This is a genomic window from Flavobacterium circumlabens, assembly GCF_004345565.1.
Classification (GTDB): domain Bacteria; phylum Bacteroidota; class Bacteroidia; order Flavobacteriales; family Flavobacteriaceae; genus Flavobacterium; species Flavobacterium circumlabens.
The window spans coordinates 115344-325623 of the sequence record NZ_SLWA01000007.1; the positions used below are offsets into that span (position 1 = coordinate 115344).

At 38.4% G+C, this 210280-nt stretch carries 128 protein-coding genes (1 of these 128 running past the window's edge); 77 read left to right on the forward strand and 51 right to left on the reverse strand.

What is annotated here, in order from left to right:
- From EV142_RS16985 to EV142_RS17040, 12 genes are all read right to left on the reverse strand, one after another.
- Positions 1-253, reverse strand: the beginning of a protein-coding gene (locus EV142_RS16985) for a DUF2911 domain-containing protein (protein WP_132037033.1). The gene continues 308 nt to the left of window position 1, outside the view; only the first 253 of its 561 coding nucleotides appear in the window; it begins with the start codon at positions 251-253; the stop codon falls past the left edge of the window.
- Between the two features lie 66 nt (positions 254-319).
- Entirely contained in the window at positions 320-2134 is a 1815-nt protein-coding gene (locus EV142_RS16990) for a glycoside hydrolase family 2 protein (RefSeq protein WP_132037034.1), read from the reverse strand.
- Positions 2135-2408: 274 nt separating this feature from the next.
- The gene (locus EV142_RS16995; RefSeq protein ID WP_132037035.1) at positions 2409-4802 is read right to left on the reverse strand and encodes a glycoside hydrolase family 2 protein; all 2394 of its coding nucleotides are present in this window, start codon (positions 4800-4802) and stop codon (positions 2409-2411) included.
- 3 nt (positions 4803-4805) lie between these two features.
- Complete coding sequence (locus tag EV142_RS17000) at positions 4806-5990, reverse strand: glycoside hydrolase family 88 protein (protein ID WP_132037036.1); 1185 nt, start codon at positions 5988-5990, stop codon at positions 4806-4808.
- A 17-nt stretch (positions 5991-6007) separates the two neighbouring features.
- Positions 6008-7525, reverse strand: coding sequence for a RagB/SusD family nutrient uptake outer membrane protein (locus EV142_RS17005; RefSeq protein WP_132037037.1), 1518 nt, complete (start codon positions 7523-7525; stop codon positions 6008-6010).
- Between the two features lie 16 nt (positions 7526-7541).
- Positions 7542-10544, reverse strand: a complete 3003-nt coding sequence (locus EV142_RS17010; protein ID WP_132037038.1) for a SusC/RagA family TonB-linked outer membrane protein — start codon at positions 10542-10544, stop codon at positions 7542-7544.
- A 213-nt stretch (positions 10545-10757) separates the two neighbouring features.
- Complete coding sequence (locus tag EV142_RS17015; protein WP_132037039.1) at positions 10758-14852, reverse strand: two-component regulator propeller domain-containing protein; 4095 nt, start codon at positions 14850-14852, stop codon at positions 10758-10760.
- A gap of 167 nt (positions 14853-15019) precedes the next feature.
- Entirely contained in the window at positions 15020-16657 is a 1638-nt protein-coding gene (locus EV142_RS17020; RefSeq protein ID WP_132037040.1) for a hypothetical protein, read from the reverse strand.
- A 401-nt stretch (positions 16658-17058) separates the two neighbouring features.
- Positions 17059-18243, reverse strand: a complete 1185-nt coding sequence (gene uxuA, locus EV142_RS17025) for a mannonate dehydratase (protein WP_132037041.1) — start codon at positions 18241-18243, stop codon at positions 17059-17061.
- Between the two features lie 25 nt (positions 18244-18268).
- Positions 18269-19081: an SDR family oxidoreductase gene (locus EV142_RS17030; protein ID WP_132037042.1), complete on the reverse strand. Its 813-nt coding sequence runs from the start codon at positions 19079-19081 to the stop codon at positions 18269-18271.
- 17 nt (positions 19082-19098) lie between these two features.
- The gene (locus EV142_RS17035) at positions 19099-19764 is read right to left on the reverse strand and encodes a bifunctional 4-hydroxy-2-oxoglutarate aldolase/2-dehydro-3-deoxy-phosphogluconate aldolase (RefSeq protein WP_132037043.1); all 666 of its coding nucleotides are present in this window, start codon (positions 19762-19764) and stop codon (positions 19099-19101) included.
- Positions 19765-19767: 3 nt separating this feature from the next.
- On the reverse strand, positions 19768-20217 hold the full coding sequence (locus EV142_RS17040; RefSeq protein WP_132037044.1) for a YhcH/YjgK/YiaL family protein: 450 nt from the start codon (positions 20215-20217) through the stop codon (positions 19768-19770).
- Positions 20218-20355: 138 nt separating this feature from the next.
- On the opposite strand from EV142_RS17040, the gene EV142_RS17045 reads away from it, so the two are divergent.
- Positions 20356-21447: a LacI family DNA-binding transcriptional regulator gene (locus EV142_RS17045; protein WP_238698749.1), complete on the forward strand. Its 1092-nt coding sequence runs from the start codon at positions 20356-20358 to the stop codon at positions 21445-21447.
- A 60-nt stretch (positions 21448-21507) separates the two neighbouring features.
- Here the strand turns inward: EV142_RS17045 and EV142_RS17050 are convergent, their stop codons facing one another.
- Positions 21508-22674 carry a DUF4861 family protein gene (locus EV142_RS17050; protein WP_132037045.1) on the reverse strand — a complete coding sequence of 389 codons (1167 nt, stop codon included), beginning with the start codon at positions 22672-22674 and terminating at the stop codon, positions 21508-21510.
- A 205-nt stretch (positions 22675-22879) separates the two neighbouring features.
- Here EV142_RS17050 and EV142_RS17055 point away from each other — a divergent pair, with 205 nt between their 5' ends.
- From EV142_RS17055 to EV142_RS24265, 8 genes are all read left to right on the forward strand, one after another.
- Positions 22880-23353, forward strand: a complete 474-nt coding sequence (locus EV142_RS17055) for an NUDIX domain-containing protein (protein ID WP_132037046.1) — start codon at positions 22880-22882, stop codon at positions 23351-23353.
- A gap of 91 nt (positions 23354-23444) precedes the next feature.
- Entirely contained in the window at positions 23445-24083 is a 639-nt protein-coding gene (locus EV142_RS17060; protein ID WP_132037047.1) for an HAD family hydrolase, read from the forward strand.
- 581 nt (positions 24084-24664) lie between these two features.
- Positions 24665-27574, forward strand: a complete 2910-nt coding sequence (locus tag EV142_RS17065; RefSeq protein WP_132037048.1) for a triple tyrosine motif-containing protein — start codon at positions 24665-24667, stop codon at positions 27572-27574.
- A 218-nt stretch (positions 27575-27792) separates the two neighbouring features.
- The gene (locus EV142_RS17070; RefSeq protein WP_132037049.1) at positions 27793-31758 is read left to right on the forward strand and encodes a family 16 glycosylhydrolase; all 3966 of its coding nucleotides are present in this window, start codon (positions 27793-27795) and stop codon (positions 31756-31758) included.
- 320 nt (positions 31759-32078) lie between these two features.
- Positions 32079-34742 carry a beta-1,3-glucanase family protein gene (locus EV142_RS17075; RefSeq protein ID WP_132037050.1) on the forward strand — a complete coding sequence of 888 codons (2664 nt, stop codon included), beginning with the start codon at positions 32079-32081 and terminating at the stop codon, positions 34740-34742.
- 179 nt (positions 34743-34921) lie between these two features.
- A complete protein-coding gene (locus EV142_RS17080) occupies positions 34922-36562 on the forward strand; it encodes a glycosyl hydrolase family 18 protein (protein WP_132037051.1) in 1641 nt (546 codons plus the stop codon).
- 6 nt (positions 36563-36568) lie between these two features.
- A complete protein-coding gene (locus EV142_RS17085) occupies positions 36569-38437 on the forward strand; it encodes a carbohydrate-binding protein (protein ID WP_238698750.1) in 1869 nt (622 codons plus the stop codon).
- 373 nt (positions 38438-38810) lie between these two features.
- A complete protein-coding gene (locus tag EV142_RS24265) occupies positions 38811-41678 on the forward strand; it encodes an RICIN domain-containing protein (RefSeq protein ID WP_238698751.1) in 2868 nt (955 codons plus the stop codon).
- Between the two features lie 77 nt (positions 41679-41755).
- On the opposite strand, the gene EV142_RS17095 is transcribed toward EV142_RS24265, so the two are convergent.
- From EV142_RS17095 to EV142_RS17120, 6 genes are all read right to left on the reverse strand, one after another.
- Positions 41756-42406, reverse strand: a complete 651-nt coding sequence (locus EV142_RS17095) for a VOC family protein (RefSeq protein WP_132037052.1) — start codon at positions 42404-42406, stop codon at positions 41756-41758.
- A gap of 180 nt (positions 42407-42586) precedes the next feature.
- A complete protein-coding gene (locus EV142_RS17100; RefSeq protein ID WP_132037053.1) occupies positions 42587-43942 on the reverse strand; it encodes a DUF3526 domain-containing protein in 1356 nt (451 codons plus the stop codon).
- Position 43943: 1 nt separating this feature from the next.
- Positions 43944-45395 carry an ABC transporter permease gene (locus EV142_RS17105; RefSeq protein ID WP_132037054.1) on the reverse strand — a complete coding sequence of 484 codons (1452 nt, stop codon included), beginning with the start codon at positions 45393-45395 and terminating at the stop codon, positions 43944-43946.
- 5 nt (positions 45396-45400) lie between these two features.
- Positions 45401-47854, reverse strand: coding sequence for a TonB-dependent siderophore receptor (locus tag EV142_RS17110; RefSeq protein WP_132037055.1), 2454 nt, complete (start codon positions 47852-47854; stop codon positions 45401-45403).
- Between the two features lie 31 nt (positions 47855-47885).
- Positions 47886-48581: an ABC transporter ATP-binding protein gene (locus tag EV142_RS17115; protein ID WP_132037056.1), complete on the reverse strand. Its 696-nt coding sequence runs from the start codon at positions 48579-48581 to the stop codon at positions 47886-47888.
- 272 nt (positions 48582-48853) lie between these two features.
- Positions 48854-49204: a hypothetical protein gene (locus tag EV142_RS17120; protein WP_164502536.1), complete on the reverse strand. Its 351-nt coding sequence runs from the start codon at positions 49202-49204 to the stop codon at positions 48854-48856.
- 382 nt (positions 49205-49586) lie between these two features.
- On the opposite strand from EV142_RS17120, the gene EV142_RS17125 reads away from it, so the two are divergent.
- Complete coding sequence (locus EV142_RS17125; RefSeq protein WP_132037057.1) at positions 49587-52013, forward strand: TonB-dependent receptor; 2427 nt, start codon at positions 49587-49589, stop codon at positions 52011-52013.
- 539 nt (positions 52014-52552) lie between these two features.
- On the opposite strand, the gene EV142_RS17130 is transcribed toward EV142_RS17125, so the two are convergent.
- From EV142_RS17130 to EV142_RS17140, 3 genes are all read right to left on the reverse strand, one after another.
- Entirely contained in the window at positions 52553-55474 is a 2922-nt protein-coding gene (locus tag EV142_RS17130; protein ID WP_132037058.1) for a PQQ-dependent sugar dehydrogenase, read from the reverse strand.
- A gap of 448 nt (positions 55475-55922) precedes the next feature.
- Positions 55923-56648 (reverse strand): LytR/AlgR family response regulator transcription factor, encoded by a 726-nt coding sequence (locus EV142_RS17135; protein WP_132037059.1) that lies wholly within the window; start codon positions 56646-56648, stop codon positions 55923-55925.
- Positions 56645-57694 (reverse strand): sensor histidine kinase, encoded by a 1050-nt coding sequence (locus tag EV142_RS17140; protein ID WP_132037060.1) that lies wholly within the window; start codon positions 57692-57694, stop codon positions 56645-56647. Before EV142_RS17140 ends, EV142_RS17135 begins: the two co-directional genes overlap by 4 nt.
- 264 nt (positions 57695-57958) lie before the next feature.
- On the opposite strand from EV142_RS17140, the gene EV142_RS17145 reads away from it, so the two are divergent.
- The 4 genes from EV142_RS17145 to EV142_RS17160 all read left to right on the forward strand — a co-directional run bounded on the left by EV142_RS17145 (position 57959) and on the right by EV142_RS17160 (position 65516).
- On the forward strand, positions 57959-59122 hold the full coding sequence (locus EV142_RS17145; protein ID WP_132037061.1) for an efflux RND transporter periplasmic adaptor subunit: 1164 nt from the start codon (positions 57959-57961) through the stop codon (positions 59120-59122).
- Positions 59123-59131: 9 nt separating this feature from the next.
- The gene (locus tag EV142_RS17150) at positions 59132-62296 is read left to right on the forward strand and encodes an efflux RND transporter permease subunit (RefSeq protein ID WP_132037062.1); all 3165 of its coding nucleotides are present in this window, start codon (positions 59132-59134) and stop codon (positions 62294-62296) included.
- A gap of 20 nt (positions 62297-62316) precedes the next feature.
- Positions 62317-63723, forward strand: a complete 1407-nt coding sequence (locus EV142_RS17155; protein WP_132037063.1) for an efflux transporter outer membrane subunit — start codon at positions 62317-62319, stop codon at positions 63721-63723.
- A 191-nt stretch (positions 63724-63914) separates the two neighbouring features.
- Positions 63915-65516: a Na+/H+ antiporter gene (locus tag EV142_RS17160; RefSeq protein ID WP_132037064.1), complete on the forward strand. Its 1602-nt coding sequence runs from the start codon at positions 63915-63917 to the stop codon at positions 65514-65516.
- Positions 65517-65539: 23 nt separating this feature from the next.
- Here the strand turns inward: EV142_RS17160 and EV142_RS17165 are convergent, their stop codons facing one another.
- The 6 genes from EV142_RS17165 to EV142_RS17190 form a co-directional block, all read right to left on the reverse strand.
- Positions 65540-66556 (reverse strand): LLM class flavin-dependent oxidoreductase, encoded by a 1017-nt coding sequence (locus EV142_RS17165; protein ID WP_132037165.1) that lies wholly within the window; start codon positions 66554-66556, stop codon positions 65540-65542.
- A 215-nt stretch (positions 66557-66771) separates the two neighbouring features.
- The gene (locus EV142_RS24430; protein WP_306462579.1) at positions 66772-66933 is read right to left on the reverse strand and encodes a winged helix-turn-helix transcriptional regulator; all 162 of its coding nucleotides are present in this window, start codon (positions 66931-66933) and stop codon (positions 66772-66774) included.
- A gap of 157 nt (positions 66934-67090) precedes the next feature.
- On the reverse strand, positions 67091-69187 hold the full coding sequence (locus EV142_RS17175; protein ID WP_132037065.1) for a DEAD/DEAH box helicase: 2097 nt from the start codon (positions 69185-69187) through the stop codon (positions 67091-67093).
- Positions 69188-69189: 2 nt separating this feature from the next.
- On the reverse strand, positions 69190-70113 hold the full coding sequence (locus tag EV142_RS17180; protein WP_132037066.1) for a HamA C-terminal domain-containing protein: 924 nt from the start codon (positions 70111-70113) through the stop codon (positions 69190-69192).
- A gap of 86 nt (positions 70114-70199) precedes the next feature.
- Positions 70200-71444: a hypothetical protein gene (locus tag EV142_RS17185; RefSeq protein WP_132037067.1), complete on the reverse strand. Its 1245-nt coding sequence runs from the start codon at positions 71442-71444 to the stop codon at positions 70200-70202.
- A gap of 256 nt (positions 71445-71700) precedes the next feature.
- Positions 71701-71934 carry a hypothetical protein gene (locus EV142_RS17190; RefSeq protein ID WP_132037068.1) on the reverse strand — a complete coding sequence of 78 codons (234 nt, stop codon included), beginning with the start codon at positions 71932-71934 and terminating at the stop codon, positions 71701-71703.
- Between the two features lie 508 nt (positions 71935-72442).
- On the opposite strand from EV142_RS17190, the gene EV142_RS17195 reads away from it, so the two are divergent.
- The 6 genes from EV142_RS17195 (at position 72443) to EV142_RS17220 (ending at position 78138) form a co-directional block, all read left to right on the forward strand.
- Positions 72443-73735 (forward strand): epoxide hydrolase family protein, encoded by a 1293-nt coding sequence (locus tag EV142_RS17195; protein WP_132037069.1) that lies wholly within the window; start codon positions 72443-72445, stop codon positions 73733-73735.
- Positions 73736-73867: 132 nt separating this feature from the next.
- Positions 73868-74872 carry an alpha/beta fold hydrolase gene (locus tag EV142_RS17200; RefSeq protein ID WP_132037070.1) on the forward strand — a complete coding sequence of 335 codons (1005 nt, stop codon included), beginning with the start codon at positions 73868-73870 and terminating at the stop codon, positions 74870-74872.
- A 168-nt stretch (positions 74873-75040) separates the two neighbouring features.
- Entirely contained in the window at positions 75041-75472 is a 432-nt protein-coding gene (locus tag EV142_RS17205; protein WP_194100247.1) for an organic hydroperoxide resistance protein, read from the forward strand.
- A gap of 63 nt (positions 75473-75535) precedes the next feature.
- A complete protein-coding gene (locus EV142_RS17210) occupies positions 75536-76294 on the forward strand; it encodes a DUF1223 domain-containing protein (protein WP_132037071.1) in 759 nt (252 codons plus the stop codon).
- Between the two features lie 76 nt (positions 76295-76370).
- A complete protein-coding gene (locus EV142_RS17215) occupies positions 76371-77390 on the forward strand; it encodes a sensor histidine kinase (protein ID WP_132037072.1) in 1020 nt (339 codons plus the stop codon).
- The gene (locus EV142_RS17220) at positions 77371-78138 is read left to right on the forward strand and encodes a LytR/AlgR family response regulator transcription factor (protein WP_132037073.1); all 768 of its coding nucleotides are present in this window, start codon (positions 77371-77373) and stop codon (positions 78136-78138) included. Before EV142_RS17215 ends, EV142_RS17220 begins: the two co-directional genes overlap by 20 nt.
- A 223-nt stretch (positions 78139-78361) precedes the next feature.
- Here EV142_RS17220 and EV142_RS17225 read toward each other — a convergent pair whose 3' ends face one another.
- The 9 genes from EV142_RS17225 to EV142_RS17265 form a co-directional block, all read right to left on the reverse strand.
- Complete coding sequence (locus EV142_RS17225) at positions 78362-78760, reverse strand: DoxX family protein (protein ID WP_132037074.1); 399 nt, start codon at positions 78758-78760, stop codon at positions 78362-78364.
- A 348-nt stretch (positions 78761-79108) separates the two neighbouring features.
- Positions 79109-80176, reverse strand: a complete 1068-nt coding sequence (locus EV142_RS17230; RefSeq protein ID WP_132037075.1) for an NAD(P)H-dependent flavin oxidoreductase — start codon at positions 80174-80176, stop codon at positions 79109-79111.
- A gap of 6 nt (positions 80177-80182) precedes the next feature.
- The gene (locus EV142_RS17235) at positions 80183-80557 is read right to left on the reverse strand and encodes a nuclear transport factor 2 family protein (protein ID WP_132037076.1); all 375 of its coding nucleotides are present in this window, start codon (positions 80555-80557) and stop codon (positions 80183-80185) included.
- A gap of 88 nt (positions 80558-80645) precedes the next feature.
- Positions 80646-81386 carry an SDR family NAD(P)-dependent oxidoreductase gene (locus tag EV142_RS17240; protein ID WP_132037077.1) on the reverse strand — a complete coding sequence of 247 codons (741 nt, stop codon included), beginning with the start codon at positions 81384-81386 and terminating at the stop codon, positions 80646-80648.
- Positions 81387-81413: 27 nt separating this feature from the next.
- Complete coding sequence (locus EV142_RS17245) at positions 81414-81632, reverse strand: tautomerase family protein (protein ID WP_132037078.1); 219 nt, start codon at positions 81630-81632, stop codon at positions 81414-81416.
- Positions 81633-81644: 12 nt separating this feature from the next.
- Positions 81645-82178 carry a YceI family protein gene (locus tag EV142_RS17250; protein ID WP_132037079.1) on the reverse strand — a complete coding sequence of 178 codons (534 nt, stop codon included), beginning with the start codon at positions 82176-82178 and terminating at the stop codon, positions 81645-81647.
- Positions 82179-82272: 94 nt separating this feature from the next.
- On the reverse strand, positions 82273-82851 hold the full coding sequence (locus tag EV142_RS17255) for a Crp/Fnr family transcriptional regulator (RefSeq protein ID WP_132037080.1): 579 nt from the start codon (positions 82849-82851) through the stop codon (positions 82273-82275).
- Between the two features lie 308 nt (positions 82852-83159).
- Complete coding sequence (locus tag EV142_RS17260; RefSeq protein ID WP_132037081.1) at positions 83160-83807, reverse strand: NAD-dependent epimerase/dehydratase family protein; 648 nt, start codon at positions 83805-83807, stop codon at positions 83160-83162.
- A 376-nt stretch (positions 83808-84183) separates the two neighbouring features.
- Positions 84184-84984, reverse strand: a complete 801-nt coding sequence (locus EV142_RS17265; RefSeq protein ID WP_132037082.1) for an SDR family NAD(P)-dependent oxidoreductase — start codon at positions 84982-84984, stop codon at positions 84184-84186.
- Positions 84985-85108: 124 nt separating this feature from the next.
- Between EV142_RS17265 and EV142_RS17270 the strand changes: the two genes are divergently transcribed.
- Positions 85109-85693 carry a TetR/AcrR family transcriptional regulator gene (locus EV142_RS17270; RefSeq protein WP_132037083.1) on the forward strand — a complete coding sequence of 195 codons (585 nt, stop codon included), beginning with the start codon at positions 85109-85111 and terminating at the stop codon, positions 85691-85693.
- Between the two features lie 50 nt (positions 85694-85743).
- On the opposite strand, the gene EV142_RS17275 is transcribed toward EV142_RS17270, so the two are convergent.
- Complete coding sequence (locus EV142_RS17275; protein ID WP_132037084.1) at positions 85744-86541, reverse strand: alpha/beta hydrolase; 798 nt, start codon at positions 86539-86541, stop codon at positions 85744-85746.
- Between the two features lie 57 nt (positions 86542-86598).
- A complete protein-coding gene (locus tag EV142_RS17280; protein ID WP_132037085.1) occupies positions 86599-87018 on the reverse strand; it encodes an OsmC family protein in 420 nt (139 codons plus the stop codon).
- 138 nt (positions 87019-87156) lie between these two features.
- Between EV142_RS17280 and EV142_RS17285 the strand changes: the two genes are divergently transcribed.
- Positions 87157-88125: a hydrogen peroxide-inducible genes activator gene (locus EV142_RS17285; protein WP_132037086.1), complete on the forward strand. Its 969-nt coding sequence runs from the start codon at positions 87157-87159 to the stop codon at positions 88123-88125.
- Between the two features lie 91 nt (positions 88126-88216).
- Here the strand turns inward: EV142_RS17285 and EV142_RS17290 are convergent, their stop codons facing one another.
- Positions 88217-89071, reverse strand: coding sequence for an outer membrane beta-barrel protein (locus tag EV142_RS17290; protein WP_132037087.1), 855 nt, complete (start codon positions 89069-89071; stop codon positions 88217-88219).
- A 54-nt stretch (positions 89072-89125) separates the two neighbouring features.
- Positions 89126-97555 carry a hypothetical protein gene (locus EV142_RS17295; protein ID WP_132037088.1) on the reverse strand — a complete coding sequence of 2810 codons (8430 nt, stop codon included), beginning with the start codon at positions 97553-97555 and terminating at the stop codon, positions 89126-89128.
- Positions 97556-97652: 97 nt separating this feature from the next.
- Between EV142_RS17295 and EV142_RS17300 the strand changes: the two genes are divergently transcribed.
- A complete protein-coding gene (locus tag EV142_RS17300) occupies positions 97653-98666 on the forward strand; it encodes an SAM-dependent methyltransferase (RefSeq protein WP_132037089.1) in 1014 nt (337 codons plus the stop codon).
- Between the two features lie 3 nt (positions 98667-98669).
- On the opposite strand, the gene EV142_RS17305 is transcribed toward EV142_RS17300, so the two are convergent.
- The gene (locus EV142_RS17305) at positions 98670-99224 is read right to left on the reverse strand and encodes a phage tail protein (RefSeq protein ID WP_194100249.1); all 555 of its coding nucleotides are present in this window, start codon (positions 99222-99224) and stop codon (positions 98670-98672) included.
- Between the two features lie 693 nt (positions 99225-99917).
- Here EV142_RS17305 and EV142_RS17310 point away from each other — a divergent pair.
- The 4 genes from EV142_RS17310 to EV142_RS17325 all read left to right on the forward strand — a co-directional run bounded on the left by EV142_RS17310 (position 99918) and on the right by EV142_RS17325 (position 103769).
- On the forward strand, positions 99918-100568 hold the full coding sequence (locus tag EV142_RS17310; RefSeq protein WP_132037091.1) for a succinate dehydrogenase cytochrome b subunit: 651 nt from the start codon (positions 99918-99920) through the stop codon (positions 100566-100568).
- An 11-nt stretch (positions 100569-100579) separates the two neighbouring features.
- On the forward strand, positions 100580-102496 hold the full coding sequence (locus tag EV142_RS17315) for a fumarate reductase/succinate dehydrogenase flavoprotein subunit (protein WP_132037092.1): 1917 nt from the start codon (positions 100580-100582) through the stop codon (positions 102494-102496).
- 8 nt (positions 102497-102504) lie between these two features.
- On the forward strand, positions 102505-103251 hold the full coding sequence (locus EV142_RS17320; protein ID WP_132037093.1) for a succinate dehydrogenase/fumarate reductase iron-sulfur subunit: 747 nt from the start codon (positions 102505-102507) through the stop codon (positions 103249-103251).
- A gap of 83 nt (positions 103252-103334) precedes the next feature.
- Positions 103335-103769 carry an META domain-containing protein gene (locus tag EV142_RS17325; RefSeq protein WP_132037094.1) on the forward strand — a complete coding sequence of 145 codons (435 nt, stop codon included), beginning with the start codon at positions 103335-103337 and terminating at the stop codon, positions 103767-103769.
- 87 nt (positions 103770-103856) lie between these two features.
- On the opposite strand, the gene EV142_RS17330 is transcribed toward EV142_RS17325, so the two are convergent.
- The gene (locus EV142_RS17330) at positions 103857-104453 is read right to left on the reverse strand and encodes a hypothetical protein (RefSeq protein ID WP_132037095.1); all 597 of its coding nucleotides are present in this window, start codon (positions 104451-104453) and stop codon (positions 103857-103859) included.
- A gap of 832 nt (positions 104454-105285) precedes the next feature.
- On the opposite strand from EV142_RS17330, the gene EV142_RS17335 reads away from it, so the two are divergent.
- From EV142_RS17335 to EV142_RS17425, 19 genes are all read left to right on the forward strand, one after another.
- On the forward strand, positions 105286-105642 hold the full coding sequence (locus tag EV142_RS17335; protein WP_132037096.1) for a hypothetical protein: 357 nt from the start codon (positions 105286-105288) through the stop codon (positions 105640-105642).
- 818 nt (positions 105643-106460) lie between these two features.
- Positions 106461-108200 carry a histidine kinase gene (locus tag EV142_RS17340; protein WP_158286338.1) on the forward strand — a complete coding sequence of 580 codons (1740 nt, stop codon included), beginning with the start codon at positions 106461-106463 and terminating at the stop codon, positions 108198-108200.
- Complete coding sequence (locus EV142_RS17345; RefSeq protein WP_132037098.1) at positions 108188-108889, forward strand: LytR/AlgR family response regulator transcription factor; 702 nt, start codon at positions 108188-108190, stop codon at positions 108887-108889. Before EV142_RS17340 ends, EV142_RS17345 begins: the two co-directional genes overlap by 13 nt.
- A 112-nt stretch (positions 108890-109001) precedes the next feature.
- A complete protein-coding gene (locus EV142_RS17350) occupies positions 109002-109850 on the forward strand; it encodes an AraC family transcriptional regulator (protein WP_132037099.1) in 849 nt (282 codons plus the stop codon).
- A gap of 162 nt (positions 109851-110012) precedes the next feature.
- Positions 110013-110963 carry a polysaccharide deacetylase family protein gene (locus EV142_RS17355; protein WP_132037100.1) on the forward strand — a complete coding sequence of 317 codons (951 nt, stop codon included), beginning with the start codon at positions 110013-110015 and terminating at the stop codon, positions 110961-110963.
- A 36-nt stretch (positions 110964-110999) separates the two neighbouring features.
- Positions 111000-111347, forward strand: a complete 348-nt coding sequence (locus EV142_RS17360) for a BRI3 family protein (RefSeq protein WP_132037101.1) — start codon at positions 111000-111002, stop codon at positions 111345-111347.
- A gap of 18 nt (positions 111348-111365) precedes the next feature.
- On the forward strand, positions 111366-111665 hold the full coding sequence (locus EV142_RS17365) for a putative quinol monooxygenase (RefSeq protein ID WP_132037102.1): 300 nt from the start codon (positions 111366-111368) through the stop codon (positions 111663-111665).
- A gap of 327 nt (positions 111666-111992) precedes the next feature.
- Positions 111993-112982, forward strand: coding sequence for a beta-ketoacyl-ACP synthase III (locus tag EV142_RS17370; RefSeq protein ID WP_132037103.1), 990 nt, complete (start codon positions 111993-111995; stop codon positions 112980-112982).
- A 381-nt stretch (positions 112983-113363) separates the two neighbouring features.
- Entirely contained in the window at positions 113364-113921 is a 558-nt protein-coding gene (locus EV142_RS17375; protein WP_132037104.1) for an RNA polymerase sigma-70 factor, read from the forward strand.
- Between the two features lie 113 nt (positions 113922-114034).
- Positions 114035-114955: a FecR family protein gene (locus EV142_RS17380; protein ID WP_132037105.1), complete on the forward strand. Its 921-nt coding sequence runs from the start codon at positions 114035-114037 to the stop codon at positions 114953-114955.
- A gap of 63 nt (positions 114956-115018) precedes the next feature.
- Positions 115019-118408: a SusC/RagA family TonB-linked outer membrane protein gene (locus tag EV142_RS17385; RefSeq protein WP_132037106.1), complete on the forward strand. Its 3390-nt coding sequence runs from the start codon at positions 115019-115021 to the stop codon at positions 118406-118408.
- Positions 118409-118428: 20 nt separating this feature from the next.
- Complete coding sequence (locus EV142_RS17390) at positions 118429-119967, forward strand: RagB/SusD family nutrient uptake outer membrane protein (RefSeq protein ID WP_132037107.1); 1539 nt, start codon at positions 118429-118431, stop codon at positions 119965-119967.
- A gap of 255 nt (positions 119968-120222) precedes the next feature.
- On the forward strand, positions 120223-122049 hold the full coding sequence (locus EV142_RS17395; protein ID WP_132037108.1) for an alkaline phosphatase: 1827 nt from the start codon (positions 120223-120225) through the stop codon (positions 122047-122049).
- A gap of 94 nt (positions 122050-122143) precedes the next feature.
- Positions 122144-123646 (forward strand): calcineurin-like phosphoesterase C-terminal domain-containing protein, encoded by a 1503-nt coding sequence (locus tag EV142_RS17400; protein WP_132037109.1) that lies wholly within the window; start codon positions 122144-122146, stop codon positions 123644-123646.
- Positions 123647-123978: 332 nt separating this feature from the next.
- Positions 123979-124488: an RNA polymerase sigma factor gene (locus EV142_RS17405; RefSeq protein WP_132037110.1), complete on the forward strand. Its 510-nt coding sequence runs from the start codon at positions 123979-123981 to the stop codon at positions 124486-124488.
- Between the two features lie 57 nt (positions 124489-124545).
- Complete coding sequence (locus EV142_RS17410; protein WP_132037111.1) at positions 124546-124752, forward strand: hypothetical protein; 207 nt, start codon at positions 124546-124548, stop codon at positions 124750-124752.
- 12 nt (positions 124753-124764) lie between these two features.
- Complete coding sequence (locus EV142_RS17415) at positions 124765-125604, forward strand: FecR family protein (RefSeq protein WP_132037112.1); 840 nt, start codon at positions 124765-124767, stop codon at positions 125602-125604.
- Between the two features lie 100 nt (positions 125605-125704).
- Positions 125705-128317, forward strand: coding sequence for a TonB-dependent receptor (locus EV142_RS17420; RefSeq protein ID WP_132037113.1), 2613 nt, complete (start codon positions 125705-125707; stop codon positions 128315-128317).
- Positions 128318-128322: 5 nt separating this feature from the next.
- Positions 128323-129162, forward strand: coding sequence for a DUF4249 domain-containing protein (locus EV142_RS17425; RefSeq protein ID WP_132037114.1), 840 nt, complete (start codon positions 128323-128325; stop codon positions 129160-129162).
- Between the two features lie 70 nt (positions 129163-129232).
- Here EV142_RS17425 and EV142_RS17430 read toward each other — a convergent pair whose 3' ends face one another.
- Complete coding sequence (locus EV142_RS17430; protein ID WP_132037115.1) at positions 129233-129973, reverse strand: PrgI family protein; 741 nt, start codon at positions 129971-129973, stop codon at positions 129233-129235.
- Positions 129974-130220: 247 nt separating this feature from the next.
- Between EV142_RS17430 and EV142_RS17435 the strand changes: the two genes are divergently transcribed.
- Positions 130221-130760 (forward strand): hydrolase, encoded by a 540-nt coding sequence (locus EV142_RS17435; RefSeq protein ID WP_132037116.1) that lies wholly within the window; start codon positions 130221-130223, stop codon positions 130758-130760.
- 103 nt (positions 130761-130863) lie between these two features.
- On the opposite strand, the gene pgl is transcribed toward EV142_RS17435, so the two are convergent.
- Genes pgl through gndA form a run of 3 tightly spaced genes read right to left on the reverse strand, consistent with a single transcriptional unit; the run spans position 130864 to position 134524 of the window.
- Entirely contained in the window at positions 130864-131580 is a 717-nt protein-coding gene (gene pgl / locus EV142_RS17440) for a 6-phosphogluconolactonase (RefSeq protein WP_132037117.1), read from the reverse strand.
- A 1-nt stretch (position 131581) separates the two neighbouring features.
- Entirely contained in the window at positions 131582-133096 is a 1515-nt protein-coding gene (gene zwf, locus EV142_RS17445) for a glucose-6-phosphate dehydrogenase (protein ID WP_132037118.1), read from the reverse strand.
- 21 nt (positions 133097-133117) lie between these two features.
- Positions 133118-134524, reverse strand: coding sequence for an NADP-dependent phosphogluconate dehydrogenase (gndA, locus tag EV142_RS17450; RefSeq protein WP_132037119.1), 1407 nt, complete (start codon positions 134522-134524; stop codon positions 133118-133120).
- 364 nt (positions 134525-134888) lie between these two features.
- On the opposite strand from gndA, the gene EV142_RS17455 reads away from it, so the two are divergent.
- From EV142_RS17455 to EV142_RS17485, 7 genes are all read left to right on the forward strand, one after another.
- Positions 134889-135455: an RNA polymerase sigma factor gene (locus EV142_RS17455; RefSeq protein ID WP_132037120.1), complete on the forward strand. Its 567-nt coding sequence runs from the start codon at positions 134889-134891 to the stop codon at positions 135453-135455.
- Between the two features lie 279 nt (positions 135456-135734).
- Positions 135735-136580 (forward strand): FecR family protein, encoded by an 846-nt coding sequence (locus tag EV142_RS17460; protein WP_132037121.1) that lies wholly within the window; start codon positions 135735-135737, stop codon positions 136578-136580.
- 75 nt (positions 136581-136655) lie between these two features.
- Positions 136656-139889 (forward strand): TonB-dependent receptor, encoded by a 3234-nt coding sequence (locus EV142_RS17465; RefSeq protein WP_132037122.1) that lies wholly within the window; start codon positions 136656-136658, stop codon positions 139887-139889.
- Positions 139890-140381: 492 nt separating this feature from the next.
- Entirely contained in the window at positions 140382-141683 is a 1302-nt protein-coding gene (locus tag EV142_RS17470; RefSeq protein ID WP_132037123.1) for a hypothetical protein, read from the forward strand.
- Between the two features lie 149 nt (positions 141684-141832).
- On the forward strand, positions 141833-142678 hold the full coding sequence (locus tag EV142_RS17475; RefSeq protein ID WP_132037124.1) for a T9SS type A sorting domain-containing protein: 846 nt from the start codon (positions 141833-141835) through the stop codon (positions 142676-142678).
- Positions 142679-142779: 101 nt separating this feature from the next.
- The gene (locus tag EV142_RS17480; RefSeq protein WP_132037125.1) at positions 142780-143553 is read left to right on the forward strand and encodes a hypothetical protein; all 774 of its coding nucleotides are present in this window, start codon (positions 142780-142782) and stop codon (positions 143551-143553) included.
- A gap of 35 nt (positions 143554-143588) precedes the next feature.
- Positions 143589-144944, forward strand: coding sequence for a S41 family peptidase (locus EV142_RS17485; protein ID WP_132037126.1), 1356 nt, complete (start codon positions 143589-143591; stop codon positions 144942-144944).
- Positions 144945-145059: 115 nt separating this feature from the next.
- Here the strand turns inward: EV142_RS17485 and EV142_RS17490 are convergent, their stop codons facing one another.
- Positions 145060-145728 (reverse strand): response regulator, encoded by a 669-nt coding sequence (locus tag EV142_RS17490; RefSeq protein ID WP_132037127.1) that lies wholly within the window; start codon positions 145726-145728, stop codon positions 145060-145062.
- 1044 nt (positions 145729-146772) lie between these two features.
- Here EV142_RS17490 and EV142_RS17495 point away from each other — a divergent pair.
- From EV142_RS17495 to EV142_RS17520, 6 genes are all read left to right on the forward strand, one after another.
- Positions 146773-149688 carry a S8 family serine peptidase gene (locus EV142_RS17495; protein ID WP_132037128.1) on the forward strand — a complete coding sequence of 972 codons (2916 nt, stop codon included), beginning with the start codon at positions 146773-146775 and terminating at the stop codon, positions 149686-149688.
- A 171-nt stretch (positions 149689-149859) separates the two neighbouring features.
- Positions 149860-150891, forward strand: a complete 1032-nt coding sequence (locus tag EV142_RS17500) for a ligase-associated DNA damage response exonuclease (protein ID WP_132037129.1) — start codon at positions 149860-149862, stop codon at positions 150889-150891.
- Between the two features lie 167 nt (positions 150892-151058).
- Positions 151059-152660, forward strand: a complete 1602-nt coding sequence (locus tag EV142_RS17505; RefSeq protein WP_132037130.1) for an ATP-dependent DNA ligase — start codon at positions 151059-151061, stop codon at positions 152658-152660.
- 241 nt (positions 152661-152901) lie between these two features.
- Complete coding sequence (locus EV142_RS17510; protein WP_132037131.1) at positions 152902-155361, forward strand: ligase-associated DNA damage response DEXH box helicase; 2460 nt, start codon at positions 152902-152904, stop codon at positions 155359-155361.
- Positions 155362-155363: 2 nt separating this feature from the next.
- Positions 155364-155999, forward strand: a complete 636-nt coding sequence (gene pdeM, locus EV142_RS17515; protein WP_132037132.1) for a ligase-associated DNA damage response endonuclease PdeM — start codon at positions 155364-155366, stop codon at positions 155997-155999.
- 27 nt (positions 156000-156026) lie between these two features.
- A complete protein-coding gene (locus tag EV142_RS17520; RefSeq protein ID WP_132037133.1) occupies positions 156027-157136 on the forward strand; it encodes a catalase family protein in 1110 nt (369 codons plus the stop codon).
- Between the two features lie 81 nt (positions 157137-157217).
- Here the strand turns inward: EV142_RS17520 and EV142_RS17525 are convergent, their stop codons facing one another.
- Positions 157218-157439: a YtxH domain-containing protein gene (locus tag EV142_RS17525; protein ID WP_132037134.1), complete on the reverse strand. Its 222-nt coding sequence runs from the start codon at positions 157437-157439 to the stop codon at positions 157218-157220.
- Positions 157440-157815: 376 nt separating this feature from the next.
- On the opposite strand from EV142_RS17525, the gene ligD reads away from it, so the two are divergent.
- Entirely contained in the window at positions 157816-160380 is a 2565-nt protein-coding gene (gene ligD / locus EV142_RS17530; protein ID WP_132037135.1) for a DNA ligase D, read from the forward strand.
- Here ligD and ku read toward each other — a convergent pair.
- Together ku and EV142_RS17540 are read right to left on the reverse strand one after the other, a co-directional pair.
- Positions 160377-161153 (reverse strand): non-homologous end joining protein Ku, encoded by a 777-nt coding sequence (gene ku / locus EV142_RS17535; RefSeq protein WP_132037136.1) that lies wholly within the window; start codon positions 161151-161153, stop codon positions 160377-160379. The two genes, ligD and ku, sit on opposite strands and share 4 nt — an antisense overlap.
- Before the next feature lie 224 nt (positions 161154-161377).
- Entirely contained in the window at positions 161378-161749 is a 372-nt protein-coding gene (locus EV142_RS17540) for a SpoIIAA family protein (protein ID WP_132037137.1), read from the reverse strand.
- Positions 161750-162065: 316 nt separating this feature from the next.
- Here EV142_RS17540 and lepB point away from each other — a divergent pair, with 316 nt between their 5' ends.
- From lepB to EV142_RS17620, 16 genes are all read left to right on the forward strand, one after another.
- Positions 162066-163673, forward strand: coding sequence for a signal peptidase I (gene lepB, locus EV142_RS17545; protein WP_132037138.1), 1608 nt, complete (start codon positions 162066-162068; stop codon positions 163671-163673).
- A 152-nt stretch (positions 163674-163825) separates the two neighbouring features.
- Positions 163826-164701 carry an alpha/beta fold hydrolase gene (locus EV142_RS17550; RefSeq protein WP_132037139.1) on the forward strand — a complete coding sequence of 292 codons (876 nt, stop codon included), beginning with the start codon at positions 163826-163828 and terminating at the stop codon, positions 164699-164701.
- 427 nt (positions 164702-165128) lie between these two features.
- Positions 165129-167402 carry a catalase/peroxidase HPI gene (gene katG / locus EV142_RS17555; RefSeq protein ID WP_132037140.1) on the forward strand — a complete coding sequence of 758 codons (2274 nt, stop codon included), beginning with the start codon at positions 165129-165131 and terminating at the stop codon, positions 167400-167402.
- Positions 167403-167778: 376 nt separating this feature from the next.
- On the forward strand, positions 167779-168024 hold the full coding sequence (locus tag EV142_RS17560; RefSeq protein ID WP_132037141.1) for a hypothetical protein: 246 nt from the start codon (positions 167779-167781) through the stop codon (positions 168022-168024).
- Positions 168025-168164: 140 nt separating this feature from the next.
- Positions 168165-170159, forward strand: a complete 1995-nt coding sequence (locus tag EV142_RS17565; protein WP_132037142.1) for a sensor histidine kinase — start codon at positions 168165-168167, stop codon at positions 170157-170159.
- A gap of 510 nt (positions 170160-170669) precedes the next feature.
- The gene (locus tag EV142_RS17570; protein ID WP_132037143.1) at positions 170670-171179 is read left to right on the forward strand and encodes a UpxY family transcription antiterminator; all 510 of its coding nucleotides are present in this window, start codon (positions 170670-170672) and stop codon (positions 171177-171179) included.
- 168 nt (positions 171180-171347) lie between these two features.
- On the forward strand, positions 171348-173801 hold the full coding sequence (locus tag EV142_RS17575) for an ABC transporter permease (protein ID WP_132037144.1): 2454 nt from the start codon (positions 171348-171350) through the stop codon (positions 173799-173801).
- 98 nt (positions 173802-173899) lie between these two features.
- A complete protein-coding gene (locus EV142_RS17580) occupies positions 173900-189901 on the forward strand; it encodes a non-ribosomal peptide synthetase (protein WP_132037145.1) in 16002 nt (5333 codons plus the stop codon).
- 37 nt (positions 189902-189938) lie between these two features.
- A complete protein-coding gene (locus tag EV142_RS17585; RefSeq protein ID WP_132037146.1) occupies positions 189939-191693 on the forward strand; it encodes a carbamoyltransferase family protein in 1755 nt (584 codons plus the stop codon).
- Positions 191694-191713: 20 nt separating this feature from the next.
- Positions 191714-193783, forward strand: a complete 2070-nt coding sequence (locus tag EV142_RS17590) for an SGNH/GDSL hydrolase family protein (RefSeq protein WP_132037147.1) — start codon at positions 191714-191716, stop codon at positions 193781-193783.
- A gap of 152 nt (positions 193784-193935) precedes the next feature.
- Positions 193936-195810 (forward strand): asparagine synthase (glutamine-hydrolyzing), encoded by a 1875-nt coding sequence (gene asnB, locus EV142_RS17595; protein ID WP_132037148.1) that lies wholly within the window; start codon positions 193936-193938, stop codon positions 195808-195810.
- Between the two features lie 33 nt (positions 195811-195843).
- A complete protein-coding gene (locus tag EV142_RS17600; protein ID WP_132037149.1) occupies positions 195844-197514 on the forward strand; it encodes a cyclic peptide export ABC transporter in 1671 nt (556 codons plus the stop codon).
- A gap of 16 nt (positions 197515-197530) precedes the next feature.
- Complete coding sequence (locus EV142_RS17605) at positions 197531-198241, forward strand: thioesterase II family protein (RefSeq protein WP_132037150.1); 711 nt, start codon at positions 197531-197533, stop codon at positions 198239-198241.
- Positions 198242-198264: 23 nt separating this feature from the next.
- A complete protein-coding gene (locus EV142_RS17610) occupies positions 198265-198846 on the forward strand; it encodes a hypothetical protein (protein ID WP_132037151.1) in 582 nt (193 codons plus the stop codon).
- Positions 198847-198944: 98 nt separating this feature from the next.
- Entirely contained in the window at positions 198945-199583 is a 639-nt protein-coding gene (locus EV142_RS17615; RefSeq protein WP_132037152.1) for a 4'-phosphopantetheinyl transferase family protein, read from the forward strand.
- A gap of 114 nt (positions 199584-199697) precedes the next feature.
- Positions 199698-210280: non-ribosomal peptide synthetase (locus tag EV142_RS17620; RefSeq protein WP_132037153.1), on the forward strand; the 10583-nt coding region annotated here is incomplete at its 3' end.

Here is a 210280-nt window from a genome sequence, read left to right on the forward strand (position 1 = left end):
CGTTAGCACCCACACGCCATACTTCACCAAACGGAATTAATTCTCCGAAAATCGCTCTTCCTTTTGCAGAGGGTCTTGAATAAATAACTTTGATTGCAGGTGAAGGTGTGTCTGTTTTTTTAAATTTCACGGATTTATTCGGAAAATAAGCAATATCAGCCGGACTGGCGTCCAAAGGCGCGAATTTAACTTCCTGGGCATTAACAGAAAAGACAAACAATAAAAGAAGGGTCAGTAAACTAAAATTTTTCATAACGTAGTATTTTTAATATGATTCATACAAAAATAAGAGAATAAAGAATAGGAAGAGATTAAATTTTTACTCGTTTTTCTTTTTTTCATACCAGTCGTGCATGATATAAAAGGCTTTCTTTTTCTGGCCATCGTTGGAGATCAGCCCTTTTCTGTTGTATTCGTCCTGAATCCCTGGCAATAGTCTTCTTGGGGATCTGAAATCTACCAGAATCCAAGGGCTTAATCCACTCAGGTGTGGAATATTTTCGATCATTTTCAGGTTCTGAATGTATAAGTATTCCTGGTATTCTTCTGTCCAGCGTTCGTTTTTTTCTCCGTGCAAACCTGCTTTTGCATCACCTCCAAATTCAGAAACAATCACGGGTTTATTGTATTTGGTTTTCCAGCGTATCTTTTCAGCATCTTCCAGATTACCGCCATACCAGCCTAAATACTGATTAAATGCAATGATATCTAAATACTGTCCGATTTCATCATTTATAGTTCCAAATCCATCTCCGCTTTGCGTTAATAATGCCGCACTGATTAATCGGGTCGTGTCCAGTGATTTGGTATGAGCTACCAGATCTTTGATGAAATTATTTCTGGCATCAGAGATCGGAGTTTCGTTGGCCATGGACCAAATAATAATACAGGCCCTGTTTTTATCTCTCGTAACCGCTGCAGTCAACTGATCCTGGGCATTGGTATACGTTTCTTTTCTGGTAAATTCAACCGTCCAGTACACCGGAATTTCTTCCCAGACCATTAAGCCTAATTGATCAGCCATTCGGATAATATTTTCGTTATGCGGATAATGCGCCAGACGTACGTAGTTGCAGCCTAATTCCTTTGCCCAGTTCAGCAGGCGTAAAGCATCTTCTTCAGAATTGGCGCGCCCGCCTTTGGCATTTTCTTCATGAATGGAAATTCCGCGTAAGAAGATTTGTTTTCCGTTCAGTAAAATTTTATCCTCCTGCGTTTCAATAGTTCTGAAACCGATCGTATCTTTTAATTTCTCTCCGTTGAAATCAATCGTAACCGCATATAATTTTGGATTTTCCGGTGACCAGTACGAGATGTTTTTAGCTGCAATTTCAAATTTCAAAATACCATCAGCACCCACTTTTCCTTTGTAATTAATTTTTAATTCCGGAATGGCGATTGCTACAGCATTCTGTGCCGGATTCAAATTATTGATTTTGATAAAGCCTGAAATTTTGTTTTTATCTTTTTTATCCAGTTGAATGGTATAATCTTCCACAAAAGAGGCTGATTCTTCGATTAAAGTAACATCGCGTGTAATTCCGCCATAATTCCACCAATCCGTATTAAGTGTCGGAACATCTTCTTTGTGACGCGTATTATCTACTTTAATCACCAGATAATTGTCTTTTGGTTTTACGATCGAAGTCACTTCATAGTTAAACGGTGTAAAACCACCTTCATGCGTTCCTAATTTCTTTCCGTTTAAATAGACATCTGCTTTGTAATTGATGGCGCCGATGTAGACAAAAAGACGTTTTTGGGCCTTCAGGTCATAGTCAAAGGATTTTTTGAACCATACATTTCCTTCGTAATATTTAAGCTCGGGAACTTGTGAATTCCAGTCTCCCGGAATGTTTATTTTGGGTGATTTATCAAAATCGTATTCTACCAGTTCCTGTTTGTTAACGGCATGATAGTTATTAAAATAAGCAGCGTTGGAAGGCTTGGCCTGCTTGTCGTAAACATCATGGTGAAAACTGTAATACCCTGTTTCATAAGGATCAACGATATAATTCCAGACACCGTTTAATGAAGTGGTATTTCGGTTCGGAACATTGGAGATCAGGTTTTGATTTTGCGATTGTCCGAGAATGGAAAAGGTTAGGAGCAATGTGGTTAGTAGTTTTTTCATTGGTAAAGTTTGTTTTATTTAGTATCAAAGCCGCAGCTTTTGTATTTATCTCTCGCAAAGTCACAGAGTCGCAAGGTTTTTTTGCCACGGATTAAAATGATTTTTTCTCGCAGATTGAGCAGATTTAATTTTTTAAAGCTTTGTAAATAAATAATCTGCTTAATCTGCCAAATCTGCGAGACACAAAAAAAAATGCCACTCTGCGGGACTAATTCATTTCAGTTTAAATAGCTTTTTATTCAATCTGTATTCGTAAATATTCCCCTTTAAAATTCTAGTTCAGCACCGTCATTTCTATTGGAATATTTAAACCATCAGGAATAACTTCAATCGAAGCTTTTCCGTTTGCCATCCGGATGGATTCGCTTCCGGTTGGTGTTCCCTGGCTTTTCATTGTTTTGCCCCCTTTAAGGCATTGGAAATATACGCTTTCTTCATAATCTAAACAACGTAAATTGTTGTTATCTATCGCAATAGCGGTGACAAGGTAATTTCCGTTCTTTAATTTTTCCGAAGATAATTGTAAGGAAACTGCAGATTCATTTTTAGTAAAGCGATAATTTACTTTTAACGTATCCGAAACCGTTTTACCATCTTTATTTTTTCCAATGGCGATTAAAGCGTTTTCACCTTTTTTGAAAGTAACGTCCCAGGTTAAGCCACAGGCCGGATAACTGGCAATATTTCGTTGTTTTTCACCCAGGGATTTTCCTTCGTGATATAAAGTCACTTTTTCGCAATTACTGAAAACACTTAGGACTCGGGGTGTGTTTTCAGGACCCTGACGTTCTGTCCAGGTATGCGATTCGATGTAGGTAAAGGGTTCATCGCTCCAGTAACTTTTAAAAACATAATAAGCATCTTTTGGAGTTCCGTTTCTGTCTGTCAGTCCTTTTTGGTTCATGTACGGGATATCATCTTCGGGACGCAACGGCGTTGCAAAATCCTTGAATGCCCATTGAACATTACCCACAAATGTTGGATCATTCTCGGATATATGCAAATGCCAGTCGAATAAATCGACAATATAATTTTCGCTCCAGTCCCCAATCTGGGCAATATTGGCCACTTTGGTCTGTACAATGGCTTCTTCCCAGCCTTCTGCTTTTATGATGTTTTCGCCTGTAACCGGATTTTCGCTGTGACGGCCCACATGACTGTCGCCGCCATATTCGGCATGGATAAAATGTTTGTATTCTTTCTTGTAAACATCAATTGCTTTTTGATAGCTTTTATAACTCCCCGAATACCAGCCGGACCAGATAGAAGGGGAGAAGACGTCTACAATCTGCGAACCTTCATAGTATTTTCGGATCGCTGTTTTTCGGTTCGGACCCATTTTATGGGCGATAGTGTTCAGCTCGGTCAGAAAAGCATTTGTCTTTTCGGTATTGTCTCCGTCAGGAAAGTCGGGAAGCCAGTTCATTTCATTTCCCAAAGACCAGATAATGATACTCGGATGGTTGTAGTTCTGATTGATGATTTCGGCCAGCATGTTTCTGGTATTGGTTTTCCAGAGTTCGTCGCCAATTCCGCCACGGCACCAGGGTAATTCATCCCAAACCAAAAGGCCGAGTTCATCACAGGCTTTATAGACTTCCGGATCTTGCGGATAATGCGCCAGACGGACAAAATTGGCTCCCATCTTTTTTATGGATTCCATATCGGCACGATGTTGTGCATTGCTCATGGCAGCGCCAACGCCAGCTTGTTCTTCGTGTCGGTGTGTACCGCGAAGCAAGAGCCTTTTTCCGTTCAGGTAAAATGGACCATGATCTTTAAATTCAAACCATCTAAAACCGACCTTCTCATTGATACTGTCTTTTGCTTTGTTTTTTTCGGACAAAACAGCCGTTACCGTATATAAATTAGGCTTTTGGGTATCCCACAATTCCGGATTTTTGATATTTTCGAATGTTATATGGGTTGTTTTCCCGCTAACCGAAACCGTTTTCCCGGCCACTTTTTTTCCTTTCGGATTATTAAGAATGACAGTCAGGGAAAGATCTTTTGCATTTTCCGGATTTACTGTGGATGCGATAATCTGTAAAGAGGCTTTTTTCGCGGAAACTTGCGGAGTGGTAATTTTCAGGTTATCGATATTGTTTTTGTATTTGGAAACCAGCCAGACATCGCGCGTAATGCCGCCATAAATAAAGAAATCACTTTTTTGGGAGGGAATAATTTCAATATCATAACTATTGTCCACCCGAACAAAAACAGCATTGTTTCCTTCTTTGATAAAGTTCGTAATATCGATGGTAAAGCCAATATATCCGCCAATATGACCTCCGGCTTCTTTGCCATTGACATATACTTTGGTGGTGACATTAGCACCTTCAAAATATAAAAAATAGCGTTGGTTTGGATCTATTTGTGCAATGTTGAGCTGTTTCTGATACCAGCTTGCATCACGCCTGTAACCGGGATTTAAGTCGGTGGCGTCTTCGCTGTTCCAGCTGTGCGGCAGATTTATTCCCGTCCAGTTCGCTGCTTTTTGGGCATCGTTCAGGTTTGGAGTATTGTTTTCTAAATAAAGCCAGTTGTCATTGATATTTGTTTGGGTACGCAAATCAGTAGTTGCCTGAGCAAAAAGACTGCCCAGGCAAAACTGAAAAACAAAAATGAAAGTAAAAAAAGAGCTATAGTGGTACGATTGTTTTCTCATAAGTTATAAGTCTTTTTTTCTTAATAATGCTTCCAGGAAATAGTAATCGGCATAGATGATAGGTTCATCAATTTCGTCTTTCTTAGGCCAGTTTCCTGTGCTGTGATCTAAAATAAAAGGCGCATTGATTTTAGGGTTTACAATATAGTTGTCCGACTCTAAAGTCCTGATTACCTTGTCCGCATAAGTCAGGTAACTTTTATTTTGGGTATAGCCGTACAATTCATATAATGCAGAAGCCATAACGGTTGCGGCAGAAACATCACGTGCGGCATTTGGAATCGACGGATCTTTAAAATCCCAATACGGAATTCCATCTTCCGGCAGGTCTTTGCTTGTAATGAAAAATTGTGCTGTTGCTTCGGCCTGCTTCAGATAGGCCGGATCTTTAGTATATCGGTACGACATGGTAAAACCGTAAACGGCCCAGGCTTGTCCTCGTGCCCAGACGGAATCGTCATTATATCCCTGAAGCGTGGTTTTCTTTCTGACAGCTCCGGAATCAGGATTATAATCGATGACGTGATAACAACTGTTATCTGTCCTGAATTGATTTTTCAATGTGGTATTGGCATGCTTTACCGCGATCTCCTGATATTTTTTATTGCCGGATAATTTGGTCGCCTCAAAAAGTAATTCAAGGTTCATCATATTATCAATAATCACCGGATATTCCCAAATGTCTTTGTTGAAATCCCAGGAACGAATCGCTCCGGTTTTTTCATTAAAGCGGGTGCACAACGTTTCGGCTCCTTTGATGATCACGTCTTGGTATTCCGGTTTGTTTTCGACTTTTAAGCCTTCGCCAAAAGCGCAGTATACTTTAAATCCAACATCATGAGAACCGCTGTTCACGCTTTCTTTTTTACTGAAAGGCGTCCACTTTTCAGCCTGTTTTTTGTATTCGGAATTGCCTGTCAATCGATACAGCTGCCATAAGTTTCCGGCAAAAAAACCGCTGGTCCAATCTCGCGAAGGTACTTTCTTTATGAGATTGGATTTCAGGTTCATGCTGCGCGGCATGGACAGGGAATCAACAGGATATTCCAACAGCATTTTGTAACGGGTTTCAAGAAGAGTGCTGGCGGTTGCAGGCGTATTTTTTGTTTGGGAATTAATTCCGGATTTGCACGCTGTTGCCAGCAATGCAAACCCAAGAATTAAAGTAAAAAAACTAACTTTATTCATACTAATTAATCTAATGTTTAGTAACCCGGATTGTTTGGTTTTAAATTAGGATTGATGGCCAGCTCCGTTCCCGGTAAGGCAAAAAGGTAATCCCTGTTCGGATCAAAATTGGCATGAGGCTCAAAACCAGCCGGACCAAATACTTCAGGACCGTTTTTCAGTCTTTTAATGTCATACCATCTGATGTATTCAAAGGCAAATTCGAGCCTTCTTTCATTGATCACCATTTTTCTGAAATCCACCTGGGATAATCCCGGAGTTACATTCGCAGGAAAAGAAACTTGTTTTCCGGCTTTGTTTCGGGCTCTTGCCAAAACTCTGTTTACATAACCGTCTGCTTCAGAAGTTCCCGGAGTAATTTCGTTTAAGGCTTCGGCAGCCGTCAGCAATACTTCGGCGTAACGCATGGTGATGTAATTGTGTTGCGAAGTTCTTCCGTTGGCACCGGCTTTCCCAGGAAAACGAAAGTATTTGGCAATATGCGGACGGGGTGCTTTTTCATTATCGCTTGACGGATAAATCTGCAAAGAACCGCCCGGACCTGTTTTCTTTCTGATAATCGTATCAAAGCTTACCGCTCTTCTGTAATCTCTCTGATCCCAGTCGTTAAAAACTTTCAAAGACGGTACAGCTACAGAAAACCCCTGACCATAGCTGTAACTATCATCTTTTAAAGAACCCGTAAAAAATGCCGTATAATCCTGGCCGTAGTTTCCGGATACTAAGTTGTTGAAATCAATAGTGAATAACGGCTCTTTTAATGCCGCTGCTTTATTAGCATTAAACAAATCCTGAAAATCAGCATCGAGTCCTAAACCGAATTTTGCTTCGTTGGTAATAACGTATTTCGCTTCATCGTACGCTTTCTGGTATTGCCCTAAGGTCAGGTATACAGAAGCCAGATAACCTGCCGCTGTTCCTTTTCCCGGAACGGCTTTTACTTTTGGTTTGTCGTCCAGCCATTTTTTTGCAAATTCCAGGTCTTCAATTATTTTGGCATAGACCACAGCCTCTTTGGTCCGGCTTAATTTATCGACCTGTGAAACTTCATTTACGGCAAAATCAATATAAGGAACATCTCCAAAGATGCGAACCAGATGATAGTACGTAAAAGCTCTTGCAAAATAGGCCTGCGCTACGATCGCGTTTACTTTTGCAGGATCACCCGGCGTTTTTTTGGCGCCTTCAATGGCCTGATTGGCCGCTGCAATAATGATATAGGACTGTGGCCAGAAGTTCGCCACAAGCGCATTGGTATCATTCATTTTAAAGTCATTAACATCAATTCTCGCTGCCTGAGTCGTTCTGTCTCCAATATCGGACATGTCATCTCTTAGCATCAGTGCAATTGTAAATTCCCTTCCCCAGTAGTTATTGTGGGCAATGTTGGCAAAACTTCCGTTTACAGCAGCCTGTAAATCGTCTGTATTGTTAAAAAAGTTATCGGGACGAATGATTCCAACCGGATGTTCTTCTAAATCAGAGCATCCAAAGGTGAATATTCCCAAGAAAAGAAAAGTGATATATTTTTTCATAATGTGTTGTGTTAGACTAAAATTTAATATTAAATCCGAATGTAAAAGTTTTCACATTGGGATAACTTCCATATTCCAAACCTAGATTCGTATTACTTCTGGCATTACTGTCATTCAGATAACTGGTCTCCGGATCTGATCCCGGATAATCGGTAATCGTCCAGATGTTTTGTGCACTGATGTAAAAACGAACTTTGCTCAGTCCCATTTTAGAAACAATCTTCTCATTTAAACTGTATCCGACAGAGATATTTTTCAGGCGGATGTAACTGGCATCGTACACAAATCTTGAAGTAACTCTTTTGGTTCTTGCAGCGTTGGCAGGAACGTTGGTGTCGGTGTTGGTTGGCGTCCAGGCGTCTAAAACTTCTGTTGTAGCATTATTGTTTCCGGAAGCCAGTTCCATCAGCGTATAATTTAATACCTGATTGCCTTCTGAACCCTGGAAGAAGATATTTAGATCTATATTTTTATACGTGAAATCATTATTCAGACCAAAAATGAAATCAGGATTCGGATTACCAATAATCGTTTTATCATTGGAATCTAATTTTACGTCACCGTTTACGTCTTTGAATTTTTCTCCACCCGCAACGGTTTCGAAGTTACCCGGAAGAGCTGTTTCCCCTTGTTGTAGCACACCGTCATAAATAAATCCGAAGAAAGAACCAACGGGTTGTCCCACTCTCAGGATTTGAGATTCTGTTGCGAGGAAATGTCCCGGTGTGGAGTTGATGAGAAGGTCTTTGTTATCGGCCAATTTCAATACTTTGTTTTTGTTGGAAGAGATATTAAAACTGGTGGACCAGGTGAAATCTGCCCCAATAAAGTTTTTCGAATTAATGCCTAATTCCCAGCCTTTGTTTTCTAATTCTCCCACATTCTGAAGCTGGGATCCAATTCCGGAAACGCCCGGTAAAGGTCTGTTGAACAATAAATCTTTGGTAATTGTTTTGTAATAATCGGCCGTTACGCTTATTCTGTTATCAAACAAGCCCAGATCGATTCCATAATCCTGCTGATAGGAAGTTTCCCATTTCAGGTTTGGATTGTCTAATGAAGTCAGCTGAACCGCATTTACAATGACGTCACCGCTCACATCGTAAATTTCAGAAAATCTGGAAAGGGTAGAATAGGCTCCGATGGAAGGATTTCCGGTGGCACCATAACTGGCTCTCAATTTCAGGTTTGAAATGATTTTACTGTCTTTTAAAAATTGCTCTTTGCTGATATTCCAGCCAATCGCTCCCGAAGGGAAAGTTCCGTATTTATAGTTTTCACTAAAGCTGGAAGAACCATCCCGTCTGGCTGTAAACGTTAGTAAATATTTGTCGTCGTAATCAAAGTTTAACCTTCCGAAAGCAGAAATCAGTTCTGTTTCTGATAAAGAAGAATCCGGTTTTAAGAAAACAGTTCCGGCTCCTAAATTATGATACGAATTGGTATTGGTTAAAAATCCTCTTGACGCAGCGTAAGAGCTTTCGTTTTTATTCTTCTGATAGGAATACCCTCCAAGAACCGTCAGGATTCCTTTTGAGATAATTTCTTTTTTGTACGTCAGATAATTTTCTGTCAGGAAAGACGAATTTCTGTTGTTGTTTACAGAAGCTTCTCCTTTGATATTTTTTCCGGCAATTAAAGTCGACGGAAGAAATCTTCCGGTCTGTGAATTAGAATCGGATAAGCCTAAAGTAGTTTTGAATTCAAGATCTTTTGTGAATTTATAGTTGGCAAAGAAATTGTTTCTGCTGACTACCGAAACCGTTTCCAATATATTATCCATCGCTGTTGCATACGGATTATCGATATCATCCCCGATTGGGGCAGTAGATGTGTAGCTGCCGTCTGCTTTGTAAATTCCTAAATCAGGCATAAAACGATATGCTGCAGCAATAACACCTGCTGCTCCCGTACCACCGGCACCCGTTTGGGAAATAATTCCTTCTTTGTTTTGTTTGCTTTGAAAAGTATTCAGTCCCACTTTAAGCCTGTCCGTTAAGTCAGCTTCCAGATTGCTTACAATGGTGTATTTGTCTATTCCGGAATTGATTACCACTCCGTTCTGATTGAAATAATTCCCGGATACATAATATTTTATTTTATCGGATCCGCCCGAAAAAGACAGGGAAGTATTCGAAACCAGTCCGTCACGATAAATAACATCCTGCCAGTCGGTATCTGCCGGTCCTTGTGTGTGCGTCGTAAAACTTTTTCGGTACGCAGCAAATTGATCCGCATTCAGCAAATGCAATTTGTTGTTCACCGATTGTGTCGAAGTCGAATTACTGAATTCAATGACCGGTTTTCCCGGTTTTCCTTTTTTGGTCGTCACCATAATTACTCCGTTTGATCCTCTTGATCCGTAGATAGCAGTGGCCGAAGCATCTTTTAAAACTTCAATAGAAGCAATATCCTGGGGTGCCGGCATCGAAACACCTGCAAAACCATCGACTACAATAAGGGCATCCCCACTGGCATTGATAGACGTTCCTCCACGAACCCTGATTTTTACCGGAGCGCCCGGTTCACCACCGTTGTTAGACTGAACGGCTACACCTGCAGCACGTCCCTGCAAAGCCTGTTCTGCATTTAATAAAGGGTAAGCGGTAAGTTCTTTTGCCGTTACAGAAGACACAGAACCCGTGATATCACTCTTTTTACGCGTACCGTAACCCACTACAATCACTTCTTCCAGGTTTTTGGTATCGGGTTTCAGGCTGATATTCACCACCGTTTTGTTTCCAACCGGAATTTCTACCGTCTGGTATCCAACAAAGTTAAAAACAAGGACAGCATTTTTTTCTGAAACAAAAACAGAGTAATTTCCGTCCATATCTGATGTGCCTCCAACAGAGGATCCTTTGACATAAACATTGGCACCGGGAAGTCCGAGCAAGTCTTCACTGGAAGTAATTTTTCCGGTGACTTTTTTCTCCTGTGCATTCACAATAATGTTTCCAAGTAAAAAGACTACCAGAAAACACCATTTAAGCGACTTAATTTTTTGGTTTGTAAACATTCATTTTTTGGTTTAAGGTTAATGTTAGATAAAATAAAAAAGCAATAAACTCATTCCGATTATCAGAATCATAAACAGAAACTGCAGTAATATGAATTTTGTTTTTTTGAATTTCATACGACAAATGTATAAGGCGCAAACGATATAGAAGTACAAAAAAGGGTATCTAAAAATACAGATACCCTTTTTTAAGCCTTGAAAACAGTGGATTTTTTATAGTACGGAGAGTGGTTTTGAAAATTTGTCAGCAAATTGTGACGGAGTTTCCCCGTATCTTTTCTGGAAACATTTACTAAAGTATTTCGGATTGTTGAAACCGACTTTATAACTTACTTCCGAAACGTTTAATTTATTTTGTTCTAATAACTGAGCGGCACGTTTTAATCGTATTTCATGAATGAATTCGTTTGGCGTAAAATTCGTCCAGGCTTTTACTTTTAAAAATAACATCGTGCGGCTAACGCCCAATTCAGAACAGAAAAACGGAATGTCAAATTGTTCGTTAGAGATGTTGTCTTCTACAATTTTGAATGCTTTTTTTAATAATTCCTCATCCAGTGAAGAAACCGTTATTTCTGACGGCACAAAATTGTCTTCACTTGAAAACCTGGCTTTTAATCTTTCTGTGGAATTCAGCAGGTTTTTAACACGGAGCTTAAATTCAGTCAGGTTGAAAGGTTTACTGATATAATCGTCAGCACCGCTTTCAAGGCCTTCAAATTTATATACAAGGGAAGATCTCGAAGTCAGTAAGATGACCGGAATATGACTGGTTTTTAGATTTTCTTTTATTCTGGAGCACAATTCTGTACCCACCATTTCCGGCATAATGACATCGGTGATAATTAAATTAGGAACATGTTGTAAGGCTTTTTCCAAAGCTGTTTTTCCGTTGTCGGCCACAATAATATTGTAGTCTTTTTTGAGGAGATTTTTCATAAAGTTCCGCAATACCTTATGATCTTCCACAAGTAGAATGGATGGTTTTTCGGCATTCACTACAAAATCATCAATATCTTCGGGTTCAGTGGTTCCAACGGTTTCCAGTTGAGCAGTATATTGTTCGATATCATCACTTATTCTGAAATCCTTGATAATTTCTTCTTCCTGCAGATGTGCTCTGCCCATCGGAAGGGTCACGGTAAAAATTACGCCTTCGGATTTTTTATTGACAACATCGATGGTTCCTTTGTGCAGCTTGACAATGTTTTTTACGATCGACAAACCAATTCCGGTTCCTTTATTGTAGTTCTTCTGAACGTTGTTGTGCATCGGAATTTCAAAAAACAAATCGAAAATTTTATCAATATGCTGTGCTGCAATTCCAACTCCGGAATCTTCTACCGCAATAAACAGGTTCTCGTGATCGTGATGTATTTTGATATGGATATTGCCGCCTTTTGGCGTATACCGGAAAGCATTTGAAATCAGATTATAGAAAACACGTTCTAATTTATAGCGGTCAAAGTACACCAGAATTTCCTCTTCTTCCGCTTCAAAAGTATATTCGTAGCCTCCGTCTTTGGCATATTCAATAAAAGACAAAAAGATCTCCCTGGTAAATTTGACAATATTTCCGTTGGCAGATTCGAGCGCCACCTGATGATTTTCGAGTTTCCTGAAATCCATCAATCGGTTGATGAGACTTAAAAGATGATTGGCGCTTCCTTCGATCACCAGCAGCTTTTTGTACATTTCATTTGTCCCGTTATAATCGGCTAATATTTGTTGTAAAGGCCCAAGAATCAGCGTTAATGGTGTCCTGAACTCATGCGAAATATTGGTAAAGAAATCCAGTTTGGCACGATTGTTTTCTTCGATACGTTTGGTTTCAAGATATTCCAGTTCTAATTTTTGTTTCAGTCTGGCTTTCGATTTGATAATCCAAATCAAACCATACAAGCCCAGACCAATCAATATTCCATACAATAAAAAGGCCCAGATACTGCGCCATGGAGCCGGATTTACGGTAACCGTGAGTATAGTGGGAGTGGAGTTCCAAACCCCGTCATTGTTGGCGCCTTTGACTTCAAAAACATAGGTTCCCGGATTCTGAATGGCAAAGATCGCTTCGCTGTTTTTGGTGGTTGTCCAGTTATTTTCCAGACCAGTCAGACGATAACTGTACTGATTGTTTTTGGATCGAATGTAATTTGGAATGGCAAAACTGATCGAAAAATTGGCTTTATCATAATCCAGCGTGATGTCTTTGGTATACCCAATGCTTTTCTCTAATATTTTTGCCGAATCATTGGGATGAATCGTCTGATTTTTAATTTTCAGATTGGTGATTAAAACCTGAGGAGAATATCGGTTAATCGATAGTTTTTTTGCATCAAAATAAGTCGCACCCGACGGGCTTCCGAAGTAGAATTTATTCGAGTCCAGCTTTAAGGAAGAATTGTCATTAAATTCATTACTCGCCAAACCATCTTTCTGATCGTATAAAACCACTTTTTGCTGCGTGATGCTATATTTTATAATGCCCTGATTGGTGCTGATCCATAAATTTTTATCGTCATCTTCTAAGATGGAATGTATAGAAGTAATAATCGTATTTCCGGCTCTTAAATTGATCCGGTTAAATTTTTTACCATCAAAATAATGCAGTCCTTTTGCTTTTGTGCCGACCCAGATTTTGTTTTGGCTGTCCTGAAACAAGGTCAGAATATCGTCTCCAGATAAAGACGGATTGTCAAAAAAGTAATGTTTTACGGCATATTGACTGGGTTTGAAAGTATTCAGTGAAATACAATTCAGGCCATTTTGAGTACCTATCCAAAGCACATTTTTTTTATCGATCAACAGGGTTCGAATGATATTGTTGGTCAGGAAATTGGCTTTCGAAGTATCGTTTCCAATAATTGCAAAGGTTTTGTCAATCGAATTGTATCGGATCAGCCCTTTTCCGAAAGTGCCAATCCAAACGATTCCATTGGCTTCGGTTTTGATCGAATAAACGCCGGTTTCTTTTAATAATTCCTGTAATTCCAGACTAATTCGACTATCTTCAATTCTTTTGGAAAGCGTATTGTAAGCGGATAATCCTTTAGAAAATGTCCCAATCCACAGTATATTATCGGGAGAAAGCGACATTGATTTGATATCGTTTTTATTGTTGTGTCCCGTTTTACTGTTGATGTAACTGGTAGCCGATGTATTTTGGTTGTAAATGGTTATTCCGCCGCCTTCGGTTCCAAAATAGATGTTTTTATTTTTGTCGGTGATGATCGAACTGACGACGTCAAAACTCATCGGAATCTTTTTGGAGTTCTGGTTGTAATTCGAAAAATTGACATTGGAAATATCCCAAATATTTACGCCTTTGTAATAACAGCCAATCCAGACGGAACCTTTTTTATCGACAAAAACCGATTTTACCTTATCAATTCCGTTGTTGTTATTCGTGTTATTGATTTTCTCCAGACTTTTGTCTTTGCCGTAAATATAAATTCCGTCATAGGCGCCAATCCACAAAGCACCTTCATTGTCAATGGCCAGAGAACGAATGTCGGTATGGATTTCCCTGTATTTTTCATCCGGTAAAAAAGAAACAAACCTTTTGGTCGCCTGATCCATTTTTAAGAGTCCTTTGTTTTTGTTACCAATCCACAAATTACCTTCTGCATCTTCTGCAATGGCTTGAACATTCAGGAGAACCGTTTGGTTTAATGGATAGTTTTTAAAGGATAATTTTCCGTTTTTCCGGCTGATCAGTTTGCATAAACCTTTGGTGGTTCCAACCCAGATTTCTCCTTTTTTGGTTTTTAAAATACTAAGAATATTGTTGCTCGCCAATGTGGAAGTATCCGTATCGGAATGAAAAACAGAAGTAAAAAGCTTCGTTTTTTTATTGAAAATACTCAATCCTTTTGAAGTGCCAAACCAAAGTTCTTCTCCTATTTCCCTGATACACCATACGGCATTACTGCTGATGGTGTGATTGGTTTTGTTGTGCAGGTATCTTTTGAACGTATTCGAAACCGGATCATAGCAATTCAGTCCGTTGTACGTTCCCACCCATAATTTCCCGGAATTATCTTCTTCGATTGCCAGAATATCATTGTTACTGATGGTTGTTTTATCAGTAACATCATTTCTAAAAACAGTAAACTTACTGCCGTCATATTTGTTGAGTCCGTCCCGTGTTCCGAACCACATTTGCCCCAGTTTATCCTGATGTATGGCAATAACGGAACTTTGCGAAAGCCCGTCGGTTGTAGAGATATTTTTGAGACGGTATTTATTCTGGGAAAATACATTTCCTGAAATAAAAAGTAAAACCAGAAAAGCTATTTTGTATTTCATAGCATTTTTTTTAGGTGCAAAGGTTGAGAGGTTCAAAGGTTCTTAGTTGCTAAGTTTTAGAGGATCAAAGTGTTGAAGTTTATGTAATCGATTTTTTGTAATAATCACTGCATCTCTGAAACTTTGTTACTCTGTCCCTTTGTCCCTTTGCATCTTTGAACCTGACTTCATTTTAGGCGCTTTTCTAATTGATAGTCATACAAGGAAGGCACTTTTTCCATGGACTGATTTAAAAATTCGACATAAGGATCCGGTTCGTATTTTACTTCGAATTTGGCATTTCCGTTTACACCAATGATTCTCGCAAACGGGCCGTCTTTCATACCATAAAGCAAAACGGGTTTTTGAATTTCTTCCGGATTTATCACTTGCACATTCAGATTCCAAAAAGTGCTGTAAGGCCCGTGTGAAGGTTTCCAGTAATCGGCACCGCCACCACCAAATAGGGCATAGCTGCTATTGCTTTCCGGAGTGATATGGACGGTAATATGATCGAACAAATTCTGATGATTGGCACCGGAATGCTGATCTAAAAGCGGATCGGCGAAGATTTCACAATTCTGGTACACATTTTTAGTCGCAAAAGTATTGAAGCTTAACGGATGAACGGCTTTATTATAAATCTTTAAATTCTTAACCAAAACATTATGAACACCACCCAGAGTTACCGTATAATGCGCCATGTGATTTCCGTCGGTTACAATATCCTGAATCGTTACATTAGCAATTTCTTCTGCCAGAATTCCGCTGTCTGCGTTGGTGATCACAACATCTCTGACCCAGCTGTTAAAAACCCGCGTTAAGAAAATAGCATTGTTTCCCGGTTCAACATGATGTGCCACTCTCGGAATGTCCGGAAAGGTAAAACGCAGCTGTTCGATACCCACTTCGCTCAGATGTTTCCATTCTGTTAATTGTGCCTGATAACCGGCTTTAATGGAGATTGTCAAAGGTGTTTTTAAGGTAATTTTCGAGCCTGAAATCTTGGTAATTTCAACCTGCTGTCTTACAATTGGTAATTTTGGAAATTTCCAGTGGTGTGAACCCGGTTTTACAGGAGCGCCTTTGTATAAATCTTTGATAATTTCACCGTTTTCTCCGTCTTTATTGAACAATTGCAATTCTACAATGTCACCGACTTTTAGTCCATTGACGTCGGAGACAGTTATGGTGTGTTCGCCCATAGTTCCGTTACTGACTTTCGCTAAACTTGTCGGAGCAGGCTCATATTTATCCAGATACGATTTTACACGTTCCCCCGGAATCTGAGTCCAGATAAAACCTCCGGACCAGGCATATTGTGAAAAAGGCAAATCGATATTGTTCTCATTCTCCCGCTGTCTTTTATCGAAAGTGGTCAGGTATTCTCTTAATTCCGCCAGTGACTCAGGATCTTTTAAATACATCATGGGTCTTGGGCAGTAAATCTCTGTGCCGTTAGCACCCGAACCCGCACCGCGAAGTACAAAATTACTTCTTTCGAGATATAAAACAGCACTCAGTATGATTCTTCCGGCCGGCAATTGCAGGATTACATTTCCTTCAACGGCATTGGCTGCGTTGATTGCTTTTAACAGGGCTTTTGAGTCGTCTAAATCATCATTGGCTTTTACGCCAAAATCTGTCGCATTAATAATTTTGTCTTTGGATTCAGGAAGATTGCTTTCTCCAAAATGATAGCCTGCATAGCTAAAATCGGGTAAGTAATTTGTTTTTGAATCCGTAAGTATTTTAGGGATTTGCTGAGCTGTTACAATGCTATAAATAAAAAGACTGCAACATATGAGGATGGTGTGGCGGGTCATGTTTTTGTGGTTTTTTTGTGGTAGTTAGTAAAAGCTGGTATTCTGTGGTTATGTTTCACGCAAAGGCGCAATCCCGAAGCTTCGGGAGCAAAGTTTTTTATGTTGTTTATGTCAGTTTGGTTAAACCTTTAACAAAGGTGTTTCCGCTAAAAAAAATCTATTTAATCTGTGAAATCTTTGGCAATATATTCATAAAGGCCAAGCATTTTGTCATTTCGACTTAAGGAGAAATCACACTAGAAAATTTACACATAAAGTTGCCAATCTTTGTAGCGTTTCGAGTTTGATCCTTCGTTGTCAGAATGACAAGAATATCGATGAACTTTGCTCCAGAGGCTTCGGGAGAAAATTTCATCCATAAAAAATCCTTTTATTCTGTGCAATCTGTGGCTAAAAAAAAATTAAATACTTCTTTTAATCCCCATTTCAAGACCTCTCAATTCGGCAAGTCCTCTTAAACGCCCAATTCCCGAATATCCGGGATTCGTTTTTTTATGTAAATCGTCCAGCATCTGATGGCCGTGATCCGGGCGCATCGGTAAATTACTGCCGTTTCTTTTTTCAACTTCCAGAATGGCTTTGACCACTTCGTACATATCGACATTCCCTTCCAGGTGATTGGCTTCGTAGAAACTGCCTTCTTCGTCTCTTTCGGTACTTCTTAAGTGAATAAAATTCATTTTGTCACCATGACGTCTTACTATTCCTGGCAAATCGTTATCAGCTCTTACACCATAAGAACCGGTACACATTGTAAATCCGTTTGATTTCGAATCTATTGCTGCCATAAGTTCTATCAGATCCTCTTCGGTACTCACAACTCTCGGTAATCCTAAAATCGGGTAGGGCGGATCGTCCGGATGAATAGCCATAAGAACGCCTGCTTTTTCTGCAATGGGAATAATTTCTCTTAAAAAGAAGAAAAGATTATCCTTTAGTTTTTGTCTGTCAATATGATTATATCCACTTAGCGTTACCAGAAAATCTTCCACTGAATATGCTTCTTCTGCCCCCGGAAGCCCGGCCAGAATGTTCTGCTGTAATTTTATCTTATCAGCATCACTCATTGCTTCGAAGTATTTGGTTGCTTTTTCAATCTGTGCCTGTGAATATATTGCTGAGGCTCCCGGTCTTTTCAAAATAAACAATTCAAAGGCAGCAAAGGCATTACTATCAAAACGCAGCGCTTTTGATCCGTCCGGCATTTCATAAGACAAATCGGTTCTGGACCAGTCTAAAACGGGCATAAAATTATAACAGATGCATTTTATGCCGCACAAGGCGAGATTTCGGATGCTTTCTTTATAATTTTCAATGTACTGCAGGTATTTTCCGGTTTGTTTTTTAATGTCTTCATGCACCGGAATACTTTCCACAACAGACCAAACTAAACCTGAAGGGCCTTCTTTGGGATCTCCGTTTTTATGTTCAATTTCGACTTTACGTTTTATTATTTCCTCTATTTGCCATACTTCCCCATTCGGAATATGATGTAGTGCTGTTACAATTCCGGTTGCTCCGGTTTGTAAAATATCCTGTAGGGAAACCGGATCGTTTGGTCCGAACCATCTTAACGTTTGTTCCATTCCATTTTATTATTTGGTAGTTATTTTAAATACTTGTAGCGGCAAATCCTCCATCGACTTTCAGTATGGTTCCTGTTACAAATTTTGACATGTCACTGCATAAAAACAGCAACGCCCCGTCTATATCCTGAGGGGTTCCAAATCGTCCCATTGGAGTATGTTCGATGATTTTTTCACCTCTAGGAGTCAGTTTTCCCTCGGGGGTCAGTAATAAGGCACGATTTTGTTCTCCGATAAAAAAGCCGGGTGAAATCGCATTGACCCTAATTCCTTCGCCATATTTGGAAGCCAGTTCCACCGACATCCACTGCGTGAAATTGTCGATTGCTGCTTTTGAAGCGGAGTAACCCACCACCCGCGTCAAAGGCCTTTGTGCCGACGCTGATGAAATATTGATAATAATTCCTTCTTTCTGTTTTGCGAAAAGTGCAGAGAATACCTGCGACGGAAGCATCGTTCCAATGATGTTCAAATCAACCACCTTTTGCAGATCTTCGGTTTTTAAATCATAAATGGCCTGATCCGGACTGATCGTTGCACCGGGCATATTTCCGCCGGCAGCATTAATCAGAATGTCCAGACGACCGTATTTTTCTACTATTAAATCTTTTGCTTTTTCTAAGTCTTCTTTGTCTAATACATTGGCCTGGATCGCAAATGCTTTTCCACCATTTTTTTCAATTGCAGCAACGGTAATGTTGGCTTTTTCAATGGACTGGGATACGATTCCTGTAATAACGCCTTGTTTGGCCAGTACGTTTGCCATATTGCTTCCGAGTACGCCGGCACCGCCTGTAATAAGTGCAATTTTCCCTTTAAGGTTAAATATTGAATCCATATTGAGTAACTGTTGTTTTATTTTTTTCTGATGGTTTCAATCAAAGACAACACCCTTAAAGTTTCCTTTTCGATGGTATCGTAAGCTTCGTGTTCCATTACTTTTTTACTGATTAGTTTGCTTCCCATTCCAACTGCCGAAACTCCTGCTGTAAACCAGCTTTGAATACTTTGCAGCGTGGTTTCTACACCGCCGGTAGGCATAAAAATAAGGTTTGGAAAAATATCCTTTATACCACTCAGGAAATCCGGGCCTAAGATGTTTCCGGGGAAAAGTTTAATGAATTTAATTCCGGCATTTTCTGCCGTTATAATTTCAGTTGGCGTCATACAGCCCGGTGCGTACAGAACTTCTTTGCTTCTTAGGAAATCGGATACTTCAGCAACAAATCCGGGACTTATAAAAAAATCTGCTCCGATCGTATGAAATTCTTCTGCCTGTTCGATATTTTTTATCGTACCGATTCCTAAAAGCATTCCCGGCATTTCGGCATTTCGGATTTCGACCATTTTCCGGAAATTGGACGCTGCTTCCGGGCCCCTGTTGGTGTATTCGACAGCCTTGATTCCGGATTTGTAAAGTACACGCAGTACTTCGATACTTTTATTTTCATCGGTATTGAAATACAAAGGGAGAATTCCTTGCCGCACAATAACATCTATGGTATTTTGAATAGTATTCATAGCTTATATTTTTACTTTAAAAACAACTTTTTTTAATAATCCTTCGCCAATCATGGCGGCGTGTACATCTTCCGGAAACAGGATGGTAAACTGTTTTTCCTGCAATTGGAAAAACATATCGGGTGCATCATGAAAAAAACGAACGTCCTTTTCGTCACTGTAATCTCCGTTTGGACTGGTACATTTTTCTCTCGGTTTCCAGGCAAAAGTTTCAGGTCCTTTTACAGAAATCTGAATGTCGATATTTTGATCGTGGCATTCAAAACCTTTTATACTTTCTTCTCTGGGGGTTCCTTCGCCTGCAATTACAATTATTTTCAGGCCTTCCGTAATTTGAAAAGCGCCTTCTTCCAATTTAGAGAGATCGTTTTGTTCTGCGTAATCAAAAGCTTTTTTAAAATTCGGATGCAGGCTGTAATATTTTTTGGCGTTATGTAGGGAATCTATTATCATTTTGTTTGTTTATAGTTTGTTGTTTATGTAGTGATTAAAACGGATTTTCTGTTTTAAAGCCGGGGTTTTGTGTTTTTCTCGTGTACGCACACGGTTTTTTACAAATGTATGTAAAAACTAAACTCAAACCACTTATCTTTGATAAAAAAAATTAAATTTACACGCTTACCAAACTTTTTTAACTTAAATACAAAGAATATCATAACGATTAAAAAAATAGCAGAATTGGCCAATGTTTCTCCGGGAACGGTTGACAGGATTATTCATAATCGGGGGCAGGTGACGCAGGACAATGTCGATAAAGTAAATGCGATCATTGAAAAATACGGCTACAAACGCAATATCCTGGCGAGTAATCTGGCATTGAATAAAAAATTTCATTTTGCCGTCTTTTTACCCAAGTACGAAAATCTCGAATATTGGAAAAGCCAGATTGTCGGAATCGAAAAAGCGGCAATTGAATTTCGGAAATTCGGCGTTGTACTGGATTATTTTTTCTACGATTTTGACATCGCTTCTTTTAAGGAATCTGTCCAAAAGCTATTAAATTTTGAATGCGACGGATTATTGTTTGCGCCTATATTTTACGAAGAATCTATTCGTTTTTTAAAGGAATTTGAAAAAAAGAATATTCCGGTGGTCATGATAGATTCTAATATTGACAGTAATCAGCAGCATGCTTATGTTGGGCAGGACGCTTTTCAGAGTGGTTATCTGGCCGGAAGACTGATTAGCTTTGCGGTGAAAAACGAAAGACAGGTGCTGATTTTTAAAATTACCCGGGAAATTGAAAGCACTTCGGTTTATCTGCAGCGTATCGACGGATTTTATTCTTTTTTTAAGGATCACGGGGAACTGAATAATTTTAAGTTCTCAGAAGTGACGATTAAAGATTCCGGAATTGATCAATTGAATATGGAGCTATTTTCGGGTGTTAACAGTGTTTTTGTACCTAACTCAAGAGCTTATATTGTAGCCCGGTTTTTAGAAAAAAACAATATAAAGGGTATTCGTATTATTGGTTACGATTTACTCAAAGAAAATATCGAATATTTAAATAAAGGAATAATTGATTTTTTAATCAATCAAAGACCTGAAGAACAGGGGTATATGGGAATCAATCATTTGTACAGAAAAAGGGTCTTGCAGGAAACAGTAGAAAGCACCCATTATATTCCGCTGGAAATCATTTTAAAAGAGAATTATTTTCCTGCGAAGAAAACAGTTTAGCACGGTTTTATCTTAATTTAATTAAACCCGACAGGTTTTTTAAAACCTGTCGGGTTTAAATTATTCCTTCACTTTAAAAACCAACGGATTATTTATTTTTTTAGCAAACGAACTTAAGTACGTTTCCCAATCTTGTTTCGTCTTGAAAGGGCTTCCTTTTTTCCATCCAAAACCCGCGTAGTAAACTACTTTATGTTTTTTTACGTTTAAATTTCCATACAGATTACTCAAATCTGTTTCCTCCGTAAGATGATTGTCGAAAGCAGTCAGAGTACCTTGTGGAGCCACAAGACCAGTTCCGATTTCAGAGTCGTCGATAGGTTCCCAATGGCTCAGCCAGCCTTCTTCTATATTCGTTCCAATCGTGCCTTTTTTATCGTGAAGTGTTATTCCGGCAGCGATGTTTTTGGTACCCTTAATAGAAATTTCAAAACGGGAAAGATAACTTCCGTAATCCAGGCTGATTAATTTAGATTCAGTTATTTTATGCCCATTTGCATCCCACTTGGCATAAGTCAATATAAAACTGGTTCTTATCGGGCCTGTTGTAATGGTTTTCCAGCTGATGAAATTTTTAGAGAAATAATATTTTCCTTTTGCATTTACAGCAATTCCTCCAATTCCGCGGCTGTCTCCCACATGAAAGTTATCTAAACCTTCACCAGTATCTTTGTGGTAGGTTCCGGTTCCTAAAGTTGCTTTTTCGTACCATTTATTGATAATCGGATAGTCGACTCTTTTTAGCCAGGCATCAATTCCACTGGTAAGTGTTCCACCCGGAATTTTGTCTTCCACCATTTTTTGCGCCACGGGACCGTAAGTCCTGAAAGCCACTTTGTTGTTTTCCCAGGCATAATCGTCGGTGCGTTCCGGAACAAATCTCGAATAGCAATTAATGTTTTTGGAGTCCGCAGCATCCGATGGCACAATTTCATACTCTTTTTCAGAAGAAGCATCTATTTTGGGCTGAAACAAGAAAACATCAGCGATTCCGTCTCCGTCATTATCGACAGATTGACTTTCCAGAGATAAACCGGACTTTTTTTCTTTCACCGCATAATTTTCAAGTTTAGCAGAAGAAGGGAGTCCAAGTGATTTTTTGGTTAATTCGACAGTTTCAAATTCACGATCTACAGGGAGGGAATTGGTAACCGTAATAATTTTATTTTGAGAATGAAGGACAAAACTACTTGCCAGAATCGCGGTGAATAAAAGGTGTTTTTTCAAAATAGTATTGTTTTAATTTATTTAAAAGGCAATTGTTTTATGAATTATAAATTTACAAATCAATTAGTAGAAAGAAATACAAAATTGGGGTAAAAATGTACAGAAAACCCGAAATGAAAGTATTAAGATTAAAAAGTTTGTAATTGTAATTTATGAAAGATAAAGTATTTATCTTTATGTAAGTGAAAATTGAACAATAATCTCCATGAAACAAAGCGCCGGCATATTACTCTACAAATTCATAGATAAAACCATTTATTTTTTATTGGTTCATCCGGGAGGTCCATTTTGGAAGAATAAGGATTTAGAAAGCTGGTCAATTCCGAAAGGTGAATTTTCAGCCGATGAAGATCCCTTGCTTGCTGCCAAGCGTGAATTTAAGGAAGAAACCGGTTTTGAACTGGAAGGTGAATCAGACGATTTTATTGTTCTGGAATCGGTAAAACTCAAATCAGGTAAAATGGTTTTTGCATGGGCTTTAGAATTTGACATTGATGTCACTTTGGTAAAAAGCAATGAATTCGAAATGGAATGGCCTCCCAAATCCGGAACTATAAATAACTTTCCGGAAATTGATAAAGCGGAATGGTTTCAAACCGACGAAGCATTACAGAAAGTAAACCCCGCACAGGCTGATTTTATAATACAGATAGTTTCAAAAATTTCTTCTTCACTCTAATATTTACCCGCCATAGAGAATATTTTTTGTAAATTACATTCTTGTTTTCTGATGAAAGGGAGCAGATTAATTAAAAAGGTAAATAAAAAATATGGAAGTTAAATGTATAATTTTCGACTGTGACGGCGTTCTGGTAGATACTGAAAAAATAGGTAATGGAATTTTACTTGAAATGGCAGCTGAACATGGTTTTGAAATGAAATTAGAAGATGCGTATCGTGATTTTAACGGACGGAATTTAAAAGAATGTTTTTTACATATAGAAAGTGCCATTGCAAAAAAACTACCTGAAAATTTTGAAAATGAATACCGTCAAAGAAGCTTTGAAGCCTTCAGAACACAGGTAAAACCTATGGAAGGCGTACTTTCGTTTCTGAATAGCTTGAAAATCCCATATTGTGTGGCGTCCAGCGGTCCGGTAGATAAAATCAGACTGAACCTTGAAGTTGCAGGATTATTGGATAAATTCGAAAATAAAATATTCAGTTCTTACGAGATTAACAGCTGGAAACCTGATCCGGGAATATTTCTGCACGCCGCAAAAGAAATGGGTTTTGAAGTAGAAGATTGTATTGTAGTCGAAGACAGCAAAGCAGGAGTAGCGGCAGGAAATAAAGGAGGTTTTAAGGTCTACGGTTTTGCGAATGGCTATAACGATGAAGATTTACAAAAGGAAGGTGCGATACTTTTTAGTAGTTATGAGGAGTTAGGGACTCTGATTGGAGTTTAGGTTTCAGGTTTTCAGGTTTTCAGGTTTTCAAGTTTCAAGTTTCAAGTTTCAGGTTTACAGTCTCAGTCTCAGTCTCAGTCTCAGTTTTCAGTTTGTGCGGTAGCTTTGTCATTTCGACCGAAGGGAGAAATCACACTAGAAGCTCCGTACCAACAGTCAAAAATCTTTGTCGAATTATGACTGTGATTTCTCCCTTCGGTCGAAATGACACAATTGACCATAAAACATTGTGATTTCTTTAAAATAATTTGGCTTTGGAAAGTTTAGGTCAGCTAGTCCATTTCAAACCTTAAATATCACATCCCACATTTTACACCCACACATTCCAAAAATTATCTCATCATCACATTTTCTAATTCTCTCATTACCCAATTGATATATGAATGTAATTTGTTACAATAAAATAAATTTTTATATATTTGAATTTAGATATTCGTTTTTTTTACGACTTAAAATACTATATTGTCAATATTAGTGTTAATAAATAAACGATTTATTTTACGTAAAAACGACTTCGCCCAAAGGATTGTTTTGCGATTGTGGTTGTCATAACCATCAAATAACCTACAGACCAAAATAAAATGACGAAATATATACGTAGACTTTTAGTGGTATCGATATTCTTTTTGCCCTATATCAGTATTGCCCAGATTAAAAAAACAGGGGTTCCTTTCATCACCAATTACAATCCGAAAAGTTATAAAGCTGCTTCCGAGAATTGGGATGTTTTGCAGGATTCCAGGGGAATGATGTTTTTTGCCAATCATTTTGGAATCATGCAGTTTGATGGCGTACGATGGAATATTGTAACCCAGCCGGACAACAAAAGTATGGTTCGTTCCCTTGCCATCGATAAAAAAGACAAAATGTATGTTGGGGCGCAAGGCGATTTTGGCTACGTGGTCCAGTTGTGCAACGGACAATATAAATATACTTCTCTGGTGAATTTACTTCCGGCTTCGGACCGGAATTTCGGAGATGTACTGCATACCGTTATTCGCAAAGATGAAGTGGTTTTTTTCTCTGTTGAAAGAATATTCATTTATAAGCATAACAAAATCAAAGTACTAAAATCAGCAGTTAATTTTGATGAGTTTTTTGAAGTCGGTCCCGAAATTTATGTTTCTGATAATACAAAAGGTTTATTGAAACTGGAAAACGATGTCTTGGTACCCATTCCGGATAGTGAACAATTAATGGGAATGAAGATTCGAAAAATCTTTGAAACCAAAAATGGCTTGCTGCTGCTCACACAGAAAAACGGACTTTTTACGTATAAAAACAGTCAGTTAAAAGCTTTTGTAACGGAAGCAGATTATTTATTAAAGCAAAATCAAATCACCACCGGAGTCTTGCTTTCTGATGGGTATTTCGGTATCGGGACGCGTCAGACAGGGTTGGTAGTCCTGGATAGTGAAGGACAATTGATTCAGCATATTAACAAGCAAATGGGATTGCAAAATGAATATGTAACGAATCTCAAAACCGATAAAGAAGGCAATTTGTGGGTCACACTCAAAGAAGGGATTTCCCTGATCCAGATTTCTTCGCCATTGTCGAGAATATTGGACACCTCCAATGCTGAAACCAAAATATACTGCAGTCAGATTTATCAGGACAAATTGTATATCGCAACCGATAATGGTTTATTCTGGCTCGACTGGCAAGCGTATAAAAACGGCAAAAGAGAAAATGCACATTTTCAGCATATTTCCGGAATGTCTGAAAATGTATGGAATATTGGCGTCTTCGGGAATTCGCTTCTGGCTTTTGAGAAAAACGGAATCTTCGAAATCAATGGCGCTTCAGCAAAATTACTGGCGAAAGTAGATGGCGCCTGGCAAGGTGTGCTTATTCCGAATCATCCGGATTTATTGCTCGTGGGCGGTTATACCGGATTGTATCTGATGAAGAAAATAAATAATGCCTGGGTATATCAGCATAAAATAAAAGGATTTGAGGAAAGCAGCAGGATTATTGTAACGGATGCAGCCGGAAATATCTGGATTGCCCACGGTTATAAAGGAATATACAAACTAAAGTTTAATAAAACCTTTGAGGCAGTTTCAAACATTGTATTTTATAATCAGGCAGATGGTTTTCCGTCGAGTTTGTTTTTAAATACGTTCAAAATCAATAATCAGATTCTTTTCGGAACAACAAAAGGCGTTTATAAACAAGAGGCAACTTCAAAGAAAATGGTTCCCGATCCTGTTTTTAGGAAATATCTGGGAATGGAAAGCCATATTCGTTTGCTTAAAGCAGACCATCAAAATAACATCTGGTATGTTTCGGGCGAAAATACCGGAAAAATAAATCAGAAGAAGCAGGGAAATCTTCATTTAGAAGAATTACCTTTTAGAAAATTAAGATACTTATACATTCCGGGTTTCGAAAACATTCAGACCACGGCAAGCGGTGATGTGTTTTTTGGAACGCAGGACGGTTTAATTCATTACAACAGCACCAAAAGAAAGACCTACCAAACCAGATACAAATCGATTATTTCCGAAGTAAAATGTATTTTTCCCAAAGATAGTCTCTTGTTTTCCAGCCGCTATGATGTGCTTCCCACCAATATGGATTCTCCGCATGAAAGACTCTCTCCGGTTTTATCATATTCCAATAACTCGCTGCATTTTTCTTTTGCGGCATTGTGTTATGATGAGGCAGATGCTACCAAATACGAATACTGGCTGGAAGGTTTTGAACCAAAATGGTCCGATTGGAGCCTGCAGACCGAAAAAGAATATACGAACCTTCCTGAAAACGAATATGTTTTTCACGTAAGGGCCAAAAATATTTACGATGTGGTGAGTGAGGAAGCTGTTTTCAGATTTGAAGTTTCACCACCCTGGTACCGAACGAGCTGGGCTTATATTTTGTATCTGTCACTTTTCGGCATTTTGATTTACACCATTATTAAATATCAAAAAAATCAGGCAGAGCGCAAACGTTCCCAGCTGATTATCAATCAGGAAAAAGAACTGCTGTTTACCCGTGCGGAGTTTAATGAACAGAAATTGCTGCTGGAAAAGGAGAATCTGGAAGCGACCATTAATCTTAAAAATGCCAAAGTAGCTTCGAATACAGTGAATCTTATTCATTTAAATGAAATTTTACTGTCTATAAAAGAGCTTATTACGGAGATCAAAAAAGAGAAGGATTCAGCAGCGAATTTAAATATACTGACCAAAATAAACCGGATTATCGATCACGAACTGCAAGGTGATCAGCATTGGAATGAGTTTGAAGAAATCTTCAATCAGCTTCATGATAATTTCATGCAACGCCTAAAAACAAGTTTTCCGGAATTAACGCCACGCGACATGCGATTGTGTGCGTACCTGCGAATGAATTTCAATACAAAAGAAATTGCACCACTTTTAGGAATTTCGGTAAGGGGTGTTGAAGATACCCGATATCGCATTCGTAAAAAATTACAACTTTCCTCGGAAGCGAATATTACAGAGTTTATTCTTAATTTTTAAATTTTTATTATTCAGTATAATCCTAGGGGTATTTACGCGGTTTGACGCCTATTTACTACATTTTTTTTACCTGTACCGTAGTCAAACCGTATCCCTAAATTGACTTTCTACGTGGTTTATTTGTTAATATTGTTCCTTATTACGGAAAATAACAGTCCATTCTTTACAAATTGACTTTTCGATTTCGTAATAAGCTTTACTAACAAAAAACAAAAAAAATGAATCAAAAAGACTCTTTTTTCGGCCGACCACCGAAAAGCAATTACAATGATCTGAAAAGGTTTTTTATTATGACAATGATTGTATTGTCTCCTTTTCTAAAACTACAGGCACAATGTAATACACTTGTTTGGGCAGACGAGTTCAACGGTACTATAGTTGATGCAACCAAATGGCAGAGTATTTCCGGAAACGGCTGTCCTTCGCTTTGCGGCTTCGGAAATGCAGAAGCGCAGCGTTACGATCCGAATCAGGCTACTATTGTCAAAGAAGGAACAAACAGTTACCTGAACATTCAGGCAAAGTACGAGCCTAATGCAGCCTTCCCGCAACAGCCGTATTCCTCAGCAAAACTGACTACGGAAGGGAAATACGCCCTGAAATACGGAAGGGTAGAAGCCCGTATGAAGTTATCTTCGGGAATGGGCGCGTGGCCGGCCTTCTGGATGTTGCCGGCAGGCGTATCCAATTGGCCGTTTACAGGCGAAATTGATATCATGGAAGCCAAACACAGAAATCCAAAATCGGTAGATGGAACCATTCACTACGACGGAGGCGGTTACCATTATACAGGAAGAAGTTATACTTCTCCAACCGATTTATCTACAGAATTTCACGTATATGCTGTAGAATGGGGACCCAACAGCATCAAATGGTTTATTGATGGAAACTTATTTCATACAGCTACACCGAGTACTACAGTAAATGGCGGATGGCCTTTTAACGATCAGCAGTTTTACATCATTCTGAATCTGGCAGTGGGTAGTTTGGGAACGCCGTACACCAGTGTAAACGGAGCAGGAGTGGAACCCATTCCGGGTGATTTTCCGGCGAAATTGCAAGTGGATTATGTACGTGTATACGACGGGAGTTTTGCAAATGGCGTAATCGGGGATGCAAAAGTGTATCACAACGAAACCGGTAAAACCTATACGCTGAAAGCAATTGCAGGCGCAAGTTACAATTGGACAGTTCCATCAGGAGCAACCATTACTTCAGGACAGGGAACCAATACCATTACCGTTAACTGGGGAACTACAGGGGGCGATGTTTCGGCTGTGGCCACTGTTTCCGGCTGTACGGCCACGACTTATAAACTGGCTGTAACAACAGAAGTTCCATTATCGGTGGAGAAAGTCCATGAAGATTTTCAAAGCAACAGGAATGTGCTGTATCCGCTAAAAACGGGTGTTTTGACAGAAGCTGTCGCGAATCCTTCGGCTACAGGTGTGAATACATCTGCTTTGGTAGGGAAATATGTTCGTAACGCTTCTGAATTGTATGATGTTTTAAACATTAAAAACGTAACCATTTCAAACGCTAATGATTATGTATACGGAAGAAAGAAACTCTCTTTCGATATTTATACTTCGGCTCCGGTGGGAACTAAAATATCCATGCAATTAGAAAATAGCCTGGTAACAACAGCGATCAATTATCCTTCGGGAAGACATAGCGGTTACAAAGCGACTACAACCGTACAAAACAAATGGGAAACCATAGAATTTGAATTCGAAAAAGTAATCGATCCCAATACAAGCGCTTTGTCAATCAATAATGTAGTGTTCCTTTTTGAGTCTAACTCCAATTCCGGTGCTACGTATTATTTTGATAATTTACTGACCAAAGCAGCTCCCGAAAAACCCGTTATTGCTACAGATGTGCTGCAGAATTATGATGGAATCAACAAAATTATAAAAGGCACCACTACAGGAACTTATTCAGTGGTAGCGAATCCCGGTACAAACTCAGTGAATGCTTCCGCGAATGTAGCGAGGTATGTTAGAAATGTAACCGAACAATATGACGTCTTGTTTTTCAATACGCAAAGTTCGATTGAAGATGCCGGTTTATTAAAAAACCAGACCAATAAAATCATGATCGATGTGTATACTTCGGCTCCGATTGGAACTGTGGTGAGTCTGAATTTAGAAAATAGTGCCACTTCTCTTCCGGCGAATTTTCCAACAGGAAGAAACAGTAATTATGTCGCGATAACCACCAAACAAAATCAATGGGAAACGCTGACGTTCTATTACAATTCAAGCCCTGACGCCGGAACTTCGAATTTGGCTGTTAACCAGATGGTATTGTTATTTAATTCCGGTTCTTATACCAGCGACACGTATTATTTTGACAATATCAGAATTGGTGCAACTAAATTACCGGATACTTTTACACCGGGAGTTGTTTATGAAGACTATCAGACCATTCGTAATATCACTTTCAGGGATGCGATCGGAACCTATACAGCCAATGCTGCAAACCCGAGTGCTAGCGGAATCAATACTTCTGCAAACGTGGGCAGATACGTTAGAAAAGCAACCGAATTATACGATAACTTCTCCTTCAATACGACGATCACAAATGTGGGGGATTTCAAAAGCGGAACCAAAAAATTCGCTATGGATGTTTACACTTCAGCTCCGGTTGGATCTGTAATCTCCTGGCAGGCAGAAAGCAGCGCTTCAATTCCGTCTAATTTTCCCGTGGGAAGACACAGCGTATATCAGGGCGTTGTAAAACAAACCAATACATGGCATACGGTAACTTTTACGTACGCCAGTTCACCGGATGCCTCAACATTAGACAGCGAAGTAAATCGTTTTGTTTTCTTGTTTGAACCGGGAACAAGCTCCGGAAATACGTACTATTTTGACAATATCAGAAGTATAAATCTGGTTACTACAGAAAATCCAACCAACACTTTGCCTTCTCCGTGGGTAAGTACCGATTTAGGTGCTGTAACTCCGGCTGGAGTGGCCGCTTATTCCGGCGGAACGTTTACCGTAAAAGGATCGGGAACTGATATTTGGGAATCAAGCGATCAGTTTCAATATGTCAATCAGTCTATCACGGGTGATGCTGAAATTATTGCGAAAGTAAATTCACTAACGAATACCAATACGTACGCAAAAGCGGGAGTGATGTTCCGTGAAACGCTTACGCCAACTTCTAAACATGCGATGACCAATATTACTGCCGCGGCAGGAGTAGAATTTTTATCCAGAGATGCCGTTTCCGTACCAACGATTGGTCAGGGAGCCGCCGGAACTACTCCAAAATGGCTTCGAATCGTAAGATCCGGAAATGTATTTACGTCTTATTCTTCGGATAACGGAACGACATGGACACAAATCGATACGCCAAGAACTATAGCCATGGCAAATACAATTTACGCCGGATTGGCCGTTACTTCTCATGCAAACGGAACATTAGCTACAGGAGTTTTTAGCGATGTGACGGTTAGAAATATTACGCCTCCAACCAACAATGTAAATTTAGCTTTAGCGAAAACCGCCACAGCCTCTACAGAAGAAAATGCAACCCTTTCGGCTTCTAAAGCCACTGATGGAGATGCCGCAGCTTCAAGATGGGCAAGTAGTTTTGCCAATGCCAGCGAATGGATTTATGTCGATTTACAAAGTACTTATAATATTAATCGGGTGGTTTTGAAATGGGAAGCTGCTTTTGCAACACAATACAAAGTGCAGATTTCAACTGATAATGTTTTCACCGAAAACGAAACGGTAAACACACAAACCGCCAGCGATGGAGGAACAGATGACCTGGTGGTAAGCGGAACCGGAAGATACATCCGAATTTTATGTACGGCAAAAGCGTTGGCTCCTTACGGATATTCCCTGTTTGAAATCGAAGCGTACGGAACTGCATCGGCAGCCAAACAAGCATTAGCTTCGAAAGAAGCAGCTCCCGAAACAGCAGCAGATTTAACTATTTATCCAAATCCGGCAAGTGATTATATTGAGCTTTCGGTGTCCGGTAATCTGAAGAATAAGGAAGTTACGATTCATGATTTGGCCGGTAATCTGGTAGTGAAAAGCAAAATTAATACTACCGCAGATCAAAGCATTATTGATATTAGCCGACTTCCAAAAGGAATCTATATCCTGAATTTTAGTTCGGATGAAAAGAGCTGGACGAAGAAGCTGATTAAAAAATAAGCAGGACAGTCCGCAAAAGGCAGCATGCATTTTTTTGCCACTGATTTCACAGATTTAAAAATCTGTGCGAATCTTTTATGCCGATAGCTATCGGGAGTGGCTGATTTCGCTTTGCTATAGTCAAAGGCAGTCTAAAAAAAATAATAAAAATCCGTTGGGTGTGATTTGATTAAATATATAAAGTAACGGTTTCCATATACCGGAGTTTAAATTTAAGGATAGCACCTCATAATTGCACCTGACGGGTTAATACAATCATTTTCAAACAAACTGATTGCAGTGTTTCAAATTTTATTTAGTAACCCCATAAAATTTTACATATGAGAATAATTAAACTTAAAAGAATTTCTTTTCTGATAACACTGTTTCTGGTGTTTTCAAATTGGATGCATGGTCAGGGTCCGATCCCTTTTACCATCAGTAATACTTCAACTTACAATGACAACGAGTTATATATAGCCATTGTTGGTATTGATTATAACACCGGAAATCACGTTTGGGTAAACGCCAAAACAAGTCAGGTTTTACCCATGAGTGCTTCTTACAATACCGTTACCGGACCAACAATTGGCGGAAACACCGGACCGGGACAAAACTCAAAATATGCCAACTGTTTTACAAAACTGAGTGAAATTCCAAACAAGACTTTTACTTTACCACAGATTGCAGGATGCAGGGTTTTTATATCGAAAGGACAGCAATTGTATTTTTACTTCTTTGGTGCCAGTGGTGCTCCGTCAGGATATACTTCGCCAAACCCTTTAAATGCAACAGACCCGAATCAGGGAATTCTGTACGAAATCATCGAACTGACCAATAACCAATACGGTTTCTTTGGAAATCCTTCGAGAGTAGATTCGTATAAATACCCAATGGGATTGGAATTATTCGGTGCAAACGGATACCAAAAACGTGTAGGCGAATTAAAGAAACATGCTGATATCATTGCGGCTTTCAAAGCCAATGTACCTTCAGAATTTCAGGGTTGTGTGAATAATACAACAGGAGAAATTACAGCACCCTCCAAAACACCTGCTTTTGCAGACGGAACGGGAGGAACTTCAGTTGGGCCTCAGGCCAATTATCTGAAATCTTATATTGATGCCATCTGGAATAAATATAAAAATGAAGATTTAATATTTTATGCCGGAGATGCCGGAGTTTTTAAAGGAAGAGTGATTGGTGAACAACTGGAAATGGTCGGGCAATCGGGAGGTTTTACAGGCCGCACAGGTCGTGTACAAAACAGGCCTTCGACTCAGGAAGCCCTGGAAGGAAAAGGTGTGCTGGACAGAAGATTAGTTGACGGCGATCTGGATCTTGTGATTCAGGCGCAATTAACAGCTGCCATTAACAGACATGTTGTGAATACTACAACTCCAAATCCGGGACAGCAAAACTGGTACGATGCTTCAAAATTTTATCAGGTGAATCCAACGAATCATTATTCTAAATTCTGGCATTTGCCGGGCATTAGCGTAGACAATCTGGCGTACGGTTTTGCTTATGATGACGTGGCCGATCAGTCGCCATCGCTTCATTCGCCACAACCTACCAAAGTAATTGCCACTTTTGGAGCGTATGCCGGAACAGTTCCTTCAGTACCCGCTACTACAGATGTGATTACGGTTTATAAAGATTGTAACTACACCGGATTTTCAGGCGGACTGACCATTGGAGATTATAACCTGGCACGTTTGAATACGTTAGGGATTTTAAACGATGATGTTTCTTCACTTAAAATCACTCCCGGTTTTCAGGCGATTTTGTATCAGGACGATAATTTTACAGGTACTTCAACCGTAATTAATTCTGATAATTCCTGTCTAAATACAACCTGGAATGATAAAGTAACTTCAATCAGAATTCTGGCAAACGGAACGACAACATTAGGAAATCAGACTTTCTTCCTGCAAAACAGAAACAGCGGACTAAATATGGATGTCTGGAATGCGAGTACAGCAAACGGTGCCAATGTAGCGCAGGGAACTGTAAACTCAGGAAACAATCAGAAATTTACGTTTACGCATTTAGGAGATGGTTTGTATAAAATTATTGCCAATCATAGTGGACAGTCATTAGACGTGAATAATTTCAATAAAGCGAACGGTGCCAATGTAGAGCAATATCCATACAATGCTACGACAAACCAACAATTTATATTGGTTGCTACCGGAGACGGATTTTACAAAATTGTAGCCCGTCACAGCGGAAGAATTGTTGAGGTTGCAGGAGCGAGTACAGCCAATGGTGCCAACGTACAGCAATGGGACAATAACAACCAGACTTGCGGACAATGGAAACTGATTCCGGCTACCACTTCTCAGACTTCCGTTTTAATTCAGGCAGAAGATTATTCGGCTATGAACGGAATTCAGGTGGAAGCTACAACAGATACCGGAGGAGGTTCGAATGTTGGCTACACTGAAACAGGTGACTGGTTGGCATACAACAGCATTAATTTCCCAACTACAGGTTCTTACTTAATCGAATACAGAGTAGCCAGTGGAGTAACAGGAGGTAAATTGTCTTCTGATTTAAACGGAGGAACTATTGTACTTGGTACAGTTGATATTCCAAATACCGGAGGATGGCAAAACTGGCAGACCGTTTCACAAACAGTAAACGTAAATGCGGGAACGTATAATTTTGGTATCTACATCCAAAATACAGGAATGAACATCAACTGGATTAAAATCACAAAAACAGGTGCCGCAGCAAAAATAGCTGAGGTAAAAACAGTAGAAGAAAAAGCAGCTCCTGTGGCCTTAAACGTTTATCCGAGTCCGGCAGATACGACACTTTTCTTTACTACAGAAGTTTCAGGAAATGTAAGCATCGTAGATTCTCAGACCGGAGCAGTAGTTTCCGGACAAAAAGTAACGAATAACAGTGTAGATGTTTCACATTTAAGAGCTGGAGTTTATCTGATTGTATTAGAAAAAGACGGCCAGAAAACGGTGAAACGTTTTATTAAAAAATAGTTTTAAATGATTAAAGCCCCAAAGGATAAATTTCAAATTTAAAAATTTCAAATTCCAATCTGTGACTTCAAGCGTGATTAACAGTAATCAATCTGAAATTTAAAATTTAAAATCGATCCTTTGAGGTTTTTTAAATTCTCCCCCAAAATTTATAAATATTAATCTATTAAAAAATTATTATGAAAAACAATTACAAAGCGATCCAGCTGAAATGGATCCTGATTTTCGTTCTGGGTGTTTTTAATTTAGCAATGGCCCAAAAAAAAGTAATCGCTTACATCCCAAACTGGATTGACCTAAATTCCTTTTCGAGTAGTGTCCAGTACAGTAAATTAACGCACATCAATATTGCGTTCGAAAATCCAGATGCCAACGGTTATCTGACTTTCAATTCCGGAAGTAACACCATTATCAATGCGGCACATGCGCAAAACGTAAAAGTTTTTGTTTCCCTGGGCGGAGGTTCTGTTTCTGAAGGCGGTGCCATTCGGGACAATTATTTCAATCTGATCACACCCGGAAACAGAACGGCTTTCATCCAGAAAATCTATGATTATGTGATAGCCCACAATTTTGACGGTGTAGACGTCGATTTGGAAGGTCCGGCTATCAATGGGGATTACGGAGGTTTCGTAATTGCTTTGGCTGCCAAATTACACGCTAATGGTAAACTGATCTCAGCCGCGCTTTCAGAAGGATATGGTGGTGCCAATGTACCTGCATCTACTTTTGCCGCTTACGACTGGATCAATATCATGGCATATGATGCAACAGGCCCATGGGCACCAAACAGTCCGGGACAGCATTCGCCATACAGTATGGCCGTGAACCAGTTTAATTACTGGACAGGCAGAGGTTTACCGGCAAGCAAAGCCATAATAGGTCTTCCGTTTTACGGATATGGTTTTGGAGCTTCAGCCAATCAGGGAATTTCTTATGCTAATATCATAGCCCAATATCCGGGTTCAGAAAATCAGGATCAGGTAGGGAATACGATTTATTACAACGGAATTCCAACCATCAAAGCAAAAACAACATTTGCGATTCAGAATGCCGGTGGCGTTATGATTTGGGAATTGTCACAGGATGCTGTGGGCTCAAAATCATTATTAACAGCCGTCAATCAGGTAATTACAGGAGGTCAGCCACCAGTAGGAGGCGGTACTTTAATTCAGGCCGAAAGTTACTCTTCTATGAGTGGTGTTCAGACGGAAGCTACTACCGATACAGGAGGAGGTTTAAATGTAGGTTACGCAGATACAGGCGACTGGATGGCGTATTACAATGTTAATTTTCCAACTTCGGGTAGTTATGTAATTGAGTACCGAGTGGCTAGTGCCGTTTCGGGAGCCAGAATTTCTTCTGATTTAAGTGCAGGAACTATTCAGCTTGGTGCCGTAAATGTACCGAATACCGGAGGATGGCAAAACTGGCAAACGGTAACCCAAACCGTAAATGTAAATGCCGGAACCTATAATTTCGGAATATACATTCAAAGTTCAGGTGTGAATCTGAATTGGTTCCGAATCACAAAATCTGGCGCAGCTTTAGCAGCAAAAACAGCTTCGACAGAAATGGCAAAATCAACCGATATTGCCGGTCTGACCATTTATCCGAATCCGACAGAAGAAACGCTTTTCTTTAGTACGGAAGTTTCCGGAGCCAATGTGAGTATTATCAATTCTCAGGGAGGCGCTACGATTTCACAGCAAAAAGCCACGAACAACAGTGTTGATGTTGCCGGTTTAAAAAGCGGAATCTATTTGATTTTAGTAGAAAAAGACGGAATCAAAACAGTAAGGCGTTTCATTAAGAAATAAACTGTCATGAAAAAATATATAATAGTTTTAATTCATTCAAAACTACTTTTATTGGCATTTATTTTCTTTGGCTTAAGCGGTCATGCTCAGGTGATCATGTTTGATGATTTTAATTATTCAGGCAATAATGATCCACAATTGGCATCATTTAATAAATGGCAAATTGTTAATGGAGTAAGCGGACCACCGGAAGGAGCCACCTACAACAGAAATAATGTAGCTTTTATTACAGACCCGAATGATGCAACGAATAAATTGATGACATTGAAAACAACGGTTAATGGTCAGTCAAAAGCTGTAACACATTCGAGAATAGAAAGTTCTTACGAATATTTTGAAGGAACTTATGCATCAAGAGTCTATTTATCAGATGAATCATTTACAACTAAAGATGCCAACATACAGACCTTTTTTACCATTGTAAGTTCGAGTCTTGCGCAGGATGGTGCAAAATATAGTGAAATGGATATCATAGAGTATATGGCTGCTGATAAATGGGGAGTTTCTCCGGACAACAGAGTGGGATATACAACTTCCTATCACAAATATATTGCAAATCCGTGGAAGCCCTGGAAAACCTATTCCACCCAGCAAAAATCATTAGCCGGGTGGCATACTTTTATTGCTACCTGCACAGATGGTGTGAATATCAGATATTATATGGATAACACACTTATTGCAACTCATTCTGTTACGGATAATGAAACGCAGGCAGGTCTCCCGGTTTATCCCAGAAGTACGATGCAGGTGGCATTCGCCAATTGGATTTGGAATAATGTATTAGGTACAGGCACTGGTAACAGAGAGAATACTTTCATGACAGATTGGGTTTTATATTATAAGAATACAGCATTAGATCTGACCCAGATTAATACTTTGGTTGCCAATTATAAAGCACAAGGATTAAAAAGAAGAAATCTGGCAGGACAAACATTTTATGATACACCTCAAACTGGTGTTGCCATTGTTTATAAGGATTGTAATTATGGTGGATCTGCTGTTAGTTTACCAACCGGTAATTATACTTTAGGTGATTTGCAGGCCAAAGGAATTTTAGATAATGATATTTCTTCACTTAAAGTACAAAATGGTTATGAAGTTCTGCTTTATGCAAATGATAACTTTTCTGGTTCTGCTGCAATTATTGCTGCAGATGATACTTGTTTGGTAGACAATAGTTTCAATGATGTCACTACTTCTGTAAGAGTTAGAGCAATCACAAATTCTTCTTCAGTATTGATTGAAGCGGAGAGTTATGCCAGCATGAGCGGAATTCAAACCGAAGCAACTACAGATACCGGTGGCGGATTAAATGTGGGTTATGCAGATACGGGTGATTGGATGTCGTATAGTGCGATTAATTTTCCAACATCCGGTTCTTATCTGATTGAGTACAGAGTTGCCAGTGGTGTCAATGGAGCAGTCATTTCTTCTGATTTAAGTGCAGGAACAATTCAGTTAGGCGCTGTTACTATTCCGAATACCGGGGGCTGGCAAAACTGGCAAACGGTAAGTCAGACCGTAAATGTCAATGCCGGAACCTATAATTTCGGAATATACATTCAAAGTTCAGGTGTGAATCTGAATTGGATCCGAATTACAAAATCAGGCGCAACTTTAGCAGCAAAGTCAGCTTCTGCAGATAAGATTGAAAGTCTGACCGTTTATCCAAGTCCGACAGACAACGAACTTTTCTTTACTACTGATGTTTCCGAAGCAAACGTGAGTATTATCAATTCTCAGGATGGTGCTACGGTAGTATCACAAAAAGCCAATGGAAACAGCATTGATGTGGCACGTTTAAAAAGCGGAATCTATCTGATTTTAGTAGAAAAAGACGGAGTCAAAACGGTAAGACGTTTTATTAAAAAATAAGTTTTTATAAAAGTGCTATTTCTTCCTTTTAATAGAAAGAAGGAATAGTACTTTTTATTAGCCACTCCCGATAGCTATCGGGATAAAGGATGTAAAAGATTTTTTATTTCTCGCAGATTTTGCAGATTGAGCAGATTTTTCATTGTTGTGATTGAATTTAATTTGTCATTTCGACAAAGTTTGCCTATTTCTTTGAGGAGTTTCAAGTGCGATCCTTCCTCCATCAGGATGACAAAAATAAGAATGAAAAATCTGCTCAATCTGCCAAATCCGCGTGAGAAAAACATTTAACACATTTTTTCAAAATCCTATGTTTCTAGGTTTTTAAAAAACGCGCAACATATTAATAGTAACCCCAAACCTCAAATATTATATGAAAAACAAGTACAGATTTCAGTTAAGTTTACTCTTATTTCTTGCTTTTAGCACTTTTGCAATTGCACAGACTTCTTTAGGTTCGAGTAAAACATTTCTAAACAATTTAAAGAAAGAACTGGTAAATTCCGCTACCTCAAAAAGTACCGAAAAAACAGTTTTACTTCAGGTTTCCAATTCCAAAAGCTTCAATGGAAAAATTAATTTCAAAGAGTCAAAATCTTCCAGCGAGTTTTTGATCGGAGAAATTAAAAATGTGGCAGAATCCTCTTTTTACCTGAAGGTAATGGACAAATCGCTGGAAGGGCATATCATTTTCAAGAAGTCCAAAGAAGCCTATAAATACTATTCGGATGCTCAGGGAAATGCGTATGTTGAAAAAGTTGACATCAATAAGCTGATTTGTATCGACTATAAAAATATTCCTGCGAATACAGCTAAGACAACCAGTAAAGCGGCTGCTGCGGCAATTGCACCGGCTTTACTGAATTTACAAAGTTTGCCGGGAGCAGCAGGCTGTGTCATGCTGGATTTTGATGGTTATAACATGCCGGCCGGAAATCTTTGGAATAATGGAAATCCGATCAATGCAGCACCATCAGGAATGAGCGATGCAGATGTGCAGCAACATTGGGAAGTTGTTTCAGAAGATTACATACCGTTCAGCGTAAATGTAACAACAAGTGAAGCAGTTTTTAATTCCTATCCAAGAAACAGAAGAATGCGCGTGGTGGTAACTCCAACCAATACTGCGGCCCCGGGGGCGGGAGGCGTTGCTTATATTGGCTCCTTTAATTGGGACAATGATGTACCATGTTGGGTATTTATTACTTCGGGTAAATCTGGTGGAGATGCCTCAGCGCATGAAGTTGGCCATACTTTTGACTTAGGTCATGACGGACGTACTAATCCGGCAGAAGGCTATTTTCTTGGAATCGACGGAACTTCATGGGCACCTATTATGGGCGCAGGCTATTACAGACCTGTGGTACAATGGAGCAAAGGAGAATACAATTATGCCAACAATACTCAGGATGATGTAGCCACTATTGCAAGTGCCAAGTTTGGTGTAGGATACCGCGGCGATGATTACGGAAATACTACGGGTTCTGCGGCAAATTTAGATTATAACGGAAGCGGTGCCGTTAATCAAAAAAATGGAATAATTTCAAGTGAAGCCGATTATGACTTTTTTACGTTTACAACCGGAGGAGGAAATGTTTCGATTAATGCCAATACAGTTGGAAGAGACGGAAATCTACATCTTTTAATGAGACTATACAATGCAGCCGGAGCGGAGATGGGAACCTATTGGAATTCCGATCCTTTTGCTTTGAATGCGTCTATGAATGTGAACCTTCCGGCCGGTAAATATTTTATTGGTGTTGATGGTAACGGAGCCGGAAATGCCGGTTATGGCGGCTATTCGGCTTATGGTTCTATCGGTAGTTATTCGATTACAGGTACCATTCCGCCCGGAGGAAATATAGCTTCTTCAACAGATGTGATCACGGTTTATAAAGATTGTAATTATACCGGATTTTCAGGCGGACTGACCATCGGAGATTACAATATGGCGCGTTTGAATTCTTTAGGCGTTTTAAATGACGATATTTCTTCCCTTAGAATTACGCAGGGATTTCAGGCTATCTTGTATCAGGATGATAATTTTACGGGAGCCTCAACGGTAATCAATTCTGATAATTCCTGTCTGAATGCCACGTGGAATGATAAAGTGACTTCTATCCGAATTCTGGCAAACGGAACGACAAGTTTAGGAAACCAAACCTTCTTTCTGCAAAACAGAAACAGTAATTTAAACATGGATGTCTGGGGTGCCAGTTTGTCGAATGGAGCCAATGTAGCGCAGGGAACTGCCAATACCGGAAACAATCAGAAATTTACGTTTACGCACTTAGGTGATGGATTGTACAAAATCATCGCCAATCACAGCGGTCAGTCTTTAGATGTAAATGGTTTCAATACCGCCAATGGTGCCAATGTAGAGCAATATCCGTACAACGGAACGACAAACCAACAGTTTATTCTGGTGGCTACAGGTGATGGATTTTATAAAATTGTTGCCCGTCACAGCGGAAGGATTGTTGAGGTTACCAATGCAAGTACAGCCAACGGCGCCAACGTACAGCAATGGGACAATAACAACCAGACTTGCGGACAATGGAAATTGATTGCAACAACAACGGCACAAACTACAACTCTGATTCAGGCCGAGGATTATTCGGCTATGAGCGGAATTCAGGTGGAAGCTACCACAGATGCCGGAGGTGGATCCAATGTGGGTTATACCGAGACAGGGGACTGGATCGCTTACAACAACATCAATTTCCCAACCACAGGCTCTTACCTGATAGAATACAGAGTAGCAAGCGGTGTAGCAGGAGGGAAATTATCTTCCGACCTGAATGGCGGAACAATTTTGTTAGGAAATGTAGATGTACCAAATACCGGAGGCTGGCAAAACTGGCAAACGGTAACCCAAACGGTAAATGTAAATGCAGGAACTTATAATTTCGGTATTTACATTCAGAACACGGGAATGAATATCAACTGGATCAGAATTACAAAAGTGGGTGCGGGAGCTCCGGCCTCGACAATTGTTGCCGAAGCACCGGAAACAGTTGCCCTGAATGTATATCCAAATCCGGCGACAGATGTATTGTTTTTTACAACTGCTGTAACGGGAGGAAATATTAGTGTTGTTGATTCTCAGACCGGAACTCTGGTTGCTGCACAGAAAATTACTGATAACAGCCTGAACGTTTCGGGTTTGAAAACCGGAATTTATCTGATTGTTCTGGAGCAGGACGGCAAAAGGACGGTCAAACGTTTTATAAAGAAATAAGTTTTCATGATAAAGAGAAAGGCTGCCATTTACGGCAGCCTTTTTTTTGTTTTATAAAATAGGGTTGAAGTGAAATACTAAAATTGCAGTTCCATTACAGCGCCGTTGTTTTTGATGCTAATGGCAGTCGGATTGCTTTCGGAAGGAGTTTGGGTCGGATACCAGTTTCGATTGGATTTTACCATGATCAATAAGCCTTCATCGTCTCCAACTGCAGCAAAAAGTTCACTGTTATCATTTTTGTTAAAGAACTCCAGTCCATGTTCTTGTCTGAGTTTATTCCCTAATTCCAATGGGTTTTCAGTGACGATTCCAATTTCACTGATATTCAGAATTGATTTGGAACTGAATTTTTCGGTTTGGGAATTATGAAGATCGTGTCTGGCAATAAATTCTAATAAATTTCCATTGTTGTCGTAGAAATAAACGGCATTGGCGTTCCAGTTTTCAAAATTTGCAATTACATTCTGCTCTTCAATGCGAATTAAAGCCACTTTGTCTGTACACCATGCAATGGCTTCCTCCAATTTGTTTTCCGGAATATTAAAAGCGAAATGATAAATGGAGTCAAATTTTGAGTTTTCAGTGAATTGTAAAACAGAATTTCCGGCCTGAAAACTAACGGATTCCTTATTATGCTCTAGTATTGAAAGTCCTAAAGTATGGCTGTAAAATGCTGTAGTGCTCCCAATATTGTCGGTTATAATCTGTATGTGTTCTAATTTCATAATCGTAATTTTTTAAATAAGATCAAAACTTCTTTTCGTTTCAGACAAATTTAAAAAACGATAAAAGTATTTAAAACAGTTCGCTATTTTATACTTCGATGGCAGCATAGCCAATTCGTATGAAAAAAGGCCACAGGTTTTAAAAAAAATAGCCCAACCGTTTAAGATTGGGCCTTTTGATCAAAAAGTCTGTAATTTATGGTTCCTAAAATTCCTCCAGCCTAAAACTATAAAGAATAAGTTGAACAGGAATAAGGGTAAAAATGCTTTCGAAAGTTTTACGGCTGATGTATCTTCAAAAGTTTCTACCTTAAACTGACCCCATTTTTGCTGGTTTACTGCTTCATTACCAAATATTTTAGGGTAAAAATGCAAGCGTAGTTTTTCATGAAATTGTCGGGTGGCCTTTAGAAACAAAAGCTGATTTTCTAAATCAGATTTAGCTATTTCATTCAGTTGCAGCTGCGTGTGCAAAGTCGGAATAAAAAGGGCGATAAAAGCGCTGGCTTCATTTCGCTGCTTCAGTTTACTCTGTAATTCTTTTGATTGTACGGACGAATCATCGTCACCGGCCTGCTGCATTGCATAATACCACAGCCAGCTGAATTCGGTTTCGGGTAAAGGATAATTTTTAAATTGCGGATAATGACTGTAGAATTTATCGATCGTTATTTTTTTATCCATGTCCCATTTTTCATGGTAGGCATTTCTTTGTTTCAGAGTCAATTCCAAAGCTTCGGGAACCGGATATTGGCTGACGATATAGGTATTTATGGTGGCCGGTAAAACGATAATCAGAAACAGCCAGATCGTTAATAAAAGAACCGCATTAAAATTAGAATTCTTTTGCAGTGAAACAATATAAAAACAAACGGCAAACCAAAAAAGAAGGTACAGAATTCCAAGGCCATAGAACGCTAAAAAGGATTGATCGATCGGAATACTCAAAAACAAAACCGCTGCAATCAGTACCAGGGAAAGAAGGACGATTAAACTTAAAATCCGGATATAAAACAATTTCAGGATGTATAAAAAAGTATTCTGACTTTGGGTAGCCACGATTTTCCAGGTACCGCTTTCTTTTTCTTCTGAGATGATATTGTACGTAAAAGCAATAATTAAAAGCGGAAAAAGATACACCAGCACAAAACTGAAATCGATATTTCCGGATAATAAATTATTCGGATTATTGAGTTCGGCATCGTATTGCTGTGCTTCCAGACCGCGAATCGTCACGCTCTGAACCGACGGATTGACATCACGCTGACCAATCGCCAGACTGTTAACCGGAACCGTTTTATTGACCAGGGAAAACTTGATGTAATAGAGCAACAGACCCATTTCATCTTTATGGAAAGCTGCATTCCGGGCAATATGTTCCTGCTGGTAATGGATGGCTTCGGCGATGGTATGCTGCTGCTTTTCCTGAAATTGTTTTCCGATGAGAAGACTAAGAAATCCAATTAGTAACAGGAAAAGCAGACCGATTTTGGTTCCTTTCGATCGTATGAAATTTTTAAAGAGTAATACTAACATATTAAATGGCTTTTAGTTTTTTAGCGGCAAGGCGAATTAAAATAAAGAGCAGGCTGATCCAGAGCATAATGGAAATAACAGAGCTGATTTCGCTTTTTAAAACAGCCCGGATGCCTTTTGGTTCATAATGAAATTCGGCTACCTCTGCCCAGTGTTCTTTATCGATGGTAAGCGGTTTGTCTGTTGCTCCGGGCTTCTTATTACTGATGAATTTGATTTGCAGACCATTCATTTTCTGAGCCATGTTGTAGCGATATGCTTCGGCTTGTTTCTGAAAATCGATATAAGAATCATAGTCCGTATTCGATAACCCCATCGATATGTTTTTCATCGCGATATACGGATTGATAAAAGAAACTGCTTTTGAGAAACTGTTTTGTTGGTCGTAAATTTTCAAAAGCGCTTCGAGGTGTTTGTTGTAAATACGCGAACTTATTTTTTCGCCTTCCGTCATAATGAAACCGGAATAGTTGAACGGAAGCTGCTGAACAGAATCGACTTTGTAAGCCAGAAGTAATGAATCCTTAATCGCCTTATAATGCAAATCATTCGGATTATGACTGTCTCCCTGTTTGAGAATGTCTTTTTCAATGTCGCTGTTGAATTGTATTTTCGAAGGTGCTTTATACAAATAAGCACCCATTGCCTGTGTCGTTCTCGGTAAAATGATGGTACACACCAGCCAGATTCCGATCAGGGAAATCAATGCTTTTTTGGAAGTTGTACTGGCAGCAGAAACCAAAACGGCAATGGCGCAGAAGAATAGTAAATAAACAAAATGAAAGAGGAGGAACAAGAGCAATTTCAGTATTTCATCGGGCGAAATACTAAAGTGCTGCAGTAGGAGCCAAATCAAAACCAGAATAATGATTGTCGGAACAAAAAGCAGCATAATGACAGAAGCGACTCCCAGTATTTTGCCTGCCAGCAATTGTTTCCAGCTGATTCCCTGACTTAAAAGCAGTTTTAAGGTTCCGTTTTCCCTTTCGGCTGCGACCGCATTAAAACCTAAGAAGAAAATCAATAAAGGCAATAAAACCTGTACAATCATCGCACTACTTATTTCGCCAAAACGAAGCATACTGTTAGAAAATCCGGCTTCAGAGAAATTGGCTGTGTTTTGTTTATGGGCTTCGAGGAATATGGCGTTTCCGAAAAAGGGTTCCATTCCAAATTCGAAAACACTCAGCGAAGTACTTTTTCTAAAGGCAAAGTTTCCGTAATGCGCCATTCTGTGCGGATTTTTATCCGGATTATTCAGCCAGTCTTTTCTGGATTCGTGTTGGTATTTTTCGCTGGTTTCATTTTGACGGGTATAATTTTCCCAGCCTGAAAAAGCGGCGTACAGCAATAAAACACCAATAAAAAGGGTAATAATAAATACAGCTTTATTCTGAAAAACTGATTTTTTAAAATGTTTGGCGATTAAAATTTCGACGTGAAAGGACTTCATACAGCTTAAAATTTATAAGTTACGGTAAGGCTGAAATTTCGGGGCGCACCGGGAAATAACCTCAGGTAATTCTGAGCGCCTAACCAATAGGTTTTATTCAGTAAATTGCCTGCATTCAATGCAATCTGAATGTTACTGATGTTGGGTTTATAATAAAGAGCAGCATCAAAAACGGTAAAATCAGGAAGTGTAAAATCGCGGGTAAACCAGGGAATTTTACTGCTTTGGTACTGCATTCCAATACCAATTCCTAAATCTTTCAAAGCAGAATCAGCAGCAAAATTGTAACGCGTCCATAAATTGGCACTGTTTTTTGGCGTATTCTGTTTTCTGGCACCAATCAGAGAAAGATCACGGTCGTTGGTAATTTTCGCATCAATATAACTGTAAGACGCATTGATCTGCCAGTCAGGCGTCAGGTAACCCGCCAGATCACATTCGAAACCGCGGCTGCGTTCCGCTCCTCTGGTCACTAATAAATCAGGATTTACAGGATCGTTGGCATTCATTAAAATATTGCGCTGATTGATTTCATAAACAGCAGCATTAAAACTCATCGTGTTGTTCAGAAAAGTAGCTTTCAGTCCGAATTCTTTCAGATTACTTTCCAATGGATCAAACTGACTTCCGGCGGCTAAACTTCCGGTCTGGGGCATTAAAGTAACGGTATTCGATTGGGGTTGGTACCCTTCCAGATAAGTCGAATACACATTAACGGCAGTATTAACCGCATACGTCACACCAACACGGGGCAGTAAAGCCGTTTTTTTTACGGTCAGTTCGTTGTGGGTTTCGTAATTGGTAATGTCTTCAAACCATTCGTTTCTTAAACCTAATAAAAAAGTGAATTTATCCCACTGTATCTGATCCTGAATATAAACAGCATTTGTAGTCGTCAGTGCCGAAGGCAGGGCAGTCCTGACATTGAGAATGTAATCTCCCGGGCTTCTCATCGCATAAGATGGATTGTTCAAATCAAAAAAACTGACATTGGGTTTTGGTAAAACCACACCGTTGATCGTTATAGTCTGGTATTGATCGGCATTCGCCAAAACAAACGAAGGAGCAACGGTTCCGTTCTTTAATAAATAACCCCTTGCCGCATTTTGTGCACCGCCTTTGTTTTTATTCCAGCTGCTTAAATCGTATCCGGTTAACAATTTATGATGGAGTTTACCGGTTTTGAAATCAAAATTGAAATAAGCACTAAGATTGTCAACATCCCAATATTGCTGACGCTGTACAAACTGCATCATGGCCAGACTGGTCACGGGCTTGTTGTTGATATCCACCGCAAAACCATTTGTCGTTCTGTGTTCCTGCAGGTCTTCTGTCCAGGTCTGCTTCATATAAGCGGCATTAAAGCCAATTTTAGACGTAAATTTATGGGCAAAATTGGTGGTCAGGATCATTTCTTTTGATTTGAAAAAATCACCTGAAGCGCCTAAATTTAAACTAATGGGCGTCTGATTCAGATGCGTCACACCGGCAACCGCGCCAAATATAGGCTGACCGCGATCCAGAACTCCGGTCATGTTGCTCAGTATTAATTCGGTATTGATGGCTGTTTTTTCATTTGGTATGTAACTGAAAGAAGGAGAGATCAAAAACGATTTATTGCCTACCAGATCACGAAATGATTTCGCTTCCTGATAAGCTCCGTTAACGCGGTATAAAAGTGTTTTGGATTCGTTTAAAGGCCCCGTAAAATCTAAGGTTCCTCGTAAAGTGCTGAAACTACCAACACTTAAACTCACCTCTTTTCGGTCAGCAGTCAGAGGTTTTTTGGTCACCAGATTGATGCTTCCGCCCGGATCAACAGAAGAGAAAGTAGCACTCGAAGGGCCTTTGATGACTTCAACGCGTTCGATATTGCTCGTAATAGGCTGCAGGAAATAATATTGACGGGTTCTCATTCCGTTGATAATCTGTCCTTCCTCGTTCTGACTTATGCCGCGAATGGTGTATTGATTGTAATAACTCGCCGGAATAACGCCACTGGCCATTTTTACGGCATCAGCAAGATAAAAAGCACCTTTGTCGGCAATTAATTCCTTGGTTACGGTCGAAATAGATTGTGGAATATCCTTGTTAAGCGATGCTGTTTTTGTTGCTGCAAAAGAATAATCACTGTTGTATTTTTTGACGGAACGGCCTACAATTTCTACCGTCTGCAATTCGTTCAGCGTAGTTTCTAATTCGATCGTAAGAAATGCATTCGTCGCTGTCATTTGCTGCGTTTTGTAACCCGCAAAACTGATCTGAAGAATTCCTTCACCCTCCAGACTAAAATTTCCGTCCTGGTTTGCGGTGGTTTCTTTATCCGAATTCAGCAGTTGTATGTATGCTCCAACGACAGCTTCTTTTGTAGTACGATCAATGATTTTACCAGTAATAGTTTGGGAATGTCCCTGATGCAGGGCAAGTACTGAAAATAAAAGGGCTAATAAATGTTTCATGTTTATAGTGAATGGAAAATTTTATTTCCTTTTATACGGTTTGTAAATACAAGTTTTCTAATTCGTTAGCCGAAATTTTAGCGGCTTCAATAATCGTAACCAGATTTCCCTGTTTCATGATTCCGATATGGGTCGCTACTTCCCGTGCTCTGAAAATATCGTGGGTGGCCATTAAAATGGCTGTTCCGTCTGCGGAAAGTTCTTTTAAGATTTGAGAGAATTCATTCGAAGCTTTGGGATCCAGGCCACTGGTCGGTTCGTCCAGCAATAATACTTTTGCCTGTTTTGCAATGGCAATGGCAATCCCGACTTTCTGACGCATTCCTTTGGAATAACCGCCAAGATACTGATCGTGCGCTTTGGTTTGTAAACCTGCTTTGGTTAGAAAATAAGTCAGTTCACCATTTGAATATTGGAATCCTGCGAGGGAAGAAAAGAATTTCAGGTTTTCCAGTCCTGTCAGATTCGGATATAACATAACGGTTTCAGGGATGTAAGCCACGTGTTTTTTGGTTTCCTGCGGATTTTCTGTGACTGAAATTCCGTTTATTTCCAGTGTTCCGCCACTGGGTGGTATAAAGCCTAAAAAAAGATTGATTGTAGTTGTTTTTCCTGCACCGTTTTGTCCTAGAAGGGCAAAAATTTCTCCTTTTTTAATGGTTAGGTTCAGGGCATTTAAAGCGATATGGTCGCCATATTTTTTGGTCAGGTTTTCTGCTGTAAGCATAATGGTATGGATTTGAATTTGTTGGATTGTAAAGAATAGAAATAGTAAACTCCTGCTGTCCTTTCGAACAACAGCTTCGTTTTTTATTTCGAAAAAAAATAAAGAATAGCTTACTATGGTTTAGGAAATGCAATACGTATTTTAGTTTGAAACAGAAATGAGTCTTGAGTTTTTATTTCTGCAAAAGCTCAAATAAAGTAATAAACAAGACACGCTTTCAGCCAGAAAAATTGGCGAAAGATATTTCATATTCAAAAAATAAGGATAGTAAACTAGACTAAGGCCGGGGGAGCTCTCAGCGCAAAAAGGCTGCCCTTAAAAAAGGTGGATGCAGCTTTTGTAAAAGTAAAGGCAATTGGATTTTCAACAATTATAGTATGAAATGATAAGGGCTGAAAATGATTGGGAATAAATGTACTAAAGGCAAAATGACAGACAGAACAATTGTTCTCTACAGTATGACTGTGCGTGATTTGTTTTTGATGGGCGGCATAGTGATGATCGCAATGTTTCTCTGTGAGTTGCTTATAAATATGCTCATAAGAATGCAGCGTCTGAAACAGCATTGCGAACAATACGGTAAAAGACATCAAAAGATTGATTAAAACTACTTTTTCCTTCATTCCTGATTACTAAAGAGTTGGTTTTTTTTTTGAGCGGGTTTTAGGGCTTAATTTAACGCAACTTGGTTGCAAATATAGAAATCTAAATAACAAATTAGGTTAGTTTGATTTTATTTTTTTATTCACGACTTGTCATAAAATGTTCAATTACTCTTTTTTTGTTAAAATTTTAAGAAAAAGAATAGAAGCAATTCCTCTTTTTGGATAGGTTTATTTTAGGTATAAAGTGTTTTAAATCAATATAATAAATTTTAAAACTCATTTTTAGTAAAGCCTGTTTTTATAAATCTGCGGGTAATTTTTATTTAGAATGATTAAGAATAATTTGGATTGAAGTGTTTTAGCAGTTACTTTTGCCCCTGATTTTAAACTCCATACCAACATGAATATATCAACCATTACAAAAGTGCTGTTTAGTTTATTGTTTCTGATTTCCTTAAATATAATGGGTCAGGAAACGGGAAAAATAGTCGGAAAAGTGACTTTAAGCGGCAATACTCCGGCAGAAAATATTGCTGTTACGCTTAAGGGAACAAAACATAATGCCGTAACGAATGAAAAAGGGCAATATGAGATCAAAAACGTTAAACCTGCCACTTATACGATTAGTATTCACGCTGTAGGAATTCAGCCTGTTGAGGATAATGTTGTAGTGACAGCAAAGCAAACGACCACTAAAAATTTCGCACTTGCAGAAAATCAGGAAGATTTGGATGAAGTTGTGATTACAAAAAACAAATACAAGCAGGACAAACCTTCTTTGTCGTTGCGTCTACAGACTCCGGTTCTTGAAATTCCTCAAAACATTCAGATTGTAAGTGGTCAGACTTTAAAAGACCAACAGATTATCAGTATGAGTGACGGAGTGATTCGCAATGTGAGTGGTGCTGTTCGTGTAGAGCACTGGGGTGATATGTATACCAACATTACCATGCGTGGTTCTCAGATTCAGGCTTTCCGTAATGGTTTTAACGTAGTTTCGTCTTTCTGGGGGCCTCTTACGGAAGACATGAGTTTTGTAGACCATATTGAATTTGTAAAAGGTCCTGCCGGGTTTATGCTTTCCAATGGAGATCCAAGCGGACTTTATAATGTGGTGACTAAAAAACCAACCGGAATCACAAAAGGAGAGGCTACCGTAATGGCAGGAAGTTATGATTTCTACAGAGCAAGTATTGACCTTGATGGAAAACTGGACAAAAAAGGTAAATTTTTATACAGATTCAACGGGGCTTTACAAAAGAAAGGTTCTCACAGGCCATTCGAACATAATGACCGTTATGTAATTGCTCCGGTACTTTCGTACCAGATCGATGATAAAACTAAAATTACACTGGAGTACAACTACCAGCACGCCAATATGTCTGAAGTAGGTTCTTATTATGTGTTTGGTGCTGACGGCGGCGGATATGCAACCATGCCAAGAAATTTTACGATGACACAGCCTGGTTTGCCGGATACTAAAATGAATGATCACAGCGGATACTTCACTTTTGAACATAAGTTTGATGATAACTGGAAACTTACGGCACAAACTTCTTATTTTAAATACCTGCAGGAAGGATACAGTTCCTGGCCGACAGCTGTTGGTCCGGGGCCTGTTTATCTGGACGAAGATGATATCGCTGATGAGCAACTTGGATATGGTCAGGTGGTGCGTAGTGTAGGGATCTGGGATGCTGAAAGTAATATGTATCTGGGACAAATTTTTGTGAATGGAAAATTTAATACCGGAGCAGTAACCCACAAAGTTTTAGGTGGTGTTGATTTAGGGAATAAAGAATATTTGGCCGACTTTTATCAGTCCCATAATTTAGATACTTACGATAATCCGTTTAATGTTTTTGAACCCAATTACGGAACCCCGTCTAACGGATTGCCGAATTTTGATCGCAGTAAGCCCCTTAAACAAAGATCTTTTGGAGGGATAACTTCAAAATATGCGGCAGGTTATATTCAGGATGAACTTGGTTTTTTTGAGAATAAACTGAGAGTGACTCTTGCTGCAAGATACACCTGGGTGAACCAGTCAGGCTGGGGAGATGTTCAGGAAGACAGTCACATTACACCACGTGTAGGAGTTAGTTATTCTGTAACACCAACCACATCTGTTTACGGATTATACGATCAGGCTTTTACACCGCAATCGGGTATTATAAAAAGCGGAGAAGCGATAAAACCGCTTACGGGTAATAATATTGAGTTTGGTATCAAAAAAGACTGGTTTGATGGATCGTGGAGTACTACCGTTTCGGCTTACAGAATCATTAAGGAAAACGAACTAACAGCCGATCCTGAAAATGGACCAACTGACATCTTTAAAGTAGTATTAGGTGAAAAAAGAGCACAGGGTGTTGAATTTGATGTAAGAGGAAAAATCCTGGATGGTCTTAACCTAATTGCGAATTACGCCTTTACGGAAGCAATTGTAACAGAGTCTAATTTAAAATCTATTGCTGAAGGAAGTGCTTTAACAGGATTTTCAAAACATGTTGCCAATGCCTGGTTAAATTATACCCTTCCGTCCGGTAAATTAAAAGGATTCGGAGCTTCTATAGGAGGAACGTATCTTGCCGGAAGACAAACAGATTCCTGGGCAGTGGGATTGGAGAAACTTCCGGAATATTTCAAACTTGACGGAGGTTTATCTTATGAAAAGGGGAAAATGAAATTCACAGCCAATGTGTTTAATATTCTTGATAAATATTTATACAGTGGTTCTTACTACGCTTCAAGAAATGTGAATACGTATTACTGGCAGACCGAACAGCCAAGAAACTTCAGAGTTGGAGTAACTTATAAATTCTAAAAAAGATATTCTTTATACGCCAATTGATTTATTGAGTCTTCCTAAAACAGGCAGACAGTTTTACAATAAAAATTCTATGAACCAGTCAGCTTTTCCTGACTGGTTTTTTATGTATAAAGGTTGGATTTTCAGCTGCAGAGGTATAAATTTTATTTTGATTCTGATTGTGCAACAAAGTCGTTGTAATGTTTTTGTTGTATTGCTGTTTTCAACAAAAGTTTTCACACAAAAAGTGTGTGAAAGTGAATTTTTATTTTCGTTTTCACACAATTGGAATGACAAGCGGTGTTTAAAATGCAAGAAATAAAACGCAGTGACCTCAGGCATTTGTCATTCCGAGGAACGAGGAATCACACATGCTAATCACATATGCTAATCACACTGTTGTCGAATACTGGATGCGATTCCTTCGTTCCTCGGAATGACAGACGGTGTCTAAAACACAAGAGTAACAAACTGTGTGCAACAGAATCTATTCCATAAAAAAGAGGCATACGTTTTACCGTATGCCTCCTTTTTGTGCTTTAAACTGAGCTTATTTATTGTTTCATAATAGATATCGCTTTACTGCTTTCATTGTTTTTAATCAAATAAATTCCGTTTGCCTGTTCAGAGATATTGATCACGGTTCCGGAACCTTGTTTTATTTTAGCTCCTGAGGCAGCATAAACGCTCCATTCTAATTCTTTTGACAAATAGAAAATTCCTTTTGACGGATTCGGATAGACCACAATCTTTTTTGATTCTTCGGTTGGAATTTCAATACCAAGATTGCAATTATGAACCATATAGGTGATTTCTTTTTTATTATTTCCTGCCGTATTGGTCACGGTTAAGGAAACGGTTTTGTCACCTTCCGTACCATACACTACAGAATGAGGACCAATTCCTGTTGCGGTTGCAGGTTGTGCGCCTTCTCCAAAACTCCAGTTATACGTATCTATTGTTCCGATCGAAACGGAGGTAAAACTAACAGGCGTATTTAAACATCCCATTGAAGAACTGACTTCAAAATCGGCTACCGGAGTGGTCGCATTTCCGGATAACGAAAATTCAAGTTTATTAATGTTAATGTCAGCTTCATCAAAAAATAAAGTGATGGTGTGAACGCTCTGTGTTAAAGGGATATTGGGTATGTTTACAGTCTGCCAGTTCTGAAAACCGGTTGTATTGGGAATAGTAATCACTCCGGTTACATTTACACCATCGACTTCAAGATGTACTTTTCTGTTTTCGTACGGAGTTGAAATCCTTAATTTAATATCATAATTTCCGGTAGTATTTGCCTTCGCGGTATATTTAAGCCATTCGTTTTTGGCCACGTAGGCAATATTAAAACCTCCTTCACTACAGGCTTCCGTTCCTACACCATCACCGGTTCTGTATGGTGTATCTCCGCCGCCATTCGTATCCAGAAAGGCAGTTGGGCCCACATCATAATTTTCGGCTTCAATAGTACCCGGAATCTGGGCAATAGTTCCCAGATAAGGAGCATTTCCTAAAGTAGTTGCCGTATAAAAAGCCGTATACGTAATCGTTCCTGTTGCCGGTGCCTTAAAATTCTGGTTGACTGTTCCTCCCTGGCTCCAGTGATCAAAATCGTATCGTATATTTCCAACATATTGCGGAGTAGGGGCATTAAGGGTTTGCAAATTGGCATTGGCAACCACTTTTTTAGTAGCCGGTGCCACAATAGGTTTTTGATTGAATTCTAAATTCAATAAAACCGGAGAACTGGTTGTAGTAACATCGACAAGATTCGGGTAAACATCTACATAAGTGGAAGCTGTCAGGCCATTACTGTCCGTTACTTTAACCGTGAACCTGTACCAGACATTCGGTGTTTTTTCACCCTGGTTAGAGGCCAGAAATGTTCCTGATGAGACCCCTTGCGGACTTGCTCCGGGATGTGAATGTCCTGCACCGGGAATATCTTCATGAAATAAATCCATACTCCATGAGAAAGCACTTGCCGGCAATACACCGTCTTCTATATCGGTTGCTGTGGCGGCATAATTGATAATATCATCCGCATTCCATTTTAAGGTTGGTAAAGGAGAAACCAGTGTTACTGTAGGCGCATTGCTGAATGGTGTAACAGTAAGCGTAGCCGGATTACTCGTTACATTACCTGCCGTATTGGTTACAACCACACGATAAGCTCCTGCATTTGCATTGGTAACATTGGGAATCGTATAACTTGAAGCTGTTGCACCCGGAATGTCGGCATTATTAAATTGCCATTGATAGCTTAATCCAACACCACTTGCCGTTACATTAAAAGTAACAGGATACGTCTCCATTATCGTTTTGGATACCGGATGGTTGACTATAGTCGGAGCTGCAGTTTCAATATAATTCAGTCGGATTAAAGAGCCGTTGTTTCCATAAGCACAATAATAAATATAGCCGTCGTTTCCTAGCATCATACCTAGTGCCATCTGCTGTGGAGCACTGTAAAATTCTGTAGAAACCGGATCTGCAATATTCGGATCGAAAGAACGGATTGCATTTCTTACGAAATCTTTAATGATAAATTTCCCTTCCAGATTCGGATAACGCGGAGTGGTAGGATTGTACAAAAGACCATTGGTCAAAGCATTTCCGATACTTCCCGTTGCATAAGTAAAAATAGGATTGGTAAATAAATTGGTTTCCGTTTGCTTTCCGTCACCTCCCTGAGGATGTCCCCAGGCATAATTGCGGATGGTCGGGTTGCTGATTTCGTTTATTTCTTCCCAGGAAGTTCCAACGTCCAGAACAAATAATTTATTGGCTTTTACGTTGGGAACAAGCCTCCACGGATTTCGGAATCCATACACCCAGATACTTTGTTTTTGTATCGAACCGCTTCCGAAGAAAGGATTGCCCGGAGCAGGAAGTCCGTTTTCGGTAAGACGTAATATTTTTCCTTTATAGGTATCCAAATCCTGGGAATTGGTATTTTGCTGGCTGTCTCCAACGGTAACGTATAGGAATCCGTTAAAGAATTTTAGATCCCCGCCATTGTGAAATCCGCCGCCAATGGGTTCCAGTAACAGAATTTCCTGTCTGGCTACCACCTGATTGGTATTGTCGATCTGAACACGTTCGATTCGGTGTCTGATGACCGCTCCGTCATTGATCGCGTAGAAGACATAGATGTAACCATTTGTAGCAAAATCGGGATGCAAGGTCAAACCAAGTAATCCTTGTTCGTTATCGGTAACGGTAGTTACAGTAAAGACAGTTGAGACGGCATTATTCTGGAAAACTTTTACAATACCGGCTCTTTCGGCAATAAAAATTCGCCCGTCGGAAGATTGTTCTAATGAAAGCCCTTCTTTGATAACTGCCGTAGGGGCAAGGGTTTCGGTGAGGTACTGACAGTTGGCCTGCCAGGAGATAAATAAAAAGAAAAAATAGAGGAAAGAGGTCTTTAATCGTACATTTTCTAAGCTAAAACATAATTTTTTTCTCATAATTGTTTAGTAGGTTTAGTGATGTGGGTAGTCAAATTTAACATTTTTTTACGTACTAAACTCAATTTTGTTATGAGATTTTTTTAGGAGTTATGAGTTATGAGTTATGGGTTATGAGTTATGAGTTATGGGTTATGAGTTATGAGTTATGAGTTATGAGTTATTAGTTATGAGTTATTAGTTATGAGTTATGGGTTAGGAGTTATGAGTTATGGGTTATGAGTTATGAGTTGTGGGTTATGAGATGCAAGAAGCAAGAAGCAAGAAGCAAGAAGCAAGAAGCAAGAAGCAAGATGCAAGAAGCAAGAAGTGAAAACTGAAAAATCCAACTGAACACTGTGACTGAATACTGCGACTGAATACTGTGACTGAATACTGCGACTGAGACTGAAAACTGAGACTGAACACTGCGACTAACAACTCATAACTCATAACTCATAACTCATAACTATTTAATCCATTTATCCACGATAGCCTTAAAGGTTTCCTTATACTGTTCTCCAACCGTTATTTCTGTCTTGTCAATAAAGATGGAGTTTTTGCTGATGGCACTTATTTTATCGAGGGAGGCAATATAGGAACGATGTATTCTCATGAATTTTGAAGAAGGTAATTTCTCTTCTAATGCTTTTAAGGAAATCAAAGACAGTAACGCTTTTTGTGGCGCTTCCAAATGTACTTTTACATAATCTTTTAGGCTTTCAAAATATAAAACATCCTTCAGGCTAACCCTGATCCATTGGTATTCTACTTTTAAGAAAATGAACTCATCGTCAATAACATTCGGCAGATGGGAAGTTTCTTCGCATAATTCCAAAACCTTGTTGGCTGCCCTTAAAAATTCTTCATAGCTAAAAGGTTTTAAAAGGTAATCAACAGCATTCACTCTGTACCCTTCGATCGCATAATGATTGTAAGCGGTTGTAAAAACAATTTTAGGCAACGGGCCCGGTTGTTCCTGCAAAAGTCTGGCGAGTTCCATTCCCGTTAAGTTGGGCATGTTGATGTCCAGAAAAACCACATCAGGCTGTTTCTCCCGAATGAGGCTCATGGCTTCGACGGCATTGTCACAGCTGCAGGTTAATTCCAGAAATGGGGTTTGCTTAATAAAAGTTTCCACCAGTCTTAAGGCCAATGGCTCATCATCTACTGCTATACATTTCAATACGATCATTTTTCTAAAGTTATTTTCAGGTTTACTTCATATTTACCGTCCTGGTTCACACCACAATCCATCGAGTATTGGTTCGGATAAATAAGCTGTAATCTGCGTTTTGTATTCGTTAAACCAATTCCTCCCGGATCAGAGTTTGCTGTTTTTTCGAAAAAAGTATTCACTACTTCAAATTCAAGATCGGTTTCTTTTTGCTTCAAGGTAATGATAATTTCGCTTTTATCTGTTGCATGTACCCCATGTTTAAACGCATTTTCAACCAATGGCAGTAAAAGCATGGGAACGATCGGATAATCAATAAGTTGTTCCGGAATAGCAGTGGTAATCGTTAATTTGCTATTGGCACGAAGTCGCATTAACGCGATAAAATCTTTCAGGAATTCGACTTCTTTGAATAAGCTAGTCCTTTCTCCTTCCGTGCTGTACAGGAGGTAACGCATCATGCGGCTCAGCGTATGAAGCGCATTACGCGAATCCTCAATATTACTGTACGTTAACGAATAAATACTATTCAGGGAATTGAAGAAAAAATGTGGATTAATCTGTGCTTTCAGCATCGCCAGTTCAGCCATCGTTTTGTCCTGCTCCAGCTTTTGTTTGTGCTGCGCTGCTTTCTGCCAATACTGTAACATTGCCCAACTGGTACTGATTCCTAAAACTAACAGGGTGAAGGTGAAGACCCAATTGTCAAAATAATCACTTCGATATTTTTTGAATCCCAAAAGGGCAGCAATTTTATTGTGAAGATCGGTTTGTGACGTATAAAAATAAGCGATAAGCTGCATGGCAAAAATGACTAAAAAAGCCCAGATGAGATAAGTTGCCATATTGCCTTTAATAATAGTTTTGGGAACAATTATTTTAGCATTCGAATAAAAAATAACAATCATAAAGAAAAGTACGATTGCCTGCCACAGCCAAAAGAAGGTCGGCATTGTAATATTCCAGCTTAAAGGCGTGTAAAACAGCATGATAAACCCAAGTAAAAACCAGCTGAGAATATGTATTCCGGGAAATAAATAGGGTCTAAAGAAGTTTGTTTTCATTTTAATTGATTATTTTTAAGACAATATTACATTTTATATCAATGCTATTTTTAACCAATCGCTCAATACAGAATCAGAATCCTTAAAAACCATTTTAGAGCCGATGAGACAGAATTTAAACACTTGTTTAGTTTTTAATAATTTCCATCGGGTGTTATGTTGTGTCTATCGATAGTTTATTGCTCTCCGTCTATTGGTCCTTTTTTGCATGCTATATTTTAGTTCTTTTGTTCTGTATAATCGATAATTTACCTATTATTTCCAATGAATAAGCAATCCTTTTTAAGCATTCTCGCAGTATCCGTTTTTATCGCATCATGTGGTAATAAAGATGATAAGTCAGCTCAGGCCGGAGGTGCACAGCCCGTTAAAGAATATAAAACACTCGTTTTGGAGTCAAAATCAGCCACTTTAAATACAGATTATCCTGCAAGTATTCAGGGGCAGGAAAATATAGAAATCCGTCCAAGAGTGGAAGGTTATATTGAAAAAATATATGTTGATGAAGGTGCCGTTGTAAAAACCGGGCAAGCCTTGTTTAAAATCAGTGCTCCGGAGTACGAACAACAAGTCCGTACAGCAGCAGCAAGTATAAAAAGCGCCCAGGCAGCGGTAAGTACAGCAAAATTAGCGGTACAAAAAGTAAAACCATTAGTAGAAAAAGGAATTATCAGCAAATACGAATTAGAATCTGCTCAGTTCAACTACGAATCCGCCATGGCAACACTGGCTCAGGCCAATGCAAGTCTGGTCAATGCCAAAACCAATCTGGGGTATACCACAGTGACAAGTCCGGTAAACGGAGTAGTCGGTTCCATTCCATTTCGTTTGGGAAGTTTAGTCGGTTCTGCTACAGCGGAGCCTTTAACGACGGTTTCCAGTATCGGGAATGTGTATGCCTATTTTGCGATGAATGAAAAATTACTTCTAAATTTTACCGATACCGATTCGGGAGTCTCCTTAGCGCAGAAAATCAAAAAATTACCGGAAGTTTCCTTAGTGCTTTCAGACGGTTCAGCCTATGACCAAAAAGGACGTATCGAAACCATAAACGGATTAATCAATACAGAAACAGGTTCGGTAAACATCAGGGCCCGTTTCCCAAATCCACAGGGAATTATCAGAAGCGGAAGCAGTGTAACCGTACGAATTCCGAAAGCCATAAACGAGGGATTATTAATTCCGCAGAGTGCCACTTTTGAACTTCAGGATAAACTTTTTGCAGTCGTGGTTGGAAAAGACGGAAAAACTAAAAATACCAATATTACAGTGTTAGACAACAGTGCTGCCGGAAATTATTATGTTGTTACGATCGGATTAAAGCCCGGCGATCAGATTGTTTTAGAAGGAGTTGCCTCCCTTAAAGACGGATCTCAGATTAAAACACATAATGTAAGTGCAGAAACAGTTTACGCTGACTTAAAATAAGAAAATAAAATGTTTAAAATATTCATACAAAGACCTGTACTTTCGACAGTAATATCGGTTATTATTGTCATTCTGGGTGTTTTAGGGCTTATCGAGCTCCCTATTTCCCAATATCCGGATATCGCGCCGCCCACAGTAAACGTTTCTGCGAGTTATACAGGTGCCAATGCAGATGTAGTCCTTAAAAGTATTGTGATTCCGCTGGAAGAACAAATCAACGGTGTAGAAAACATGACCTACATGACTTCTTCTGCGACCAATGACGGAAATGCTTCTATAAAAATCTTTTTTAAAGTAGGAACAAATCCCGATCTGGCAGCGGTAAACGTTCAGAACAGGGTTTCCAGAGCTACCAGTTTATTGCCTGTAGAGGTAACTCAGGCGGGTGTTACGGTAACAAAGAGCCAGAGTAGTAACTTGTTGATTTTCTCTTTATACAGTGACAATAAAGCCTACGATCAGACTTTCCTTCAAAATTACGCGAAGATCAACCTGGTACCGCAAATCCAGCGTGTGGTCGGGGTAGGAGACGTAACCGTTTTTGGGGCAAAAGATTACTCCATGAGAATCTGGCTGAAACCGGATGTCATGCAGCAATACAAACTGATTCCGAGTGATATTTCGGCTGCTCTGGCAGAACAGAATATCGAAGCTGCACCGGGTAAATTTGGTGAGAACGGGAATCAGGCTTTTCAATACGTAATCAAATACAAAGGACGTCTGACCAGTGCCACGGAATTTGGGGACATCATCATCAAATCGGTTGGAAACGGACAAATGCTGCGCCTGAAAGATGTGGCTAAAGTAGAATTGGGGTCGCTAAGTTATACGTCGACGATTAAAACAAACGGTGTAGAATCGGCAGCGATGGCGATTAGCCAGACTCCGGGATCTAATGCGCGTGACGTAATCATCAACTCTAAAAAACTGATCGAAGAAGCGGCAAAAAACTTTCCAAAAGGAGTGAAATATACGATTCTGGTAGATGTTAACGAAAATCTGGATGCTTCTATCGAAAAGGTAATTCATACTTTGATCGAAGCTTTTATCCTGGTTTTTATCGTCGTATTTATTTTCCTTCAGGATTTCAGATCCACGCTGATTCCGGCAATTGCCGTTCCGGTAGCGATTGTGGGTACGTTCTTCTTCCTGAATTTATTCGGATTTACGATAAACTTATTAACGCTTTTTGCGATGGTACTGGCGATTGGTATTGTGGTCGATGATGCGATTGTCGTCGTCGAGGCGGTGCATGCCAAACTCGATCACGGTTATAAATCGTCTAAAAAAGCAACGATTGACGCGATGAGCGAAATTTCCGGAGCGATTATTTCGATCACACTCGTAATGGCGGCGGTATTTATTCCGGTGACCTTTATCAATGGATCTACCGGGGTTTTCTACAAACAATTTGGTATTACATTAGCCGTAGCAATTATCCTTTCGGCGATCAATGCCCTGACTTTAAGTCCGGCCTTGTGTGCTTTACTTTTAAAACCACACGCTGACGATCACAAACATAAAAGTTTTATTCAAAGATTTTACACCTCCTTCAACGTTGCCTTTGACAATGTAACGGAACGCTACAAACGTTCGGTAAGTTTCCTTTCGGTAAAAAAATGGATTGTATTAGCGGCGATTCTTATTGCCGGTGCAGCCTTATTTTACATGATGAAAACGACCCCGTCCGCTTTCGTGCCAGCAGAAGATCAGGGAACTGTTTTTGCGAACATCAGTTTACCGCCATCGGCTTCTATGGAACGTTCCGACGTTATCGCCAAGAAAGTAGACAGTATTGCGAAAACCATTCCGGGAGTGAAGAACACCCTTCGTATTGTGGGACAAAACTTTACCGCAGGAGCGGGTAGTGCCTACAGTATGGTTATCGTAAAACTGGAAACCTGGGACAAACGTGAGTTAAGTGTGAATGACGTAATTGGTCAGCTTTTTGCCAAAACAAGCGGTATTCGCGAAGCCAATATCTTCTTCATTTCCCCGCCAACGATTCAGGGATTTGGACAAAGTGGTGGATTCGAATTCCAATTGCAGGACAAAGGAGGGCATTCGACAGCAGAATTTTTTAAAGTAAATACGGACTTTTTGGAAAAGTTGTCCAAACGTCCTGAAATACAATATGCAACAACACCCTTTAATCCCGGCTTTCCACAATATATGATGGAAATTAATCTGGCTAAGGCAAAAGATGCAGGAGTTTCCATCAATTCCATTCTGTCAACGATGCAGGGCTATTACGGCGGATTGTATGCTTCGAATTTTAATAAATTCGGAAAACAATACCGTGTAATGATCCAGGCTTCGCCGGAATTCCGTACCAATACAGAAGGACTGAATAAGATTTTTGTCCGAAACAGTTCCGGAACCATGGCACCGATAACAGAATTTGTAAAAATGACAAGGGTTTTCGGACCGGAATCCATTTCAAGGTTTAACTTATTTACGTCGATTGCGATTACGGGAGCGCCAAATCCGGGATTCAGTTCAGGAGACGCGATTAAAGCGATTCAGGAAGTGGCGGCCGAAAATCTTCCGGCAGGTTATGGCTATGAATTCTCCGGACTGACTCGTGAAGAATTGGCTTCAGGAAGTGAAACGATTTTCATTTTTATCCTGTGTCTGGTGTTTGTGTATTTCCTGTTAAGTGCCCAATACGAAAGTTATATTTTGCCGTTTGCGGTATTATTTTCCATTCCTTTTGGATTGGCCGGTGCTTATTTGTTCTCGATCATATTCAAGTTAAACAGTAATATTTACCTGCAGATTTCCTTAATCATGCTGATCGGATTGCTGGCCAAGAACGGAATTTTGATTGTGGAATTTGCCTTAGAACGAAGAAGAAAAGGATTGCCGATCGTTCAGGCCGCTGTTGAAGGAGCCGTAGCCCGTCTGCGACCAATTCTAATGACCTCTTTTGCCTTTATTTTAGGACTTGTTCCTTTAATGTTTGCTTCGGGAGCCGGTGCCGTCGGTAATAAATCGATCGGAACAGGAGCTGTTGGGGGGATGTTAATCGGAACCATCTTAGGAGTATTCGTTATTCCGGTCTTGTTTATCGTTTTCCAGACTTTACAGGAAAAAGTGAGTGGTCCGGCCAAAGACGGTTATGACGAAGACGATGATGAGGAAGTACCACTATTAGACGCTCACAAGGAGTAATAATTAAATTAAGAAAAAAGATGACTCATAGTTCCAATAAATATATACTTCTGGTCCTGGCAGCGGCACTTTTAACTGCGTGCTCCGTGACCAAAAAATACGAACGCCCCGCAAGTGTTTCGACCGAAAAGTTGTTTCGTGATGAGACTTCCGCCGATACCACGACACTGGCAGCGATGCCCTGGCAGAGTGTTTTTAAGGATGCAAAACTAAATGCCCTGATTCAGAAAGGACTCGATCAGAACCTGAACCTGAAAAACGCAATTGAAAATATCATTCAGGCACAGGCGACTTTGCGTCAGAGTAAACTGGCCTATTATCCAACCCTGAATCTGGATGCGAATGTAACGCGTACCAAACAATCGGAAGCAGGTCTTAACTTTCCGGCAGGGATCAACATCAATACGCTGACAACGACGTACAAGTTAGCACTGAGTACGTCCTGGGAAGCCGATATCTGGGGAAAACTGAGCAGTTCCAAAAGAGCTGCACTGTCCAGCTACCTGGCTACAGATGCTGCCAAACAAGCGGTTCAGACACAATTGATTTCGGATATTGCCAATAATTATTTCCTGTTATTGTCTTTGGACAAACAATTGGAGATTACACAAAAAACACTGGAAAGCCGTATTAAAAACGTAGAAACGATTAAATCCCTAAAAGAAGGAGCCATCGTTACCGGTGCCGCTGTGGTACAGAGTGAAGCCAATCGTTATGCCGCGGAAGTGCTGATTCCGGATTTAAAACAAAGCATTCGCGAAACCGAAAATGCCCTGAATATTTTAATGGGACAAGCTCCCGGAACCATCGAAAGAGGTATATTGGAAGATCAGGTAATTCCTGAAAACATTAAGGTGGGTGTATCTTCCCAGTTACTGCAAAATCGTCCTGATGTCCGTCAGGCGGAATTTAATTTCAGGACTGCTTTTGAAAGTACCAATTTAGCGCGTACTTATTTCTATCCGAGCCTGACGCTTACGGCCAGTGGCGGTTTTTCGAATTTAGAAATAAAAGATTTTTTCAGTAATTCTATTTTCTATTCCCTTATCGGAGGACTGACACAGCCGCTTTTCAATCAGGGACTTAACAAAGCCAGACTGACCACAGCACAATCGAAACAGTTACAGGCACTGAATAATTTTCAACAGAGTCTTTTAGTGGCAGGTCAGGAAGTTTCGAATTCCTTATACGCCTATCAGATGGCAGTTGAAAAACAGGATTCGAGAGCCAAACAAATTGAATCATTAGAAAAAGCAGTGGATTATACACAACAACTTTTAGAATACAGTTCTGCAACCAATTATACAGATGTATTAACGTCAGAACAAAATCTGTTGTCGGCGCAATTAAGCGGTGTAAATGATAATCTGCAGAAGTTACAAGCGCTGGTTAACCTGTACCGTGCTTTAGGTGGCGGATGGAAGTAATTTTTTTTAATTAAAAAACGCACCATCATCATCGTTAATTAATTTTGGTTAAAAAACGTCTCAAATTTTTGAGGCGTTTTTTTTGTTTTAAAAGCAAACGGTTTATACCGCAGGGATTATCATAAAATATTATATTAGTACCCTTAAAAAACCTGCTGCCAATTTTAAAAATAAAGCCAAAATAAACGGAGATGGAAAATATTACAGTAATCATTATGTTGTTGTTCGGGGTTGCTTTCCTGAGCCTTCTAAGTAAAAGATATAATTTTCCAATTCCAATCGTGCTCGTTTTGTGCGGGGTTGTCATCAGTATTGTTCCGGGTCTTCCTGTCATTGCCTTAAGTCCGGAAGTGGTTTTTATTATCTTTTTGCCACCGCTTTTATACCATGCTGCCTGGTACACCAGTTGGGCCGATTTTAAGCAAACCGTGCGCCCGATTACACTGGCGGCTGTTGGTCTGGTGCTGTTTACCACCGTAGCGGTAGCCTGGGCAGCCCATTTACTCATAGATGATATTTCGTGGCCTTTGGCCTTTTTACTGGGCGCAATAGTTTCACCTCCCGATGCTGTTTCAGCGACTTCTATCACAAAAGGTTTAGGACTGCATCCACGGCTTATTGCGATCCTTGAAGGAGAAAGCCTGCTCAATGACGCGAGCGGTCTTGTGGCGTATAAATATGCGTTAACAGCGATTACTGCCGGTAATTTTGTACTCTGGCAGGCGGGATTGAATTTCTTTATCATGTCTACCCTCGGCATAGCCATTGGTCTGGCCGTTGGTTTTGTCATGAGTTTTATACATAAAAAATTTGTTTGTGACGATATTATCGAAGCCACTTTTACGCTTCTGACGCCTTTTGCATCGTACCTGATTGCCGAGCATTTCGAATGCTCCGGTGTTTTGGCGGTAGTCACAACAGGTTTGTATCTTTCGGCACGATCGGGCACACTTTTTACGCACGAAAGCCGTATGATGACCGGAACCATCTGGAGCGTTCTTACGAGTATTTTAAACGGTTTAATCTTTATTCTGATTGGGCTGCAGCTGCGTCAGATTATCGAAGGCATAGGAGATTATTCGGGAATGTCTTTGTTTGTGTGGGGGGCAACGGTAAGTATTGTGGTCATTGTAGTCCGGTTTTTGTGGGTGGTGCCGGCAACATTGGTTCCGAGGTTTTTAAGTAAAAAAATCCGCGAGAAAGAAGAATTTGATTATCGCAATATGATTGTTTTCGGATGGTCCGGCATGCGTGGCGTGGTCTCCATGGCGGCCGCTTTGGCTTTGCCGCTGACCATCAATGATAATGAAGCGTTTCCGTTGCGGAACCTGATCATTTATCTGGTGTTTTGTGTGATCTTGTCTACACTGGTCATTCAGGGGCTTACACTGCCTTGGATGATCCGTAAACTAAAATTAGAACCTTATTCGATTCTGGCAGAAGAGTATGGAATCCGGAATATAATTGTTTCGGAAACGATTGCCCATATTGAAGATCATTTTTCCTTATTGAATGATGATCTGCTGCATAATATAAAAAGCAAATACGAGGTGAAATTCAACCGTTTGCAGAAAACCGAATTACCGGCCAATTTCTTCGGAAAAGGAAACGTGATGGGCGGCGAAATCTTCAATGATTTTACTAAACTGCAAATTGACCTTCTGAATGTAGAGCGTTCCAAACTCGAAGTCATGCACAAAAAAGGTTCCGTAAACGAGGAAATTTTCCGCAAAATCGAAAAAGAACTGGATCTCGAAGAAAGCCGTCTGTGGATGGAAATTTACGAAAACTAATGATAAACAAAACCTCTGATGTCTTACTGAATCAGAGGTTTTACTTTTGTGCCTATAAGTTCGATGGCGTTCATCAATTGTGAATGGGTGAGGCCTGCATTGTCCATTTGGAAAGTAAATCTCGAGATTCCGCCCAGTGCATCGCTGTGACGTAAAATTTTCTCGGCGACCTGCTCCGGATTTCCAAGAACGAGCACTCCTTTTTCGTCTGCCAGATAATCAAATTTCTCTTTGGTTACGGGCGGCCAGCCACGTTCCAGTCCTAATTTGGTCCAGAGTTCGGCGTAACCGGGATAGTATTCTGCTACAGCACTTTCATTGGTAGCTGAAACATAACCGGGCGAATGTAAACCGACTCTTAATTCTTCGGGTTTGAAACCGTTGGCTTGTCCGGCTTCGCGGTACAAATCGATTAAAGGGCGAAAACGGTGCGTTTGTCCGCCAATCACGGCTACCATTAAAGGCAAACCTAAAGTTCCGGCTCTCACAAAAGATTCCGGGCTTCCGCCAACACCCAGCCAAACAGGTAATTTTTCCTGTATCGCTCTCGGGTAAACGGGTAAATTATTTAAAGGCGCACGGAATTTTCCGGACCAGGTGACAAATTCATTATCGCGGACTTGCAGCAACAGTTCGAGTTTTTCCTTGAAAAGTTTATCGTAATCGTTCAGTTCAAAACCAAAAAGGGGATAGGCTTCAATCGAAGAGCCACGGCCTACGACAATTTCTGCCCTTCCTTTGGAAATCAGGTCCAGTGTTGCAAAACTTTGGTAGACCCGCACCGGATCTGCGGCGCTCAGGACGCTCACAGCACTCGTAAGCCTGATTTGTTTCGTTCGTGCTGCAGCAGCACTCAGGATTACAGCCGTAGCCGAATCTAAAAACTCTTTTTTGTGGTGTTCGCCAATTCCGAAAACGTCAAGTCCGACCTGATCGGCAAACTCAATTCGCTGAAGCAGTTGCTCCATGGCCTCTACACTGCTAAGTGTGTTGTTATCGCCGTACATCGCCGACGCAAAACTGTCTATTCCTATTTCGATCATGACGTAAAGATACTAAATTCAGTTTTTTTACGGTTACGAAATTGTTTTGAAAATTCTAAAATTTTGGTAAAATTGTCAGGCTTTTTCCTGCTGCTTTTTGATGTATTCACAGTGGGATTTCCCCCAATTGATCATTTCCGTTATAATTGGCCCGAACGATTGGCAATACGGGGTGGACTCGTAAAGAATTGCCACTTTGGCATCGCGGTCTTCTATTCTTTGACCAGATTATTAAGTTCCATATCCTTTAATTCCTTCGACAACATACGCGACGTAATCCCCGGAATACTCTGCTGAATTTCCGTAAACCGATGGTTGCCATTACAAATTGAATTGATGATCGGCAGTTTCCATTTTCCACCTAAAACGTATATGGTGTCTTATAAGGCCTAGACTTCTTCTTTCTGGTTTCTTTGCATTGGGGTTTAATTTTGTATATCGTGGATTGGTAGCAAAATTAAAGGATTTGAAGCGATTTTTATATAAAATAATAGCGCAAAGATTGTACTTTACGCTATTAAATTCATCCTTTTAATTAATTTTTATTCCGTCAAAAAAATAATCTAATATATAATTGTCAAATTCATCTAATTCAACATTTTGTTTTATTTTATTTATTCCTATAAGATTAAATTTTTCTATCACACTATGTATTGTCAACTCTTGATCATAAAAATCTATAACTTCAGATTTATGAATTTTTTTCGAAATCATTCTTGGGAGACCATATTCTTCAAGTTGAAAAACAACAGAAGGTAAAAAAGCATGTGAGATATAGGCAATAAATTGAGAGATATCATAATTTTTTTCCTTAAGTAATTCTCTTTGTAGAATATTTACATCTTTTAAAAGTGATGCAAATTTAAATGTTACATTTTTTTCAAGTTTAAAAAACTCATCAATGCCAATATCACAAGATTCTAAATCTTTCAATAAATCAGGAATAGATTTAAACCAATTATTTCTTAAAATTTTAATGAATTCTACAAAAGTGCTGTTTTTAGTTTCCCAGTTTCCAGGCTGTAAATTAATTATTTTATATAAAGATTTATCCCACTGATTTCTTTTTGTCGAGTTTAGGTAATTTAGACCATTCCAACTTTCCGGATTTACTGACATATCGATGGCAATTGATTTAATTAATTCTGAATTACTTGATTGAAATAATGATTCAGCTTTTAACCTATTATAAACTTCAACTCCAAGAATGTCTCCCATTTCTTCTTGATAAAGAATTAATCTAGCAAGTTGTTCTCTCGTCAAAAGATTATCATATTTTTTGCTATCTAAGTCCCCTAAGATTTCTTCAGGAAATTCAATATTTAAAGTTGTTTGAGTATTTGCAGGTGGCTTATCTAAAATATAAACCTTACCAATAAAGTGTTTAAACATTCTGCCGCCTCTTCCAATAATATTTCTATATGTAAAATCATTAAGGTTTGAATTACCATTTTTATTCATCCAAATGATAACATTTTCTGCAGATGTATTCACTCCTTCTATAATTGAAGATGTGGAAATTATATTGCTGATTCCATTCTCATCTTCAAATAATTTAATTTGTATTTGACTTAATGATCTATGAAGTCTTCCATTATGAATCCCTGTGCCTCTCTTTATTAAATTTGTCAAACTCCAATTATAGTCATAATTGTTACCTAACCAATTTGCAAATTGGTTTAATAAATCACTATTTTTTTCTGGAAATTTTAATAAAATGAGATTTGATACATTTTCAATATTTGTATACGTACCAGCATAAATCAATGATTTGGTATCTTTAGTCTTTAATATATTTATTAAAGCATTGCTTTTGAGTTCACTATTCTTATTTATTTCTTTATAAAGGTCATGTTTTTCTAAGAAAACGGTATTAAAGTCTAAATGAATAAATTCCATATCAGCAGTAAAAGGATTTTCTTCCAAGGTTGAAATATTAGGTGCTAAAAAGTATTTTTGTTTAGATTTAGCACCTATTTTTATTATTGCTTTTACCAAACTTGGCGATCTAGTTTTGTCAAAAAGAGTACTTGCCTTATAAAATTCATCAATAATCATTATGTCAAAATAATCTACTTTTTCTAAATAGTTTATTGCTCTTTCCTGTGGGAAAATAAAAATATTCTTTTCAGCAGGTTCAACTTCGGTTGTGGTTATAATTTTATATTCGTTAGCAAATTTTTTGTAAAGCCTTCTTCTTGTTTCATCAGTAAGTGCTATTGTAGGGACAATTATTATTACATTTTTGGGCTTTTTAATTTTGATAAAAGCATCTATAACAAAACTTTTCCCAAAGCTTGTTGGCGCACTTACAGCAATATTTTTGCCTTCCAAAAGTTTTTTTAGTAAAAAGGATTGTTCTCGATGTAATGTAACAGGCTTTTCTTCTCCAATATTTACTTTAAAAATTTCGTAAATATATCTTTCTTCCCAACTAGATGTTTCTTGTTGTAAGTAAGGAAATAATCCAGTTTCTCTAATCAAATGATTTACCAGCGGAACATATTCAAGTTTTTCAGAATTATGAAAATCTAAAAGTTTAATTAATTCTTCCCTAGCTTCATTATCTTTTTTTGAAGTTAGTAATTCATTTATTTTATAACAACGATCAAATATTATATTTTCCATAATTAACCTCTATATATTTGTGCTTTTGCAATAAATTTGTCTACTATTGGTTTCTTTTCTGGGACTGGAAAAAGAATTATATGAAATTTGATTTCAGAATATAAATCAACATCATTGCACTTATTGATTTGTCTTTTAAAATACTCTGTAGCTCTTTCTTTATGAAAATTTACTATTTCAATTTTGTAATTATCTGTAAAATGAGTTGCTGCACTTGTAATACTGCATTCATGTAGCAACAAAATAGGTATATTCAAAATTGGCTTTATCGAGTCTACCGAGCGTTCTTGAGAAAGGGATTCAATTATTTTGCTGCGTAGTTCAGGTGAAATTTCAGCGAAATCATTTATATCTGATAAGTTTGTTATTAATTTATTTTCTTTTTTTATTTTTCTTAAGGTTAAAGAATCTTTAACAGAATCAATAATTGTATCTAGTCTAGCATTTTCAATTGATTTATAAAATTTTGATTCACCGAACCATAATGAAAATTCATTTTCACTTTCAACAACTATATGCACACTATCTGCACCTTTTGCATTATCTTGACTGTTTTGTTTATAAAAAATTTTAGGTACTATTGGCAATGCTTTATAGAAATTTTTCATTATTCCATAAAGTAAAATTTCAGATATTTCGCTACCTCTGCAGAAATCATCTTCATTTTCAGAAAGCCGCAGATTTATTGCTGCTTCTGTCAACATTGAGTCTTCTCCTTCAAGTGACAAAGATTGTCTTTCTCTATAACTTAATGCGGTTTCTTTTATATTGTTCCAAATAAATTTTTGGAATTTACTATAATTCCAGTACCCATCCTCAAAAGTATTTACTAAACTAATGACTCTTTTATTGTCAATAGGATTTAAAGTTAAATCATTTGTAATTACAGAGAAAGCGTCATTAATTAAGACTTCAAAATTTATCATAATTTAATTTTCTAATTAGTTTGGTTTAAAAATCAAAATAAAATAGTAACATTATTCCAATTGAGATTTAGAAGGGAAGAATACACTTATTTTGTATTTTTAATACTTTGAGATGTAGCATCAATCAACTCATATACAGCTTGCATTACGTATTCGTTTTTAATCCAAAAATTGCTACTGACCACTTCTTCATTTACTCGGGTAAATCCTCGTAATAAATCATATAGTTCTTGGTCTTTATAAGTCATTTTATTTCCATCTTTTTTTGTGAAATTTGAAAAGATAGTTACGCTTACCTCTTTTAATGATTCTAGTTCAAATTTTAGAGATTTGTTAAATGGAAATAATTGGTGAAAAGACTTGTTTCGTGCATTTTTTATAACTCTTTCGTAATCTAATAGTGAAGCTTTCTTTTTTGAAAATCCAAATGGTAAATCTTTAAATGTATTATCCAGAGTAATATATTTAGATATTGTTAGCCATAAAATAATTGGTTTTAAGTCACATAAGTTTATAACAAGAGATAGTAATTTATTGACATCGCTAACAAAATTGTAAGATATTCGAAGAATTTCTATCATAGCCTGACTATCATTGTCAATGTTTAATATATTTTTTTGATATGTTTTCAAATGATCATTAATAACTAGTGAAATTTTATCCAATAAATATAAATTAGCTGGACTAAAGGTTTTTGGAATAATCAAGGTTGAATACGCATTACTTTGAAAGTTTGTGATTGCTTTATCTACTAGACCAGGCAAATTATCTGTAATAGGCCAATTATTTGCATCATAATGTTGCTTAATTTCACTCCAAATCCATTCGCGATTGACATAATCTTTGATAATAATTTCTTCATCTTTTATTTCAAAATTATTGATAGAATTAGGATCTAAAGTGATTTTCTTAATACGACTATCTCCTATGCTTTCTGATATGATATTAATGTCTTGTATTTCACCTACAATTGTATAAATAACTTCTCCAATTTCTTTTATTTCGATTTTGACAGCATCGCTTAAACTAGTTTTTTTGTGAGTATTTGCTAAAGTGAAAATTTTAAAATGAGAATGAAAATTAATTCCTTCGATGACGTATATTTTTTTTGTAGTAAACTTTCCGGTATTAGAAACATCAAAAGCGAGATATTTTTGGCTTTTTATAGTCTTGATATTATCTCGAAAAATAAATGAATTATTAAAAGCTATGAATTGACTTGCTGTAGATGATAAGTTCTCATTTTCTAACCAGTCTTCAAATATTTTTGTTCCAGTAATAATATTAATCTCGTTTATAATTTGGCTACAGAGATTTGCTATTTTTGGCATAAGATGTTTTTTTTGATTTGGAATAGTTTATTTAATTAACTGCCCATATGATATTTATACAAACAAAGATTAAATTTTAGTTATAATGTATTTTACGGAAATCCATAACCCCACTAATATTTATACCAACAAGTGTAAACGAATTACATAAACACCACAATACGTATTTATACGGTATTTCAAATAGCAGATAAAAACAAAACCCCCGATCTTTTAAAGATTGAGGGTTTTAATTTTTCAAAAGAGAATAGAAAACCTATTCTACCTCCAGATACGGATCTAAAATCTCGGCCAGTTCATTGAGCCAGTAAAAGCTGTTACCCAGTTGGGGGGTTTCGCTTTGAAGGAGTTCGACTTTACTCATAACGCCAAATGCGAGTGTGAAATTTACTTGCCTCAATGCTTTAGCAATAGCATTTGGATCAACTCTGTCGTTGAAAAAAGCAATCAGCTTTGTTTCAGCTTCTTTTGAAAGGGTGTTGGTACTCATAATCTTTGTGTTTAGGAAAAAGAACCCGCACAGCTAAGGTGTTCCTACGTTACAAAGTGCGTTGCGGTTGTTTCCAATACCGCCATCATACTGCACGGGCAATTTTTTTCGGTGGCATTTTTGTATTTAGAGGTTACAAATATATAAAAAATAGTAATATTTTATTTACATTTTTTTAACCGCAATCCTGATAGCTATCGAGAGCTAAGGGTTACGCAATCCCGATAGCTATCGGGACGTAAAGTTTTCTTGCCACAGATTTTGGTATTAAAAGGATTTTTACAATCTGTGTTAATCTGTGTAATCTGTGGCCATAATTTTTTAATCACTTCTGATCCTTGAAATCTTAACGTCGCGATGGCTATTGGGATTGTGGTTAAAATACCAGCTGTCCATTTCAACCTGCTCTTTGTCCGTTTGGGCTGTTTTCTGATTTAAATACGTGGATTATCGAAATACTTTTGACAAAGAAATGAACAGATAATCACAATTTAATATCAAAAAAAAAATGAAAACAAATAGAACCAACAGACACAGCTTATCGAATGTAATAGCGACAGGCGCGCTTATTTTGATTGCTGCCACAGGATTTGCACAACAAAAAAATACAGCGGATGCAGCAGCCATTCGCCCGTATCACATTAGTGTTTCGGAAGAAGCGATTACAGATCTTCGCAACCGTGTCAATGCGACCAGATGGCCTGCACAGGAAACCGTGACGGATCAGTCGCAGGGAGTGAAATTAGCCCAGATTCAGGGTTTGGTAAAATACTGGGGAACCGATTACGACTGGCACAAAACCGAAACGAAACTGAATGCATTGCCACAATTTATTACTACCATAGACGGCCTGGACATTCAGTTCATTCATATCCGTTCGAAACATAAAAATGCCTTACCGTTAATCATTACCCACGGCTGGCCGGGCTCTTTCTTTGAACTTTTAAAAGTGATCGGACCTTTAACAGATCCTACCGCTTACGGAGGAAAAGCTGAAGATGCTTTTGATCTTGTCATTCCGTCAATGCCCGGTTATGGTTTCTCTGAAAAACCAACAGGAACCGGCTGGGGACCTGAAAAAATTGGTACTGCCTGGGATGTTTTAATGAAACGTCTGGGGTACAAACACTATGTTTCGCAAGGAGGTGACTGGGGTTCTGTGGTTGCAGATGCCATGGCACGTCAGGCTCCGGAAGGATTGTTGGGAATTCATGTGAATATGCCTGCCACAGTTCCGGCAGATGTTGCCCAAGCCTTAAAAAACGGAGATCCGGCACCGGCAGGATTATCGGTTAAGGAAAAAGCGGCTTTTGCTTCGCTGAATAAATTGTACACCAGAGGCGGAGGGTATGCCGGAATGATGGTCACACGCCCTCAGACTCTAGGATACGGACTTACAGATTCTCCGGTTGGACTGGCTTCGTTTTTCCTGGATAAATTCAACGAATGGACGTACAGTGGCGGAAATGCCGAAAAATCACTGACCAAAAACGAAATGCTGGATGATATTTCCCTGTACTGGTTTACCAATACGGCTAATTCATCCGCACAATTGTATTGGGAAAACAACACCAACAACTTTAATGTGGTGGAACAAAAAACACAGGACATCAAAATTCCGGTTGCCGTAACCGTATTTCCCGGAGAAATCTATCAGGCACCCAAAAGCTGGGCGGAAAGAGCGTATAAAAACCTAAGTTATTTTAATGAAGTAAACAAAGGCGGTCATTTTGCTTCATGGGAAGAGCCACAAATTTTTACCCTTGAACTTCGTACCGCTTTTAAGTCATTACGGAAATAAATTCAAATTCAACACTGTCCAATTCAACCCTTACTTTGTCCGTTTGACCTTTTTTCTGATTGTAAAACGATCATTGTCAGGATATCTTTGACAAAGAAATTAACGAATCAATACTTTTAAAATCAAAAGAATATGAAAACTATACTAAACAAAATCGTTCTGATTGCAGTGCTTTTCCTAAGTGCGAATTTCAGTCAGGCACAATCAGAAAAACAAACGAATACAATCGGGGTAAGCAGTTCCTTGGGGACCTTAAAACAAATTAACGCCGGACTATTGAATGTGGGGTATACCGAAGCAGGTCCTTCAACAGGAAGTCCGATCATTTTGCTTCACGGCTGGCCTTACGATATTCACAGTTACAAGGAAGTGGTGCCAATTTTAGTGGCGAAAGGCTACAGGGTAATTACGCCTTATTTAAGAGGTTTTGGTACAACACGTTTCCTGTCGGATGCTACTTTTAGAAACGGACAACAGGCTGCTTTGGCAAGCGATGTTATTGCTTTGATGGATGCGCTGAAAATTAAAAAGGCAACTATTGGCGGATTTGATTGGGGAGCCAGAACCGCCGTAGCCGTGGCAGCACTCTGGCCGGAACGCGTAAACGGACTGGTTTCGGTAAGCGGTTATATTGTAGTGAATTTGGAAGCGAACTTAAAACCGTTGCCTCCAACAGCGGAATATGGTTGGTGGTATCAGTATTATTTTGCTACGGAAAGAGGAAAAACCGGATACACTCACAACACCTACGAATTCAATAAACTGATCTGGAAACTGGCTTCCCCAATCTGGAATTTCGATAAAGCAACTTACGATCAGACGGCACAGTCTTTTGATAATCCGGATCATGTGGCCATTGTAATTCACAATTACAGATGGCGTCAGTCTCTTGAAGCGGGAGAATCTAAATACGATAGCCTGGAAAAACGATTAGCAGCAAGACCTGAAATTACAGTTCCGGCAATTACAATCGGAAGTGATTTTGATGGCGCTTTCGCGGATGGAAAAGCGTATGCGAACAAATTCAAAGGGAAATATGAACACCGCATCTTAAAAGGAATCGGACACAATGTGCCTCAGGAAGATCCGAAAGCATTTGCACAGGCAATTATTGATGCAGACGGATTTGCGAAATGAAGAGTTAAGAGTTAAGAGTTAAGAGTTAAGAGTTAAGAGTTAAGAGTTAAGAGTTAAGAGTTAAGAGTTAAGAGTTAAGAGTTATGAGTTAGGAGTTAGGAGTAAAGAGTAAAGAATATAGAATCAACGATAAACAATAGACAATAAACAATTTAAAAAATTACAATCATGGAAAATTCAAACATCCCACAACCGGAAAAAATTCTTTATACCGGAAAAACACATACCACAGGAGGACGCGAAGGGGCTTCCAGAAGTTCAGATGATAACCTGAATGTGAAACTGACCTCTCCGGGTTCTTCAAGACCGGGAACAAATCCGGAACAATTATTTGCTGCCGGATGGTCGGCCTGCTTTATTGGTGCCATGGGAATTGCAGCCGGAAAAATGAACATCAAACTGCCGGCAGAAACGGCTGTAGATACCGAAGTAGATTTGGCGGTAACAGCCGGAGAATACTCTTTACAGGCGCGTTTAAATATCAGTCTTCCGGGATTAGAACCTGAAGTGGCCAAAACAATTGCTGCCGAAGCGCACAAGACTTGTCCGTATTCTAAAGCGACAAGAGGAAATATTAATGTGGAGATTACTATTCTTTAATTTCCTAAAAGAAAATCCCTTCTATCGAAGGGGTTTCTTTTTATTTATCCTAATTTAGAAATCATGAAAAAAATAAAAACATCTTCCCTTTTTGCAAGCTTGCTGCTGCTAATCGGAATGAGCAGTTGTGCCCAAAATAATCGGGATATAAAGACCACAAAAGGAATTGCTGTTTTAGAATTATTTACCTCGGAAGGCTGCTCCAGTTGTCCGCCGGCAGATGAGCTGCTGGGGAAGATTCAAAATGAAAATAAAGACGGTCAGGTCTATGTGCTTTCGTATCACGTCGATTATTGGGACAGACAGGGCTGGAAAGATATTTTCAGTAATCCGGACTATACAAAAAGACAATACGATTATGCCAAATGGCTGGGAAAAGAACCCATTTATACGCCTCAGGTTATTGTAAACGGTAAAAAAGATTATATCGGTTCTGATGAAACTGCAGTACGAAACGCAATTAAAAATGCGCTTTCTAAACCTGCAGCTGCCGAATTAGCTTTGGAAGCAACTCCAGTCAATAACAAACTGAATGTAAAATATAACATAAATGGTATTTCAAAAAACAGCCTTTTGCTGCTTGCATTGGTACAGAAATCAGCCAAAAGTAATGTGAAAAGAGGAGAGAATGCCAATCGGATTTTGTCACACTATCAGATTGTAAAACAGCTGCAAAGTATTGCTTTAAAAAATAACGGAAGCGGAACTTCCACTATTGCTGCACCCAAAGATTTTTCGGCAAGGGATTTCGAAGTAATTGGTTTTGTTCAGGATGTAAATTCCGGAGCCATTTTGGGCGCTGCAAGAGCCGAAAACAACTAATTGAGAAATCAATTTAACACTAATACATTTTCAAAATAAGCTTACCTTTGGGTAGGCTTTAATGATTTATACTACAATGGAAAAACAAAAAAAACGCTTTGAAGTATCCGGAAAGGTGATCTGGGGAAGTTCCATATCGCTGGCCATTCTGGCTTCGATACCTAAATTATTTGATTCTTTTTCGACACCGGGGGATATTGTCATTAATTCCTCTATTACACTGTTGTTTTCGATTTTTATATGGTATTACAACATTTACAGCCTGCCGAAATTTTCGTCACAACGCACCCCTAAAACCCTGTTTAACGGAAAACTTCTTCTCAGTGTGCTTTTAGGTATTCTAATGATGGTCATATTGGTGATTGCCCATCAGGAACTTTTTGAGGTCTCAAAAATGGATGCTCCGATTATGTTCGAATTGAGAGGGGTTTTGATCAATCTGATTGTTTATATGTTCCTGCATTTGCTTTTTCAGAACTATCAGACCCAACAGCTGGGCGTGGAGTTAGAGCGCACAAAATCGGTAAACCTGGGTGCACAATACGAATTACTGAAACAACAGGTAAATCCGCATTTTTTGTTTAACAGCCTGAATACCTTGAAATCAATGGTCGATATTAATGATCCGATGAGCTCTGATTTTATCTTAAAACTTTCTGATTTTTATCGCTTTACACTCGAAAGCAGAAAGATGGATCTGATTCCGTTGAGAGAAGAACTGCAGATTTTGGATTCGTATGTTTATCTGCTGAAAGCCCGATTTGAGGATGGATTTGTTTTGGTGAATGAAGTAGATCCGAAACAATATGATTCAGCTGTCCCGCCTTTTACCCTGCAGTTACTGATCGAGAATTGTATCAAACACAATATTGTATCGTTGGATAAACCACTGGTCATTAAATTGTATAGCGAAGGGGATTTCCTGGTCGTTGAAAACCAGATTCAGCTGAAAAGAGGCGCTTTATCGACCGGAGTCGGACTCGACAATATCAATCAGCGCTTCCAGCATTTAATCCATAAAGAGATTGAAATTGATAAAAATGAAACTATTTTTAAAGTAAAAATACCAATGATCTATGACTATCATAATAATTGAAGACGAGGTAAAAACGGCTAAAGCCCTTGGTCAGCTTATTTTGAGTATCAGGCCCGATGCTCAGATTTTGTCCTACATACAAAGTATTGACGGTGCGGTCAGTTACCTGCAGGAAAACGATCAGCCTGATCTTATTTTTATGGATATTCAGCTGGCAGACGGTCAGTGTTTTGAAATTTTTAAAAATGTTGAAGTGCTGTCACCTGTAATATTCTGTACCGCTTTTGATGATTATGCGATTGAGGCATTCAAATCAAACGGAATCGATTATGTATTAAAACCTTTTTCGAGAGAAAGTATTGCCCAGGCCATTAAGAAAGCCGGAGAATTGAAAAACTTTTTTCAGCGTAATAAAAAGATGATGCCTGATTTTGAATATTTACTGACCCGAACAGGCGAGAATACAGGAAAAAGCAGCTTCCTGGTTTTTAAAAACAACAAATACCAGACGTTACAAACTGAAAACATTGCGTTTTTTTATATCAAATGTGAAACGCCAACGATCATGACGCTGGATAAAAATGAATATCAGATTACACAATCGTTAGATGAGGTTCATAAGTTGTTGTCGCCAACACAATTCTTCAGGATCAACAGGCAATATCTGGTGAATTTTTCAGCCATCAGGGAGGCGGAGCATTATTTTTCGCGCAAACTGATCATCAAATTAACGATTCCGACAGAAGAAAAATTATTGATCGGGAAAGAAAAAGCAACCGCTTTTTTAAGCTGGCTGGAAAACCGATAACCCGTTAATTCATTCACAAAAAGGACAAATTAACAGGTTATAGTGATGACTAAAGAATTTACAATTCCGGAAACATAAAACAGCTCAAAAAGAAAAGAGCTGATAATATAACGCTTAAGATTAGAATGATTTTTTTCATCTGGATCGTTTAAAGAGTAAGATTAATAAAATATAAATTGCCTAAGAATCAATCTTAGGCAATTTTCTTTTTGATATTTGAAAGTTAGTTCGCCTGAATGGTGTTAGTGTAAGTCGCCGTATATATTTTGCGAAACATCAGATAGGTTACGCTGACCATTACAAATGCAACAATAGCATCGATGGTCGCCGGAAAACCAAGCACACAAATTTTGGATATGAAGGCAAAAGTGATATCGAAAAAGACACCGGCAAATACCCATTCTTTTAATCGGAGTAATTTGTTCGGAATTAATAAGACGATAACTCCGGCTAGTTTAAATACGCCAAGCAAATAAATAAAATGAGAAGGATAACCCAACTGCTCTGTAATTCCCCAGACAATTGGGTTTGTAGTCAGTTCGAAGAAGCCACTGGCTCCAAACCATAAAGAGGTTAATACAATTCCTGTCCAATAAATAATTTTTGTTGTTTTTGAGTTCATGATTTTTATATTTTAGGTTATTTAACGGGACAAAATTGTGACTTACCCGTTGAAAAAAATATTGAAATCATGCCCAACCGGACAAATTGAACTTCGAAACAGACAATGCTTGCTTTGTAGTTTTACCGCAAAGTTTTCTTGCCACAGATTACTTTGATTTACACAGATTTTAATCCTTTGATGTGTGGCTAAAAAAGAATTTACGCAATCCCGATAGCTATCGGGACGCAAAGTTATTATAGATACAGCTTTGCGATCTTCGCGTTTTACACACTTCCTATTATAAAAAAACTCTGCTCCCGATAGCAATCGGGATTGCGGTAAAAAAAACTTTGCGGTAAAAAACACTCAGAGCAATGCCCCGGTTTCGGTAATCAGTGCCTTCATAAGTCCGTCTGCACTATAGTGTTTTAAGCCACTTGTATTTTGGCCGGACCAGAAACTGATCATTTCTGTTTTTCCCTGCGAGAGAGCGGCTGCTTTTAAAGGTGCAATTAACTTCGTCTGCAACGGAAAAGGTAAAACTTCTGTCTCAAAAGGAACAGCATCCGATATCCGGTTGCTTAACAGGCGTCCCATTCTTCCCGTAAGCGATTTCGAAACTGTAGTAGGATTGGCTGTACCGGATAACAGCACTTGTTTGTGAAGTGGTGTTGCTCCTGATTCCTCTGTCACCATAAACGCAGTACCCAATTGCACGGCATCGGCGCCCAAAGTCATCGCGGCTGCAATACCTTTCGCATCGATAATACCACCGGCTGCGATAATGGGCGTTTTTGTTTTCGCTTTTAGCTGTTGCAAAAGGGTGAACAGTCCCGTGAAAGAATCCTGGGCAGGTCTTAAAAACGAAGGTCTGTGTCCGCCGGCTTCAAATCCTGAGGCCACAATAGCATCTACCTGAGCTTCTTCCAGAGCAAGGGCTTCTTCTAAAGTGGTGGCAGCCCCAATCGTTTTGATGCCTAATCTTCGGCTTTCGTTCAGTATTTCTTTCGAAGGAATTCCAAAAATAAAACTGAAAACAGCAGGTTTAATTTCGAATAAAGTATCTACTTGTTTTTCAAACTTCGACGGAATGTCAGCAGAAAGATCCGGTAACGGAATTCCTAATTCATCAAAATAAGGTTTAAAAAGCAGTTTGATTTTTTCTAATTTTTCAGGTGGATAATTGACAAGCGTTTTATCCACATCATTGACCCATAAATTGATATTATAAGGTTTATTGGTCAGTTCTTTTATGGCTTTTCCGGCTTCCAGAATTTCTTCGGGAGTCAGCGTATAGGCACCATAGCTTCCTAATCCCCCGGCATTGCTGACAGCAGCCAATAAAGCGGCAGTTGAAAAACCAGCGCCCATCGGACCCTGCAGAATGGGATATGGTATGCCTAGTAATTGTGTTATTTTAGTTGAATTCCACATCACCGATTAATTTACGTGTGTTAGTAGTTTGTTTACAATCACCCATTTGCCATCAACAACAGCAAGACTCAGCTGATCATAATAGTTATATTCAAAAATGGGAACTTTCACTTTAGCTACAGCCGTATTATTGATGACTTCTAAAGATATGATTTCCATGTTGAATTTTTCTCCGAGTTCGTGAGGACTCTTACGGCCTTTTACTCCTTCCAGATATTGATCCAGCGTTTTAAAATAAGGCATTCCCTTAATGTCTCCAACGATTAACGCTTTTGGGTGAAAAGTCTTTTCGAGTAAAGCAGCATCACCATTGTAAATACCATTGAAGTAATTCATAATTAGTGCAGTAATTAAAGCTGCACTGGTACTAAAATTGTCCATAATTTTTGGATTTAAATAAACCGGCCGGGTGTAATTGATTACAACTACTGTTTTTGAATTCCACCCGACAGGCTTAAGTGATTAAAAATTAAAGTATACTGTGACCGGCAACGTGTCCGCCATCTAAATTAATAATTTCTCCGGTAACAAAATTGCTTTCAGCCAGATATAGTGCTAATTGAGCCACATCGCTGGTTTCACCGATACGATTTAGTAAGTGTAAACCTGCTAAGGTATCTGCATTGTCTACTCCGGTTTTGGCCTGTAGCGGGCTTCTGATGATACCGGGAGCGATGGCATTGACACGAATATTGTTTTTTCCGAATTCAGCGGCAAGTTGTCTGGTAAGGGCGTGAATACCGCCTTTGCTCGAAATTGGTGCCGTTGCCGGGAAACCATCAATGGCGTGATCTACCAATACCGTTCCGATATTGATAATAGAACCCTGACCTTGCTGCAGCATTTGTTTTACAGCCGCCTGACTGGTAAAAAATGTTCCTTTAAGATTGATGCTTAACAAACGGTCCAGGTCTTTTTCTTCTACCTCCAGAAAAGATTTTGGCTCAAAGATTCCTGCATTATTGATCAGTACATCTACACCGCCAAAACGGGCTATGGCAGTTTCAACCAGTTTTTTTCCTGTTGCAGTAAGACTGATATCTCCAGCTACCATCGCTACTTTCTCCGGATTTCCTAGTTCCTGATAAGTAGCTTCAAGGTTAGCTGAATTCGCTGAGTTGATCACGAGATTATGTCCTTTTTCCAGAAATAACTGAGCGATTGATTTTCCGATTCCGGTAGAAGCACCGGTTATGATTATTGTTTTCATTATACTTTTTATTTTTTTTGTAACTAATTATTTTTTCTGTGCGGTAATTCCTTTTTCACGAAGCACAGAAACCTGTTCTCCTGCAAAACCCCAGTCGTCTAATTCTATTTCCTGAATGACAATATGTGTAAGGCTTGGATCTTTATCTAAAACATCAGTTATAAGATTCGTAATTCCGGCTATAAGCTGTTGTTTTTGTTCTCTTGTAACGCCTTCGCGTGTGACTTCTATTTTTACGTACGGCATGATTTCCAGAATTTAAGCAAGTTTAGCTGTAACGTCTACGTCCAGTTCAAACTCATTGTAGATCAGTGTGTCTCCAAGATTAGTGAAGAAATTTCCGGAGCGGAATTTCATATCATATTTGGTACGGTCAACGATAATTTTACCGGAAGCTTTCAGTTCGTCTCCGTTGGTTTTTACTTCTAAATTGAATCCAATCGGATGCGTAATGGCTTTGATGGTCAGTTTACCTTCTACAAAATAGTTCGTAGCAGATTGTTGGGCTGCTGAAGTGATAACTAAAGAAGCGGTGTGGAATTTTTCTGTTGAGAAAAAATCATCAGAAGCAAGGTGTCCGGCAAATTGTTGGTTCGTTGCCGGATCAGTTACGTCAAGAATTACAATAGAAGTAGTGTCTATCACTACAGTTCCTCCGGTAAGATCTCCATTCGTGAAAGTGAAGTTACCTTCCTGAATGTCTATTGTTCCATTGTGTGCTCCGGTTACTTTTTTACCGGTCCAGTTTACATTGCTTTGAGCGTTTGAAATTTTAAAATTTTGAGTTTCCATAATATTGTATTTTTAAATTGTTATTAATTTATAGTACAAAGGAATGGCGATTCTCAAAATTCATTACGTGATGTAGATCACATTCGTAAAAAGGCTATTTGGAAGAATTATACAATCGGCTTAACGTTTCCCGGGAAACGCCCAGATAAGCGGCGATTAAATGTTTGGGTACGGTATTGTAGAGCGCAGGGTAGAGTACCAAAAGTTCTTCATATCTGGTTTTGGTATCATTGTTCATAAAAGAAAGTAATCTTTTTTGCGCAGCGACATAGCCTTTATTAGTTCTCCATCTAAAGAAGTGTTCCGCCTGATGCAATTCGCTGCAGATTTTTTCGCGGTCACTGTTAGAAAGGGAAAGTATTGCTGCATCCGAAACACAATCGACGTTTATGGTCGCTTTCGTTTTATTGTAAAGCGCCGCATAATCAGACGCCCACCAGGTAGGCATGGCAAATTGCAGGATGTACATTTTGACCTCGTCATTGACAAAAAAAGCTTTTAGGCAGCCGTCAATCACAAAATATTCTTTGTCGACGACATCTCCTTCACTAATAATGCTTTGCCCTTTTTTAAAAGTTTCCGGTTTAAAATGCGAGAAGAAATAATCAAATTCTTCGTCTGTAATTGACGCAATTTTTAAGACGTGTTCTTTTAGGAGGGCTTTGGCTTGCATTTGTTTTGAATTTGATAAAACGAAATTACAAATTAAATGATTGTCGAAATTTAATCGGCGAAATATTTGTTTGAAAAAGTTGTGGGCTTTTAACCGCAACGCACGCAAGGGGCTACGCTATGTTCGCAAAGTTTTTCTGCAACAGATTACACTGATTTTCACAGATTTTTAATCATGCATCCCGATAAATATCGTGCCGCAAAGTTATTATAGATACAGCTTTGCGAACATAGCGTTTTTACAAAGTTCCAATACTAAAAAACCTTGCGTGCGTTGCGGTTAAATACAGCTATCGAAAAAAAAGCGTCTTAAAGTTCCGCCAAAGCCTTAATATCCTCAATCTCCAATATTTGCTTTGGATAACCTTCTTTTACGGTATTAATCATAGCCTGTCCGACATCTTTTAAAGTCAGGGATTTTTTAGGAAATAAAAGCGGGAAAAGCGGAATCATAATTTTGAAAAAAGTTTTGACATTTTTCTGTTCCTTAAAAGGTTTCATAAATCCGGGACGGAAATTATATTGTCCCCTGAAAGGCAATTTCATCAGATCATTTTCGGTTTTTCCTTTTACACGAGCCCACATAATTTTTCCGTTTTCTGATGTATCGGTATGGCTTCCGGTTACAAAATTAAAAACCATCTTGGGATTGATTTCCGATAATGCTCTGGCAAAAGCCAAAGTCGTATCGTAAGTGACATAGGTGTATTTTATTTCATTCGTTCCCACAGAACTTACACCGGCGCAGTAAAAACAGGCATCGTAATCTTTCAGGTCATCGGAATACCGGCTTAGCTGCATGAAATCCAGCACAATTAATTCCTGCAGTTTCGGATGTTTAATAGCCGATGGTTTACGATTGATCATCAGTACTTTTTTGACCGCGTAGTTGTCCAGACATTCTAATAATACACCTTCGCCCACCATTCCTGTCGCCCCTGTAATAATTACTTTCATGATTTTCTTTTAACAAATTAGTATGAATATGTTTTTCTGTCTGCAAATTTCACTTTTACAGCAATAAATTACTTTGTTTAAAAGTTCTTTTTACGTTGTTTGACAGTTCATAGATTCGCATTTATGTCTTTCGAAGATATTAAAACTTTCTTTTGTTTTATAATCATTGCCTTTTTATTATTGAACCAATATCCCGCAATAGTGTCATTTCTGCGAAGGAGACTCGAGCGATAGCGAACAGAAGGAGTAAATCGCATCCGGAGCTTAACATACTGTATGGATTTAGCATTTGTGATTCCTTCGTTCCTCGGAATGACTAAAACAAAAAACCGGAAGCGACCCACTTCCGGTTTAAATTTATATGAAAAAGAATGAATTAGTTTTGTAAATAACGTTCAGCAGGTTTTCCAGTTTGTGAACCTGTGAATAATTTGATGCGGGCATCTTCGTACGCCTCAATTAATTCCTGATTGTGAACTGATGGAAAAGTAGCTAATTCACCTGCTTCTAATCCGGCAAGAGCTGCATCTACACAATCTTCTGTGGTCATAATTGCAGCCTGATCCAGTGCAGATAAAGGCACTCCGCCAACTTCCCAGATTTCAGTCGCTGTAATAGAAGGATTCACCAGTTGCACTTTGATATTGGTTCCTTTTACTTCTTCCTGTAATCCTCTTGTATATTGCACCACAAAACCTTTTGTTCCGCTATACACGCTGCTTATCGGTAAAGTAAAAGCACCTAAAACGGAACCAATATTGATAATAGTTCCTTCGTTACGTTCGATAAATGACGGAAGGATGGCATGGGTTAATACCATTAGTGAAGTAATGTTGACGTCTACCATTTCTTTTTGTTTTTCAATGGAAGTCTTGGCTATCGGTGCCATGGTAGAAGTTCCGGCATTATTAATCAGTAAAGTGATATTGGTATCTTTTTGAATGTCGCTGGCCACTTTTTCCAGATCTGAAGCCGCACTTAAATCGGCCACTAAATTGGTAACAGTCACACCGTAAGCGGCGCGAAGTTTTTCGGCAAGCTCAATTAATTTTTCTTCGCGTCTGGCTACCAGTTTCAAATTGTAACCGCGTGCTGCCAGTTTCTCTGCAAATACTTTTCCTAATCCTGATGATGCTCCAGTTACCACTGCAGTACCTAATTCATTGCTTGTTTTCATGATTTTTTACTTTAGATGTTTTTTATTTTGATCTTTTTAAATTCAAATTAGATGTAAACTAATCTGTTTACATTTGCAAATGTATACAGAACTGTTTACATTTGCAAAAGAAAACGAATAAAAAATGAAAAATAATTCAGAAAGCGCTGCGAAGTCCCTAAAACGGGAAGAAATGGTAAAGTTTGCTTTTGATACTTTTTACAAAAACGGCTTCCATGCGACTGGTGTGGACACTGTTATGGAAGGTACAGGTATCTCTAAACGAACTTTATACAAACATTTTGGCTCAAAAGAAGGCCTGATTCTCGCCACCATCGATTATTATCGAACCAACATGCTCGAAATTATTTTAGGATATATCAATAGTAATCCGAACGCTCAGCCTGTGGATAAAATGCTGCGTATTTTTGATTTTTTAATCGAAAAGGCAGAAGAAGGACACTACAATGGCTGTTTTGTTATGAATGCCAAAACGGAATATACCAACAAGGGCACTGAAATTGAGGCCAGCTGTGATCAGTATACGGCAGGAATCCAGCAGCTCATTGAAGCCACTCTGAAAGAAGGGAATATACTGGACTATAACGAACTGGCCGTTCAGATTATGATGCTTTTTGAAGGCGCTATTATCCGTAGTAAAGTGACACGAAGTGCCAATACGATGCGACTGGCTAAAAATGCCGCCAGAATGCTTTGTGAATACAAATAAAAAAACTCCGACAAATTGCCGGAGTCTGATTAGCCTTTATATTAGAAGAATTATTTTTTAGCCACTTCTTTTGAAGCTGTATTAATCACTTCTGCCACTGCTTTTGGCTGAGAAATAAACACTACGTGACTTCCTTTTATTTCTGTTATTTTTGTTTTAGAACGTTTGTACATGGCACGCTCGATATCGGGATTGATACTTTTATCTTCTGTAGCCACAATTCCGTAAGCGGGTTTGTCTCTCCAGGCTGCTTTGGTAATCGGAGTTCCAAAACCTTTTGCATAAAAGGCACCTTGTGAGGCAAACATAAAATCAGAAAGGTCTTTCGGAAGATCTCCGGCAAATCCTGCGTGGAATTTTGCCTCATCGTAATACGCGATTCCTTTGTCGTCGGGAGCCAAAACACCATTTTCCGGAGCCGGAGGTGCCGTTTGCAGCCATTGTACAGAGTTTTCCCCATTATCAGGCTGGAAGGCTGCCACATACACTAAAGCCACAACTTTTGGATGATTTCCGGCTTCTGTGATTACAGTTCCACCCCATGAATGTCCCACTAAAATGGTTGGTCCGTCCTGTTTGTCAAGGGCTAAGTTGGTGACTCTTACATCGTCTTCAAGGGAAGAAAGCGGGTTTTGAACGATCGTTACATGATACCCTTTTTTAGATAAAATATCATATAATCCTCTCCAGCCTGAACCATCCGCGAAAGCACCATGAACTAAAACTACATTTTTGACAGCTGGTGCATTTTGTGCAGTGGCAATAGTAGTCGAAAAGAAGAAAGAGAAAAATAATACGGCGAACATGAAATACGAATTCAATTGTTCTTTTATAGTGATTGTTTTCATAAGGTTTGAATTTAATTTATAATTGATAGTTGATAATTGATAGTTGATAATTGATAATTAAGCTGTTAATACGACTGATAATGTGATTTCTGTGTTCAGTAATTTAGAAATTGGACAGATGGCTTTTGCTTTCTGAGCCAGTTCCTGAAGCTGTTCTTCAGCGATTCCGGGAACTTTTCCTTCCAGTTCCAATTGAATTAAGGTAATGGTACCGTCTTCTAAAGTTACTTTTGCTTTTGTATTTAAATCTTCCGGTACAAAACCTGCTTCAGACAATAAAAAGCTTAACTGCATCGTAAAACATCCTGAATGTGCCGCAGCGATTAGTTCTTCCGGATTGGTTCCAACGCCTTCTGCAAAACGGGTTTTAAAAGATAATTGTGCATTGTTTAATGTGGTGCTTTGTGTACTGATGGTTCCGTTTCCTTCCATTCCTGTACCTTTCCAATTTGCGTTTGCTGTTCTTGTAAATTTCATGATCTTAATTTTTTATTTGTTGTTTTAAATTTTTATGTTTTCCAAATCGTTGTTCTGATTTGATGGGACAAATTTAGGACGGGTATGTTTATAAATCAAATTAATAATTTTGTACCTTTATAAATTAAAATTATAATCATGACCATTCAACAATTAAAATATATCGTCGCTCTCGATGAAGAACGCCATTTTGCTAAGGCTGCCGAGGTTTGTATGGTTTCCCAGCCCGGTTTGACGATTCAGTTAAAAAATCTGGAAGAAGAAATCGGAATTAAAATTTTTGACCGGACAAAGGTTCCTTTAACGCCAACGGTACTCGGAAAAGAAATTATCAACAGAGCCAGAAAGATTTTGCGTGAGACGAATGAAATCCGTGATTTTGTGGTGAATGAAAAAAATACACTGGAAGGGGAGTTGAAAATTGGTGTAATTTCGACTTTATCTCCGTACTTGATTCCGCTTTTTATTAAAGTAATGAAAGAGATTACGCCAAAGGTTCATTTTATCATTAAAGAAGCCAACACCGGACAATTAATGCACGACGTGGAAACCGGGGCAATTGATGTTGCGATTATGGCTACGCCAACCGGAAATAAAAACCTTATTGAGCATCCGGTTTTTCAGGAACCTTTTGTGGCCTACCTGAATAAGGAACATCCGATGGCAAAGGAAAATTTTTATGAAATTCAGCCCGGAGATAAACCCATGTTATTGCTGCTTCAGAATGAATATTGTTATAATGCGCAATTGCTGGATATTTGCGGACTGAAAGCGCCGGGGCCTATAAAAGACCAGTTTAGTTACGATATCAGTTCTATCGAAACTTTAAAAAACCTCGTTCGTGCCGAATTGGGATTTGCGATTATTCCGGAGCTTTCTACCTTGAATGAAAAAGAAAAAGAACTTTTTAAACCTTTTAAAGATCCAAAACCAGTGCGTGAAATCAGTTTTGTGGTTTCAGATACTTTTTCGAAAAAATTATTACTGGAAAAAATGAATGAAGCGATCTGGAGCTGTCTTCCGGATGCTATAAAAACCAATGTCAGTTACCGAAAAATCAGATGGAACGATTCTCCCTATTTTGTGGATGCGATCAGTAAGGTGTAATGAAAATAATACTTAGGTGCTATTTTAAAATATGGCCCATAAAAAAAGGCATACGGTTAAGTATGCCTTTGTTTTTACTATAATTAGGTATTTAATGCATTGCAAATCGTAATCGGATTCCGTAAGAAACCAATCTCACCTGATTTACGTCTTGGGAATTCAGTACCGTGTTGTGTCCTAACTGAACCGGTAAGGCAGCATTATACTCGACCAGATTTTTATTATCTTCTTTGTCGTAAATATTGTTTAGTCCATAATCAATGTAAGCACCAATGTAGACGGAACTTTTGTCACCAAATTTTTGTTTTACACCTGTTTCAAAAGTAGCGGAATAGGAAATTTCGGTATTAAGATCTTCTTTGCCGACTTTGATATTATTTGTACTTGCAAAACCTGCAAAAGCCGGAGCAAACAATTCTACGTTGTACTGTGGATAGTAACCGCTGGTAGTCAGATTGTCTATCGTTGATTCATAAGAACCATTTATGGCAAAACCCACTTTGGCACCTGCGGCAAGATACAACTGAGTGGTTCCCGGAGTTTCAAACTGAATATTAATAGGGATATTGATGTAGCCTAATTTCTGGTTTTCCCTTAAATTTGTAGCCCTGTATCTGAATTGAAAGGAGTCATTTTCAGCATCAACAGTGTTGTATTGCCCTGCGATAGACTGAAATTTGGCATCCGATTGATAAGACTGGTACTCGGCACCAATTCCAATACTTAGTCCTTCATTTAAATAATACGAATAACGAAGTCCTGCACTAAATCCGTTTCCTTCAACTAAGTCAACGCCTGGTGAATCAAATTTAATAAAGGATGACGGGCCGGCAACAGCAATGGAAATTTCATACTTTTTATCCTGACCGTAACTACTTAAGCAAGTGCCTAAAAGCGCAGTGACCATTGATAAAGAGGCTATATGGTTTGTGATATATTTTTTCATATTGAAATTATATTATGCCAGTGCGGTTTAAAAAACAGCACTGGCAGATTTTATTTATTTTACAAGTACTTTTAGTGTTTTCCTGAAGCTTGCAGTTTCAATCACAACAACAAACATGTTACCATCTGAGTTTTCCGGTAGTTGCACTTCGGTTTTTACTGTTGATGATTTCAATGTTTTTACCAATTGGCCTGAAACAGAGTATAAGCTGATTTGCATATCTTTTATTTCGTCTTCAGGGAAATCTGCTTCAACAGTAACCACTTTTCCTTTTTCAATTGGATTAGGGTAAAGTTTTGCCTGAAATGAATTTTGTAATACAATTTTGTCTGAACAGGTTTGCAGTACTTTTCCATCTTTAGTCGTCACTTTTACTTTATAATCCGCAGTTGGGTCTAAGGTGTTGTTTTGACTGTTACCGGCTGAATAATATTGACCGGTTCCTATCAGTACACCATTTTTGTACCATTCGTAGGCAACAAACTCGTAACCACCATTGGTTAAAGGATTGTTATTGACTAAAAGGGTATTGTTGAATTTCATTTTGACAATGTCATAGAAACCAAAAGGTTTTTCGATTACCAGCATGTAATTTTTAACCACACTTCCGTCTTCTGATGTTACTGTAATTGGCTGATTGTAAATTCCGGCTTTAGGCATCGGAATGGTAAAATTAGCACTTGGCGTAATCGTTGCATTGGCATCGTTTACAATAGCTACAGTAAGATTTTGTTCACCACACTCTAATAAATAATTTATTACTAGTGGTGGATTGTTGTACACCACGCCGCCAATAGTGATTTGTGTGATATCAGCATTGCTGTTCAGAATGGTCAACGTTTGTGCAACACCCACTGCCGGCAGATAATTAGCGTCACCAGCCTGGTTTGCCGTAATAATTCCCTGACCCGTTCTCAGCATGGTTACTAAACCTGCAGGAGTAACAGTCGCCGGTGGCAACGCAGAAGTATAGGTGAAAGAATACGTTACCGGTAAACCTGAACTTGCAGTAGCGCCCAGATTGAAAGTGTTATTCGCTCCCAGTGTTTTAACAGGTATAGGAGCAAAAGTGATGGTTTGTGCAGCTTTGTTGATCGTTAGTTCTGCTGTTAAGGTAACAGGAGAACAATTTACCATTCCCGGTGCCGGAGATACCACAGCAGTGATCGTGTAAACACCTGCATCAATTGCGCTGTTTGCATTTCCTGTTGCCGGTGTCATTGAATACGATACCGTAGCTCCAATCGGAAGACCTGCAACGGCAAGCGTTTGAAGACTTCCGTTATAAGTAACCGCTGTATCTGTAAAAGTAACCTGATCTAAAGGTGAAGCAGTTACCGTAACGGTTTGATTTTGTGTTGCAATATTTCCGTGACCATCATCATAACTCCAGATAATCACATAAGTACCGGCTGAAGTATAATTTAAAGGTGAGGATGTCGTCGCGGTGATCGTGCCTGCACAATTATCAGTTGCTGTCGGAACAGCTATTTCGGCTGCTAAAACAGCACAAGAATTAGTAATCGCCGGAAGATTTGCTACGTTAGGTACCGGAGCAGTGGTGTCTGGATTAGTTGAGATCACTATTATGTTTGTCGCAGTACATCCGTTTCCATCCGTAACGGTTACGGTATACGTTCCCGCAGCCAATCCTGAAGCCGTAGCTGCAGTTCCGCCTGAAGGTGACCATGCATAGGTATATGGAGTGGCTCCACCTGCCGGAATAACAGTTGCCGAAGCGTCCGCTCCTCCAACACAACTAACATTAGTTTGTGTAAATGTAGCTGTAAGTGGCTGAGGTTCTGTGATGGTAAAACTTTGAGTAGCCGTACATCCAACAGCATCCGTTACTGTTATGGTATACGTTCCTGCGACAAGACCTGTTGCCGTAGCAGCGGTTCCTCCGTAAGGGGCCCATGAATACGTATATCCACCAGTTCCTCTGGACGCAAGCACTGAAGCTGATCCATTTGTGCCTCCGTTGCAGCTCACATTAGTTTGTATTAAAGGAGTAGCAAGAAGAGCCTGAGGCTGTGTAATCGTAAAGCTTTGTATTGCAGTACATCCGTTTGCATCTGTTACGGTTACGGTATACGTTCCCTCACTTAATCCTGTTGCAGTAGCAGCAGTTCCGCCAGATGGTGACCATGCGTACGTATAAGTACCAGTTCCGCCGGCTGCGATCACTGTCGCAGAACCATTTGATCCTGAATTACAAGTCACATTGGTTTGTCCACCGTCTGCTGCTGTTAGCACATTTGGCTCTGTAATAGTAAAAGTTTGTGTTGCAGTACATCCGTTGGCATCCGTAACAGTCGCTGTATAAGTTCCTGCACTTAGTCCTGTTGCCGTGTCTGCAGTTCCGCCTGAAGGTGACCATGAATAGGTATATCCAGTAGTTCCACCCGCTGCGATTACCGTTGCAGATCCGTTAGCTCCTGAATTACAGGATACGTTAATCTGAGTTCCTGCAGAAGCAGTAAGAACACTTGGTTCTGTAATCGTAAAACTTTGAGTTGCGGTACATCCGTTGGCATCCGTAACAATCACTGTATAAGTTCCTGCACTTAGTCCTGTTGCCGTGTCGGCAGTTCCGCCTGAAGGTGACCATGAATAGGTATATCCAGTAGTTCCACCCGCTGCGATTACCGTTGCAGATCCATTCGATCCTGAATTACAGGATACATTGGTTTGAGCTCCCGCAGAAGCCGTAAGAACACCTGGTTCTGTAATGGTAAAACTTTGTGTAGCAGTACATCCGTTGGCATCCGTAACAGTTGCCGTGTAGGTTCCTGAAGATAACCCCGTAGCCGTGTCAGCCGTTCCACCGGCAGGTGCCCATGAATAGGTATATCCGCTAGTTCCGCCAGCTGCACTTACTGTAGCAGATCCATTCGATCCTGAATTACAGGATACATTGGTCTGCGCTACAGGTGAAGCGATTAAAACAGTTGGTTCTGTAATGGTAAAACTTTGCGTTGCAGTACATCCGTTGGCATCTGTAACCGTTGCGGTGTACGTTCCGGCAGTTAAACCTGTTGCCGTAGCAGCAGTTCCTCCTGAAGGTGACCATGAATAGGTATATCCGGCAGTTCCACCAGTTGCACTTACCGTAGCAGAACCGTTAGTACCTCCATTGCAGGATGCATTGGTTTGTGCTACTGGCGAAGCCGTAAGAGCAGTTGCTGGTTCTGTAATGGTAAAAGTTTGTGTTGCAGTACATCCGTTAGCATCTGTAACGGTTGCTGTGTAGGTTCCTGCTGTTAAACCAGTTGCCGTGTCGGCAGTTTCACCTGAAGGTGACCATAAATAAGTATATCCAGCCGTTCCTCCTGTTGCACTTACTGTAGCAGATCCATTCGATCCTGAATTACAGGATACATTGGTCTGCGCTACAGGTGAAGCGATTAAAACAGTTGGTTCTGTAATGGTAAAACTTTGAGTAGCCGTACATCCGTTGGCATCTGTAACCGTTGCGGTGTACGTTCCTGCAGTTAATCCTGTTGCAGTATCGGCAGTTCCTCCTGATGGTGACCATGAATACGTATATCCACTAGTTCCACCAGTTGCGATTACCGTTGCAGATCCGTTAGATCCTGAGTTACAGGATACATTGGTTTGTGCTCCGGCTGAAGCTATTAGGACAGTTGGTTCTGTAATGGTAAAACTTTGTGTAGCAGTACATCCGTTAGCATCCGTAACCGTTGCTGTGTACGTTCCTGCAGTTAATCCTGTTGCCGTATCGGCAGTTCCACCTGATGGTGACCAGGAATAGGTATATCCCGGAGTTCCGCCCGTTGCACTTACTGTAGCGGATCCGTTAGATCCTGAATTACAGGAAACATTGGTTTGTGCTACTGGCGAAGCTGTAAGAGCAGTAGCCGGTTCTGTGATGGTAAAGCTTTGTGTTGCAGTACATCCATTGGCATCCGTAATAGTTGCGGTATATGTTCCGGCAGTCAGTCCTGTTGCCGTGTCGGCAGTTCCACCTGAAGGTGACCATGAATAGGTATATCCGGGAGTTCCGCCTGTTGCACTTACTGTAGCCGAACCATTAGATCCTGAATTACAAGATACATTGGTTTGAGCTACCGGCAAAGCTGTAAGAGCAGTAGCAGGTTCTGTAATGGTAAAAGTTTGCGTTGCAGTACATCCGTTAGCATCTGTAACCGTTGCAGTATATGTTCCGGCAGTTAATCCCGAAGCTGTATCGGCAGTTCCACCTGAAGGTGACCATACATACGTGTAGGTACCAGTTCCTCCGGTTGCACTTACTGTCGCAGACCCATTGGATCCTGAATTACAAGATACATTGGTTTGAGCTGCTGCTGAAGCTACTAAAATAGTTGGTTCTGTAATGGTAAAACTTTGCGTTGCAGTACATCCGTTGGCATCGGTAACCGTTACGGTATACGTTCCTGCAGTTAAACCTGATGCCGTGTCGGCAGTTCCTCCTGAAGGTGCCCATGAATAGGTATATCCGGCAGTTCCGCCTGTTGTACTTACTGTCGCAGACCCGTTAGATCCTGAATTACAAGAAACATTGGTCTGGGCTGCGGCTGAAGCTATTAGGACAGTTGGTTCTGTAATGGTAAAAGTTTGTGTTGCCGTACATCCGTTAGCATCTGTAACGGTTGCGATGTATGTTCCTGCAGTTAATCCTGATGCTGTTGCAGCAGTTCCTCCTGAAGGTGACCAGGAATAGGTATATCCGGCAGTTCCGCCTGTTGCACTTACTGTCGCAGAACCGTTAGATCCTGAATTACAAGATACATTAGTCTGAGCTGCGGCTGAAGCCGTAAGAGCAGTAGCAGGTTCTGTAATAGTAAAACTTTGTGTTGCAGTACATCCGTTAGCATCTGTAATTGTTGCTATGTACGTTCCGGCAGTTAATCCCGTTGCCGTAGCAGCAGTTCCTCCTGAAGGTGACCATGAATAGGTATATCCGGGAGTTCCACCGGTTGCACTTACCGTAGCAGACCCTGTTGCTCCTGAATTACAAGCGATATTCGTTTGAGCTACAGGCACAGCTGTAAGGGCTGTTGCTGGTTCTGTGATCGTAAAAGTTTGTGTTGCAATACATGAGTTTGCATCGGTAACCGTTACGGTATACGTTCCTGCGGTTAATCCTGAAGCTGTAGCAGCAGTTCCTCCTGAAGGTGACCAGGAATAGGTATAGGTACCAGTTCCGCCTGTTGCACTTACCGTAGCAGATCCGTTCGATCCTGAATTACAGGACACATTGGTTTGAGCTGCGGGTGAAGCTACTAAAATAGTTGGTTCTGTAAGGGTAAAGCTTTGTGTTGCAGTACATCCGTTGGCATCTGTAACCGTTGCGGTATAGGTTCCTGCAGTCAGTCCTGAAGCTGTTGCAGCAGTTCCACCGGAAGGTGACCATGAATAAGTGTACCCTGCAGTTCCACCTGTTGCACTTACCGTAGCAGAACCATTTGATCCTGAATTACAGGATACATTGGTTTGAGCCGAGGCAGAAGCAACAAGAACAGTTGGTTCTGTAATCGTAAAACTTTGAGTTGCAGTACATCCGTTGGCATCTGTAACCGTTGCGGTGTAGGTACCTGCAGTTAGTCCTGAAGCTGTTGCAGCAGTTCCTCCTGAAGGTGACCAGGAATAGGTATATCCAATAGTTCCACCTGTTGCACTTACCGTAGCAGAACCATTTGATCCTGAATTACAGGAAACATTGGTTTGAGCTGCGGGTGAAGCTACTAAAACAGTTGGTTCTGTAAGGGTAAAGGTTTGTGTTGTAGTACATCCGTTGGCATCCGTGATGGTTACGGTATACGTTCCCGCAGTTAGTCCCGATGCCGTAGCAGCAGTTCCTCCGGCAGGTGCCCATGAATAGGTATAAGTTCCGGTTCCACCAGTTCCACTTACTGTAGCTGAACCGTTAGTACCTCCATTGCAGGATATATTGGTTTGTGCTGTTGGCGAAGCTGTAAGAGCTGTAGCCGGTTCTGTAATCGTAAAACTTTGAGTTGCAGTACACCCTTTAGCATCTGTAACAGTTGCTGTATAGGTACCGGCAGTTAGGCCTGAAGCTGTCGCAGCAGTTCCACCGGCAGGTGACCAGGAATAGCTATATCCTGCAGTTCCACCAATTGCACTTACTGTAGCTGAACCGTTAGAACCTGAATTACAGGACACATTGGTTTGAGCTGCGGCTGAAGCAACCAGAACAGCTGGTTCTGTAATCGTAAAAGTTTGAGTTGCAGTACATCCTTTAGAATCTGTCACAGTCGCAGTATAAGTACCAGCGGCTAATCCTGAAGCTGTTGCAGCCGTTCCGCCAGATGGCGACCAGGAATAGGTATATCCGGCTGTTCCTCCTGTTGCACTTACCGTTGCTGAACCGTTAGTACCTCCATTGCAGGATACATTGGTTTGGGCAGCTGGTGAGGCTATCAGAACACTCGGCTCAGTAATGGTAAAAGTTTGTGTTGCAGTACATCCGTTGGCATCTGTAACAGTCGCGGTATAAGTACCAGCGGCTAATCCTGAAGCTGTCGCAGCCGTTCCGCCAGAAGGTGACCAGGAATAGGTATATCCTGCTGTTCCTCCTGTTGCACTTACCGTTGCCGAACCGTTAGTACCTCCATTGCAGGATACATTGGTTTGGGCTGAAGCCGAAGCTACAAGAGCAGTAGCAGGTTGTGTAATCGTAAAAACTTGTGTAGCAGTACATCCGTTAGCATCTGTAACGGTAGCGGTATACGTTCCTGCGGCTAGTCCTGAAGCTGTTGCAGCCGTTCCGCCAGATGGGGACCAGGAATACGTATAAGAAGGAGTTCCTCCCGTTGCACTTACGGTTGCTGAACCGTTAGTTCCTGAATTACAGGATACATTGGTTTGGGCTGAAGCCGAAGCTACAAGAGCTGATAAAGGTTGTGTAATGGTAAAAGTTTTAGTGGCCTGACAGCTGTTCGCATCTGTGACAGTTACCGTATAGGTTCCTGCCGCTAATCCTGAAGCTGTTGCAGCACTTCCTCCTGATGGTGACCAGGAATAGGTATAGGTAGGAGTTCCTCCTGTTGGACTAACAGTAGCTGTACCATTAGTACCATTAAAACAGGAAACATTAGTTTGAGTCCCTGCAGTAGCATTAAGAGCTACAAGAGGTTGTGTAATTGTAAATGTTCTGGTTGCCTGACAGCTATTTGCGTCTGTAACAGTTACGGTATAAGCACCCGCAGCCAATCCTGAAGCAGTTGCTCCTGTACCGCCAGATGGGCTCCATGAGTACGTATACGTACCAGTACCTGTTCCTCCGGATGGGATAACCGTGGCCGTACCATTTGATCCTCCGTTGCACGATACATTTGTACTTGCTCCTGTAGCCAGACTAATAGCTGGTGGTTGTGTTATATTAAAAGGTCTTGTTATCTGAGTTCCTTCAGCATCTGTAACGGTTACAGTGTAATTACCCACAGTTAGTCCTGTAGCACTTGCTCCCGTTCCTCCTGATGGTGACCAGGAATAAGAGTAAGAAGTTTTTCCTCCCGTTACATTTACTGTAGCTGTTCCATTTGATCCTCCATTACACGAAACGTTAGTTTGTGGTGTCGACGAAGTACTTAAAGCGGCTCCGGTTGTAAAGGTTTGTTCAGCGCCATAACCCGTTCCTCCGGAGTTTTTGGCATAAGCTTTATAGTAAATTAGAGTAGAGGCAGGAAATAATCCAACCGTATTGGAAAAGATTCCGGTACCAGTACCGATTTGGATTTTATTACTTAGTATCGTAGGGTTTGTTGTGGTTGCCCAAACAATTCCTCTTTCTATAGTAGGATCACCGCCGTCGGCGGTTACATTACCGCCAAGTGTTGCTTTTACTGCTCCTACGTTTGAGGCTGCAGCCGTTGTAACAGTTGGTGCTGATGCGCCATTTGCAAATCTAAAATCATCAACAGCAAAATAATCATAGTTAGTGCTTAATTGAATTTCAAGCTGATCTATGATTACAGCTGTATTGTCTGATCCCCCTTCGGTAGCGAAGTTGATTTGTATAAAACCATTACCCGGAAGGGCAGTTCCAATATTAGCACCAGTTGTACTTTTGACAACCGTAAATTGTGTAGTACCGGCCAGTTTACCTTTAAAAGTAATAGAACCAGGCAGGCCATCACCGGTAACACCTGGAGTAAAAGCAGCATTACCGGCTACATAAATCCAAAGACTGCTAAGCTTAAAGCTGCCAGTAGCATCACTGATAGTACCAGACTGACCAAAACCTTCGGGTCCCGCAGAGTCTTGAACCTGAATAAATTTGCCTGAGCCATTATAACCTCCACTTGCAAGAGGGTAGACTTTAAAGCTAACGTAACTGCTGGTTAAATTAAACGTTTTAGTACCATTTGTAAAACTGCTGGCATTATTAGTCGCAGTTTCAAATGTTTCGGTAGTTTGGGCCCAAATATGCGGGATCGCAAAAAACAGAAAGATGAATAATAAGTAAAGTTTTTTCATAATTCATTGAGATTAAATTGATCGGATAGTATTGTTGCATTATATTTTTAACTTATATTTCTCCCTTAAAAAAAAGAGATTCTTAAAGTTGTAAAGTATGTATAAAGAGGAACTTGCATTTATTGTTAAATCTATCATCGCATCAGAGACTATTCATGAACATGTAAAGTGGGCGGAACAGCTTTCTGTTTTTTACAAAAAAACGGCGACAAATAAGAATCCGGAAAATAATGAAACCCTTATAAAAGGTGGTTTTGCTTTATCCAGTTCGGGCGCTGCCGATTGTGTTGATGATTATTTGCGTACCATTTTCTTTATAAAAGGCATTTACAAAGCTTTAACGAAATTGAGTTTAGATTTTCCGGAGAGAAGCATTAATATCCTTTATGCAGGATGTGGCCCCTACGCAACATTAATTCTGCCTTTGCTTCCATTATTGAATAAAGATAGAATTAAGGCTGTTTTAATAGACATCAACGCCGAATCCATACAATCGGTACATAATCTCTTATCCATTATCGGTCTCGAGGAGTATGATTTGCAGCTAATAGAAGCAAATGCTATTACTTACACCAAACCAACAGATTTTGTGATCGATCTTGCTATTACAGAAACCATGCATTATGCACTTACCCGTGAGCCTCAGGTCGCCATTACAAAAAACATAGTCAGACAATTGACTTCTGATGCCATCCTGATTCCCGAAGAAATAAGAATTGATCTCGTCTATACCTTTTTTGCTTATGAGCCGTATCTTAAAAATACTCTAGAAGTAAAGGGCCGCAACGAAATGCAGCCCTATACTGATCATGTATTTGTTGATAGATTATTTACAATAAACAAAGAACATTTTGACAGAAAAGAGAGTAGCTCAAAATTTGAAAGCTGCTTTTATAAACTGCCGGACAATTTTAGTAACCACCCTGACGTATGCATTTTTACAGAGATTAAGATATTTGAGGATATGGAGTTAAAAACTGCCGAATCCTATATCACAAATCCCTTTTGTGTTGTATCAATGTATGGTCTTAGTGCTTACTCTGAAATTCAGTTAGTCTATGATTATAGTGAAATTCCACAATGGTCATATAACTTAAAAGAAAGAGCGTGAGGTTTAGTTTCTGGTTGGAAAAATACCTTCAAGACAAATAATATAAGTTAAAGCCAAATAAGGCTGCATTATGGATACCGGTATATTATTTCCTGTTGCACCGGTAACAATGCTGGTTGTCAGATTAACATTCGGAGTAGATGTAGCAAAACCTAAAGTAGGTGCAAAAGCTCTTGCTACTATTGATCCGGGTGTAGCTATAGAAGCTCCTGCTATCGGTACCGCATCAGTTGAATTCGCACTGCTTACTGCTAAAGTACCAGGACCGGCATGAACGTGAGCTGGCAAATTGCTTGTTAAAAGACTTACAGTTGGAGTACCTGCAACCTCACCCAAAACATAATTTGACCCACCACCATTTCCTGAACCAATAGCTACTGATCCCTGTAAATTCGGTAATGCAAATGTAGTTTGTCCATTTCCTCCGTACGTAGTACCTAAAATTGAAAATAAAGCACTATTCTGAGCAATAGACATTATTTGTCCGTTACAAAGCGCCCAGCCTCTTGGTGCGAAATTTCCTGCAAAAAGTTTTACAACTCCTATGAATTCTTCCATAATAAAAATTGATTAAATTAATTAATAATAGTTTTGTTTAGTTTATGTAACAAATCTACCTTATTGACCACTTTTAAGAGCACGTAGAAATACCTGTTTTTGTAGTCAAATTGGCCTTTAGAATAATTTAGTTTAAAGTTAATTGATTCTAAATGAGTTCAGTCCGTTTTTAATATTTTTTTTTATTAATTTTTTTCCTATATTTTTACGCGACCCTTACAATAAGCAGGAAGTACTTTTTCGAATGAAAAAAAAAGACAGAGGGAGCGACTTAAAAGTGAAGAAATTGAGAAAATATTAGAGGTCGTGGTAAACTAAAAAAATAACAATCACATTCATTTTAGCAATTTTCAAAATTTAGATTGCCTTATAACTGTGGCACATTTGCATAATTACGGAATGGAACAAAACAACAGCAACTTTACTGCTTAAGAAAATACCAGAGCGACTCAATTATAAAATAAATCTTATATAATATTTTCATTAATAGAGTTTTAATAAAAAATAATGTACCTTGTACATAAGAAAAATCTCAATTAACCAGACGATCCTAATTTGGAATGATGAAAAAGTAGTTTTTTGCCAGCGTTTAATAGTTGCCTTAAACTTGAATAATTCCCTATATAGATCATGTTATTCTAAATAAAAATTTAGAACAGAATATAAAGCTGTTAATTTTAAAAATTACTGGATATGAATACATTAACAAGGAAGATTATAATGTGTCTTACCGGTTTGTTTCTCTGCTTTTTTCTCATTATCCATTTTTTAGGGAACCTGCAGCTCTTTTTGCCCGCTGAAGAAGCTCAGAAGAGTTTTAATGCCTATTCGCACTTTCTTTCGGGAAACCCTTTTATAAAAATCATATCGTACGGACTTTATGCCTGCATTATCGCGCACGCTTTGGATGCACTGTACATTACAATTCAAAACAAAAAATCCGGAGGGGCCTTTAAACACGATAAACGCGATCGCGCCAGCAAGTGGTATACCCGTAATATGGGAATTTTAGGCTTTGTGATTTTACTTTTTCTGGTATTGCATTTTCAAAACTTTTGGTACTACTACAAGTTTGGATCCTTGTCTCTGGATCAGTCCGGAAATAAAGATTTGTATACTCTGGTCGTGATTTCTTTTCAGCAATGGTGGATTGTACTTATTTATGTACTATCAATGTTAGCACTGTTTTATCATCTGGTGCATGGTGTGCATAGTGCAACCCGTACGCTGGGAGTTTTTCATCCAAAATATGTTCGCTGGATACAGAAAACAGGAGTGCTTTATGCTGTTGTTATTTGTTTGGGTTTTGCTTTAATGCCAATTTATATCTATTTCACTTATTAAAATCAGTTGCTATGAAATTGGACGCTAAAATACCGGAAGGGCCACTGGAAGAGAAATGGTCTGTTTATAAGAGAACAGCTAAAATTGTAAATCCGGCAAATCGAAAAAAGCTCGATGTCATTGTTATTGGTACAGGTCTTGCCGGAAGTTCAGTTGCCGCTTCCTTAGGAGAAATGGGGTACAATGTAAAATCATTTTGTTTTCAGGATAGTGCCAGAAGAGCACATTCTGTTGCAGCACAGGGCGGTGTAAATGCCGCTAAAAATTACAAAAATGACGGAGACAGCGTTTACAGAATGTTTATGGATACAATCAAAGGCGGTGATTTTAGAGCAAGGGAAGGCAATGTCTACAGAATGGCAGAATGTTCCCTAAATCTTATCGATCAGGCGGTAGCCCAGGGCGTTCCGTTCGGAAGGGAATATGGCGGATATCTCAATAACCGTTCATTTGGCGGCGTTCAGGTAAGCCGTACCTTTTATTCGAGAGGACAAACAGGGCAGCAGCTGTTATTGGGCGCTTATCAGGCCTTGATGAGACAAGTCAGTAAAGGAACTGTAAACCTTGCGGCAAAACACGAATTATTAGATGTGGTTTTAATAGAAGGAAAAGCGAGAGGTGTCATTATTCGAAATTTAGATACAGGAGCAATTGAAAGTCATGCCGCCCATGCAGTTGTACTGGCAACCGGAGGTTATGGTAAAATATATTTTCTTTCGACATTGGCAATGGGATGCAACGGATCGGCAATCTGGAGAGCGCACAAAAAAGGAGCTTTAATGGCTAGTCCGAGCTGGATACAGATTCACCCGACATCTTTGCCGCAATCCGGAGATTACCAGTCTAAATTGACACTGATGTCGGAATCCCTAAGAAATGACGGACGAATCTGGGTACCGCTCAAAGCAGATGATACCCGAAAACCAAATGATATTCCGGAAGCAGAAAGAGATTATTACCTCGAAAGACGATATCCTTCTTTCGGTAATCTGGCGCCGCGGGATATTGCTTCACGAGCCGCAAAAGAACGCATTGATGCCGGTTTCGGAATTGGCCCGTTAAAAAATGCCGTCTATCTGGATTTTTCAAAAGCAATACACAATCTCGGAAAAGATAATATTAAGGAAAAATATGGAAATCTGTTTGATATGTATTATAAGATAACAGGTTACGATGCCTATCAGGAACCCATGATGATTTCGCCATCGGCACATTTTTCTATGGGAGGTCTTTGGGTTGATTATGAGCTCATGACTACCATTCCGGGTTTATTTGCCTTAGGGGAAGCAAATTTTGCAGACCATGGCGCGAACAGGTTAGGGGCCAATTCACTTTTGCAGGCTTCGGTCGATGGTTATTTTATTGCGCCTTACACGATCGCCAATTACCTGTCAGATGAAGTTAAAACGGGTAAAATAAGTACAGATCATCCGGCCTTTCAGGAAGCGGAGGAGGCCGTAAAAAAACAAATTCAGCAATTAATTGACATAAATGGAAACCGTACTGTAGACAATTATCATAAAACGCTTGGTAAGATTTTATACGATTATTGCGGATTGGCGCGCAAAGAAGCAGGTCTTTTATATGCCATAGAAGAAATACGAAAACTGAAGGAAGATTTTTATCAAAACGTAAAAGTGCCAGGAAATGGTAGTCAAATGAATGCGGAACTCGAAAAAGCCGGAAGAATGGCAGATTATTTTGAAATAGGAGAACTGATGTGTTTTGATGCACTAACGAGAAAGGAATCCTGTGGAGCCCATTTTAGGGAAGAATACCAGACAGCCGACGGAGAAGCTTTGCGAAATGATGCTGAATATCAGTTTATTTCCGCCTGGGAATGGAAAGGAGATACTACCGAGCCAATCCTTCATAAGGAAGCTTTAATTTTTGAAACCGTGCAACCAACTGTTCGCAGTTATAAATAACAACAGCAATGAAACTACATCTTAAAATATGGAGACAAAAGAATGCTGAAACTACAGGTAAATTAGTTGATTATACGGTAGAAGATGTAAATCCGCACATGTCTTTTCTTGAAATGCTGGATCATCTCAATGAAAAATTGATTTTAGCCGACGATGAACCGGTGGAATTTGATCACGATTGCCGCGAAGGCATTTGTGGGCAATGCGGTATAATGATTAACGGAATAGCGCACGGACCATTGAAAAACACCACTACCTGCCAATTACACATGCGGGAGTTTAAGGACGGAGATAAGATTTTTATCGAACCTTTTCAAACAGCCGTTTTTTCGGTTAGAAAAGATCTTAAAGTAGACAGAAGCGCATTCGATCGTATTATTTCGGCCGGAGGTTTTGTTTCCGTCAATACAGGCCAGGCTCCCGAAGCCAATACAACCAGAATAACGCATGATACTACTGAAGCAGCTTTTGATTCCGCGGCCTGTATTGGTTGTGGGGCCTGTGTAGCCACTTGTAAAAACGGAAGCGCTGTACTTTTTACTGCTGCGAAAATCTCCCAATTGGCTCAGCTGCCACAAGGCAGGGAAGAACGAACCCTTCGCGTTTTCAATATGGTGAAACAAATGGATGAAGAAGGTTTTGGAAATTGTTCGAATACAGAAGCCTGTCAGATAGAGTGTCCGCAAAATATTTCAGTATTAAATATTGCAAGAATGAATTATGAGTACAATCGGGCACGAATATTGAGAAAGTAATTCTTAGAAAATACTTTTTAGAATTTTCTAACCTGATTTTAATCTTCAAAAAACAAAAATTATTAATTTAAAAACACATTTTTATGAGAAACTACATAATCGCAATCGTTTCAATTTCAACTTTATTATTTAATTCCTGTATGGCATCAAAAGAGACTAAAAGTGCAGCCGGCCTTTTTGATACAACCTGGGAACTGGAATACATTTCAGGACCAAGAATTGCCTTTGAAGGATTGTATCCGAATAAAAAACCACAAATTACTTTTGACCAGAAAGAGACAAAAGTTTTTGGAAACAATGGCTGTAACGGATACAGCGCATCTTATACCTTAAACGGAACAGCATTGACTTTTGGAGAACCGGGCCCGACAACAATGATGTTTTGTGATGGAGGAGGAGAGCAGCAATTTTTACTGCAAATAAAAAAAATCACAAGCTATGCTATTGATAAGGATGGAAAACTTAATTTACTTGTAGGTGATGTTCCCATGATGAGATTTAAAAAAGTTGCTAAATAAATTTAAAGATTAGTTTACATAGAAAAAGGGAAAGTGATTTATTATCACTTCCCCTTTTTTAATAATCCCGATACGATTTAGCAAATTTTATTCTTTAAGCAGTAGAATGGTAGCTTTATATCCGGTACCCACATTCCATTGGCTGGAATAAATAACAGCGCCTTTATCATCATACACTTCAAATTGCGCGGTATTAGGCGAAGCAAATCCTTCATTTAGAGCCTCAAAATCTATTTTATTCATTCCTTCGACTAAAGTTATTTTGAATCCTTTAAATTCTCCATCCAAACCAACTTCAGGTTCAATTACTTTATCATTTAAATACACTTTAATCTTATCGCCGTCTACAAAAGCAGCATCGCGATATCGAACGGTAGACGTAAATGATTTCGTCCTGAAACCTCCTAAATACTGATTTCGTCTGTAAGCGATTTCATTCGTATTGGAATCCGGCTTATAAATAGTAGTATCCTTAAAAAGTTCTTTCGGATCGATCTTCAATGGATCCGGTTTTTCCACAACAGCCGGCGGATTGACTTTTGGGGAAATTTCTTTGGGAGGAATCACTTCTTTAACAGGCGATTCCTTAGCCGGAATCGACTTAAATTTAGTATTCAATTCATCCTGCGCCTGTCCTTGCAGTGAAACGCCAATCAATATAATTAAAAACAATATCCTTTTCATAATTCTCTAAATAATTAATAAATAAAAACAATCAGGTAGTATAGCGAAATGCCGTAATACCCAATTTATATAACATTTTATTATAGTATTTATTGCATCAGCAGACTGCATTTTCAATTCAGGAAGTGTTTAAAAGAAGTTGTCTTTTGCTTTTTCAGAGGTGTAGTGTAAGTCATATTTTTGGATTTTAACTGCTCAAAATCGATAATTTGACTATAAAATCTTCAGATATCAATTGAAACCCTACAGTTATCAATCGGTTTTGGAAATTACTTTTATTGAGTTGTATTTTCGCAACAGTATTGCAGAGAAGTGAACGTACTGGCAAAAAATCGGATAACTGATACAGCTAATATAAGTTTAAATTTCTGATAAGCAAACCATTTTATTCAAATGAATAAAAGGTTAAAATGAAAGGTTGAAATTATGCCGGACTATTATAAAAATACGAATAAAAAGTTTGTGTTTTTGGAGAAATCAAAATCGTTTGGTATATGTCGAATGATATTTTTTGTTGTGTTTTATTGATGACGGCATAATTTCAACTTCTTCATTTTTTATTGCATCAGGTTTTCTGCTTGTTTTTGATATTGGGGGGTATCATTAACAGGCAGGTTCCTGATCAATTATTAGGCAGAATTAGTTCTTTTATTAGCTTGATACTGTACTACGGCATCCGAATGTTTGCCAGATCGCACAAATATGAATTGAAATTCCCCAGATATTAATTGGTGTCCGGTGTTGTGAAAACTCATATTTACCTTTGTTAAAAAAATTTCTGCACACCGTTTTTTAGAGTTTTAAAGAAAATAAATAATATAAAAACTTCAATATGGATAATAAAGTATTGGTTTACGACAATCAGCATGGTTTTTCACGATTTTTAACCAAAATATTTGGAGAGGTATACGACTTTAAAATATTTAAAAAATTTGACAATAATTTCGATTTTGACAGTTTTGAAAACGAATATTTGCTGGCCTTTTTTGTGCTTTATTCGGAAAAGAATTTATTTGATTTTATGAAAATTTACAGAAAAGGAGTGCCATTGGTAGTTTGTAGTTTTAATGAAGAGTTGTTGCATCAATTTGAAAGTATCACGGATATTAATGTAATAAATACATCAAAATGTAAACAGTCACTTGTAAATGAGTTCCAAATTTACCTCTACACGTATGTTGAGGTCTGATTGGTAATAATTTAAAAAATCAGGTAAACAATCAACAGTGATTTTAAAATAAAAAACAGGTCATGAGTATTTTTAGAGAACCATTGAACTTGCTTTTTCGTATAAAAAGAATAAAATAGTAGTAACAATCACTTTCTTCAAAGTGACTTTGAAATGATAATTGATAGATAGCCATAGTTTTTAAAATAAAAGTATTGGGAGAAAAAAAATTGTTATTACTAGTACCCGACCTTGCATTTTGATAGCAGCAATGGTCTCTTTAAGGAGGATTCTCTTTATGTAGTGATGTATAAGTAGGTTGTGGTATTCTTACGAAATCAGCATTGCATAAGAGACATCCTCTTTATTTTTTATAAATGATTTTATTTGCTAACGTTTTATTGTAACTCCATTGTGCTATTCATTATAGGAAATAAAAGAATCCTCATGAGAAACAGCGCAACTTTTGAATTACTCTATACTAAAAGAGTGATTAAAAGGCATAATTTAATTTTAAAACCGATCTATCAAAAAAAAATACAATTATCAATTGAATCCCTACAGTTATCAATCGCTTTGTATTAAATGTTTGTTTCGCCCTTTCTTTGTAAAAAAAGTTTTATGGAGAGAAAGCCTCTTGTTTATTCTTGCTTTCGCAAATACTAAAAACATAATTAGTGTAGGAACTTCGTAAAGGTTTGTATTGAAGATAAACCAAAGTTAAGTATAAGAATTGAAAATTCGGTTTTTTTGTCATATAAATTATTGTATATCAATGTTTTAATGTTGAAAAGTAATATGTTTAAGAGGTTTTCCAGTACATGCTAATATTTCCGAATATGATAAGAAATAAGGCTATCGTTTTTCTGTTTTTCATCCTACTCTTTTTACTGCCTAAAATGAGATACAGCCAATCTGATTTAAATTTTGAACCAGTTGATAGTGTTATTGAAGGGCATCAGACAGATCGGTATTCCTGGTGTAAAGACCAGCTTGAGCTGCTCAAAAAGAGATACAGGGGATTTCCAAAGACGGGGCAGGTTGTTTACGCAAAATCGGCAGAATTTATGGCATCCAGGAGATTTGATGCTCAGGCTGAGGCAGAGATGAACGAGGCGATTCGTATGTGTAAAGGTGAGCAGTGTTATCCCGAGAAAGGCATTGTTAATATGATCAATGCGGAATACTATTTTAAGCATGATAAAATTGTAATGGCGCTGGAAATAATTCTTCAAAACAATCTGGAACTCGAAAAATGGTCCCCTTCTTCAAAAGTTTTATCAGACAGCTATCTTCAGACGGCAAAATATTATAACAATTTAGATTTTTACGAAAAAGCAAAAGACTATCTGAAGAAAACAATTCAACATTCCGGAAAAATTAAATACAATGTCAATTTATCAAAAGTTTACAATCAACTTGGACGAATATTGCGACGGCAGAAAAAGTCACAGGAGGCTCTGAAATATTTTAAGAAATCAATTAAAAATGACGATCTGCATAAAAAATTTAGTTTACATGCTGCCACTTACAGCAATATTGCGGCTGTATTTATTGATTTAAAAAATTATGACAGTGCCTATTTTTATTTAAAGAAAGCGAAAAAATATGCCGCAAAGGGCTATGTTTTAAATACCGATTTGTTGGGGCTCAAAGCGACCATAAATAAAAGGATGGCACTTGTTTTTATTAGAAAAAATGCAACTGACAGTGCGCTGTATTATCGAAAACTAGAATTAAAGGAATTAAAGAGTGTTCAGTTTTTAGAAAAAAAAGATTTGGTCGATAAAACGACGCAGCAGGCTAAGATTAAATTTCAGGGCGAGGCGATCCGGCTTCTCAGGGATAAGAACCAATTAGAAAAGGAATTGTTTCAGAGTGAGCGAATCATTGTATTTGTAATACTGTTATTGATCGCACTTATTTTATATGGGTACTACCGTAAAAATATTTTGAGACAGGAGCAGGCCGCTTTACAATTAGAGCAGAAAGTACTGAGATCACAGATGAACCCACATTTTATATTTAACGCGCTTGTGGCCATTCAGAATTCAATGATGGACAACAATATTTTAGAATCAGCTTCTCATGTGGCAAAATTCGCAAAACTGATCCGGCAGAATTTTGATTTTACGCAAAAAGAATATGTCACTTTAGAAGAAGATCTGGATGCGCTTCAAAATTATATATCCGTTCAGAAAATGCGATTTCAGCAAAAATTTGACTGTTTTATAGCGTATGGAGACGTTGAAATCGAGAGCATATTAATTCCGCCTTTATTATTACAGCCTTTTGTAGAAAATGCGATTGAAAGCGGATTTAAAGGAATTAACAAATTTGGGATTCTGAAAATAGAAATATTTACTGTTTCAAAGAAAAAAATAGGTTTTCGCATTACAGACAACGGGGTGGGTTTTAAGGTGGTTAAAGATGATAAATTACATTCCACGGAGATTTTTAAAGCACGGCTTTCCCTACATAATACCAACGACCTGAATAGTTTCACAATAGTATCAAGACCGGATTTTGAAGGAACTAAAATAGAATTTAAATACACCGTAAAAAAATGTATAAAGTAGCCATAATAGAAGATGAAACTGCGGCAGCTGCAGCTTTGGAAAAGATGATTTCTATTTTAGAACCGGATTTTAAAATCTGTGCTAAAATTCCAAGTGTCTTTGAAAGTCTGATCTTTTTTAGAGAGACTAACGTCGACCTTGTTTTTATGGATATTCAGCTGTCAGACGGGGATTGCTTTGAATTATTGGCGAAAATTCCGCATCTCAATTTTTCAATTATTTTCATTACCGCTTATGACACTCATGCGATAAAGGCCTTTAAATTTAATGCTATTGATTATATTTTAAAACCTATTGATCCTGAGGAACTCGCAAAAGCAATAGTCAGGGCAAAAGAAAAGTTAAGCAGCCGTGTTCTGATCGAATATTTTTTAACGAACAGGAGCAATGATAAGCCCCGTTTGGCCCTTAGTGTTTTAAATGAAACTCTGTATGTCAATATTGAAGATATTATCAGACTCGAGGCAGATAGTGCTTATACCATATTTATTTTGAAAGATAAGTCTTTTACAGTATCTAGAAACATTAAATATTATGAAGACTTATTGGAGGGGTATAACTTTATAAGGATACATTATTCGCACCTGGTCGCTAAAAATGAAATCGCATCAAGGAAAGTAGCTACCCTGAAAATGAGCAACGGAGATGTAATTCCTATGTCGGTAAGGAAAAGATTTTTACTGAAGTAACAGAGCGGCTGCAATTTTAATTTTTTGATTATCGCGAACAAAAAACAAATATAACCTGAGGGAATGTTGTTGTATAATTTCATTATATTTTTGTAAAAATTTATTACAGCATATGAAACGTTTTAATAGTTATTATTCTTTAAATGTGTTTCGACTGGAACTCGACCGATGGGAATTTCCGGTTCATAAACATAACTTTTATGAGTTTATTTTTATTGAAAAAGGAAGCGGGCAACACTTTCTGAATGAGGGATCTTTTACTTACAAGGAAGGGGATGTTTTTTTATTAAGACCGGAAGATTTCCATTATTTCAAGCTGGAAGAGCAAACGCATTTTATATTTATAAAGTTCACAGAACAACTTTTTATAGAAAAATTAGAAGGCGGAAAAACGGCAAAATGGATGGAGGTGATCAAAACGCTGCTGCAAAATGCATCTTCTGTGAACGGTAGTTTAGTAGAGGACGTTCAGGATAAAAAACACCTTAGTTATTTATTGCAGATTTTAGTAGTTGAATTTACAAAAACCTGCACCTACAGCCGCGAACTGGTGATTGAACTTTTTGGTGCCATAATGATGATGCTCGCCAGAAGCCATTCGACAACTGCATATGGCGAAAAATGTCCGGGTAATACCGAGCTGGACAGACTGAATCAGATATTAGGTTATCTGCGATTGTATGCGTTGGATGCAGAAAAAATGCGTGTCGAAAATATTGCAAAGCATTTTATAATGTCGCCGAATTATATCAGTATTTATGTAAAGAAGCACAGCGGTGTTTCGATTCAGCAGCACATTATACAAACGAAGCTGAGATCAGCAGATCAATTGCTGAAGAACAGCCGCCTGAACATTAATGAAATAGCCGCTAAACTAGGTTTTACAGATGCGAGTCATTTCAATAAGCTGTATAAAAAGTACAGAGGAGTAAGTCCGGGTATGGCTTATCAGTCCAGTTAAGAATCCCGGAATAAAAGTGGCTGACATGAAGTTTATTTTTGAAGCTTTTATTTTAATATTTCCGGATTAATGAAAATTGATTTATACAAAATAACAATCGATTTGTACCTGAATAGTTGACCTCGTAATTCTAATTTTGTCTTACAAATAAAAAAAAAAGAAATGAAAAAATATGTATCTGTCAGAGGTTTGTTGGCAATGGTTTTGTTGTTAGCCTCTTTTAAAGGAATCAGCCAGACGAAAGAAAAGGCTAAAAGTTATTGGCCGAATGGTGCCCGGTTAGTAATTTCAGTATCGATGCAATTTGAAACAGGAGGACAGCCGGAAGGCGCAGAAAGCCCTTTTTCAGGAAACCCATTACCCAAAGGACAGCCCGATTTAGCCGCAGACAGCTGGTTCCGGTACGGAGGAAAAGAAGGCATCTATCGTATGCTTGATTTATGGAAAAAATACGATATCAAAGTAACTTCTCATGTGGTGGGACAAGCAGCGGTAAAATATCCGGAAGTAGCAAAAGCAATTGCCGATCAGGGTCATGAGATCGCAGCACACGGTATGACATGGGACAACCAATGGAATAAAAGTTATGCGGATGAATTGTCATTTGTAAAAAAGGGAATCGATACTGTGGAAGCCATTACAGGAAAAAGGGGAGTAGGATATAATAGTAATTGGTTGAGAAGAGGTCCCAATACCTTAAAAGTACTTCAGGAACTTGGTTTTTTATACCATATAGATGATCTCAGCCATGATGAACCCTTTATCACCCTGGTAAATGGAAAAAGATTTGTTGTCATTCCGTATACATTGCGTAACAACGATATCGTAAATATTGAAGGGAAACACTGGAGTCCGGATCAATTTTTAAATCAGTTAAAATTAGAGTTTGATCAGCTTTATAAAGAAGGTGCCACGAAACGAAGAATGATGTCTGTTAGTTTTCATGATCGTATTGGAGGGTCTCCGGCTGTTGTAAATGTCATGGAACAGTTTATAAAATATACCAAAACAAAGCCCGGTGTAGTTTACATGCGAAAAGATGATATTGCCAGACTGGTGCAGAATGACCCGAATACCCCAATCGATAATTCGGAGGAGCAATACAATAAATAATTTGATACGGAACTTTTAATTTTAAAAACAGAACCCATGTTTAAAATCTTTAAGATAACAAGTATACTAGCTGTTATCAGCTCAGTGATCATCGGTATTGTTTTTATTGTTGATTTATTAATGGCCGGTTACGAAATTAGATTTCTACTGATCAATTTATTTTTTACAGGAATTGCATCGTTGTTAGTTTGGTTTTGGATTACGCTTAACCAAAAGATTGCCACTGTTTATGTACTAAACCAGGAACAGCATATTGGCTTAAAATACTGGCCTTCCATTTTCAGCTGCCTGATTTTACTGGCAATTGTTTACATCATAATCAGTCTCATTTGCTGTTATGCTTTGTTGGAAAGATTGGCAGGCGGAACAGCACTTTTAGGATAGAAAATAAAATTAATAATCATGAAAAATACATTTAGGGCCATAGCCCATTTAAAAGCAAACAACGGTAAAAATCAAGCATTAAAAGAGGCATTGCTTGCCTTAATAGAACCTACCAGAAATGAACCGGGATGTCTGGAGTACATACTTTATGAAGACCACGCTACAGAAGGAATTTTTTACATGAGTGAAGAATTTGAAAATGAAGCAGCATTTGATGCACACATCCAATCGGATCATTTTCAGAATTTTGCAAAAATGACTGATGAACTTTTAGCAGATCCCGTAAATGTTGTTCGTATTAATCGGGTTTCTAATTGATATCAAACGTAGTAATTGAACTCAGGTGAATGCCTTCGACAAAGCCTATTTCGTTTTAGTTGATTAAGCCATAAAAAAATAGGGCTTAATCAACTTTTTTTATACCTTTGTGAGTTATTACTCTCCCGGTAACTCTGCAAAAATGCTTTCGGCTTTTATATCAACATTAAATTTTGTAAATAAAAATTAGCTGTTAAAATTTTAAAGTAGGAATAATAAGGTTCTTCATAAAAGCGCTATTATGAATTCTGAAAATGTTAAGAAAAACGGCATGGGCAATTTTACATCTGCAGACTTCTGCAAGAAAAAAAATAACATTCGTTAGCAATGACAAGAAATAATTTAGCAGCCATTACTGCCGTAGGTGGCTATGTTCCCAGCACTGTACTTGATAATTATCAAATTGAAAAAATGGTCGATACTTCCAATGAATGGATTATATCGAGAACCGGAATAAAAGAAAGACGCATTTTGACTGATCCTGAAAAAGCAACTTCAGATATGGCTATAGAAGCGATAAATGACCTGCTTAAAAATTCCGGGACAGATCCTGCAGAAATCGATTGTTTAATACTGGCAACAGCAACACCGGATAAATTACTTGCGCCAACTGCTCCTGTAGTTTGTCATAAAGCAGGACTTACAAATGCCTGGGGTTTTGATCTTAACGGAGCTTGTAGTGGTTTCTTATATTCTTTATCAACAGCTGCATCCTTAATAGAATCAGGAAGACATAAAAAAATAATTGTGGTTGGTGTAGATACCATGAGCCGTATTATAGATTATACAGACCGTAATACCTGTATCTTGTTTGGGGATGGTGCCGGTGCCATATTACTGGAGCCTTCAGAAAACAACGGACTAAAAGATTTTGTCTTAAAAACAAATGGAATGGGAAGTGAATTTCTATCCGTTTCAGGAGGAGGTTCCCTTAAACCTTTTCATAAAGACACCATAGAAAATCGCGAACAATTTGTAAAACAGGACGGAAAGACTGTTTTTAAACATGCTATAGAAAGCATGACCAGTACCTGCAATGAAATTCTGGAGCGCAACGATTTAGCAGTGACCGATATTGACTGGGTAATACCACATCAGGCCAATATCCGAATCATAAATGCAGTGGCCAATAACCTAAATGTACCCATGGAAAAGGTAAAAGTAAACATAGAGCGATATGGCAATACAACAGCCGCGACAATACCTTTATGTCTGTGGGATTTTCAAAATGATTTCAAATCAGGAGACCGATTATTGCTTACTGCATTCGGTGCCGGGTTTACTTTTGGAAGCTGCTACCTGACCTGGGGCAAATAAAAAAAATAGTACTAAAAAAGGGCATTCATAATTTTTTATGAATGCCCTTTTTTTTTTATTTAATTTTTGCTTTTCCTATACACAGATTTTAAACAACGGGCCAAACTTCATTCTTCCGTAAGTTTATTCTTTCCAGCCCGCTACATTGGGATAACATCCCATGCCGAATGTTAATAATATGTTTAGTAATCCGACCCTTTTATTAATGTAAACGTAACCTTTTTGACCTACCCTGAGCTCTAATTTTGGAGACATATTATAAGAACCCAATACTTGTATATATGTCGTTTTTTAGATTAGGAATACATCGCAGAAAAACAATCGAATCCCGTTTTTTAGGAAACACTGTTTATTTGGCAACCGCTGCAAAAGTGATGTATCATGTATAAAAAATATAGTGACGAAGAACTTGTGGAATTATTGAAGCAAGGAAAAGACAGAGCTTTTGATGAATTGTATTTTCGATACAGAGATGTGCTCGTCCGCTTTGTTTACCAGAGAATGAAATCGATTCCAATTTCGGAAGAGATTGTTCAGGAAGTTTTTACCACTATTTGGGAACGACGCAAAACGCTGGTCATTCAGAAAAAGTTTTCGGCCTATATGTATACTTCAGTACGTTATGTGACGCTGGATTATATCAAGTCCAATATGATTAATGATCAATATATTAAAGAAGTTTTCGATCGAAATTCTTCCCTTGAAGAATGTAATAATACTACCGAAGAGTCGATCTATCACGATGAACTTCAGGAAGCTTTAGACAAAGCGACTTCCTTATTGCCTAAAAAAGCCAAGGAGGTTTTTATCCTGAGCCGTTTCAAACAATATTCCAACAAAGAAATAGCAGAAGAACTTAACGTTTCACATGAGACCGTGAAGTATCATATTAGCTATGCTTTAAAATTCATGCGACTTTATTTGGGTGAATTTAACTAATGCGCGATTTCAGCTCCAAACCTTGTTTTGTTTTCTTAACACAAGCGTAACGTGGAGCGCCTACCTGAAATCGGAATTCCCAAGACTTATTATTAAAGCTATAAAAAATTATAATGCCTGAGCAATTACATCAAAATATAAAATCTTTTTTAGAAGGTAAGCCTTCCTCAAAGGGAAAAGAAATGTGGAACAACTGGTACGACAATCCGGAAAAAATATCCGTAGACGAAATTGTTATCGCATCAGATATTTCAAAATTAAAAAAGGAAATCAGAGCAATCAAAAAATCAGATAAAGTCTTTTTGCTGAACAACAGAAACTGGATGATGGCGGCTTCTCTTTTACTGGTAGCCGGATTAACAGGTTTCTTCTTTTGGTCATCTGAAACCATTACGACCAGAGAATATGCGGCAAAACCCGGAGAACACACCAAAATAACACTAAGTGACGGAACTCAGATCTGGCTTAATGCAGGAAGTCTTTTAAAATACCCGAGTAAGTTTAACGGAGACACCCGTGAAGTATATTTAACCGGTGAAGCTTTTTTTGATGTTACCAAAGATAAAAAACACCCTTTTATCATTCATACAGATAAAATGGATACCAAAGTACTGGGGACCAGTTTTAATGTACAGGCGTATCCGGGTCAGGCCACTCAGGAAGTTTCTGTCCTGACGGGAAGAGTAAATGTAAAATCGACGGTAACGGATGAGAATGTCTATGTAACGCCGGGTCAAAAAGCCGTTTTTAAAGCGAAAAACAGCAGTCTGCATGCTTTCAGTAATATTCCGATGAACTCCATCTCACTTTGGAGAAAAAATATTATCGTTTTTGAAGATACTCCTTTACCGGAAGTAATCGCGACGATCAACCGCAATTATAATATTGCCATTTCTGTTGAAAATAAGAACCTGAATAATCTCAGGATAAGTGCCTACTTCAAAGAACTTCCGGCGGATCAGGTAATCGGATTGGTGTGTAATATCATCAATGCCAATTATAAAATTGAATCGGGAGTTTACAGAATTCAATAAACGCAGAACCCATATATAACAAGAAACAAAAACAAGAAAAAAAACAATCAAAACAACACCATTATGAATGAAAAACAAATGCGGTATGTCGCAAATTGTCAAAGTATTAAAAAAGGCTTTATGCCCCAATTGATCCTGTTCATTGCTTTATTTTTTATCGGATTAACGGCAAAAGCCGGAAATGTGGATATGGATAAAAGAATAACATTAAAAGTAGAAAATGAAAATATAAAAAATATTCTTCAAAAAATTGAAAATCAGGTTGATGTGCATTTTATGTACGAAGCCAATCAGATCAATACCAATCAAAAAGCAAGTTTAAAACTGAATGATGTAACGCTGGAATACGCTCTGGATAAGATCTGCAGCAGTTTTTTTCTGAAGTATGAAATTATAAGCAACAACATCGTAATTAAGAGAAATCAGAAAATAACGGATGCCGGACAAAACAAAATTACGATCTCGGGAACTGTTTTTGGCGGTGATGACGGAATGCCGTTGCCGGGAGTAGGCATTAAAGATAAAGGATCAAGTGCAACGGCAACGACAGATTTTGACGGAACGTTTACGATGGAAATTAATTCCGCTGAAGCTGTATTGGTTTTCTCTTATGTGGGTTATGTTACTCAGGAAATCAAAGTTACGGAGACACAGAAGAACCTGAATATCAAATTAGCTGCAGATGTAAAACAATTACAGGAAGTAGTAGTAATGGGATACGGAAGTGTCAAAAAGAATGAAGTTTTAGGCGCTGTAGGATCTGTTTCAATGAAAGAAACATCCAGCAGAACGTATAATTCCGCTGCCGATTTACTTCAGGGTACAGTAGCAGGTGTTACGGTTATTAATAATGGAGGTGATCCGACAGGAGAACCTACCATCAACATTCGTGGTATTGGTTCTCTAAATGCAGAAACGCCTTTAATTGTTCTGGACGGAATTATTTACAGTGGTTCACTGAATACGATTAATCCAAATGATATTGCTTCGATCAGTGTTTTGAAAGATGCGGCTTCGGCGGCAATCTATGGAGCAAGGGCTTCGGGAGGTGTGATTTTAATTACCTCTAAAAAAGGTACTTCGGAGCGTCTGAACGTAAATGTGAATTACCAGGGAGGTTTTCAGAGTGTAGCCAAAAAATTAAAAGTGCTCAATGCCGCAGAATATGCAGATGCAATGAATACGGCCAGGGATAACGCAGGATTACCAAGAATACCTGCTTTTGATCCCGCATTTGAACCTACAGCCAGAATCACAAAAACAGACTGGATGGATGAAATTTTCCAGACAGGCGAGATTCAGGATTTGTCTATTTCGGTAAATGGTAAAACAGAAAAATCGAATTTCTTCCTGTCAGGAAGTTACCGTAAAAACGAAGGAATCCTGTTAAATACAGATGCAAGCCGTTATACTGCCAGAGCCAATTCTTCTTTTAAACTGGCGCCCAACTTTACCATAGGTGAAAACCTGACGTATTCCTTAACGAATGGTCAGAGCGCCAACACTTCAAGTGCTTATACAGGAGCGATTTTAGGAGCTATTTTATATCCGCCAAATGCAACGGTATACAGAGAAGACGGTTCCGGACTTTTTGGAGGCGTTCCGGAGAAATATATTGGGTCGTATGGTGACGTGATCAATCCGGTGGCGTATCTGAAAAGACTGGATAACAGCAATCCAATTTCTACGATACTGATTAATCCTTATGCGGAATGGGAAATTGTTAAAGGCTTAAAAATCAAATCAAACTGGGGCTATACCAGAATCCAGAATGATTACAAAGACTTTACGGTTAAGATCACAGAACCGGGTAAAGTGTTTGACTTTAACAGATTAACGCAGACAACTTCTACCACAACCGATTTATTAGGGGAGCAGACGCTTTCTTACGATAAATCATTCGGGAAACATAATTTTAAAGCTTTGGCAGGATATACGTATCAGGATACCAAAAGAGATTTTTACAGTGTATCGGGTACAGGCTTTGATAATGAAGATCCTTCACAACGTTATCTGCTAAATGCGAAATTAATTCAGCAGTTAGGAGCAGGAATGTCAGAAGAGATTATTTCTTCTTATGTGGGAAGGTTGAATTACGATTTTAATCAAAAGTATTTGTTCTCCGGAATTGTTCGTCGTGACGGTACTTCAAAATTGACTTCGGCAAATCGTTGGAGAGTATATCCTTCTGTTTCTGCAGGATGGCTGATTTCTGAGGAAGGATTTATGAAAAACATCGCTTCAACAGTAAACAATTTAAAACTGCGTGCGAGCTGGGGAGAAATTGGAAATTTAGGAAACCTTGGGCCGTACCAGTTTAGTGTGCCGTTAAATCAGACATCCGCTTTAATCGGATCGACTCCGGTGATTAATTATGGTTATTCAGAAAGTGAATTGTCAAATCCTGCTTTAAAATGGGAAAGTTCGGAACAAACCAACTTAGGTTTAGATTTTAGCCTTTTCAATAATACACTTACGGGATCTGTAGATGTTTATAAAAAAACGAACAAAGATATGTTGGTTCGTGATCAGTTACCCGGAGTGGCAGGAACACCATTAGGACGCATCGTAAATTCCGGTGATGTAGAAAATAAAGGTCTTGAAGCAAGTCTTACGTATCAGAAAACACGCGGACAGTTTAAATTTGATGTTACGGCAAATGCCGCTTTTTTACATAACAAAATTGTTTCTATCAAAGATGATTTAACTTCCCTGGAGCCGCTTAACCTGAGCAGGGTTCGTAGTTTGCCTTTAGCGAATATCTATCAGGTAGGAAGCCCTGTTGGAGCGTTTTACGGATATGCAACAGACGGATTGTTTCAAAGTAATGCAGAAGCAAAAGCGTATGTAAACAGTACAGGTGTCGTGTATCAGCCTAATGCCGTTGCCGGAGACATGAAGTTTAAAGATGTAAACGGAGACGGTGTCATCAATAACAATGACAGAGTAGTATTAGGAAATCCTTTTCCAAAAACAACCTTCAGCTTAAATACCAATTTCAGGTACAAAGGATTTGATATGAATATCTTTTTAAGCGGTGCAGCCGGTAACAGTGTTTTCAATGCTGTAAAATATACCGGTCTGAATGGTTCTTTCCCGGGGTACAATTTGCTGGCAGAATCGAAAGATGCCTGGTCACCACAGAATACAGACACTAAGATACCGGTACTTTCTGCAACGGACAACAACAATAACTTCGGAAGAATCTCTGATTTCTATATTGAAAAGGCGGATTACCTGAGATTGAAAAATGTGGCCATTGGGTATACCGTTAAAGACAGCTGGTTAAACGGAAAAGCAAATCTTAGATTCTTTATCTCCGCTCAAAACCTTTTCACGATTACCAAATACTCCGGAATGGATCCGGAAGTAGGACTGAATAATTTCGGTCTGGATTTAGGTAAATATCCGCTTTCCAGAATTTACATGACCGGTATAAACGCAACTTTTTAAAAAATATTAAAACAAACAAAATGAAAAAAATAAGTATTTTATTATTGAGTTTTACCATGCTGTTAGGCACTACAGCTTGCGAAAGCGAACTTGATCTGGTACCGCAGGGAGCTCCTTCGAGTGGAAATTTCTGGAAAACACCCGCAGATGCAAAAGCAGGAGTAAATGCTGTTTATGCGTTGTATTCGGATGATAATATGTATGGACGCGGTTTTTTCTGGCTGAATAATGCCAGTGATGATATCGGAACCAAGACAAGACAAAATGCAGAACGTATCAAAAACTTCATCGTAGACGGATCAGAATCGGATACAAAGGATATCTGGAGGCTTCATTACGAAGTTATGAAACGCTGTAATGACGTGATTCGTAATATTCCAAACATTCCGTTAGACGAAAAAACGAGAAACATGATGTTGGGCGAAGCGTATTTCAACCATGCTGTAATGCATTTGGAATTAGCCTATCACTATGGCGATAATCGCGCCGGAATTCCGATTCAGGATCGAAATGACCCGACCAATGTATACGTGCCGCGTACCAAAAATGTAGCCGAAAATTACGCCTACATCGCGGCCGATTTACAAAAAGCGGCCGATTTGCTGCCTTATTTTAATGAACTTACAACAGACAATTACGGACGTGCGCATAAAACTGCGGCATGGGCGTATTTGGTCCGTACGTATTTGTATGCAAAAGACTGGGACAACGCGATCAAATATGCCAATATGATCGTGAACAGCGGAAAACACTCCTTGCTTCCTAATTTTGAAGATGTATTTAAAATCAAGAATAACTGGTCATCAGAATACATCTGGTCGGTAACTTCAAGTGCCGAGAATACCTCATTGGGTTCTATTTTTCCGGGAGTTTGCCTGGAAGACAAAGGCTGGGGAATTTACAACGGCTGGGGAAATTTCTACCCGACCAAAGAATTATTTGACGCTTATGATCCTGCTGATAAAAGACGTAGTGCTACTATTTTACAAAAAGGAGATCAGTTTATGTATTTTGGTGAATTAGCCACTTTTAACGTGGGCAAATATGTAGTGAGTTCAAGTAACAGAACAGGTTATCAGTTTAAAAAATATATGGAGCCGTTCGGTTATGCCAAAACGACTTCGGGAGGAATTGACATTCGTTATGTAAATGCCAACGGTGACAAACCTTCTACAGCGTTGAATGTACCGCTTTTACGTTATGCCGATGTGATCCTGATGCTGGCGGAATCTAAATTAATGAAAGGACAAAATGCAGATACCGAAATAAACATGATTCGCAATCGCGCGGGTCTGGCCAGTATTTCCGGAGCCACAATGACCGATTTGAAAAGAGAAAGACGTTGCGAGTTAGCCGGAGAATGGACAGACCGTCATTACGATTTAGTACGCTGGGGCGATGCGCAGGCTGCTTACGCAAAACCATTGCACCATTATGACGGAAAAGTGATTTATCCTGCCCGTAATTTCAATCCTGCCATTCACCATGTATGGCCAATACCACCAGATGAGATTGCAGTAAGCAAAGGAGCTTTATTTCAGAATGAAGGGTGGAAATAATAGTTTTTCAGTTAGTTTGTTTTTTTTTACGCTGCAGGCTTTAGAGGAGTCTGCAGTTGTAAACAAGGAATAAATAATTTATAGATAACTTCATAAACCAGTCTTTTAGTAAAAGGCTGGTTTATATTTTCAGAATACGAAATACGACACATTTTTAGTGTAAGAATTGAAATGTATTTTTATTAATATCAATAACTTATATTCTTTTTGTTAAAGTTTACCTCCAGCTTTTGGAAAGAATAAATCATAGTACAGATGAAAAAAATAATTGCCCTTTTTGGCCTCCATTTTTGCCTTTTCGTTCAGGCACAGGAATACAGTTCTGTTAATATTCATTCGCATAATGATTATGCAAGCCCGCTTCCTTTTTATGAAGCCTATGCCAATGAAACGGGTGTAATTGAAGCCGATGTTTTTCTGGTGAAAAACAACCTGGCTGTTGCCCATACTTCGCAGGAAATCAACCCTGCTAATTCGCTTCGAAATCTTTACCTGGAGCCGCTTTTATTGAAATTTAAAGCGCTGGGCTGCAAAGCTTACAAAAGCGACAAACCTTTAATTTTAATGATTGATATCAAGTCGGATGCAGAGGCTACTTTAAAAGTAATTGCTGAGCAGTTGAACACGTATCCGGAGCTCATTTCAAACAAAAACTTTAAAGTTATTATTTCCGGCAACAGGCCATCTCCGGCAAAATGGAAGGACTATCCGGCGTTTATATCTTTTGACGGAAGACTTAACGAAACCTATACGGCAGAGGAATTGTCAAGAGTAGAAATGATCAGTGAAGATCTCAAAGAATTGACGGTTTGGAACGGGAAAGGAGTATTGACCCAGCCCGATTCAGAAAAAATACAAGCCATAATTAAAAAAGTGCACGATGAAAATAAAAAAATCCGATTCTGGTCTACGCAGGATAATGTCAATACCTGGATGACTTTAATGAACCTGCATGTGGATTATATTGCTACGGATAATACTTCGGCATTAACGCAATTTATCAAAAACATTAAATCTACTTTTTATCAGAATACGGAGTTTTATGAAACCTATGTACCTAAAAACGGTGCGGTATTTCCCAAAAATAAACGTCCAAAGAATGTGATTCTTCTTATTGGTGACGGAATGGGACTGACGCAGATTTATGCGGGTTATACGGCTAATAAAGGAAGATTAAACATGTTCAATATTCCGACAGAAGGATTTTCGATTACCAAAGCTTCGGATAGTTACATCACCGATTCGGCAGCTGGAGCAACGGCTATGGCTTCCGGGCACAAAACCAGTAACCGGTTTATCGGTGTTGATGAAAAAGGAAAACCACTGGAATCCATAACCCAATTACTGGCTAAGAAAAAGTATAAAACCGCTATTATTTCGTGTGGTGATATTACAGACGCTACACCGGCCGCTTTTTATGCACATCAGTTCGACAGAAGCTATAATGAAGCGATTGCTGAAGATTTTTTATCGAATCCGTCTGATATTTTAATCGGAGGAGGAAGTAATCAATTCAAATCCCGAAAAGACGGTAAAAATCTGGCGGAAGCCTTACAGCAAAAAGGTTATACTTTTTCGGATCACTTCAGCACTTTAGATACTATCACTAATGCTCGTTTTGTGGTATTGGACAATGCTTCGGTAGTTTCGAGAAAGGACGGAAGGGGTGATTTTTTAGCGAAATCATTATCAAAAGCTACAGCTACCTTTTCCAAAACATCAAATCCGTTTTTTATAATGGCCGAAGGAGCCCAGATTGATTACGGCGGTCATAGCAATAATGTAGAATATGTCGTGCGTGAATTACTCGATTTTGACCGTTTGGTAGGACAGGCCATGGAGTTTGTAGACAAAAACCCGGAAACGTTATTGATTGTAACGGCTGACCACGAAACCGGCGGACTTTCCTTAATAGACGGCAGTACCGAAAAAGGATATGTACACGGAAGTTTCAGTACCAACGACCACACCTCGGTAACGGTACCTGTTTTTGCTTACGGCCCGGGAGCCCAGAATTTTATGGGCGTGTATCAGAACACCGAGATTTACAGCAAAATAATGCAATTGTTAGCAACAAAATAACACCTTTTGAAAAAAGACAGGAACTGCAGTTTTACAATGAAAATTATAAAACTGCGGTTTTTTAGTGATTTGTAATTTCCTTTAAAAAGCAACCATGAATAAAATAATTTTAACTTTAGTGGTATCCTTATGTGGTACGTTTATTTTTGGACAAAACAACAAAATATCAGGAGTGGTTTTTGTCGATACGAACAAAAATGACATTCCTGATAAAGATGAGGTGATGTTGTCTAATATTCTGGTATCTAATGGAAAAGATGTAGTAAAAACAAATTCAAAAGGAAAATACACGCTTTCGAAAATAGAAGGAAATACCGTTTTTGTCATTAAACCTGAAAACTATATTTCTAAGAAAAACCAGCAAAACAGTGTACAGTTTTATGTTCCCTTTGATAAAATAAAAGAGCTGAAAAATTATAATTTTCCGCTTCTTCCTAATGCAGAAAAGAAAGATTTAAAAGTTGTTTTGTTAGGAGACACTCAGGTCGATGTTATGGACGACATTCATCATGTCGGGAAATTGGTAACGGAAGAATTAATGAATAAAGAAATTGATTTTATAGTGCCTCTCGGTGATCTTTCTTTTGATAATCTGAATATTTTTAAACCATTGTCGGAAACTTTGGGACTTATCGGAGCTCCCGTTTTTTATACGATTGGAAATCATGATCTGAATTTTAAAGAAACTGCTTTTCAGGACAGGGATAAGAGTTTCGAAAGCGTTTTTGGCCCCTCTTATTATGCCTTTGAGTACGGAAATCAATTGTTTTTGGTACTGAATAATATTTATCCCGTCAATGAAAAAGGATATACAGGCCGCCTTGATGAAACGCAAAAGGAATTCATCACCAATCTGATTGCGGCCAGAAAAGATAATTTTAAATCGATCCATTTATTCATGCACATTCCGCTCGAGGAAATGGAAGACAAAGACTGGGTGATCCAATCCTTAGCACCTTTTGAAAATGTGTTAATCAGTGCCGGACATACCCATACCCAATACCATAAGTATTTTGCAAGGGAAACGGGACAGCCCATTCATGAGTTAGTGGCAGGAGCGGTTTGCGGTTCGTGGTGGGAAGGACCGCATGATCTCGATCAGATTCCTTTTGCCTTAATGTACGACGGCACTCCAAAAGGGTATTGGACTGTCGGAATTAATACCGATGGTTATACTTACGATTATAAAGTTTCCGGAGCCCCGGCCACGAAACAAATAGATATCACAGTCCCAAAAACAAACGAATGGGATACGACACTCAACATCCTGAACGATACTTTTATTTACGCCAATGTATTTGCAGCAGATGAATTTACAAAAGTGTATATCCGTTTTGATAAAGGAAACTGGATCGAAATGACAAAATACGAAGGGATTGCTCCCAGCGTTCAAAAGCAGTATTACCTGCAAAGTCAGGGAAGATATGACAGTATGAAAATATCCAAATTTCCAAAACCGGAAACCATCAGCACGCATTTATGGAGAATCGAAAAACCTGCGAATTTGCCGGCAGGTGCGCATGGTGTACAAGTTAAGGCTTTAGGTGAAACAATCAAGCTGGAAGCCCACGCGAATGCGGTATTGTGGACAAAATAAATAAAAATAGGTTTCTTGTATTTGTAATACACTTGTGTCAAAACAGTTTAAGAAATTATTTCCTTATTTTTTGCCAATTCTTTCTTTTTCGTCTGTAACATATTTTTAAATTTTGCTACTAATCAAAAGTGTTTCAATAGCTGTAATTGCTATAATTTTATCGCAGCATCCTTAAAATATAGAATTAAATTACTGTTCTTTGCACTTTACTACAATATTGAATTGGACATAGTGATTCAAAAAATTCCTTGTTTTAAATTTCGCAATTTTGAATTTTAAAATACAATAATATTGAAGACATTAAGTTTTAGAGTAGTCATCGTATTTAAGTTATGGACAATAGAAAGTTTATCTTACGTTTAAAAAAAGGTAATGAAGAAGCCTTCAAAGAGGTCTATCTCAATTACTATGATAAACTGATCCACATTGCCAGACGCTTTGATTTTTCGGTTCTTACCCCACAGGATTTTGTTCAGGAAACCTTTTTAAGACTCTACGACAAAAGGGAATTACTTCATGAAGACGTTTTATTGGATAAACAATTGTTTACCATCTGCAGGAATATTATTATCAATCACGTTAACAGGGAAAATAAAATCATTCAGCTTGATCCTTCAAAGGCTGAAATGGCAGATGAAGAAACTGATACAGGTGACTTTGAAGAAAGAAAAGAAAAATTATACAGTTTCATCAATTTGCTTCCCGAGCAGCAGCAAAAAATATTTACCTTACACAAACTGGAAAACCTTAGCTATAAGGAGATTGCAGCAATTACGGATCTTTCTGAGAAGACCATTGCCAATCATATTTATCTTGCCAGTAAATTTATTCGAAAAAAATAGAAAACCATTAGGAACTTTTCCATTCTCGTTTGTTATCTATAAAAACAAACCATAGAAATGGATATAGAGGTTTACAAAACGGATGTCAGAACAAAAGAAGAGGCAAGTTATCTTGTAAAGCTCCTGCAATTTGTTATTTCTGATTGTATCATGAATTTTGATACAGAAGGTTATCATATTCTTAAAATTGAGACCAACAGAGATATCAAGGAAATGGTCTGTGGTGTTTTTAATAAGCAAGGATTTCAATGTCAAAAAATGTAATGCCCCAAAGATATGGACGAGAATAAACTGGATGAGGAATTAAAAAAAATATGGGAGGAGAAACCCATGATACATTCTGATCATACAAAAGAAGATTCCTGGGAAGAATTCCGTTCCCGGGCCTTTTCTTCCAAGAAAAAAAATGTGGCATGGCGTAAGTATGCCGCTGCGGCTGCTGTGATAGTAATGTTCATTGGCACTGGTCTTTACTTTATAAAAGAGCCACTGAAAACGGATATTTCAATTGCAGGAAATGTGATCGAAAATACCACTTCGAAAGTAAAAACGATATTCTTGCCCGATAGTTCCAGGGTCGAATTGAGTCCGGCTTCCAAAATTGAATATACAGCTGATTTCTCTGTCAACAGAAAGATTGCATTAGAAGGGGAAGCTTATTTTAAAGTAAAAAAAGACAAGAAACATCCCTTTCAGGTTTTTTGCAAAGAGACGACCACAACCGTTCTGGGAACTTCTTTCATCGTAAAAGAATACGATCAAAAAGGAGTAGTGGTGGAATTGTATGAAGGCAGCGTTCAGATGAATGTAAAAGGGCAGGAGAAAAACTGGATACTGAAACCGGGTGAAAAATTCACGTATGGAGACGGTGCTGTTACAGTGGCTGATTTCGAAAGATTTATGGATTTTGACAACGAAAAACTCAATGCTGTTACAGCTTATGTAGAAAGCAATTACGGCTATCAACTAATCCTTCCCGAGACTTATCATGACAAGCGAATCACATTGCGAATCAACAAAAAAGAAGACTTAAAAACAATTGTCCAATTAATATCAGAAATGTATAACCTAAACTTTGAAGTAAATGAAGCATTAAAACAGATTACTTTTCAGTAGAAAAGAAAAGGATGCACTAGCCGCGAAACTACACATCCTCCTCATAGTCAGGAAAGCATAGCGCTTTCCCATTTAATAATATTCAAAAATACAAAATTTCATGAAGCATATAATTTCAGCATGCTTTTTTTTACTCAGTTTTAGTATGTTTTCCCAAAAGGTAACCGTAACTGTAGATCAAACGGTGACCTTAAAAGAAGTATTCAAGCAAATTGAGAATCAGTCCGACTTTAAATTTGCCTTTACCGATCAGATCGATGCAAGCCAAAAATATTTTAAAGAAAACAAGACCTTTAAGCAAATCGAAGTAGAGAAACTGATCGGAGAGCTGAACAAAATCTCGTCTGTTCAATTTTCAATTGTAGGTAATAATATTTTTGTCAAACAAAAAGTAACAAAAGCCGCTAAAAAAAAAAATAAGCTGAGCGGTCAGGTTTTTGATGAAAGTAAGCAGCCCGTTATTGGTGCTAATATTTTTATAAAGGAACTTTCTGTCGGGGCAACAACCGATGCGGATGGTAAGTTCTCAGTAGAAGTGGATAAAGGAAATTATACTGTTCAGATTAGTTATCTGGGTTTAAAAAATAAAGAAAAACAAATTACGGTTGCTGACGATGCCAGGATCAATTTTTACATGGATTCAGACAGTCAGGAACTGGAACAGGTAATTATCACCAACAGTAAGGCTGTTGATATCAGAAATACCCAGATGAGTGTCAACAAACTTTCTATGGAGGAAATCAAAAGGATTCCGGTAGCTATGGGGGAGCCGGATCCTTTAAAGTCACTATTAACATTGCCGGGTGTTACCAATGCAGGAGAAGCCTCTTCCGGTTTTAATGTTCGTGGAGGAGCAGCCGATCAGAATTTGATTCTTTTAGATGGTGCTCCGGTATATGGCGACTCTCATATGTTTGGATTTTTCTCGATTTTTAATGCAGATGTTGTAAATAGTTTGGATTTGTATAAAGGCGGTATTCCTTCTAAATTTGGAGGACGTGTTTCTTCTGTTCTGGATGTAACCCAGCAAACCGGGGATTTTGAAAACTACAAAGTAAACGGAGGTATTGGTTTAATTTCTAGCCGATTACTGGTGCAGGGACCAATCCAGAAAGAGAAAGGATCTTTTATTATTGCAGGACGTGCTTCTTATGCCCATCTATTTTTAAAGCTGGCAGATAATAAAAATTCTGCTATGTTTTATGATTTGAATGCGAAACTGAATTACCGTTTAGGTGCCAATAACACCATTGCTTTTTCGGGGTATTTCGGAAACGATGTTTTTGATATCAACGATCGTTTTTCCAGCACGTACGGAAACACAATGGGAATCGTAAGCTGGAAACATAAATTTTCGGATCAGGTTAACACCAATTTGTCCGTTTTCTACAGTGATTATAAATTTAATCTTGGTATACAGACCGAAAACTTTGAGTGGAACAACAAAATTACAAGTTACGGACTTAAGTATGCCTGGAATTATTCGGTTTCAGAAAAGTTAAAACTAAACTACGGAATTGATGGTCAGTATTATAATTTTAATCCCGGTACCGTACAGCCTACAAGTTCTGATTCGCAGTTTAATTACAAACAGCTCGATAAAAAATATGCCTTAGAATCTTCTGCCTATCTGGATTTCGAGCATCAGATTACGAAGAAACTGAATCTTCGCTACGGACTTCGTTACAGTATGTTTTATCGTTTAGGGGATGAAAATATCAATACGTACGAAAACGGAAATGCCGTAGTCTATAACCCGTTATACCATATTTACCAGGAAGGAACTCCAACCGGAAGTATAGCTTATGGAAAGGGAAAAACAATCAGTAAATTTAATAACCTGGAACCAAGAGTGGCATTATCGTACGCTTTTAATGATGATAATTCGGTAAAGGCCAGTTACAACAGAATGGCGCAGTACATTCACATGTTGTCGAATACCCAGTCTCCGCTGCCAACGACAATCTGGACACCAAGCGGCCCTTTTACAAAACCACAGCTGCTGGATCAGTATGCTGCGGGATATTTTAGAAATTTTAAGGATGGTGATTATTCTTTTGAAGGAGAATTATTTTATAAGAAAATCCAAAACCGTATCGATTATATTGACGGGGCAGATATACTGGCAAACAATGATATAGAACAGGTTATTTTAAATGGTAAAGCCAGATCGTACGGTATGGAATTATTGTTTAGAAAAAACACCGGAAATTTTACAGGATGGGTTTCCTACACCTTATCGAGGGCAGAACAAAAAACGCCCGGAAGAACCACAGAAGAACCCGGAATAGCAAATGGTGACTGGTATTTGTCAGGGTATGACAAACTGCATAATCTGAGCATTGTAGGGAGTTATGAATATAACCCAAAATGGTCTTTTAATGCTAACTTTTCCCTGCAGTCCGGTCAGCCGGTGACTTACGCCAATGAGTATTATGAATTTGGAGGGATCAATATTCCGAATTATTCCCTTAGAAATGAAAACAGGCTGCCGCTCTTTCATCACTTAGATCTGGCAGCGACTTATACGCCTAAACCCGATAAAAAGAAAGGATGGCAGAGCTATTGGGTATTTAGCATCTATAATGTCTATAACAGAAAAAATGCCGCTTCCATGACATTTGCTACAAATGAAGATACAGGAGCCAATGAGACCAGAAGACTGTCAATTTTTGGGATAGTGCCTGGTATTTCCTATAATTTTAAATTTTAATGAACATGCAAAGGATTCAAAACGATATTTTTAAAAGTAAAGCACTTACTTTATTCAGCCTTCTTTTTATGCTGTTTTTTTCATCTTGTGAAGATGTAGTAACACTTGATTTAGAAAGTGGTGCACCCAAAATAGTAATAGATGCCGAGATCATCTGGAAAAAAGGAACAACGGGTAGTGAGCAGGTCATCAAAATCAGTAAAACGGCTCCGTACTATAATACCACTACGCCAAAAGTTTCCGGAGCACAGGTACGAGTTGAAAATAGCGCTGGTACTGTTTTTACTTTTAACGAAACCGAACCCGGTTCTTATGTCTGTACTAATTTTGTTCCGGTTCTCAATACAGATTATACCCTTTTTGTAACCGCAGAAGGACACAGTTTTAAAGCCGTCGAAAAACTGACTTCGGTGACGCCAATTGATAAAGTAGAGCAAAAGATGGTTCCGGATTTTGGAGGAGAAGATGTAATCGAACTGACTTTTTATTATAAAGATCCTGCTGATCAGGTCAATTTTTATCTTACGGATTATAAAAGTGCATTCCTCCTTTACCCGGAGTATGAACTAAGCGATGATGACTTATTTAATGGAAATGAAATAAGCACAAGATTCTCAGATGAAGATATGAAGCCCGGAAACACCGTTGAGATTATGCATCGCGGCATTTCTAAAAACTTTTATAATTATATGAATTTACTTTTAGAAGGGTATGGCGGAAACCCTTTCTCTATTCCTCCGGGAAATGTCAGAGGTAATATTGTCAATACCACTGATGCCGATAATTTTGCTTTCGGTTATTTCCGACTTTGTGAAGCAGATGCGGTTTCATATGTAGTGAAATAAAATTTTTAATTGAAGGTTGATTTGTAATTACATCTGGCATACAATACGTAGGTCAGATGTTTTTTTAGGTTTATTTCAGAGCATCTTTGAGATCGTGATACCCTTTTTCTAAATAATGTTCACAATCCGGCCATAAAGTTTGTCCTTTGGTAATCCAGGATAATCCGAAAGCTTCTATGGCTACAGCTTCGAGAATAAATACCACCGGAACATTTTTTAAAAACGAGGGCTTAAAAACAAAATACACGCCAAGCAGTACAATGCAGGCAATAATAACCCAGCCGCAAATAATGTAGATCACATTTCGTTTCTTTTTTTGAGGGGTAACCACCTGTTGGTCGTCTTTTAACTTTGGAAAATAGACTAATGATATGATCGCCAGAGCAATAAAAAATAAACCGGCAAAGATAAAATGCCTTTCAATTCCAAAAACAATCGGAACAGCTTCATTGGCAACATGTATAGTAGTAGAGCGGGCGCTGGTGGTGGCTGTTGGACTAAAGGCAACACCAATACCGCAAAGGGCAGCAAGGGTCGTTAATCCTTTTTCTATACTATTGTATCCATTATACGTAAATAGAAATACGCCCAGTACACTCAACAATACAACCAGTACATCTCCATTGCTGGTGTAATAATAATCACTGATGGAGGGTTCGATGAGTTTTTCGCCGCTTGCCGTTTTGGTGGTCAAAACTAAAATAAGAGGAAGCAGTATTCCCGAAAAGCCAATTAAATTTCTCATGGTCAGATAAGACAGCACCAGTTCATTTTCTGCTTCTTTTTGTATATCTGATTTTTTAGTGGGCATGGTTTTAAGATTTAGGGGTTCTCAATTTCAGCTAACGAATCGTCTTTTTAGTAGGGCTAAGATAAGTTTTTTTGGGAAGAAAAACGCTAAACAGGCCATGATAAGAAAATCTAAATGTAGCGGATAATAACGGCATAATTCGTTAGAATTTATTCATCAGGTAATTCTAAATCCTTAAGATGAATTCTTAACTTTACCGGATGTATTAAAAGTTACATCGTTAAAAAATAGTAGTAAATAAGGACTTATGCTGATACAGGAAAACACAGGATTGATTCTAATTGATGTTCAGGGCAAATTGGCGCGTATCGTAAATGAAAGCGAAAAATTAATTTTCAATCTTGAGAAAATTATTCGTGGGGGTCAAATACTGGAATTGCCCATAATCTGGATCGAACAAAATCCGCAGGGACTTGGAGCTACAGTACCCGAATTAGCAGGACTGTTAAAAAATCAACAGCCTTTGGAAAAGTATTCTTTCAATGCGATGGAGAATGAAAGCTTTAAAAAGGCAATCATTGATTCAGGCAGAAAGCAATGGCTTATTTGCGGAATTGAAGCCCATATTTGTGTCTACCAGACGGTCTTAGGATTGTTATCGCATAATTTTGAAGTTGAAATTGTAGCCGATTGCGTTTCTTCGCGTGCAAAAGAAAATATTGATCTGGCCTTGAAAAAATTACAGCATAAAGGCGCTGATGTAACGACTGTTGAAATGTGTCTTTATGAGCTTGTTAAAAGTTCGAAAAATGAAGTCTTCAAAGAAATTCTAAACTTAATCAAATAAAAAAATCAACGTAAAATCAAAAACGAGTTAAATATCTTAATCAGGATAATTAACTCGTTTTTTATAATGTATATCTGCTGTTTTTCAATGCAGAAGAAGCGTATTAAGCTTTCCCCGCAGCGCTTTTATCTACAAGAAACAGCAATTCTCCTGAAACAGGTTTTATCAACTGCATCGGATAGGTAGCGGGATTGTAATCTCCATGCAATACTTCCTTCAGGGCAGGTGCTTTCTTTTCACCAAAAGCGACTACGACAATCTTCTCTGCTTTGTTAATCAGCGGAGCAGTCAAAGTGATACGGTGCATGTTCTGGGATTCAAGACGATAGGCGGCTACCCATTTTTCTTTTTCGTTTAAAACGGCTTCTCCCGGAAAAAGGGAGGCGGTATGGCCATCATCTCCCATTCCCAGTAAAATAAGGTCAAATTTTCCGTCCGGTCCCAAAATACTTTTTACGGATTGTTCGTATTTCACCGCATAATCTTCAGCTGAAATACCATCTTCATACATGGTAAAAATATTTTTTTCAGGAATCGGAACATGGCTTAGAAGCGCCTCGAAAGACATTTTCGCATTACTCAGGTTGTCGTCAAGCGGAACCCAGCGCTCATCACCCCAAAAAATATAAACTTTACTCCAGTCAATTTTGGTTTTATATTCAGTTGAAGCCAATAGGCGGTAAATACCCGCAGGCGATGAACCGCCGGTAAGTACAGCCGAAAATTGCCCTTTCTCCGTTATTGCTTTTTGGGCGGCTGTTACAAAAATGTCCGCCGCTGTACTATTAATAGCTTCTATAGTATCAAATATCTGTATCATTTTAAACTTTTTCGTTTTCAGTTGGTGTATTAGGAACCCAGGCATGTCCTTGTCTTGCCAATAATTCATCTGCAGCTTCAGGTCCCCAGCTTCCGGCTTTGTAATTCGGAAAATTGGCTGGTGCATTATTTTTCCAGAATTCCTGAATCGTATCAATGGCATCCCAGGCCTGTTCTACCTGATCCCAACGCATAAACAGGGTAGGGTCTCCCACCAAAGCATCAGAAAGCAGTGTTTCATAAGCTTCCGGTGACATCGTAGAACACTGAAAATAATCAAATACCATTTCTGCAGGTCGTAATGAAAGTGACAGACCCGGTTTTTTGGTCATAAATTGCAGCTTGATATCCATTGCCGGCTGAATATTGATAATAAGTCGGTTAGGCGTCATTCCTTCATTGCCATATGAAAAGGAGGAGTGTGGTACCGGTTTAAACTGAATGATAATAGAAGATTGTTTTTCCTGCATTCTTTTTCCGGAACGCAGATAAAACGGAACACCCTGCCATCTCCAGTTGTCCAGATATATTTTCATGGCCACATACGTTTCCGTATTGGAGTCCGGTGCAATTCCTTTATCCTGGCGATATCCCGCAACAGGACTGCCCTTTATAAAACCGGCATCGTATTGCCCTCTTACGGTATAATGATCCACTTCTTCCGGTTTGATGCGGCGAATAGAGCGCAGTACATCTGCTTTACGGTTTCGGATATCATCCGCCCCCAGTGAAGCCGGTGCCTCCATAGCCGTCATGCATAAAATCTGAAGCAGGTGGTTTTGTATCATATCCTTCAAAGCGCCGACTCCTTCATAAAATCCGCCGCGCTCTTCAACCCCCACTTCTTCGGCCACCGTAATCTGGACAAAATCAATGAAATTGCGGTTCCATAAAGGCTCAAACATCGAATTACCAAAACGGAAAGCCAGTATATTCTGAACAGTTTCTTTGCCTAAATAATGATCGATGCGGTAAATCTGTTCTTCCTTAAAGGTTTGTGAGAGCATTTCATTGAGTTCAATCGCTGAAGCCTTATCGTAACCAAAAGGTTTTTCAATAATAATCCGGTCTTGCCCGACATTAGGCGTAAGCCCTATTTTTTTAATATAAACTGAAATAGTAGTGATGAAGGAAGGTGCAATTGACAGGTAAAAAAGTCGATTGGCACGAATCCCGAAAGTCTGATCAATACTGGTTAATTTTGAATTTAATTCATGATAAGATTCTTCTTTGTCAATATCATGCCTTAAATACGTTATACGGGAGATGAAGTCCTTCGTTTCTGCACTGGATACATCTGATTTTCTTGAAAACGTTTTTAAATTTTCAAGGACGTAATTGCGAAATTCGGCATCACTTTTTTCAGCCCTTCCAAGTGCTATGATCTGAAATTTTTCCGGCATTCGGCAATCCAGAAACAGATTTTGAAAGGCAGGAAAGAGCTTTCTTTTTGCCAGGTCACCCGAAGCTCCAAAAATTACGATAATAGTTGGGTTGATATTTTTTACAGTACTCATTTTTGCGTCGCTTAAAGGTTCTTAATCATTCCATTCCGTATGAAAGACACCAGGGGCATCAATACGTTCGTAGGTGTGCGCTCCAAAATAGTCGCGCTGTGCCTGAATTAGGTTGGTAGGAAGATTTTCAGATCGGTAAGCATCAAAATAAGCCAGAGAATTCATAAGTCCTGCAACCGGTAATCCCTTCTGTACGGCAAACTGAATCACGGTTCTGATTCCGTTCTGACTCTCATTAAGTTTTGCGGCAATATCGGCATCTAAAAGGATGTTCGGTAAGTTGGCGTCTGTGGCAAATGCTTTTCTGAAATCTTCCAGCACATTTGCACGAATGATACAGCCTCCACGCCATATTTTGGTAACAGTCTCCAGATTCAATTCGTAATTGTATTCCTTAGAAGCAGTTCTCAGCTGAGCCAGTCCCTGCGCATAAGTAATCAGAATAGCAAAATATAAGGTTGACTTTAGTGAAGCAATGGCTTCGGCGGCATTTACAGCTGCCGGATCGTTATTCCAGATCAGTTTCGTGGCTGCCTCAATTCTTTCGGGTTTGCTTTTAGACATATCGCGCATCACTACCGCAGCATCAATGGTCGGAACCGGAACCTGCAGGTCCATGGCATTCTGGGAAGTCCATTTGCCTGTTCCTTTCGATTTGGCCCAGTCTGATATTTGGTTGATAAGTCTCAGGCCGTTTTCGTCTTTTTGTTTCAGGATATGGCCTGTTATTTCAATCAGGTAGGATTTAAGATCAGTCTCGTTCCACTCTTCAAAAGCTTTCTGAATGGTATCTTCATCGAGATTATAACCACGTTTCATGAGGTCATAGATTTCAGAAATGAGCTGCATAATTCCGTATTCGATTCCGTTGTGAACCATTTTAACGTAGTTTCCGGCGGATCCGTTTCCTAAGTATTCCACACAAGGTTCTCCTTCAACTTTTGCTGCTATCGCTTCAAAAATAGGGCGAAGTCTTTCATAGGCTTTTTTATCTCCTCCGGGCATCATGCTCGGACCGAATCGGGCTCCTTTTTCGCCTCCGGAAATTCCCATACCAAAGAAGTGGATTCCTTTAGCCGATAATTCGACAAATCTTCGGTCGGTATCGGTAAAATACGTATTACCGCCATCAATGATAATATCTCCTTCGTCAAGATGTGGAAGCAGGCTTTGAATGGCGCTGTCGACAGGTTTTCCGGCAGGTACCAATAGCATGATCGCTCTTGGACGCTGAATTAATCCGACAAAATGTTTAACGTCTGTTGTTGCTTCGAGTGTATGTTCCGCATCAGCTTCCTTTTGAAGAGAGTTGACCTTTTCCGGATCTAAATCTAATCCTGCTGCGGCAAATTTTTGGCTGGCAATGTTTAAAAGTAAGTTACGGCCCATTACGCCGAGACCGACAATGCCAAAATCAAATGTGTTCATAGTTTTTCAAATTAACTAAATTATTAGTGTGCTGTTGTTCACAATACTGCAAGAAAATACGCTGTATTGCTTATGTCGTGCTAAATTAGACAAAAAGGTTGGAATATTAAACAATTAAGCCCAGCCTTTAAATCTTTGCCAAATAAACTTGACATACGAACAAAATTAAAGGAAAAGTCGCATAAAAGGGATCTCTTTCCGAAGTGCCTTTTTCAGAGGGCGGGTAAATTATTTTTGTGTTATAAAATCACTTCAGGTTGTAGATCAAATATTAATAAATCATTAAATGACGAAGCGCGTAAAATAACGGATGTTAGTTTAAGATAATTTTGTAAGGATTGTTTACCTATTTTAAAACTGCATTATGAATACTATTTTGATCACCAGATTGCGCGACGGAGATGATTCTTCTTTTAAGGAAATCTATGAGCTATATCATTTCAAAGTATTTTGTTTTGTCAAAAAATATACGGCCCAGCTTGCAGATGCCGAAGATATCACCCAAAATGTTTTTATTCACCTCTGGAAGTACCGCACTAAAATTGAACCGGGAATAGCGCTGGATGCCGTTTTGTTTAAGAGCAGTAAACAGGAAATTTCAAAATGGTATAAAAAGCAAAATAAAGTTCTCTCGGTCGAATACGTTCAATTGATAAAAGAACTGGATAGTGCTGATGAAGTGGACGAGAACATTTCGCTCAAGCTGGAAAAATTAGAAATGCTGTTGCAGCAAATCCCTGAAAAAAGGAGAAAAATTTTTACACTGCATAAGTTTGAAGAAATGAGTTATAAGGAAATTGCACTGGAAATGGGCATGTCTCAAAGTGCTGTTGCCAACCAGATTTCCAAAACACTGCAATACCTTAAAAAGAATTCCGTAAAAAGCTATGAACTGTATTGGTTTGCCCTGGTATTCATCAATCACTACTAGGCGCTTATTTTTCATTTCAGTTTTATAGGTTATTACTGCAGGAGGCATCAGACAATGGTCAGGATCAGAACTCCTATGTAAATTAAATGTAACTTATTTTTTAGCTGTTTTAGCTAACTAACTGTTTGTTAGTGTTTTGTTGTTGTTTGTTTTTTTAGAGCATTAACAAAAGGTTAAGTGTCGCATACCCCCGTGATTTTTTGAAGCAGAATAATCTAATGTACATAAACAGGAGATATTCGCGATTTTTCCTGGTACAATTAATTTTACTGATACATAATGAAATCGAACAGACTACGTGAAGAATGGGATGAGTTGCCGCAAAAAGGAATATTTTCTGATGAAATAAAATTCAGGATGTGGAATACTATTCAAAATGCCACAATTAAAAAACGCAAACGTATTTATCAAAAAGCAATTGCGGCCTGTATTATTCTTTTTATTTCTATTGCAGGATATCAGTCTTTTTCTGCCTTAGATTTTGTTACAACTCCTAAAGTGGTCACTCACACCTTTCCTCAGGATATCCGATTATTGCGTTTATCTGACGGAACAAAAGTATGGGTGAATGAAAATACCCAAATTGAGTATCCGGAACATTTTGCAGCCAACGAACGAATTGTAAAATTAAAAGGAGAAGCTTTTTTTGAAGTGGCACGAGATACCACGAGGCCTTTTATCATTAGTTCCGGTGACATCAAAACGACCGTTTTGGGTACTTCTTTTGATGTGAAAGCGTACGGAAAAATAGCGGAAGTAAATGTACGTACAGGTAAAGTAAAAGTAGAAAGCTCCCAAAATACTGTTTTTTTAGAAAGAGGAGATGCGGCGCTGCTTAGTCCCGAAAATAAGACCCTCAAAAAACACAGAATAACAGTTTTGGAACCGGAATGGAAAAAAGCACTCCTCGATGTTGACGGATTAAGTCTGGTAACCGTTATCCAAAAGCTGCAGGCAGATCACAATTTCACCCTGAAATACGCCAGTGAAGATTTAAAATTATTGCAGATAAAAGGAACCCTGGATACCAGACAGGGAATCCCGGAAATAATACAGACTATTGCTTTCGCTTTAGAAGTAACGATAAAACCTATTGGTGACAATACTTATATGGTCAGCAAATAGAGATGCAATTTCCTGACAAGACAACAATATCAAACTATAATAAACAAATACACACCTAAAACAAATTATTGACTTATGAGCGATTTTTTCAGGCAATTTTCAATTGCTGTACAAATTCTGTTTTTCAGCCTGTTTCTCGGTACAGCGAGTATATATGCACAATCTGGCACCGTGTCAGTAGATTTTAAAAATGCTTCGCCAAAAGATATTTTTGAAAATTTAGAATCCCGGACTCCCTATCGCTTTGTTTATCAAAAAGACATCGATTTTAGTAAACCGCTTGTGACGCTAAAAAAAGACAATGTTAGTATCGATGTTATATTACAGGAACTTCAGGTGCTGACCAATTTAAATTTCAGAAGAAACAACACCAATATTGCGGTCAATAAAAAAACGGCTTCCACCAAAAAAGTAGGAAACATTTCGGGAAAAGTCGTCGATAAAAACGGTCTTGCTTTACCGGGTGCCTCCCTAAAAGTAGTAGAGACCGGAAATACTACGGTTTCAGATTTTGATGGAAATTATTCCTTTAGTCTGGAAGAGGGAACTTATGCATTGGAGATCAGTTATGTCTCCTTTCAAACTCAGAAAATTACAGACATAAAGGTATCCGGGGAATCTGATGCCGTATTGAATGTAGTGCTAAAAGATGATGCAGAATCCCTGAATGAAGTGGTGATTACCCAAACTTACCAAAAAGCGACTGCTTCTACCGAAGGAATGCTGCTGCAGCAAAAGAAAGCGGCTCAGTTTTCAGATGGTATTTCTGCCGAACAAATTGCCCGAACTCCGGATAAAGATGTTGGAAGTACCTTAAAAAGAATCACGGGCGTCACTACAATTGATGATAAATATGTAGTCGTGCGTTCTATGGGGGAGCGTTGGAATCAGGCGGTAATGGACGGAGTGAATCTTCCGAGTACCGATCCGAACCAGCAACAGTTTAATTTTGACATTATCCCTACCGCGATGGTAGAAAGTGTTATTGTCAGTAAAAATGCCACTCCGGATATGAATGCCAATTTTGCCGGTGGTTATGTAGAGGTAAAAACCAAAGATATTCCGAAGAAAAATTTTATGACATTCAGCATAGGAACTTCCTATAACAGCCGAAGCACTTTTAAGGATCGCCTGACGAAACAAGAGGGAGAAAGCGATTATATCGGATTCGATGATGGTACGAGAAGTTACCCTTCCGGTTTGGTAAATATCGCTGTACCTACTACCGAAGCAGCATCAGGGCCTTTTTTAGAACAATCCAAAAGGTTTACCCAGGATAATTTTACAACGTATAAAACATATGCCGCTCCGGGAACTTCAATGCAATTTGCCGTAGGCCGTGTTTATGAACTAAAAGACAATAACAAATTTGGTTTTGTAGGTTCGCTGATCTTCAAAAACACACAGGATCAGTTAAAAATTGATCATACAGAGAGAGGATCTTACATGCCTAATACGGAATTTACAGCCGGACCGGAAAATGGTTATTCGACTTTTAAAAAATATGGATTTAAAAATTCAGGTGCCGCTTATAATTTCAATTCAACACTGGGGGGAATGTTTAATGCGGGAATTCAGTTGGGAAAGCATAAAATTACAACCCGAAATACCTACATGCACATGTACGACAGTCAATTGACTCAAATTACGGGTTGGAATTTATATAATGGTAATTTAGAGCAAATAGTAGAAGGAAGCTTTTTACCGTTTACACAGGAAACAAGTTATCCTGTCTACCAAAAATTTATACAAAACAAAATTGAAGGTAATCATCGTTTTGAAAATTTTGAAATTAACTGGTTTGGTGCTTTTACAACTACATCAAAAGACACTAAGGATGCTACTTTTTTGACACAGCGTAGAAAAAAAGTTGGAGACGATGTGCTTTTATATCAGGAAATTTACAATAGCTCGCCGGATAATTTTAAGAGATCAAATTTTACCAATAGTGAAAAAGATTATAATGTAGGAATTAATTTTAACTATGCTTTTGATATTGGGGAATCGATTAAAAACAATATCAAAGCAGGTTATTTCGGTACCTATAAAAAAGCAACTAATCAGCAGGAAACAGCAGCAATGGTTACTTTAGGACAGCCAACTGAAACTGCTGTTGTTGATTTTCCTTACTCCCAATTACTCGATGGCTCCTATTATAAGTGGGGTGGTTTCGGATGGAACAGAATCACTACTTATGGCAATGAATATATAGGAGATGTTAAAATTCATTCTCCTTTTTTAATGCTCGATAATAAAATCAATCCATACATAAGATTGGTATGGGGAATGCGCGCCGAGAGTTATGTGTATACTCAGATTGCCAGCCAGTCTGATAATTCAGGCAGTTTTGAAACCGCACAATTAGACGATGATGTCTGGCAATATCTTCCTTCGGCAAATTTAACGATAAGCCCGACAAACAAAATGAATGTGAGACTCGGTTATAACAAATCGGTCCTGCGTCCTCAGTTTGCAGAGCGTCTGAACATGCCCTATTATGATCCGGTACGTAATGCACAGGTTTTAAATTACACTGGAGGAATTGTTTCGACTTTAGTAGATAGTTTTGATTTTAAGACGGAATGGTTTCCAGCTCCGGGTGAAATTATTTCTTTTGGTATTTATCATAAAAATATTAAAAAACCAATTGAAGGTGTTACACAGATAGGAGCAGATGGGGGCACGAGATATATTTATAACATGAATTCCGATAGTGCTAAACTTTTTGGAGTTGAATTTGAAATTTATAAAAATTTATCCTTTCTGGGTGAAGGAGATCTTTTAAAGAAAATATTTCTGTGCGGGAATGCAGCATTCAATGATACCAAGGTTACGGGATATGTAAAAATAGATGGTACCGGGGGACTTTATGAAGCAAACCGACCATTATATGGTCAGGCACCTTATAATTACAATTTAGGTCTGGATTATATTGGGGAACGCGCAGGGTTCAGTATTAGACACAATGCAATAGGCGATCAGTATATTTTAGTAGGATTTGATTATGATGCAGAAGAAATACGCATGCCTTATGCAGTTACAGATGTTCAGGTCAGCTACAAGTTGTTTAAAGAAAAGAATTTAGAAATAAAGTTAGGAGTTAAAAATCTTTTTGACACGGCTATTGAGACATACAATAATTTCAATAGTTATTCAAAGATTAATGATGTCGAATTCGGATCCAATCCAAGAGATCAAAGAGGACTTGGTGCTGGAGCCACAGATAAATACGATCCTTTTATCGATCAAAAAAAGTTTAAAGCCTGGAGCGGAAGAACCATAAGCTTTTCTATGAATTATTCTTTTTAGTAACATTGAATTGCTGATTTCAGTAATAAAAGACTACTAAAATTAAGAAAACGTTAAGGATAAATTTTCACGTGATTTTTTACTCTGTTGAAATCTAATGTATATAAAGGACCATAGATTTTTTAATATCAATAAAATCGGTTTCCAAATTAATTTCTTTGAAAAAAGGTTGCAAGTAGTTACTAAACATTTCAGACGTACATAATCTGCAAAAAAAACCAGACCGGAAAACGGATCAGAATGGTAAAATAGATTTTCACGTTCTCTAATATTTGCGGTTGTATTTGTTTCCGGTTAGAAGAGAAATGACCTTTCGCCTGTGCCCTGAAAGTGAAAGAAGAATATGCAGGGATAAGTCTCCGGTGGTAAACGGAAAGCTTATTAAAAAACTTTACCAAAAAAGGAAAGGTCAGAGGGAAGAAAATTTGCTGCTCTCCCCAAAGACCTCAAGTGTAAAATATAAGCAGCAAAGTTAATCAAAATTCAGTTATCATGAAAAAAGTTTTTTTGTTCGCGATTGCAATTATTTTCTTCAATTCTTGTCAAAATGATGAAGCAAGTGCTGATTCTTCATTTGCAATGAAATCTGCCAGCGCAGATTATTCAGGTTATCCTGCTACAGTACAAACTGTAAGTGGTAACATTACTACTAACACTACCTGGACAAACGACAGAGTTTGGGAAGTTAGCGGAGTTGTTCGTGTAATAGGAGCAAAATTAACCATACAACCAGGAACTTTCATTAAAGCTAAAGTATTAGCCAGTGGAGCTACAGGTGTAGTGGTAATTACTAAAACAGGTCAGATCGATGCTCAGGGTACTGCAACAGCACCTGTTATCTTTACAAGTTATAATTTGTTAGACGGAAATGCTACTACAAAAGCAACTCCCGGAGATTTTGGAGGACTTGTTCTTTTAGGAGATGCTCAGGTAAATACAGGTTTAACTACCAATATTATCGAAGGTTTAGGAGATCAGCCAACACCATCTGATTTTTATTACGGAGGAACAAACAATACACACAGCGCCGGAGCTTTAAACTATGTTCGTATCGAGTATGCAGGTCGTATTTTAGATGCAGCTACAGGTGTTGAAATCAATGGTTTAACTTGTGGTGGTGTTGGTAGCGGTACTGTTATTGATCACGTTCAGGTATCTTACGGAAGAGATGATTCATTCGAATTCTTCGGAGGAACAGTAAAAGCAAGCCATTTAGTTTCTTTTGCTCCGGATGATGACAATTTCGATTTTGACTTTGGTTACACAGGAACGATCAATAAAGCAATCGCTATTGCTGATACAAACTCGACACATAGTTTAAGCGGTGGAAACCCGGATTCAAACGGTATCGAATTAGATAATAACGCGACTGGTACTTCGACTACAATTATCACAAGACCGGTAATTTCTGAATTATCAATCATTGGTGCAAATTCAATTGCAGGTGGAGCTCTTTATGAAAATGCAATCCACGTACGCAGATTAGGACAAATAAGCCTTACAAATGCTACTGTTACAGGATATGTTACAGGAATCAGATTTGAGTCTCCTTCATTACCTGCAAGTTCTGCAAGAAGCTTTTTATCCGTACATGCTTTCACTGATCCTATATTGCCGGTTGGAACATCTTTAGGTGCAGGAAGTTCACCAGCGTCTACTGCTACAATTGCAGATTCATGGGCTTTAACACAACCATTTTTTAATATTGCTACATTAAACTTAGCAGGAGCTACAGGTGCATTTAAGACAGAACAAAACTGGACAAACACCTGGACAAAGTTTATTAATTTCTAATTAATACTATAATTATTTAAATAATTTAACAGGGCTGTCTAAAAGGTGTGTTTATTGTTTTTTTACTAAAAAGGAGGATATGTTCGTATGCAGTGTTGGTATGCATCTGTCCTTACTTTTTAGGCAGCCCTTGTTTTAAACAAAAAAAAATGAAAAAAAAATTACTTGTATTCGCTTTTATGCTCGTTTCCGGAATTGCATCTGCACAATTTACCATATGGGAAGATGATTTTGAGGATTCAGATGTGTCTGACTGGACTTTATTAGATACAGACGGGGATGCCGTTAATTGGCTTGCTCGTACCAATCTTCAGGTAGATGAAAATTATGCTGTGATAGAAGGTACTAATAAGATCTTAGGGACGTATAATATCAATACGGAAACGCTGGAGTCTCTTGGGCGTACACAAAATAACTGGGCCATTGCTCCGGCAGTCGATTTGTCTTTTTACAGCGGCGGCATGCAATTAATCATAAATGCACAAAAAGCAATATTTGACGTCACTAATAACTTGTACGTTTACGCTTCTGTCACCGATACAGCTCCGGGTTCTTTTACTCAGATCGCCACTGTAGAAATAAAAAGAGAGGATATGTTAGCTACTGAATTTAAAGATTTCACAGTAGATATTTCTCAGTTCGCAGGTAAGTCACAAGTATATTTCGCTCTTGTAAGCGCACCGGATCTTGCTATTGGTTACGAAATAGACAAAATTTCAATTACAGCCGCTTCATTAGGATTGGAGGACATACAAGGAAAAAAAGCAACAGTATTAAAACAAAATCCTGTAAAAAATTATTTGCAGTTGCAGTTAAGCGATGCTTTAAATGCAGAAGATATTGCTGTAAAAATATACAATACAGCAGGTACATTGGTTAAAGATGCCAAGTATAACGATTCAGGGATATTACTTGATAATCTGTCAGCCGGTGTGTATTATCTTGTTCTTGAAGACGGTGAAAAAGTTGAAAAAATCAAATTTATAAAAGAATAAGCACTCCTTTTTTACACACTGTTCAGGAAATCATTTGTACCCGCAGAAAACAATTAAGGCATCAATAAAACAATCATTTTTAATAATTTACAATTAAACGCATGGATAATTTAGTTAAAGTAGTAATTGCTTTTTTAATCACCACTATTTGTCTTTCCTCTTGTACCAATGATAATTTAATTCCGATCAATCAGGAGCAAAAGGCAGGAAAAGTGGTCATAAAAGGATATAATGCAATGCCCGATTCTATTCAGGTTTCATTAGATGGCAAATTGCTGCTTATTGACAAGCATGATGCTTTTGTGAAAAAAGTAGAAAAAACATACGAATTTGTATTTTATGATAATAGTATTAAAACAATAGCCATTATCAATAAAAAAACAAAGCAAATACTGCATTCCTACACCTTTACTACCGCTAAACCAGTGGATACACTTTCATTCTATGCCAAAGAAAATATCTGGATTGAAAATGTACTGTCGCAGAAACCCGGAACTTTAAGTACAACAAAACACACTGGATACAGATTCATTTTTCCAAATTTCAATCTGTATGCAAAAAGCAGCTATACCGGTACTTTGGATGCGATCATCACAAAAGCAAACGGACAGGAAATCGGGGTAGTTCAGAATATAACGAAAAACAGTTTTAGTACTTTTTTGGAATTTCCTTTCAGTTCACCACCGATCATAAATGTTGAGCTTGTGAAACACGGAACCAGTGAATCATATATACCTGGAAAAAAAGTTACTTTTCAGACCATTATGCAAACCAATAAATCCAAATTAATCGTTTTGGAAGAAAAAGCAGATGCAAATGGTGTTTTTTCAGGAGTAGAAGGAACAATTAATTTAACCGATTATTTTTCTTTTTAAATTTTTAAAGAACCAATTTGAATGCTGCAGTATCCATGAAAAAATATCATTTTATTTTTAAAGGTCTTCTTTTTATTCTTTTTTCCCTCGCGGTTTCCTGCCAGAGTGAGGATGAACCCATTGTTTACAAAGAAGGCAGTACCGAATATGTAAACAGCTGGATGTACGAACAGATGAAAAAGTATTATCTATGGAGTGAAAACATATCGGATCGTACCAATTTGTCTTTAGATTCAAAAGAATATTTTAAGAAATTATTGCAGGCAGACGACCGGTTTTCTTATGCTACCCAAGCGTCGTCACCGGATACATTTCCCAAAAGTATCAGAAGCAGCTATGGATTTGATATGGCTGTTATAGAATACGAGGGAAAAGTCTACGGAATGGTTTTATTTGTACTTTCAGATTCCCCTGCCGAACGAAATGGCATGAAAAGAGGCCAGCTCATCAAAGCCATTAATGGTACCTTATTCAACAGTCAGAATTTTGAGAAGCTGTATGTCGATTTAGCCCATTCGGATCAGGCAAAAATACAGTTAACAGAATATGCTGCACAAACAGGCTTTTCAGCAGTAAAAGAAATAGAGTTAGGGCGTGGTTTTACTTTTTCCCAGCCTATGATTCATAAGGTTATTCTAAACAATACCGAAAAAACAGGCTATCTCGCCATTCCTCATTTTGATATTGGACTTGCATCACCCTTATTGCAGGTTTTTCAGGATTTTAAAAATCAATCGGTTACCAAAGTTATTATTGATCTAAGATATAACGGAGGAGGAGATGTTTCATCGGCTGCAGCATTAAGTATTATTCTGGCGCCTGATATTAAACCGAATGATTTGTTTATAAAGTTCAAAGGAAATAAAAATGGAGGCCTGGTCAACAAATCGTTTAAGGAAGCGCTGGAAATGAATGAACCTACTGTTAGCTATGAAGCCTTACGGGCGGCACATCCGGCCATTGAGGAAGTATATGTTTTATGTGGAAGCCATACTGCATCGGCTTCTGAAATAATTATAAATAATTTAAAACCCTTCATGAAAGTCATTTCCATAGGGGAGAAAACAACAGGAAAAGATGTGGCAGGTTTTGCTATAGAAGACAACAGGATTTCGGGTCAGCAGGGATGGACACTCTATCCGGTTATTTATAAACTAGCAAATGCCAGCGACGAAGGCAATTACAGCAATGGCATAACACCTTCTGTTGTACTAAATGAAATACAAAATCTGGAAATATTTCCGCTTGGAGATACCAGGGAAACTTTAATGAATCGGGCACTGAACGGGGTATCGGCTGCTAAACAAAGTACTTTTTCTTCTGTAAAAGTAATTCCTCTGAAAACAATTCAGAATGACACGGATCATTTTCTGGAGGTCAATTTTAAATAAAATTCCTAAAAGGCAGTAGGAAGATAAGAGCACACAGATCGGGGCATTTCTGTATTTGAAGCACTATCTTGCCTGTTAGTAATTTTATGAAGTGTAAGAGAGTAGTTTTTTTATTCTATAACAATCCTAGTTTTTTTGCTTTTTCTATTAAATCCTTATCACTTCCTTTTCCTTGTAAAAGCTGATCTTTTATGCTTGCTTTTCTCTTTTCTATGGCACTCATGGAAAGCGGAATATAATCGGGAAGATTAACTGTTTTAACACCTTCAGAGATCAAAATCAAAATGTGATTATCGTGGTTGTCCCAGTTTATATTTTTTTTGAATAATTCTCTTTGCGATTCAATTATCGTCTGACTCCGGAATATCTCTCCTTCCATAATTTTTTTACAAATAATTGGAAATAGTTCAAAATTGATATCACTTTTGGCTATAAATCCTTCCGGCTTTAAGCTTTTGATGATCTTATCTACCGTCAAAGGCTCACTGTGCATAGTAAGAAGTACGATCTTACAGTTGGGAAATCTTTGCCGGAGTAATAAAGCCAGATCAGTACCATTATTGATATTGGCCTTTTTGTAAGAAGGCAGATTAATATCCAATAAAGCAAAATCTATAGTTATATCTTGTTTCAGATAGAAATTTATTTTATTGTATGCATCTTCACAATTGTAGCTCTTTATAAAATCAGGTGTTTTGTTTTGATAATTATTTTCAGATAGTAGGTTAATATAACTGTCAACGGTCATGGGGTGATCGTCAACTATCAAAATGCTAAAAATCATATTTATTTAATTATTTATAGCAAATCTAACTAAATATTACGGATAAACCGTACAATTAAAATAAATCTTCTTTATTTTTTTTCTTTAAATTATTGTGAATTTAAATTGATATTCTAAAGATAAAAGTATAATTTATAGCATTATATGCTGTAAAATAAGGGCTTTTCAATTTAATTCAAATTAAATAAGTGTTTTTTCCAATGTTATGGATTTGTAATATTAGAGATAACATTTAGAACTGTTTTCGATATGTTACTGCCTGATTGTAAAGGAATTGAATTTTCACAAGTAATGTTGATTTTTATACATAAGTACTGTCCTTTTTTTATACCCAAAATTTAAAACTGTAATTGATCCGATACTCTCAAAAGATTTAATAGTGAATTGCAGTAAGATATTTTGTACTCCGAAGTTAAAATAGAAGCCAGCCTTTTGGCTTTTTTAGCATAATCTTTTCTTAAATTAAATACGATTCCCCTTAAACGAAAATCCCGTGTCAAAAGCTGCTCATTTGATATTTTATTCAAAACCTGAAATTTTAAGTATCGTTTTTAAATAAAATTTGGAGTCAGTTGACGGTCCAATTCGAATTATACCTTCCGGTAAGAGAATCTGTACAACATTTGTGTCGTTAAGGCTTTTTAAAAATTAATTAATTATTTGAATTCACCCTCAATTACGACTGTTTTTTTAATAATTCTAAAGTATTTTAGTTAAAATTAAGAATTTTCTTCTAAAATATGTAATGTGTTTTAAATCAGGTATTTATACGCTATTTTAAATCCTCTTCTTTTACGAATTTTAGCATACTTAAAATTAATCTTACAAACGAGATTATTTTTTGTAAATAAAATGGAGCAAAATTCAATCTCAGAAAATAGCGGTTGACCACCATTAAACTTTATTAACCCTTTAAAAACCAGAATTATGAAAATGAACAAAAAAGCACGCATTCCGTTCTTTGGAATGTTTACGACCAGAAGCCCTCCCCATTTTTTATCAGATTTTAAAATTTAAAAATACAAACCATTAAATCTAAATCACATGAAAAAATTATACCAATTTATTTTCCTTTGTGTATGCGGAATAACCTATTCGCAAACTCAAAACGATATCGAAACGATCAGGTCTAACAGTAATTTATCAGAACTGGAATCGTTAAGTTTAAAATATAAGGCCGAAGCCGAGAGAAACAAAGCATTAGCTTTAAGTTTGGCCAAAACGAACGGCTGGAGTGTGACATTTACCAATAAGGATGGAACTGTGAGCGAGTTAATGGGCGTTTCTCCGGACGGCAAATCACCAATTTATTTTACACCGGATAATGTAAATGCCGCCAAATCTACCAGAGCAAACTTTTTGAATTCAGGCGGCGGATTGGGACTCAACCTTAATGGGCAATCCATGACTGCCTACGTCTGGGATGGCGGCGCTACACTTCCTACTCATAATGAATTTGGGGGAAGGGTTTCTATTCTGGATGGTGTTACTCTTCTCACAGCCAATAATAATAGCCAGCACGCCAATCACGTGACCGGAACTATTGTAGCAGCAGGTGCTGTTGCAGCAGCAAAAGGAATGGCCAATCAGGCAAATGCAAAAACCAATGAATGGAATAACGACTTAGCTGAGGCTGGTACAGCCGCTACAAACGGAATGTTATTATCCAATCATTCGTATGGATGGGGCTTAAGAAATGCTTCAGGTGCTGTTATTATGGCACCCTGGAGGTTTGGAGCCTATGAAACATTTGCAAGAGATTGGGATAACCTAATGTTTAATGCTCCTTATTATTTAATGATAAAAGCGGCAGGTAATGATGGTACCGATAATACGGCAAATACCAGCCCGTTAGGAGGTAATGCCAGTTATGATAAACTTACAGGATATGCCACTGCCAAAAACAATCTGGTTATTGCCAATGCCAATGATGCTGTTATTAATGCTACTACAGGGGCATTAACAAGCGTAACTATTAACACCTCAAGCAGTCAGGGGCCAACAGATGACTTAAGAATAAAACCGGATCTTACAGGAAACGGAACTTCAGTATATTCAACAGCTACACTGACAGCAACACCAACACCTTTGACTAACAGCAGTTACGGGAATGCAACGGGAACTTCTATGGCCTCTCCAAATGTTACAGGGACTTTACTTTTATTACAGCAGCATTATAAAAATCTGAAAGGGAATTTTATGCGTGCAGCAACACTAAAAGGATTGGCTTTACACACTGCAGATGATGCCGGGGCAACAGGACCTGATGCTATATTTGGCTGGGGTTTACTGAATGCCAAATTTGCAGCAGAAACCATTACAAAAAACGGAACATTTGCCATTATTCAGGAACATACCTTACCAAACGGAAGTAGCTACAGTTTTCCTGTAACCTCAGATGGTGTAAATCCATTAATTGCTTCTATATCCTGGACAGATCCTGCCGGAACAGCCAATTTGGGAAGTATTGTAAATGTAAGTACAGCCAGACTTGTAAATGATCTGGATATAAGAGTAACAAATTCATCAGGTACAGCTCTTCCGTACAGATTGCTGTCTGCTACAGTAAACGGACTGGGTGATAATACCAGAGATCCTTTTGAGCGCATTGCGATTAACGGAGCCGCAGGTAATTACACAGTAACAATAAGCCATAAAGGTACTTTGGTAAACAACCTCCAGAAATATTCTGTAATTGTGACTGGTATAACAGTACCTATTGCTGATTTATACGTTAAGGACAGACCGTTTGACACAGGAGCAGAACCAAATCCGGATTCAGGCCCGATGTGGATCAGTGATGATATTTGGGTAAGACAAAATATTGATGCCGGACTAACACATGAAAATCCGGAATATAAAACAAGTTCCCCTAACGCAGTATACATAAGAGTTTATAATAAAGGAACAAATCCGAGTTCATCAGCAAAAGTAAAACTCTATTTTGCTAAAGCTTCATCCGGATTAACATGGCCGACTAATTTTGTAAATTTCAGTATAGGAACTGTAAAACATGGCGATGAAATCGGAGAAGTAAGTATCCCGTCAATATTGCCGGGCAGCAGTACAATTGTCATGGTTCCGTGGTATCCGCCAAATCCGGCAGATTTTGCAACTGATATACACCATTTTTGCCTAACTGCCAGAATAGAATCACCGAGAGACCCAATGGCGAATGAAGTAAATAATATCTCAATTGCTGCCAATGCCAAGAACAACAACAACATTGCATGGAAAAACCTGAGTGTTTATAATTTAAATACAACAGATGTTGTCGCACCAACGGCAGTTTTTATAAGAGGAATAAAATCTAAATTAATCAATATAAAATTTGTCGATAAAGGATTTAATGAAGAACTTAAAAATAATTTCTTTGAATTAGGCGGTACAATTGAAGCCACTCTGGACGAACGTTTATTCGAAAGAGCACAATCCAACGGAAGTCTGAAAGGTGTAAAAATCCTGGATAAAAATAAAATCCTGATCACTTCCAGAGAAGCATCAATTGCTAATTTACCAATCGGTATTGGGGAAACTTTTACCATGACATTCGATTTTAGGGTAGCACAGGATTTTCCGGAAGATCAGCAAATCACTTTAGACCTTGTTCAGGAAGATGCCCAAAAAGGGGAACTTGAAGGAGGGGAGCGTTTTGCCCTGGTAAAAGCAGATAAACCTAAAAAGGAGTCAAATGAAATTGTACTTAAAGAAGCAGCTGAATCAGGAGTAATTACCATTTATCCTAATCCTACAGATGGTATCTTTACGATAAATGTAAGCAATGGGGAACAGGGAACCTTAAAAATAATCAATATATACAACGGAGTAGTTTTTGAAGAAAAAAACAATAAACAAAAAGAATTCCATGTCAATATTGCCAAACAAATCCCGGGAATTTATATTGTTCAGTTTACTTCTGAAAGCGGAATAGTAACTACCAAAAAAATCATTAAAAAATAATTTGCCTTTCTTTTGACCTACTTTGAAAAGCAGCCTTCGGGCTGCTTTTTTTATAAAGTAATGTTTATTGAAGTTTTGTAATAACAAGTATGAATCGTGTAAAATTTTATAAAGTTAAATACACTAATTTTAAGATTCTGAAAGTGAAAGAATTCAGAAAATTAATAAAAGATGAATCCTCCATTACTAGCATTTAACGACAAAGGGATATACTGCCAGCAGGCCGATGTGTATCTCGATCCCTGGCGTCCCGTAACCAATGCCATCATTACCCATGGCCATGCCGATCACTCGCGCTGGGGACATAAAAATTATATAACACATCATACCAATGTACCCATTATCATACACCGCCTGGGAGAGATCAATGTTACAGGAAAAGACTGGAATGAAACTTTTACGATAAATGGCGTTAAATTTTCACTCCATCCTGCCGGACATATCATCGGGTCTGCTCAGATCAGGGTAGAATATAAAGGTGAAATCTGGGTTTTTACCGGGGACTATAAAACAGAAGATGACGGCATTTCGGTTCCCTATGAAGTGGTTAAATGTCATTCTTTTATCACAGAATGCACTTTCGGATTGCCCGCTTTTAAATGGACACCGCAAGCCGAAGTAATGACAGACATCAACAATTGGTGGGCAGAAAATCGCGCCGAAGGAAAAACCTCTGTGCTCTTTGGCTATTCTTTAGGAAAAGCACAAAGGTTATTAAAATACCTGGATACCGACATCGGAAAAATATATACCCATGGCGCTATAGAAAACATGACCAATGTCTTACGGCCAATGGTCGATTTTCCGCCAACTACCCGAATAACTTCCGAAGTAAAAAAAGAAGATTTATTGGGCAGTATAGTGCTTGCTCCGCCAAGTGCCCACGGTAGTACGTGGATTAGAAAAATGACCCCTTTTGTTACCGGCTCTGCCAGTGGCTGGATGGCTTTTCGAGGTGCAAGACGCCGCCGTGCAGTCGATCGCGGATTCGTTCTAAGCGATCATTGCGACTGGACAGGTTTACTCGAAAGTATTAAAGCAACCGGTGCCGAAAAGGTAATTTCAACTCACGGTTATTCGGATATTTTTTCGAACTACCTTCAGGAGTTAGGCTATGACGCCCGAACTGCTCATACACAATACGAAGGAGAATCAGGGGAAATGGATAGTAAAAAAGAGAATGAGGAAGAGAATAGAGAATAGAAGCAAGATGAAAGAGTCAAGAATAAAGAGTATATAAACAAGAGCATATAAACAAGAGTATATAAACAAGAGTATATAAACAAGAGTATAGAGCACCAGATCTTGACTCTTACATCTTGACTCTTACATCTTTCATCTCACCTCTTCCTCCAAAAAAATAAAAAAAAATGAAAAACTTTGCCGAACTTATAAAAACACTGGACAGTTCTAATAAAACTTCGGTAAAAGTGGATGCTTTAACGAATTATTTTCGCAATGCGAGTGATGAAGATAAAGTCTGGACCATTGCAATTCTTTCGCACCGGCGTCCGCCAAGACCGGTTAATACTACTTTATTGCGATTATGGGCCAATGAATTGGCAGGTATTCCGCTTTGGCTTTTTGAGGAAAGTTACCATATTGTGGGCGATCTTGCCGAAACGATTGCACTCGTGATTCCAACCACAAAAGAACATTCTGACCGAAGTCTGACCGAATTTTTACAGGAAATTATAGCCTTAAAAAAGAAAACCGATGTTGAGAAAAAAGAATATCTCCAAACCAACTGGCTTGCTTTAAATTACTACGAACGTTTTGTTTTTACCAAACTCATTACGGGAAGTTTCCGGATTGGTGTGAGTCAGAAGTTAATGACGAGGGCGCTTTCGAAAGCAGAAAATATTGAGGAAGATGCGTTAGCTTATAAATTAATGGGCGATTGGAATCCTAATAAAATTACCTTTCAGGAATTGATTCTGGACGAAAAAAGCAGCGACTATTTATCGAAACCGTATCCGTTTTATCTGGCGTATCCTGTGGAAGGAGAACCTTCGAATCTGGGAAATGCTGAAGACTGGAGCGCCGAACATAAATGGGACGGTATTCGTTCCCAGACGATTATCCGTGAAAACGAAATTTATGTCTGGAGTCGCGGCGAGGAATTGGTGACAGATAAATATCCCGAATTCGCTTCTTTTATCGGCGTTATTCCCGACGGAACCGTCATCGACGGTGAAATCCTTCCCTTTATAGACAATGAAATAGGAACATTTAATGATCTTCAGACGAGAATTGGACGCAAAACGGTTTCTGCTGCCATCCTGAAAAAAGCCCCCGTGATTATAAAAGCGTATGACTTGCTGGAATGGAAAGGCGAAGACATCAGGAATCTTTCTTTTGAGGAACGCCGTATCTTGTTAGAACAATTGTATGAAGATATAAAACACCATAACATTCCGTTACAGCTTTCCGAAAGAGTACAATTTTCAAACTGGGAAGAATTGACAGCAGAACGAGTACGTTCGCGCGAAATGAAAAGCGAAGGCCTGATGCTGAAGCGTAAAGATTCTCCCTATCTCGTGGGAAGAAAAAAAGGGGACTGGTGGAAGTGGAAAATAGAACCTTTAGTCATCGATGCCGTGCTGACCTACGCCATGCGCGGACACGGACGGCGTTCGAATTTATTTACCGATTATACGTTTGCCTTATGGCAGCAGAATGAAAATAACGAACGCGAATTAGTCACTTTCGCAAAAGCTTATTCCGGTTTGACGGATGCAGAGTTCCGAATGGTCGATGACTGGATTAAGAAAAATACACTGGAGCGATTTGGTCCCGTGCGAAGCGTAACACCGCAGCTGGTTTTCGAAATTGGGTTTGAAGGAATAGCACTTTCGAAAAGACATAAAAGTGGGATTGCGACACGATTTCCAAGGATTCTGAGATGGCGTCACGATAAAAAAATGGAGGATGCGAATTCGATTGAAGATTTAAAAAGTATGATTGTATAGCTGTAAAATAGTACGCGGATGACACGGATTCACTAAAACGAAAACACGGATTAAGAACGGATTTTTTGCATTTTTTGTCATTTCGATGCAGGAGAAATCACACGAGAAACTCCGCAACCAGAGTAGCCAATCTTTGTCGAATTACGAATGCGACTGACTTCGTTTCTTCGCTATCGCTCGAGTCTCCTGCATTGAAAGGACAGGATTATGACTATAAAATAATTTAAAGGATTAAAATAAAATGAACAGAGAGCAGCTTTTTACTGTGGCAAATGATTGGTTTCAGCAACAGGGATGGAAACCTTTTCCGTTTCAGACGCAAACCTGGACGGCTTTTTTGCAGGGTAAAAACGGTCTTCTGAATGCCCCGACAGGAAGTGGAAAAACCTATGCACTCTGGCTGCCGATTGTTTTAAACTACATCAGGAAAAATCCAAATTATAAAACGAAACATACACCCGGACTAAAAGCCATCTGGATCACGCCCCTGCGATCTCTTTCGGTAGAAATCAAACAGGCTGCAGAACGTGTTGTGCTGGATCTGGAGACTAAAATGACGGTCGGAATCCGTTCGGGAGATACGTCTGCAAGTGAGAGGGCGAAACAAAAAGGGAAAATGCCCGATTTACTGGTCACTACTCCCGAAAGCCTGCAATTACTACTGGCGACTAAAGGCTACGATAAAATTTTTGGTAATTGCGAAGCGATTGTAATCGATGAATGGCATGAATTGCTGGGTACCAAAAGAGGCGTACAAACCGAATTGGCTTTGTCCAGACTGAAAAAAATAGCGCCCAATATGCGTATTTGGGGAATTTCTGCGACGATCGGCAATTTGCAGCAGGCGCAGGAAGTTCTACTCGGAGTGGATTCAGAAGCGTATCACAATTCGGTTTTGATTAAAGCGGTCATTCACAAAAAGATAAAAGTCATTTCGATCATTCCCGATAAGATGGAAACCTATCCTTGGCGCGGGCACATGGGGCTGCATCTGATTGACGAAGTGGCGAAGATTATTAAAGCCAGTAAAACAACACTCATTTTTACGAATGTACGCTCGGCCTGTGAAATCTGGTTTCAGCGTTTACTCGAAAAATATCCGGAGTTTGCAGGGGAAATGGCCATGCATCACGGAAGTATAAGCCGTGAAACCCGCCTTTGGGTGGAGGATGCGATTCGAAATGAAGAACTGAAAGTCGTCGTTTGTACCTCAAGCCTGGATCTTGGCGTTGATTTTGCGCCCGTTGAAACGATTATTCAGGTCGGTGGACCAAAAGGCGTTGCCCGTTTTTTACAAAGAGCAGGACGAAGCGGACACCAGCCCGGCAAAGAAAGTGTCATTTACTTTCTGGCCACGCATGCAATTGAGTTAATAGAAGCTTCGGCCTTAAAAAAGGCAGTCGAAAATAATGTTATCGAAGACCGGGTTCCGTATCTGAACAGCTGGGATGTTTTGGTACAATATCTGAATACGCTTGCCGTTTCGGATGGGTTTTTCCCTGACGAAATTTTTGAAGAAGTAAAAGGAACATTCTGCTATCAGGCCATGACCAAAGAGAACTGGAACTGGATTCTGAATTTTATTTCAAACGGAAGTCAGAGTTTACAGGCCTATGACGAATATAAAAAAGTGGATGTAGAGGAAGACGGCCGCTTTAAAATTAACAGCCGTCTGATCGCCATGCACCACAGAATGCAGATTGGAACCATCATTGGTGATTCGGTTTTGAATGTGAAATACATGAGCGGCGGTTATATCGGAACGATTGAAGAATGGTTTATCACCAAATTAAAACCGGGAGACACTTTTATTTTTGCCGGTAAAAAACTCGAATTATTTAAGATCCGGAACATGCAGGTTCTGGTACGAAAGGCAGACCCCAAAAAAACATCAAAAATTGTGAGCTGGATGGGCGGACGTATGGCACTTTCGGCACAAATGAGCGAACTGCTGCGCCAGGAATTATACCGCGCGAATACCGATGATCTTTCACCGGAACTAAAAGCGCTTCATCCTTTATTTATCAGACAGCGAAAGGAATCTATTGTACCCAATGCAGATGAGTTTTTAATTGAAACTTTTAAGACAAGAGAAGGATATCATGCTATTTTTTATCCGTTTGAAGGCCGTTTTGTACACGAAGCACTGGCAAGTTTACTGGCCTACAGAATCAGTTTATTAGGCCCGATCAGCTTCTCACTGGCCTATAATGATTATGGATTTGAATTGCTTTCGGATCAGGAAATGAATATGCAGGAAGTGCTGGATAATAATTTATTTTCGACTGCCTACGTACATGATGATTTGCAAAAAAGCCTGAATGCTACCGAAATGGCCAGACGAAAATTCAGGGATATTGCCGTGATTTCGGGATTGGTTTTTACGGGATTTCCCGGAAAAATGGTCAAAACAAAACATTTGCAAAGCGGCTCACAATTGCTGTTTGAAGTCTTTCGGGATTACGAACCCGATAATTTATTATTCCAGCAGGCGTATCGGGAAACTTTTGAACATCAGATGGAAGAAGGCCGTCTGATTATGGCCCTGGAACGAATTCAAAAGCAGGAAATAGTCTGGAAATCCTGTGTAAAACCAACACCATTCAGCTTTCCGTTAATTACCGACAGATTAAGAGAAAAGCTTTCGAGCGAAACATTAGCAGAACGAATCAAAAAAATGACAGCTTCTTACATGAAATAATTATGAAGATAACAATACAAGATCAGACTTTCGTTTTACATCCAACCGGTGCTTTATTTTGGGAAGACAAAAAATGGCTGCTGATTTCTGATGTGCATTTGGGTAAAGTGTCACATTTTAGGAAACATGGCGTAGCCGTTCCCAATAATGCGATTTTAGAAAACTTCAGCAGGCTGACCAAAGTGGCCGAATTTTTCAGTCCTGAAAAAGTAATTTTTCTGGGCGATTTATTTCACAGTTCTATCAATCAGGAATGGGATTTATTTGAAGAATGGGTTTCCTGTTGTGTCAGCGAAATTACCCTTATTGCCGGAAATCACGATATTATTAATAAAAAACATTATACCGATATTCATATAGAAGTACTGCAATTCCTTGAAGTTGATGGCTTTTTGTTAACGCATCATCCCAAGGAAAATAAAGGCTGGTTTAACTTTTCGGGCCACATTCATCCCGGAGTTACCTTAAGAGGTTTGGGAGGACAGTCTTTAAAATTACCCTGCTTTTTCCAGAAGGAAAATCAGATGATTCTGCCTGCTTTTGGAGAATTTACAGGGAAACATATGATGCGGCCGGAACAGGGCGATTTAATTTACGCAATTGCGATGGATGAAATTGTGATTGTCAACAGTAAGTAAATGAGAATCAATTAAAAAAAATAAACTATGGAAGCGTCAACAAATTATATACGTTACAGCGAAAATATCGAAGTTAAACAGCCCAACGAAGACGAAATCAATCAGAAAATTGTTGACTCTATGGCAAGGGTAAACCGACTGATGTTTGAAAAATACCGTCATGCGATTCGCGATGCACATGCAAAAAGCCACGGAATTCTGAAAGGGGAATTGAAAATTTACGACAACCTTCCGGAACATTTGGCGCAGGGAGTATTCAGCCAGCCTAAAACTTATCCGGTTATTATTCGATATTCGACGGCACAAGGCGCAATAGTTCCCGATAAGATGTCGGCTTTTCGGGGTATGGCCATCAAAATCATTGGAGTTGAAGGAGAAAAATTCCTTCCTGATTTAGCCCATGCCATGACGCAGGATTTTCTACTGGTCAATTATCCCATTATACCTACCGGTACGATAAACGAATATCTGAAACTGCAGGAAGGATTGGAAAAACAGGCAGACAGTGGCGAATTGTTTCAAAAGATAGAACAGAAGGTTGCTGTAGGGGTACAAAATGTCCTCGCTGCCGTTGGCCTCGCAGACGATACGAATATATTGAGTGCGCCGGGGCCTCATATTTTAGGGGACACTTATTTTAGTATGGCAGCAATTCGCTATGGCGATTACGTGGCAAAAATAAATGTAAAACCTCTTTCAGATAATCTGAAAGAAGTATCAGGAAAGAAAATAGACAAAGAAGAAATAGAAGCCGATGAAAATGCTTTTTTAACAAAGCTGATATCCGGCTTTTTTGAATCTAATACAGCTGAATTTGAGATGAGTGCACAACTTTGTACCAATCTTGAAACAATGCCGGTTGAAGATGGCTCGGTGCAATGGCCCGAAGAACAAAGCCCTTATCAGCCAATTGCTAAATTGACCATCTTACCCCAAAATACGTTTAGTCCGGAACGCAGGGTTTACGCAGATGATGTTTTGAGTTTTAATCCTTTTCACTGTCTGCCGGAACATCGTCCGTTGGGAAATATAATGAGAGTTCGAAAACTAGCGTATGAAACGTCAAGCAAATACAGACATCATATGAATGCGCAACCAAGAATGGAACCGGTTGCCATTGGGGAACTTCCCGATTAGTGGGAATTATTATTAAATATAAAAATCCCCAGTACCTGAAAATTTTCAGGTACTGGGGATTTTCTAATAAAGTATGTTGTTTTATACAGGCTGATTGGCAGAACCGCTGTTCGGCGTATTTTTTCCTGTAAGATCTCCTGTAAAATCGGTTATTTTGTCTTTTAAGTTGCCTAAATAATCCGATTTAAGATCTGCTAATTTATTTCTTAAATCTTCTCCTTTTTCCGGAGCGAATAAAACTCCGATTGCTGCTCCAATTGCTACACCAGCAAGTAATGTGACTGCTAATTTACCTGATTCCATGATTATTATTTTTTAAGTTAATGTTCAATTTTTCGTTTGTATTTAGGTAGACATTTTTCTAATCCAAATCTCAATCGTGATGCTAATGGTATTAAAAGATGTCTTTTACAAAGTTGCAATTCTAATCCGGAAATTTCTTTACATAACTTCCGTAAAATTTTATACTATTTTAATAAGGAAAGAATTAAATTGCAGATCTCCCAATGTTAATGCTAAAAAGTGCAAGGATATTTTGTTCCTTCTAATGTTATAAAATTCGTTTGTAATTGTGTAAGTGCTTGTTTGTAAGCCTTTTTAAATTTGATAGATCCAATTACGTCCTCAATTGAGTCAGGATTTTTAATGCACCAGAAGTTTAATTAATCAAATAAAAGGTATGTCACTTCTAAAATACAACGAAAAGAGAAACTTTAGCGATACAGCTGAACCGAAAGGGCAGGTGGGACGATCTGAAAATGAATTAATTTTTGTGATTCAAAAGCATGCTGCTTCCCATTTGCATTATGATTTTCGATTGGAAATGGATGGCGTCCTGAAAAGCTGGGCAGTTCCTAAAGGGCCTTCGCTAGATCCTGAAATAAAACGTTTGGCGATGATGGTAGAAGATCATCCGTACAACTATAAAGATTTTGAAGGGTCTATTCCCGAAGGAAATTATGGGGCCGGAAACGTGATTGTCTGGGATAACGGAACCTACCTTCCGGCTGATTCAGATTATAAAGGTACTGCCGAAGATAAATTGCAGGCAGATCTTAAAAAAGGCCATATCAGTTTTACTTTAAAAGGTAAAAAACTTAAAGGAAATTTTTCTTTGGTACAATTAAAAGGCAAACAGGAAAACGCCTGGCTTCTGATTAAAAAAGAAGATAAATATGCCACTACCGAAGATATTCTTAAAAAAGATAAATCGGTTATTTCTAAACTTAGCCTGGATGTTTTAGAAAAGAAATCTGCCAAAGAAAAAGCATTAGCTAAAAAAAAAACGACTGATATAAAGTCAGCCACAATTGCTGAGAAAAAAAACAAAGAGACTAAAAAAACCGCTATTATATTTAAAAAACCAATGCTCGCCAGTCTGACCGACAAAGCTTTTGATGACCCGGATTGGATTTTCGAAAATAAATTTGATGGTTATCGCACGCTCGCTGTTATAAAGGAAGGCGGTACAGAACTTTTTAGCAGAAATCAGATTTCTTTCACTAAAAATTTTCAACCGATAACCGACGAATTAAAAAAAATAAACCACGAAGCCATTCTCGATGGGGAAGTGGTGGTTGAAAATGAAGCAGGAAAATCGGATTTTCAACTACTGCAAAATTATTTAAAAACAGGAAAAGGAAAATTAAAATTTTATGTTTTTGATATTTTGAACCTGGACGGAAATGATACGACTCATTTGACTTTACTGGAACGAAAAGAGCTGCTGGAAATGTTAGTGTCTAAATCTAAATTTTCGAATATTCTGTATTCCCAACATGTTCCCGAAAAAGGGATCGCATTTCTGGAAGTTGCCGCTAAAAAAGAAAGTGAAGGAATCATCGCTAAAAAAGCAGACAGTCCGTATACTATTGGAAAAAGAACAGGAGACTGGCTTAAAATAAAATTATCCCAACAGGAAGAAGCGATTATAATCGGAATTACGGAGCCTAAAAATTCACGTACCTATTTTGGAGCTTTACTACTGGGACAATATAAGGAGGGCATATTACAATTTATTGGTAAATGCGGAACCGGTTTTACGCAGGAAGTACTGAAAGAACTGCACCTTAAATTGGCTCCTTATTTTACAGATAAATCTCCTTTGGAAGAAAAAGTACCGCTGCGGGATACTATTCAATGGATCAAACCAAAATTGATTTGTCAGGTTAAATTTGCGGAGTGGACTCAGGATAATCATCTGCGTCAGCCCGTATATCTTGGCTTGAGAATAGATAAAAATGTAAAAGAAGTACTTTTTACCGGAAAGGATAACATTAAAGGAAAAGAAAAAATGGAAAAGACCACTACATTAGAAAGTAAATCAGCTCCTGAAAAAGAGGGTAATTTTGATTTAAAGGCAGGGAAAACAACCCTGCATTTAACCAATCAGAATAAAATTTATTTTCCGGCTGACGGCATAACCAAAGGGGACATTGTCAATTATTACAATGAGGTTGCCGATTTGATTTTACCTTATCTAAAAGACCGTCCGGAATCCATGTACCGTTTCCCGAATGGAATCGAACAATCCGGTTTTTATCAGAAAGATGTCGATGATGATAAAATTCCGTCCTGGCTTAAAACCAAAAAGATTTTTTCGGAATCTACCAATGCTAATGTCGATTACCTGATTTGCAATGACAAAGCGACTTTGCTGTACATGGCCAATCTGGGCTGTATTGACATTAATCCGTGGAACTCTACGATCAAACATATCGAAAATCCGGACTGGGTCGTGATTGATATTGATCCCGAAAAGGATGACTTTAAGGAAGTTGTAAAAACCGCACTCATGGTAAAAGAGGTGATGGATGAATTTGAAACAGCATGTTACTGTAAAACTTCCGGTGCTTCCGGACTTCATGTCTATATTCCTCTTGGAGCAAAATATGACTATGATTCCGTAAAAATATTTGCGGAACTTATTGCGCACGAAGTCCATTCCAGATTACCCGAAACAACGAGTTTAGAACGTTCGATCAAAAAAAGAAATCACAAAATCTACCTGGATTACCTGCAAAACCGAAAAGGGCAGACGCTTGCAGCTCCGTATTCCGTGCGGCCAAAACCGGGAGCCACAGTTTCTACGCCATTGGAGTGGAGTGAGGTAAATGCAAAATTATCGCCTTCTCAATTTACCATCAAAAATGTATTAAAACGATTTGAGAAGAAAGGGGATCTTTGGCAGCCGGTTTTAGGAAAAGGGGCCGATATAAAAGCAATACTAAAGAAAAGTTCTTAGGAACTTTTCTTTTTTTTGTTTTCAAGACTTGCTTTCAGCATTTCCATTAAATCATCGTTTTGTTTATGAACGACTTTTAGTTTTGGGGCAGCTTGTTTTTTGCCTTTGGCTTTGTCCTTGATGATTTTCAGAAGTTTATCGGTATACTCATCTTTATAGCTGGAAATGTCAAATTTTTCGGTAAGCTGTTCTACCAGTTTATTGGCCATCTCCATTTCTTTGACTTTTGTTTTAGAAACAGCCGGGAGTTTTAATTCAGAAGTATCTCTGATTTCCTGCTCAAAACGGATTCTGTTTAACACGATCACATTTTTATACGGTTTTAAGATCGCTAAACCTTCCTTATTTCGCATGACAAAACTGGTTACGCCTACCTTTCCTGAAGCTTCCAGGGCATCGCGCAATAACGCATACGCTTTCATGGCGCCTTTGTCCGGTTCTAGATAATAAGGCTGCTCATAATAAAGGCTGTCAATTTCTTTTTCGAGCGTAAAGTTTAGAATGTCAATGGTTTTTGTTTTTTCGGCATCGGCGGCTTCAAAATCTTCCTCTTCCAGGATCACATATTTATCGTCTATTTTGTACCCTTTTACGATATTGCCGTACGCCACTTCCTTTCCCGTAGTTTCATTGACTCTTTTGAATTTAATATTCGAATGGTCATTTTTGTCCAGCATATCCATGTCTAATGTACTTTCCTGTACGGCAGAAAATAATTTTACGGGAATATTGATTAACCCAAAACTAATTGCACCTGTCCATATCGCTCTCATAATCCTCAATTTTAAAATTGTTTTACCCGTAAGACGCTGTACTGAGATAAGCAATTAAAGCACATCAGAGCCAGCGTACTATCGCTGTGATAATTTTTAATTTATTTTTTGTCTTATTACGGACCTTGTAATATTTTTAATTTTATTTTACTTCTTATCACGAAAGTTGTGATAAAAGAAATTTTAATTTTTGCCATATCACAAGAGCGTGCCCGTATTTAACATTAAAGTGTCTCTTCAGAAACCCACGTCAGGGCTTCGTCGTATTGTTCTTTTTTAAAACCTTTAAATTCACCCGGAATCAGGTAACTAAAGCCATTGGTAAAAGAAATGATAGTATCAGAATCAGTAACGATTGCTGCCCTGTTCCATTTTCCAATGTTTTTAAGGCCCAACATTGCATCCTGAACCCAGGCGCCCGTGGTAAAATTTTCTAATTCAGTGTCTAAAACCAAAAGGAAATTGATGTGTTTAACTTGTTGGATCACACGATCTACTTCCGGAATTATAATATTCTGGAAATGTTCCTGGGTAACTTCTCCCGTTGCGCGAAAAGCGGCAATATTATTGGGGCTATCTTGTATTAATTGTATCATTTTATGTCTTTTATATTATAAATAAATTTAAGCAACACTCCATTTCCCTGCTTACACTTAAAAAGTTAAATCTTATAAAATCGTAAGGCTTTTTTTTAAGGTACTTAGGGGGTAAGTTGCTGAGGTTATGAGTTTTTTTTAACTGATTTATTTTGAAAGCTGCGTGCTGTTTAGCGATTTGGCTCAAATCCTGTTGACTTATTGTGTAACATATTTGGTTAAAAAACTACCTATAGAAGATGGTGTAATTTTTACCGCATAATTTTTCAAATACCCGGAACTCAAATTTTTATACTAATAACTAAAAAAATAAAATATGAATTTATCAGAATGGCTTGTTTTTATTTTAATCATGCAAATTATTCATGGACTGTCTACCTGGAAACTTTATGTAAAAGCGGGCAGAAAGGCTGTTGAAGCATTTATACCGATTTACAATTTTGTAATTCTTATGAAAATTATAAATCGTCCGCGTTGGTGGGCTTTTTTACTTTTTATACCGATTATTAATCTCATTATGATTCCGGTCATCTGGGTAGAGACTATTAGAAGTTTTGGAAAGAATACTACTTTGGATACGATATTGGTGGTACTGACATTAGGCTTCTATATTACTTTTTTAAACTATACTTCTGAAAAACTAACCTACATTGAGAATAGAAATCTAAAGTCCCAGACAAAATCGGGAGACACGGTAAGTTCTCTTTTATTTGCCATTATTGTAGCGACATTGGTGCATACTTATGTCATACAGCCTTTTACGATTCCATCTTCCTCATTGGAAAAAACATTATTAATTGGAGATTTTTTATTCGTGAGTAAAATTAACTTTGGTCCAAGAACTCCTATGACTACTGTTACCTTGCCGATGGTGCATGATTCGATTCCTTTTTTAGGGGTGAAATCGTATCTGTTTAGTGATGATGTTACTAAAAAAGAAACCTCGCTGTTAAACAAGTTTCAGTTACCGTATTTTAGATTTCCCGCTATAGAAAAAATTGAGCGTAATGAAATTGTAGTGTTTAACCAGCCTGCAGACACCTTGCGCGATATGGATAATTTCAAACCGGACCGGAATTATTATAAACCTATTGATAAAAAAACAAATCTGGTAAAACGATGTGTTGGAATACCCGGAGATTCTCTGGAAATCAGGGATGGGGATATTTACATTAACGGGAAACTGAGCCAATTACCGGAAAGCGCAAAACCTCAGTTTAATTTTCTGGTAGATACAAAAGGAGAAGCCATTAGTCAGGATGCCCTTGTCAACCGATATGGGGCCAGGGAAGGCTTAAAGTATGAAAACGGAGATTTTGCCCTAACCAATAAAGGGGAATATTTTTTGACACTGACAGACAAAGAAGCGGCCTTATTGGCGAATAACCCAACCGTAAAAAGCGTAAAAAAATATTTAGCTCCAAAAGGAATAGACGGGGACGTATTTCCTCACATTCGTTCTTTGGGTTGGAATATCGATAATTTCGGACCGATTTATATTCCTAAAAAAGGAGCTACTATTCCATTAACCGTAAAAACACTTCCTTTTTACAAAAGGATTATACAGGAATATGAAAAGAACAGTTTAAAAATTAAGGGCGATGAAATTATAATCAATGGAAAAGTAAGCACCACATATACCTTTAAACAGGATTATTACTGGATGATGGGAGATAACCGCCAAAATTCTTTAGATGCCAGGTTCTGGGGTTATGTGCCTTTTGATCACGTAGTGGGTAAGCCCGTATTTATCTGGTTCAGCTGGAATACGAATGGCAGTGGAATTAATAAGATAAGGTGGAATCGTATTTTTTCTGTAGTAAACGGAAACAGTGAACCTAAATCGTATTTAATTCACTTTTTATTCCTGATCGGTTTTTATATTATGGGTAAAAAAGTAATACAGAAAATGAAGAAGCAATAATGGGGACGCGGGGGTAATAGCTATTAAGTCAAATCAGGATTTTAGTGCAATTACTGTTTTATTTCCTATATTCGTTTCGTCAGAAAAATACGCTGTTCTAATGGCGCTGACTCACGAAGCCACAGGACATTAACGAAACCAAACCAACCTTTATGAAAAGAAGAATTAAACTGTTAGTACTATTTATGGTGTTTTCAATTGTTGTCGGGGCACATGCCCAGGTTCATATGAACTTTAAATTTGAAACACCTTATGGCGACAATAAAGCGGTCGGGAAATATGCTGAAATAAATGGTGCTAAAATCTATTACGAGGAATATGGAAAAGGAGAACCTTTACTGCTCATTCATGGAAATGGTGGAAGTATTAATTCAATGGGAAATCAGATTGATTATTTTAAAACGAAATACAGGGTCATTATAGCGGATAGCAGAGGCCAGGGAAAATCAGAGATGAAAACAGATTCGCTGACCTATGTGCAAATCACAAAAGACTGGGAAGGGTTGGTGAATCATTTAAAATTAGATTCAATCAGCATTATTGGCTGGAGTGACGGTGGAATTGTTGGATTGGAAATGGGGATCTCCGGTAAAGCAAAAATAAAGAAAATTGTCGCAATGGGTGCCAATTTAAGACCGGATTCAACAGCTGTTAATGGCTGGGCTGTCAACGAGGTTGCGAAACACAAAAAAGAGGTTGTATTGAAAATTAAGGAGAAAGACATCAGCCATAACTGGAAAACAGAAAAGCAAATGCTGGGACTTTTGGGAGATCAGCCTAATATTCCCACTAAGGATTTATCAAAAATAAAGGCAAAAGTATTAATAATGGCAGGTGATGAGGATATCATTAAAAACAAACACAGTTTAGAAATTTATGAAAATATCCCCAAAGCACAATTGTGCATAATGCCCGGAGAAACACATTTTGCGCCTGCCTCCAATCCGGTATTATTTAATGAAATTGCCTATAAATTTTTATCGGAAACCTTTAAAAGACCGGATTCTAACTGGACAAAATGGAAATAATAGGGTTTAAACTTTCGGTTGACTTGCCGAAACAGTAAGTATTCAAAATAAAGTAAAAGTAAAAAGAGTTGAAAATAGCAATATTTCAACTCTTTTTTTTGGTGTTTCATTACAGTAAAATTTAAATTATCTCCTTTTTTAAACAGTAAAAATGAGGTAACTAGGAGTTTGAATGATATAAGGTTTTTCGATTGTTATTTAAATACGATAAGTTTTAACTATTTATTAATAGAAAATATCAGGTTTACTATAAATAGGAATTTGCGTAATTTTAATACTTTTATACTTCTTTATTTTATGTCGTTCATACAACTAAAAATAAAGGATTCGTATTTCTGGTGCTTTTTTCAGGCATCGTTAATCTGATTTTTTAATAACATGCATGGTTTATAAAATTTGATTATTAACAATAAACTCATTTAAAAAAATGGAAAACAATTCAAATGACATCAGTAAATGCCCATTCCATAACGGAAGTACAAAGCAGGCTACTGCAGTAAATGCCGGTACAAAAAACCAGGACTGGTGGCCCAATCAATTAAAGGTGAATGTACTTCGCCAGCATTCTTCTTTATCCAACCCGATGGATAAAGACTTTAACTACGCTGAAGCTTTTAAAAGCCTGGATCTGGAGGCTCTTAAAAAAGACCTTCACGCACTTATGACGGATTCACAGGATTGGTGGCCGGCTGACTTTGGTCACTATGGAGGTCTTTTTATCCGTATGGCATGGCACAGTGCAGGAACCTATCGTGTAGGGGATGGCCGTGGAGGAGCAGGTGCAGGACAGCAGCGTTTCGCGCCGCTTAACAGCTGGCCGGACAATGTAAGTTTAGATAAAGCGAGAAGACTGCTTTGGCCAATCAAGCAAAAGTATGGAAGAAAAATTTCATGGGCCGATTTAATGATACTGACCGGAAATGTTGCACTTGAATCAATGGGTTTTAAAACATTTGGTTTTGCCGGTGGACGCGAAGATGTATGGGAACCGGAACAGGATATCTACTGGGGATCAGAAAAAGTATGGCTGGGCGGTGATGAGCGATATGCACATGGTTCTGAAGGCGTAGCGAAACATGCTGTCGTTTCTTCTGATGATAATGCAGATGGGGATATTCATACCCGTGATTTGGAAAAACCTCTTGCGGCTGTTCAGATGGGTTTAATTTATGTTAATCCCGAAGGACCTGACGGTAATCCGGATCCTATAGCTGCCGCTAAAGACATTCGTGATACTTTTGGACGTATGGCCATGAATGATGAAGAGACTGTAGCACTAATTGCCGGAGGACACACTTTTGGTAAAACGCACGGAGCTGCTCCATCTGACAACGTAGGCGTAGAGCCTGAAGGTGGAGATCTTGAACAACAGGGCTTGGGGTGGCATAATAAATATGGTTCCGGAAAAGGTAAAGATGCGATCACCAGTGGTTTGGAAGTAACCTGGACCACCACACCAACGCAATGGAGCAATAATTTCTTTGAAAACCTTTTCGGTTTTGAATGGGAACTTTCCAAAAGTCCGGCAGGGGCACATCAATGGGTAGCGAAAAATGCTGAGGCCATTATCCCTGATGCTTTTGATTCTTCAAAAAAACACCTGCCAACGATGCTGACTACCGATCTTTCTTTGCGACTGGATCCTGAATATGAGAAAATATCACGTCGTTTTCTGGAAAATCCGGATCAGTTTGCTGATGCATTTGCCAGAGCCTGGTTTAAACTAACGCATCGTGATATGGGACCTCGTACCTTGTATCTTGGACCCGATGTTCCGGCAGAAGAATTGCTTTGGCAGGATCCAATTCCGGCAGTCGACCATCAATTAATAGACGAAGCGGATATTGCAGCACTGAAAGTAAAAATCCTGAATTCGGGATTAACTGTTGCCGAGCTTGTTTCAACCGCCTGGGCTTCAGCTTCTACATTCAGAGGTTCCGATAAACGTGGTGGTGCTAATGGTGCCCGCATCAGACTGGCCCCTCAAAAGGACTGGGCGGTTAATAATCCTGTTCAGCTGCAAAAAGTAATTGCGGTTTTGGAAGATATTCAGAGCGCATTTAATGCAGGGCAATCAACTAAAAAAGTTTCTCTTGCTGATTTAATTGTTCTGGCCGGAGGAGCCGCAATTGAGAAAGCAGGTAAAGAAGGCGGAAATGGGATTACGGTTCCTTTTACACCGGGTCGTACAGATGCACTGCAGGAAAAAACAGATGTAGAATCTTTTTCATTTCTGGAACCTATTGCAGACGGTTTTAGAAATTATAAAAAGGCTAAATATTCGGTGGCTACAGAAGCTCTTTTAATTGATAAAGCGCAGCTGCTAACCCTTACAGCACCTGAACTAACAGTTTTGGTTGGAGGTATGCGCGCTTTGAATGCTAATTTTGACGGATCATCAAAAGGAATTTTCACAAACCGTCCGCAAATATTATCGAATGATTTCTTTGTGAATTTACTGGACATGGGAATCGCCTGGAAAGCAGTTTCAGACGATAAAGAAGAATATGCCGGACATGATCGCAATACAGGTGAAGTAAAGTGGACAGGTACACGTGCCGATCTTTTATTTGGATCTAATTCAGAACTTAGGGCTATAGCTGAAGTATATGCAAGTGCCGATTCAGAAGCAAAGTTTGTTACCGATTTTGTCCAGGCGTGGACTAAAGTGATGAATCTTGATCGTTTTGATTTGCTATAGTAAAATATAGTTGAAATAGAATAGGTTAAAAACTCTATGAGTGGTTAGCTGTTTAATAGACAGTTAAGTAATCATAGAGTTTTTTTTGTGGTTTAAAAAAAAAGGATTTTGTGTGCAATAATTCTGGTTTTTGTATATTTTTACTAAAACTTTACTAAAATTTAGTATTAATAATGCTATCATAATATGTTTTTAGTAAAAAGAGACATTCAAGTCTTTATATTTGTAATTAAAATTTTACAATTCACTACCATTTTTGATTTAGTCCTATTTTTCCTGAATTCTTTATAATGTAACTTTAAGTTTACGGATATACCGTAAAATGAAATACAATTGTAGTCTTTTTTTTGTATAAATGATATTAAATCAAATTATTATGAAAACTAGATTATGTATTGCTTCATTTATTTTACTTTCTTTTTCTATTTTCTCCTGTTCAACAGATGATATTGATGAACAGACTGAGACTAAAACTTTAAAGATTACTTCTGAAAAAGAGGTGAAAAATTATTTGCATAAAGATATAAATGTCAAAGCTATTGACTCAACTACTATCATTTCAGATGCAAATAATACTGCGGAAGGTGATCCAAGTAATCCAAAACCACCAAGAAAAGATTAGTACCTCTTTATTTTGAAATAAAAAGACTATAGGATTTATTCGTAAATTTTATAGTCTTTTTATTTCAAAATACTATATTTGAGAAGTAAAATAACACTTCGACTTTGGTAACATCTTTCAGAATATTTTTTTTATTTCTAGTGCTCGTAATTTTTTCCTGTAAAAAAACAGAACTGACTGGTTCTGAATTTAATACAGTTATTTCATTTGATCGTAATAATTTAGAAGGCAAAAAGAAAGAGCAGTATTTAGATTCGATAGTTGCTTTATTAAAACTTCAGAAAAATGATTCCACCATTAGAAATTTGTATTTTAAGATCTCTACGGAATACTATTACAACAACAACCTCGAAAAATCTTTAAGTACGAGTTTAGTAGCCCTCCATTTATCAAAAGAAGTAAATGATAAGGAAGGCATAGCAAAAGCACTTTTTTATGTTGGTGACAGTTATGGAAATATAAAAAAGGACAGTGCCTATTTTTATTATGTACAGGCGGAAAAATTGTATTATCAATTATCAGATTATGATAATATGTCAAAGATGCTGTTTAATAAAGCCTATGTTTTATTTTACGATGGAAACTATATAGAATGTGAAGTTGAAATTTCTAAGGCACTGAAGTATCTGAAAGAATCTAAAGACCTGCGGTTAATTTATTCCTGTAATACCTTAATGGGTAATTGTTTAGAGAAGCTGGATAATTATGATAAGGCATTATGGTACCACCAATTGGCTTTGAATAGTTTGGAAAAAATGAAACTTAACGATATTGATAAAAAGGAGATAAGTGATTATAATATCACATCGATTATTAATATTTGTAATCTGTATGACCTGAAAGGAGAATATTCAAAGTCCATAAAAAAATTAAAAGGTCTGCTTTCAAAAGAATTTAAAGAAAAATCTCCCCGATTATATGCCAATGTTCTCAGCAATCTGGCGTATTCTAAAATGAAGAATAAACAATACCACAATGTTTATGTAATGTTTTCCAAATCATTGGAAATGGTAGAAAAAAGCGGAGACGAGCTGGACGTTTTGTATAAAAAAATTCATATTGGTGAATATTTCCTAACGCAAAAAGACACTGTCAAAGCAATTAAAATTCTAAGAGAAGCTAATCAGCTGGCCATTAGGCTTAAGAATAGTAATGAAATCCTCACCTCCTTAAGACTTCTTTCCGGTTTAGATAAAAAACAAAGTCTCTATTATTCAAATGAATATATCAAATTAAGTGACAGTATTAATATTGTTCAGAAAAATGCGCACGAAAAATACGCCAGAATTGAATATGAAACCTCGAGAATAGAGGATGAAAATAAAATTTTGACCAATAAGAACTTTAATATTTTAATTATTTCGTTTGTACTGATTCTGTTGTTGGTTATTGTTTTTGTTTTAAGATACTTTAAATACAAAAACAAAGAGCTTAAATTTTTGAAAATGCAGCAAAAAGCAAATGAAGAAATCTATTTATTACTTACGGATCAGCATGAAAATATAAATGTGGCAAGAGATAATGAGAAAGCCAAAATCGCCAAAGAATTACATGATGGTATCATGAATAAGATTTACGGTGTCCGCATGAATTTAGGCTTTTTTAATGCCAAGTCAGAGAGTGAAATTGTCGAAAAAAGGAAAGAGTATATTTCTGAGCTGCAAAATATTGAAAATGAGATCAGGACTATATCGCATGATTTAAGTCGGGGTTCTTTTTTTGAAGGTAACGATTTTAATGTATTGCTACTGGCCTTAATAGATAATCAAAAAGAGATCAGTACAACCCGTTTTAAATATCGAAACGATGAAAAACTGGACTGGTCTACGATTCAGAACATCTATAAAATAAATTTATATCGGATCATTCAGGAAGCTATTTTAAATATCAATAAATATGCAAATGCAAAGAATTGCGATATCATAATTCAGAGAAAAAGCAACAACCGCTTAAAACTTTGTATTACGGATGACGGAGAAGGATTTGATGTTGAAAATAAAAAAAATGGTATTGGTTTACTCAATATGAAAGAAAGAGCGAACTTACTAAAAGGTCACTTTACAATTGTATCAAAAATTGGAATGGGAACAAAAATTCAAATTATATTTTATCTTAATTCAGTTGCCCAGGATTAGAGATACTTCAATTTCATTGTTTCAATTACGTGAAATTTGTATATTGAAAGATTATCACCGGTCAAATTTTACTCTTCAATAAAAGGGGATTCCTCCCTCTTTATAAAAGTATATTACTGCTTTTTTTAATTTCCTAAAATAAAGGTTCCGCTTTTTTATAGTGTTGCTCCAGTAAAGCTTATAAAAAAAGCAGCATTACAATCTTTAAAGTGAAGGGCAAATTGGTCTCTATTTATTTAAATGAAGTGATTATGCTTTTTATGTTCTCGAAAAACCTTCTTTTTTATGGTAAATGTAATAGTTATTTGCTTTATTATCAGTGTTTTGTGTTTTTTATATCAGAGTCCGTAGTTTTTCTGCTGAAAGTCCGTAATTTTTATATGAATGCTACTGCTAATTTAGCGATAAATCTAATGCGTTTTCCAATATTCAAAACCAGCATTTAGGATTAGTATTCTCGTAACAGAGAACAGCGTAGCTATTTAAAAACCCCTATTTTTATCATTATTTATGAAATCAATTCAAAATGGTTGGTATGTTCTATATGTTAAAAGTCATCATGAGAGAAAAGTATCTGAAGGGCTGAATAATTTAGAAATAAAGGCTTTTTCGCCAACAGTTCAGGTTCAGAGTACACGTACAGACAGAAGGAAAATGATTCATAAATTGCTTTTTCCGTCTTATGTTTTTGTAAAGATCAATTCTTCAATGGATTTTCACAGAACCCTATCCGTTAACGGAGCGTGTATGTACATTCGTTTTGGAATGGAATATGCAAAAGTAAGTGACAAGGAAATAAAAAATATTGAACTCCTGTTACAAAGCAATGACCTTACGGAAGTTGAAACAAATACTGAAAATTTTAAAGTTGGAGACCTTAAAACTATTTCATACGGTCCGTTAAGCGGATTGGAGTGTCAGGTTTTAGAAATCAGCAGCAGCAATAAAATTATTGTCAGAATTGATTCCCTAAAGAAAAATATAATCGCAACAATTCCGTCAGGCTACTTAGCTGATTAGGATATTGCGGATCAGAGAATCAGCTTCCTCTTAAATGCTGAATAAGCATTCCCTATTTTATTTATCGAAATTGAAAAGCTCCTGTTTTTTATAAAACAGCAGCTTTTTGCATACCCTTATTTTTTACTATAAACCGTTATCATTTACTCATTCTAAAAGAACTCAAAAATGTTTAAAAACTATCTAAAACTTGCCTGGAGAACTTTATTGAAAAATAAATATTTTACCATAATCAACATCACAGGTATAGGCATTGGAATTGCAAGCTGTTTATTCATAGTGCAATATGTATTTTTTGAGTCTGATTTTGATAAATTTCACAAAGATTCAGATTTAATTTATCGTGTTACCCAAAGTCGTTTTGAAAACAATATGCTGGTTGAAAATTCATCAATGAATTTTTCGGCTATAGGACCTACAATTAAACGCTATTTTCCCGAAATTAAGGCCGCTACCAGTCTGGGGAAACAAGATTGTATTGTTTCTGTAGACGGCACTTACGGAGACATCAAATCGTACAAAGAGAACGAGGTCTATTTTGTAGATCAAAACTTTTTGGATGTCTTTAACTTTCCTCTTTTAAGAGGAGGGAAAAAGGCCCTAAAACTGCCGAATTCAATCTTTTTAACTAAAAGTTTAGCCAAAAAACTATTTGGGAAAGAAGACCCTATGGGAAAAACAATACGAATTGTAAACTTTAATCAGGGAACCAATTTAGAACTGGTTGTTCGTGCCATAATGGAAGATGTTCCCGCAAATTCACACCTGCAATTTACCTGCCTTGTCACTACTACTGAAACACTGGGTTCCTGGCATTTTATTGATGAATATGCGTATGTGAAATTTGTACCGGGGACCAACGTAAACAATTCAAATTCGAAATTATCAGGTTACACCAATAAATATCTTGGTGATTATTCGGATGGGATTACGAATATTCAACTCGCCTTTCAACCTTTAGAAAGTATACACTTATATTCTGATCTTACCAAAGAGATTTCTGTGAATGGAAACGGTAAATTTGTATGGTTCATGTTGTTAATTGCGTCTTTGATCTTAATTATTGCCTATGTAAATTACATCAACCTGTCTACGATTAAGTCTATGGACAGAGCGAAGGAAGTAGGGCTGCGCAGAACTTTTGGTTCTCAGAAAATAGCACTTATTATGCAGTTTTTCCTGGAATCCCTGATCCTGAGTTTTATCGGAATTATCATTGCCATTATCCTTGTATTGCTTTTTAGAGGCGGTTTTGAAGGGTTGACGGGAATAAAAGTAACCGCTTTTTTCTGGACCGATTATAAAATATGGCTGCCGTTGCTTACCATACTGGTATTAGGAAGTTTTCTATCCAGTTTATATCCGGCCTATCTCTTATCGTCTTACAATCCGGTACAGATTCTTAAGGGAAAATTACCCATTGGAGGTTCCGGAATTTTTATGCGAAAATGTCTGGTTCTCTTTCAATTTGTCATTTCGATTTCCTTAATTATCGGGACATTTACGATATACAATCAGCTGGAATATATGCGTAAAAAAGATATAGGCATCAATTTAGAAAGAAATATTATTGTGCCTGCTCCCTCTAATAATTTTGAATCGCAAATGGGCGGACGTAATTTCTATCAGAAAATGCAATCGTTCCGAGCAAGCTTAGAGGAGTATCCTGAAATCGAAAGTGTCACATCTGCATCTTCCATTCCGGGAATTGATCTCAACTGGACAAGGCCTTACAAACGAAAGAACGCTGTCAACAAGAATAATCTGTACGCCACTTTTTCCATAGGTCCTGAATTTATCGATCAATTTAAAATTGGTATCGTTGCAGGGAAAAAATTTAGCCGGGATATGATTTCCATAAATCAGATGCCAACCGGAAATACGCCAATCCTGATAAATGAAGCTGCAGTAAATGCGTTCGGTTTTGAGAGTGCCGAAAAAGCGGTTGGAGAATTCTTAACGGACAGTAATGGATCCGGGGTTGAGTTTGAATATGAAATTATCGGTGTCATTAAAAACTTCAATCAAAAATCATTAAAAGAAACACTTACGCCTATTGTATTCAGGTTAGAAGACGGTTCCAGTATAGAATACTACGCTGTGAAAGTTTCTTCTCAAAATATTCCGGCCTCTATCAGCCGTATCGAAAAATCATTCAAAGAAAATTTTCCTGCAAGTCCTTTTGAATATTTCTTCTTAGATGAGTTTTTTAACAAACAATACAAAGTAGATCAGCAATTTGGTCAGATATTTACGGTTTTTGCCGGATTGGCCATCTTTATAACCTGTCTGGGTCTTTTTGGATTAACGCTGTTTACCAGTTTTCAGAAAGCCAAAGAAATCGCGATACGAAAAGTATTCGGAGCTTCTGTTTTTAGTTTGTTAATGCTGCTCATCAAAGACTTCCTGAAACTTATATTATTTGCCAGTGCAATTGCCTGGGCACTATCCTGGTGGGGATTAGAGCAGTGGCTGCAGGGATATTCGACCAGAATTGGAATTAATTTCGTGTTTTTTATTCTGGCAACATTCATCGTCATTTCCATTGCGTTTGTCATCATTGGAGCGCAGTCCTGGAAGATCAATAAAAACAATCCTTTAAAAGCTATCAAGCAGGAATAATAGTTGTTTCAACCTGTTTATTTCAAAATAAACCAGCCTGCAATACTTCTGAATTTTCATAAAGTTCCTTTTTAGAAATTACTTAAACATTTTCCGTTGTGAAAGACAAATTCTTATACAAAACATTTGAGGATATTGTATCCTCTTATCCTGACCATACGGCATTAGTTGAGGCTAATGGCGATACGACTTACGCGTCCTTAAATTCATTTGCGAACCAGTTAAGTGGTTTGTTACTGGATACAGGACTGTCATCCGACGATTCAGTTGGTGTATTATTACCTGGCGGAAAAGAACTTATCGGTAGTTTGCTGTCCTGCCTGAAGACCGGAATTACGTATGTTCCTTTATCGAATAGTTTTTCGCACGCAAGATTGCAGCAGGCTGTTTCAGAAACCGCTATGAAAGTGCTGATCACGGATGATGTCTCGTGGTCCGTATTTCAAAATCAGGATATTGATCATGAATTTGTTTCTGTTTTAGTATTTAAAGCATCAGGTTCTTCTCTTTTGGGAAATTTGGGACTAGGGAATTTAGATTTAATTTCACTGGAACAGACCAGTTTAGAAGTATATAAAAGAAGTACTGAAGGCAAATATATATTGTCCGATTACAATTTAGCACGTTACAGTGACGCTAATATTGAGGTGGAATATCCGGTTGATAACAGCAGTTATATCTTTTACAGTTCGGGTACAACAGGAAAATCGAAAGCGATTGTAGGAAATCAGGAAAGTATTGCACATTATATCAACTGGCACAAAAACACCTTCGGATTTGACACCGAAACCCGTGTAAGCCAAATTGCTTCAGTCACTTTTGATGCCAGTTTAAAAGACATTTTAACGAGTTTGATTTCGGGAAGCTGTTTGTGTATTCCGGCTGCGAAAACGCGTGAGAATATGGTGCTGTTAGGCAAATGGCTTTCAGCAGAAAAAGTAACCATTTTGCAGACTGTTCCCTCTTTATTTAGATTATTGACCAACAGTCTGGTCGAACAGGATCTTGCTTTAAAAGAGATCAAAGAAGTGGTTTTGGCCGGAGAGAAATTATACGGTCGTGATGTGGCTTTATGGCGTTCGCTTTCAGGACATACTGCCCGCATGAGCAACTTATATGGATTGACGGAAACTACAGTCTTAAAAAGCTGTTACCACATTCCGGATAGAGATTTAGATGCCGGCACCGTTTTACCTGTTGGTAAAGCGATCAGCAATACACTGATAGCAGTCATTAATAAAGACGAAATTTGTAACGACGAAGAAATCGGCGAAGTGTACATCAAAAGTCGTTTTGTCAGCAAAGGCTATTTGGATCAGGAACTTACGGCAGCATTATTTGTACAGAATCCACTGGTTTTGGATCGTGAAGATTTGGTTTGCAGAACCGGTGATTTGGGCCGTTATGACGGCGATGGAAACTTAGAAATTCTGGGAAGAATTGACGATCAGATCAAACTTCACGGCGTACGTGTAGAACTGGACGGCATTCGCAGTTCTTTATTAAATCTGGAAGGAATTGGGCAGGTAGAGTTACTGTTACATACAGACGCTACAGCAGATTCCCTACTATGCTATTACAGCGGAACAGAGTACGGTTCAGGTGAATTACGCTTGCTTTTATCCAAAATATTAGACCGCAGCAGTATTCCGGATTACTTTATTTATATAGCAGAATTTCCGTTGACCTTAAACGGTAAAGTCGACAAACGTGCCTTACCTAAACCATCAGAGTTATTGCGTGGCATCAACTATGAAGTGCCGAATGGTGCGATTGAAATTTCATTAAGTACTATTTGGTCAGAACTTTTGAGTGTTCCGCAAAACAGTATCGGAAGAAATGATTTGTTTTTTGATTTGGGAGGGTCCTCTTTAAAAGCCATTCAGTTAATTTCCAGAGTATACAAACAACACGAAGTACAATTGAGTATTGGAGAAATCTTCAATCACTCCGCATTAAAAGCGCAGGCTTTATTAATAGCGGCATCAAAAGGAGAAAAAGTTTACAGTGCGATTAAAAAGACAGCAGAGCAGGAAGATTACGCTCTTTCTCATGCACAGCGTCGTTTATGGGTTTTAGATCAGTTACAGGAAGATTTTACAGCCTATAGCCGTCCAATCAGTTATGATATTCATGGTGAATTAAACCTTGATGCCTTAACGAAGTCCTTTAGAAAATTAATCGAACGTCATGAAAGTTTACGAACGATTTTTATTTTAAAAGACGGTGAACCGCGTCAGTTGATACAACCTCTGGAAAGTATTCATTTTGAAATTCCTGTAACGGATGTATCCAACAGCGAAAACAAAGAAGGGGCTATTGAAGAGGTTTTAGCGAAACTGGCCGTTTTGCCTTTTGATTTATCCAAGGGGCCTTTATTCAGAACCAGAGTAGTAAACTTAGGAAACGATCAGCATCGTTTGTTATTTTCTATTCATCATATTATTTCAGATGCGTGGTCGATGCAGGTATTGGTGCGCGATTTAATAAGCTATTACAACTCGATTGTTAAAGCAGAAGAAAAATCGTTAAATGCATTACCAATTCAATACAAAGATTATGCAGCGTGGCAGTTAGAGGAACTTTCCAAAGGAGCGTTGGCGGATTCCCGCAAATACTGGCTGGCACAACTGGGCGGAGAATTACCGGTTTTGGACCTGCCATCGGATTATGTGCGTCCATCGGTACAAACCTATAACGGAGCACAGGTATATGTTAATTTTTCAGAACAGTTAAGCCATGCTTTCAGACACTATATAAAAGAACAGGACAGTACACCGTTTATGGGATTTGTGTCACTGGTCAAAGTACTTTTATACCGATACAGCGGACAGGAAGACCTTATTGTGGGAACACCGGTTGCAGGAAGAGAGCATTCTGATTTAGAAAATCAGATTGGGTTTTATATCAACAACCTTGCCTTACGAACCAGATTTCAGGGAACTGAGAGTTTTACAAGTCTGTTACAATTAGTCAAAGAAACCTGTTTAAAAGGTTACGAAAATCAATCGTATCCGTTTGATTTATTGGTAGATGAATTACAGCTTTCCAGAGACTTAAGTCGTTTTCCGTTGTATGATGTAGCGGTTGTCTTAGAAAGTGATGAGGTACTGTTGGAAAATGCGATCGCAATGGAAGGCGTAGATGTTTCTAACGTACGTGTAGCAGTAGACACGAGTTTATACGATCTTACCTTTTGGTTTGGAGAAGGCATTTCGGGACAAATCAGTCTTTATATTGAATACAACACCGATATCTATAGTGCTGAACGCATTAAGCGATTAGGCGTTCATTTAGGAAAACTAATGGAGAGTATCGTTACCGATAGCACCATTTCGTTGAATCAATTACCTTTAATAGAAGCAGCAGAACAAAAAATATTACTGGAACAATACCAGGGAGAAATCGTTTCCCGGTTTTCAGCGAGCACGGTGGTTTCGCTTTTTGAAAAACAGGCAGACCGAAGAAAAGAGGCCTTAGCTTTAAAATACGAAGATGTTACACTTAGTTACAGGGAATTAGAAGAACGTTCCAATGCATTGGCTCATTATTTACAAACACAGCATGCTATTGGAAATGGAAGTGTGGTCGGAGTTATGCAGGACAGAAGTGAGTATTTGCTGATCAGTATTTTAGGAGTATTAAAAGCCGGCGGCGCATATCTGCCAATAGATCCGGGCTATCCATCCGATCGTGTAGCGTATATGCTAGGCGATGGAAATGTATCCTTATTGCTTGCTGATGCAGCGATAACGGAATATGAAGTGGCAAGCGTAAATATTGGCGATCTGAAACAGGAATTAGAAAACCATCCAAAGACGCGATTAAATGTAGCGTTAAGTGGAGAAGACCTTGCGTATGTAATTTACACTTCAGGTTCTACCGGAAGACCAAAAGGCGTTATGATCAGACACAATGCTATTATCAATTTATTGAAATCGGTAGTAGATATTCTGGATGTTTCAAATAACGACCAATTACTGGCGATTACTACTTTTACGTTTGATATTTCCGTACTGGAATTCTTCACTACATTGAGTGTTGGTGGTTCCGTTATTATTGCTCCAGGTGCAGTAATCACCGATCCACGATTGTTATCTGAAATGATCGATGAAAGTGGAGTCACTATTGTACAAGCCACTCCAAGTGTATGGAACTTGCTTTTAGAAACAGGATGGCAAGCAACAAGTTTGTTGAAAAAAATATCCGGAGGAGAATTTTTACCACTTTCATTAGGCACACGTTTGTTAGCAATGCCGGGCGAACTTTACAATATGTTTGGCCCGACAGAAACCACCATATGGTCTACCTCACAATACATTCAAAATGAGAGAGATTTAAATTCAATCGGGAAACCCATCTACAATACAACACTTTACATACTGGATGAACTGGGGCAATTAGTACCGCACGGAGTTACCGGAAAATTGTTTATTGGTGGGGCAGGAGTAGCAAAAGGATATACGGATCCTGAACTGACAACGAAAAAGTTTATTAAAAACCCTTTTAATGGCGACGAAGTTATTTATGATACCGGAGATTTATGCCAATGGGATTTCAAGGGAAGATTAATCTACCTGGGAAGAGGTGATGGTCAGGTAAAACTGAGAGGATATCGTATTGAATTGGGCGAAATTGAATCGTTGTTAGAAGCAGATTCAAAAGTAAACCAGGCTGTGGTAATCGTCAAAGGCAATGATCTGTTGGCTTATGTTACCGGAAAAGAGAATGTAGATGTCAATACTTTAAAAACACTGCTCAGAAGCAAACTGCCAGCCTATATGGTACCTGCTCACATTCAGCAATTAGAAGATTTCCCGTTAACACATAATGGTAAAATCAGCAGGAAAAAACTAGCGGAAAGAGGTATTGAATTAACAGAAAGAACACTTACAGCTCCACAAACCAGTACGGAAGAAGTATTGACGGAATTATGGCAGTCGATACTGGGTGTTACTGAAATAAGTACGACGGATGATTTCTTTGAAGTTGGCGGACATTCCTTAAAAGCCATTCAGTTAATACTGAACATACATAAAAAATTAAATGTACAGATTCGCTTAAAAGATGTTTTCGAATATCCAAAACTGATTGATTTAGCGGCATATACCGATCAATTAAACGTAAGTCAATATAAAACCATCAATCCGGTAAAAGTTAGTGCTACTTATGAATTATCACATGCACAACGCAGATTATGGATCTTAGAACAATTTGAATCCTTAGGCTCAACGGCTTACAACATACCAATGAGTTATTGGCTGAACGGCAGCTTAAATATCGGTTATGTAACAGAAGCGTTCAGACGTCTTATTGAACGTCATGAAATTCTAAGAACCAATTTCAAAGAAATTGACGGAATCCCGTATCAGTTTATCAGTGATGCCGATAAGATCGATTTCAGCGTTGATTATCAGGATCTGTCCAGTCACGAAAGCCCAATAGCAGCAGCAATTGCTTTGTCAGAAAAAGCCGCTTTTACTTCTTTCAATTTAACAAGCGATGCATTACTAAGAGTACAGATCAGTAAAGTGGAAGACGAAAGATACTTATTCATGCTGAGTATGCACCATATCATTACAGATGAATGGTCTATTAAAAACTTAATTACTGAGTTTTTAACGATATACAATGCTTTAAAGCAAAAAACAGCAATCAGCTTACAGCCGCTTTCCATTCAATACAAAGATTACGCGGCATGGCAATTACAAGAGTTATCAGGTGAAGCTCTACAGACGCACAGAAACTATTGGCTTCATAAATTAGAAGGCGATATTCCTGTAATAGATTTACCAACAGATGCGCCAAGACCTGCTGTAAAAACATTCAACAGCACACAGCTTAAATATTCTTTTGAACCACAATTGGTTGCAAAATTCAGATCGTTATTAGCCGGTGAAAAAGCCACTTTGTTTGCCGGACTTATGGCGGTAACCAAAATACTGGTTCATAAATATACAGGTGAAAAAGATATTATACTCGGAACACCGGCGGCAGGAAGAGACCATTCTGATTTAGAAGATCAAATCGGGTTTTATATCAACGCATTGCCTTTAAGAACACAGCTTCATGCAGAAGAAACATTTGCTGACTTTTTAAAGAAGGTAAAAAATGTGGTGGTGGAAGCATTTGACCATCAGATTTATCCGTTCGATTTATTGATAGAGGACTTAGGTTTAAACAGGGATTTGAGCCGATCTCCTTTATTTGATATTGTCGTTTTAATTCAAAACAACGAAAACAGTAACAAATTGCCAGAAATGGAAGGGGTGACTATTGAAGATCATCTGCTTATCAATGAAAAGAGTAAAGTAGATTTGAAATTGTTTTTTGTAGAAAACGAGAACGAAATTAACCTGAATCTGGAATACAATACCGATCTTTTCGGGGAAGAAAGAATGCAAAGATTGTGCAGGCATTTTGAAGAATTAATCCGCGCAGTTGTTGAAGTACCTTCCCAAAAAATAAAAGAACTCAATTACATTACGGCTCAGGAACGTCAGCAATTATTATACGATTTTAATCAGGAATCTTTTGACTATGATGAAAAATTAACTTTAGTTCAGTTATTTGAAAAGCAGGTTGATAAAACCCCTCATGCAATAGCACTTGAGACTTCGACAAAATCATGGACGTACGAAGAATTGAATGGCGCTGTCAATACATTTGCAAAATCTTTACAGGAAATTTCAAATGTTACTAAGGGGCTGCATGTAGGTTTAATGACCGATAGAAATGAATGGTTGATTATTGGAATGCTTTCTATTTTAAAAGCCGGGGCAGTTTACATCCCTATAGATTTCTCCAGTCCGGCAGAACGAATACAATATATTTTATCGGATGCAAACATTTCGTTATTAATTACGGAAAGCAGCATAATAAACGGTTTTTCCGGTTTTACTGCGAATGCTTTACGTATAGACGACATTTTTGAAGGTATTGAGAAACACGAACAAAATCTGATACCGAATTATTCGGCAGACGATTTGGCTTATGTAATTTATACGTCAGGTTCTACAGGACATCCAAAAGGAGTATTGGTCTCTCATAAAAACTGTGTGAATATGGTTAAAAATGAGCATCACATATTCAATCCGTCTACGGAAGACAGGGTGTTGCAATTTGCTTCTCCCTCTTTTGATGCTTCGATTGCTGAAATTTTTATGGCGATTACTTCGGGTGCCGGCTTAGTTTTGGCAACTAATAAAACCTTAAAAGATCTTACGGCTTTAACCCGTTATTTAAAAGAGAAGAAAGTATCTGTCGTGATTCTTCCTCCAGCGTATTTAGCAGCAATACCGGTAACAGAACTTTCCTTTTTACGATTGATAATTACGGCCGGTGATGTTGCCAACAAACAGCTGGCGATAGATTACAGCAGGGAATTAACCTATATGAATTGTTACGGTCCTACAGAATGTGCAGTATGGGCCACCATACATCAGGTGGAAGCTTCTGACCTTGATTATCAAAGATTGCCCATCGGAAAACCAATCGGCAATCTTCAGATTTATATTTTAAATGAATCCCTTCAGCCGCAGCCTATAGGAGTTCCCGGTGAAATGTACATTGGCGGTGTTGGTGTAACCCAGGGCTATTTAGGAAAAAAGGAGTTGACTGAAAAAAGCTTTTTGGAAAACCCTTTCGGTACGGGTAAAATATATAAAACCGGGGATTTGGCTTCCTGGTATTCAGACGGAAATATTGACTTTTTAGGCCGTGTAGATACACAGGTAAAAATAAGAGGTTACAGAATAGAACTGGGAGAAATTGAAAGCGTATTGAATAATCATTCGCAAATTGCCAATTCTGCGGTAATTACCAAAGGAGAAGGGAATGACAAGCTTTTAATTGCCTACTATGAAGGAGAAAATGCCCTTCCGCTTACCGCTATTCAGGATCACCTGAAAAACTTCTTGCCGGATTATATGCTGCCTTCGTACATCGTTTATTTAGAGCAGCTGCCAAAAAATAACAGTGGTAAAATTGATAAAAAAGCACTACCGGATTATTTAGAAACGGCAGTAAAAGAAATAGTAGTTCCCAAAGACCCTATAGAAGCCGGATTACTGGAAGTATGGCAAAATGTGTTGGGAGTTCAGGAAATTGCCATGCAGCATAATTTCTTTTCTATCGGAGGACATTCGCTGCGTGCCATTCAATTGATGGCGCAATTATTTAAAAAACTGGAAATTAAACTGGAACTGGAAGATATTTTTATAAATCCGGTTTTCGGGGATCAGGTAAACGTCTTAAAAGCTTCCGCTAAAACAAGTTATCAGAAAATAGAAAAAGTTACCGGGCAGCCGCTCTACAAACTTTCCTATGCGCAACTGAGATTATGGCTGCTGGAACAGTTTGAAGATGAAACAGAAGCTGTAAACAGTATTCCTGTCAGCTATTGGCTTCAGGGAGATTTAAATACGGAGGCCTTAAACAATGCTTTTCAATTTGTAATTGAAAGACATGAAAGTTTGCGAACTTCCTTTATCACAGAGCAGGGAGAAGCGTATCAAAAAATACTAACAGCAGAAGAATATTCATTTGAAGTGACGCAGGAAGATGCCACAACGGTATCAAACCCTAAAGAATATGCGCAAAACAAAGCCTTGGAATTATCCTTAATTCCATTCAATCTGGAAAAAGCGCCTTTGGTAAAAGCACATATCATTAAAGTTGCTGCTGATGAATACCTTTTCTTTCTGTGCGTTCACCATATTATTTTTGACGAGAGATCTGTTCATGTTTTCGTGAAAGAAATAATAGAAGCATACCAGGCATTTTTAAATCATACAACACCTGTATGGCCGGCATTGCCAATTCAATACAAAGACTATGCAGCCTGGCAGGAAAAAGAATTGCATACGGAACGATTATCGGTACACAGAGCCTATTGGTTAAGTCAGTTTGAAGAAGAAATAGAAGTATTAGACTTACCGACAGATTTTCCAAGACCTCCTGTACAGACCTTTCACGGTGATCAGGTTCACTTAAGCCTGAGCCCGGAAATAAGTACCGCATTCAGAGCTTGTTTAGAAGCGCAGGAAACAACGCTTTATATGGGCTTGGTAACGCTTGTAAAATTATTACTGCACCGTTACACCGGACAAAATGATATCATTATTGGTTCGCCATCGGCAGGCAGGGAACACCCGGATTTAAGAGATCAAATCGGATTCTTTATCAATACACTGGTTCTGCGAACTAAATTTAACGAGGAGGAAACCTTCAATTCTCTTGCTAAAAAAGTAAAAAACAATGTGCTGAATGCCTTCAAACATCAGGTATATCCTTTTGACTTATTGGTAAACGAACTGCAGGTAGAACGTGACATGAGCCGTTCGCCGTTATTTGATGTCGTAGTTGTTTTGGAAAACCTGATCGATAAAAATGAAATTCCTGAATTTGAAGGTCTTTCTGTTACAGATAATCAGTTAGATGTACCGATTAGCAAAGTCGATCTGCGTTTCTACTTTATAGAAAACGAATCCAATATTTCGCTGACGTTAGAGTACAATACGGATATCTACAGCAAACATCGAATGGAAAATCTATTAGGGCATGTAAGCGCTTTAATGCATTCAGTAATCGAAGGTCCTGCAACAGCTGTAAGCAAACTAAATTATTTATCAGCAAGAGAACAAAACTGGCTGCTGAAGGAGCTGAACCAAAAAGTAGTGACCTATGATAAAAACCAGACTCTAGTCGATATTTTTGAACAGCAGGCAGCAGCAACACCTGACAATATAGCGCTTGAATTTGAAAACAAAACGTTTACTTACCAGCAGCTTAATGAACAGGCAAATCAATTGGCGCATCATTTACGTGAGGAATATCAGGTAACAAAAGGAGAAACGATTGCGTTGATGGTAGAACGAAACGAATGGCTCATCATTGGATTCCTGGGGATTTTAAAATCCGGAGGGGTTTATCTGCCAATCGATTCAGGCAATTCGACAGAGCGAAATAATTTTATGCTGTCAGATGCCAATGCCAAAGTCCTCATCACAGAATCCGTAAATATTTTTAATGTTGGCGACTTCAAAGGAAGCCTGTTTGCGATTGATATAGAGTTTGATTTGTTGGAAACAGCAATCGAAAACCCTGTAAAAGTAAACGACGCCTTAGATTTGTCTTATATTTATTATACTTCAGGATCTACCGGACAGCCCAAAGGAGTGATGCTTCAGCATCGCAACGGGGTGCATATGGTGTACAATCAGAGAGAGCAGTTTAACGTAACAACAAACGATTGCATCATTCAGTTCTCGTCCTTAATTTTTGACGGGTCTGTATTTGAATTCTTTTTAGCATTGGCTAACGGAGCCCGTTTATTAATCGCAAAAAACAACATTATCAAAGATGCTGTCGAACTGGTAAAGTACATGGCTGCCAAAGAGGTGACAATTGCAATTTTACCGGCGGCTTATTTTTCTTTGGTTGCTGTTGACGATTTGAAATTCTTAAGAAAATTACTTTCAGTCGGAGACGCGATCAACAAAGATCAGGCAATAAAATGCAGCGCGGTTACGGATACGTACAATGGTTATGGCCCGACAGAATGTGCGGTTTGTACCAGTCTTTATAAAATAAAACCGGAAGACAGCCAAAGAGTCAGACTGCCAATCGGAGAAGGAATCGCAAATGTTCAGGTACATATTCTGGATCAGGTGCTAAATTTAGTCGGGGAAGGAATTCATGGAGAAATCTGTATTTCGAGTGAAGTAGCAATTGCCAAAGGCTATTTAAACAGAGAAGAACTTTCGAATGAAAAATTTATAAAGAATCCGTTTGGTGCAGGAATGATGTACCGAACAGGAGACAAAGGAGTACGTTTAGCGGACGGAACTATTGATTTCTTAGGACGTATCGACAATCAGGTAAAAATCAGAGGGTATCGTATCGAACTAAATGAAATTGAAAAAGTAATCCAGTCACATGCTCTGATAATTGAGACTTTAGTGACCACATACAGCACTGACGGAGATATTGCTTTGGTCGCGTATTACACGGCTACAGCAGAAATTAGTCCGACCCTGGTGAAGGATTTTATGAAAACCTTCCTGCCTAATTATATGATTCCTCCGTATCTGATTCAATTATCAGATTTTCCACTAAACGCAAGTGGTAAAATTGATAAAAGAAAATTACCGGAACCGGAAATCAAATTAAATACGACTTATGCAGCACCACGAAATGCCATAGAAGAAAGTCTGGCGATTATTTGGGGAGAAGTCTTAAATAAAGAAAATATCGGAATTGAAGATAATTTCTTCGAATCAGGCGGGCATTCCCTAAGAGCCATTCAGTTAATTACTAAAATTTACAAAGAACATCAGGTACAGCTGAACATTGGAGACATCTTTAGTAAACCGACTTTAATAGAGCAGGCGTTTTTGATTTCGAATTCGGATACCACAAATTACATTTCCATTCCGAAAGTGGAAGAGGAAGATAACTATCCGCTATCCGCAACACAGTTAAGAACCTGGTTGCAGGTAGAGCAATCCAAAAATTCCATTACCCATAATGTACTGACGAGTTATATGCTTACCGGACACTTCCATAAAGAGGCTTTTGAATTTGCTTTTCAACAAGTAATTGCCCGTCATGAAAGTTTGCGTACCGTATTCGAATTGGTAAACGGATCACCAAGACAACGTATTATAGACGCTTCGGATTTTACCATTGCAATTAATTATACTGATATTTCTAAAAATAGTGAAGCCGTAAAACAAGCGCAAAAAGCAGAACTTTCATCGAAAGTATTTCATTTAGATACAGCGCCATTATTCAATATTGATATTTTAAGGCACGAAGAAAACAAGCATGAACTGCTATTTGCCATGCATCATATTATTTCAGATGAATGGTCGATGCAGGTGATGGTAAAAGACCTGGTGTTATTTTACAATGCTGCTGTAAATGGAATCACGAGTAATTTGGAGCCTTTGCCAATTCAGTATAAAGATTATACTGCGTGGCAGCTGGCAGAACTAAGCGGCGATAAACTAGTAGGACACAAGGAATATTGGCTGGAACAATTTAAAGGAGACATTCCGGTGCTGGAACTCGCTTCCGACAGGCAACGTCCGGAAATCATGAACCATGAAGGAGCACAATATTCTTTCAGACTGGAGGAGACAGTAAGCCAAAAACTAAAAGAATTAGCCAAAAATCAGGGTGCGACCTTATTTATGGGCGTAACTTCTTTGGTAAAAGCGTTGTTCTATAAATACACCGGAAATCAGGATATTATAATCGGAACTCCTGTGGCGGGAAGACAACATCCGGATTTAGAAGATCAGATTGGGTTGTACCTAAACACATTAGCACTGCGATCAAGATTTTCCGGAGAAGAAGGATTCAATACCTTACTAAGCGAAGTCAAAAAAGTAAGTTTAGACGGATTCACGCATCAGGTTTATCCTTTAGATATGCTTATTGAAGATTTAGATGTCTATCCGCCAAAAAACAGAGGCGCTCTATTTGATGTTGTGGTCATATTGCAAAATGTACAGCTGGACCTTTTGGAAGGAGTTGAAATGCAAGGCCTGGAAGTTTCAGCGCAGGGAGAAGACTTAAAAATCAGTAAAGGTGATTTGAGATTCCAATTTATGGATCAGGGAACTTTTCTCGAAGGAAGTATCGAATACAGTACCGAATTATACGATGAAGCACGTATTTCCCGTATGGTAACCCATATGAAAAACCTGTTGACAATCATAGTAGAAACTCCGGAACAGCCTTTAAAAGAAATTCAGTATTTAGAAAATACAGAATCGGAAAATTTAGACTGGTTTGAAAAAATAATACAAAAAGAACAGCCACAATACGTACACAAAGCTTTTGAAGCAATTGTAACAGCATATCCTGAAAAGGAAGCCGTAGCACTTGAAGAAAAATCGTTTACGTATCAGCAAATCAATGGGTTTACGAATCAAATAGCCCGTTTATTACTGGATCTTAAGGTACAGCCGGAAAATGCTGTCGGCGTATTATTGCCGTCAGGGAAAGAATTAACAGCAACGTTGATGGCGTGTTTCAAAACCGGTGCCACTTATGTTCCGATGGCTGCTGAATTTTCAAAAAACCGAACAGAGCAGGTATTTTCAGATACGAAAATGACCACTTTGATAGCCGCTGAAAAAGCCTATAATACCTTAAATAATACAACTGATCTTTCACATACAAGACTGGAAAAAATAATATTATTTTCTGAAGAGGGAATACTAACCGTTCAGGAACGTAATGCTTCAGGCGAGTTTGTAGCATCCGATTATAGTTTAGCAAATTACAGTGAAGAAAATGTTGCAGTTGAGTATTCTATTAATAACAGCAGTTATATTTTCTACAGCTCCGGTACCACCGGAAAATCGAAAGCCATTGTTGGAGATCAGGAAAGTATTGCACACTATATCAACTGGCACAAAAACACTTTTGGGTTTGATACTGAAAGCCGTGTAAGCCAGATTGCTTCAGTCACTTTTGATGCCAGTTTAAAAGACATCTTAACGAGTTTGATTTCAGGAAGCTGTCTTTGTATTCCGGCTCCGAAAACGCGCGAGAATATGGTGTTGTTAAGCCAATGGCTTTCAGCAGAAAAAGTAACCATTTTGCAGACCGTTCCCTCTTTATTCCGATTATTGACGAACAGTCTGGTGGAACAGAATATTGCTTTAGAAGAGATAAAAGAAGTGGTTCTGGCCGGAGAGAAATTATACGGTCGTGATGTTGCTTTATGGCGCTCGCTTTCCGGACACACAGGCCGCATGAGCAACTTGTACGGACTTACCGAAACTACGGTTTTGAAAAGCTGTTACCACATTCCATCTGGAGATTTAGATCCCGGAACCGTTTTACCGGTGGGACAAGCCATCAATAACAGTATGATCGCTGTAATCAACGATAACGGACTTAGCATGTGGGGAGAAATTGGTGAAGTCTATATCAGAAGTCCATACATCAGTAAAGGCTATTTGGATCAGGAACTTACGGCAGCATTATTGGTACAAAATCCGTTGGTTAGCGATCGTGAAGATTTAGTTTGCAGGACAGGCGATTTGGGTCGTTATGACAGCGACGGAAACCTGGAAATTCTGGGAAGAATTGACGATCAGATCAAATTGCACGGCATACGTGTAGAACTGGATGGTATTCGCAGTTCTTTACTAAATTTAGAAGGAGTTAGTCAGGTTGAACTTTTGTTGCACAATGATGCGACAGCAGATTCTCTACTATGTTATTATACCGGAACAGAATACGGCTCAGGCGAATTACGTTTGCTTTTATCAGCCGAGTTAGACCGCAGCAGTATTCCGGATTACTTTATTTACGTAGCAGAATTTCCGTTGACCTTAAACGGTAAAGTCGACAAACGTGCCTTACCAAAACCATCAGAATTATTGCGAGGCAGTAATTATGAAATGCCGAGTGGTTCGATTGAAACGTCACTAAGCAATATCTGGGCAGAATTGTTAAGCATTCCGCAAAGCAGTATCGGAAGAAACGATTCGTTTTTTGATTTAGGCGGTTCGTCTTTAAAAGCGATTCAATTGATTTCCAGAGTGTATAAAAATCACGAGGTACAATTAAGCATCGGAGAAATTTTCAATCACTCCGCATTAAAAGCACAGGCTTCCTTAATAGCTGCATCAAAAGGAGATACCGTATACAGTTCGATTAAACAGGCGGCAGAGCAGGATGATTATGCCTTGTCACATGCACAGCGTCGTTTATGGGTACAGGAAACACAACAGCAAAACGGGGAAAGCACCTTTAATATCTTTATGCGTTACCAAATGGAGGGTAAACTTCAGATAGAAATACTACAGGAAGCCTTTGACCAGATTATAAACCGTCACGAAAGTTTGCGAACCATCTTTGTTTTAAAAAATGGAGAACCAAGACAAAAAATCCAATCCATGCAGGAGCAATCTTTTGAATTGGAATTTGAAGATCTTCAGGGAATCAAAGAACAGCAGGTAATTATTGATAAAGAGGTTCAAAACCTTGCTTACCATCCTTTTGATCTTCAAAACGGACCGTTGATGAAAGTAAAACTTTTAAAACTGGATGCTGAAAATCATATGTTATTGTTTGTCAAGCATCATATCATTTCAGACGAATGGTCTTTACAAATTTTTGTGAAAGAAGTATTGTCGATTTACAATGCTTTATCAGAAAATAAGGAACATAATCTGACACCATTAACCGTTCAGTATAAAGACTATGTGGCCTGGAAAGAAAACGAATTGTCAAACAACGGACTTGTAAATCATCGGGAGTTTTGGTTGAAAAAATTACAGGGAGACATTCCTGTTTTATACCTGCCGACTGATTTTCCACGACCGCCAATTCAGACTTTCAATGGATCAGAACTGCATTTTGAGTTTGCTGAAGATACGGCAGCTCCGTTTAAGCAACTCCTGCAGGAACAGAATGCCACCTTATTTATGGGGTTATTGTGCGTGGTAAAAACGATACTGTATCACTATTCCGGTCAGGAAGACATCATCGTCGGAACACCAATCGCCGGAAGAGAACATCCGGATCTGGAAGGACAAATAGGATATTACCTGAACACCCTGGCACTGCGCAGTACATTTGATCCTGCACTGAAATTTGTTGATTTCCTTTCAGAGGTAAAGAATACGGCAATAGCGGCTTTTGAACATCAGGAATATCCATTTGATACGCTTATTGAAGACTTAAATTTAAAGAAAGACTTAAGCCGGTCTCCCTTATTCGACGTTGTAATGATTCTTCAGAATGTGGATTTACACAGAGAGTCGGATCTGGAAATGAACGGCATTACCATAAATCCTATCAAAGAACCTATGAATATCAGTAAAAGTGATCTTCGATTCCAGTTTGCTGATTTAGGAAATACAATAGTGGGAACCATCGAATACAATACCAGTTTATTTAAAAAAGAACGTATAGAACAACTCATAGCGCATATGAACAGTTTAGTAGCTCTTGTGGTTACAGATTCACAACGTTCCCTAATAGAATTTGATTTTTTAACTGATACAGAACGCCAACAAGAACAGCTGGCTTCCGATTTTTTCGGTTCTGATATCAGTACAGACTTCTAACTTAATTAATAATCAACTAACATTAAAACTCAATCTAATGAATAGAAACATTATTGGCATCTCTGCTTTTTACCATGATTCAGCGTGTTGCATAATTCAAAACGGAAAATTAATCGCTGCGGTAGAAGAAGAGCGATTTTCAAGAAAAAAAAATGATCCGGATTTACCCGTAAATGCTTTTATGTATTGCTTAGATCAGGCGGGAATAAGTATTTCCGATATTGATTGTATCGCTTATTATGAAGATCCGGTTAAAAAGTCGGAACGCCAATTGTGGAGTATAAGCAATCAGGTTTCTACGGATCCCATTTACGATATAGATCCCCAACATGTCATCAGGCAGATTCGTAAAGAATTAGGATATGATGGTCCAATTAAATTCTACGAACATCACCAGTCGCATGCTGCAAGTACTTTTTATTTCTCAGGCTTTGATTCAGCGGCTATTTTAACGGTAGATGGAGTAGGAGAATGGGCTACCACCACTTATGGAATTGGAAAAAATAACAAAGTAGAACTATTTGGAGAAGTGACATTCCCGGATTCAATTGGACTGCTTTACAGCACCATCACCAGTTATTTAGGATTCGAAGTAAATGGTGGAGAATACAAAGTAATGGGACTGGCACCTTACGGAGAAAACAAGTACCTGGAGCAAATGCATCAGTTGCTGACGCTGGAGGAAGACGGAAAATATACCCTGAACTTAAAATATTTTGACTTTTTGCGCGGAGAACGCATGTATTCTGACGAATTGCCAAAACTATTCGGATTACCGGTACGAGAGAAAGATGCGGAAATGGGGCAGCATTATATGGATATTGCCAAAAGTTTACAGACTTTCCTGGAAGAAACACTGATAAAAATGGCCAACTACCTGTATGAAAAAACAGGAGAAGAAAATTTGTGCATGGCAGGCGGAGTGGCTTTAAACTGTGTCGCCAATGGTAAAATATTAAAAAATTCCCCTTTCAAAAGGATGTATGTACAACCGGCTTCAGGGGATTCAGGTTGTTCATTGGGAGCGGCCGCACTGGCTTACACAGAACTATATCCGGAGGATAAAATAGAACCGCTTACCAATGTGTATTTAGGACCTTCCTACACAGGAAAAGACGTCGAAAACCTGTTAAGCGCAACCTCCTTAAACTATGAAGACTGCAGGGAAGACGGAGATACACTTCAAAGAGTAGCGCAGAAACTGGCAGAAGGAAAAGTAATTGGCTGGTTCAACGGAAGAATGGAATTTGGACCAAGATCCTTGGGAGCACGTTCTATTTTAGGAGATCCAAGAGTTTTGGATATGAGAGACCGAATCAACGCCATGGTAAAAAAGAGAGAAGGTTTCAGGCCTTTTGCACCGGCAGTTCTGGAAAAAAAGATGTTTGAGCATTTTGATATCGATCATGCCTCTCCTTTTATGCTGGAAACCTGTCAGGTAAAATCGACAATAGACATGCCGGCCATTACACACGTAGACAATTCGGCCAGGATTCAATCGGTTAATGATACTGATAATCCAAGATTTGCACAATTACTTCGTGAATTTGACAAACTTACCAATTGTCCGATTTTGCTGAATACCTCTTTTAATATCAAAGATGAACCAATAGTTTGTACACCCGAAGACGCTTTGGTCTGTTTTATAACTACTGATATCGATTGTTTAGTGCTGGAAGATTTCATTATCAGTAAAGAAGGAAATGAAATTACAATGCTTGAAATGATTAATAACAACTTTACGGAAAGAGGACGTTTCGAGCTAAATCCAAACGTATACACATTCATTTAATCCTTAAAAGAGAAAAAATCATGTCAAGACCTTCAGAATTACATAAAGAACTTGCTATTGACTTAGCAGCATTATTACCTGTTACACCAGAAAATCAACAAACTTTTTTGGATTTAATGGAAAAGCTGGGTTATACCAATCCACAAACATCCGAAGAAGAAACTGTTGCTGAAAATCCATTCAAATCACACATAGGAATCTACAAACCAGATATCAAAGACGGTAAAAAATACTATCAAAGAGATATTCTGTTCAAAGAAACCTGGAGTTTCTTCGCAGACATACAAACCATTCCGCCAAAATCGGATAAAAAACGTGTGGTATTATTGGGAGAATCCGTAACCAGAGGATTTTTATTAGACCCGGAATATACGCCGGCAATTGTATTAGACCAGCTTTTAAATTCAAATAAAGAACTGTATGGATACGAAATAATTGATTTAGCCGAGACCAATCTGGGAATGGCAGGAATCAGACAAAGATATACCGAGTGCATGGCGCTAGAGCCGGATATGGTGGTTTTTTTAGCCGGAAACAATTGGCGTGAAGAATTATTAAGCACGATTGGCAACAGTCAGAAAAAGCAAACGGCCTTACAGGAATTAACACTGGGTGAGGACGGAATTGCCATAGCAAAACCGTTAATCGAAGATTACTTCAGTACGATTGTAGATGACTTTTTAGCGTATGTAGGAACCGTTTCGAAGAAAAACGGAGTTCCGGTACTGTTTGCAATTCCCGAATTTAACCTGTTGGATTGCAGAAGTACACCGGGAGAGCGCGTTGTTTCTGAATTGCCGTATGAAAAATTAAAAAGCTGGATTGAAGCCAAAGAAAGCGCAGAAGAAAGCCTGGCTTCAGGTGATACCGAAACGTGTAGCATACAAGCACAGCAAATGATAGAAATTGACCCGAGTCATCCCTACGGATTTGAGCTATTGGCAGATTGCTGCATCAAAAACGAACAGTACAAAGAAGCCAGACACTATTTGGAAATGGCAAGGGATACCGCTCTTTTTTGCAGGACCAATAGTAAACCGAGAACCTTTAAAGTAATTCAGCAAACCATACTGTCCAAAGCAGCAAGCTATGGAATTGAAGTAATTGATTTACCGGCGGTTTTTAAAGCACACTTAGACGGTAAAGTACCGGGAAAAGAGTTGTTCTTAGATTATTGTCACTTTAGCGTTACGGGAATTCAGGTAGCTATGGATGCTGTTTACAAAAAAGTGCTTCAGGAATTTGATGATCTTAGAAAAACACATAAGGATGTAAAAACAATCATTCCGTCAAACGAAGTATTGGCGTTAGGACACTTTTTTGCCGCCATACACAATGCACACTGGGGACAATCGTATGACATTTTGTTGTATCACTGTTCCGAATCCTTGTCAAAATGGAAGGATATAGCCAAAACAATGGTCTATTACTGTGATATGATTAGCAGGGGAGCAGCCAATAATGTGTGTAAATCACTCGAGAAAATATTGGAAGACAATACAAAACTGGACCGATATGTACATGCGCTGGTTCCTGCAAGAAACATGAAAAACATGGAACTGGAACTGGTAGATGCCATGACAACCGTGTTAAAGTCAAACGGAATTGATATTACGAATTACTTACTGAAAATTCGCTTAGACGATCATAGTATCAAAAACAGACGTATCAATCTGTTGCAAAATTATTACCACGCGACTTCTTACGATGAATATCAGGGGCAAAAAACTGCTTTTTTACAGGCAAGAGACAGCAAATCTGATTTTTTTGTCATAGCAGATGCCAAAACAAAAGCGTTGTTATCCGTATCCTTCAGAATACCCGGAATCATCAGTGAAAACCATGATACAGCAACCTTATATGTGAATGATACCGAAGTAACAAAATTGTCTGTTGGCAGTAAATGGCAAACCCATTCGATAGAAATTCCGGTCGGTTTTCTTCAAAACGGATTGAATGTATTCAGAATAAAATGGCCAATAGTGGCTACCAGCAGAGCGCTGCAGGATAAAGATTCTTCTACGGCAATACTGGATGCTGCTTTTCGCGTTTTCGGGGAAATTGGCAGCATGACAGTTTCAGGAGTATAATTTTTATCCTAACCAGATTCTTAAAAAGAGAACCAATTAAAAGTGTTTAAAACAACGTTTCTAAGTCTGCTGAACATACAATTAAAAAAGTAAATCACTTATCAGCATTGTATGAAGTGTCATAACAGCAAGACGTACCAATTTATAAAAATATGTGTGGAATAAGTGGAATTTATAATTTCGATAGAGAATCTGTAGCCAGAGAGGATATCATTGTGGCTATGACCAATAAAATTCAGCATCGCGGACCGGATGATTCGTCTTGTTATATAGACGGTCATGTGGGACTTGGATTTGTACGACTAAGTATTATTGATTTAAGTCATGGAATGCAGCCCTTTTTTAGTCCTGATAAATCGATCGTATTAACCTGTAATGGAGAAATCTATAATTACAAGGAGTTACGTCACAAAATGGAAGACAAAGGATACAACTTTAATACCAATTGTGACATCGAAGTCCTGGTTTATCTGTACATGGAGTACGGGGTGGATTTCTTAAATATGATCAACGGCCAGTTTGCTTTTTGTCTCTACGATAAAAAGAAGGATATACTCTTCATGGCCAGGGATCATTTCGGGATTTGTCCCTTATTCTATGCCAAACTGGATCACGCTTTGGTATATGGTTCAGAGATAAAAGCAGTTTTGGAACATCCTGACGTTTCCAGAAGAATTGATTATAAGGGACTGGATCAGATTTTTACATTTCCGGCCAATATTGCTCCCATCACCTTTTTTGATGATGTAAAAAGTTTAGAGCCGGGACATTATGCCATATTGCATAACAATAAACTGGAAATAAAAGAATACTGGAATCTTGATTATCCAACCTCAGATTATGATTACGGTCAGAAATCGGAAGAATATTACGTAGAAAACCTGAATGACTTACTCTTAAAGTCGGTAAACTATCGTTTAAATGCAGATGTTCCCGTTGGTTTTTATTTAAGTGGCGGACTGGATTCTTCTATGATTGGAGGCATGATGCGACATTTGGATAAGGATAAGGAATTCAACTCATTCTCTATTTGTTTCTCTAACACAGAAAACAAAGACATCAACGAGCAGCGTTTTCAACGGCTATTAAGTGAGCAGATAAAATCAAAACACAATGAAATAGAATTTGAGTGGAATGATTTTGAAAGCAAACTTCGCGATGTGATTTATTATTCTGAATCTCCGCTAAAAGAAACTTACAATATTTGTTCGATTGCTTTATCTGAAAGAGCGAAACGCGAAAAAATAAAAGTAGTCCTTTCCGGAGAGGGAGCAGATGAATTATTTGGCGGCTATGCAGGCTACAAATTTGACGGAAGGCGTGAAGGAAATATCGGCTACAAAGATTTAGAGCATTTAAGGGAAGATGAGATTCGAAAACAACTTTGGGGAAATCCGGATTTCATTTATGAAAAAAATGAAAATGTTTTCCGCGAAACCAAACAAGCGATTTATTCCCCGCTTTTAAACGAATCGTATAAAGATTTTGACTGCCTGAAAGAACCGGCTATCGATCACGGACGTATTAAAAACAGGCATCATTTTCATCAGCGTTCCTACGTTGATTTCAAATTACGTCTGGGCGGACACTTAATAGCCGATCACGGAGACCGTATGACGCTGGCGAACAATGTAGAAGGCCGTTATCCTTTTTTAGATGTAGACCTGATCAACTTTGTAAAAACAGTACCTCCTTCTTTAATGGTGAAGAATATGGAAGAAAAGTACATCCTTAAAAAAGTAGCGCAAAAGTATGTACCGTCTCAGATCATTAATCGCGAAAAATTTGGATTCGTAGCACCGGGAAGTCCGCACTTACTGAAAACAAACAGCGAATGGATCAATGATTTATTGTCTTACGATCGGATCAAAAGACAAGGGTATTTCGATCCGGATACCATAGAACGTCTTAAAAAAATGTACAGTAGAGACGGGTTTATATTAAATCCCCCTTACGATTTAGACTTGCTGATTATCGTATTGACTTTCAATATGTTTCTTGACATTTTTGATGTACCGAATGTTTAATAAATTAATTCTTCTTCTTAAAACCAATACTAAATGAAATTTATCAAAACCCTATTAAGCAAATCAAAAAAGGCCTTGGGATTTATGCTCATATTAGGAATCTTCAACAGTATTCTTAACGCGGGATTATTAATTTTTATCAATAATACCATCATAAAAGAACCGATTCCATTCTTTCCGAAATATGACTGGGCCCTTTTTATAGCAATCATCCTGGCTTCGTTGGTCTGTTCCCGTTTCTTTCAAACCTATATGATTAAGCTGACGAATAACTTATTGTTTGATTTTGAAATCATGATTCTAAAAAAACTGCGTATGGCTTCCTATCAGGATTTTGAAGAAATAGGAAACGAAAAAATATACACCGCTATTAATGATACCAAAGTATTGGGAAGTATTCCTGAAGTATTCATGAATGCGTTTAATTCCCTGATCGTAATCTTGTGCTGTTTCGGATATTTATTTTATATCTCTCCGGTTGGAGCAGGTTTGGTGGTGGTGGCAATGGTCCTTTTACTGGTCTTTTACTTACTAAGAAACAATGCCATCGAAAAGGATTTAAACGAAAAAAGAGACTTGCAGAATTCTTATTATCAGTATTTAGCCGATATGCTTCATGGTTTCAAAGAACTTAAAATGGGCATTACAAGAAGCAATAATATCCTGAGTAAATTTCTGGTAAAAAACAGGGTAAAAGGAAAAGATATTTCGATACATACTTCCATAAAATATATGGATAATGAATTAACGGGCTATTACAGCTGGTACATTATTCTGGGAATCGTCATGTTTGTACTGCCGGTTTATTTCAATATCAGCACTGAAAAAACAACAGCTTTTCTGGTAACAATCCTATATCTTATAGGGCCTGTGGCGGTTTTAATTACACTAATTCCAACCTACACCATGGTTAAAATTTCAGTGGAGCGTTTAAACCTGATCGAACAAATGCTGGATCCTATTCAGGATAGAATCGTTCCAAGCAAATTAGCGAACGCAGAGCCATTTGAAGAAATCAGACTGGAAAATGTTACGTACTTCTATAATGATGAAGAGCGAAATCAGAAGTTTTACCTGCAACCCGTAAATCTTACGATCAAAAAAGGAGAAATCATTTTTATCACCGGTGGAAACGGCAGCGGTAAAAGTACTTTCGGAAACCTGCTTACCGGATTGTACAAACCCTACGAAGGTTCCATATACTTTAATGATCAAAAAATTGATTCAGGTCAGTTAATGTATTACAGCGATAAAATTGCAGCCGTTTTTACAACGAACTACATCTTCAGTGAAAACTATGATGAATTTGAATTGAAAGAAAACACAGGCGAATTAAAAGCACATATCGACATGATGAAAATGCAGGAAGTACTTCACCTCGATGAAGAACGAAATGTGTTTGATAAAAATTTATCCAAAGGGCAACAAAAAAGACTGGCAATGATCTATGCTTTATTAGAAGAGAAAGAGATCATCATCTTAGATGAATGGGCAGCAGAACAAGATCCCGGATTTAGAAAATATTTCTATGAAGAAATATTGCCACAACTTAAAGAGCAGGGAAAAACAATTATCGCCATCACGCACGATGATGAATATTTTGACAGGGCGACCCGAGTGATCAAGTTTAATTTCGGAAAAATTGTAAGCGATAAAAGTAGTGTGTCAGATTTTACGGCTGATATAAAACGCCTGATTAACTAAGAAAAAGTGATTTGACATGATGGATCTAATTTGTTTACATTTTGCAGGAGGAAACAAATATTCCTTCTATCCCCTGGAAGAATTTTTAGATAAAAATATCAATTTAATTACGCTGGAACTTCCCGGAAGAGGCAAAAGATTTCATGAACCCCTGCTTACAGATATTCATCTTATAGTAGATGATTTGTTCGAACAGTTAAAGCAAAACGTATCCAGGCCCTATGCGATTTTCGGGCATAGTATGGGGGCAATCCTGACTTATTTACTGGCACATAAAATTGAGGAAAATGACTTCCAACGTCCGATTCATTTATTTGTTTCCGGTTGCAAGCCTCCGAAAATTAGGAGAGAAGCTCCTTTTTACCATGATTTGCCTAAAGACGAATTTGTCAATAAAATCAGGGATATGGGCGGATGTCCGGAAGAAATTTTAGGGAACGACGAACTCATGGCACTTTTTGAACCTTCGTTAAGGGCAGATTTTAAAACCATTGAAACCTTTACCTACGAAAAGAAAGATCCATTAAAAATGAGGCTTACGGTTTTTATAGGAAACAAAGACAAAGTCAGTTGGGAAGACGCAAAAGCCTGGGGAGAAGAAAGCATACATCCTATTGATGTGAAGGAGTTTGAAGGGAATCATTTTTTTATATTCCAACACAAACAAGAAATTACAGCTTTATTTAAATACTATATCAATACAAAAAACTTATTAAATAACTATTAAAAATTAAAACCATGAACTTAAAAATGAAAACAGTATCAATCGCACTACTAATGTTATTTGTTGTTTCTTCCGTAACAGCACAAAAGAAAACAAATCTGAACATTAAACCGAATTTAGTTTTAACCTATTCCGCGAAAGATCCTAAGGGAAATGAAGTGTTACTGCCATTGGAAATTAAAGAATTGAATGATAAAAAAATAGTTTTGGAATATTCTATGATTAACGGAGATAAGAAAATTTCCGGAGAATGGGTGATTTCACCAAAAGGACTTGAGTCAGGAAAATACTTTAACTGGCAGGCATTAAATCCTTCAGAAGTTAGAATACTGCCTAAAGACCAGACTATTTTTTGTGTTTCAAAAAAGTTTCTGGATGAAATAAAAAGCAAAAAAACAGCAAAGTATGATGATAAAACTTTCGAATTGAAAGAGATACCAAAAGGAAAAGAAATTATAGTAGACGGTAAAGAAATTGACGCTATCTACATCGCTGAAAAAGGCGGAGATTCAAAATACTGGATTTTAAACAACAGAGATTTACCTTTTATTGTTAATTCTGCCGGAGGAGACGGACCATCGTTTAAGCTTACAAAAGTGAGCAAGTAATCGCACAACGTTTTAGATAATCCATAACTAAACCTAAATAAGGCAGGAATGTATCCGGGAAAACTCTTTGATACATTCTGCATTGCCGGAAAAAAATCATGCAAGTTTATTATGCTATTATAACCCAGCCGTTAAACGACGTTGATTTTAAAAGGTATCTGGACCAAATGCCGCCTTTTATTCAGCAAAAAATTGGCCGTTACAAGAATTGGGAAGACGCCCACACTTCTTTGCTGGGCAAGTTATTACTGATACAGGCCCTGCAGGACAGAGGGGTTCAAAAAACCGACCTTTCTTTACTCACGTACAATCAATACGGAAGGCCTTCGATTCCGGGAATAATAGATTTTAATATTTCACATTCCGGAACTTTGGTACTCTGTGCGATTGCCACAAGCGGAACTATCGGGATAGATGCAGAAGTCGTGAAACCCATCAACAAAATGGATTTTTATAATTGCTGGACTCCAACGGAGGTGAAAGCAATCTATGACGATCCGGACGATTACAAAACCTTTTACAGCCATTGGACTAAAAAAGAAGCTGTAGTCAAAGCAATCGGAAACGGATTAAACATTCCGTTGACAGACATCGAAATTAATGGTGATCTGGCAACCGTTGCCCATCATGGAAACTGGTATGTAAAAGAAATTCCATTTTCGGAAAAATATATAGTGCATATGGCTGCCAAAGAGCCGTATGGTGACCCCATAGTTGTCATACAAAAAGAATTTTAATAAGCTGAACAATCACTTATTTACAATTCGAACATTCTCAGAAAAAAAACCGAATTCTTTAAAGAATATATTTTTTGCCGCTTTCTTAGCGGTGAAAGTTAATAATGTCTTAATATGCTTATTAGTAATACTTTAGTTGATGTTTTAGAAAATGCCGCACAAGAGCAAACCGGAATTACGTTTATTCGTTCCTCTAGTGAGGAAGTAACGTATTCTTACCGGGAATTGCTTAGTAAAGCATTGTATACGCTCCATAATCTTCAGGAATTTGGAGTGCGCTCCGGCGATGAGGTCATTATACAAATAAATGATAACGCAGAATTTTTACAGGTTTTCTGGGCATGTATACTGGGGAAAATCATTCCTGTTCCGGTCGCAATCGGAAGACAGGAAGGACACAAGCATAAACTATATAACATTTGGAAAAAATTAAATAATCCTTTTTTAGTCTGTGACAAAGGCCTGTTGGATGAAATGTTCACTTACAAAAGTGATGAGGTAACCGAAGCAGCGTATCAGAAAATTGCAAAAACGACACTATTTTCAACAGATGCTGTAGTGGAGAAATCCCAGGGCATTAGCAACACCGATATACGTGCCGAAGATATTGCCTACATTCAGTTTTCATCCGGTTCTACAGGAAATCCAAAAGGAGTGGAATTAACACATGCTAATTTAGTAGCAAACATTGTTGATATTGCAAATCGTTCGCAAATTACAGCAGCAGACCGATCTCTAAGCTGGCTGCCACTGACACATGATATGGGACTTATTTGTTTTCATCTCTCGTGTACACTAAGAAAAATTCAGCAATTTTTATTGCCAACAACACTTTTTATCAGAAGGCCTTTACTTTGGATGGAAAAGGCAAGTGAGCATCAGGCAAGTTTGCTGTATTCTCCAAATTTTGGATGTCAATACATCTTATCGGCAATAAATACGGCAAAAAATCCGATGGACTGGAATCTTTCGAAGGTAAGGATCATGTACAATGGTGCTGAGCCGATCTCATGGAAACTGTGTAATCAGTTCCTGGAAGAAATGGCACAGTTTCAATTGCCTTCATCCATTCTGTATCCGGGTTACGGACTGGCAGAAGCATGCGTGGCGGTGACCCTTCCAATTGTAGGGAATCCTTTCAAATGTTATTTTGTAGACCGTAATCATTTGAAAATCGGAGAAAAAATAGTAGAAGTGGCCAACGAAAATAGCGCCAACAGTACTTCATTCGTAGAAGTTGGAAGACCATTGGACCAATGTCCCGTACGAATAGCAAATGATAATGATGAAGTATTGGCGGACAAGCACATAGGACATATTCAGATCAAAGGGGCGAATGTGACCACAGGATATTATAATGATCCCGAAATAAGTGCAGCCTGTAAAACAGACGATTACTGGCACAGAACAGGAGATTTAGGTTTTATGTACGAAGGTGCTTTGGTCATCACCGGACGTGCCAAAAACCTGATTATTATTAACGGACAAAATATTTATCCGCAGGATATTGAAGAAATTCTTCATAAAAAACTTCATTTAAAACCGGAAACTGTCGTAGCCTGCAGCGCCAGGAAAGATGTAAATCATTCCGAAGAATTACTGATTTTTGTACAGCAACGGTCGATATCGGAAGATTTTATTCAGACAATTTGGGATATAAAGAGAGAAGTTCTAAATGAATTAAATCTGGAAGTAAAACAGGTGATAGCCGTAAAAAGTATCCCTAAAACAACAAGCGGAAAAGTACAGCATTACCAATTGGTACAGCAATATCTTGCAGGAGATTATGAAACTCAAATTCTGAAAACAACGGAATTAGAAGAACAATTAACAGACAAAGAAGACGATAAAACGAATTCTTTAGATGATAAATTGTGGTCCCTCGCCAGGCACATCCTTAAGAATGATACCTTAGAATTTTCGCAAAATTTCTTTACCGATCAATTCAATAGCTTAAAGGCGACAGCATTACTATCGCGAATTCAGCAATTGGGCTACCAGATATCGATAGAAACACTTTTCAAAAATGCCAGTGTAGCAGCATTAAGCCAATATCTCCAAAATCAGGAACAAGTTCAGATTGCAGCAATTGAAGTTGCGGAAACAAGCAATAATTATCCATTGACTGCGGGACAAAAGCGATTTTGGATGTTGCACCAATTCAATCAAAGTACTGCGGCACACATTACAAGTGTAAGCCGTATCAAAGGAAATTTCAACCCAACCGCTTTCAGCAATGCCATGAAAACGATTGTAAACCGTCATGACAGTTTGCGTACCATTTTCAAAAGCGAAGCCGGAGAAATAGTCCAACAAGTCATTCCGGCGACTTCTTTTGACTTTGAAGTTAGCCAATTGGATTTCAGTACGAAACCAGCACCGGAAGCCCTGGCCAAATCACGCGCCTATGAAGTGGCCAACAGCAGTTTTGATTTATCGAAAGGCCCGTTACTTCGAGTAGAACTTATAAAAATATCCGAATCTCAATATTATTTTATTTTCGTCATCCATCACATTATCAGCGATGGCTGGTCCATTGATGTCATTAGTAAAGAATTACAATCATTCTATAAATCGTATAGTTTAGGAAACGAAGCTGTACTTTCGCCGCTGCGTTTACAATACAAAGATTACGTTGCCTGGTACAATTCGTATGCTGCGACCGCTTCGTATGAAGCTTCCCGTACCTATTGGCTGAATCGTTTTTCAGGCGAACTGCCGAGTTTGGAATTGCCTTTCTCTAAAAATGGCGGGGATTCCCTGTCTTTTTCAGGAGCGTATTTACACCATAGTTTCAGCCGCGAGATCAGTACAGCATTAAAAACACTTTGCGCGGCACATCAGGTAACCACTTTTACGGGTATCATGAGTGTGCTCAGCAGTGTATTTTATCAGCTTACCGGACAAACAGACCTTATTATCGGAACCGATACAGCCGGCAGAATACACCAGGATCTGGAAAATCAGGTAGGGTATTATTTAAATTTACTTCCGATTCGAATCGGTTTTTCAGCTGAAAACAGTTTTACGGAATTACTTTCTGTAGTACATCAGGAACTATTGGCAGGGTACAGCCATCAGTCGTACCCGTTTGATACCCTGATCTCCGAATTGGGATTACCAAGAATTATGGGTAAACTTCCACTATTGGATGTACTGGTATTGTTTCAAAACTTCGAAAATGCATTAGGTTTTAACGATTTAATCGAAGACGTTTCCATTAGCAGTGAAACGATCGAAACCCCGACAAGCCTGAATGATTTATTATTGGAATTCAAAGAAACCAACGATACCTTATCACTCACAATTCGTTACAATACAGCCCTTTACAAGGCCGAACAATTGGAAGTTTTCATAACCTCTTTCGAAAATATAGTAAAAGCAATACTCGAAAATCCAACGCAGTCAATTGAAAAATCAGGCATTCTGTCAGAAGCAGAAAAAGCTACAATTCTACAATTCAGCAAAGGAGCAACCAAATTATATGAATCAGGATCGATACTAGAACTATTCAGAAAACAGGCAGCCAAAACACCCGAGTCCAACTGTTTAACCTATGAAGGCAAAAGCCTTAGCTATGAGCAAGTAGAAGCACTTTCGAATCAACTGGCCGATCAATTGGTAAACGAGTATCAGGTAAAAACCGGAGCAATCATCGGATTAATGACCCATCGTGATTTTGATATGATTATCGGAATGCTAGGGGTTTTAAAATCCGGGGCAGCGTATCTTCCTATCGATAAAGACTATCCCGTTGCACGCCAAAATTACCTGATAGCAGACAGCGGATTAGACGTACTCATTGTGAGCCACAATGTGGAAGTTGAAGCAGCGGTTTCAAAATTAGAACTCCATATTGACCAATTATCAAAATACGATAATAATTATAAGGGAATCACAGCATCAAAAGACGATCTGGGGTATGTCATGTATACTTCAGGCACCACAGGAAAACCAAAAGGAGTGATGATTACCCATAATTCACTATTGGATTATACACAGACTTTTGTAAACTATTTTGGACTTACAGCCAATGATGTTGTTATTCAGCAATCCTCATTCAGTTTTGATACCAGTGTAGAAGAAATTTATCCGGTACTAAGTGTCGGCGGCGCATTGATATTAACCCCTTCGGGCGGAAAAGACGTCGAAGCGTTATTAAATCTAACAGCAAAACATAATGTTACGCTTTTAAGCAGTACGCCATTGGTGCTACAAAGCATCAACGAATTACTGGCAGCGCGCAACAGCAACATACCATCCTTAAGAACAGTAATCAGTGGAGGAGATGCTCTAAGATTAGAATACATTTCCAACTTTTCAGAAAAAGTAAAACTGTACAATACCTACGGCCCAACAGAAGCAACGGTTTGTACCAGTTATTATGAAATAGACAACAGCAGCGTTTCCAACTGTATCGGTGCCCCTATTTTCAACAGGGAAATCTACATCTGTAATAACGATCTGGAAATACAGCCACAATTTGTAATTGGGGAATTGTATCTGGGAGGAAGCGGGATTGCAGCAGGATATCACAACCAGCCCGCACAAACAGCAGAACGTTTTATTGAAAATCCTTTTGGGAAAAACAAACTATATAAAACAGGCGATTTAGGCTATTGGGATGCCTCAGGAAATATTCATTTTATGGGTCGAAAAGACCATCAGATGAAAGTTCGCGGTTATCGCGTGGAAACAATGGAAGTGGCCAAAGCGATTATCGGCTTTGAAGGTGTTACGGACAGTTATGTGACGGGCTTTAACGCTCATGGCATACAACATTTAGTGGGCTATTATACCGGAAAAAGTACCGAAACCGCTTTACGTGACTATTTACGCAATGAGTTGCCGGATTATATGGTTCCAACCTATTTAATTGCAATGGAATCTTTCCCAATGACGGCCAACGGAAAAATAGCCATCGACAAATTACCGGATCCCATACTGGTTTCCGCAAAAGAACATCAGCCCGCCCGAAACGAAAGAGACGAGCAGCTGATTGCCATTTGGAAAACCGTATTACAAACAGACAAAATCGGAATCACCGATAATTTCTTTGAGCTGGGTGGCCATTCCTTAAAAGCCGTTCAGATTGCCAACAGAATACAGGAAGAATTCTCTGTAGCCATTGGCCTGAAAGAAATATTCTTATATCCGGTATTGCAAGACCAGTCCGATCTATTGGCTGCTTTGGAGGAATCAGTATACGAACCGATTCCGGTGGCAGCTGTTCAGGACGGATATCCGTTATCCTACGCACAAAGAAGATTATGGTTTTTGGATCAATTGGGAATCGCTAAACAATCCTTCAATTTATGCTGGTTATGTAATATTGAATTAGGAAACAAAGTATTCAACCCAACCGCTTTCAGCAATGCCATGAAAACGATTGTAAACCGTCATGACAGTTTACGTACCATTTTCAAAAGCGAAGCCGGAGAAATAGTCCAACAAGTCATTCCGACGACTTCTTTTGACTTTGAAGTTGGCCAATTGGATTTCAGTACGAAACCAGCACCGGACGTCCTGGCCAAATCACGCGCCTATGAAGTGGCCAACAGCAGTTTTGATTTATCGAAAGGCCCGTTACTTCGAGTAGAGCTTATAAAAATATCCGAATCTCAATATTATTTTATTTTCGTCATCCATCACATTATCAGCGATGGCTGGTCTATTGATGTCATTAGCAAAGAATTACAATCATTCTATAAATCGTATAGTTTAGGAAACGAAGCTGTACTTTCGCCGCTGCGTTTACAATACAAAGATTACGTTGCCTGGTACAATTCGTATGCTGCGACCGCTTCCTATGAAGCTTCCCGTACCTATTGGCTGAATCGTTTTTCAGGCGAACTGCCGAGTTTGGAATTGCCTTTCTCTAAAAATGGCGGGGATTCCCTGTCTTTTTCAGGAGCATATTTACACCATAGTTTCAGCCGCGAGATCAGTACAGCATTAAAAACACTTTGCGCGGCACATCAGGTAACCACCTTTACGGGCATCATGAGTGTGCTCAGCAGTGTATTTTATCAGCTTACCGGACAAACAGACCTTATTATCGGAACCGATACAGCCGGCAGAATACACCAGGATCTGGAAAATCAGGTAGGGTATTATTTGAATTTACTTCCGATTCGAATCGGTTTTTCAGCTGAAAACAGTTTTACGGAATTATTATCGACAGTACATCAGGAACTATTGGCAGGATACAGCCATCAGTCGTACCCGTTTGATACCCTGATCTCCGAATTGGGATTACCAAGAATTATGGGTAAACTTCCACTATTGGATGTTTTGGTATTGTTTCAAAACTTCGAAAATGCATTAGGTTTTAACGATTTAATCGAAGACGTTTCCATTAGCAGTGAAACGATCGAAACCCCGACAAGCCTGAATGATTTATTATTGGAATTCAAAGAAAGCAACGATACCTTATCACTCACCATTCGTTACAATACAGTCCTTTACAAGGCCGAACAATTGGAAGTTTTCATAACCTCTTTCGAAAATATATTATCCAGAGTAATAGCCCATCCGGCGCAGGCTATTGAAAAATATAACATCCTGTCAGAAACAGAAAAAGCTACAATTCTACAATTCAGCAAAGGAGCAACCAAATCCTATGAATCAGGATCGATAGTAGAACTATTCAGAAAACAGGCAGCCAAAACACCCGATTCCAACTGTTTAACCTATGAAGGCAAAAGCCTTAGCTATGAGCAGGTAGAAGCACTTTCAAATCAACTGGCCGATCAATTGGTAAACGAGTATCAGGTAAAAACCGGAGCAATCATCGGATTAATGACCCATCGTGATTTTGATATGATTATCGGAATGCTAGGGGTTTTAAAATCCGGGGCAGCGTATCTTCCTATCGATAAAGACTATCCCGTTGCACGCCAAAATTACCTGATAGAAGACAGCGGATTAGACGTACTCATTGTGAGCCAAAATGTAGAAGTTGAAGCAGCAGTTTCAAAATTAGAACTCCATATTGACCAATTATCAAAATACGATAATAATTATAAGGGAATCACAGCATCAAAAGACGATCTGGCGTATGTCATGTACACCTCAGGCACCACAGGAAAACCAAAAGGAGTGATGATTACCCATAATTCACTATTGGATTATACGCAGACTTTTGTAAACTATTTTGGACTTACAGCCAATGATGTTGTTATTCAGCAATCCTCATTCAGTTTTGATACCAGTGTAGAAGAAATTTATCCGGTACTAAGTGTCGGCGGCGAATTGATATTAACCCCTTCGGGCGGAAAAGACGTCGAAGTCTTATTAAATCTAACAGCAAAACATAATGTTACGCTTTTAAGCAGTACACCCTTGGTGCTACAAAGTATCAACGAATTACTGGCAGCGCGCAACAGCAACATACCGTCGTTGCGAATCTTAATCAGCGGGGGAGATGCCTTACGATTAGAATATATTTCCAACTTTTCAGAAAAAGTAAAACTGTACAATACCTACGGCCCAACAGAAGCAACGGTTTGTACCAGTTATTATGAAATAGACAACAGCAGCGTTTCCAACTGTATCGGAGCTCCTATTTTTAACAGGGAAATCTACATCTGCAACAGCCAATTAGAAATACAGCCACAATTTGTAATTGGGGAATTGTATCTGGGAGGAAGCGGGATTGCAGCAGGATATCACAATCAGCCGACACAAACAGCAGAACGTTTTATTGAAAACCCTTTTGGGAAGGACAAACTATATAAAACAGGTGATTTAGGCTATTGGGATGCCTCAGGAAATATTCATTTTATGGGTCGAAAAGACCATCAGCTAAAAGTTCGCGGTTATCGTGTGGAAACAATGGAAGTAGCCAAAGCGATTATTGCCTTTGAAGGTGTTACAGACAGTTATGTGACGGGCTTTAACGCTCATGGCATACAACATTTAGTGGGCTATTATACCGGAAAAAGTACCGAAACCGCTTTACGTGACTATTTACGCAATGAGTTGCCAGATTATATGGTTCCAACCTATTTAATTGCAATGGAATCTTTCCCAATGACAGCCAACGGAAAAATAGCCATCGACAAATTACCGGATCCCATACTGGTTTCCGCAAAAGAATATCAGCCCGCCAGAAATGAAAGAGACGAGCAGCTAATAACTATTTGGAAAACCGTATTACAAACAGACAAAATCGGAATCACCGATAATTTCTTTGAGCTGGGTGGCCATTCCTTAAAAGCCGTTCAGATTGCCAACAGAATACAGGAAGAATTCTCTGTAGCCATTGGCCTGAAAGAAATATTCTTATATCCGGTATTGCAAGACCAGTCCGATCTATTGGCTGCTTTGGAGGAATCAGTATACGAACCGATTCCGGTGGCAGCTGTTCAGGACGGATATCCGTTATCCTATGCACAAAGAAGATTATGGTTTTTGGATCAATTAAATGAATCGTCCATTGCCTACAACGTTACCTTCGGACATTGGCTGCAGGGACCCTTAGATATAAAAGCCTTGTCGTATGCTTTCAATGCCTTAATAAAAAGACATGAAAGCTTAAGAACGGTTTTCAGATGGAAAGACGAAGAAGTCAAACAATACGTAAAAGCTTCTGAAACTATTGATTTTGAAGTAGAAAGTATCGATTGGGAAAAGGCAAAAGACGACGATGAAACGATAGTGAATACTATTTTCAAAGAATACAATACTGCTTTTAATTTATCGAAAGGGCCGTTGTTAAAAGTACACGCGTTCAGACGTTCAGCAGAAAAGCATTTTCTGTTCATCAACATACATCACATTATTGCAGATGAAATTTCGGTTCAGATACTAATTGCAGAACTGCAGGAATTATACAACGCGAAAATTAACGGAAACCAGATAGTTTTAAAAGATTTAAAAGTTCAGTACAAAGATTTTGCGGTTTGGCAGCAAGTGTCGAAAGAGCAGCAAGAAATTAGTCATAAATCCTATTGGTTAGAAAAATTATCAAGTGAAATTACTCCGTTGAATCTTCCAACATGTTTTCCAAGAGGCATAGAGCAAACCTTCAATGGAAAACGCATAAAACACACGTTTGGAAAGGAAATAAGTGCAAAGTTTCATTCGTTGTTAGAGCAACAACAGTCATCGCTGTTTATGGGGGTGCTTTCTTTAGTGAAAACACTTTTATATCGCTACACCGGAACTCAGGACATCATTATAGGAACTCCGATATCCGGCAGGGTACATCCCGATTTAGAAAATCAGGTTGGATTCTATCTCAATACTTTAGCCCTTAGGGATGAATTATCCGGTGATATGAGTTACGAAGCTTTACTAACGCAGGTAAAACAAACCTGTTTAGACGCGTATGAACATCAATCGTATCCGTTTGATTTGTTGGTCGAAGAGTTGGATGCTGCCCGTGATTTGAGTCGTTCCCCATTATTTGATGTAATGGTGGTTTTGGAAGACATGGAACGTTATGATAAAAAACTTTCCTTTTCAGATATCACGATTGAAGGAGAATATGTGGATGAAGAAACAAGCAAATTCGATATCACTTTTTACTTCAGTAAACGAAATGACAATTTACATTTAACGATCGAATATAACACTTCGTTATTTTCAGCTTCGCGAATTGCAAGAATGGCTTCGCACCTGGAAGAATTGTTGGCCTTAGTCGTTGCAGCTCCGCAGACCAGTATTGGGAAATATAATTATTTATCGGATGCAGAACGTACTACTATTTTAAAGAATTTCAATGCTACGGCAAAAGATTATCCATTAAGCGGCAGTTTCCTGACCCGATACGAGCAAAATGTAAACAAAACGCCACAAGCGGTGGCAGTTTGTTATGCAGATCGAAAATTGAGTTACGAAGCATTGGATGCCGCTGTAAACCAATTGTCGAATTATCTGAAAGACAATTATAATATTCAGCAAGGCGATTGCGTCGGTTTACTGATGGATCGCAGCGAATGGATGTTAATCTCGATGTTAAGTATCCTGAAACTGGGCGGTATTTATTTACCGATTGATAAAAGTTATCCCACATCCAGAATCAGTTACATCTTAGAAGATGGCCGTGCAGCGTTATTGATTGCTGATACAAAATATACAGATGAATCCGGAATCAAAGTAATGCTGCTGCCGGAGCTAACAGAAGAAATTTCCACTTACAGCAGTGAACTGGCCTCTGTTGTTGTTGATGAAGCAGATCTGGCGTATATGATTTATACCTCCGGTTCTACAGGAACCCCGAAAGGCGTAAAAATTCTTCACAGATCCGTTACCAATTTAATGTATGCGATGGAAAGTGAAATTTCAGCAAACGCATCCGATTCGTTACTGGCTGTTACCACCTATGCTTTTGATATGTCTGTGGTAGAGTTATTCCTGCCCCTGCATGTTGGTGCAAGCGTGATTATCGCCTCAACGCCATCATTAAAATCACCGGAAGCCATCATCGAATTGTTTGAAAAACACAATCCGAGTATCATGCAGGCAACGCCTGGTTTCTGGCAGATGCTGGTAGATGCAGGCTGGGAAGGAAGCGAGAAAGTGCGTGTCATTACAGGAGGAGAAGCGTTATCGTTATCACTGGGAGAAGCACTGATCAACCGCTCAGAAACAATCTGGAACATGTACGGACCAACGGAAACCACGGTGTATTCGACTTATAAAAAAGTAAAAGAAACCCAGGACATTCCATACATCGGACGTCCGGTAGA

What these genes read in the sequence shown, in the direction of transcription:
- EV142_RS17195 (WP_132037069.1), top strand. Translation starts at nt 72,443, where the DNA reads ATGAAAACAAATAGAACCAACAGACACAGCTTATCGAATGTAATAGCG.
- EV142_RS17395 (WP_132037108.1), top strand. Translation starts at nt 120,223, where the DNA reads ATGAAAAAAATAATTGCCCTTTTTGGCCTCCATTTTTGCCTTTTCGTT.
- EV142_RS17295 (WP_132037088.1), bottom strand. Translation starts at nt 97,555, where the DNA reads ATGAAAAAACTTTACTTATTATTCATCTTTCTGTTTTTTGCGATCCCG.
- EV142_RS17055 (WP_132037046.1), top strand. Translation starts at nt 22,880, where the DNA reads ATGAAACAAAGCGCCGGCATATTACTCTACAAATTCATAGATAAAACC.
- EV142_RS17505 (WP_132037130.1), top strand. Translation starts at nt 151,059, where the DNA reads ATGAAAAACTTTGCCGAACTTATAAAAACACTGGACAGTTCTAATAAA.
- EV142_RS17000 (WP_132037036.1), bottom strand. Translation starts at nt 5,990, where the DNA reads ATGAATAAAGTTAGTTTTTTTACTTTAATTCTTGGGTTTGCATTGCTG.
- EV142_RS17160 (WP_132037064.1), top strand. Translation starts at nt 63,915, where the DNA reads ATGGAAAATATTACAGTAATCATTATGTTGTTGTTCGGGGTTGCTTTC.
- EV142_RS17385 (WP_132037106.1), top strand. Translation starts at nt 115,019, where the DNA reads ATGAATGAAAAACAAATGCGGTATGTCGCAAATTGTCAAAGTATTAAA.
- EV142_RS17540 (WP_132037137.1), bottom strand. Translation starts at nt 161,749, where the DNA reads ATGATACAATTAATACAAGATAGCCCCAATAATATTGCCGCTTTTCGC.
- EV142_RS17345 (WP_132037098.1), top strand. Translation starts at nt 108,188, where the DNA reads ATGTATAAAGTAGCCATAATAGAAGATGAAACTGCGGCAGCTGCAGCT.
- EV142_RS17155 (WP_132037063.1), top strand. Translation starts at nt 62,317, where the DNA reads ATGACTCATAGTTCCAATAAATATATACTTCTGGTCCTGGCAGCGGCA.
- EV142_RS17145 (WP_132037061.1), top strand. Translation starts at nt 57,959, where the DNA reads ATGAATAAGCAATCCTTTTTAAGCATTCTCGCAGTATCCGTTTTTATC.
- EV142_RS17005 (WP_132037037.1), bottom strand. Translation starts at nt 7,525, where the DNA reads ATGAAAAAATATATCACTTTTCTTTTCTTGGGAATATTCACCTTTGGA.
- EV142_RS17240 (WP_132037077.1), bottom strand. Translation starts at nt 81,386, where the DNA reads ATGAAAACAATAATCATAACCGGTGCTTCTACCGGAATCGGAAAATCA.
- EV142_RS17470 (WP_132037123.1), top strand. Translation starts at nt 140,382, where the DNA reads ATGAAAAAAGTTTTTTTGTTCGCGATTGCAATTATTTTCTTCAATTCT.
- EV142_RS17585 (WP_132037146.1), top strand. Translation starts at nt 189,939, where the DNA reads ATGAATAGAAACATTATTGGCATCTCTGCTTTTTACCATGATTCAGCG.
- EV142_RS17140 (WP_132037060.1), bottom strand. Translation starts at nt 57,694, where the DNA reads ATGAAAACAAACTTCTTTAGACCCTATTTATTTCCCGGAATACATATT.
- EV142_RS17070 (WP_132037049.1), top strand. Translation starts at nt 27,793, where the DNA reads ATGAATCAAAAAGACTCTTTTTTCGGCCGACCACCGAAAAGCAATTAC.
- EV142_RS17065 (WP_132037048.1), top strand. Translation starts at nt 24,665, where the DNA reads ATGACGAAATATATACGTAGACTTTTAGTGGTATCGATATTCTTTTTG.
- EV142_RS17325 (WP_132037094.1), top strand. Translation starts at nt 103,335, where the DNA reads ATGAGAAACTACATAATCGCAATCGTTTCAATTTCAACTTTATTATTT.
- EV142_RS17340 (WP_158286338.1), top strand. Translation starts at nt 106,461, where the DNA reads ATGATAAGAAATAAGGCTATCGTTTTTCTGTTTTTCATCCTACTCTTT.
- EV142_RS17205 (WP_194100247.1), top strand. Translation starts at nt 75,041, where the DNA reads ATGGAAAATTCAAACATCCCACAACCGGAAAAAATTCTTTATACCGGA.
- EV142_RS17275 (WP_132037084.1), bottom strand. Translation starts at nt 86,541, where the DNA reads ATGAAAACAATCACTATAAAAGAACAATTGAATTCGTATTTCATGTTC.
- EV142_RS17410 (WP_132037111.1), top strand. Translation starts at nt 124,546, where the DNA reads ATGGATATAGAGGTTTACAAAACGGATGTCAGAACAAAAGAAGAGGCA.
- EV142_RS17415 (WP_132037112.1), top strand. Translation starts at nt 124,765, where the DNA reads ATGGACGAGAATAAACTGGATGAGGAATTAAAAAAAATATGGGAGGAG.
- EV142_RS17455 (WP_132037120.1), top strand. Translation starts at nt 134,889, where the DNA reads ATGAATACTATTTTGATCACCAGATTGCGCGACGGAGATGATTCTTCT.
- EV142_RS17200 (WP_132037070.1), top strand. Translation starts at nt 73,868, where the DNA reads ATGAAAACTATACTAAACAAAATCGTTCTGATTGCAGTGCTTTTCCTA.
- EV142_RS17305 (WP_194100249.1), bottom strand. Translation starts at nt 99,224, where the DNA reads ATGGAAGAATTCATAGGAGTTGTAAAACTTTTTGCAGGAAATTTCGCA.
- zwf (WP_132037118.1), bottom strand. Translation starts at nt 133,096, where the DNA reads ATGAGTACTGTAAAAAATATCAACCCAACTATTATCGTAATTTTTGGA.
- EV142_RS17380 (WP_132037105.1), top strand. Translation starts at nt 114,035, where the DNA reads ATGCCTGAGCAATTACATCAAAATATAAAATCTTTTTTAGAAGGTAAG.
- pdeM (WP_132037132.1), top strand. Translation starts at nt 155,364, where the DNA reads ATGAAGATAACAATACAAGATCAGACTTTCGTTTTACATCCAACCGGT.
- EV142_RS17300 (WP_132037089.1), top strand. Translation starts at nt 97,653, where the DNA reads ATGTATAAAGAGGAACTTGCATTTATTGTTAAATCTATCATCGCATCA.
- EV142_RS17100 (WP_132037053.1), bottom strand. Translation starts at nt 43,942, where the DNA reads ATGTTAGTATTACTCTTTAAAAATTTCATACGATCGAAAGGAACCAAA.
- EV142_RS17235 (WP_132037076.1), bottom strand. Translation starts at nt 80,557, where the DNA reads ATGGACAATTTTAGTACCAGTGCAGCTTTAATTACTGCACTAATTATG.
- EV142_RS17610 (WP_132037151.1), top strand. Translation starts at nt 198,265, where the DNA reads ATGAAAACAGTATCAATCGCACTACTAATGTTATTTGTTGTTTCTTCC.
- ku (WP_132037136.1), bottom strand. Translation starts at nt 161,153, where the DNA reads ATGAGAGCGATATGGACAGGTGCAATTAGTTTTGGGTTAATCAATATT.
- EV142_RS17590 (WP_132037147.1), top strand. Translation starts at nt 191,714, where the DNA reads ATGTCAAGACCTTCAGAATTACATAAAGAACTTGCTATTGACTTAGCA.
- ligD (WP_132037135.1), top strand. Translation starts at nt 157,816, where the DNA reads ATGTCACTTCTAAAATACAACGAAAAGAGAAACTTTAGCGATACAGCT.
- EV142_RS17020 (WP_132037040.1), bottom strand. Translation starts at nt 16,657, where the DNA reads ATGACCCGCCACACCATCCTCATATGTTGCAGTCTTTTTATTTATAGC.
- EV142_RS17220 (WP_132037073.1), top strand. Translation starts at nt 77,371, where the DNA reads ATGACTATCATAATAATTGAAGACGAGGTAAAAACGGCTAAAGCCCTT.
- EV142_RS17475 (WP_132037124.1), top strand. Translation starts at nt 141,833, where the DNA reads ATGAAAAAAAAATTACTTGTATTCGCTTTTATGCTCGTTTCCGGAATT.
- EV142_RS17510 (WP_132037131.1), top strand. Translation starts at nt 152,902, where the DNA reads ATGAACAGAGAGCAGCTTTTTACTGTGGCAAATGATTGGTTTCAGCAA.
- EV142_RS17230 (WP_132037075.1), bottom strand. Translation starts at nt 80,176, where the DNA reads ATGTGGAATTCAACTAAAATAACACAATTACTAGGCATACCATATCCC.
- EV142_RS17040 (WP_132037044.1), bottom strand. Translation starts at nt 20,217, where the DNA reads ATGATAATAGATTCCCTACATAACGCCAAAAAATATTACAGCCTGCAT.
- EV142_RS17125 (WP_132037057.1), top strand. Translation starts at nt 49,587, where the DNA reads ATGAATATATCAACCATTACAAAAGTGCTGTTTAGTTTATTGTTTCTG.
- EV142_RS17335 (WP_132037096.1), top strand. Translation starts at nt 105,286, where the DNA reads ATGGATAATAAAGTATTGGTTTACGACAATCAGCATGGTTTTTCACGA.
- EV142_RS17420 (WP_132037113.1), top strand. Translation starts at nt 125,705, where the DNA reads ATGAAGCATATAATTTCAGCATGCTTTTTTTTACTCAGTTTTAGTATG.
- EV142_RS17350 (WP_132037099.1), top strand. Translation starts at nt 109,002, where the DNA reads ATGAAACGTTTTAATAGTTATTATTCTTTAAATGTGTTTCGACTGGAA.
- EV142_RS17425 (WP_132037114.1), top strand. Translation starts at nt 128,323, where the DNA reads ATGCAAAGGATTCAAAACGATATTTTTAAAAGTAAAGCACTTACTTTA.
- EV142_RS17260 (WP_132037081.1), bottom strand. Translation starts at nt 83,807, where the DNA reads ATGAAAGTAATTATTACAGGGGCGACAGGAATGGTGGGCGAAGGTGTA.
- EV142_RS17605 (WP_132037150.1), top strand. Translation starts at nt 197,531, where the DNA reads ATGATGGATCTAATTTGTTTACATTTTGCAGGAGGAAACAAATATTCC.
- asnB (WP_132037148.1), top strand. Translation starts at nt 193,936, where the DNA reads ATGTGTGGAATAAGTGGAATTTATAATTTCGATAGAGAATCTGTAGCC.
- EV142_RS17015 (WP_132037039.1), bottom strand. Translation starts at nt 14,852, where the DNA reads ATGAAATACAAAATAGCTTTTCTGGTTTTACTTTTTATTTCAGGAAAT.
- EV142_RS17270 (WP_132037083.1), top strand. Translation starts at nt 85,109, where the DNA reads ATGAAAAATAATTCAGAAAGCGCTGCGAAGTCCCTAAAACGGGAAGAA.
- EV142_RS17030 (WP_132037042.1), bottom strand. Translation starts at nt 19,081, where the DNA reads ATGGATTCAATATTTAACCTTAAAGGGAAAATTGCACTTATTACAGGC.
- EV142_RS17120 (WP_164502536.1), bottom strand. Translation starts at nt 49,204, where the DNA reads ATGAAGGAAAAAGTAGTTTTAATCAATCTTTTGATGTCTTTTACCGTA.
- EV142_RS17500 (WP_132037129.1), top strand. Translation starts at nt 149,860, where the DNA reads ATGAATCCTCCATTACTAGCATTTAACGACAAAGGGATATACTGCCAG.
- EV142_RS17315 (WP_132037092.1), top strand. Translation starts at nt 100,580, where the DNA reads ATGAAATTGGACGCTAAAATACCGGAAGGGCCACTGGAAGAGAAATGG.
- EV142_RS17080 (WP_132037051.1), top strand. Translation starts at nt 34,922, where the DNA reads ATGAAAAACAATTACAAAGCGATCCAGCTGAAATGGATCCTGATTTTC.
- EV142_RS17085 (WP_238698750.1), top strand. Translation starts at nt 36,569, where the DNA reads ATGAAAAAATATATAATAGTTTTAATTCATTCAAAACTACTTTTATTG.
- EV142_RS17095 (WP_132037052.1), bottom strand. Translation starts at nt 42,406, where the DNA reads ATGAAATTAGAACACATACAGATTATAACCGACAATATTGGGAGCACT.
- EV142_RS17215 (WP_132037072.1), top strand. Translation starts at nt 76,371, where the DNA reads ATGGAAAAACAAAAAAAACGCTTTGAAGTATCCGGAAAGGTGATCTGG.
- lepB (WP_132037138.1), top strand. Translation starts at nt 162,066, where the DNA reads ATGAATTTATCAGAATGGCTTGTTTTTATTTTAATCATGCAAATTATT.
- EV142_RS17320 (WP_132037093.1), top strand. Translation starts at nt 102,505, where the DNA reads ATGAAACTACATCTTAAAATATGGAGACAAAAGAATGCTGAAACTACA.
- katG (WP_132037140.1), top strand. Translation starts at nt 165,129, where the DNA reads ATGGAAAACAATTCAAATGACATCAGTAAATGCCCATTCCATAACGGA.
- EV142_RS17110 (WP_132037055.1), bottom strand. Translation starts at nt 47,854, where the DNA reads ATGAAACATTTATTAGCCCTTTTATTTTCAGTACTTGCCCTGCATCAG.
- EV142_RS17190 (WP_132037068.1), bottom strand. Translation starts at nt 71,934, where the DNA reads ATGAGTACCAACACCCTTTCAAAAGAAGCTGAAACAAAGCTGATTGCT.
- EV142_RS17460 (WP_132037121.1), top strand. Translation starts at nt 135,735, where the DNA reads ATGAAATCGAACAGACTACGTGAAGAATGGGATGAGTTGCCGCAAAAA.
- EV142_RS17400 (WP_132037109.1), top strand. Translation starts at nt 122,144, where the DNA reads ATGAATAAAATAATTTTAACTTTAGTGGTATCCTTATGTGGTACGTTT.
- gndA (WP_132037119.1), bottom strand. Translation starts at nt 134,524, where the DNA reads ATGAACACATTTGATTTTGGCATTGTCGGTCTCGGCGTAATGGGCCGT.
- EV142_RS17550 (WP_132037139.1), top strand. Translation starts at nt 163,826, where the DNA reads ATGAAAAGAAGAATTAAACTGTTAGTACTATTTATGGTGTTTTCAATT.
- EV142_RS17485 (WP_132037126.1), top strand. Translation starts at nt 143,589, where the DNA reads ATGAAAAAATATCATTTTATTTTTAAAGGTCTTCTTTTTATTCTTTTT.
- EV142_RS17250 (WP_132037079.1), bottom strand. Translation starts at nt 82,178, where the DNA reads ATGGAAACTCAAAATTTTAAAATTTCAAACGCTCAAAGCAATGTAAAC.
- EV142_RS24265 (WP_238698751.1), top strand. Translation starts at nt 38,811, where the DNA reads ATGAAAAACAAGTACAGATTTCAGTTAAGTTTACTCTTATTTCTTGCT.
- EV142_RS17175 (WP_132037065.1), bottom strand. Translation starts at nt 69,187, where the DNA reads ATGGAAAATATAATATTTGATCGTTGTTATAAAATAAATGAATTACTA.
- uxuA (WP_132037041.1), bottom strand. Translation starts at nt 18,243, where the DNA reads ATGGAACAAACGTTAAGATGGTTCGGACCAAACGATCCGGTTTCCCTA.
- EV142_RS17280 (WP_132037085.1), bottom strand. Translation starts at nt 87,018, where the DNA reads ATGAAATTTACAAGAACAGCAAACGCAAATTGGAAAGGTACAGGAATG.
- EV142_RS17265 (WP_132037082.1), bottom strand. Translation starts at nt 84,984, where the DNA reads ATGAAAACAAGCAATGAATTAGGTACTGCAGTGGTAACTGGAGCATCA.
- EV142_RS16990 (WP_132037034.1), bottom strand. Translation starts at nt 2,134, where the DNA reads ATGAAAAAACTACTAACCACATTGCTCCTAACCTTTTCCATTCTCGGA.
- EV142_RS17490 (WP_132037127.1), bottom strand. Translation starts at nt 145,728, where the DNA reads ATGATTTTTAGCATTTTGATAGTTGACGATCACCCCATGACCGTTGAC.
- EV142_RS17150 (WP_132037062.1), top strand. Translation starts at nt 59,132, where the DNA reads ATGTTTAAAATATTCATACAAAGACCTGTACTTTCGACAGTAATATCG.
- EV142_RS17465 (WP_132037122.1), top strand. Translation starts at nt 136,656, where the DNA reads ATGAGCGATTTTTTCAGGCAATTTTCAATTGCTGTACAAATTCTGTTT.
- EV142_RS17210 (WP_132037071.1), top strand. Translation starts at nt 75,536, where the DNA reads ATGAAAAAAATAAAAACATCTTCCCTTTTTGCAAGCTTGCTGCTGCTA.
- EV142_RS17185 (WP_132037067.1), bottom strand. Translation starts at nt 71,444, where the DNA reads ATGCCAAAAATAGCAAATCTCTGTAGCCAAATTATAAACGAGATTAAT.
- EV142_RS17560 (WP_132037141.1), top strand. Translation starts at nt 167,779, where the DNA reads ATGAAAACTAGATTATGTATTGCTTCATTTATTTTACTTTCTTTTTCT.
- EV142_RS17225 (WP_132037074.1), bottom strand. Translation starts at nt 78,760, where the DNA reads ATGAACTCAAAAACAACAAAAATTATTTATTGGACAGGAATTGTATTA.
- EV142_RS17405 (WP_132037110.1), top strand. Translation starts at nt 123,979, where the DNA reads ATGGACAATAGAAAGTTTATCTTACGTTTAAAAAAAGGTAATGAAGAA.
- EV142_RS17600 (WP_132037149.1), top strand. Translation starts at nt 195,844, where the DNA reads ATGAAATTTATCAAAACCCTATTAAGCAAATCAAAAAAGGCCTTGGGA.
- EV142_RS17370 (WP_132037103.1), top strand. Translation starts at nt 111,993, where the DNA reads ATGACAAGAAATAATTTAGCAGCCATTACTGCCGTAGGTGGCTATGTT.
- EV142_RS17390 (WP_132037107.1), top strand. Translation starts at nt 118,429, where the DNA reads ATGAAAAAAATAAGTATTTTATTATTGAGTTTTACCATGCTGTTAGGC.
- EV142_RS17035 (WP_132037043.1), bottom strand. Translation starts at nt 19,764, where the DNA reads ATGAATACTATTCAAAATACCATAGATGTTATTGTGCGGCAAGGAATT.
- EV142_RS17255 (WP_132037080.1), bottom strand. Translation starts at nt 82,851, where the DNA reads ATGCAAGCCAAAGCCCTCCTAAAAGAACACGTCTTAAAAATTGCGTCA.
- EV142_RS17570 (WP_132037143.1), top strand. Translation starts at nt 170,670, where the DNA reads ATGAAATCAATTCAAAATGGTTGGTATGTTCTATATGTTAAAAGTCAT.
- EV142_RS17115 (WP_132037056.1), bottom strand. Translation starts at nt 48,581, where the DNA reads ATGCTTACAGCAGAAAACCTGACCAAAAAATATGGCGACCATATCGCT.
- EV142_RS17575 (WP_132037144.1), top strand. Translation starts at nt 171,348, where the DNA reads ATGTTTAAAAACTATCTAAAACTTGCCTGGAGAACTTTATTGAAAAAT.
- EV142_RS17290 (WP_132037087.1), bottom strand. Translation starts at nt 89,071, where the DNA reads ATGAAAAAATATATCACAAACCATATAGCCTCTTTATCAATGGTCACT.
- EV142_RS17180 (WP_132037066.1), bottom strand. Translation starts at nt 70,113, where the DNA reads ATGATAAATTTTGAAGTCTTAATTAATGACGCTTTCTCTGTAATTACA.
- EV142_RS17010 (WP_132037038.1), bottom strand. Translation starts at nt 10,544, where the DNA reads ATGTTTACAAACCAAAAAATTAAGTCGCTTAAATGGTGTTTTCTGGTA.
- EV142_RS17060 (WP_132037047.1), top strand. Translation starts at nt 23,445, where the DNA reads ATGGAAGTTAAATGTATAATTTTCGACTGTGACGGCGTTCTGGTAGAT.
- EV142_RS17480 (WP_132037125.1), top strand. Translation starts at nt 142,780, where the DNA reads ATGGATAATTTAGTTAAAGTAGTAATTGCTTTTTTAATCACCACTATT.
- EV142_RS17285 (WP_132037086.1), top strand. Translation starts at nt 87,157, where the DNA reads ATGACCATTCAACAATTAAAATATATCGTCGCTCTCGATGAAGAACGC.
- EV142_RS17355 (WP_132037100.1), top strand. Translation starts at nt 110,013, where the DNA reads ATGAAAAAATATGTATCTGTCAGAGGTTTGTTGGCAATGGTTTTGTTG.
- pgl (WP_132037117.1), bottom strand. Translation starts at nt 131,580, where the DNA reads ATGATACAGATATTTGATACTATAGAAGCTATTAATAGTACAGCGGCG.
- EV142_RS17495 (WP_132037128.1), top strand. Translation starts at nt 146,773, where the DNA reads ATGAAAAAATTATACCAATTTATTTTCCTTTGTGTATGCGGAATAACC.
- EV142_RS17375 (WP_132037104.1), top strand. Translation starts at nt 113,364, where the DNA reads ATGTATAAAAAATATAGTGACGAAGAACTTGTGGAATTATTGAAGCAA.
- EV142_RS17525 (WP_132037134.1), bottom strand. Translation starts at nt 157,439, where the DNA reads ATGGAATCAGGTAAATTAGCAGTCACATTACTTGCTGGTGTAGCAATT.
- EV142_RS17360 (WP_132037101.1), top strand. Translation starts at nt 111,000, where the DNA reads ATGTTTAAAATCTTTAAGATAACAAGTATACTAGCTGTTATCAGCTCA.
- EV142_RS17615 (WP_132037152.1), top strand. Translation starts at nt 198,945, where the DNA reads ATGCAAGTTTATTATGCTATTATAACCCAGCCGTTAAACGACGTTGAT.
- EV142_RS17435 (WP_132037116.1), top strand. Translation starts at nt 130,221, where the DNA reads ATGCTGATACAGGAAAACACAGGATTGATTCTAATTGATGTTCAGGGC.
- EV142_RS17075 (WP_132037050.1), top strand. Translation starts at nt 32,079, where the DNA reads ATGAGAATAATTAAACTTAAAAGAATTTCTTTTCTGATAACACTGTTT.
- EV142_RS17430 (WP_132037115.1), bottom strand. Translation starts at nt 129,973, where the DNA reads ATGCCCACTAAAAAATCAGATATACAAAAAGAAGCAGAAAATGAACTG.
- EV142_RS17105 (WP_132037054.1), bottom strand. Translation starts at nt 45,395, where the DNA reads ATGAAGTCCTTTCACGTCGAAATTTTAATCGCCAAACATTTTAAAAAA.
- EV142_RS17245 (WP_132037078.1), bottom strand. Translation starts at nt 81,632, where the DNA reads ATGCCGTACGTAAAAATAGAAGTCACACGCGAAGGCGTTACAAGAGAA.
- EV142_RS17310 (WP_132037091.1), top strand. Translation starts at nt 99,918, where the DNA reads ATGAATACATTAACAAGGAAGATTATAATGTGTCTTACCGGTTTGTTT.
- EV142_RS17330 (WP_132037095.1), bottom strand. Translation starts at nt 104,453, where the DNA reads ATGAAAAGGATATTGTTTTTAATTATATTGATTGGCGTTTCACTGCAA.
- EV142_RS16995 (WP_132037035.1), bottom strand. Translation starts at nt 4,802, where the DNA reads ATGAGAAAACAATCGTACCACTATAGCTCTTTTTTTACTTTCATTTTT.
- EV142_RS17135 (WP_132037059.1), bottom strand. Translation starts at nt 56,648, where the DNA reads ATGATCGTATTGAAATGTATAGCAGTAGATGATGAGCCATTGGCCTTA.
- EV142_RS17365 (WP_132037102.1), top strand. Translation starts at nt 111,366, where the DNA reads ATGAAAAATACATTTAGGGCCATAGCCCATTTAAAAGCAAACAACGGT.
- EV142_RS17520 (WP_132037133.1), top strand. Translation starts at nt 156,027, where the DNA reads ATGGAAGCGTCAACAAATTATATACGTTACAGCGAAAATATCGAAGTT.
- EV142_RS17130 (WP_132037058.1), bottom strand. Translation starts at nt 55,474, where the DNA reads ATGAGAAAAAAATTATGTTTTAGCTTAGAAAATGTACGATTAAAGACC.